This window comes from Salmonella sp. 32120201201600049SM, from assembly GCF_017572835.1.
GTDB lineage: Bacteria > Pseudomonadota > Gammaproteobacteria > Enterobacterales > Enterobacteriaceae > Salmonella > Salmonella enterica.
Genome location: NZ_JAGESA010000001.1, coordinates 343,054 through 573,739, shown reverse-complemented (window position 1 = coordinate 573,739; position 230,686 = coordinate 343,054). Strand labels below are relative to the sequence as shown.

The window sequence follows — 230,686 nt, the reverse complement described above, 5'->3', positions numbered from 1 at the left end:
GTCCGCCAATAATGTAGCTCTCTACGTGTGGGAAGCCACCCAGTTCGTTAGCGATTTTGATGTCATTGCAAATGACTTTTACTTTGGCGTCGACCAGACATTTTGCCAGTTCCAGACAGGTGGAGCCGGAGTCGAGAAAAAAGCAGTCTCCATCCTTGATGAACGTGCGGGCGAGGGCGGCGATTTCGCGTTTCGCCTCGCTTTGTAACGTTCGCTTAACGTCGAAAACATATTCTTTATCTTCCGTACTGTCGTCGAAGTCAATACAACCATGGCCGCGAACCATTCCGGGATAACGGCTGGCGATATAGTGAAAATCCCGGCGCACGGTTGCCTCTGCATAGCCAAAAAGCTCAATAGCTTGTTGGGTTGAGAGGTGCCTGTGTTGCCAAAGGTAATGCAACATCTGTTTGATACGGTCGGGGCGCTGTTGGCTCATCAGCATATGACTCCTTTATAGCGCGGTGAATTGTGACAACGTCACATCATAGTTCGCCGTCGTGAACAACGCCCGGCCAATCACCAGATGCTGTGCGCCTGCGGCGGCAAGCAGCCGTGCGGCGCGAAGTGTAATACCGCCGTCCGCCCAGCATTCCGCAGCAGGGAAATGCTCTCTGCTCTGGCTCACCTTTTCACACATCGCGGCGATAAATTGCTGTCCGCGCCCGTCGGGTTCGCTGGTCATGATCATCAGCGCATCCAGTTGCAATGCCAGATAACGATAAGGCAATAGCGGCGTTGCCGGGTTAAGCGCCAGTCCTGCTTTCGCCCCGATAGCGCGAATATCCGCCAGAATCTCCGAGGGGTTTTGTACGCTTTCGGCATGAATGAAAATCCAGCCGGGGCGGATAGCTGCAAGCCAGGGTAACCAGCGTTGCGGCGATGAGACCATCAGGTGAAATGAGAGCGGATGGCGAGTGTATTGTGCGACTGCCTGAATGGTTTTCATACCGAAGGTAATATTGTTGATGAAACTGGTATCTTCGATATCCAGATGCAGCGAGCCGAGGGGCGCATCGTGTAAAGCGGTCAACGCCTCGGCATAGCGCAGCGGATCGGCGGAGGCCAGTGAAGGGTGCAGGATCATCGAAACCTCCATCAGCGCAATGCGGTTAATTGCGCGAAAAGCGCGGCATCATTTGGCGCATCTTGCAGCATCGCGACGCTTTCCGGCGAGTCGAGCCACTGGCTGATGCGTTGAATGGTGCGAATATGTGCTTCGGCATCCGTGGCGCTGGCGCAAAGCAACAGCCAGATGGGATCGCAATCCGCATTACCGAAAGCGACCGGCGTTGCTAACGTAGTGACGCTGATTTGATTATGGTTAGCGCCTTGCTCTGGTCTGGCATGGGGCAGCGCAATCCCCGGCGCGATAAGATAATATGGCCCCCATTTAAGGGTGTTCTCAATAATACCGTCCAGGTAGCAGGGGGCCGCCGCGCCGAAGGTAATCAGCGGACGAACGGCGATATCCAGCGCGTGTCGCCAGTCGCTGGCATGGCGTTGCGCCTGAACCCACTTAACATCATTAATCATCGATCGTTGACTCCTTGCCGGTTCGGGTTACTCTGGAACCGATCCCCGGCGTGTCTTTTGGCGAAGGCGACGGAGATCGGCAGAAGAGTTATCGCTCTCTGCAGGGGATAAGCGTTTTGCTTATCCCCATTTTATTGTCGGATATGGCGTACTTTCTCCATAAACTTCGCCACGCGCGCCTGGTCGACAAAGTTGGCGAAGACGCCGTCTTTTTTAAATGTGGTTGCCGTTACGCATCCGTCGGCAATGCAGAGCTGCTCCTCGACGTTTTCCAGACACACCCCGGTATTCGCCAGCACGACCGTGTCGGGGACGGTCTCTTTTACTCGCTTCAGTATGGCGCTATCCGTGCGAGCGCCCGCCGTCAGCCCCGAGACGCACAGGGCATCGGGGTTATTGTTAAATACGGTCGATTTCGCAATTGAACAGACATCCCGGTTTCCCAGATACACCGCCGCTTCCGGCACGATGTTAAACAGCGTTTTCACGTGGCCTGCGCCGATGCGATGCTGATGGCGAATGGTTTCGCCGACATTCGTATCCCAGACGCCAAAATCGCTGGCGTAAGCGCCGGTGAAAATTTCGCGAATAAATTTTGCGTCGGTCGCCATTGCCAAATCAAACGAGGCCACAGGGTCCCACAACACGTTTACCCCAAACGGTACGCGAATTTCACTCATTAACTGACCGATAATTCTTGCCATAGCGGCAGTCGTTTCCGGTCTGACTTTCGTTAAATAAGGCAGACTAAATTCGTTGGAGAACATCACCGCATCCACGCCGCCATTTTGTAGCGCCATTAAATCGTCATGGGCGCGGTCAATTACCCAGTTCATGCCTTTCCTGGTATCGAACCCGGGATCGCCCGGCAACGCCCGTAAATGGCACATGGCGATAACGGCTTTTTCTGTTCCTATTACCTCTTTTAGCCAACTCATTCTGGGTTGCTCCTTATTCCGGTAGTTCACGTTTACGTAAGACAAGTATGATGCTGGCGACAATGCCGACCACAATAACCACGCCAATCATGCCCAGCGACATCAATTCAGATATTGACCAGCCAAACATATTTCCCACCGACAGCGCGGTAATTTGCGCGTTTTCAGCGGCGAAGCTAAAGCCGCCTTTGAGCGCCATATCGGTAAAGTACGGCGCGAACTGGGTGGCGATCAGCAAAACGGTAATCATGACAATGATGCCGCTGAGCAGAGTACGAATCAGATCGCCGCGATGAATAACCGTGGCCATGCAGATAAAAAACGGCGCAACCGGTAAATCAGCCAGCGGCAGGACTTTATTGCCCGGCAGTATGCTCGCCAGAATTAACATGATGGGAATTAACAGCAGTCCAACCGCGATGGTGGTCGGGTGGCCTAACGTCACTGCGGTATCCAGACCGATAAAGACTTCGCGCCCTTTAAAGTGTTTCTGGAAGAACTTACGCGCGCCGTCGGAAATGGGCATTAATCCCTCAACGATAAGGCGAATCATGCGCGGAAACAGCACCATAATCGCCGCTACGGTAATCATTAAGGTTGCGCACCCTTTAAAGCCTTCGCCTGCGGCAAGTCCGAAGATCAGCCCGAGAACAACGCCAATGATCACCGGGTCGCCGACCATCCCATACCGTTTTTGGATCTCCTGAGCGTCAATATTGCGTCCTTTCATAAACGGTATTTTTTCGTATATTGCATCCAGCAATACGAACAACGGCACGGAACTGGAGCCATACCCTTGCGGAATAGAAATCCCTTCCAGACCCACAATGTTCTGTACTCGTTTCGCCGTCCAGTCGGCCATTTTCAACGACAAGGCGGCGTGACAAATCGCGCCCAGTACGCCATAAATCAGACTGCCGGTCATCAACTGGACGACCGTTCCGGTAATGGCGTAGTGCCAGTAGTTATAAATATCAACGTTCATGGTTTTGGTCAGACGAGTCACCAGCATACCGACGTTGAGCAGAAAGATAACGGGAATGATCATCGCGCCGATGGCCGTCGCATAGCCGACGCCGGATGCGGGCCCGGCGCCGACGTCAAACACATGCAGCGTCAGGCCAAAACGCTCAATCATCACTTTAATCGGCGGACTGAGACTGTCGATCGCCATGACGATCACCAACCCCATGCCGACAAAACCGATGCCGACCGTCACCCCGGCTTTCACTGCCTGCAGCCAGGGAATACGAAAGATTAAGCCGATGATAATCATAATGATGGGCACAAAAACGGTGCCGCCGAGAGACAGGATGTAATCAAACATAATGCCCCCTTTATTGTGTTAACAGCGCCTTGATTTCTTGTTTTAATGCGTCGTCGTTGATGCCTGTCAGCAGGGCGGCGCCGTTGAGCGTCGGGATGCCATAGTCACTGTGCGTACGCATGGACGTTACGATGAGATCCATACCGTTACAGTTCAACGGGATCTCATTCAGACAACATTGCGCCGTGGTTGCCGCAATGCCTTGCTCCGCAAGAAAGTCCTGCAGTTTTTGTGCAATCATGGTTGATGTCGACATGCCGGTACCACATGCCACAAGGATCTTCTTCATCATGGTCGTGCCTCTTGTGTAGCGCCTGTTTCAGGCTCAATGGGAAACTGTTCTGGCGACATGTTGGCCAGCGCAGTCAGTAAACGGATACAATCAGCCAGGTCGCGCAGGCTGGCGACTTCGGCTGGCGAGTGGGTATAGCGGCAGGGAATAGAAAGACTGGCGCAGGGAATACCGTCCAGTTCAACCTGAATGTAGCCGGTTTCGGTGATGACGCCTGGCGCGACTTCTCGCTGTACGGGAATATTATTTTCGTGCGCGGTGGTCTCCAGCATCCGCAGCAAACGCGGCGGCGTAATCAGTCCCGCCAACGTACCGCGTCCGTGATAGTTCAGACAGGTGATGCCGACGCCGTGGTTGACCCGCACATCTGAGTAATCCTGCAGATCAGGCGTGTCGCAGGAGGGGGTGATATCAATACCAATCGCCAGGTCGGGGCGCACGCGTCGTAAAACGGGAACAATACCGCGAATATTGAACTCTTCCTGTACCGACGCGACCAGGAATACCGCGATATCGAGCGGTGTGGAGGCGAGAGCCTCGGCGACGCCCAGTAGCGCCGTACACCCCAGCCTGTCATCCAGCGCCTTACTGCATACCAGATCGTTGCCCAGACAGTGCGGCGGGTTGTAAAGGGTTACTGGCGTCCCCACCTGAATACCCATTCGTTCGGCATCCGCTTTATCTTTTGCGCCGATATCAATCCAGAGTTTATCGAGAGCGGGTGGCTGGGTGCGCTCGTCACCCTTCGCGAAGTGATATGCTTTAATACCGATACAGCCCATGATATCGCCTGAACGTCCGGCAAGCGTCACAATCGAACCGGGCATAGTAATTTGCGCCGGGCCGCCCACGCGTTCAAAACGTAAAAAACCGGAGGGTTCGATCTTGCGTACCATAAAACCCACTTCATCCATATGCGCAAAAATCATCAGGCGAAGCGCGTCAGATTTATCGCTGCCATAACGGGCGACGACATTGCCTAAGCGATCCCGCCAGACGTCTTTGGCCTGCTGTTCAAACGCGTGCTGCATAACGTTTGCAATACTGCTTTCATGTCCTGAAATCCCGTTTAGCCGCAGTAAAGAAAAAAGCGTTTCCTGCACAGAAAAGGTCATTGGCGTCTCCGTGGTGATAAAACAATCAGTCGTTGAGCGTTTTATAGGCGGAGAATGGTTGGATAAGTGTGAAATGTGTCACGCGGAAATACGCTAAATATGGCCAATAAAAAATAATGTGATGGCGATACAATAAAAACGCTCATATCACCTGCGGGTTATCGGTAAACCAGGCTATTTATGTGATCACGACCAACAACGAAGAAGGGCAACGCAATGGTGGAAATTATTCCTGTTAGCACGACGCTGGAACTGCGAGCGGCAGATGAAAGTCATGTTCCGGCGCTGCACCAACTGGTACTCAAAAACAAAGTGTGGCTACAACAGTCGCTCGACTGGCCGCAATATGTCACGTCGCAGGAGGAAACGCGTAAGCATGTGCAGGGTAATATACTGTTGCACCAGCGTGGTTACGCCAAAATGTACCTGATTTTCTGCCAGAATGAGATGGCGGGCGTACTCTCATTTAATGCCATCGAACCGGTAAACAAAGCCGCCTATATCGGTTACTGGCTGGATGAGTCCCTCCAGGGACAAGGGATAATGTCGCAATCATTACAGGCGCTGATGACACATTATGCCCGGCGCGGCGATATTCGGCGCTTCGTCATTAAATGCCGCGTTGATAATCAGGCCAGTAACGCAGTCGCACGGCGCAACCATTTTACGCTGGAAGGCTGTATGAAGCAGGCGGAGTATCTTAACGGCGACTATCACGACGTTAATATGTATGCCCGCATTATTGATGCGGATTAAAGGGAACCGACTAAGGGGGTACGCGTAATACGATCCTCGCCATTGATCACTTTTGGGCCGCGCAGGTGAATAGTATTGCCGTCAAAGGCTATCACCGCCGCCCGTCCGCTAATCTCGACCTGGTGCTCAATCAGAATTTCGCCCTGTATACAGGCCTGGCCTTCAATCAGCACGCGGTCGTCCAGTAAAATCGGGCCTCCGCGTACCTCAGCATGTCCGCCTACCAGCACATGATGTTTTAACACACAGTTGCCTTCGATTAATGCATGTTCCGCTACCTGCGAGCTGTAGCGAAGGGTAGGGATCGCATCTTCCTCTGTGCCGGCGATAACCCGCGCATGGCCATAGACTTTGGCGCAGTCACAGATCCAGACATTATTGTCTTTGTTGCCTTCGATGAGCGCGAAATCAAAGACCTCCGCCCGGTGCTCAATAAAAGCGTGTGTGATAGTGGCGTCGCCATAAAGCTGTACCTGATGGACAATCCGCGAATGGTTCACGGTGGCGCGATCGTAAATTTGTAAAATCTGCGCATGTTCATGCGTTAGTCCCTGAACGGCGAGAATTTCTGACTGGTTTAACACGCGGGCATCGCCATAAATCGCACTCTCTCCGCGCACGGAAGAGGACTGAATGGTGACGTTGTCACTTATCCGCGCGCCATCGCTGATATCAGCGCGATCAATCCAGACGTTATCGCCTATTCGCACGTTATTGTAGAGCGTGCACGGCTGCGTGATACGCGCGTTACCCGTAATTTCCGTGCCCGCAAAGGCCATCGCGTTTTCATCATAAATCCAGCAATCCCCCTGTTGTGACAGCACATTATCGGCATCAACCCAGCCGCCGGAGGTTCCGGCTTTAACATCGTTAAAATCCGTTACGGCAATAACTTGTCGTAATAAGACGCTTTTCTTCTCACCGTCTACCTGATAAGTAAAAGCACGAGGTTCTTCACTCAGTCGATATTTGATCATAGGGAAATTCCGTGTGAACGATTAAGATAACCGTAGCAAAGGTACTGGCGAAACAACCAGAAATTCCATAAAATTCATTTCAAATATACTTTATAAATTAAACAAAATGCGTAATCACAAGCAGAGCGATCGCGTGCTCAATCTGCCTGCGGGCTATTTTGGCATCGTCCTTGGCACTATCGGTATGGGATTCGCCTGGCGTTATGCCAGCCAGATATGGGCAATAAGCCACTGGCCCGGCGACATCATGGTGATCCTGGCGATGATTATTTGGGCACTCTTGACCCTGGCGTTCCTTAGCCGTCTGGTGCGCTTTCCCCATAGCGTGATGGCTGAAGTGCGACATCCGGTAATGAGCAGTTTTGTCAGCCTGTTTCCCGCCACCACGATGCTGGTCGCGATCGGTTTCGTTCCCTGGTATCGCCCGTTGGCCGTTGCGCTATTCAGCGTGGGGGTCGTCATACAACTGGCGTATGCCGCCTGGCAGACGGCGGGACTTTGGCGCGGAGCGCATCCGGAAGAAGCGACAACCCCAGGACTTTATCTGCCCACGGTAGCGAATAATTTTATCAGCGCTATGGCCTGTGGAGCGCTCGGTTACAATGATGCCGGACTGGTGTTTTTAGGCGCAGGCGTCTTTTCGTGGTTAAGTCTGGAGCCGGTTATTTTGCAGCGACTGCGTAGCTGCGGCGAATTACCGGCGGTGCTGCGTACGTCGCTGGGTATCCAACTGGCGCCTGCTCTGGTCGCCTGTAGCGCCTGGCTGAGCGTCAATGGCGGGGAGGGCGACACGCTGGCGAAAATGCTATTCGGCTACGGTCTGTTACAGCTTTTATTTATGCTGCGATTAATGCCCTGGTATTTATCACAACCGTTTAATGCTTCCTTCTGGAGTTTTTCGTTCGGCGTTTCCGCGCTGGCGACCACGGGGTTACATCTTGGTCACGGTAGTGAATCAGGGCTTTTTCATATTCTGGCCGTCCCGCTGTTTATTTTCACTAACGCTATTATCGCCTTATTGCTGGTTCGTACATTTCTATTGCTGGTGCAGGGGACGTTGCTTATTCGCACTGAGCGCGCTGCACTGTTGAAAACGGAGGAAAAAAATGACCGTTCGTGACGAAAATTACTTTACTGAGAAATACGGATTAACCCGCACGCATTCGGATGTGCTGGCGGCGGCAAAGGTTGTCGCGCCGGGCCGAACGCTGGATTTGGGATGCGGCAATGGCCGCAATAGTCTGTATCTGGCCGCGAACGGTTATGACGTTACCGCGTGGGATAAAAATCCGGCCAGTATGGCTAACCTTGAGCGTATTAAAGCGGCAGAGGGGCTGGATAATCTGCAAACCGACATTGTCGATCTGAATACACTGACCTTTGACGGCGAGTACGATTTTATTCTCTCGACGGTGGTTATGATGTTTCTTGAGGCGCAAACCATTCCCGGTTTAATTGCCAATATGCAACGCTGCACAAAAACCGGCGGGTATAATTTGATTGTTGCGGCAATGGATACGCCGGACTTTCCCTGTACGGTGGGATTCCCGTTCGCTTTTAAAGAAGGCGAATTACGCCGCTATTACGAAGGATGGGACATGCTGAAATACAACGAAGATGTCGGCGAGCTTCACCGCACGGACGAAAACGGCAACCGTATCAAACTGCGCTTTGCTACGATGCTGGCGAGAAAAACGGCCTGAGCGATGCAAGTTCTGTAAGTCTCGCAGCGTTCGGCATTTTTTTGTCGGGCGCCGCGTTCAAATTGTGCTGTCGTTACCATTTTTAGTGCATCCAGAATGATTTCGTTTTGCTATTATTTCCTTTGCATCATTGCGAAGACTAAAGGGATCGTTTCATGCGTACTCATACTTTATTTAAAGTTGCAGTGCTTACTGGCTTGCTGGCGTTATCCGGCTGTGCGTCTAAAGTCACACAGCCGGATAAGTATTCTGGATTCTTAAAAAATTATTCGGACCTGCAGGAAACTACCTCCGCCACGGGGAAACCGGTGTTGCGCTGGGTAGATCCACATTTCAATGACTCTAACTATGACAGTATTGTTTACAATCCGATAACATACTATCCCGTCCCCAAACCAACGACCCAGGTCGGGCAGCAAGTTCTTGATAAACTGCTGGCTTATACGAACACTAAAGTAAAATCAGCAATTGAACAGCGCAAACCGCTGGTCACGACGCCAGGGCCGCGCAGTTTGATTTTCCGCGGGGCGATTACGGGCGTGGATACCAGCAAAGAAGGGCTGCAATTCTATGAGGTAATCCCTGTAGCGCTGATTGTGGCGGGCACGCAAATGGCGACAGGCCACCGGACCATGGATACCCACCTCTATTTTGAGGGTGAGCTGATAGATGCCGCGACCAACAAGCCGGTCGTCAAGGTAGTACGTCAGGGTGAAGGTAAAGACCTGAGCAATTCCAGTACGCCAATGGCGTTTGAGACGTTGAAACAGGTCGTGGATGATATGGCGACGGATACCTCTATGTTTGACGTTAACAAAAAATAATTCTGCGGCGCCATCGTAAGATGGCGCAAACCCCGGCAGATTAGCGGTCACCATCAGCCAGACAACGATGGGCGGCGCGTTCTCGTTAATACTGCGTAGCCTATCCCGCCAGCGATCAACCCCCAGAATGCCGATCCGATGCCCATCAGCGTTAGCCCGCTGGCGGTGACGAGAAATGCGATAACTGCCGCGTCACGCTCACTTTCGTGAGTAAGCGCCTGATACAGACTACCGCTAATCGTACTTAACAGTGCCAGACCAGCCAGCATTTGCACCCAGCTAACCGGCAGGGCGACCATCAGCGCGGTTATCGAACCGCCAAACCACCCGGCAAGTAAATAAAAAACGCCTGCGGCGGCGGCCGCTAACCAGCGACGCGTTGGATCGGGGTGCGCGTCCGGGCTTTGACAAATGGCGGCTGTAATGGCGGCAATGCAGATAGAATAAACGCCAAATGGCGAAAGCAGCAGCGCCAGCAATCCGGTAAAAATCATTAACGGAGAGACAGGAAGCTGATAGCCAGACGCCTTCATTGTGGCGACGCCGGGGGCGTTTTGCGATGCCATCGTCACCAGGAAGAGCGGTACCGCGACGCTCAGGCTTTGAGCGAATGAAAAGTGGGGGGGAACGAAGGTGGGCCACACCGGCGCGAAATGAATACCGCTCATCGCCACCTTACCCTGGATGAGCGCCACCGTTATTCCCATCACCATGGCAGCAATAACGGCATAGCGGGGCGCGAATACTTTAAAGAGTAGCCACGCCAATAGCATACCGCCGCACATGACAAACTCTCCGTTGAGCGTCCCGAACGCCTGCAGGCCGAAGCGTAGCAGTATTCCCGCCAGCATTGCAGCGGCAAGAGAATGGGGGATTATCCGCATCAAACGCGCAAACAATCCCGTGACGCCGCACAGCACAATCAGGGCATTGGCGACAATGAATATGCCCACGGCATCTGGCAACGATAATCCCTGAAGCCCTGTCACCAACAGGGCGGCGCCAGGCGTTGACCAGGCGGTTAAAACCGGCGCACGATACCACAAGGTTAACGTTAGTGTGCTTATGCCCATGGCTATACCGAGGGCGGTCATCCAGCCGGCGATCTCTGCGGGTGTTGCGCCAGCGGCAAGCGCCGCCTGCCAGATAATGGCGGCGGAACTCGCATAGCCGACCAGAACGGCGACCAGACCAGATAATACAGTAGGTAACGGCAGTGATAACAGACGCATGATCGCCTCTTGTGCGTTATAACGGTCAGTCAATGTAGCATTGTGCGTTATAGCGTACAAGTGATACGCTATGGCCTTACAGGGGGGAAAAATGGATAACCTGACACACTATCTGGCGACCACGTTAAGAACGTTACGCCATCAGCGAGGCTGGAGTTTATCGCGTCTGGCGGAGATCTCCGGCGTCTCAAAAGCCATGTTAGGGCAGATAGAGCGTAATGAATCCAGCCCGACAGTCGCAACGCTGTGGAAAATTGCGACGGGCCTGAACGTTCCATTCTCAGTGTTTATTTCGCCGCCGCAGGCCGAATTTCCTCCGACCTTCGATCCCCAGCAGCAAGCGATGGTAATCACACCGTTGTTTCCATGGGATCCTGAACTCTGTTTTGACTATTTTTCCCTATTGCTGGCGCCTGGCGCGGTCAGCGAATCAACGCCGCATAAAGCCGGCGTTGTCGAACATGTGGTGGTGATTCAGGGTCGGCTGGACATGTGTACTGGTGGGGTATGGCAAACCATAGACGCCGGTAAAGGATTGCGTTTTGCCGGTGATATGGCGCATACCTATCGCAATAGCAGTGACCAGACGGTTCATTTTCACTCGCTGATCCATTACCCGCGTGGTTAAGCGGGAAAACTATTTCGTTAGTTTGCGCTTCTGACTACAATAGCCGCCATTTCGCTGCTATTGGATAAGAAAGACTGTATGCGTCAGCAACCTCACTATCTCGAATTATTAAGTCCGGCCCGTGACGCCGCAATTGCTCGCGAAGCGATTTTGCATGGCGCAGATGCCGTCTACATCGGCGGACCCGGTTTTGGCGCACGTCATAACGCCAGTAACAGTCTGCGCGATATCGCCGATCTGGTTCCGTTTGCTCACCGTTATGGCGCCAGGATTTTTGTCACGCTGAATACTATCCTGCATGATGATGAGCTGGAGCCCGCGCAGCGGTTAATCACCGATTTGTACAACACCGGGGTGGATGCGCTGATTGTGCAGGATATGGGCATTCTGGAACTGGATATCCCGCCGATTGAGCTTCACGCCAGTACACAGTGTGATATTCGCAGCGTGGAAAAAGCGAAGTTTCTTGCCGATGTCGGTTTTTCACAGATTGTACTGGCGCGCGAGCTTAATTTGAGTCAGATAGCGGCTATTCATCAGGCTACTGACGCCACGATTGAGTTCTTCATTCATGGCGCGCTGTGTGTCGCTTATTCTGGGCAGTGTTATATCTCTCATGCGCAAACCGGGCGCAGCGCCAATCGGGGCGACTGTTCGCAAGCCTGTCGCTTACCGTATACGTTAAAAGACGATCAGGGGCGGGTGGTCTCTTATGAAAAACATTTGCTATCGATGAAAGATAACGACCAAACGGCTAACCTCGGCGCGTTGATCGATGCAGGCGTACGTTCCTTCAAGATTGAAGGGCGCTATAAAGACATGAGCTATGTCAAAAACATCACCGCGCATTATCGTCAGATGCTGGACGCGATTATCGAGCAACGTGGCGATCTGGCGCGTGCGTCGGTTGGTCGGACCGAACACTTTTTTGTTCCCTCCACGGAGAAAACCTTCCATCGCGGCAGCACCGACTATTTTGTTAACGCGCGTAAAGGTGATATTGGCGCATTTGATTCACCAAAATTTATTGGCTTGCCGGTAGGTGAGGTGCTGAATGTGGCGAAGGATTATCTCGACGTAGAAGCTACGGAGCCGTTGGCGAATGGCGATGGTCTGAACGTGTTGATTAAGCGTGAAGTGGTAGGTTTTCGCGCCAATACGGTGGAGAAAACCGGTCATAACCGCTACCGCGTTTGGCCAAATGATATGCCTGCCGACCTGCATAAAGTCCGTCCGCATCATCCGTTGAATCGTAATCTGGATCATAACTGGCAGCAAGCGCTGACAAAAACCTCCAGTGAGCGCCGTGTGGCGGTTGATATCATGCTGGGCGGCTGGCAGGAACAGCTTATTCTGACGCTGACCAGTGAAGACGGTGTCTGCATCACGCATACGCTTGACGGGGTATTTGAGGAAGCCAACAACTCTGAAAAAGCGTTGAATAACCTAAAAGCCGGACTGGCGAAGCTGGGACAGACGCCTTACTACGCGCGTGATATGCAGGTGACATTACCGGCGGCGTTGTTCGTGCCAAATAGCCTGCTCAATCAGTTCCGTCGGGAGGCGATTGATATGCTTGACGCGGCGCGGCTGGCCCATTATCAACGAGGTCGTCGGAAACCCGTGGCGCAGCCTGCGCCGGTCTACCCGCAAACGCATCTCAGTTTTCTCGCTAATGTCTACAACCACAAAGCGCGGGAATTTTATCACCGTTACGGCGTACAATTGATTGATGCGGCCTATGAGGCGCATCAGGAGAAGGGCGAGGTACCGGTCATGATCACCAAACACTGCCTGCGTTTTGCGTTCAACCTTTGTCCAAAGCAGGCGAAAGGAAATATTAAGAGCTGGAAAGCCACGCCGATGCAGTTGGTGCATGGCGATGAGGTACTGACGCTAAAATTCGACTGCCGCCCTTGCGAAATGCATGTCATTGGCAAAATTAAAAACCACATCTTAAAAATGCCCCAGCCCGGCAGCGTTGTCGCTTCAGTGAGCCCTGAAGCGCTGATGAAAACGCTGCCGAAGCGCAGGGGCGTTTAATTAACGAAAATAGCTTTCTGGTTTGCGCGATTTCTGCCAGTTGTGGTGCTCGCGCAAGCCTTCCGCGGATTCTTCCGCTGCCGCCCGTAATTCATCGCTGTCGGCTTCGTGTCTAAGCTGGTGCCCTCCCGTCGCAAACCATACGAACGCGTGGTCTTGCTGTTTCGCCAGTAACTGGCCTGAAAACAGCGCACAGGTCAGTAAAACTACTGATAACGTTTTTGTAAGCATCATGCCACCTTCCAGTTACGTCGTGAGGCTATGATGCCAATAATTTCTTTGAGTTATTATTCCACACTTCAAATTAGCGAAAACGGTTTGTCAATAAGTGCGATAAGTTGTATGAGAAAATATACTTATACTCAGTATGTCAATTATAAAAATAACGAGCCAATTCGTTCCATAGTAAATCCATTATTCCCTGGGAGTATATATTTAAAGTTATTGTATTAGATGGTTTTGGTATTGCCAGGGGATTGTAAATTCATACTATTTATGGTGTGATCAACTCTGGTGATGTGCCTCATTTTTTGTTGTTTCAACGAGTGAAGATAAATCTTCAGAAAAAAGGCTGTTATGAACTTGTAGCGCTACATATTCAGTAAGCTCGTTTAAACATAGCAGGCCATGAGAGGAACTTTCTTCCAGCATATTCATTAGTATCTCATTCTTAAACAAACATGAATAAACAATTTGAGTAACTGAGCTTTGTGCATAATTTGGTTCAAACGCTGCATTCTTTAAGTTAGTATTCTCAATAACCTTTGCGGCTATTTTGTTTTTGATAGCGTCGTCAATAGCTGTTACACCTGCCTGGGCGATGCCCAGATTAATCCTGGAGGAGATGGCGGCTTTTCTTTCCTGTTCCTTCCAGTCACATAAATTACCCTTTTCTGCCATGGCGATAAGCGTCTCTTCTATATTTTTTAGGTCAACGGGAAATGTTATACCGCCGGATAGCGAGAGTTGTAACCGCTCAGGGAACAAGCAACATAGCGGTTCACAAACATAAGTGCTAGCTTTTATATTAATATCAGAATATCTTTTCAGGTGGGCAGACTGAGTATCAACACAGAGCACTGTTCTATTCATTATCTCATAATAGTAGTGATCCTGACGTATCATAATGCATAACGGAATATCTTCGCCATCTTTAATACAGAGATTTGTATACTGACACTCAGCATCTTTATAGTGCTGAAAATGGAAATTTCCTCTGCATGACGGTGATGATAATTCATATAACGCACAAAATAAATCAAATAAACGTTGCGCGTCAGGCGGAGAGGCAACATCACATAATTCCTTTATATATTGATCGGCAGCGGATCTTCGCGTGCTACAGAAAAAATCTTTAATCTTTTCCCATAGTAACGTAAAGAAGGAGCGTTGAGAGATGGCACTTTGAGAAAACATCTCACTCTTTAAAAATCCTCTCCCGATAGTAATTGGCATAATGTAGACCACAAGTGATTATATGATACTTCATTACTGGAATAGGTGGTATTCGAAATATTATCCCATGTTGCCCATCGGTTTGCCTATCGGTGAAACACCTGATTTTTGCTTTGTCCTGAACCGTCAACATTATTGTTCAATTGTTCAAATCGACCCGTAGCTTTAGTCATGCCCACGCCTCCTGGCCATGAAATATGTCAGATAAAACGAATGAAAGTAAAACGGTTTTCTTAATTCTCACATCATCATGTACTATGAGTAATGATTAATTACGCACTATATTATTTTTAGAGAAAGTAAATTGTTGCTCAACCGTGTACAAATTGTCTTATAAGAAGTTAAACTGAAAGTATTATTAGGCTAACAACAATGAGATATTTGGCTGCAGGGCAGGAGGCCTATGCTGATAGTACTTATGATATAAATGCCTTTACTCTTTAGTTTTTGTCTTAATTATATTTGTTGTAACGATTAGCTGACGGGTTTATTTCCAGTTAGGTGATAAAATTATAAAAACCTGCGAGGAGGCTCAAAATGAAGAAATCAGATGGTGAAATTCACGAAAAGACAGCATCCTGGGGCATTTTGCAGTCAGAATGGCTAAGAAAATGTGGACGGCTATTATTGCTGTTACTTTACCGTTTCGTTATCGGATGGGCTTTTTCCAGTTACTTGCCATGATCGTGGCAGGGATATTTTTGTTAGGCGTCTTATTATTTCATCCCATAATATTTGTACAGACTATCGCAATTACTGAGAAGTTAAATCATGCTTCGCTTGATTTATGGCATATCCTTAAGTTATGCCTGTGGCATTACGGTATCATCGCAGGGTTTATTTTTATGGCGGAGTGTACGTTAAGTAAAAGTATACGGCAGGTTCAGCGCTTGTCCAAAAAATTTGGGGCACAGGATTTTTCTTCACGCCCGTGATCCGCCGCTGCAACCTGCGGTCTTACTGAATAATGGCTATGACCAGCAGACCGAATTATCTCGGTTCGAGGGGGATTCTATGTGTTTGCACAACTGCAGTGAATCGTAATTTCAGTGCATTATCGCCGACAATCGACGTGTTCCTCACTAATTGCCTTCCTGACTATATAGTGGTCTTATCTTTGGCGAAACAATGTTATTTAGTTATGGAAGGCGACAACAACTGTACTATTGATTATCAAATGACCTTTCTGGTCAGGTAGACTCGCCTTTGTGAAAACACATCGTTATCTGTGCTCCTGGGACTCACTCCCTTGCCGCCTTTACGCAACTCGAATTATTTTGGGTATAGAACAGGCAGCGTAATGGTCGTATAAGCAAAATATAACCTCTCCGTTTGTGATAAGGCACAGATTACAGGGGGAATGATGTTTATTTTAACCATCTGTTTAAGCGGTGTCCGCTAATCTTTACCTGCTCAAATACATAATCACCCCTGTGACTCTCGCGAGGTGTAACATATGGTAAAATGCGTATCTTCTTTCCTCCTGTTCAGCCTGTTGTCCGTTCAGGCAATGTCAGCTGAAAACCATATTGATCTCCACCAGCCAAAAGACTTTGTCGATATTACTACGGTCGCCCCCGACGTACAGGTAGACGTGCGATACTTCAGTTCCCATAACTTTATTGGTCGCCCCATTAAAGGCTATAACGCGCCTGTTTGCCTGTTAACACGACCAGCCGCAAACGCAGTGAAGCAGGTCGCCGATCGTTTACGCCCCTTCGGACTTACCTTAAAAATATATGATTGCTACCGTCCGCAAAGCGCAGTGAACGACTTTATCGCGTGGGCCAAAGATCCTTCTCAAAACCAAATGAAAAACGAATTTTATCCGCAGGTAGAGAAAAAGCGTCTGTTTGAGGAAGGTTATCTTGCCGCCAGATCCGGCCACAGTCGGGGAAGTACGCTTGATCTAACGATTGTTCCACTTGACAGTAAAATACCGATATACCATCCCGGACGACCACTGGTGAATTGTACTGCGCCCGCGGCGCAACGCTCGCCAGATAATAGTCTGGATTTTGGTACCGGCTTTGACTGTTTTAGTCCGTTATCCCATCCCGATAATGTCATGCTTACCGCTCAGCAACGCGCAAATAGGTTGTTATTACAAACATTGATGCGTGATGCGGGCTTTACGCCACTGGATACTGAATGGTGGCACTTCTCCCTTACTCATGAACCATACCCGAACACCTGGTTTGACTTTCCCGTTAAGCAGAGACCCTGAAACGGCGTTTTGTTGCGAAATCTAATCATTACGCCTGTTGGAAAGCACCATAACAGTTAGCAAATCGTTGTTAATTTTAACAACTGATATACACTGCGGTTGCCACCTGCAAGCAGCGCTCAATGAGAACGAATAATGAAAAAATATCAACGTCTGGCGGAGCAAATTAGAGAACAAATCGCCTCTGGCGTTTGGCAACCCGGCGATCGATTACCCTCGCTGAGGGAGCAGGTCGCCAGTAGCGGCATGAGTTTTATGACTGTCGGTCATGCGTACCAGTTGCTGGAAAGTCAGGGACGGATTATCGCTCGTCCGCAATCCGGTTATTATGTCGCGCCGCATCCGGTTTGTCGGTCAGTCGCGACGGCAGCGCACGTTATTCGGGATGAAGCCGTAGATATCAATACCTATATTTTTGAGATGCTGCAGGCCAGCCGTGATACCTCAGTGGTGCCTTTTGCTTCAGCGTTTCCCGATCCGCGTCTGTTTCCCTTGCCGCAATTGAACCGCTCGCTGGCGCAGGTCAGTAAAACCGCGACGGCAATGAGCGTCATCGAAAACTTGCCGCCAGGTAATGCAGAATTGCGCTATGCGATAGCACGCCGTTACGCGCAGCAGGGGATTACCGTTTCTCCTGACGAGATTGTCATTACCGCCGGCGCGCTGGAAGCGTTGAATCTTAGTTTACAGGCGGTGACGGCGCCGGGAGACTGGGTGGTGGTGGAGAACCCCTGTTTCTACGGTGCGCTACAGGCCCTGGAGCGATTGCGCCTGAAAGCGTTGTCGATACCCACCGATGTTAAAGAAGGCATCGATCTTATGGCGCTGGAACAGGCGTTACAGGAATATCCGGTGAAAGCGTGCTGGTTAATGACCAACAGCCAGAATCCGTTAGGGTTCACGCTGAGTGCTGAGAAAAAAGCGCGGCTGGTTGCGTTACTCACGCATCATAACGTGATGCTAATTGAAGACGATGTTTATAGCGAACTCTACTTTGGCCGCGAGAAACCTCTGCCCGCCAAAGCATGGGATCGCGACGATACCGTGTTGCATTGTTCGTCTTTTTCCAAATGTCTGGTTCCCGGTTTTCGCATTGGCTGGGTTGCGGGAGGAAGCCATGCCAGACAAATTCAGCGTTTGCAGTTAATGAGCACATTATCCACCAGTTCCCCCATGCAATTGGCGTTAGTGGATTATCTCTCGACACGTCGATATGACGCGCATCTGCGCCGATTGCGAAGGCAGCTTGCCGAACGTAAACAGCAAGCCTGGCAAACCCTTTTGCGTCATCTCCCGGCGGAAGTAAAAATTCACCACAACGATAGCGGTTATTTTCTTTGGCTGGAGCTACCTGAGCAGCTTGATGCCGGTGAACTTAGCGCCAAAGCGCTTGAACACCTTATCAGTATCGCGCCGGGGAAAATGTTTTCAACGTCCGGCGCCTGGACGCGTTTCTTTCGTTTTAACACCGCATGGCATTGGGGAGAACGGGAAGAACAGGCCGTAAAACAGCTTGGCAGCCTGATTCGCGAGATGCTGAGCGCTAAAAGCCTTGTGTGAGGTGGAATGCGTGTCAGCTCACAACCTGACTAAATTTCCCGAGTGTGCCGGGTGAGCATCTGGCGCGCCGTCTATTTTTAGGAAAGCGGCGGCCCGTTCGCCGGAAATCGATTAATGACGATATGGGAAAATGCTATGCAATATCAATTACTGATTAATGGCGTGCTGGTGGACGGCGAGGGAGAAAGGCAGTCTGTTTATAACCCGGCGACAGGCGAGGTCATACTTGAGATTGCGGAAGCGTCGCCCGCGCAGGTTGACGCCGCAGTGCTGGCCGCCGATAGCGCGTTTGCCGAATGGGGGCAGACCACACCCAAAGCACGGGCGGAATGTCTGTTAAAACTGGCGGACAGCATCGAGCAAAACGCCCTTGAGTTCGCCCGGCTTGAATCGCAAAACTGCGGTAAGCCTTTGCACTGCGTAATTAATGATGAAATTCCGGCAATCGTGGATGTCTTTCGCTTTTTTGCCGGCGCGGCCCGTTGTTTGAGTGGGCTGGCGGCGGGCGAATATCTGGAAGGACATACGTCGATGATCCGCCGGGACCCGATTGGCGTGGTTGCCTCTATCGCGCCGTGGAATTATCCGCTCATGATGGCGGCCTGGAAGCTGGCGCCAGCGCTGGCGGCAGGTAACTGCGTGGTGATTAAGCCTTCTGAAATCACGCCGCTGACGGCGCTTAAACTTGCCGCTCTGGCGAAGGATATCTTTCCGCCGGGGGTGCTCAATGTCCTGTTCGGACGAGGGCAAACTGTTGGCGATGTATTGACCGGCCATGAAAAAGTACGCATGGTCTCTTTAACCGGTTCTATCGCGACCGGGGAACATATTCTGCGCCATACTGCGCCAGCGATAAAACGTACGCATATGGAACTCGGTGGTAAAGCCCCGGTGATTGTTTTTGATGACGCCGATCTGGATGCGGTGGCGCAAGGCGTCCGGACTTTTGGTTTCTATAATGCCGGACAGGATTGTACTGCGGCGTGTCGTATATACGCGCAGCGCGGTATCTATGATGCGCTGGTCGAAAAGCTAGGGAACGCGGTGAGCAGCCTGAAAATGGGCGCGCCGGAGGATGAGTCGACAGAGCTGGGGCCGTTAAGTTCGCTGGCGCACCTGAAGCGCGTCACAGCGGCAGTAGAGGAGGCGAAGGCCCTCAGCCATATCCGAGTGATTACTGGCGGAAGTCAAACGGAAGGTAAAGGTTACTATTTCGCTCCGACGTTGCTGGCAGACGCAAAACAGGAAGATGCCATCGTGCAACGCGAGGTCTTCGGCCCGGTGGTCAGTATAACCGTCTTTGATGATGAAGATCAGGTTCTGAGGTGGGCCAACGATTCTCGCTATGGTCTGGCATCCTCCGTCTGGACTCAGGACGTTGGGCGGGCGCACCGGCTTAGCGCCAGATTGCAGTATGGCTGTACCTGGATTAATACCCATTTCATGTTGGTTAGCGAGATGCCGCATGGAGGGCAAAAACAGTCGGGATACGGCAAAGATATGTCATTGTATGGTCTGGAAGACTACACCCTTGTCCGCCACATCATGGTTAAGCATTAAGGATCATTTACTGTTCAGAAAAATCGTGAAAAAATAGGCGGGTGTCGGCGGAGAGGGGGACCTCCCCGCCAACATGCGCAGCAAGTACTCAAAGGTTGAACACCTCAAGCAAACCAGCCGAATCTCAACGAGATCAGACCCAAAAGTCCTGCAGCAGCAAAGACATTAATCAGCACGACGGTTTTACTGGAAACATTCATTTTCGCCACCTTTCATCATAACCCCTATGGGTATAGTACGGGTTGGCGAGATCCGCAATAATACGTAAACAGGATATTCTGTGAGCGGAGCCGTGCATTGAGAACGTTTTGCTGTTAAGGCTGATAAACCTTGATGTGTGTCAAATAAAAAGAGCATATTGCGCGCGTTTTTTCCTCTGGTTGGCGCGGATGCCTGATATGACCCTCTTTCAAAAGATATTAATTTTTTACGCCGTCATGGCGGTGATATCATCCCTGATCACCTGGTTTTTGACTCATGACAAAAAACGAATTCGTTTCCTGAGCGCCTTTTTGGTTGGCGCGACATGGCCGATAAGTTTCCCCGTCGCATTGCTGTTTTCGCTTTTCTGACCTCAAGCCCGATACAGGTTACCGGGCATGGTTTTTCCGCCAGGTCAGGCTATCAGGGCAATTAATTGCGCTCTGTCTACGTTGGTAACGTCCTGCGGATGCCGATATCCTGCGTTCTCATTGGCCAGGGTATACAGCGCAACAAGCCAGTCATAGACATAGCGGCTGGCGGCGTGAACGGGCTGTTCGTCAAGCTTTGTTAGACGCAACATTGTCGAACGCGGTGTTGCGGCGAAAATGGCTGCGCCTTTCTGAACGCGGCTGGCCGGGCGTTGGGCTTCCTCGATATTGGCGTAGCCGAGCCAGGCGATGAAGTTACCAATGATGGCATGAAGCTGCGCGCCGCTAACCTCCTCGCGCTGCATGGTTTTCTGTAACTGCTGAGGTAAACCGAGGCGATAGCTGGCGGTAATTAAAATCTCCGCCACGGCGTTGAGCATCTGCGGTTCCAGTCCCAGACGCTGCGCATTATCCCGGCAGTGGGCCCACTGGCGCAGATGATTGATCCACATTTTGTGCGCCTGATAGCCTGTTTCATGACCTTCTGACGCTGAAGCGCGCGTTGGTTCGTCGGCAAAGAGATCGATCGCGTCATTAAATAAACCGCTGACCTGTTCTTCTCGCGACTGTCGGGTGCGCAGCAACGCTTCGAAATTCTGTACCGGCGGTAACAGCCCGGCCAGCAGGTCGCCATGTCTGGCGGCCTGGGCCTGAAGACGCCGGATCACGGTTTCAACCGGTAGCCGGGCGTCATCAAACATCGGTAACAGATCGCGCACGCGGCCTCGCAGTTGTTCGCGTAACGCCTGTAAGCGCGCCTGTCGCTGTGGTGCCGATGTCGCCTGCGATAACCACTCCACCAAACGCTGCATACTGTGTTTATCCAGCGCCTGCAACGTTCCCCAATGCACGCCAGGTTTACCCATCAACTGCTGGACGGCCTCATCCAGATTTTGCTGGGTGGCAAAACGGGCATCCTGTGGAGTAATAGCCCAGACGACGCCGGGTAACGCTGATTCATGCTGCGGCTGCGTGGCGTTAACCCACTCCAGTAAGTGACGGGCGGCAGTGGACGTTTGCGAGCGAGATGCCAGAGCATTGCAAATCACCAGAACATCGGGCTGTATCTGCTGACGGTAATGGGCCAGCATCCAGCCTAATTTCGCCCGCCATAACGGATGAGGATGACTGTCTGGCGCGACCGGAATATCCAGTAAATCAACGTTATCCAGTACGCTATTTTCAACGGTTAGCACCAGTTCGCGGGTAAGCAGCGCCAGAGAATCAAGCGAAAGGCTGACCGCATTGAGCAGTCGGCCTTCCTTAACCGGATGCACCACCACATCGCTTTGCGTATCGCTGGCGGTTAGCGCCATTTGCGTCAGGAAGTTTTCCGCCGGTAAGCCAAAATGATCGACCAGCAGGCTGAGCGGCGCCGCCAGTTCCCCGGCATGGCCGGTTTGTTGCAACATATGCGCCAGCGCCAGCCATTGCTGGGTGATCTCCGGCTGCTCTCCCCACAGTAATGCCCAGGCGTGCGCCCGTGTCGTGAGATCCAGCGCAGGCAAGAGCGAGGCAAAGTGTTGCCATGTCGCATCATCAATATGTTGTCTGGCGGATGGAAGACAAGAGCGCCAGAAACTCGCGATGGTCGCTACCTCTTCAGCGGTAACGCCGGGGACGGGCTGCGGTTGGCGAAGCGATTGCCATTTCTCCAGGCGTGATGTGATAATGGATTTTTCGACCTGGCGACAAACGGGGGACGAGCTGGTCCAGGCAATAAAGATCTGCACCAGTTCGGCTTCACTGATCAAGCGCAGGCGCAACGGCCAGCCGCTCTCGTTTGAAAAAATGTCGCGCGTAAAGCGAATAGCCATATTCGCTGGCGCATGACCCGGGTTGATGTGGCTGAAATAATCATAGTCACGGTCCGGCGTGATAATTTCCAGCTTGCCATTCTCGTTACCGCATAGCGTCGTTAACAGATGCGCTTTTGCGGATTGCGCATACCCGTACAGACCGACGCAGCCATGTGATGCGCAGGCGGCGTTGAGCGCTGACTCATCCGCCGCGGCAAGCGTAAGTTGCGCCAGCAGAGCGTCGGCTTCGTCATCCAGCCGCGTTGCGTAACGGCGCGTGTTGTTAACCCACTCGATAACAGCCTGGGTGGCGTTTAACGGTTTTGTCATTTCAGGTATACACTCCCGCTATCTATCCAGTAGTGGCTGCCGCTGTGGCGGCGGTCAGCCAGCGTATTCAATTTTAATGTCAGCGCATCGGCGGCGACCGGCGTCCCGTCCTGGAGCCAGGCATCACTTAATATGAACGATTCCGGGGCGCTATCTTTGCTACTGCCGCGTAATTTCAGTCGGACATTCAGTACGCCGTCGCCAGCGATGGTTTTCGCCAGTTCGGCGGAATTAATGCTCAGGCAATAGAGTGGGGTCGCAGGCCAGCGACTGTTCGCCAGTTGACGAAAGCCCAACGTCACGTTGCCGCGTAGCGGAAAATGCAGGCGAGCGTCCAGCGTTGCGCCGGGTTTATCCAAATCGATTTCGTGATACCAGATATTTTCATCGCGAAGGGTATTAACGGTATTATCCAGTACGCCGAGATAACGTACAGTCGAATACGCGCCGATATCAGCCGCTTTAAAATTGAAACGCGGCAGACGTAAGTCCAGCGCCAGGCTGCATAACATCGCGCCCACCGCGGCAGTGGATTTTGGATTGCCGATACGCCCTTGCTGACTGAAGGGATACCATTCATGTACCTGATACTTATCCATCCACACAATGCGATTAACCGGCACCGGTTGTAAGTGCCGGATGAGCGCCTGTACGCCGGGTAAACAGGTCGGTCTCCCCGTCACCAGCAAGATATCGCAGTGATAGTGGGAGATCGCTTCGCAGACCGCATGAAGCGGCGTTGTCAACGTAAACTGACCGGCCAGCAGAGCCTCCTGAAGCTGGCTAAACTGGATTTGCAACGGCACATTGAATATATCAAATATCGGCGAACCAGACGGTAAGGCATGATCGATCGCCTGCTGGATATAGTTCATCACGTTGCTCGTTGGGCGGCGGATCAGCAGATCGCCAAATGTTGCATGTAAACCAGCAAACGGATCGTTAATGTCGCTTTGCTCCCAGGCGGAAAGTACCGCATGGCCCAGCGGCATAAATAATTGCAGCGCCGTTTGCTGGCGCAAAATGGCCTGAGTATCAATTCGTCCCGAATCGCCAAATAAGGTCGCCAGCAGGGCGGCGGCATCCGTAACGCCTGCCCGTTGCAACGCCGTTTGCAGGGAAGGGAGTACGCAACGCTGAATGATATCCAATAGCAGATCGTCCCCGGCGACTTTAAAACCTTCGCGAAACAGGAGGTGAGGCGTAATTTTTACATTGGCCCTCACGCCGTCATCTAACTGATAGTGAACGATCGCCATATCCGTCGTGCCGCCGCCGATATCAATCGATGCCACGCGCAACGCGCGTCCGGGGACGACGCCGGGTTCAGGCTGGCGATCCGGTCTGGCGAGTGCATTAAAAAAGGATTCGGTACGCCCGGCGTAATGCGAAATGGCTTCGTTATAAAGCCATACCAGTTGGCCGCAACTTGCTTCGTCCCATTCCATCTGTATTTCTGGTACCGGCACCACGCTTTTTTCACGCTGCTTAGGCGTGGTGAAATCCTCATCCTGCGGATGCCAGCCCATGGCTTTCCAGACCAGCGCCAGCGCTTCAAACATTCGCTGGCGGAAAATTTCTCGCTCCTGTTTCGGCATGGCGGAAGGCAGCGTTAAAATCAGGGTACGTAGCTGGCGCGGCGAGGCGGGAAAGCCGAGCCGCAGCCGGGTGGCGACGCTGTTAATTTGCCCTAGCGCCTGAGCCAGAATTTCGCACAACATATGCGTCATCAAGGTGCTACGGCTGTATTGCGGCGAAAAAACCGGTAGCCTTTCTTCATGCGGCAGGCGGAATAACGGCTGTCCGTCGTCGTTCATCAGATTCATCAGCGGAAACGCGGTGGCAAGCGGTTCGCGCTGCGTTTTACCGTGGATCTGGCTAAAACGCCAGTCCTGCAAGGCGGGGGTTTCATCCCACAGGTAGCGGCGCGGGCTGGAGATGCCGCTGCTGCCTTCGGTGCCCACACGCTGCATAGCAAGGGCGCGAGCCTCGTCGCCCACACGCACAATGGAAGGCCAGACAAAGGCGTCGTCTCGTCCGCTTTCGACAGAAAAGTGTTGCTTGCCAAAGCGCGCTTCTGAGAATTCTACCCGGCTGGTAAATAAAGGATCGTTCAGATACTGCGGCTCGCTTAAAGAACGCACCTGAAGCTCTGCCGTCTGGCGTAACCCGTCATTCGCATCGCCATGATCCTCGATCAAGACGCCGCAGGTATGCGTATTGCCGACATCCAGAATCAGATCGACCGGGATTGCGGGCGTGCTTAACGTATGTGTCACAAACTTTACTTCCGGCACCGTAAGCTGTTCGCCTAACAGCGTCAGTAAATTCAACCAGTGCGCCTGATACTCAAAGCTACGCAGCGCTTGTTGTATGGCCTGTTCCGAACGGTTTTCCACCTGTGAGGCATACTGAAGAAACGACTCGCGCAGCCAGCCGTCAATCCATGTCTGGTCAAGAAAATCGGCAACTTCTTCATCGCGCCAGGCGAGCGCAAAACGTGTGCCATTGAGCAGATCGTTTTCGCAAGGCGCCAACGCCGCAGGCATATTTTTTGCCAGTTGACTGTCGAAGGCGAGGGTGATGCGGTGTGTGTTTCCGGCGCTATCTGGCTCGCTGAGTTTACGTACCTGAATGCGCGCCCAGTTATCCGGCCCGTCAATAAAGGTACGCGGCGGATTAAAACGCAGGAACGGCAGGGGGAGCCAGATTCCGTCGAGTACATCCAGAGAATAGTGCAGCGTCTGAGTGCTTTCCGGTTTCACGACTTCGGGTTGGCCGCCAGCACGTCCAGGCAACGTGTAGCGCCCGCTGGTCAGATCAAAATCGAGGCGCAGTAGCGGGCCGTTTGCCGTTTTGCGCACAAAACGTCCGTAGTGGGCCGACTCTTGCGGCGTTAAGCCAAAATCAAGAAACTGGACGCCGCTGTTTGCAATGAGCGTGACGCTCTGTTTGTAATCACACAGATTGACCAACATAAAATCAGGCACCTATCTTTTTAAACGTCAACGGAATTGCCGCGTGGTCGCCATAACGGGCGGTACAGGTTGCGACGTCATTGACGCCTGCTTTACAGGTAATTTCCGGCATCGGATAACGTGAGCCGTCGGTGCAGCGCGCATTGCCGCGACTTTTAATCATCAGCTCGCCCGTTTGATGCAGACCAGAGAAAATTTCCGCCCGACAAACCACGTTATCGCCATGTACTACGCGCGCGATACCTTTGTTATTTTGGATCTGATAACGCAGAGAGGGCGGCTTGCCGGTAATCGGATCTTTGGCATCCACGCTGACCCGCCAGCTACCGTTTAAAAAGCGCGTGGTTCCAAGCTTCATCTGCGTACTGTCCATCACCAGCGCGTCTTTGGGGATAGCGGCAATGATAACAGGCGCTTCCGGCAGCGGCGCCGCTTTGGGGGCGGGCGTCACCTCAGCGCGATGCAGCGGCAAATGCGCGGTGAGTTCAGGCAATGGGGTAACGTCAGTTTTCGCGGTAGCGACAGGCGCGGCGCGAACAGGAGAGGCCCCGTCAACGGATGAAGATGGCCAGAAAAAAGGCGTGGCGACGGCGGCGATAACCACGGCAGCGACAGGTAAGCTCCACAGCGGTAGACGGCGAGCTCTTTTCGCCTCAGCAACCGGGATGGGTGTGGCCGGCTTCGGCTCGCTAACGATAACGGGCGGCGCAACAGGTTCCTCCGGCATTTTCGGCGGCTCAATGACAGACGTTAACAAAGGTTCATCCGCCTGACTAAATGCCGCCTCTACCAGCGGCTTTGCTTCGGGTTCCGGCTCCGGCTCGACCAGCGGGATGTCAGGGATTGCCTCGGTTATCCGCAGGCAGTCCAGCACATCATCGCGTGTATTTTCGTTGAGATTAACGAATCCCCAGAAGGTGATAACCGGTTTGCCGTTAACCAGGAAAACATGATTTTCGCCGGGAAATTGCGTCGCCTTCTCAAGTAGCGAACCAAATAGCTGGAGCGCTGTTTTACCGGATTGCAGACTTTTGCGACTGAGTGCAGCCGCGCTTTCAAAAGTGCTGGCTAAATAACGTAAAGCCCGAGAACGTGTCTCTTCGTCAGCCGCTTTCCACGCTATCGCCTGACCTTCAATCGGCGAATACCAGTCAACCCGATCGCCATTATCGTTAAGTTGCGGAATCGCCAGACAGTCAACCATCGCCTGCTGTTTACGCAGACGAAGCGTTTCGCGAATTTGCAATGCTGATTCAAATACGGCCTGACCGCCGCCGCCCACGGCCTGATAATCATCCAGATTGCCGCTGCGCAAGAGAGATTTTGCCACGTTGTTATCCCTTAGACTTCTTCACGCGTCTACTTTACGGGGTCTATACGCAAGCAAACGGCGGAAGAAAGGCAAAAAGGCGCGAATTCTCGGTCTATTAAGCCCCGTGTTTTCACTTGACGTAAGTTAAATCAGAGTGGCGGCGGCGAATGACCGCATCGGGCGACAATAACGCGTATAATAGGCGAATCATGCTATTACAGAATAAAGAGTAGGAGAGCTTATGTCGCACCTGGAGGAAGTGAGCGCCCGCGTGGATGCCGCCATCGCGGAGAGCGTAATTGCCCATATGAATGAATTGCTGATTGCCTTGAGCGATGACGCTGAATTACGTCGCGAAGATCGTTATGTGCAGCAGCAGCGTTTACGCACGGCTATCGCGCATCACGGCAGGCAATATCAAGAAGATCGGGACGCGCGCCGCGAACAGCTCACCAAAGGCGGCACGATCCTGTAACCCATTAAAACTGGCGCTTCGCAATCAGCCATGCGCCAATGACCAGCAACAGCGCGCCAAACGCCGGCCTGACCATTGCGCGTAACGTGACGCCGTGGCTACGCGCAATATCCAGCGCCAGTCCGCCGATTAACTGACTGGCGACCAGTACCGCGATAGTCGTCGCGGCGCCAACGTTCTGATACCCGCTAATGCTGGCAAATACAAAAAATGACCCCAGCAAACCGGGGATCAATGTCCACCAGCGCACGCTGGCGACCAGCTCGCCGAAGCCCGTAGCGCCTTGCTTAAACCACAATATCGTCACAAATAAAACGATCCCTACCAGCGAGTTCAACAGCATAGCGATCAGAATCGTCGATGATGTCTGCGTAATACGCACCATAATACTGTTTTGTACCACCAGCCCGACGCCGGCGGCGATCAAAAAGATAAGCGTCAGCGACTGGTTCATCAGCAGGCGTCCGGCGCGGCGTGTTCATCAAGCTGGAGCTGCATAAACGTAAGATCTAACCAACGGCCAAATTTTACGCCGACCTGCGGCATTTGCGCGGTGACGGTAAATCCCAGCGAATGATGCAGGCGTATCGAGGCGGCATTCTGTGACTCAATGCCGGCTACCATCACATGCTTGCCGCAGCGTCGGGCTTCGTCGATCAGTCTGCTGAGCAGCTTTCGCCCCAGTCCTTTCCCCTGGTGCGCCGGATGAACATAAACCGAGTGCTCGACGGTATAGCGAAAACCGTCGAAACTGCGCCAGTCGCCAAATGATGCATAGCCAGTCACCACGCCATTTTCTTCGCTTACCAGCACCGGATAGCCCAGTAATTGACGGGCCTCATACCAGGCAAGGCGATTATCCGTATCGACCGTCCGATCGTTCCAGATGGCCGCAGTATGTAATACCGCATGGTTATAGATTTCGGTAATCGCGGCGCAGTCTGCTTTATCGGCAAAGCGAATCGTCATAGGGAACCCCAGGGAATATTTACGATAGTGTTAGAAATACTATTGAAGGCGGCATAAATCAACGAATTAGCGCAAGAATTCATATTTAGCGAGAGGGGGAAGAAAGTCGTTCATAAAAGCGTCCCGCGGCGAAAGCCGCCTGATATCTGAGAGTGTTTAACTCCCTCAGATAGCGAATGTTCGACTATTATTGATGGATTATGCCAGGCATGAGGAGAATAGAATGAAGCAACAGACCAACCGAAATCGTCGTTGGGTTTTGGCCTCGCGTCCCCACGGCGCGCCGCAGATGGATAACTTCCGCCTCGAAGAAGATGACGTCGCGACGCCCGGTGAAGGGCAGGTGCTATTGCGTACCGTTTTTTTATCACTCGACCCTTATATGCGTGGCCGCATGAGCGATGAACCCTCTTATGCGCCGCCTGTTGAACCTGGCTGCGTTATGGTTGGCGGTACGGTTAGTCGCGTTGTCGCGTCAAACCATCCTGATTACCGACCAGACGAATGGGTGTTGAGTTACAATGGTTGGCAGGATTATGACATTTCAGATGGCGAAGGGTTGGTAAAGCTGGGTGATAATCCGCAACATCCTTCCTGGTCATTGGGTATTTTAGGAATGCCGGGGTTTACCGCCTATATGGGGTTACTGGATATCGGCCAGCCGAAAGAGGGCGAAACGCTGGTTGTCGCCGCCGCCACCGGCCCCGTAGGCGCAACGGTTGGGCAAATTGGCAAGCTGAAGGGCTGCCGGGTCGTGGGTATTGCCGGCGGCGCGGAAAAATGCCGTCATGCGACAGACGTTTTGGGATTTGATCTGTGCCTTGATCATTACGCTGATAATTTCCCACAACAGCTTGCGCAGGCCTGCCCGCAGGGTATCGATATCTATTATGAGAATGTCGGCGGTAAAGTCTTTGACGCCGTCTTACCGCTACTGAATACGTCGGCGCGGATTCCGCTCTGCGGTCTGGTCAGCGGCTACAATGCGACAACGTTGCCGGACGGTCCAGACAGACTGCCTCTGCTGATGGCGACATTACTTAAAAAGCGTATTCGTCTGCAAGGTTTTATCATCAACCAGGACTATGGTCACCGGATACATGAGTTTCAGCAAGAAATGGGGCGTTGGATCAAAGAAGGGAAAATACATTATCGGGAGCAGATTACTGATGGGCTGGAAAATGCGCCAGAAGCGTTTATGGGGCTGCTAGCGGGGAAGAACTTTGGCAAAGTCGTGATACGTTTAGCGGACGATGCGTAAAGAAAAAATGGCGGCATGATGTCGCCATAAAAATGTGCAAATTTTAAAATTGCGGCTTTACTTATATTCATCATTCAGATCGCGGTGGGGCAGCTTATCTCCCTCAGCGGCCTGAACCGGTCAAAAATCTCGATACATGAAGGAATGACGGAGATAAAACGGTTGCCATAAAGAAACCTGTATTGTTGTAAAAGATGAGAATATCACGCAAGTAAATTATCACTTTTATTTATTTGGCCGTTCAGGCCTGGATTATCTTTTTTACAATTAAGTTCCGAAACTTCTTCGGGACTCGATTGCGATGTTGTTCTGCCAAGAGGTGAAGGAAGGAAAATGCCGGGTACGGAAAAAACACAACATATAAGCCTGACCACACAGGTTGAAAATCGGTTAAAGCATCAATTGTCTATTGGCGCATTAAAACCAGGCGCAAGGCTTATCACTAAAAATATTGCTCAAGAGTTAGGCGTCAGTATTACGCCGGTGCGTGAGGCCCTGTTAAGGCTGGTCTCTTCCAGTGCTTTGGCGGTGGCGCCAGCACAGGCGTTTATGGTGCCGGAGATCTCGCTGGAAAGTTTGCTGGAAATTAATACGATTCGTACTGCCCTGGAGGAGATGGCGGTGGTCGCCGCTGTGGGTAAGATTACCCCGGATCGCGAGCAGACGCTGAATGCGCTATTAGATGAATTTCAACAGGCGCTGGAAAGTGGCGTTATGGAGAAAATTCTTTTGGCCAACCGCGCATTCCGCTTTGAGATCTACCACTACGCGGATATGCCAACGCTGTATGCCATGATCGAGCAATTATGGGTACGCCTGGGGCCAAGCCTGCATTTTTTATATGATAATTTTAAACTTGATGATTATCAAAACGGCGTTAATCTGTACAGAAAATTACTTAATGCGTTAGTGACTGGTGATAAAGAAGCCAGTCGCCACTGCTTACAGAACGTTTTGCAACAAAACGTAGCGACGATTAAAAATCAGTACTTCATGTAACCTTCATGAAACTATGACTTATCAATAGCGGGGGCTCCCCGCTATTGCCGGATATTTGCCGGATATTTATTCAAATTGCCATGCCAGATTAATCCCCACGCCATAGTTACGTCCTGGCGCTGGCTCATAATATCGGCCATTAGATTCATTAACGATCACCGAACCGATATATTCTTTATCAAATAGATTATCTACCCGCCCAAAAATATCGACGGTAAGCTGACTGTAATTAAATTTATACCCTGTATTTAGTCCAACAACGGTATACGAAGGCGCTTTGGCGGTATTTTCATCATTGGCCATGATATCGCCCATATACCGAACGTCTGTTCCGGCGTACCACCCCTCATCCGGGATAAAACCTAATGAGGCGAATCCCATATTACGGGCGATGCCGGGCATTCGGTTTCCATCACAGTTTTGCCCCTGACAAACGTTACTGCGATAGGTCGCATCCAGCCAGGTCCATGATGCTTTCACCCGCCAGTCGCCGGCGAAGCGCTGGTCCAACGCGAGCTCTGCGCCCTGGCGGCGCGTTTTGCCCGCGTTTTTGTAGGTAGTGCGTCCTCCCATACTGCTGGCGACAACAATTTCATCATCGGTATCGGTTTGAAATAACGCGGCGGTCAACAAGCCATTGCCAATCCGCGTTTTACTGCCGACTTCCACCGTATCATTGGTCGACGGTTTGAGGTCAAAGTTGAACCCGCTTTGGCCGTCAGCGCGATAAGAAAGTTCATTGATAGTGGGAGTTTCAAATCCGCGACCGGCAGCAAGATAGAGATTCCAGGCGTCAGTTAACGCATATTTTAGCGATCCGGCGGGTAGCCAGTGGTGATAGCTGGCGTCGCCGCTGTCATCGCCATTGCCGGGCGCGATATAGTGATCGTTAGAATCGAACCACACGGAACTGTAGCGCACGCCAGCATCCAGCGAGAGTTTTTGCGTAAGCTGCCACTGGGTTTGCAGATAAGGATCGACATTCCACATCAGGTTACGCTCATCCCGCCGTAAATCGCCTTTATGCCCAAACTCAGGGGTGCCGTTGTTGAGACGGAAGTTATTGTAACCCTTGCGGTTTTCGCTCATATTTTCATAGTTTAATCCGCCCGTGAAGGTGACCGGCACGCCTAATTCTCCCCGGTGAGTCCAGCGGGAATCAATGCCCTGATAGTGGCGTTGCAGTGTAATCACGCCGCCAGCCTGAGCCGGTTTTAGCTGTGCTACCAGGGGAATAGACTGGTATTGCGTGGTTTCCCGCTCTCCGGCGTAGGCCATCACGCTGATATCATCCTGCGCGCTGAGCTGACGTTCATAACGCAATCCTGCCTGAGTTTGTTTGATGGTTTTACGCGTATTGTACTGTTCAGCGCGCGGCGCCTGTTGCGGATCGGCTTTCCATTCAGATTCGGTGAGTCCGCCGGGATCGTCCGCCTTAATGTCCACACTATTAAAAATCAGCGAGAGTTTACTGACATCGTCAAGGCGCACGCCCAGTTTGGCATTAGCCAGATTTTTTTGCGCGCCGCTGTGATCGCGGTAACCGTGGGTGGTGAAACGGGTAGTCGATACCGTGTAATCCACGTCGCCTGGCTGTGTGCCGTCACCCATCGCGCCCGTGGCTTTTAGCCCATAGCGCCAGCTTCCATAACTGCCGTAGTAGCTGCTGGCCTCAAGGGTGGGCGGCTGTCTCCCGGTTTCGGTGGTGACATTTATTACGCCGCCGGAAGCATTGCCGTATAGCGCTGAGAAGGGGCCGCGTAACACTTCAACGTCTTGTATGCTGTTAATATCAATATTCGAAATCTGGCCTTGTCCATCCGGCATGGTGGCGGGAATGCCATCAACATACAGACGAATGCCGCGCACGCCAAAGGCGGAACGCGAGCCAAATCCACGGATAGAGATTTGCAGATCCTGCGCGTAGTTCTGCCGGTTCTGCACCTGCAATCCCGGGACGCTGGTTAAAGTCTCAGATAAATTAACGCGCGGCGTCGCCAGACGCATGTCTTCTCCCTCAATGACGCTAACGGCGGCAGGTGTATCCAGTTCGGATACGGTTTGCGGCGTTGCGGTGACTATCATGGTTTGTTCATTGGACGCGCTGGCGGCCTGAAGGACCGGGGAGAAGGTCAGAGGCAATAAGAGGGCGGGATAAAGTCGCTGTCTAACGGAAATAATTTTCATGAAAATGCCGGATAAATGTAAGCGTATCAACGGAAAACGTGACATTAAGGGTAGTCAATATGTAAAGTTTTGAAATTTTAATCGCACATTAAGTTAAGAAAATGTGCGGTATTTAAGAGCCATGACATTCGCAGGCGAGGAAAAGCTCCACTTTCTGATAAATAATGATTATTATTCTCAACTTATAATAAGTGCGGAACGAAGATCCCGCGCAGCGAAGTAGTGTGAAGCAGCTATACACGTTTTTATCAAAGGGAGTCGTCATGCACTTACGTCATCTTTTTTCGCCGCGCCTGCGTGGTTCTTTATTGTTAGGTTCGCTCCTCGTGGCATCCTCATTTAGCACGCTGGCGGCGGAAGACATGCTGCGTAAAGCAGTAGGCAAAGGCGCTTATGAGATGGCCTGGAGTCAGCAAGAAAACGCGCTCTGGCTGGCTACATCGCAAAGCCGTAAACTGGATAAAGGCGGCGTAGTTTATCGTCTCGACCCGGTGACGCTGGAAATCACGCAAGCGATTCATAACGATCTCAAGCCGTTCGGCGCCACCATCAATGCCGCGACCCAAACGCTGTGGTTTGGTAATACCATTAACAGCGCTGTTACCGCGATTGATGCCAAAACGGGGGATGTAAAAGGTCGTCTGGTACTTGATGCGCGCAAACGTACTGAAGAGGTTCGTCCGTTACAGCCCCGTGAGCTGGTTGCCGATGCGGCGACCAACACGATCTACATCAGCGGTGTTGGTAAAGAGAGTGCTATTTGGGTAGTGGATGGCGAAACCATCAAACTGAAAACGACGATCGAAAATACCGGCAAAATGAGTACGGGTCTGGCGCTCGACAGTAAAGCGCAACGCCTGTACACCACCAATGCGGATGGTGAATTTATCACCATCGATACCGCCAGCAATAAAATTCTCAGTCGTAAGAAGTTGCTGGATGACGGTAAAGAACACTTCTTTATTAACCTGAGTCTCGATACCGCAGGTCATCGCGCGTTTATCACCGACTCGAAGGCGACTGAGGTTCTGGTTGTCGATACCCGTAATGGCAATATTCTTGCCAAAATCGCGGCGCCTGCTTCTTTGGCCGTCCTGTTTAACCCGACACGTAACGAGGCTTACGTGACGCATCGTCAGGCAGGGCAGGTCAGCGTGATCGATGCGAAGACCTATAACGTTGTTAAAACGTTCGATACGCCGACGTACCCGAATAGTCTGGCACTATCGGCAGACGGTAAAACGCTCTACGTCAGCGTGAAGCAGAAATCGACACGTGAACAGGAAGCGACGCAGCCGGATGATGTTATTCGCATTGCTCTGTAAATAGGGTATGGAGGGGGAAACCCCTCCAGTCATCTCTTTAAACGCACCGATACGCCTCGTTACACCCCGCCGATAGCCTGATGATTCTGTGAGAATTACACTGCCTTTTTGCTGTAGTTAACTCATTATATTCACGAGGAAAATATGAAAAAGTTATTTATATGCTCAGGTTTGGGCATGATGTTTTTTATGCTTGCGGGTTGCACAACCAACTATGTGATGACGACGAAGAATGGGCAAACGATCGTAACTCAGGGTAAGCCGCAGTTAGATAAAGAGACGGGAATGACCAGTTATACCGATCAGGAAGGCAACCAGCGGGAAATTAACAGCAATGATGTGGCGCAGTTGATTAAGGCTGACTAAGCATTGGGCGCGATGCGGTGTTGGTGGTAACGCGCATTAAACCCGGCAGGCCTGGGGCTGCCGGGGAAGGGTAATGTTATGTCGCTGCTTCTTCTTTCAATATGACACTCTCTGTCGAATCCGCCGTCACTGGCGCAGTGCGATGGATCTCCGCCACGCGACGTCGCACGCCAAACCAGCCGGCGACCAGCAGAATAGCGATCAGCGGCAACGAGGCGATAGTGTAAGTTCCATTCGGGTAGTCAAACGCCATGAGTACCAGCACGCTTAGTAAAAACAGCAGCGTTAGCCAGGAGGTAAAAGGCGCGCCGGGCAGTTTAAAACTGACGTCTGCGGCTTTGCCTTCTTTTATCGCCTGGCGTAAACGCATCTGGCACACCATGATAAACGCCCACGACGCGATAATGCCGAGCGAGGCAAAATTAAGAACGATCTCAAACACGCGGGAGGGGACCAGGTAATTCAGGAATACGCCGACCACGTAAACCACCAGAGTCGCCAGAATACCCGCATAGGGCACATGCTGACGGCTCATTTTCGCCATGAATTTCGGCGCGGAACCCCCCATCGACATTGAACGTAAAATTCTCCCCGTACAGTAAAGCCCGGAGTTCAGGCTGGAAAGCGCGGCGGTTAACACCACGATATTCATAATACTGCCGATATAAGGCACGCCAAGTTTAGAAAAGAAGGTGACAAACGGACTTTGCCCCGCCTGGTAGGCGTTCCACGGCAGCAGCAAAACCAGCAATACGACCGATCCTACATAGAAAAGACCAATACGCCAGATCACGCTATTGATGGCTTTTGGCACCATCGTCTGTGGATCTTTGCACTCCCCAGCGGCGGTACCGACCAGTTCAATCGAAGCAAAGGCGAACACTACGCCCTGAATCAGTACCAGCGCGGGCAACAGGCCGTGCGGGAAAAAGCCGCCATTATCTGTAATCAGGTGAAAACCGGTGGCATTACCCTCAAGCGGTTGACCGGTACCGAGAAAAATCGTGCCTACCACCAGGAAGATAACAATGGCGAGTACTTTTATCAGCGCGAACCAGAACTCCATTTCGGCAAACCATTTTACGCCGATCATGTTCATGGTACCGACAATGGTTAACGCGCCGAGCGCGAACACCCATTGCGGAACGTCGCCAAATGCGCCCCAGTAGTGCATGTATAACGCCACTGCGGTGATATCGACGATCCCGGTCATCGCCCAGTTAATAAAGTACATCCAGCCTGCGACGTAGGCCGCTTTTTCACCCAAAAATTCACGGGCGTAGGAGACGAAGCTCCCGCTGGAAGGGCGATGCAATACCAGTTCGCCCAGCGCGCGTAAAATGAAAAAAGAAAAAATGCCGCATATCAGATAGACCAGCGCCAGTGCCGGTCCGGCCATTTGCAATCGGGCGCCTGCACCTAAAAATAAACCGGTGCCAATTGCGCCGCCGATAGCAATCATCTGAACCTGACGATTCCCCATCGCTTTGTGATACCCCTCTTCATGGGCGTTCAGCCAGCGTCGTTTCGCCGCATGTTGTTCTGCGGCGTGCGTAGTCTGTGTTTTCATTACGTTACCTGTTATAGCCTGTCCTGACAGAAAAATTCCTTATGCCGCGACGGGCGCTCACCAATCGATTGCCTGCAATGGCGAATGCCGCTTTTCCCTGATTCTGTGACAGGGATAAAACCGCCGGCGGAGCATCCTACCTGCAATTGTTAAATGACGCAAAACATACGGAAAGAACAAAATGAGGATGTCGAGTTTATTTGTGTGGTCAGATGTGGTGCGGTGTGGTCACGATTCAGCCAGATAAGACGCCAGCACAAATCCGCAGTGATTACTTTGCGCAATAATTAATCAGGATTAATCCCTACGGGGATTTAATAGATATGACCTCGAACGGTAAATCACCTGACGATATTGAAGCAGCATAAGATAAGGCCGTTGCGCCTGTTATTCTCATTTTCTCCTGAAAATGTATGCCTTTGAGCAATTTTGTTGATTGACATATCGTCATAATGAGAGAGGAGTAGGACATATAAAGCTGTTGAGCAAAATTTGAAGGAGTAGGATATGCCACATACATCAGTTTCTACCTATGCCAGAGCTTTATCAGGAAATAAGCTACCTCATGTTGCTGCAGGAGATTATGAAAATAAATTATCAACAAAAATCCTGAAAGGCATCTTGTATGTGCTTACAGCAGGATTAGCCTACGGATTTACAAGAGTAATTGAACATTATTGTAATGTTACGCCTAAAGTTGCGGAGTTCTGTGCCAATGCAGGGAATATCCATAATCACCTTGCTGATGCTGTACGTGATGGACTGTTTACTATAGATGTCGAGCTTCCTGATGGTCGGAGGTTAACATTCGAACAACTCTCGCTGATAGCTGAAGGTAAGCCAATCGTCAGGATATCGGATGGCAAGCATACCGTTGAGGTTGAGGGGACCTTTGAAGAGATTTGTATGAGACTGGAAGAGGGCTTTTTTGAAACGCCAGCGTACTATAATTATAGTATTGATAAAGACCATAAAACCGTTAGAGAACGAATAGCAGCATATAATGCCTTACCTCAGGCATTAGGCGCCATTCCGAGTTTAGAACATTATATCGCTCGGGCCAGCAACATGCAGGAGGCGGAAGCACAACGGGCGGCCGACATAAAAGAGCGTTACCGTAACTATTTGGACACTTATTAAAAAGCGTTTATGTTTAGCCAGTTTTGTTAGAAATCAGACTCGCTGAGCTGGCGTTAAAAATTTTAACACGCGCTATTTTGGCGGTGTGTCACAAAGAGATTCTCAGAACCCGATTTCCGTTTGTACGCCAAAATTCCACGTACCTCCGGCGCGACAGTCGGCCTGTCTTATTTTTTTCAAAAGTATCCAACGCTATTCCACGGATAGGGTATCCTGTTGCGCAGCGATATCCGCCTCAGCCTGTGTGCCGAACGCAAGCATTAATGTTAATGGAAGCCTCAGATGACCTCTTTTTTACATGCTTATTTTACGCGATTACATTGTCAGCCGTTGGGGGTTCCTACGGTTGAAGCGCTCAGAACGCTTCACTTAGCGCACAACTGCGCGATTCCTTTTGAAAATCTGGATGTGCTACTGCCTCGTGAAATACAGCTCGATGAGACGGCATTAGAGGAGAAACTGCTTTATGCCCGACGCGGTGGATACTGTTTTGAACTGAATGGCCTGTTTGAACGCGCGTTACGCGACATCGGTTTTAACGTCCGAAGCTTATTGGGGCGGGTCATTCTGTCTCATCCTGCCAGTTTACCGCCGCGCACGCACCGTTTGCTGCTGGTTGATGTTGAGGATGAGCAGTGGATCGCTGACGTGGGGTTTGGCGGCCAAACGCTAACCGCGCCGCTTCGTCTGCAGGCTGAAATTGCTCAGCAAACGCCGCATGGCGAATACCGTCTGATGCAGGAGGGGAGCACATGGATTTTACAATTCCGCCACCATGAGCACTGGCAGTCGATGTACTGTTTTGATCTGGGGGTGCAACAGCAGAGCGATCATGTGATGGGCAATTTCTGGTCGGCTCACTGGCCGCAATCCCATTTTCGTCATCATTTGTTGATGTGCCGCCATTTGCCTGATGGCGGCAAGCTGACATTAACGAATTTCCACTTCACGCGTTACCACCAGGGACATGCCGTTGAACAGGTCAATATACCGGATGTACCGTCGTTGTATCAGTTACTTCAGCAGCAGTTTGGTCTCGGCGTAAATGATGTAAAGCACGGTTTTACCGAGGCGGAGCTGGCCGCGGTAATGGCTGCATTTGATACCCATCCGGAGGCGGGAAAATAATTTTTTGCCGCGAGGATTTGCGGGCCTGACAAAGATTAAAAAGTAATGGCCCATTCGGCATGAAACAGAATGACCGCCTGGCCGGAGATGGTGACGTTTTCCGGCTCGTTATCGCGAATGGTGACGGTAACATCAACAGTACCCTCTTTGCCTAAAGCGCGCCCCTGATGGCCTTGAATCTGCAGCGTTTTACCGTCATGCGCCATCAGACCATGATGGACGAGCCATGCACCCATCGGGCCATTGGCGTTTCCCGTTACCGGATCTTCCACAATCCCTATCGCCGGGGAAAACATTCGCCCATCGGTTTCGTTTTTTCCCGGACGAATCTGGAAAGGAAAAAAGCCGTTACAGCCAATTTGCTGGCTGATTGCCGTCAGGGCTGCCAGATTAGGAGAAAGGGCATCAATATCAACATCTGGTTTGAGCAGGATCATCACTTTTGCATGTCCTGTTGAAGCCACCTGAATTGGCGCTCCCGGCACGATATCATCTTCAGTCAGGTTCAGTGCGGTGATGATGGCAGCCCGAATCTCTCCGACTAGCGGTGGTTCAAAAGAGGGCTGACCTTGTTCCAGCGTGATGCGATAGTCGTTGTGTTCGGCATGAATTTCAACGCGATGACGGCCCGCTAACGAGGTTTGCCAGACGGTGGTGTTTCCCAACCCCAGTACCGTTGCCCGAACATAATGCGCGGCCACGGTGGCATGACCACAGATGGGGACTTCTACTGTCGGTGTAAAGTAGCGTATGCGCACATCACTCTCTTCGCTTTTTAGCAAAAAGGCGGTTTCCGAGTGACGAAGTTCACGGGCAATCAGCTGCATCTGCGCGTCGCTTAGCGTATCCGCATGTAAGACAACGCCAGCAGAGTTGCCGCGAAAGGGTTCGCTGGTGAAGGCGTCAACATGGTAAATCTGCGGTTTCATTGATGTTCTCCTTTGACTGAAGAATCATCATAGCCTGTGCGTTGCCGAATGACGACGCCCAGGCGTTTTTCTTTGCCCGGTAAGCGTACCCCCGGGCAAAGAGAATTAGCGGCGGGTACGAACAATCTGGTAGCGACGGGTGAAATACTCAAACGGCGCGCTCCAGACATGAACCAGGCGGGTGAACGGGAAGAGCAGGAAAATAGTCATTCCCAGCACCAGATGAACGCGGAAAACAAACGCCACACCGCTCAGCATTTCCGAAGACCCGCCGCGGAAGGTGACAATACTTTGCGCCCAGCCCACCAACTTCATCATTTCGCTGCCATCCGGATATTGCGCCGAAAACGGAATGGTGCTCAGGCCAAGCAGGCACTGAATCAGCAAAATGCTCATGATGATAATATCAGGTGTAGTGGATGTCGCCCGCACACGCTGATTGGTCAGACGACGCCACAGTAATCCCGCGCCGCCGATCAACGTTAATACGCCGCACACGCCGCCGAGGATCATCGCCATCTGCTGTTTTACCGCAATCGGCAGGAACCAGGCATACATCCAGTGTGGCGTTAGCATCCCAAACAGATGGCCAAAGAAGATCCCCAGAATGCCAATATGGAACAGATTCGACCATATCACCATCCCACGCTTGTCCAGCATCTGGCTGGACGACGCGCGCCAGGTATATTGTCCGTAGTCATAGCGCAGCCAACTGCCGAGGAAGAATACCGTGGCGCAAATATAGGGGTAGATGTCGTAAAAAAAGACGTTCAGGTACTGTATCATTTCGGGCCTCCCGCGCTGACGTCGACGTACTGCGGCGCCGCGTCCTGGCTAAAGCGTCGTTGATAATGGTGTAACGGTGAACTGTCACAGGTCGTGGCGTTATCTTCGATAAACTTCACCTGTTCTTCTTCCCAGACGGCATCCAGTGCCTGACGGGTATCATCCCGCGATTCCTGAATAATCTGTTTGGTGACACTGTCACTTGTCAACGAACTGCCCGCCAGCGTCAACAGGGCGTCAAACAGTTGATACCACGGCGCTCCTCGCTGTTTCAGACGACCGCCCAGTAGCGCCAGAATAGGGGCAATATTCTGTAATCCCTCGCGAGCTTCCGCTTCCGGCAACACGCTTAAGTACTCCAGATAGAGCGGCAGGTGATCCGGCAGTTCGCGGCAGTTGAGCTGGAGGCCCACGGTTTCATACTGGCTTAACAAATCGACCATCGCCTGGCCGCGATCGCGGGACTCCGCATGAACATGCTCGAATAACAGCAATGAAGTGGCGCGCCCTCGGTCAAACACTTCACACCATTCTGCTTGTTTATCCAGTAACGGCGCATAAAGCAGCTCGCGAGTGAAGTCGGCCAGCATTGGCGCATCGTGTTGGATAAGGGCAAGCGCTTCATCCCGACATTCCCACAACTCGTCGTCCGGATACTCCATCAACAGGCCAATCGCTTTGAGGATTTGCATTATTCCCCCTCCGCTTTATCACGTACTTCGGTGATATTGATGGCATCAATACGGCTACTGTTGAACAGGTTGAATTTGGTATCCGAGCCGTGACAACCGTCGCCAAAAGTAAAGCCGCAGCCGTTGCGCTCCGGAAAGGCGTCGCGCGCCATTTCCCGGTGGCTGGTGGGAATGACAAAACGATCTTCATAATTGGCAATCGCCAGGTAGCGATACATCTCTTCAACCTGTTGTACGCTCAGACCCACTTCGTCAATGGCGCGGGTATCCGTCACGCCTTCAACCGTCTGCGAGCGCATGTAGTGGCGCATCGCCATCATCCGCTTTAGAGCCCGAATGACCGGACCGGTATCGCCCGCGCTGAGCATATTGGCCAGGTACTGGACTGGAATACGCAGCGTCTCCACCGCCGGCAGAATATTGCCATTGTGCGGCAACCCGCCCGCGTCGGCGTATGACTGGATGGGCGATAGCGGCGGTACGTACCAGACCATCGGCAGGGTACGGTATTCCGGGTGCAGCGGAAGCGCCAGCTTCCAGTCCATCGCCATTTTGTACACCGGCGACCGTTGGGCGGCGTCGATGACGTTTTGCGGGATGCCCTGTTTAAGCGCCTCTTCGATGACCGCCGGATCGTGCGGATCGAGAAACACATCACACTGACGTTCATACAAATCTGTCTCGTGTTCGGTACTGGCCGCTTCTTCAATCCTGTCAGCGTCGTAGAGCAGAACGCCAAGATAACGAATGCGCCCGACGCAGGTTTCCGAACAAACGGTCGGCTGGCCGGATTCAATACGCGGATAGCAAAATATGCACTTCTCAGACTTACCGCTCTTCCAGTTAAAGTAGATTTTTTTGTACGGGCAGCCGCTGATACACAAACGCCAGCCCCGGCATTTATCCTGGTCGATTAGCACGATGCCGTCTTCTTCACGCTTATAAATAGCGCCACTTGGGCAGGTGGCGACACAACTGGGGTTCAGGCAGTGTTCGCACAGGCGCGGCAGGTACATCATGAAGGTGTTTTCGAACTGACCGTACATCTCTTTTTGTATGTTGTCGAAGTTGCGGTCGCGGGCGCGTTTTTCAAACTCGCCGCCGAGCAGCTCTTCCCAGTTTGGCCCCCAGATCACCTTGTCCATCCGTTTTCCGTCAATCAGTGAGCGAGGGCGGGCAGTGGGCTGATGCTTACTCTCCGGCGCAGTATGTAAATGCTGATAATCGAAGGTAAAGGGTTCATAGTAATCATCGATTTGCGGAATCACCGGGTTGGCGAAAATTTTGCTAATTACCCCCATTTTGCCGCCCAGACGGGGCCTTATCTTGCCATTAACATCACGAACCCAACCGCCTTGCCACTCCTGCTGGTCTTCCCAGTTTTTGGGATAGCCGATACCCGGTTTAGTTTCGACGTTATTGAACCATGCGTATTCCATCCCTTCACGTCCGGTCCAGACGTTTTTACAGGTGACGGAGCAGGTGTGACAGCCAATACATTTATCGAGATTCAGTACCATCCCAACCTGTGAGCGTATTTTCATTTTTTCGCCTCCTGTACCTGATCCCGGCCCTCATCATCCAGCCAGTTAATGTTTTTCATCTTCCTGATCATGATGAATTCATCGCGATTCGAACCCACGGTTCCGTAATAGTTGAAGCCGTAAGCCAGTTGCGCATAGCCGCCGATCATATGCGTCGGTTTTGGACAGACCCGGGTCACGGAGTTATGGATCCCGCCGCGCATCCCGGTGACTTCCGAACCCGGAATGTTCATAATCCGCTCCTGGGCGTGGTACATCATGGTCATACCCGGCGGGACACGCTGGCTGACCACCGCACGAGCGGTAAGGGCGCCATTAGCGTTGAAGGCTTCAATCCAGTCGTTATCTTCAATACCCAGTTCACGGGCATCGGCTTCGCTAATCCAGACAATCGGCCCGCCGCGCGACAAGGTCAGCATCAGCAGGTTTTCGCTGTAGGTGGAGTGAATTCCCCATTTCTGGTGCGGCGTCAGGAAGTTAAGCGCTTTTTCCGGGAAACCGTTGGGCGGAATTTCTCGCATTTCGCTGACGCTGCGGGTATCAATCGGCGGACGATATGCCACCAGGCTTTCGCCAAAAGCGCGCATCCACGCATGATCCTGATAGAGTTGTTGCCGCCCCGACAACGTGCGCCACGGGATCAGTTCATGTACGTTGGTATAGCCGGCGTTATAAGAGACATGCTCGCTTTCCAGCCCTGACCAGGTCGGGCTGGAGATAATTTTGCGCGGTTGCGCCTGGATATCACGAAAGCGAATTTTCTCATCTTCTTTATTGATGGCCAGATGGGTGTGCTCGCGCCCGGTCATCTCGCCCAACGCCTGCCAGGCTTTCACCGCCACCTGGCCGTTGGTTTCCGGCGCTAAGGCAAGAATCACTTCCGAAGCATCCAGCGCGGTGTCTATTCGCGGACGTCCTTTCGCCGGGCCATCGTGTTTGGTGTAATTGAGCTTACCGAGGAAATCGACTTCATCTTGCGTATTCCAGGCAATCCCCTTACCGCCGTTGCCTAATTTATCCAGCAGGGGACCCAGCGAGGTAAAACGTTCATAGGTGGCCGGATAATCGCGTTCAACCACGACGATATTGGGGGCGGTTTTGCCCGGAATAAGTTCGCACTCGCCTTTACGCCAGTCGAGAATATCAAATGGCTGCGCCAGTTCCGCCGGGGAATCATGCTGGAGCGGGTGTAACACCACATCGGTTTCCTGTCCGAGATGTCCGACACACACCTCAGAAAAGACGCTGGCGATACCTTTGTAGATCTCCCAGTCGCTTTTGGATTCCCAGGCAGGATCGACCGCGGCGGAAAGGGGGTGGATAAACGGATGCATATCCGAGGTATTCATATCGTCTTTTTCATACCAGGTGGCGGTCGGCAAAACGATATCGGAAAACAGACAGGTACTGGACATACGGAAATCAAGCGTGACCAACAGATCGAGCTTGCCCTCAATCGCGGCGGACTGCCATTCCACCTCTTCAGGCTTAATTCCTTCGCTGGGGCCCAGCGCTTCGCCCTGGATACCGCTGTCGGTGCCCAGCAGATATTTGAGCATGTACTCATGACCTTTCCCGGAGGAGCCGAGCAGGTTAGAGCGCCAGACAAATAAATTTCGCGGGTGATTATGACCACTGTCAGGCTGTTCGCAGGCAAAACGGATAGCGCCTGATTTCAACGCCTGCACGGTATAATCCGCCGCAGACAGCCCGGCTTTATCGGCGCTCGCTTTCACGCTGAGCGGGTTAAGATTAAGCTGCGGCGCCGAGGGTAGCCAGCCCATACGTTCCGCGCGCACGTTGAAATCGATCAGGTGTCCGGAAAATTTAGCCGGATCGGCCAGCGGCGACAGCAACTCTTGCGCAGTCAGTTTTTCATAGCGCCACTGGCTGGCATGGTTGTAGAAAAACGAGGTACTGTTCATCTGACGCGGCGGGCGATTCCAGTCCAGCGCGAAGGCCAGCGGTAGCCAGCCGGTTTGCGGCCGCAGCTTCTCCTGGCCGACATAGTGCGCCCAGCCGCCGCCGGTTTGTCCAACACAGCCGCAGAACACCAGCATGTTAATCATCCCACGGTAATTCATATCCATGTGATACCAGTGATTCACTCCCGCGCCGAGGATGATCATCGAACGACCGTGAGTTTTATGGGCGGTCTCGGCAAATTCACGCGCAATAGTTTCGATATGTCGACGCGGCACGCCGGTAATCTGTTCGCCCCAGGCCGGCGTGTAGGCTTTTACGTCGTTATAATTATTGGCGCTATGGCCGTCATCCAGACCACGATCCAGCCCATAGTTAGCCAGCACCAGATCGTAAACGCTGACGACCATCCGCTCGCTACCGTCCGCCAGAGCCAGGCGTTTCACCGGTAACTGACGTACCAGCACCGGTTCCTGCCGCACGCTGCGGAAATGTGGGTTTTCGTTACCGCCAAAATAGGGGAAGGCGACACCCGCCACGTCATCATGCTGACCAAGTAAAGAGAGCGACAGTTCAGTTTCGACGCCCGCCGCCACCGGTTCCAGGTTCCATTTTCCCTTTTCGCCCCAGCGAAAACCGATAGAACCGTTGGGCGCGACCAGTTCGCCCGTACTGTTGAGCGCGACGGTTTTCCATTCCGGATTATTGGCTTCTCCCAGTCCATCCACCAGATCCGATGCGCGCATCATACGCCCCGGCACATAACTGCCGTCTGCGCGCTCATCCAACAGGACCAGCATTGGCATGTCGGTATAACGGCGGCAATAGTTAAGAAAATAGTCGCTGGGATTATCGAGATGAAACTCTTTTAAAATAACGTGACCCATGGCCATCGCCAGCGCGCTGTCGGTACCTTGCTTTGGCGCCAGCCACTGATCGCACAGTTTAGCGACTTCGGAATAGTCCGGGGTGATGGCGATCGTCTTGGTGCCTTTGTAGCGCACTTCGGTAAAGAAGTGGGCGTCCGGGGTACGCGTCTGCGGCACGTTAGAGCCCCAGGCAATAATGTAGGCTGAGTTATACCAGTCGGCGGACTCCGGCACGTCAGTCTGCTCGCCCCAGGTCATTGGCGACGCGGGCGGAAGATCGCAATACCAGTCATAGAAGCTCAGGCAAGTACCGCCAAGCAATGACAGATAACGTGTTCCGGCGGCGTAAGAAACCATCGACATCGCCGGAATAGGTGAAAATCCCGCCACACGATCCGGGCCATAGGTTTTGATTGTCCAGACGTTAGCGGCGGCAATGAGCTGATTCAGCTCTTTCCAGCTCGAACGAATAAAGCCGCCATGTCCGCGCACCTGTTTGTAACTTTGGCATTTTTGCGGGTCGTTCATTATAGATTCCCATGCCAGTACCGGATCGCTGTACCGGGAAAGGGCCTCGCGCCACAGTTCTATCAGCCGCTTACGCACCAGAGGGTATTTCAGACGGTTGGCGCTATAGAGATACCAGGAGTAGCTGGCGCCGCGCGGGCAGCCGCGCGGTTCATGGTTCGGTAAATCGGGACGCGTGCGCGGGTAGTCGGTTTGCTGGGTTTCCCACGTCACCAGACCGTTTTTGACATAAATTTTCCAGCTACAGGAGCCCGTGCAGTTGACGCCGTGGGTTGAGCGCACGATCTTATCAAACTGCCAGCGCTGGCGATAACTGTCTTCCCAGTCGCGGTTGGTATGCATCACCTGACCATGGCCGTCGGCAAAGGTATCGCCTTTTTGTTTAAAGTAACGAAAGCGATCCAACAGTTTACTCATGACATTTCTCCTGCTTCGATAAATTTTCCGCCATCCTGTCGATTTGGCGTTAAACCATTGCCGGATGGCCGTCCTACAGGTGCGTATGTTGTTATTGTTGTTTAGGCTTACGACGCCCGTAGACCAGCCAGGTCAGCAGGACGCAAGCGATGTAAAACAGCAAAAAGATTTTCATGGCGCCCACCGGCGAGCCGGTCAAGGCCAAAGAGGTGCCAAACGCTTTTGGAATAAAGAAGCCGCCCACAGCGCCAATAGCAGAGATAAAACCGAGCGCGGCGGCGGTATCCGTCACCGCTTCGCGCTGCGCCTGCTCATCGCTCCCGCCGCGCAGTTTGACGTTGTAGAGCGTGATCTGACGGAAGATCACCGCAATCATCTGGAAGGTAGAACCGCTGCCGAGACCCGCTGTCAAAAACAGGCCCATAAAAACAAGATAGAACGCGCTAAAGCTGCCTGCGCCGGAGCCTGGCAGCGTGAGGAATAGCAGGGCGGTAAACAGCGCCATAAAGATAAAATTAATGAGCGTTACGCGAACGCCGCCGAATTTATCGGAGAGCACGCCGCCTGCCGATCGCGCCAGCGCGCCGATAAAGGGGCCAAAGAACGCCAGTTGCAGAATGTTTACGTCGGGAAATTGCGTTTTGGCGAGCATGGCGAAACCTGCGGAAAAGCCGATGAATGACCCGAATGTCGCCAGGTACAGCAGGCTAAGCAGCCACAGGTGCAGGCGTTTTAGCACCGGCAATTGCGAGGCGACAGACGCTTTTGAACTGCCGATATCGTTCATACCAAACCAGGCGGCAAGCGTCGCAACAGCCAGTAACGGCACCCAGATCCAGGCGGCGTTAGTGAGGGCGAGCAGGGAGCCATCAGGTTGCGGCACGCCCTGGACGCCTAAAAAAGTAAATATCGGCAGAAAAATAACCAGCGGCGCAATCAACTGCATCACACTGACGCCAAGATTTCCCAGTCCGCCGTTAATACCCAACGCGCTACCTTGTCTGGCTTTTGGAAAGAAAAAACTGATGTTGCCCATACTGGACGCGAAGTTTGCCCCCGCAAAACCGCACAACAGAGCGATGAGCATAAATACCCCGAAAGGGGTGGCGGGATTTTGCACGGCGAATCCCAGCCAGGCGCAGGGAATAATCAATATTACGGTACTTAATACGGTCCATTTACGACCACCAAACAGTGGCACCATAAAGGAGTAGGGAACGCGTAATATTGCGCCAGAAAGAGAAGGTAATGCGGTTAATAAAAAGAGTTGGTCGGTGGTAAAATTAAATCCAATTTTATTGAGGTTGACGGCAACAGCGCTAAACAACATCCAGACGCAAAATGCCAGGAGCAAACAACTTACTGAAATCCATAAGTTTCTTCTGGCGATGCCTTTCCCTTTATTCTCCCAGAAGGCTGGATTTTCGGGTCGCCAGTCACTCAAGAGATAACGGTTATAATTCTCGTTTTGTCGTGTCATTTTACCCCTCACATGCGCATATCATTTGAAAAAAACACAAAAAAGAGACAGAGCGTCACGCGCTCTTTTGAGAACTTATTGAAGTTTTTTTAGAATATTGAGTGAAAGAATAGATAAAAAACCAGGCCAGCGCGGCGCGAAGAGGAGATATAATGTTTCTTAATTGTTACTATTTGTAAACTAAAAGTGATTTTTATTAAATTATTTGTAACTTTACGCAAAGAGTTCAAGCGTAATCATACGATCCAGATGGTATTTAAACGCGGGATCGGCCATTTCCGGAATACCCAGCACATACATACCGTCCAGCCCGCACACCAGTGCGATAAGCCGCCAGGCGATATCCGTGGCGTTAGCAGTAAACGTAAATTCTCCTGCCTGTTTGCCCTGCTCGATAATTGTGACCGTTTCCTCATGCCACATCTGCATCGTGAGGAGATAAGCATCTCTGATGTGCGGATCCCGATCGGCCAGAATTTGCGCCTCTCGCCACAATTTTATGTAAGGCTCAAAGCCGCCGTCTTCGCTACCCAACATAGCGTGAAGCCGTGCACGCCAGGTGGCGGGCGGCGGAACTTGCCCGGCATCAAGCAGGGTGCGGATCAAATGGACAAAGGCCAGCGCTTTGAGCTCACCCGCCGAGCTGAAGTGGTGATGCACCTGTCCGGCGGCGACATCGGCTTCTGATGCGATTCGTCGCACCGTCATGGCGGCAAACCCCTCTGCCAGCGCCACGCGCATCGCCGCTTGCAGGATCACTTCGCGGCGTTCATCCCGGTTAAGGTAACTCATATTTTCCCCACATTAGCCAATGCGCGCAGTGTAACAAAAAGCTGGACATTCGTTCAACTTACCGTAGGATCCTGAAGCTGGACAAGCGTCCAAATTTGAGTTTTTGAAGGGAGAGTTATGTTTCGTCAGTGGTTAACGTTAGTCATTATTGTGCTGGTCTATATTCCTGTCGCCATTGATGCCACGGTCTTGCATGTCGCCGCCCCGACACTGAGTATGACACTGGGGGCCAGCGGCAACGAGCTGCTGTGGATCATTGATATTTATTCTTTGGTCATGGCTGGCATGGTGTTGCCGATGGGCGCGCTTGGCGATCGTATCGGTTTTAAACGCCTGCTGATGCTGGGCGGGACGCTCTTTGGTCTGGCGTCACTGGCGGCGGCGTTTTCGCATACCGCCAGTTGGCTTATCGCCACCAGGGTATTACTGGCTATTGGCGCGGCGATGATTGTACCGGCGACGCTGGCCGGGATACGCGCCACCTTTTGTGAAGAGAAGCATCGCAACATGGCGCTGGGCGTCTGGGCAGCGGTAGGTTCGGGCGGAGCGGCGTTTGGGCCGCTCATCGGCGGCATATTATTAGAGCATTTTTACTGGGGATCGGTTTTCCTGATCAACGTGCCGATTGTGCTGGTCGTCATGGGCTTAACCGCCCGCTATGTTCCTCGCCAGGCGGGCCGTCGCGATCAACCGCTCAATCTTGGCCATGCGGTGATGCTGATTATTGCCATTTTGCTGTTGGTCTATAGCGCTAAAACCGCGCTGAAAGGGCATCTGTCGCTGTGGGTCATCTCGCTTACCCTGCTTACCGGCGCGCTGCTCCTGGGACTCTTTATCCGCACACAGCTTGCGACATCGCGTCCGATGATTGATATGCGACTATTTACCCATCGCATTATCCTGAGCGGCGTCGTGATGGCGATGACCGCGATGATCACTCTGGTGGGTTTTGAGCTGCTGATGGCGCAAGAGCTGCAGTTTGTTCACGGGCTATCGCCTTATGAGGCCGGGGTATTTATGCTGCCGGTGATGGTCGCCAGTGGATTCAGCGGGCCGATTGCGGGCGCGCTGGTCTCGCGTCTGGGACTACGGCTGGTCGCGACGGGCGGCATGGCGTTAAGCGCGCTGAGTTTTTATGGCCTGGCGATGACGGATTTCAGCACCCAGCAATGGCAGGCCTGGGGGCTGATGGCGCTGCTGGGATTTAGCGCCGCCAGCGCATTGCTGGCTTCCACGTCGGCAATTATGGCCGCTGCGCCGGCAGAAAAAGCGGCGGCGGCCGGCGCGATAGAAACGATGGCTTATGAACTGGGCGCGGGACTGGGCATTGCCATTTTCGGTCTGTTGTTAAGCCGTAGCTTCTCCGCGTCTATCCGTCTGCCTGCCGGGCTTGAGGCGCAAGAGATTGCCAGAGCGTCATCTTCAATGGGAGAAGCCGTGCAGTTGGCGAATAGCCTACCGCCCACGCAGGGGCAGGCAATACTGGACGCCGCCAGACATGCCTTTATCTGGTCGCATAGCGTGGCGTTAAGCAGCGCCGGGAGTATGCTTCTTTTGCTGGCGGTAGGGATGTGGTTCAGCCTGGCAAAAGCCCAACGCCGATAACATAACGCCTGGTGAGATAAGCGCTTAATGCGCTAGCTGGCAGGGGGAGTCCATTTCCTCAACCTCTTTACCGCTGAGGCGTGCGTATTGCCCCGTCAGTCGCCAGAAGGCAGGCTGGGTTTCGGTATAAATTTCCGCAGCCAGAATCAGCCGACGGCGATCAACTTCGTTCAGTTCCAGTAAGGTCCAGGGAATAAAATAGCGATCGGTATCGGTAAGCCGAAACCACAGCGGACACCCGCAGCCGGAACAGAAGTAGCGTTCGCCGCGCGAAGAGGATGAAAAGTATGGCGGTTCCGGGGAAAGGGGGGCTAGCTGTGGTTGCCCGCAGGCTTCCAGATACATGGCTATTCCACCCGACCATTTTTGACACAGCGTACAATGGCAGGCATAGACATCCAGCATTTCGACGTCAACGGTAAAATGGCTCTGTCCGCAAAGACAACGACCAGTGAACGTCTGCACGGCATACTCCTTATGACCGAGTCTACATCAAGAGAAAAAGCCAGCCCTGAAAGGACTGGCTTTGTATTCAGACTACAACAAAATTAGAACTGGTAGTTCAGACCAACAGCAACGATGTTGTCAGTGCTGATCTGCGCAACATTTTTAGTGAAGTTGGTGTCATCCAGCAGGTTGATTTTGTAATCAACGAAGGTGGACATGTTTTTGTTGAAGTAGTAGGTAGCACCGACATCGATGTACTCAACCAGATCCTGGTCGCCGTAAGCACCCAGATCTTTACCTTTGGATTTCAGGTAAGCAATGGACGGACGCAGACCGAAGTCGAACTGGTACTGAGCAACAGCTTCAAAGTTCTGAGTTTTGTTAGCAATACCGTCGATTTTACCGAATGTGGTCATATTCAGCGTTTCGGAGTAGGTGGTCGCCAGATAGATATTGTTCGCATCATATTTCAGACCAGCAGCCCACACTTCCGCATTCTGGCCAGAAGCATACAGGCCATTGGTGCCGTTGCGCACCTGACGGTCAGTACGGTCAGACTTCGCATAGGCCGCACCCACGCCAAAACCTTCGTACTCATACGTTGCGGACAGACCGAAACCGTCGCCGTTTGCTTCTACTTCATTGTCACGATCGTTTTTGCCCTGATACTGCGCGGCAAAGTTCAGACCTTCAACCAGACCGAAGAAATCGGTGTTACGGTAGGTTGCAACGCCGGTAGCACGCTTGGTCATGAAGACGTCAGTCTGAGTCCAGGTATCGCCACCGAACTCTGGCAGAACGTCGGTCCATGCGCCGATGTCGTAAGCAACGCCGTAGTTACGACCGTAGTCGAAAGAACCGTATTCAGCGAATTTCAGACCAGCGAATGCCAGACGGGTTTTGTCTTTGTCGGAACCTTCAGATTCAGTACGGTTGCCTTTGAATTCATATTCCCACTGGCCAAAACCAACCAGTTGGTCATTGATCTGCGTTTCGCCTTTAAAGCCCAGACGCGCGTAAGTTTTGTCACCATCACTTCCGTTATCATCAGAGAAATAATGCTGAGCGTGAACTTTACCGTACAGATCCAGTTTATTGCCGTCTTTGTTATATACCTCGGCTGCATTTACAACGCCTGCTGCCAACAGGGAAGTCACTGCCACTGCCACTAACTTAAGTTTCATTTTAATAATCCTTATAATTTTCTTAGCGTGTTTCCTCAACCATTGTTAAACGAGGCGTTTGTCAATGGCAGACTATTTTTAAATGACGGAGTGGCATAAGTTCAATAATAAGTTTCATAAGATTACAAATTATTTTAATTTGTGTGATCGAGATCTCCTTAATACATTTGAGAGTATTAATTCAAATAGGGACTGTCTAATAAGATATATTTTCGGAGGGGACTATTGGGCTGTTTATGGTTTTATTTTTGGTAGTAACTACTGATTATTATATGCACTAATAAGAGTTGCGAGCTAGCGTTAATTATATATTTGTTAATATAATTACATCATTACATTAACATATTTAACGATTTTATAAAATTCATTTTTACCAGCGCAATCCTGGTATGGCGCAGGAGGAGCACGTGAAAATGGAAAATCGTCAAATACGCACAGGCAATAGATAAAAGCGTAGTTGTGTTATGAAGAGTGTCAAGGTACAGCGGGTCGATTTAATATCAATATCGGCCCGCCCGTCGCTATTAGCGCCGCCGCGTTGCCAGCCAACAAAGTAGCGAACCTACGCAAACCATGACTGCGCCTTGCCAGAAGGAGAATGACAGTGGTGAGCTGAGTAACAGCGCTGCCAGAGCAGAGGACATGACGGGGGTAAAATAAGACCCTACGGCCATGATAGTCACATTGCCATGAAGTATGCCCACATTCCATGCTGCGTAGGCAAACCCCAACGTTAATGCCGCGGTAAAAAGTTTAGCAATCACCGGTAGGCTAAATATCATGGCAGGTTGCGGCGTAAGAAAATAGTGGAACCACAGCGCTACGGCGGTGAGTAACACAAAGACGGTGATACCGTTAAAACCACGCGCATATTTATTGGTGACCGTGCAGTACGTCGCCCATATAAACGCCCCAAGAAATGCCAGTAAATAACTTAGCGGACTGGTGGCGACATTGCTGATAATTTCTCCTGGATTAAGACCATTCTCGCCCCCCAGAACCCAGCAAACGCCAGTAAGTGCAATAAGCAATCCAGGAACAATAAGCCAGTTAGTTTTTTGCCCATTAAAAAGAATGGCAAACAGAATGGTCAGGCTGGGCCATAAATAGTTAACCATGCCGACTTCGATAGCCTGATGGCGAGTGGCGGCATAACCGAGAGAAAGCGCCAGGCATATTTCATAACTGACAAACAGTACGCTGCCTGCGATGAGGTATCGCCCCGGGAAACGGCGGATATCAGGTAATCCGACGGTAAAAATCAGCAGCAGGCCGCTTAATGAATAGATCATGGCTGCGCCGCCTACCGGTCCAAGACCTTCGCTGACGCCGCGAATTAACCCAACCATCGTGCTCCACAGAACGATGGCAACAAGCCCTATTAGCGTTGCTTTTTGTGATGTCATGCTTTGTGACTGTCCTGAATACCGCGCAAAATAAACTGCCACTTATAGCACTTTTTCCGAGGGCGATGCCATGCAGTGTCATTTTTTAGTACCTCCCTGGAGTTATTGCAGTTTAAAAATAGGGCTATTTAATAGCGGAACCGTTTCAATATTGATTTGACGCAAAAAAGTTATCGATTTTGCTGTTAGTTTCCTCGCGAAGTTATACACGCATCCTGGGCTGGGGTTTTGCTGCAGTTCGAAGGAGGCGTGCATCCGTGGAAAAAAGAGGAAAGTAATGGACGTCAGCCGCAGACAATTTTTTAAAATCTGCGCGGGCGGTATGGCGGGAACAACGGTGGCCGCACTGGGTTTTACCCCTAAAATGGCCCTGGCTCAGGCGCGAAACTATAAGCTGTTGCGCGCAAAAGAGATCCGTAACTCCTGCACATACTGTTCCGTAGGTTGCGGGCTATTAATGTATAGCCTGGGAGATGGGGCAAAAAACGCGAAAGAAGCGATTTACCATATTGAAGGCGACCCGGATCATCCGGTAAGCCGTGGCGCGCTGTGCCCGAAAGGGGCCGGTTTGCTGGACTATGTTCACAGTGAAGATCGCCTACGCTATCCGGAATACCGCGCACCGGGTTCCGACAAGTGGCAGCGCATTAGCTGGGATGACGCTTTCACTCGTATTGCTAAATTAATGAAAGCCGACCGCGACGCCAACTTTATTGAAAAGAATGAGCAGGGCGTCACGGTTAACCGCTGGCTCTCTACCGGAATGCTGTGCGCCTCGGCGGCCAGCAATGAAACGGGTATGCTGACGCAGAAGTTTGCGCGTTCTCTCGGTATGCTGGCGGTAGATAACCAGGCGCGCGTTTGACACGGACCAACGGTAGCAAGTCTTGCTCCAACATTTGGTCGCGGTGCGATGACCAACCACTGGGTGGATATTAAAAACGCCAACGTCGTGATGGTGATGGGCGGCAATGCCGCAGAAGCGCATCCGGTGGGTTTCCGCTGGGCGATGGAAGCGAAAAACAATAACGATGCGACGCTGATTGTCGTTGATCCACGCTTTACGCGTACGGCGTCGGTGGCGGATATCTATGCGCCAATACGTTCCGGTACAGACATTACCTTTCTGTCCGGCGTTTTGCTGTACCTGATCGAAAATAACAAAATCAACGCTGAATACGTTAAGCATTACACCAACGCCAGCCTGCTGGTGCGGGATGATTTTGCCTTTGATGACGGTCTTTTCAGCGGCTATGACGCCCAAAAGCGTCAGTACGATAAATCCTCCTGGAACTACCAGTTCGATGAAAACGGCTATGCCAAACGTGATGAAACGTTGACGCACCCACGCTGTGTGTGGAATCTGCTGAAGCAGCACGTTTCGCGCTATACGCCGGACGTCGTGGAAAACATTTGCGGTACGCCGAAAGCAGACTTCCTGAAGGTGTGTGAGGTGTTGGCCTCTACCAGCGTTCCGGATCGCACTACCACCTTCCTGTATGCGCTGGGCTGGACGCAACATACCGTCGGGGCGCAGAACATCCGTACCATGGCGATGATCCAGTTGCTGCTCGGCAATATGGGGATGGCTGGCGGCGGTGTGAACGCCTTGCGCGGCCACTCTAATATTCAGGGTTTAACGGATTTAGGACTGCTCTCCACCAGCCTGCCGGGCTACCTGACGCTGCCATCGGAAAAACAGGCTGATCTGCAAACTTATCTGGCAGCGAATACCCCCAAAGCGACGCTGGCCGATCAGGTCAACTACTGGGGTAATTATCCTAAGTTCTTCGTCAGCCTGATGAAATCTTTCTATGGCGATGCGGCGCAGAAAGAGAATGACTGGGGCTTTGCCTGGCTGCCTAAGTGGGATCAGTCCTATGACGTGATCAAATATTTCAACATGATGGATAGCGGGAAAGTCACCGGCTATTTCTGTCAGGGCTTTAACCCGGTGGCGTCCTTCCCGGACAAAAACAAAGTGGTGCAAAGCTTAAGCAAACTGAAGTATCTGGTCGTTATCGATCCGCTGGTGACTGAAACGTCAACGTTCTGGCAGAACCACGGCGAATCTAATGATGTTGATCCGACAACGATTCAGACCGAAGTCTTCCGTCTGCCGTCTACCTGTTTTGCGGAAGAGGATGGCTCTATCGCTAACTCCGGTCGCTGGTTACAGTGGCACTGGAAAGGTCAGGACGCGCCGGGCGAAGCGCGTAACGACGGCGAGATTCTGGCCGGTATTTACCATCGTCTGCGTGAAATGTATCGCGCAGAAGGCGGTAAAGGCGCCGAACCACTATTGAAGATGAGCTGGAACTACAAGCAGCCGGATGAACCGCATTCGGAAGAAGTGGCGAAAGAGAACAACGGCTATGCGCTGGAAGATCTCTATGACGCCAACGGTACACTGCTTGCCAGGAAAGGCCAGTTGTTGAGCAGTTTTGCATTACTGCGCGATGACGGTACGACATCCTCCTCCTGCTGGATTTATACCGGTAGCTGGACGGAGCAGGGCAACCAGATGTCCAGACGTGATAACGCCGACCCGTCAGGGCTTGGCAATACACTGGGTTGGGCGTGGGCGTGGCCGCTAAACCGTCGCGTATTGTATAACCGCGCTTCGGCGGACCCGCAGGGTAAACCGTGGGATCCAAAACGGATGCTGATCCAGTGGAACGGCGCGAAGTGGACAGGGAACGATATTCCGGACTTTAACAACGCGGCGCCGGGGAGCGGGACCAATCCGTTTATCATGCAGCCGGAAGGGCTGGGACGTCTGTTTGCTATTGATAAAATGGCGGAAGGGCCGTTCCCTGAACACTACGAGCCGATGGAAACGCCGCTGGGCACTAACCCGCTGCACCCGAATGTGGTCTCGAACCCGGCGGCGCGTCTGTATGAAGAAGATGCGCTGCGCATGGGTAAGAAGGAGCAGTTTCCGTACGTGGGCACGACTTACCGCCTCACAGAGCATTTCCATACCTGGACCAAACATGCGCTACTTAACGCTATCGCTCAGCCGGAACAGTTTGTGGAGATCAGTGAGACGCTGGCGGCAGCGAAAGGTATTGCTAACGGCGACTATGTGAAGGTGAGCAGTAAACGCGGGTTTATTCGCGCGGTCGCGGTGGTAACTCGTCGTCTTCGCACTCTGCATGTCAACGGTCAGCAGGTTGAAACGGTGGGGATCCCGATTCACTGGGGCTTTGAGGGTGTCGCGCGCAAAGGCTATATCGCCAATACTCTGACGCCAAATGTCGGTGATGCCAACTCGCAAACGCCGGAATACAAAGCGTTTTTAGTTAACATCGAGAAGGCGTAAGGGAGGCGAACATATGTCTATGGAAACGCAGGACATTATTAAACGGTCCGCAACAAACGCCATCACGCCGCCTCCGCAGGCGCGTGATTACAAAGCCGAAGTCGCGAAACTGATCGACGTCTCCTCCTGTGTCGGCTGTAAAGCCTGCCAGGTAGCCTGTTCTGAATGGAACGATATTCGCGATAACGTTGGTCATTGTGTCGGGGTGTACGATAACCCTGCCGATCTCAGCGCCAAGTCCTGGACGGTGATGCGCTTTACCGAAACCGAGCAGAACGGCAAGCTGGAGTGGCTGATTCGTAAAGATGGTTGTATGCACTGTGAAGATCCAGGCTGTCTTAAAGCCTGTCCGTCTGCCGGGGCTATCATCCAGTACGCGAACGGGATTGTTGATTTTCAATCTGAACACTGTATCGGCTGTGGTTACTGTATCGCCGGGTGTCCGTTTAATATTCCGCGCCTCAACAAAGAGGACAACCGCGTTTATAAATGTACGCTCTGCGTCGATCGCGTCAGCGTGGGCCAGGAACCGGCCTGCGTCAAAACTTGTCCGACCGGGGCTATTCACTTCGGCACCAAAAAAGAGATGCTGGAACTGGGTGAGCAACGCGTGGAGAAGTTAAAAGCGCGCGGCTTTGAACATGCCGGTATCTACAACCCGCAGGGCGTTGGCGGTACGCACGTCATGTATGTGCTGCACCATGCCAATCAGCCGGAGTTGTACCACGGCTTGCCGAAAGATCCGCAGATCGATACCTCAATCAATCTGTGGAAAGGGGCGCTAAAACCGCTGGCCGCAGCGGGCTTTATCGCCACTTTCGCCGGTCTGATTTACCACTACATCGGTATTGGCCCGAATAAAGAAACGGACGACGATGAGGAGGATCATCATGAGTAAGTCGAAAATGATTGTGCGCACGAAATTTGTCGACCGCGCCTGTCACTGGACGGTGGTGATCTGCTTCTTCCTGGTAGCGCTGTCGGGGATTTCGTTTTTCTTCCCGACGCTACAATGGTTGACGCAAACTTTCGGCACGCCGCAGATGGGACGTATTTTGCACCCGTTCTTCGGTATTGCCATCTTCATCGCGCTGATGTTTATGTTCGTGCGTTTCGTCCACCACAACATCCCGGATAAAAAAGACATTCCGTGGCTGAAAAATATTGTCGAAGTATTGAAAGGCAATGAGCATAAGGTGGCGGATGTCGGCAAATACAATGCCGGACAGAAGATGATGTTCTGGTCCATTATGAGCATGATTTTTGTGCTGCTGGTGACTGGCGTGATTATCTGGCGTCCGTATTTCGCGCAGTATTTCCCCATGCAGGTGGTGCGTTATAGCCTGTTAATTCATGCGGCGGCGGGCATTATTTTAATGCACGCGATCCTCATCCATATGTATATGGCGTTTTGGGTGAAGGGCTCGATTAAAGGCATGATCGAAGGGAAGGTCAGCCGTCGCTGGGCGAAGAAACATCATCCACGCTGGTATCGTGAAATCGAGAAGGCGGAAGCAAAAAAAGAGAGCGAAGAAGGTATTCAGTAATTCTTTCGCAATCTGATAAACAAGGCGCTATCCTCGTAGCGCCTTGTTTTCATCTGCTGTCTGTATACTCAGACGACCACAGCAAATCGTTTAACGACGGAAATCGATGACCATACGGCCACGAATTTGTCCCTGTTCCATCTCTTTAAAAATAACATTGATATCTTCAAGCGGACGTAAAGCGACTTTTGGTACGACTTTTCCTTCCGCCGCGAACTGGAAGGCTTCGGTCAGATCCTGGCGTGTCCCCACCAACGAACCGACAACCTGAATGCCATCCAGCACCAAGCGAGGGATATCAAGGTTCATGGCTTCTGGCGGCAGCCCGACTGCCACCACGCGGCCTCCGGCGCGAACGGCATCTACTGCGGAATTAAACGCCGCCTTAGCGACCGCGGTAACCACCGCTGCGTGCGCGCCACCGGTTTTTTCCTGCACAATTTTAGCCGCATCTTCCGTACGTGAATTAATGGTCAGATCTGCGCCCATTTCCTCGGCCAGTTTCAGCTGTCCATCATTGACATCAATGGCGATCACTTTCGCATTGAAAACGTTTTTCGCGTACTGCAAGGCCAGATTACCCAGACCGCCCAGACCGTAGATGGCAATCCACTGGCCAGGTTTAATATGAGAAATCTTCACCGCTTTATACGTGGTAACGCCCGCGCAGGTAATACTACTTGCCGCCGCAGAGTCCAGACCTTCCGGTACTTTCACCGCATAATCCGCGACGACAATACACTCTTCGGCCATGCCGCCATCTACCGTGTAACCGGCATTTTTCACGTTGCGGCATAAGGTTTCATTGCCCGTATTGCAATACTCACAGTGTCCGCATCCTTCATAAAACCACGCGACACTCGCGCGATCGCCGGGTTTCAGCGAGGTGACACCGGGACCGACTTCCGCCACGACGCCAATGCCTTCGTGTCCCAGAATGACGCCGGTTTTGTCACCGAAATCTCCGTTTTTCACGTGTAGATCGGTATGGCATACGCCGCAGCACTCCATTTTTAGCAAAGCTTCACCGTGGCGAAGGGGACGCAGCGTTTTCTCAGTAACATCAACCTGATGATCTTGTGTGACAACAGCAGCTTTCATAACCTTCTCCTTTTATTAATAGTGAACTGCATAGCAGGTAATAGCAGGTAAGGTGCTATTACCTCTTTAGGATTAATATTTCTGATGAGTTATGCAAGGCGGCAGAAATACAATGTAATAGTTTAGCCAGGATTATCCTGATAAATCCCCGTTCAATACATAAAGGTGGCTAATATTAGTAGCTTGACAAATAAGCAGGAAAAGGAATGCAGGTGTGTCGACAGACTCACCAAAACTAAAGAAGAAAGTGATATCCGGCGGCATTCACCGCCGGGTACGTATTAAATGGAAGTCCGACGGTAGTCGCGGTATTCCGGTTTCCAGAAGTTATCGTCAATCGCCTGTTGCAGCGCTTCCGCAGAGGTTTTCACCGCTACGCCTTGTTGCTGCGCCATTTTGCCTACGGCAAAAGCGATAGCGCGCGACACGACCTGGATGTCTTTAAGCGCTGGCAACACTAATCCTTCGCCGTTATTGACCAGCGGAGAATGTTTCGCCAGCGTCTCACTGGCTGACATCAGCATTTCATCAGTAATGCGCGATGCGCCGGAAGCGATAACCCCCAGACCGATGCCGGGGAAAATATAGGCGTTATTACATTGTGCGATCGGATAAACCTTATCTTTCCAGATGACCGGCGAGAATGGACTGCCGGTTGCCACCAGCGCGTTGCCTTCCGTCCAGGCGATAATGTCCTGTGGCGTGGCCTCCACGCGAGAGGTGGGATTAGAGAGCGGCATGACGATCGGGCGAGGGCAATGCTTATGCATCTCGCGGATGATCTCTTCAGTAAAGAGCCCAGTCTGGCCGGAAACCCCGATCAGAATATCCGGCTTCACGTTACGCACCACATCCAGCAGCGACAGCACGTCATTTTCGGTATCCCAGTGCTGGAGATTGTCGCATTTCTGCACCAGTTTTGCCTGGAACGGCAATAAATTAGGCATCCGGTCCGTCAACAGGCCGAAGCGATCGACCATAAAAACGTTCTGTCGGGCGGCATCTTCGCTTAAACCTTCACGCTGAGTCTGCGCGATGATTTGTTCAGCAATCCCACATCCGGCGGAACCCGCGCCGAGGAAAACGATTTTCTGCTCGCTAAGCTGACTGCCGGCAGCGCGGCTGGCGGCGATCAACGTACCGACGGTCACGGCTGCGGTGCCCTGAATATCATCGTTAAAGGAGCAAATCTCATCACGATAGCGCGTCAACAGCGGCATTGCGTTTTTCTGCGCGAAATCTTCAAACTGTAGCAGGATATCTGGCCAGCGCTGCTTAACGGCCTGAATAAACTCATCGACAAACGCATAATACTCATCGTCGGTAATGCGCGGATGACGCCAGCCCATGTAAAGCGGATCGTTGAGTAACTGTTGATTGTTGGTGCCGACATCCAGCACAACGGGAAGGGTATAGGCCGGACTAATGCCGCCGCAGGCGGTGTATAATGACAGCTTACCGATAGGGATCCCCATCCCGCCGATGCCCTGATCGCCAAGCCCCAGAATCCGCTCGCCATCCGTCACCACAATAACTTTAATGTTGTGGTTAGGCACATTCTGCAAAATGTCGTCCATGTTGTGACGATTCGGATAAGAGATAAACACGCCGCGTGCCCGGCGATAAATCTCAGAGAAGCGCTCACAGGCAGCGCCCACGGTCGGGGTATAGATAACCGGCATCATCTCTTCAAGATGGTTTTGCACCAGTCGATAAAAGAGCGTTTCGTTGGTATCCTGGATGTTACGCAGGTAAATATGCTTATCGATTTCTGTTTTAAACCCCTGATACTGGAGCCAGGCGCGTTCGGCCTGTTCTTCAATCGACTCGACGACCTCCGGCAGCAGCCCTGACAAATTGAAGTTGCGGCGCTCTTCTACGCTAAAAGCGCTGCCTTTGTTTAACAGGGGGAATTCCAGCAATACAGGGCCAGCGTAAGGGATATAAAGGGAACGTGCTTTCTTGGTTGTAGTTTCCATGTTACTCACTCTTTTTCGAATAACTGTCCCTGGCACCGTCGTTTATCATCATATATTGCCTTCCACCAGGGAACCGACCCTGAGTATAAAGCATTGTGAGACGTTAAGGTCATTCCTATAAACAAAAACACCATTGCAGATGCAATGGTGTTTAACGTCATTTCAGGACTGTACGATTACTTTTGGCTATCGGCGCGGCGCTTTCTGCCGGTTGGGTTATTCACCACGCTGCTGGTGTCGCCTTCAGTAACAACCTTACGCTGGTTGGAAATTCTGTAATCCAGTCCAAGTATATGACGAGCCTGACGGTTCGATTTCATGTTAACTCCTCAATCCTGTTGCTAGTTTTAAGGACAAATTCGCTTACGCGAAAGAAACGTAACCCCTAAGGTTGCCGATACAGCATAGCAGGTTTTACAGAGTCGGGTGCTGCCCGCTTACCACATAGTTGATGGTCTGCTGGTAGATGTCACTGAGGATGTCATTGTCGGAAGCCTCAACCCATTTGGTCAGCTCCATTAAAATATCATCTTCAGTGACAACGCCTAACTCCGCGCGTAATCCTTGCTCAATCGCGTTGACCAGGGCCGGTTGTGCTGCTGAGGTATTTGCTGAGTGATAAGTAAACATATAATGCCTCCGTGAACATGTATTTATTTAGTACGGCTCGCAGAAAATTAATTCGTATTCAGCATGGCAAATATTTTTGCGGCTGTGGTTAAGATTAGTCCTGGAGTTATTTTAACGCAAGGCGGAACTCTAATTGTTTACCCCTGAAGAAAATATATTACGTTTGCCAATTACATATCCTCATACAAATAGTGGTCAATTAATATACATTTAAAAGGCTACTTATTGTGATTTTTATCCTTTATTACAATGGGATAGGATAAATCTCAATATACATATAAAATATACATAATGGAATACGCCTCCAGAAGAAAAAGTAAGGACAAAAGGAGGGATATATTCTTTAAAGAAAGGGAGCCCTGTTGGTTTAATATTCATCACTGAAAAAGCATACAACTATTTTCTATATCTGAAGTGCGGGTAATCGACAACATGCTACCTCCATCGGCATGGACAACGCAGATTAGCAGCATGGTCTATACTTTATTTTTTGAGCCAACAGGAGAGCAAAAATGACAATCCATAAGAAAGGTCAGGCACACTGGGAAGGCGACATCAAACGGGGTAAAGGTACTGTATCAACAGAAAGCGGCGTGCTTAATCAACAACCGTATGGATTCAATACCCGGTTCGAAGGCGCGCAGGGAACCAACCCGGAAGAGTTAATTGGCGCCGCACATGCGGCCTGTTTCTCCATGGCGCTATCACTCATGCTGGGAGAGGCTGGATTTACGCCGACATCCATTGACACCACCGCTGACGTATCGCTTGATAAGGTGGAGGCGGGCTTCGCCATTACCAAAATTGCGCTACAAAGCAAAGTCGCGGTAGCAGATATTGATGCTTCAACTTTCGATCAAATCATCCAGAAAGCAAAAGCCGGGTGCCCGGTATCGCAGGTTCTGAATGCGGAAATCACCCTCGACTACCAGCTTAACGCCTGATAACCTCTCCAGCCCGGTAACGATGGGTTGATCGGGCTGATGAATATACTTTCAGACGGAGGGCTCGCTCCCGGTCTATCTGAGATCCTGCCGTATTTCTATCACCTCAACGCGCCGTAGACCACGTCTGCGGCTATTGTCGTGGCCTACTTTTTCGCCTTAAAATCTGCTCGCCATGTTGCTTTATTCATCAAACATCAAAATCAGTCAACGTAAATATCAATAATAGCCATATCACGGAGGGTGATCTTTATTCCTGAGAGAGGAGGGGTATTATTTTCTGTGTTCTACATTAACGGGTTAACGCGCAGATGTAGAGGTTATTTATATAATTATTGGAGCAACAACAATGAATAAATTCTCCCTTGCTACAGCAGGTATTATCGTGGCAGCGCTGGTAACCAGTGTTAGCGTGAATGCGGCAACAGATACTACTAAAACAAACGTTACGCCTAAAGGTATGAGCTGCCAGGAGTTTGTTGACCTCAATCCGCAGACGATGGCGCCAGTCGCTTTCTGGGTGCTGAATGAAGATGAAGATTTTAAAGGCGGGGACTACGTAGATTTCCAGGAAACTGAGACGACAGCAGTGCCGCTAGCCGTTGAGCTTTGTAAGAAAAACCCGCAGAGTGAATTAAGCAAAATAAAAGACGAAATCAAGAAAGAACTCTCAAAATAAGAGTAAACTGATATCAAAACCCGGCCTGTGTGTCGGGTTTTACTATTTGTGACACCGTCACAAATAACATCTTCCATTTCTTCTACCAATCACGTGGTATTGCACTATTTTCATTAGAGCCCTTTCACTATATGGAGACCTAATGAAAATTTTACCGCTGGCACTCTTTATCATTCCTTTTCTGGCCGGATGCGGCGCCAATAATACGCCGCCGCAAACGCCTATTCCCGGGGAAAAAACCTCTGCCAAATTACGTACCCTGGAAACAGGCGCGGCGGCTATTCAATCCAGACCACCTGTCGATGCCATCAGTACCTACCTTGACGGGTTCCATTTTTATAGCGGTGATAAAAACGGACAGATGGAAGCGCACCATTACGTTACCGTCCTGAACGAAGATGTCATGCAGGCGGTGATTTACGACGGCAATACGAAAAACGCGCGCCTGATGGGGGTGGAGTACATTATCAGCGAACGTTTATTTAAAACGCTTCCTCCCGAGGAGAAAAAACTGTGGCACAGCCACCAGTACGAGGTGAAATCCGGTAGCCTGGTGGCGCCTGGCTTACCGCAGGTCGCTGATAAAGCGTTGATGAGTAAGATTGTTAATACTTATGGCAAGACCTGGCACACCTGGCATACCGACCGGGATAAAACCCTGCCAATGGGTATCCCTGCGCTGATGATGGGCTTTACTGGCGACGGGCAGCTTGACCCCGCGCTGCTGGCCGATCGGGATCGCCGTCTGGGAATTGATACCCAGGCCATTAAACGCGAGCGGCAGGATCTGCCTGAACATCCCGTTGTTAAGGGGGCTAACGCCTGGGAGCAGGGGGAGGTTATCCAGCTACAGCGTGTTCAGGGCTCTGGCGAACACGGGCGAGGCGATACCGCGCACTTCGGTACATCTGAGCAATCCCGACAATAATTCCACGGTTTTACACGCAGATAGGAAAAAGAATGCCTGTTAAGTGACGGTGTCACGTAAAGATTAGCCCCATAGTCTATGCTTGTTCTTCGGATGTTGTAGAAGTTATGGGTTAAACGGAGCGACAAATGAGTTCAAAAATTTTTTGCAAAAGCTGGGGGGCTGAATATATCGCCGCTGATGTTGTCCGCTTTCGTCTTTGGGCCACCGGTCAGCAAAAGGTTATGCTCAGGCTTGCGGGTAAAGACCAGGAAATGCAGGCGAACGGTGACGGCTGGTTTACGCTGGACGTCTCCGGGGTGACGCCAGGTACGGAGTATAACTTTGTACTCAGCGATGGCATGGTGGTCCCCGATCCGGCTTCCCGCGCCCAAAAAACTGACGTCAATGGTCCGTCATATGTGGTTGATCCAGGCAGCTACGCGTGGCGCAACACCGGGTGGAAAGGTAGCCGTTGGGAGCAGGCCGTGGTGTACGAGATGCATACAGGCACGTTCACTCCGGAAGGCACTTTCCGCGCCGCAATAGCGAAGCTGCCTTATCTCGCTGAACTCGGCGTTACCGTTATTGAAGTGATGCCCGTTGCGCAATTTGGCGGCGAGCGCGGCTGGGGCTATGACGGCGTACTGCTTTACGCGCCGCATTCTGCCTATGGGACGCCGGATGATTTCAAAGCGTTTATTGACGCCGCGCATGGGTATGGTCTTTCCGTCGTCCTGGATATTGTGCTGAACCATTTCGGCCCGGAGGGAAATTATTTACCGCTATTGGCGCCGGCGTTTTTCCACAAAGAGCGCATGACGCCGTGGGGAAATGGTATCGCCTATGATGTCGACGCCGTGCGGCGCTATATCATCGAGGCGCCGTTATACTGGCTGACAGAATACCATCTCGACGGCTTACGCTTTGACGCTATCGATCAGATTGAGGACAGTAGCGCCAGGCATGTGCTGGTTGAAATCGCACAACGTATTCGGGAAGACATTACCGACAGGCCCATTCATCTGACCACCGAAGATAGCCGCAATATTATTTCTCTGCATCCCCGTGATCAGGATGGCAATGCGCCGCTGTTTACCGCCGAATGGAATGACGATTTTCATAATGCCGTCCACGTTTTTGCGACCGGAGAGACCCAGGCCTACTACAACGATTTTGCTGATACCCCGGAAAAACACCTCGCGAGAGCGCTGGCCGAAGGATTCGCTTATCAGGGAGAAATTTCCCCCCAAACCGGCGAACCTCGCGGCGTAAAAAGTACCGGACAACCTCCGGTCGCCTTTGTGGATTTTATTCAGAATCACGATCAGGTCGGTAACCGCGCCCAGGGCGACAGACTGATAACCCTGGCGGGCGCTGAACGAACAAAAGTATTGCTCGCCACGTTGCTGCTTTCACCGCATATTCCGCTGCTTTTTATGGGCGAAGAGTATGGCGAAAGCCGTCCTTTTCTTTTTTTTACCGATTTCCATGGGGATTTAGCCCGCGCCGTTCGTGAAGGTCGCGCAAAAGAGTTTGCCGATCATGCAGGGGAGAATGTTCCGGACCCGAATGCACCAGAGACCTTTCAACGCTCAAAACTTAACTGGAAGCAACAGCACAGTGAAGAGGGTAAAGCGTGGCTGGCGTTTACCCGCGAACTACTGCTTTTGCGCCAGAAGCATATCGTGCCGCTGTTGTCCGCTGCCCGTGAGAGCTCAGGAACGGTATTGCAAACCGCGCCCGGGTTTATTGCCGTTAGCTGGCGTTTTCCGGGAGGAACACTGTCACTGGCGCTGAATATTAGCGCCACGACGGTATTGCTGCCCGATTTACCGGGTAAGACCCTCTTCGCCTGGCCGAATGAATCCACCGGGTCGCTTTCCCAACATTCTCTTATTGTCCGCTTAGCCCAGGGAGAGTCTGCATCATGATCCCAACTGCAACGTATCGTCTTCAGTTTCGTAATGGCATGACCTTCGATCGCGCTGCGGCGCTGGTGCCTTACCTTAAAAATCTGGGTATCAGCCATCTTTATGCCTCACCCATCTTTACCGCCACCAAAGCGTCAACGCATGGTTATGATGTCACCGATGCGAATGAGATTGAGCCTTCTATTGGCGGGCGCGAAGGATTTGAAAGACTGGTGGCCGAACTTAAAGCGCAAGGGCTGGGATTGATCATCGATATTGTGCCTAATCACATGGCCAGCTCGCTGGAAAACGCCTGGTGGCGCGACGTGCTTGAATATGGCAAGGAGAGCCGTTACGCGCGCCATTTCGATATTGACTGGTCGCGCCGACTGACGCTGCCTTTTTTAGGCGACACGTTTGACGCCGTGCTGGAAAACGGAGAAATTGCGATCAAGCCCGATCCCGCTACGGGTAAACCCGCGTTCGCCTATTATGATAACTATTATCCGCTTGCGCCGGCGACATGGCAGGGGCGCGAGGCCGAAATACTGGCGCTTACCGATAAAGCCGCTATTGCTGATTTGCATGAGCGCCAGCCGTGGAAATTAATGTCCTGGCGCGAGGCCGCTCGCTCGCTTTCATATCGGCGTTTCTTTGAGGTCACAGGGCTGGTAGGAATGCGGGTGGAAGATAAAACCGTCTTCGACGATACACATCGGCTGATTCTGGAGCTGGTCAGAACGGGGGCGGTTGACGGTTTACGTATCGATCATATCGACGGCCTTGCCGATCCGAAAGCCTATCTTGCGCGTTTACGTCAGGAAGTGGGGCCGGCGTGCTATATCACCGTGGAAAAAATTCTCGCTAAAGGCGAGCAACTTCCTGATGACTGGCCGGTTTCCGGCACCACAGGCTATGAATTTATCGCCTCGCTGGCGGAGGTGCTGGTTGACGATGAGCAGATAGACAATCTGCGCCAGGCTTACGAGACCGTTAAAGGCGCGCCAGTGGATATGCGGGCGGAATTACGGGCAGCTAAATTGCTGATGGTCGATCGCAATTTCGAGGGGGAATTTACCCGGCTGCTCGCGCTTGCGCTGTCGATTGCCAGCGAGCTACAGATCGCACAGGAAGAGAGCATCGTTCGGCAGGCGTTACGCGAGTTATTAATTGCCTTTCCCGTATATCGCACTTACGGCACGGCAGAAGGGCTACCGCCGACCGATATTTGCCTGTTACACCGTATTGTGGAACGGGTAAAGACGCTTGAAAACCCTCCGCAGCCAGAAGCGCTTACATTTCTGAGCCGTCTTCTTACCGGCGATGTTCCCGCCTCCAGCCAGGAGGAGGCGACACAGTTTCGCGTTCGGTTCCAGCAACTCACCGGTCCGCTGATGGCGAAATCGGTAGAGGATACGCTTTTCTTTCGTCAAAACATGGGACTGGCGTTAAATGAAGTCGGCGCCGAGCCCGTCACGCATCACTTCTCCATCGAACGCTTTCACCATGAGATGAAAACCCGACAGGCGCGACAGCCTGATGCGTTATCCGGTACGTCGACCCACGATACCAAGCGAGGCGAGGATGCGCGAGCACGGCTGTATACGCTTACCGAAGCGCCGGAGCAGTGGAGCGAATGCCTTGCCCGCTGGCGGCAGATGAACCAGACCCATGTCAAATTTTTGAATGATGGCACTGCGCCAAAATCGGCGGATACGTGGATGTTATATCAGGCGCTGACCGGCGTCTGGCCCCCGACGCTACAACCACAGGACGAAACAGGTTTAAACGCGCTGAAAACACGCTTTGAAGCCTTTGTGGAGAAAGCGCTACGCGAAGCGAAGCTGCGTACCGATTGGGTGGACAGTAATGAGGCTTACGAAACGGCAATGCTTGATTACGCCCGTTATTTACTGGCGCCGGATAATCAGACATTTTTGCAGGATTTTTATCGTTCCTTGCAACCCTTCATCCGCGCAGGGCTGGTTAACAGCCTGACGCAGACCGTTATCAAATTAACCGCGCCGGGAGTACCTGATATCTATCAGGGAAGCGAGGCGTTGAATTTTAGTCTTGTCGATCCCGACAACCGCCGCGAACCGGATTTCGCCACGCTGGCGCAGCAGTTAGACCAACTGACGCCGGGAGTTTTCTCGCGCGAAGAGAGTTGGCTGGACGGGCAGGTGAATCAGTATGCCACCGCCGCCTTACTGCGTTTGCGTCAGCAGAATCATGAGCTCTTCCGTTTTGGCGACTATATACCGCTGCGGGCTGTTGGTCAGCGTGCCGACAAGGTCATCGCTTACGCCAGAGTCAATCATGATGATGCGCTGATTGTTGTTGCGCCCCGACTGGTGTTCGCCGAATGTGACGGCTTATTGTCACAATCGCATAGCGGTTTCTGGGCAGGAACCGACATTATTATACCCGGACAGCTTAATCAGCATCATTATCGCAATGTGCTTACCCAGGAGAGGTTAATGCCTGGTGAACGCCTGTCGTTGGCCTCACATCAGGGCGGCGTACTGGTTTTAATGAGCGACTGAGTTTATGTGTTGATGTGCCGTGACAGGACAACGTTTACCGTGGGTGGAGAAAGAGAATGACAACAAACAGGGCTTTTGAAATCAGATCAGGATACAGCCATACGCTTGGCGCAAATTATGACGGCGAAGGCGTGAATTTCGCTATTTTTTCCGCCCATGCGGAACGCGTCGAGCTTTGTCTTTACGATCCGAGCGGGGAGCATGAAATCGCTCGTCTGGAGTTACCGGAATATACCGACGAAATATGGCACGGCTATGTCCCGAAGTTGCAGCCCGGCGCGCTGTATGGGTACCGCGTTTACGGTCCTTATGACCCGGAAAATGGTCATCGTTTTAACCCCAACAAGCTGCTTATTGACCCTTATGCCCGTGAGCTGGTGGGCGATATTCAGTGGAACGATGCGCATTTCGCGTATCAATTACTTCATGACGATAAAGATTTGACCTTTGATGACCAGGATAGCGCGCCATTTACGCCTAAATGCCGGGTGATTGATCCGGATGAGGCTAACTGGGAGGATAGACAACGGCCTTCCATACCGTGGTCGAACGCCATTATTTATGAAACGCATGTAAAAGGCTTTACCCAGCTTAATTCCGCGATCCCTGAGCCTCTACGCGGTACGTTTGAGGGCATGGGGCATAAAGCCAGCGTGGATTACATTAAAAGTCTGGGGATTACCTCCGTCGAGCTTTTACCCGTTCACTGGTTCCCGGACGATCAGCATCTGCTCGATAAAGGACTGAAAAATTTCTGGGGATACAACTCGCTGGGCTTTTTTGCGCCGGCGACGCGCTACTATGGTCCAAAAGGTATTCAGGGATTCCGCGATATGGTGCACGCTTTCCATGATGCCGGCATCGAAGTGATACTGGATGTGGTCTATAACCATACGGCAGAAGGGAATGAACTTGGCCCCACGCTGTCATTTAAAGGTATCGATAACTTCTCTTACTATCGCACCATGCCCGATCAGCATCGCTATTACATTAACGATACAGGGACAGGTAATACCGTCAATACCTCTCATCCACGGGTACTGCAAATGGTGATGGATTCCCTTCGCTATTGGGCGGAGTCAATGCATGTCGACGGCTTTCGTTTTGATTTGGGCACCATTCTTGGTCGTGAGCCGGAAGGCTTTGATCAGAGAGGCGGCTTTTTTGATGCGGTAACGCAAGACCCGGTGCTGGCAAAACTGAAACTGATTGGCGAACCCTGGGATATCGGACCGGGCGGCTATCAGGTTGGCGGCTTTCCACCAGGGTGGGGCGAATGGAATGATAAATACCGCGATACGGTGCGCGAATACTGGAAAGGTGACAACGTCACAAATGATTTCGCCGCACGCCTGCTGGGTTCCGGCGATCTCTATGATTTGCGCGGCCGTCGCCCCTGGTCAAGCGTTAACTTTATTACAGCCCATGACGGCTTCACGCTGAACGATCTGGTGTCTTATAACGACAAACATAATGAAGCCAATGGCGAAGATAATAATGACGGACATAATGATAACCGCTCCTGTAACTATGGCGCAGAAGGGCCAACCGACGACGAAGGCATCAATGCGATACGCGAGCAACAGAAACGCAATTTCCTGACCACCTTGCTTTTCTCGCACGGCACGCCGATGTTATTAGCGGGCGATGAGTTTGGCCGCAGTCAGATGGGCAATAATAATGGCTACTGTCAGGACAGTGAAATATCGTGGGTCCACTGGGATAATTTGCCGGAAACCGCCAATGCGCTACGGGAGTTTACCCGTCATCTGATTCAACTGCGCGCCACGCAACCGCTGCTGCGCCGGGAAAGCTGGCGTGACGGTCTGGAGATCCGCTGGTTTAACGCCGGCGGAGGGGCGCAGCAATCCGAACAATGGGATGAGGGATCGACGATAGGCGTATGCATTAGTCGTCCCGATCTTCAGCCGGAAGCGGGGATCTGGCATGACGCCTTACTGCTTTTCAATCCGTTTGAAGGCAGCGTACCGTTCCGTATTCCGATGTGGGGAGAAGGCGGCTGGGTACTTGAACTGACGACTGCCGATAACGCGCAGCAGGGAATGCGGATTACCGAAGAAATGGATTTCGATCTGGCCGGGCGCAGCATCGTATTATTCAGACGCCCCTGATAGTAAAACCGCGCTCAGGACCCAACCGGCCTTCATGGCCGGTTTTTTACTGGCGCTCAGGCGATATCATGCCGCAGAAATAACACCGGTGTCAGTTTACCGCCCGAAAAATTCATCCGCCTGTTGGTATTCCTTTGATTGTCTTCACCGATATTCGCTTCAGGCCGTCTATTGCCATTTCAAGGTAGGTACGTGGACATCCCAGATTTAAACGGATAAATCCGCTGCCCGCCGGGCCAAAGCCGCTGCCCATTGAAGGAGCAATACCCGCGACATCCGCCATTACCCATTTTAGCTGTTCGTCATCCAGTCCCAGTTTTTTACAATCCATCCATAATAAATAGGTTCCCTGCGCCGGGACAATTCTTGCCCAGGGAAGGTGCTCTGTCGCCTGTTCAACAAACCAGCGGCGGTTTTCCGCCAGGTAATCCAGTAGCGAATCCAGCCACTGTCTACTTTCATTCCATGCGGTAGTCGCCGCCTGAACGGAGAGGGCGTTAAAGACATCCAGCCCATGAGCGTCCAGACGAGACAGGAAACGCAGGCGAAGCGTAGGATCGGGAATGAGAAAATTAGAAATTCGCAACGACGATAAGCCAAACGTTTTGCTGGCCGCAGTGGCGGAGATGACCCGTTTATGCCAGCGCTCCCCTAAATGCAGTACCGAGGTAAAGGTTTCGCCGGGCAGCAATAGATCGGCCCATATTTCATCCGAGATGAGAGTGACATCATAAGCTTCACATAAGAAAAGCAGTTGCTCCAGCTCGTTGGCCGACCAGCAACGCCCGGTTGGATTATGTGGATTACACAAAATCATCAGCGGAGGGCGCTCATGGCGAAACAGCCTTTCCAGTTGGCAAAAATCCATCTGGTAGCCGTCGTCCGGCGACTCGCTAAGGGGATTCTCCAGCAGTTTTCTACCATTAAGCGTGATTATTTTGGCGAAGGAGCCATAGTATGGTCCCTGTACCACTACGCCGTCGCCTGGATGCGTCAACATTTGCACTAAGAGCGCCAACCCTGGTACGACGCCTTCCACGCTGCATACCCATTCCTGTTTTAACGTGAGCTGGTGGCGTGACGAAAACCAGTGAAGCAGGGCGTTAAAATAGGCCTCATCACGTTCACTATAGCCAAATACGCCATGCTCGATTCGCTGATGCAATGCCGCCTGAACCTCAGGCGGGCAGGCAAAATCGAAATCAGAAACCCACATCGGCAGCAGTTTCCCTGCGCCATCGCCAAAGTGACGCTCAATAAAATCCCACTTTACCGAACCAGTATTGTTGCGATTGATAATCTGGTTAAAATCCATCTTGTTTCCTTATTATTCCGTCACTGACGATTGCGGCGACTTTTCTGAGGCGGAGGCAGTTCTGGCAATACCAATTCCGCTAAAACCATAAATTAATGCGAAGAAGATTGCCGCATAGCATTGGATAGCCCAGGGCAGAAGATCAAGCGTGCTAACGCCCAGCGTGGTTGCCATGTAGACGCCAGCCGAGGTCCACGGCAGGAGAGGTTCGATAACGGTACCGGCATCTTCTATCGTCCGTGAAAGGTTTTTAGTATCCAGCCCCATACGACGGTAGGCATCTTTAAACAGTTCGGCGGGAACTAACAATGCCAGTTTACCGTCGCTGGTCGCTCCTGTGACCAAAATTGTGGTGCCGATAGTGGCGGCAATGAGTTGACCAACGCTATGAATAATGGTCAGCAGTCGGTTAATGATGATCGTTAACGCGCCGGTTAACGTTAGCGCTCCGGCAAATGAAAAAGCGCAGAAAACTAACAGTATTGTTCCCATCATCGAGAACATTCCGCCCCGGTTTAGCAGGCGCGGAACATCGGCCACGACACCTTCTGCGCCTTGTGGGAACATGGCGATATCAAATCCATCAATGAAAGCGTCCAGTCCCTGTTTGATGCTCAGTCCCTGCATGATGACGCCGAGGAACAAGGCAAGTACGCAGGCGCTTAACATTAATGGGATGACAGGCTTCTTGCGAATTGCGCCCCACAGTACGATCACCGGCGGCAAAATAAGAACAATATTAAAATGGTATAGCGACTCCAGCGAGTGGATGATGTCCGTAACGCGCTGCGGCGTGGCCACCTCGCCCAGCATATTACTGTGTCCGGCGATAAGATAAACCACGGCGGCAAGCAGGAAACTTGGCAGGGTCGTCCAAAGTAAATGCTGAATATGCTCAAACAGAGTAGTGTCTGCGACAATCGCGGCAAAGTTAGTCGAGTCGGACAACGGTGAGATTTTGTCGCCGAAATAAGCGCCAGAAACGACGGCGCCAGCTGCTGCTGCAAGAGACACGTCCAGCCCGGCGGCAACCCCCATTAACGCAACGCCAACCGTCCCGGCGGATCCCCACGATGTACCGGTACAGACGGAGACCACGCTGGTTAAAAAGAAGGCTGCAATCAAAATATATTCCGGGCTTATGAGTTTTAGCCCACAGTACACCATGTAGGGAATGGTGCCACTAAACATCCAGGTGCCAATCAAACCGCCCACGCAGATCAGGATCATGATAACCGGCATTGCTTTAGCCAGCTTATCCACCACTGAGTTGATGATGTCTTCCCAACAGTATCCTTGCCACCATGCAATGCCTGCCGCTACCGCCGCAGAGCACAGAAGGAGCGGTTCGATACGTAGCCCCATGATGCCGTAACCGATAATCAACAATAACAACATGGAGATGACTGGGATTAGCGCTAAACCCAATGACAGCGTTTTCTTCTTGTTTTGTGATGCACTCATAATGGAGCTCCGGTCAGTAAGGTAGCTCAAGGGTAGGGGGATACGCTTCTCACTACTGTGATCCATTACTTTCGTCCATGTAACCGATTACATGAGAAGGGTTAATTTGATAGTCATCACAGTTTTTACTGTTGACGACGCATTCATCGTGAAAAATAGGGCGCGACAGAATCGCGGATCACCAGTTCGGCATTGAAATGATTGCTGCTGGGCGGCGGCGTAATGCCCTGGTATAACTGTATCGCCAGTTGCGCGGCACAACGCGCCATTTGTTCGACCGGATAATGCATTGTTGTTAACGCCGGATAAAGATACCGGGCCAGCACCACATCATCAAAGCCGACAATAGAGAGCTGTTGCGGAAGCTGAACGCCGCGTTGATGAAGAATACGCATAATGCCAGCGGCCATCACATCGTTAAACGTGACCGCTGCCGTAAGGGGAAGCCCGCTATTAATAAGTTGATGCGCGGCCCGCTCGCCGCCTTCTTCGTTAAACGGAACGCTAATCACCCAGCGAGGGTCTGGAGAAATACCATACTCTTCCAACGCCTCACGGTAACCATCAAGGCGTTCCTGACGATCGATAATTGGCAAGTCAGATGTCACACAGGCAATGCGCCGATGCCCGTTCGCCAGGAGATATCGGGTCGCTTCCCTGGCGGCGCCGCGATTTTCCAGCCAGATACACCGGTTGGCCATACCGGCGATATAACGATTAACAACAACCAGCGCTGGAAAGTGGGCTGCGTAGCGCAGCAACTCTTTATCCGGTAATCGGCTGGCGTGTACAACAATAGCCTCACAGCCTTGATTAACCAGAAAATCCAGTCCCGCTTTTTCCATTTCTTCATCGTGGCCGCCGCTACATACCATCAAGCGATACTGCTGCTTACGAGAAACATCTTCTACGCCGCGAGCAAGGTGGGCAAAAAAAGGATCAGCCAGATTGCCGGTTAACAATCCGAGCATATCGCCGCTACGTTTCGCCAGCGCGATAGCGGCGGCATTCCGGCGATAATTGAGATCGCGCATGGCTTTCTCTACACGTTCGCGCGTGACGGGTTCAACCCACGCGGTCTGGTTAATGACACGTGATACAGTCGCGGTTGATACACCGGCCAAAGATGCAACATCCTTTATTGTCGCCATGTTAAGCTCATATTTGTTCGTTTAAAGGGTATCAAAGCCATTGATTATCATGTTACGTGGAAATCAGTGCAATCACTACGGCGCAGCCTGAATTTATAAACATTTTTAAAATCATCTTAAATCCTGGTAACTGCAAATTTTAGTAGCTACCTCAATGAGTTATTGACCACTGAATTTTCTACGATAACATGACTAACAATATACACATGATAAGAACCACTACACTGGGAAATCGTTGCGTGGTGGTTCGGAGATAGATGATGAGTAGTATTACAAAAAGCATACAGAATGAATATGTTTTATTGATGGAAAACGCTTTTTCTGAAAAATATAAATATGCATTCAGAAATTTAGAACTAAAAGAATTACGTAGATTCATCCTGAAAGAGCTAATTAGCTCTCCCGAGTTAGATAATCAACTTACAAACCTAATTGTGTTGCTAAATAAATTTTGGGATACTCACGCCGCGGCGCTTATAACAGAAGTTCGGGCGTCTAAAAGTTATCGATTATTACTTCCGATTCAACGCTTTGGTTATAACATATCTAATCATCTTAGATCTCTTGGAATTTATTTTGATAGCATCATAATGGTTGATCCATTACATTTTCCTTCTCTTAGCTCTCTGCATTCATTTTTGTCATTGCCACCAGATAATAGTTATGTCCGCATGCGCAGGTTGGTATTACTTGAACATGTTTCCAATCTATTTCGCGCCATCCCATTTATGACTATTGATGATGATTATCCAATTTTTCTAATCGTTCCTGAATTACTGGATTTTGATAAAGAACGCAATCATGAACAATCTGCCGCTTTTCTAAGCCAGCTCTTTTTTAAAGATAGAAAAATGGATTACGCTACTTATTTAGCGTTTCTTGAGCACTTTGGGAGAAATGAAGAAACATTCCAGAAGATCCTAATAAATAAAGAATTATTAAAAACATTACTTAATAATTTCAATAACATCGAAAAAGAAGTCTGGGTTTACGATACAGATTTAAAGAGTTTTACAACAAGAGAGGTAGATCTTCTGGATTACGATCTGCCGTCAGCTATAGCAACCTTACTGGGTAAGGTTGAAGGTGCAATTTATGCACAACGATCAACTCAATTATCGGCAACACTATTGGGCATTGATCCGGTTATTTATAGTAACCATATGTTTTTACATGAATGGACTACGGAGCAGTTGGTCAAGGATTATGGTAAATTAAATCCTCTTTCTTCTGAAGAGCAAGCGATTACAATGGGCCTTTCAGCCGCGGAAGTAAAATTCCTTACTGCGCTTTCCGATCTGGAATTAAAAAAGATTAGAGAAAGAGGTCAACTGGAATCCTTAAGGCATGAACTAAGAATCTCAAGGCATGACTTGCAAGGAAAAACACCAGATCAAATGCAAGATGCGGCAAATAATTTTTCAAAACATTTAATCAATGTGGTCGAAGAGTATGGAAAGTCGCATGAATCAGCCATTAAGAATTCAAAGAAAAAAAAGATCTCATCTGGATTGATTTTTGCAGGAACAGCCACGTTAGGTATAGCTTCACTTGCCATGCCGCAATTGACATTACTTTCAGCAGCAGCAACGGGAATTGGCCTGGCCTTTGGAGGTAAAAGTCTGGCAGATATTTTTAGTGAACATAAAGCACATAAAAATGAAATCCAGATATTAGAAAAAACACCCGTATCGCTTTTGTATGGGGCATATAAAAAGAAATAGTAATACTGTGTATACCGTCTGGTAGCGGAAGTCTGGCATTTGATAGTTTTTGAAGCAATTGTCGTAAAGTTACTCAAACAATCATTTCGGCTTTGCTGATAAGCACAGCGGCTTGTCCGGTGGTAAGGCGGTAGTCACAGGGTAGGGGAGGAATACAGCCTATGGCGTTTCAATGTCTGAAAACACTACCACATCTTGTGTCAGAGGGCCGCTGCGCGCCAGGCCGTTTCGCAAAGTTCGATTATTTTTGCAGTCAGTACTACCCTTAACAAATGGTCAGCTCGTTCACGACCTCAGCTACGCTCTTGATGCTGCGGATATTTCCGATGCCCGTGCCCAGCGCAATGTATCCTTCATCTGTATTACCTTCCAGCATGCCGATACGCAACCCGCGTAAACCTCCCATCGTCTGGGCCAGTTCTTCATTGCTTGCACCAGCTTTATCCATCGACACGAGCTTGTCAGCCAGCTTGCCAGGAAGTGAGCGGTAGTAATCTGGCAGGGTACGGAAAAGCAGCAAATCCAGGCCGTTAGCATTAATGATTTTATCCTTTACTGACTGCGGCACACGGCTTTCTTCTGTCCCAATAAACACCGAACCAGCAAAGACACCCTCTGCTCCCAACGCATGAGCAGCACGGGCGGTACGGCTATCGGTAATCCCGCCTGCAGCCATGACGGGAACACTTTTCACCGAGTCCGCAATCAGCGGTACGATCGAAAAGGTACCAAGCGCGGTGCCAGGCAATGTGCCACCTTCATCAAAACCAGTTGCAACAATAATGTTGGCGCCGGCTTTTTCCGCTAAACGTGTATTTTCAGGTGTCGGATTAATATCGCGGTAAATAATTGCAATACCCGACTCTTTTAGTTCATTAAACAGCGAAGTGATAATAGCTCCTTCTCCGTAACCGGTATAAACAACAGCTTTTACTCCCTCTTCCTTTATTACCTGTAGGATAGGCGGAGTCCAGATGTCGTTTTCAGGGGTTGGAATAAGGTTCACCCCGAATGGTTTTTCGGTAAGTTTTTTGGTTTTACGAATTTCTTCACGCATTTTTCCTGCTGTTTCTTCAGGCGTTGATACAGCAGTTTCCGCTGTTAAGCCCGCATTTGGGCCAAGCACACCCAAACCACCGGCGTTGCTTACGGCTGCAACCAGTCTTGCATCGGTAAGCCAGGACAGTGGGCCTTGTATAACAGGTTTTTCGATACCCAGGATCTGGCAGATACGGTTGTACTTCATGACGTGATCTCCTTCGAACAAATTTTCAGCCAGCCTTTTAGGCGACTGTGGTAGTTAATTAATCTGAAGAAGATCTTAAGCCTCTTTATTGTTACGAAAAACCATCCAATCTTTAAAACAGAATTACTGATAAAGTAACAATAGTCGGGTCGGGTATGCACGAAAGAGCGTTATCAGAGATGTGCATCCGGACCAAAAACCTCGCACAGCCAGTCGATGAATACGCGAACTTTAGGTGCCAGATACCGACGGTCCGGGTAAAGCAGTGAAACCGGTTTTGGCGGGGGTGGGAAATCAGTGAGGATCTCTGTCAGCTCTCCACTGGCAATAAAGGGTGCAAGAGACGGACGCAATCCGTGTAGAACACCCAACCCCGCCAGCCCGCATGAAAGAAACGCTTCTGAATTGTCTACCAGGATGCTGGAGGGAATTTTTATTGACTCGATACTGCCATCAACCGTGAATTTCCACTCCATTATCTGCAGGCTGTGATTACTGAAAAAATTTACAGCCCGGTGGGACTTCATCAGCTCATCGATAGAGTGCGGCGTGCCATGCTTCGCAAGATAAGATGGCGCAGCACAGGTCACCATGGCTGCCGTTCCCAGACGTCTGGCAACAAAACTGGAGTCATTAAGCTCACCAAATCGGATGACGCAGTCCACACGCTCGGCAATCAAATCAATCTTGCGATCGGACGTGCCAAGTACAATCTCAATATCCGGGTATCGGTTCTGAAAATCTCCAAGAGCCGGAATGATGACTGCCCGGGCGAGCGTAATAGGGACGTCAAGGCGCAGGCGGCCTTTCGGCGGTTGCGTGCTGGAAAATAATCGCCGGACGTCGTCCAGCTCGCTTAAGAGCGACAGGCAACGCTGGTAAAACTCTTCCCCTTCATCCGTCATACTGACCTGTCGTGTTGTGCGATGCAGGAGCTTAACGCCCAGATCATGTTCCAGATTCTGAACGGCGCGGGTAACAGCAGGGCGGTGCAGCTCAAGCACTTCCGCCGCGCGGATAAAGCTCCCTTGCTCTACCACATTGACATAAATATTCATGGCTTCCAGCATATTCAGCTGCATCTGTTCTCAGTCCTCAACCATTATTTGTGTCGAAGGGGGAAGCTCCTTATAACATTCCTGTCTGCTGGAACATATCCCTTTCTGAGCCGATTGTTTCATCTGGAGTAACATACTGCTATCGATATATGACTTTTACCGGGTGGTTGAGGTAAGACATGTCATTTGTAAAATCGCTACCAATTCTTCGCAACCTTTTTGGATGTTCGGCGGCGTCGTATACAAAAACAAACAGGCCAGGCGATACGGTTACGCATGTGCAGGTCATGCCAGGCGCGACGCTAAAATACGAGCCGATTATGTTTGACCGCCGCCAGTGTAGGTGGCGAGTGTGAATGCAAGACATTGGCAGACAGTGAACAATCAAACCTCGTGAAATGAGATTCCCATTGATTTTTTAGCCCATGTCAGCGCAGCGCAGGAAAATTGCCCGTCATCTGGAAAAAAGCCCGTCATTAAAACGGGAACTGTCGGAAATGGCTGTTGAGTCCTAGGCGATGCCGTGTTATCTGCAGCCGCGCATCGCTGATGCGCTGCGCGACGATTTCATCCTGGACTGACAATGACGAACCGAACACAATGACCGGTTTTTTTATGCCTGCGCGGCGTGTGCTGCGTGAAATCGTGTGCAGGATAGCGGGTGCAAATCAACAGAATTCGCGCAGCGTCACGGCAGGGAAGGGATCAAACTTATGGGCCAGAAGTTTTTTGACATGCACGAATCCAGCCGCCTTAACATGTCTTTTAAATGTCCTGGTACATTTAACATAATATACATTATGCGCATCAACATTGTAGAGGCTCAATGCTAATGTCTATTTGTGGCTCATTATAGGAATGTCCAGGCTATAGTTCTCAGATCTGCATGTCTAGACAACGACTCGCATTTTCCTGATGAGGCGTTTTCTATGGCTATACATGACGCCGGGATGTTCACCGTGAAAGGAATCAACCGCCTCAAAATCCTTCAGGATGCCATCGACCGCAATTTACATCCCGGTCAGGCTGCTGAGATGCTCGGCATTACGCCACGCCATTGCAGACGGCTGCTGAAACGTTATCGCCAACTCGGACCACTTGGCATGAACAACCATAGTCGTGGCCGCGTTGGTAACCGTCTGTTGCCAACTTCACTGATAGATCAGGCACTCTGTATAATCCGGGAGCACTACCGTGATTTTGGCCCCACGCTGGCGCTGGAAAATCTGGAGGAAGTTCACGGTCTGGTTCTTGGCAAGGAAACTATCCGACGCCTCATGATAAAAGCCGGAATCTGGATCCCTCGCAGATAACGCGCGCCGAAAATTCATCAGCCTCGTTACAGGCGGCCTTGTACTGGCGAGCTGATACAAATTTATAGCAACCATCAAAATAGAGCGTGCCATTAGCCTGCAAGAAACAAAATAATTGAGTACTGATAAGCACCATTAGATCATCTTCAGCTTGATAAATTTTATCCAAACGCTTCTGAACCAGTTCAGGATTGAGCCGATAATAGCGTTCAAAATACTCTTCTTTCCACAATACATGTTTCTTAACATGGTTCACAACTTGTTTATAAGTGGGCATGGTGTCACCTAATAGTCCATTATTTTAGCGTTCAATATATATCTTTATAGAGCGTAAGGCTCTATAACTTGTTAGGGCATATTAACAATATAACTTACTAACATATTTCCCTAGCAGAACATAAGCGTCAAGCTACTGTCGCCTGTGTGATTCTGCTCCCAAGATTGTTAGAGGACATTTGAACTTTGCTGGCAGGCGGACATTTCTACTTAGCCTTGACAATAATGACGGAGGGCGGAAAGCAGCCCCCAGCGTGAATCAGTCATACAACCAGCAACCAGCCCTGGCAGACGCAATGAGCATACCTATCGTGAAATCCGGCACCTGAGGAATATCGTTTTTGCGAAACGGATTAAGCAAATGTTTTAGCGGTGGTTCTGGCGGATAGTATGTTGTGATCGAGAAATTCCCTTTATCTACATTGAATGTCGTAAAAAAATCATCCATCAATGCCAGTACTTCATCATCTTCCAGCTGTAGATCTGAATCCAAATCTGTTGACGGTGTCAGTTCTTTTTTCTTAAAAAGGTAAATTCCATCATGGCTTCTTACCAGTTCATAAATCCGCTGTTCAAGAGTATCACTTACCATATTTTATCGCTTCCTCTGGCAATACGGTTGTAATCCCTGACTGTACGATCTGCAATCTGCGACACGTCAGAGGCCAGAATAATCCATCCGACTGTTCAGCAAGGCCACCAAGTAAAATAATATCACCATCTGCAAGGCTGACTTCGGTTGTTACATCACGCTTGATAAGGGTTGGCGAGTTATAGACGCCGGTTTCAGTGGTCATAAGTTAGGTTCTGGACATCTGAACTTAGCCTTGAAAAAACCGTCAGCAGCCCGCATCCCTGATTGGGCTGGCGCTGAATCTCTTTCGGGAAGGGTGCTTTTATTAGTACTATTAAAGGTGCTATATTTAGTCATCAACCAGGAGGTAAATTATGGCATTTCAAATTTTAACGACTACTGCAGCAAGCATTACAGAACTGAAACGTGATCCAATGGGAACTTTCAATGCCGGAGAGGGCGCTCCAGTTGCCATTCTTAACCGTAATGAACCGGCTTTCTACTGTGTGCCTCCGGCACTTTATGCTCATCTTATGGATATTCTTGAGGATGAAGAACTCGGTCGTATTATCGATGAGCGTGCGAATGAACGCGTCATTGAGGTCAACATTGATGACTTATAAGCTGGCATTTAACGAATCAGCACTAAAAGAGTGGAAAAAACTGGGTCATACCATACAGGAACAGTTTAAAAAAAAGCTAAGGGAACGGCTTGAAAACCCTCGGGTTCCGGCTTCTCAATTACATGGAAGAAAGGATCAGTACAAAATTAAGCTGCGTGGTGCAGGATACAGACTGGTGTACAGCGTCGAAGATGAAATTATCACGGTAACTGTCATTGGTGTTGGAAAGCGTGAAAATGATGCCGTCTACAAAATGACACGACACAGAAGCTAATCACTCAGGAAATGCTCTCTTTCCCGTCAAGCGATACGACAAACAGGCTCAGTTCTTTTATGTGACAGCACCTTGACATATGCCACGTATATGAAACTATGGCCTACGTTGTGTATGTGACATTCATTTTATTACCGCCCGGAGTGTTTACGCTATCTGAGGATAACATTATGACGCAACGTATCGCGTTTTTTCCTGCCGACCGCCATTCTCTGTATGAGGAACACGGGTATTCCGCAGCCATCCGTTCTGGTGATTTACTGTTTATTTCAGGCCAGGTAGGCAGTCACACAGACGGAACGCCGGAGCCTGATTTTCAAAAACAAGTGAGGCTTGCTTTTGAAAACCTGAAAGCAACACTGACTGCAGCAGGATGCACATTCGATGACATAGTGGATGTCACCACCTTCCATACCGATCCAGAGCAACAACTTAACGACGTGATGGCGGTGAAACAGGAGATATTTGCCCATCCCCCTTATCCTAACTGGACCGCTGTTGGCGTTACCTGGCTGGCCGGCTTTGATTTCGAAATAAAGGTTATTACCCGAATCCCCTGATGCTTATTCTCGGTAAAACCGGTAGCATTGTACCGGTTTTATTTTATTCATCCCTGCCCTTCATCCTGTATGATTAACATGCAATCACCAAACATATCGAACTGACATGACTGGATATCTTCTGAGGCATAGGCCTTCATGAGTAGATCAACCCCAGCAAACTGACCGGTTAACACCATATGCGTCGTTTTTGGCTGATGTAAGTTCGTTAGCAGGCAGTCAACCACTTTCAGTTGATAACCTGGATGTATATAAAGCGCAGTCCAGCCAGAACTTGCTTTGAGGCAATTGTGCTCCCTCGAATACGCGGACTCCAGGCATCGTGTAACGGTAGTTCCTACGGCAAAAATACGTCCGCCATTTTGCTTCGCAGTATTAATGATATCCGCTGTTGCTTGCGGAACCTCGTAGTATTCTTCGTTGATAGTCACTTCCTCTACACATTTTGTTTGTATTTTTCTGTTGGACAGCATTTCTGTTGATGCAACATGTAAAGTGATGAAGGATATTAACCCACCTTTATCTTTGATTCTTTGGATAAGATCCCAGGTAAAATGAATGCCGGCAGAAGGTATTTCCAAAGAGCCATACTTTTTAGAAAAAACGGAACGGTAAGCATCTGGATATTTATAAAACAAGCTGGAGTCCACATACTCATCAAGACGCTCACCATGACTGGCTAAATAGCAAATTAAGGCCTCATGATTTTCTACGACGGCTCGGTACTGGCTCTCTTCGCTAAACTTTTGCTCTACCTTAATGGAAATTTCAGGGTTATCAACCAAATAGAAAACATCATTCGCGTTAAGCCTTTCTTTTAAAAGTCCGGAAATAATTATCCTATTATTTGGTAAAAACCCCTCTAAAACAATTTTAATTAATCTATTCCGTCTTGTTTTACAGATAAACATATGGTTTATTATAGTACTGTCGTTAAAACAGATTACATCACCTTCTTTGATATAATCAGTTACTTTACTAAAGTCTACCTTATGAATTTCCCCTTTACTCCGGTTGAGGACAAGCATTTTACACTTTTCCCTGTATGAATCATTGGCTATCCAATGAGGTCTGAGTGGGATAGTCATCTGATCGGTAATGCGAAAATCATATTTTTCGGTAAGCATATATTTACCCTTTGAAAAACCATTGATACGGCGATTGTTATATAGCCGTATTCTGCAGTATACGTTGGTCTTTCAAAGGGTGAAAATTAACTCAATAAATGTTGTTGTTATATTTACTTTGCTGGCTATTTAATCAATGTCAGATACCGATATTAGCCTGGACGATCGGATTTGACCGCCCTTTTCTTTTGCTTATTCCGGCATTGAAGCATCGCTATCCATTGCATCGGCAAACTTTTGCATTAACCGAACAAAGACATCAAGTTCATCCTGAGGCCAGTCTTTAAAAACAACTTTGCCCATTTGCTCTCGCGCAGCGTCTATACGCTCCGTCATCGCCTTTCCTGTACGGGAGATAACGGCCTCGCGTATACGACGATCGATGGCATTATGCTGCCGTATTATCAACCCCAGCTTCTCCAGTTTGGCGACCTGTCGGCTTACCGTCGTATAATCACGACCGGCACGTTCGGCTAACTCAACAACGCCAATCGGCCCTAAACGTTCGATACTAATAAGGATCGAAAATAGCGCACGATCGAGTTGAATCCCCGCCTCTGCAATTAATTTCTCATCATTACGAGGCCGGTTAAGCGCGCTCACCACGCGAATCAACGCACCGTGAAGCGCCTTCATTTGCTCGGAAATATGTGTATCTTGCACATTTTTATTTTCTGACATAGCATGTCTCCTCTTATGTGCATAATACACATATCGGAGAGACGATGACAAGATACACCACTACAGATGTACTGATCTGCGGCGCTGGCGTTACCGGGCTTACTTTAGCCATCGAACTGGCGCGTCACGGGGTCTCATTTCGCCTGATTGAGAAAAGAACGACGCCTTTTATCGGCTCCCGCGGTAAAGGTATTCAGCCGCGAACGCAAGAAATCTTCGAGGATCTTGGAATACTCAATAAAGTGGTCGCCGCCGGCGGGCTCTATCCCCGACTACGAACCTACCGTCACGACGGAAGCTATGTAGATTCAGATATTGCGCATCATACAAAACCGACCCACGCCGAACCCTACCATCTGCCATTGATGGTTCCACAGAACGTGACAGAAACGATTATGCGGGAGCAATTAAAAGCATGGGGACATCGGGTGGAGTTCGGCTGCGAGTTACGACATTTTGCGCAAACCCCACGCACGGTCACCGCGTATGTTGCCGGGCCGGCTGGAGAAGAGGTCATCATCGCGCATTATTTGATAGGCGCGGATGGCGGCGGAAGCTTTGTCAGAAAAAAATTAGGCGTCAGCTTTCCCGGCCGTACGTTGGGAATCCATGCGCTTGTGGCTGACGCTTCACTTTCCGGTCTGAACCGGGATGTATGGCACCATTTTAACGATGGCGATATGGCGCGGATGATAACGATTTGCCCTCTCGCCGGCACGCAGCTCTTTCAAATCCAGGCGTTGTTGGCCCCGGACGACTCGCAGAATTTCTCAGCCGACGTGCTCACGGCTTTTCTTACTGAACGAATCGGGCGGACGGATGTCCGCATCCATTCGATTCCCTGGGTATCGAAGTACCAGATGAATGCGCGCATAGCGGAACATTACCGTGTGGGTAAGGTATTTTTAGCCGGTGATGCCGCTCATGTGCATCCGCCGACGGGTGGGCAAGGGTTAAATACCAGCATCCAGGATGCCTATAACCTGGGATGGAAAATGGCAGCCTTGCTGCGGGGCGCAGGAGAAGAGCTTCTCGATAGCTATGAACAGGAACGCCGCCCGGTAGCCGAATCACTGCTCCACCTTTCTACCCGATTACTTGACTCTCAAAAACAAGGTGGCATCAAACGAGAACGCGACGTTCAACAACTTGACATCCAGTATACCAACTCCCCCTTAGCCCACACGTTGCCCGAACGTCAGCATGGGTTACAAGCGGGAGAAAGAGCTCCGGATGCTCCTCTTTTGGGCGCCGGCGGCCAATCATTACGATTATTTCAGTTACTCCAGGGTCCGGACTGGAATCTGTTGGCCTACGAAACCCACGGTAAGGTAATTGATGCGCGGCGAGGACTGCGTATTCATCACATTGGCGAGCAGGACGAGCTCATCGATACCCTGGGGCACTTCCGGGAGTCCTATCAACTGGCGCCGGGTCAATGCGTGCTGATCCGACCCGATGGCTATGTCGGCGCATTCTTTCACGGCAAACAGAGCAACGATATTGAAAATTATCTCTCTCGTTTTGCCATAGGGATTAAAGATGAATACTAATGTCTATGAGAACACCGACAGCGAAACTATCACCCCGCTCAACAAGCGGCGTATTTTGCCTGTTTTCCTGCTTGTCGGCCTTTACGCCGCCAGTACAGCTGCTGTAATGTCGGTACTGCCTTTTTATATCCGCGAGATGGGCGGTTCGCCGCTTATCATTGGAATCATCATCGCCACTGAAGCTTTTAGCCAATTTTGTGCGGCGCCCCTGATTGGCCACCTTTCCGATCGCGTTGGCCGCAAGCGAATACTGATTGTCACGCTGGCTATTGCGGCGATAAGTTTACTATTACTTGCCAACGCGCAATGTATCCTGTTTATCCTGCTCGCCCGCACGCTTTTTGGCATTAGCGCCGGGAATTTGTCAGCCGCCGCAGCCTATATTGCCGATTGTACGCACGTCAGAAATCGGCGCCAGGCAATCGGTATCCTCACAGGCTGCATTGGTTTAGGCGGTATTGTCGGGGCAGGCGTTTCCGGGTGGCTATCGCGTATCAGTCTGGGTGCGCCGATCTACGCCGCCTTTATACTTGTCCTTGGGGCTGCCCTGGTCGCGATTTGGGGGTTAAAAGACCCTTCCACAACATCACGTACCACAGATAAAATAGCGTCGTTCTCTGCCCGCGCTATTTTAAAGATGCCAGTCCTTCGCGTCTTAATCATCGTAATGCTTTGTCATTTCTTCGCCTATGGCATGTACTCTTCACAATTACCTGTTTTTCTTTCTGACACCTTCATCTGGAATGGGCTTCCCTTTGGGCCAAAAGCGTTAAGCTATCTGTTAATGGCGGACGGGGTTATTAATATTTTCGTTCAGCTATTTCTGTTAGGTTGGGTGAGCCAATATTTTTCGGAGCGAAAGCTAATTATCCTCATCTTCGCCCTTCTTTGTACTGGATTTCTCACTGCGGGTATCGCCACGACCATACCAGTGCTTATTTTTGCTATCGTTTGTATTAGCATCGCTGATGCGCTAGCCAAACCCACTTATCTTGCCGCCTTGTCCGTCCATGTATCGCCTGCCCGACAAGGTATCGTCATCGGAACGGCGCAGGCATTAATCGCAATCGCTGATTTTATATCCCCCGTATTGGGCGGATTTGTCCTGGGTTATGCCCTGTATGGCGTCTGGATCGGTATAGCTATCTCTGTCGCCATTATTGGTCTGGTGACGGCAATGATTTACCTTTCAAAAAGTTCAGTGCTAATAGTGAAACCAGAAACAGAATAGTGTGACAACGTCACAAAAATTATTGTTCCCTTCTTCCCTTATTTATCAAAAGTATTGTACTTATATTGAATGTTTAAGAGGTATTTATGGAAATTATGCTGGTTGGCATTTGCCCTTGTAACGCGCGGGGAAAGCATGAAAAAAATATATCTCGTTGTTATCGTACTATTTTTTATTTCTACAAAAGTTTATACACTACTTCATAACAACATCTTCTTTTGTCGAAACAGCCCGGAGTGTGATTTGTCTCATGTTCTCCCCGACTACCGGGAGCAGATTTCAGGCACACCGCTAAAATATACCTTGATTAATATAGCTCCATTAGCACAGGTGGTAGTCAGACACTATGAATTATTATCGCAACACTGGTCGCCAGATGACATGGTAACCCCTGCGCAATGGCGACATAACGTTGATATTTATATCCCTGAAACGGCAAAAGAGCACCATGCTTTGGTGGTTGTAAACAACGGAATTAATTATGAAAAAGGCGTACAAATCCCCAGTAAAGCTGGTGATTTCCCCCAGGAAACACTGGCAAGCATCGCCCGTGATACGAATACCATCGTAATATCAGTGAGTGATATACCTAACCAATATTTAACCTTTCAGGATGATAAAAAACCTCTGAAAGAGGACGAGAGCGTTTCCCGAAGCTGGGCATTATTTATGGAAGCGCCGGAGCAACGCGAGTTAATGCCTTTAAATATTCCTATGGTCACTGCCATATCGCAAGCGATGAGATTAGCAAAAAAGGAGTTAACGCAATGGAATATAAATTCCTTTATCATTACAGGTATTTCAAAGCGTGGGTGGACCACCTGGTTGTCAGCTATTGCCGATCCTGATGTTGAAGCAATTGTTCCCTTCGCCATTGATCTACTTGATATTGATGCTTCACTTGAGCATATTTATCAATCATACGGTGGAAATTGGCCCATTACATTCTACCCCTACTACCAGCAAGGCATAGATGAGAAAATAAAATCCCCCACATTTACCCAGCTAAGGCAAATAATAGATCCGCTAAGATATCTCAACACTATTTATCAACCCCGCCTTGCAATACCGAAATATATTATTAATGCAAGTGGCGATGATTTTTTCGTACCAGACAATACTCGCTTTTATTATAGCAAACTTCCTGGCGTAAAATCATTACGTATAGTGCCTAATATGAACCACTACTCAATTAACCAGTTCGCTGAAGAAAGCCTCGTTCCATTTATTAATAGGTTTCAAAGTAAAAAAACATTACCACAGTTGATCGGCCTTATTCACCACCATCTTCTTACGGTCTATTTCTCAGAAGCGCCGGTAAAAGTCGTTCGCTGGACAGCCAACAATCCAAATGCGCGTGATTTCCGTTATGCCTGTGGCATCCGCTATCAGCCGCTTACAATAGATATTCCCGCCAACAATAAGATCAGTATTACGTTAAATGAACCGAAGACAGGTTGGGAAGCTACCTATATCGAAGCCACTTTTAATGATGGCTATGTCGCCACGAGTCAGGTTTATATTACGCCCGATGAAAAATACCCACAGACAGCGCCACCTTCTGTTAACGCCGCATGTCAAACGTTACCGGGGCGTGGATTAGGGGAAAACGATAGTCTCGATTGAATTTTCAAGTAATTGTCTGATTTTAAAGAATTTCATCCATCACGCTTGCGATGAATAAAAATCCTCTGCGATAAATTTTTGTTATATTGATCACGTTCTAACCACAAGAGAGGTGATTTGAAAATAACCTTAAAATATTGTGGTCAGGCCGCTAGACCACAATAAGAGGATTAATCATGAAAAGAAAAACAATGGGATGGCTTATCGTTTTTCTTCTATTTATAGTTTACATGCTCAACTATATGGATCGTTCAGCATTGTCGATAACTGCCCCCTTGATCGAAAAGGAGTTAGGATTTAACGCCGCGGAGATGGGAATGATCTTCAGCGCATTTTTTATCGGATACGCCCTGTTTAATTTTATTGGTGGCTGGGCCAGCGATAAAGTTGGGCCAAAAACGGTTTTTCTCATCGCAGCGTTACTATGGTCTGTATTTTGTGGCTTAACTGGTTTAGTCACCGGATTGTGGACAATGCTTATCGTGCGCGTTCTTTTCGGTATGGCTGAAGGACCGGTCAGCGCTGCCGGAAATAAAATCATCAATAACTGGATTTCCCGAAAGGAGTCTGCCACGGCGATCGGAATTTTTAGCGCTGGTTCCCCGCTCGGCGGCGCGGTGTCCGGGCCGATAGTGGGCCTGTTGGCGTTATCCTTAGGCTGGCGCCCCGCATTTGGCATTATTTTCTTATTTGGCCTGGTCTGGGTATTGCTGTGGTACTTTATCGTTAGCGATAAGCCAACAATGAGTAAACGCCTGGCGCCGGAAGAACGCATTGATTTTGAAAATCATGAGGACGTTATTTTATCTGATGATGGCCGGGCTACGCCTTCACTCGGCTATTACATGAAACAACCAATGGTATGGGCGACAACTCTGGCTTTTTTCAGCTACAACTATATTCTTTTTTTCTTCCTGACCTGGTTCCCAAGTTATCTGAACCATTCGTTACATCTCGATATTAAAGAAATTAGTATCGCCACGGTAATTCCCTGGGTCATCGGCGCCATTGGTATGGTGCTCGGCGGCGTCTGTTCTGATGTAATTTATCGGATTACCGGTAATGCCCTGCTCTCACGTCGACTTATTCTGGGCGTATGTCTGGCAGGCGCGGCGGTATGTGTTGCCGTTTCCGGTACCGTTAGCACTATTGGTAGCGCAATTACGCTCATGTCAGTTTCACTCTTCCTGCTCTATTTAACAGGCCCAATTTATTGGGCGGTTATTCAGGATGTTGTTCATAAAGATAAGGTAGGGAGCGTCGGCGGAGCCATGCATGGCCTGGCTAATATATCCGGTATTATCGGTCCGCTTGTCACCGGTTTTATCGTTCAATTTAGCGGTAAATATGACTATGCGTTCTATCTGGCTGGTGCTATCGCTATCGTTTCAAGCCTGTTGGTCTTCGTGTTTGTAAAAAGTAAAGGATTCAAAGCCAATGAAAGTCAAAGCTGTGTTCATTAATAAGCCTGGTGAAGTTGAAACCCACTGGGTGGATTATCCCCATAAGAAAGAAAATGAAGTATTAATTAAGGTTGATGCTGCAGGCATTTGCGGATCGGATATCGGGGCTTTTCGTGGAACGAACCCACTGGTTACTTACCCAAGAATTATCGGGCATGAAGTGACCGGAATTGTTCTTCAGGAAGGCGCCGGAATGCCGGACAATATTAAAAAAGGTGACCGCGTAATTGTTGACCCCTATATTTATTGTGGTCACTGCTACCCTTGCTCTGTCGGCAGAACTAATTGTTGTGAAAATTTAAACGTCATTGGCGTGCATGTCGATGGCGCAATGCAGGAGGTGGTTACTCATCCCGCACATTTAATTCATAAAATACCAGATAATGTGCCTTCTGAAATGGCGCCGCTGGCAGAACCGCTGACCATCGCTCTGCACGCGCTGCATCGGGCAAACGTTAAGGCCGGGGAATATGTTGCCATCATCGGCGCGGGGGCCATTGGTCTTATGGCGGCATTAAGCGCTCGACATTACAAGGCAACGCCTATTCTGATCGATATTGTGGAAGAAAGGTTACGCTATGCGCAAAAGCTTGGCGTTCCTTATGTACTGAACGCCGCTGACGATCAGGTTATCGACGCTATTAAAAATATCACCCACGGCACCATGGCGCAGGTCGTGATAGAAGCCTCCGGCGCAAATAGCGCTATTCGAAATACGCTTGATTTAGCATCGTTTGCTGGTCGTATTTCGTTTACCGGATGGCCAAAACAGGAAACGTCGCTGCCGACGAACCTGATCACCTACAAAGAACTGGATTTACGCGGCTCCCGCACCAGTGCCGGTGAATTTGATGAGGCATTACGCATGCTGTCAACGCTGGAGATTAATCCGCAAGATGTTGTCAGTAAGGTCGTCAATCTTGATGAGATCCCTGATGCAGTTAAAGAACTTGATCGCTATCCGGAGCGCTACTTAAAGATTAATGCTGTTTTCCATTGATTTACGGCAAGCTCCACCGCATGGCATGACCGCCATGCGGTGTTATTCATCGACAAAATTAGCCGCCGACAATCTTTCTCACATAGCGTAAATGTTCCAGCGATCCCTCATAGGCGCTGTCAGCATCAGACTGTCGCATCGCATCCACTATCGCTTTATGTTGTTTGTTGAGATTAAGTAAAACATTTCTGTCTCCAGACTGCTCATCAAGCCCGGCATAAGGGATATTAATCCGTTGTTCCCATAACATACGGGACATATCGAACAACACCCGGTTACGGCTGGCCTCAGAGATCGCAAGGTGAAACTCTTTATCCAGCGAGTAAAAGCCGTGGACGTTATTATCGTTAATGGCTTGATCCATACGATGATAAATCGCCTCTATTTGATTGATGACGTCAACGTTATCGTTTTGTGCGGCTAAGCGCGCACAATGGCTATCGACCAGCTCGCGAGTAGAGAGAATTTCTTCGATGGTATAGTCGCTGGCAAGGTGTTTTTTATCTGAAACGATAACCCCATTACCGGACTGAATCACGATCCATCCCGAGATCTCCAGTACAATAAGGGCTTCTCGCAAGGAGGCGCGGCTCACGCCAAGCTGTTTTGCCAGTTCGCGTTCTGGCGGTAAAAAAGTTCCCGGTGGAAAAATATTATCATTGATCAGCTTAATGATGAGGTTGGCTATCTTCTGATAGAGCCTCTCCTGCCTGACCTCAGGTATAACCATGCGCCCTCCAATCCATATCCAGGGGATTTTGAATGGATTTAGCATACCATCCTGGCGCTGGTGATCGTGATAATTAATTACCGTGCATGATAAAGAGAAGCAACCGCCGGTAGCCTCCATTACCTTCGCCGAGACTACCGGGGAAACTAAACCGAGATGAGCTATTTATCCTTTGACGTTGATTTTCTCGAACACGGGCGCTGTCGCGTTCTTAAACTGAGAAAGAGACCAGGTTTTATAGTTGATATCATTGTAGCCGCGCACCATCATCTCACCGTGCGTTAAGTCAGACAGCGTTGTCCAGACCGTATATTCTGAGACCGGTTTGCGGGTGGCGTTGCCTTCCCCTTCACTCCCCATATAATCAACCGTAATATTTTTCGGACGATCTAAACGGCTCATAATATGCGCAAGCGTATTCATTGCATCGTGGGCGGATGTCGCTTGCGGCGCATATGTGGTGTAATAAACGCCGCGTATAAAACGGGAAACCGACGTATCGGACGATGGCAAGTCTGCAATAGCAATCCCGCTATCAGGCTGCATCACTTTTATCCCGCCCAGTGTGCCTGAAGAGCGGTCCACATTGGTTAATTGCGTATAATTATTCAGATTTGTCAGATGCCAGGGGAATGCGGGACCATTTGTCATCACGCGAGTGGGATTGTCATAGACATGGAATTTGCCATTTTCCACTTCAACGACAATGCTTCCTCCTTTCTTGTCGTAAAACGCATAATGAAATGGCGATTTCAGATCGCCAAACCGATGCAGTTCCGGTGACCAGAATTTGCCCTCTTTTATTGCCTGTTTTACCTCGCCGACAGTAGCAAAACGGGCCAGCGCCCATTCTCCCAACGAGGTGACAGGAATTGCCTGTTTATATTCACTCGCGGGCAATGGCGGCAACTGCGCATTCATGATCATGTTTTCACTAAATGACAATCCCGCGCTATTCATGCCTTCAAGTATGTCTCTGCTATCGCCATCAGTAATGGTGGAAGTAATGGCCAGTATCGGATACTTCGCCTGATAGCTTATCCCCTGGCTGCCATCCGGCGTTTTTTTATCAAACTGTGTTCCCGCCGGGTAATACGTTAACCATGAGGGTAAATCCTGCATATATTCCAGCGTACGCCCATGAAAAATATCGCCTTGTTTATCCTGAATAGCAAGGGTTGTGCAGGCCTGTGCAGCCAGGGCGTATGAAAACAGCGCCGGAGCGATAAATAACATTGCTTTACTTTTTTTCATCATGCTCTCCTTGTTTGTAAAAATGGATTGGATGAATATATTAAATTAAACCTATCAATGGTTATGCAGCACGTAATTAATTGTGATCTTATTTTACAAGCTAATAAATTTAACTGACGGGTTTAAAGGAGAGTTAAACACAGCGAACTAACATGAAACGCGTTATCCGTGTGACCATTTAAAAAAAACCCATCATGTTATAAATAAAAAACACGGTTTCTTATCAACATTAAGAGATATCTTCACAACGCTATATTTACTCCACATCACCAATAACATTAAATTAATTTATGTTTTTGAGTAATGTGAGTAGCACACATGTAATCAGTTGTTACGAATTAGAAACATAATTGCTACTAAAACACGTTGAGAAAGACAAGAAATGCAACATATGATGCCCACACTAACTATAGTGGTTTGGGATAAACGTTATGCAAACACAAGATACATTTTATCAAGTTATGCGTAGACACGGCGTGACAAGGCGTAGCTTCCTCAAGTTTTGCAGCCTTACCGCAACGTCTTTAGGCCTGAGCAGTTCGATGATTCCTCAGATAGCTTATGCCCTGGAGAATAAACCGCGTACGCCAGTGATATGGCTGCATGGTCTTGAATGTACCTGTTGTACCGAATCTTTCATTCGCTCTGCGCACCCGTTGGCAAAAGATGCCATTTTGTCGCTCATTTCCCTGGATTATGACGACACCATTATGGCCGCCGCAGGGCAACAAGCCGAGCAGGCGTTGGCGGATGTGATGCGTGAGTACAAAGGAAATTATATCGTTGCCGTGGAAGGTAACGCGCCGCTGAATGAAGATGGGATGTTTTGCATACTGGCTGGCGAGCCGTTCCTGGAGAAGTTAAAACGCGTCAGCGCGGATGCTAAAGCGATTATCGCCTGGGGGTCCTGCGCATCATGGGGCTGCGTGCAGGCAGCCCGTCCCAACCCAACTAAAGCCACGCCGGTTCACAAATTAATTACCGATAAACCCATTATTAAAGTGCCAGGCTGCCCGCCTATACCTGAAGTGATGTCCGCCGTTATCACCTATATGCTGGCATTTGATCGCATCCCTCCCCTTGATCGTCTTGGACGACCAAAAATGTTTTATGGCCAGCGAATTCATGACAAATGTTACCGACGCGCGCATTTCGATGCCGGTCAGTTTGTGGAAGCGTGGGATGACGAAGGCGCCAGAAAAGGGTATTGCCTGTACAAGATGGGCTGTAAAGGTCCGACCACCTATAACGCCTGTTCAACCGTTCGCTGGAATGATGGCGTGTCTTTTCCTATCCAGTCGGGTCATGGATGCCTCGGATGTTCGGAAGATGGATTCTGGGATTACGGTTCTTTTTACAGCCGGGCAACGGGCATTCCGCAAACCGGCATTGAGGCTACCGCCGATAAAATCGGACTGGGCGTTGCCGGCGTCGCGGGCGCTGCCGCCATCGCTCACGCCACAGTGAGCGCCATAAAACACGCCCGCAATAAAAACAACACGTCATCAGAAAACGCTCCGGAAGAGAAAAAATAATTATGGCATATCCTTATCAGACTCAGGGTTTTACGCTGGACAATAGCGGACGGCGAATTGTGGTCGATCCGGTTACTCGCATCGAAGGGCATATGCGTTGCGAAGTGAATATCGACAGTAATAATGTCATTACTAACGCCGTGTCGACCGGCACCATGTGGCGCGGCCTGGAGGTTATCCTGAAAGGTCGCGATCCGCGAGACGCCTGGGCATTCGTTGAACGCATTTGCGGCGTCTGCACCGGTACACACGCTCTGACCTCAATCCGTGCCGTAGAAAATGCGCTGGGAATCGCGATTCCGGACAACGCAAACTGTATCCGTAATATGATGCAGGCTACGCTACACGTTCACGATCACCTGGTGCATTTTTATCATCTGCACGCGCTGGACTGGGTTGATGTAGTTGCCGCCCTGAAAGCCGACCCGCATCAGACCTCCGCCATCGCGCAAAGCCTTTCCGCATGGCCGCTATCCTCGCCGGGATATTTCCGCGATTTGCAAAATCGACTGAAGCGGTTTATCGAGTCCGGTCAACTTGGCCCTTTCCGTAATGGCTACTGGGGACACCCGGCGATGAAACTTCCGCCGGAAGCCAATTTGCTGGCGGTCGCCCACTATCTTGAAGCGCTCGATTTTCAAAAAGAGATCGTAAAAATTCACACCGTTTTCGGTGGTAAAAACCCGCATCCTAACTGGCTGGTGGGCGGCGTTCCTTGCGCCATCAACCTTGACGAAACGGGCGCGGTCGGCGCAGTGAATATGGAACGTCTGAATCTTGTCAGTTCCATCATCCAAAAAGCTCGCCAGTTCTGCGAACAGGTTTATCTTCCGGACGTCTTGCTGATTGCCAGTTATTACAAAGACTGGGCAAAAATCGGCGGCGGGTTATCGAGCATGAACCTGCTGGCTTATGGCGAGTTTCCGGATAACCCTAACGATTATTCCGCCAGTAATCTTCTGCTTCCGCGTGGGGCTATCATTAACGGTCGTTTCGACGAAATTCATCCTGTCGATTTAACCGCCCCCGATGAGATTCAGGAGTTTGTCACTCACTCCTGGTATACCTATGGTAACGGCAATAACGATAAGGGCCTGCATCCGTGGGATGGTCTGACCGAACCGCAACTGGTCATGGGCGAACACTATAAAGGCACAAAAACCTTTATCGAACAGGTGGATGAGTCCGCTAAATATTCATGGATTAAATCGCCGCGCTGGAAGGGACATGCGATGGAGGTAGGTCCGCTGGCGCGTTATCTGATTGGATATCATCAAAATAAACCGGAATTTAAAGAGCCCGTGGATCAACTGCTGAGTGTATTAAAGCTGCCTAAAGAAGCGCTCTTTTCTACATTAGGACGTACTGCCGCGCGTGCGCTGGAATCCGTATGGGCAGGCAATACGCTGCAATATTTCTTCGATCGTCTGATGCGTAACCTCAAGTCCGGCGATACGGCGACGGCAAACGTCACGCTCTGGGAACCCGATACCTGGCCTACATCGGCAAAAGGCGTTGGTTTCAGCGAGGCGCCGCGCGGCGCGCTGGGGCACTGGATAAAAATTGAAAATCAGAAAATCGACAGCTATCAGTGTGTGGTACCGACAACCTGGAATGCCGGGCCACGTGACGATAAAGGTCAAATTGGCGCGTACGAAGCGGCGTTAATGGGGACTAAACTCGCCGTTCCCGATCAACCATTGGAGATTTTACGTACTCTGCACAGCTTCGATCCCTGCCTGGCCTGCTCCACCCATGTTATTGATAATCATGGAGGGGAGCTGGTCAGGGTTCAGGTACGATGACGACGATTCGGAGGTCTCAATGCATCTCAAAGAAATAACCAGCCAGGGGTACTATATCTATGAAGCGCCGGTCCGTTTATGGCACTGGATCACGGCGTTATCCATTGTCGTCCTGGCTGTTACAGGATATTTCATTGGCCGCCCCCTGCCATCGATTCAAGGTGAAGCGACCTTTATGTTTTGGATGGGCTGGATACGACTGATCCATTTTACCACGGCGTATATTTTTACTGTCGCGCTGCTGTTTCGTATTTACTGGGCATGTGTCGGCAATGAGTACGCCAGGGAGATGTTTCTGGTTCCGTTCTGGCGCCGCGCCTGGCGTAAAGGCGTTATCAGCGAAATCCGCTGGTATTTTTTCCTCGAAAAAGAGGCCCATCGTTACTATGGACATAATCCGGTAGCGGGACTGGCGGTAATGTTCTATTTCTGGATGTCCGTACTGATGGTGTGTAGCGGCTTTGCGCTCTATGGCGAAGGGCTTGGAACAGACAGTTGGGCGTATCAATGGTTTGGCTGGATGATTCGCCTGACTGGCAACGATAGCCTCGCGCTGCATTTCTGGCACCGGCTGGGCATGTGGTTCATTATCGCCTTCGTCATTGCGCATGTTTATACCGCTATCCGTGAAGACATTATGAGCCGACAAAGCGTGATTTCCGTCATGATAAGCGGCTGGCGCTGGTTCAGGTGATAACAATGGCAGAAGTAACAATCTTAGGGCTTGGCAACCTGCTTTGGGCAGATGAAGGGTTTGGCGTCAGAGCGGCGGAAAAGCTGTTTGAACAGTATGCCGATAACGAGAAAGTTGACGTTGTTGATGGCGGTACGCAGGGGCTGGCGCTGCTGCCCTGGCTGCAACAGACAGAAAAACTGTTAATCATGGATGCTATCGATTTTGGTATGGCGCCAGGTTCGCTGGCGATGTTTCGTGATGAACAGGTTCCCGCCTATCTGACGGCGAAAAAACTCAGTTTACATCAGACCAGTTTTTCTGAAGTGCTGGCATTGCTGCAATTAACCGGCGGCCAGTTATCGGAGATTGTGCTGATTGGCGTGCAGCCGGAATGTCTGGATGACTATGGCGGGAGTCTTACGCCGCAGGTAAAGGCGCAACTGATGCCTGCGGTCTATCTCGCGCAGGAAGTGCTGGCGCAATGGGGTATCACCGCCTCTTCAGCGGCCTTGCCCACTGAAAGACTCAATCATTACAGCCTGTGTATGGAACGCTACGAAGATGAACGCCCAGATGCGCAAAGCGCTTGCCGGGTCGGCGATATTCGGGTGCTACAGAGAGAGAAATCATAATGTGTATTGGCGTTCCTGTGCAGGTTATTTCACCCGGTCAGTGGTTCGCCAAATGCCGCGACCGACACGGCGAGCTTATCGACGTTGATATTCGGCTTGTGGCTCCCCCCTTAGCAGGCGCATGGCTGCTGACATTTGGCGGCACAGCACGACGAGAAATGGACGAAGCGGAAGCCGCTGAGGTACTGGCGGCGCTGGACTCACTGGAACAGGCCATGCTCACGCAAAGCGATCCGCTGACCGGTTTTGCCGATTTATTATCTCGCACGCCTGAATTACCGGAGCATTTAAAAAAATGACTATCTCACCCCAAAATCCTGTTTGTCCACTGGCGGATAAAGGCTTTCTGGTTACCGATGCGCAAACGCTCCCGTCGTTGATTAATGCGCATCCGACTCTGCTGGTTTTGCTGCAAAGCGACCCCAACAAACATCCGGAAGTCGCCGACAGTTGGGTCATTATCCCGGAGATCCTCAAGCAATTTCCGGCGACGTCTTATACCGCGGCATTTGCGGATAGCGAACAGAGTGAACTGATCGCCCGGGAGTATCGCATTCTGAAATATCCGGCGCTGCTTTTCTTTCGCCAGCACCGTTTTGTCGGCAGTCTGGCGGGATTATATAGCTGGCAAGAATACTCTCAGCGGGTGGCCGCATTGCTGACCACACCGGGCTATCGTCAGGATATTCCCGTTATTACGCAATAGAATGAAAGGTAACACACGTGAATCATTCCAGAACTATTCCAGTCGTTAATATTGCCGGACCAGGCTCGCAGCCAGAAGAGGAAGACTTTAACTTTCTTCCTATCCCCGCCGGCATTAATCTCCCACTGACGCCGGTTTTACCGGAACAGGCGCTGCCCGCTGAGTTTCGTGTAGCCAGACACATCCTGACTACGCTTATTCGCGATATGGATAACCCGGTGGCAACTCTCCCCTTTCCCCTGAGCTATAAGCTGAATGCCACTGAGCAACAGAATAGCGGTTTGTTGGATCAACTGCTCGGCGAAGGTGAAATCTCCGCCCGGGTACTATTATCCGATGGAAAAGAACAGCGTATTCAGGAGACGGTTTTTACGGGCGTCTGGCGTGTACGTGAATATAACGCTGACCAGCAACGGGTTGCCGATGAAATTATCATTGGCCCGATCCCGGAGAGCATCTGGCAGACGCATCCGCAGCCGCCGATTACGCCAGAATTGCCGCCGCAACCGGCGGGATTGATGAATGGCGCCTTTATCGCGCATGAAATAGCCGAGCGCGTAAAACAGCCGGTAAAAGAGCCGCATATCATTAACTTAACGCTATTGCCAGTAAACGATGCCGATCGCGAGTATCTGGATCATTTTTTAGGCGAAGGGTGTAGCGCTATTTTTTCACGCGGATATGGTAAATGCCGGATTGTAAGCACGCATTTTCCCGGCGTATGGCGCGTCAATTATTTCAATGATATGAACACATTACTGCAAGATATGATTGAGATAGCGGACATTCCTGATATCGCCGTTGCAGGCATCGACGATATCGAAGATGCCTACGCGGGGCTAAAAAATACGTTGGAATGGTTGAAAGAATACCCGGTCACAGAAAATGAGCCAGTGGTGCGCATGGAGTGCAAAGTATGTTGGTGGGTTTACGACCCTGCGCTGGGCGATGATGTATGGCAAATTCCACCCGGCGTGCCCTTCAACCAGTTACCTGATTACTGGTGCTGTCCGGTTTGCGAAACCAGTAAGTCCGGGTTTATGGTGATCGATGAAGGTAATAATTCGTGCAAAGATTGACCGTCTATTCTCACCCGCTACGGATTATCTGGCAGGAGGCGCCGATCGGTCGTTTGTTACAGGGCGCAACACCGGTGTACGCAAAAACGCTTATTTCACGTTTGTTTACGTTGTGCGCTCAGGCGCACAGCGTAGCGGCGGCTTTACTGTTGTTTCCTGAAGAGAAGCCAGATATGCAGGCCGCACAACAGGAGCTGGCGCGAGAAACGCTCCGTCGCGCGTTGACCGACTGGCTCCCCCTGTTTAGCCACCGACAGGCAACCGCTGAAGAATGGGCGTTGTTACGTCGCGGAGAGTTATCCCCGCTGGCAAGCACAATCTTTTTTGACGATGATCCTCAGACCTGGCTTGCCGCTGGCGTAAAGGGCTGGGAAGCCTGGTTTTTGCAAGAGCGTTCTGAAACCGCCCGCTGGCTGGCGGCAGTACAGAATATCATTACACCTACACTACCGATGGCGTCGTCCCCGGACCATACGTTAATAACCCATGGTCCCCTGGATGTCTCGCCTCTGGCTATCGAATATCCGCTACTGTCAGCCTGTTGTCTTAGCGGAAAAACGACTGCGCTACGTCTGCTGGCCCGCTGCATTACGCTCGCCCGAAGTTTGAGCGCCCTTCCTACCCTGCGCTGGAATCGTTTTGATGATGGCGAATGGAAAATAGCGGTAGTGGAAACCGCGCGAGGATGGTTAGTTCATCAGGCCAGACTGACGACGTCAGGCAATATTCTTGATTACCGTATTATCTCGCCTACCACACGTCACGCCCAATCTGACGGCGTCATTGCTCGCGAACTGGCCACTATTCCACTCTCATTGTGGTCGCAACAGTTACAGGTAATTGATCCTTGTGTCGCCGTAAATATTGTTGAATGAAGGAGCTGGCCCATGCATGAATTAGCCCTGGCGCAAAATATTATCGAATTGCTGGAGGAGCAGGCAGTAAATCACCAGTTCAGCAAGGTAAAGCAAGTCTGGCTGGAGATTGGCGTTATGGCCTGTGTTGAGGTGCCGGCGCTGCATTTTGGCCTGGACGTCGCCGCTCGTCATACCCTTGCTGACAATGCGCGTTTCCACATTACTATCGCACCGGCGCAAGGTTGGTGTCTGTCCTGTAATCAACCCTTCACCTCTCAAACATCCACACTCTGTTGCCCCTTTTGTCATTCAGGCAAAGTGCAGATAGATGACAGTAGCAGAATGCGCATTCGCGAGATCGAAGTCGAATAGTCAACGAATAGTCAATAAAAAAGGACGCCAGAAGCGTCCTGAAATAATAAAAGAATAAATTAACAATAATAAAGGTTAAGCAGTGACCCAGTTTTGGGAAAAGGAGGGTATCCCTAAACTGTCTTAATCAGCAAGTTTTATCAAAACTCGTAGACTAAGCCGAGCGCCACGGTGTTGTCTGTATTAGGATTCGATGGGTTGCCATCTTTTAGCAGATTGATTTTGTAGTCAACATACGCGGACATATTTTTATTGAAGTAGTAATAGGAACCCACATCAATATATTTCACAAGGTCGAACGAACCCAGTCCATTAACATCATTGGCTCTGGATTGCAGGAACGCCAGTGACGGGCGTAAGCCATTATCAAATTGATATTGCCCTACCATTTCCCAGTTATCGGTTTTATGTGCAAAGCCGCCCAATGTATCGCCCATATAGGTCATATCATAAGTACGGGTATAGTTTGCCGCCAGGTAAATATTATTGGCATCATACTTCACGCCGCCAGTCCAGGCTTCAGCGCGGTCGCCATTGTCGTATTTATCTTGCGTCATCTGATCAAGCGTGCGTTTGGAACTGGTATAGGCTGCCCCCAGGCTCACCCCCATGCCCAAATCATATGTCGCTGATGCCCCGAAACCATCGCCATTCTGGTACGCGATACTTTTTCTGGCATTATTACTTAAAGGATCGCCTTCTTTCGACAGGCCGTCATTTTTACCCTGATACTGCAACGCAATATTCAGACCATCAACCAGACCAAAGAAATCATTATTGCGATAAGTCAGAACGCCATTCGCGCGTCCGGTCATAAAATTATCGGAAGCTTCATACGAATCATTACCAAATTCAGGCAGTACGTCAGTCCATGAACCGATGTCGTATAACACGCCATAGTTACGACCATAATCAACAGACCCCATATCGGCAAATGCCAAACCAGCAAAACCGAGACGCGTCCAGCTTTGCGGGGAACCGCTGGAGTCACCATCTTCCGGACGATTGGCGTTGACCTGATACTCCCACTGTCCAAAACCGGTTAGTTGATCGGTAATTTGAGTTTCGCCTTTAATACCCATACGGATATAAGATTGATCGCCATCCGTACTATGATTACTGGAAAAATAATGCAGGCCGTCGACCTTGCCATACAAATCCAGTTTATTGCCATCCTTGTTATAGATTTCTGCTGCGTTGGCGGCTCCAGCCATCATTACGGCTGCGGCTACCGCAGATAACACCACTACTTTTTTCATTTTATATGCCTTATTTGTCTTATTTTTGGACTTTCCGCAAAACCTGCTCGCGGAACTGTCCAGGACAATATCACTAACAATTACCGTGCGTTAAGTTTCAAAGTGTAATATTAGCTTGCTATGTATTAGTGATGTTAAAATGCAAGTTAAGCATGACTACATCAATGATATGCCCTGTTTTCTGCTGTAATAACAAGGGGGTTACCAGTAGAGAACAGGCTTACGGTCGGGGATGCCAGGGCGAGAATGGCACTGAACACTCGGCTGACATTCGTTAAGACGGAATCATAATCAAGTCAGTTGAGGCCACAGCCCTTCTTATTTTTGTGTATAATTTGTTACGTTTACATTTATTTTTAAATTAGCGTTATGAAAATATCAGTACTACTGAAATAGCACTTCTTCGCTTCGTGTATTTTTACCATAGTTAATTATCACATAGCGCAAACGATCATTTGCATATCACTATTCATAAGATTAACTATTTACCAGCGGTAATAAACATAAAAGTAAGTCAATGGACAACAACAATACTGAAACTCTAAATGTTGATATTTTGAGTCATGCCGTTACAAACAAATACGATATTCTTAATTGCACTACTCCCTTTTCGGGGTAATTTTATAGAAGGATGTTTTTTATTGTTCGTGAGCCATGCTCCTTTAGTATAAAAGTGAACGTAACAGGAAAGATAAAGCGTCTCAAAAACAGACCATATGGGTATAACTATTATGCAAAAAACGTCACTATTGTTTTCGGCCGCCGCGATAACGTTAACTCTGATGGTGTCATCGGCATCAGCGGCAACGCCAACCGCCGCACAAAATGAAGCTACGTCGACCGTTAAACAAGAAATTACAGAAGGCATTAACCGTTACCTTTATTCAATAGATAAGGCAGACCCAACGTTAGGCAAGCAGCTCTTTTATGTTTCACCGGAAACCAGTTTCATTCATCCACGCGGTCACGAACGCGGATGGTCGCAGATCGCTGAAAATTTTTATGGCACCACTATGGGTAAAACTTTCAGTAAACGCACATTAAAACTGGACGCTCCCCCTGCTATTCATGTGTATGGCAATGCCGCCGTTGCAGAGTTCGACTGGCATTTTACCGCGGTACGCCGTGATAATGGGCAGACTCAACACACGACAGGCCGCGAAAGCCAGGTGTGGGCGAAGATACCAAACACAGGATGGCGAATCGTTCATGTCCACTACTCCGGTCCAGCCAAAACCGGCGTTGGAGAAGGCTATTAAGCTTTGCTCTTCAGGTTATGGCGCAGATGAACATTCTGCGCCAGTTAAGACGATCTCAGGTCAGTTGATAGTGCTTATCCGGTATCCGTTTTGCCGGAATATCCCTTTCATCATTCATTTGCAGTAAATCGATTTCTATCGCATTGCATATCGCATCCAGCGGTAAATCATTATTTTCAGTACCGAACGGATCTTCCAACTCTTCCGCTAACGCATCCAGCGCGATAAACGTATAAGAAATAAGCACCGAAATAAACGGCGTCATATAGTGCAGATCAACCACCAGTGCAAATGGCAACATAATGCAGAAAAGATAAACCGTACGATGCAAAATTAACGTATAGGCAAAAGGCACCGGCGTGTTGGCGATGCGTTCACAGCCGGCCAACACTGACGACATATCATTTAAACGGTTGTTGAGGCTATGAAATAAAATATCGGAAAGCTTTCCGCTGCGGCGGCGAATCGCCAGCCACTCTCCCATCAGCAATAAGATACGATTAGCGGGCGAATGGGAAGCGACAACTTTCTGTAACGCGCCCTGGTCAAGATAGTTTCCCAGAACTTGCGTTTGAGGCTGTCGACGCAATGTCATACGCAAACAGTGGGCAAAAGCGATTTGTAACCGAACAAAATCCTCGATACCGCGTTCATCAGGTAAGGTTGTTTTCACCTCACGCAGTATTGAGCGTGAAGCGATCATCAACTGCCCCCACAAATGTCGGGCTTCGACGTAACGCGCATAACAGGCATTATTGCGAAACCCCAGAAAAATGGCGATAGCGACGCCCAGTATGCTAAACGGCGCAAGGGTAAACTTAATACCCAGCATTGTGTACCAGGGCAGCATGATAATAACGGCGATAGAAAGAAGAAAGTTAAGGAGTAGTCGTGAAAAGATTTTAGATAACACGGAACCATGCCAGACAAATATCAGGCGAATCCAGTGCTGTTGTGGTCTAACGATCATGATTATCTTCAGCAGGTAAAAAAGCACTGTCATTAAACGTGATCCAGATCAAGGTTGCAAGCTTCTGGCGATACACGGGTTCCCTGCCCTGTAGAACATTTTTTTGCACAGTGCTGACAGGCGTTGAAAAAAAACAACCAAATGTATGTTGTAACTAAAAAGACACTTCAGCACATGAGATATATGACGGTCAACGGCTGCTATCAGTGGTATAGGGTGTTTTATCGGGGAAAGCGTCAGCAACGACGCGCTGCTCTACCGCTGATTCATTTGTATGACCAGCCAGTAATGGATAACGCTGACAATATACTGTTGCTGCGCTTTACTCAGCGGTTCTCCCTGAGGTATCTGGTGCCACTTCGCCAGGCACCCGCGACAGCAGGTTGCCGTCGCATGTTGCGCGATAAATACCGGATGGCCCCGCATCGGCGTTTGCTTACCATCATTCGCCGGGTGAGCTGGCGCCAGTCGCTGGGCGATAAAATCGGCGGCGTGTTTATCAATCACCTCCGCGCCTTTATCCCAGCAATATTGTCTTTCTTTTATCCCGAGACGAAAACGCGAACGAAATGTCGATCGCGCCAGGCGGGCAAAGAGCGGTTCAAGCGCATTCATCAGTATACCGAACGTCCTAACGTTTGTGTTAATTGCTCAAGCGCGGCGATACCTGCCAGAGAGTTTCCCGCAGGATCCAGCTCCGGACTCCAGACGGCAATCGCCATTTCATGCGGCACTATGGCGACAATACCGCCGCCCACGCCGGATTTAGCGGGCAATCCCACCCGCCAGGCAAACTCGCCGGCATTCTGATACATCCCGCTGGTCGCCATTAGCGCATTAATCTGCCGGGCCTGCATGGGGGTCACTACCGGCTCGTCGAGATGAAACGCCTCGCCCTGATTCGCCAGAAAGACAAACGTCCTCGCCAGTTCCATGCAGCTCATTTTCAACGCACAGTAGTGAAAGTAATTTTGCAACACGGTAGGCACATCATGATGAAAATTACCGAATGATTTCATCAGCCAGGCAATAGCGGCGTTACGGGCGGAATGCTCAAATTCAGAGCGCGCGACCGTAGCGTCATACGTAATATCCGATACGCCGCAAAGCGCGCGCACAACTTCCAGCATCCGCTGACGCGGCGCGCTAAGCCGGCCTTGCAACATGTCGCATACCACCAGCGCGCCCGCATTAATAAATGGATTACGCGGGATGCCTTGTTCCATCTCTAACTGAACCAACGAATTGAACGGCGAGCCGGAAGGATCTTTTCCGACGCGCTGCCAGATCTCCTCTTCCGGATAATGACGCATCGCCACCACCAGACTGAGCACTTTCGAAATAGACTGAATAGAGAAGCGTTCGTGCGCATCGCCCGCCTGATAATGCTGCCCGTCCACGGTACAAATCGCTATCCCCAGCTTTGAACCCTCGACGGACGCTAATGCCGGAATATAGTCAGCGACTTTGCCCTGGCCAATGAGGGGGCGAACGCGCTGTAAAATCGTCTCTAAAATTGCATTATCCATGGCCCTGGCCACAACATGCTCCTTGCTCGCAGGTCTGAAAAGGCCTGCGAGTATAGCAGAGGGCGCCACGCGACGTCAGGGCGATTAGACGCGGTTCTTCCAGACGGTCTGCACATTACAAAATTCGTGTAAACCAAAGTGCGAAAGCTCGCGACCGAAGCCGCTTTTCTTCACCCCGCCGAATGCCACACGCGCATCGCTGGCGCTGTAACCATTAATGAATACCCCACCGCACTCAAGACGCGCCGCCATCTCCGCGGCCAGCGTATCGTCGGCGGTAAAGATCGTCGCCGACAGGCCAAACTCACTGTCATTCGCCAGCACGAGGGCGTGCGCCGCATCTTTTGCAACGGTAATGGCGGCAACAGGCCCAAAAAGCTCCTGACGAAATGCAGTCATGTCAGGTGTGACATCCGCCAGAACGGTCGCGGCATAATAGTTGCCCTCCCCGGCGATTTTCTCGCCGCCCAACAGTAGCCGTGCGCCTTCGGCGACGGAAGCCTGCACCTGTTGATGGAGTTCATCACGCAAATCAAAGCGCGCCATCGGCCCCAGGTCATTCTCTTCAACCAGAGGATCACCTATCTTTAATGCTGCGGCAGCCGCCACAAAGCGATCGGTAAACGCCTGCGCAATGCCCTCTTCGACAATAAAACGTTTGGCGGCGGCGCAGACTTGTCCGGTGTTTTGATAGCGTCCAGCAACCGCAGCTTTTACCGCCAGCTCAAGATCGGCATCATTGAGTACAATAAACGGATCCGAGCCACCCAGTTCCAGTACGCACTTTTTCAGCGCCGCCCCAGCCTGAGCGCCAATCGCCGCGCCGGCGCGCACGCTACCGGTCACCGTCACCGCCGCGATTCGCGGATCGTTAATCATCTGACTCACGCCCTCATTATTGGCGTTCACCCATCCATAGACGCCAGCGGGAGTACCGGCTTCCGTCAAGATTCGGGCTATCATCTGCGCGCAACCCGTGACATTGGGCGCATGTTTTAACAAGTAGCTATTCCCCGCCAACAGTATCGGCACTGCCCCGCGTAACACCTGCCATAAAGGAAAATTCCACGGCATTATCGCCAGAATGACGCCCAGCGGACGGTATTCAATCACCGCCTGCTGATTTTCTACCAACGTAGGCTCAGGATTCAGCATTGCCGGGCCATGTTCCGCATACCAGTCGCATAACGCGGCGGATTTCGTCACTTCCGCACGCGCCTGCTTTATGGGTTTACCCATTTCACGCGTAATACATTGCGCCATCTCTTCTGCATGAGCGCGAAGCGCCTGACCAATATCGCGTAATGTTTGCGCCCGTTGCGCTACCGATGTCATTTTCCACTTTTTGAAACCGCTCGCCGCCAGACTCAGCGCATGTTCAATCTCTTGCGCGTTAGCCCAGGGCATTGCCGCCAGCGTCTGGCCGGTCGCAGGATTCACGGATAACGCCTGTGTTGCAGTCATCATGGTCATGTTCTTTCTCTCGTTATCAGGGGAGTTGTACCATCATGACGCCCTTTACCCTTTCTGAAAAATGAATAATATTAACCAGACTATTCACGAATTGAGAAAACCATGGACCTGACGCAACTGGAAATGTTTAACGCTGTCGCTCTGACGGGCAGCATTACGCAGGCGGCGGCAAAAGTGCACCGCGTTCCGTCCAACCTGACCACGCGTATCCGTCAGCTTGAAGCCGACCTGGGCGTCTCTCTGTTTATTCGCGAAAACCAGCGACTCAGGCTGTCACCAGCCGGGCATAACTTTTTACGTTACAGCCAGCAGATCCTGGCGCTGGTCGATGAAGCCCGCATGGTGGTTGCCGGAGAGGAACCGCAAGGACTGTTTTCACTCGGCGCGTTAGAAAGTACTGCCGCCGTACGTATCCCCGCGCTGCTGGCGGGTTATAACCAGCGTTACCCTAAAATTCAGTTCGCGTTAACGACCGGTCCTTCCGGCGCCATGCTGGATGGCGTGCTCGAGGGAAAGCTGAACGCCGCCTTTATTGATGGCCCGCTAATGCATCCGGGGCTGGAAGGTATACCGGCTTACCAGGAAGAGATGATGATCGTCGCGCCACACGGCCATTCCGTCGTTTCGCGGGCCAGCGAGGTGAATGGTTATAACATCTATGCTTTTCGCGCCAACTGTTCTTACCGACGGCATTTCGAAAGCTGGTTTCATGCCGATGGCGCGACCCCCGGTACGATTCACGAAATGGAGTCATATCATGGAATGTTGGCGTGCGTAATTGCCGGCGCAGGTATTGCGCTGATGCCAGCAAGTATGCTCAACAGTATGCCAGGACATCATCAGGTGGAAGCCTGGCCGTTGGCGGAGAAGTGGCGCTGGCTTAACACATGGCTAATGTGGCGGCGCGGGGCGATGACGCGTCAGCTTGAGGCCTTTATCGAGTTACTTAACGCCCAACTGGCGAGCGTCGACTGAAGACGAAACGGCCTGCGAAGTAAATGAGAAGCAGGTCACAAAATGATTGTCTTTTCGCCAGTAAACGTTTTAAGATCGCGGTCTCACCTTCTCGCAACTAACCCGAAATATTTTTATGACAATCAATCCAGTTTCCCGCAAGGTCGCGTGGCTACGGGTAGTTACGCTTGCTATTGCCGCTTTTATTTTCAATACCACAGAATTTGTGCCGGTTGGTTTGCTATCAGACATTGCTGAAAGCTTTCATATGCAAACCGCGCAGGTCGGCATCATGCTAACCATTTACGCCTGGGTAGTTGCCGTCATGTCGCTGCCTTTTATGCTTCTTACCAGTCAAATGGAGCGCCGTAAGCTACTCATTTGTCTGTTTGTTTTGTTTATTGCCAGCCATGTGCTCTCCTTTCTGGCATGGAACTTTACCGTGCTGGTCATTAGCCGTATTGGTATCGCTTTCGCCCACGCTATTTTCTGGTCGATAACCGCCTCGCTGGCGATCCGCCTGGCCCCTGCCGGGAAACGCGCGCAGGCATTAAGTCTGATAGCGACCGGCACCGCGTTGGCCATGGTGCTTGGGCTGCCCATAGGTCGCGTTGTTGGTCAGTATTTTGGCTGGCGCACCACCTTTTTTGCCATCGGCATGGGCGCATTAATTACGCTGCTATGTCTGATTAAGCTTCTACCGAAATTGCCGAGCGAGCATTCCGGCTCACTAAAAAGTTTACCTTTGCTATTCCGACGCCCGGCGCTGATGAGCCTCTATGTACTGACCGTCGTTGTGGTGACTGCGCATTACACAGCTTATAGCTATATTGAACCGTTCGTTCAGAATGTCGCCGGGCTCAGTGCGAATTTTGCTACCGTCCTGTTACTGATCCTCGGCGGCGCCGGGATCATCGGCAGCCTCGTGTTTGGTAAACTGGGTAATCGCCATGCCTCGTCGCTCGTCAGTATCGCTATTGCCCTGCTGGTTGTCTGTTTGCTTCTGCTGCTGCCTGCGGCGGATAGCGAAGCGCATCTGGCCATACTGAGCATTTTCTGGGGCATCGCGATTATGGTGATAGGGCTCGGTATGCAGGTGAAAGTACTGGCGCTGGCCCCGGACGCGACCGATGTCGCAATGGCGCTATTTTCAGGCATCTTTAATATTGGTATTGGCGCTGGCGCGCTGGTAGGCAATCAGGTGAGTTTGCACTGGTCAATGTCGGCCATCGGCTATATTGGCGCCATACCCGCCTGTGCCGCGCTGGTATGGGCTGTGCTCATATTCCGCAAATGGCCAGTGACGCTGGAAGAACAACCGCATTAAGACATTCGTCTGCCGGGAACAGGTTTCCGGCAGACGAAAAATGCGCCTTAGTGGTACGTTTTAATAATTTCCAACACGCCGTTGATAATAAATTGCACGCCCATACACACCAGCAGGAATCCCATTAAGCGGGAGATCGCTTCAATCCCCCCTTTACCCACCAGCCGCATAATAGCGCCAGAACTGCGTAAGCATCCCCACAGGATCACCGCCACGGCAAGAAAAATAATCGGCGGCGCGACCATAATGACCCAGTCGGGAAACTCGCCGCCATGACGCACCGTGGAAGCGGAACTGATGATCATTGCGATGGTCCCCGGTCCTGCGGTGCTTGGCATAGCCAGTGGAACAAACGCAATATTGGCAGTCGGTTCGTCTGCCAGCTCCTCCGATTTGCTTTTCGCTTCCGGCGACTCATGCGCCTTCTGCTGCGGGAAAAGCATTCTGAAGCCGATAAACGCCACGATTAACCCCCCGGCGATCCGTAGCCCTGGAATCGAAATACCGAAGGTGTTCATAACTAACTGCCCGGCGTAGTACGCCACCATCATAATAGCGAAGACATAAACCGAAGCCATATAGGACTGCCGGTTGCGTTCCGCACTATTCATATTGCCCGCAAGGCCAAGAAACAGCGCCACGGTGGTTAGCGGATTGGCTAACGGGAGCAGTACGACCAGCCCCAATCCAATCGCTTTAAACAAATCCATCATAATACTATCTCTTACCCATCAGCGTTTCATGAACCGGAAGTATAAAGTGAAATTGCCCAGGCGCGCCATTTCGCCAGTGTGCAAGTTAATATCCTCTACAACCTATAACCTGTAATTATCAATTAGTTACAAGTTATCACAGCACAATACCCCGGACGCCTTTTAGCAAATCGTGGCATCGGCCAATTCATTTAGTTGACTTATACTTGCCTGGGCAATAGTATCTGACGAAATTAATTACTTGCCGGGGCAACCATTTTGAAAAGCACCAGTGATCTGTTCAATGAAATCATTCCGCTGGGTCGCTTGATCTACATGGTAAATCAAAAAAAAGATCGCCTGTTAAATAACTATTTATCCCCGCTGGATATCACCGCAACACAGTTTAAAGTGCTGTGCTCGATACGCTGCGCGGGATGTATTACCCCGGTTGAACTTAAAAAAGTGCTGTCTGTCGATCTCGGCGCATTGACGCGGATGCTCGACCGCCTGCTGTGCAAAGGCTGGATCGAAAGACTGCCAAATCCTAATGACAAACGCGGCGTACTGGTGAAGCTAACGCCGGACGGCGCGGCAATTTGTGAGCAATGTCATCAACGACCAGGGCAAGACCTGCATCAGGAATTAACAAAAAACTTAACGGCGGACGAAGTGGCAACGCTTGAGTATTTGCTCAAGAAAATTCTGCCGTAGACAAAAAAGAGGTATGACGATGTCCAGACGCAACACTGACGCTATTACTATTCATAGCATTTTGGACTGGATCGAGGATAACCTGGAGTCGCCGCTCTCACTGGAAAAAGTGTCTGAGCGTTCAGGATATTCCAAATGGCACCTGCAACGGATGTTTAAAAAAGAGACCGGTCATTCATTAGGTCAATACATCCGCAGCCGTAAGATGACGGAAATCGCGCAAAAATTAAAAGAGAGCAACGAGCCCATTCTCTATCTGGCGGAACGCTATGGCTTTGAGTCACAGCAAACATTGACCCGGACGTTCAAAAACTACTTTGATGTGCCGCCACACAAATACCGGATCACCAATATGCATGGCGAATCACGGTATATGCTGCCGCTGAACCATGGCAACTACTAGTTTGTTTATGCGCCACGCGAAGAGCACTATGAAAATGCTGTTTCCCGCCCTGCCGGGTCTATTACTTATCGCCTCCGGATATGGCATTGCAGAACAAACTTTGTTACCTGTGGCGCAAAATAGCCGCGATGTGATGCTTCTGCCCTGTGTGGGCGATCCGCCAAATGACCTTCACCCCGTGAGCGTGAACAGCGATAAGTCAGATGAATTAGGCGTGCCCTATTATAACGACCAACACCTTTAACCTCTTTGCCCCGTTTTGCGGGGCATTTTTTTAGTACCATCTGGCGATGACAAGTCCGCCGCTATTACCTCGCGGCATGGTCTGAAATTAGCGTTTGTCTTCTTAGTAACATAATGCCTCATCCCCTGACGCGCGCAGTACGGCGCACACGAAATCCAAACACATTGATATAGAGTCCAGCCATAATCAGTACTGCGCCCGCAAGCTGCATCCCAGTCAACGTTTCCCCGAGTAACACCGCGGCGCTCGCCAGCCCGACTACCGGCACCAGCAATGATAACGGCGCCACGCGCCAGGTCTCATAGCGCCCCAGTAACGCGCCCCAGATGCCGTAGCCAAGTATAGTGGCGACAAAAGCCAGATAAAGCAGCGACAATATCGTCGTCATATCGATGGTAATAAGGCTTTGCGTAATGTGATCCGCCCCCTCCAGTAGCAGCGATGACAGCAGGAACGGCAGGATCGGGATCAGCGCGCTCCAGACCACCAGCGACATCACCGCCGGGCGCGGACTATGTTGCATAATTTTTTTATTAAAGATATTGCCGCAGGCCCAGCTAAATGCCGCCGCCAGAGTCAGCATAAATCCCGACATCGCTATATGCTGTCCGTTGAGACTGGCTTCAATCAATACCAGTACACCTATAATCGCCAGGGCGATCCCCGCTAACTGCTTACGTTGTAACCGCTCGCTAAAAACAAACGCCCCCAATGCCATGGTAAAAAAGGCCTGCGCCTGTAATACCAACGACGCCAGTCCTGCGGGCATACCAAACTTTATCGCGCAAAAGAGAAAGGCGAACTGCCCAAAGCTTATCGTCAGGCCATAGCCCAGCAACAGCGTAAGCGGGACTTTAGGCCGGGCGACAAAGAAAATTGCCGGAAACGCCACCAGTAAAAATCGTAATCCTGCCAGCAATAATGGCGGCATATGGTGCAGGCCGACTTTGATGACAACAAAATTGAGCCCCCATACGACAACCACCAGTAACGCCAAAAAACCGTCTTTACGCGACATCATCGGCCCCTGTCATTATTAAAATTTTGTAAAAAGGTAAGTTATCGGAAATCAGTGCGCCATAACAGGACTTTTCTTTTTACCGTGAGCATGGCATTGAACAACACACGATGGGCAAAATCCTGCGTTATGGTATGTTAAGACTACGCTATAGCGTATAGACATCATGCTTTTGCGGGCACGGTAGATTAAAACGTCCCGATACGTAACCTCCATTTCAGGCAGGAAAAATGAATCCAGTATTGAGACGTTCGACGTTGGCTCTACTCGCCTCATCGCTGTTATTGACAATTGGACGCGGGGCCACGCTCCCCTTTATGACCATCTATCTTAACCGTCAGTACGGTTTAGGCGTGGATCTGATTGGCTACGCGCTGACCAGCGCGTTAACGATTGGCGTCGTCTTTAGTCTTGGCTTTGGGATTCTGGCGGACAAGTTTGATAAAAAGCGCTACATGTTACTCGCGATTATCGCCTTCGCCTGCGGATTTATCGCCATCCCAATGGTGCACAATGTCGTACTGGTTGTCCTGCTTTTTGCGCTTATTAACTGCGCCTATTCGGTTTTTTCTACCGTCCTGAAGGCCTGGTTCGCCGATAACCTTACCGCGACAACAAAAACGCGGATTTTTTCGCTCAACTATACCGTACTCAATATCGGCTGGACGGTTGGCCCGCCGCTCGGCACGCTGCTGGTGATGCAAAGCATCAATTTACCCTTCTGGCTTGCCGCTATCTGTTCCGCATTTCCGCTGGTCTTTATTCAGGTATGGGTGACACGTTCGGTTGCCGCCAGCGAGGGGAAAAATGCCGCTATCTGGTCTCCCTCCGTTCTGCTGCGCGACAAAGCATTATTGTGGTTTACGCTTTCGGCATTTCTGGCCTCCTTTGTGGGGGGCGCCTTTGCGTCCTGTATTTCACAGTACGTTATGGTCGTTGCCGATAGCGGCTTCGCGGAAAAAGTGGTAGCCGTCGTCCTGCCGGTTAATGCGGTTATTGTGGTCAGTTTGCAATACGCCGTGGGCCGTCGACTTACCGCCGTCAATATTCGACCAATGATGACGACCGGCACCGTCTTTTTTATCGCCGGGCTCATCGGATTTATTTTTTCAGGCGACAATCTGTTTTTTTGGGGGCTTTCAGCGGCAGTATTCACGATTGGCGAAATTATTTATGCCCCCGGCGAATATATGTTAATTGACAACATTGCGCCTGCCGGGATGAAAGCCAGCTATTTTTCAGCGCAATCGCTGGGCTGGCTGGGTGCGGCGGTAAACCCGCTGGCCAGCGGCGTCATCCTGACGACGCTTCCCGCCTGGTCGCTTTTCGTTGTCCTGATAATCGCCATTGTGTTCGCCTGGGCACTGATGTTAAAAGGAATGCGGATTACCCCTACGCAACAGGCTATTACCTGTTAATTATCTGCAGCCAGTGATGTGCGCAGTTTCTGGCGCACCGGGTTAACCCTATATATTGCAGGCTAATTATCTGCTGTCACTGCGGTAATTCAGGAATATTCCTGGGCGCTGACGAAAATATTCTAATGCTTTACCCTTCCAGTAAAATAAATACGCAATTCAGACTTTGCTTAAGTATAAATTAGTACTATAGTCTGTACGAGGTTTTTTAAAAAAGAGGATGCACACTAAAATAAGGAGAAACGAGATGTTAGGCAGTATTAACCTTTTTATCGTTGTATTAGGAATTATTTTATTTTCCGGATTTCTGGCCGCCTGGTTCAGTCACAAATGGGATGATTAATGAACGGAGATAATCCCTCGCAGAGCCGGCCCCTTGCTGCATCGTTGCGCAAGGGGCCGCTTTTGTCTGGATGGCAGGCAAAAAAAACCGCCGGTTCACCAGCGGTAAATGCTTGCATGGATAGATTTGTGTTTTGCTTATACGCTACCGGGCAAATTCTTGCGAGGATAACGGATCGCTAACGACTGTAGCACCGTCAATATCAATGAAGCTTAAACGATACGCAACCAGACCTGAATAAGACATTATGGGACCTTTTGTCCCCCAGGCGCTTTTACAAGACCCATGGTATCAGGCCAGCCGCATGCCCCGTATGGCTGACCTGGATATTGCCGGTTAGCGCGCGTTATTTTTGCAATCGGTTCACGCGGACAAGCGGTTCCTTCGCTTTCTTGTCCAGACTACCGTTAATGTTGATCATTTGATCCGGCTGAACTTCCCGCCCATCAAATACGGCGGAAGGAATTATCACGTTAATCTCGCCGGACTTATCACGAAATACATAGCGATCGTCGCCTTTATGATCAATAAGGTTGCCGCGCAGCGAAACGGTCGCGCCATCATGCAGGGTTTTTGCCTGTTCGATGGTCATTTTTTCTGCATCATCCGTACCACGATAACCATCCTCAATAGCATGAGGCGGCGGCGGTGCCACGTCTTTTTTTAATCCCCCTTGATCATCCGCTAGCGCGTAAGGCATTATCAGAAAACTTAAAAATGCAGCCACCTGTAGTTTCATGCTCTCTCCTTAATAACGTCTATTTGACGTATTAAGTCTGGCCGCTATTTTTAGTTTTTACAAACATGAATTTACCCGCAGAATATTAAGCAATAAAATCAACCCATCCGGATTAATATGCAACCGACATCAGCGCCGGTGAGCGCGAAAGCGTAACGGCGTAATAGAGAACTTGCCACATCGCTGAAGTCATATGCATCAACATCTGGATAGCAATTCAGAATAATCGGCTTTATTTTTTGAGGATAATGGCCTTACGCATAATCAATGACAGTCATCGCCGCAAGAAAGTAAGCAAGTTATGCAACAGCGGGTTTGTTGGTAACTGGATAAAATAATCATTCACTGACAATGTCATAAAATAAATATGCCATAATTGAGAAGAACGAACATATTTCATTTGTCTCTGTAACGGAAAAATAAACGATGAGATTAGAACAGCACGATATTGTCACCCTTGATGAAGCCGAATCCGTCGATAGCCTGACAAAAAAACTTGGTGATTTACTGGTTAACCAGAAACTCCGTCTGACCACTGCAGAATCCTGCACTGGCGGGAAACTGGCTTCAGCATTGTGCGCAGCAGAAGATACGCCCTCATTTTACGGTGTGGGGTATGTCACCTTTACTGATGAAGCCAAAGCAAAAATCTTACGCGTACAACGCCACAGTCTTGCCGAACATACCGCCGTCAGCGAAGCGGTCGTTACTGAAATGGCACAGGGCGCTAAGGATCAGGCTGAGGTCAATATTAGCATAGCGATCAGCGGCTATGGCGGGCCGGAAGGCGGCGAAGATGGCACGCCGGCGGGCACCGTTTGGTTTGCCTGGAATATTAACAATACAACTTTTACAAGCCGACAACATTTCAACGGAGATTGTCAGGAAGTATTGGAAAAATGCGTACGCTTCGCCCTCGCTGAATTGCTTTTTCTGTTAACGAAGAAAGCATAAACAATAATTTCATCTGACCGGTCAGAATAACTCCCGGTCAGAATAAAAAAATGCGAGCCTATGGCCCGCATCGTATGTGCAATATTTCAGAATATATTTATGAAATATCAGGAGTAAAATTAATTGCCGGATTTCCGTCCGCCACTGTGGCTATTCTGGCCACCTTTTTTACCCGCTTCAGATGCACGCTGTGGGTCGTTTTTAAAGTTCCCACCGCTATGCTGGCCGCCTTTACGACCTGCTTCTGAGGCTTTCTCTTTATCTTCTGCAAAATTACCGGAACCGCCGCGATGTTCTGCCATAATATAATCCTCATGATGATGTTGCGTTTTAAATATGATATGTCTTCTCATATCATGTGATACAGTTCTAAATCTAGTCGCCCTGTGCGCAGTGTCAAATTCATTTCTGCATTATTTACATAATACCGCCACATAGCGAAAAATATATTTTTCGAAAACGTCAACAGCGAAGCGGTAATAAATCATTGGCAATCAAGCCACCACGGGAAAATAAGTAGAAAAATCCGAATGCACGCCCTCGTTATATTCAGACAACTTAACCCCATAAATTTAACTGGCTGTCATCAGAAGTGCAGGATTCATTTTCAGGCGGTTGTTCGACAATGCCGAACAACCGTATCAGCTTAGCGATCGAGCCCACGATATTGCAACATGGGGTCAATATGCGGTTCATGTCCACGCCAGGCTGAATAAAGCGTTTCTAAATCAGTACTATTCCCCCGGGAAAGGATAACATCACGAAAACGCTGCCCGTTTTCACGCGTCAGGCCGCCCTGCTCTACAAACCATTGATAACCGTCATCCGCTAACATTTGCGTCCACAGGTAGGCGTAGTATCCCGCTGCGTAGCCGCCGCCGAAGATATGGGCAAAATAACTGCTGCGATAGCGGGGCGGCACTGCCGGTAAATCAAGATGCTCGGCGGCCAGCGCCTGCTGCTCGAACTCAGCGACAGACTGCTCTGCTACGCTCTCCTCCAGCATATGCCAGCGCATATCCAGCAATGCGGCGCCGAGCAATTCAGTCATATCGTAACCTTTATTAAATAAACTCGCCTTGCGCATTTTTTCCTGTAAATCAGCGGGCATTTTTTCACCGCTGTCGACATGACGCGCGTAGCGTTCGAACACGCGTGGATGGCTCGCCCAATGCTCATTAATCTGGGAGGGAAACTCGACAAAGTCGCGGGGCGTATTGGTACCTGAAAGCGTGGCATAGCGCTGAACGGCAAACAAACCATGTAACGTATGACCAAACTCATGGAAGAGCGTAATAACGTCGTCCCAAAGCAGTAATGCAGGCTGCCCATCAACCGGTTTCTGATAGTTACATACATTGTATATAACGGGCCGGGTTTCATTGAGTGTGGATTGCTCGACAAAATTCCCCATCCACGCGCCGCCGCTTTTCGAGTCCCGCGCGAAGAAGTCGCCATAAAATAACGCCATGCCGACACCATCGGAATCGAAAATCTCCCACACCCGAACATCAGGGTGATACACCGGAATGTCAAAACGCTCGACGAAGGTGATGCCGAATAGTTGGTTGGCGGTCCAGAAAACCCCCTCTTGCAACACCGTATTTAAGGCAAAATAGGGCTTCAGTTGCGCTTCATCTAACGCATATTTTTCCCGCCGTACCTGTTCGGCATAGAACATCCAGTCCCAGGCCTGAACGGTGTAGCCGCCCTGCTCACCATCAATGACGTTCTGAATTTCCGCCTGTTCATTGAGTACACGCTGACGCGCTGGCGGCACAATGCCACGCATAAAGCTCAGTGCGGCTTGCGGCGTTTTCGCCATCTGATCGGCCATTTTCCATGCGGCATAATTGGGGAAACCCAGCAGTTTTGCCTGACAGCGACGAATCTCTACCAGACGCTGAACGATAGCGCGGGTATCGTGGGCATCTCCTTTTTCCGCCCGAGTCCATGACGCTGCGAATAAATTTTCGCGAGTCTGGCGATCGCGCAGCGTAGCAAGCGCAGGCTGTTGCGTCGTATTAAGGAGCGGAATGAACCAGCGCTCCTCCAGGCCTTTTTCACGCGCCGCTTCAGCAGCGACGGTCATTTCTTCCGGGCTTAATCCTGCCAGGCAATGCGCGTCATCGACCGCCAGCCCGCCCGCTTTACTTGCCGCCAGCAGACGCTGATTAAACTGACTCATTAAGGTCGCGGATTCAGTATTCAATACCTTCAGTTGCGCTTTATCCTCTTCGGCAAGCTGCGCGCCTGCCAACACAAAACGCTGATGGATCACATCGACCAACCGTAGCGACTCATCATCCAGCCCCAGTGAGTGACGCTGTTGCCAGACGGCATCCACGCGAGCGAATAACGCGCTATTCAGATAAATATCGTTGGAGAGCGCCGCCAGCTCGGCAGAAAAGGCCTCATCCAACCGCTGGAGTTCATCGTTAGTGTGCGCGGCCGTCATCGCGAAAAAAATGCTGGTGACGCGTGACAGAAGCGCCCCGCTTTGCTCCAGCGCCAGAAGCGTATTCGTAAAGTCAGGGGCCGCCGGATGATTGACGATGGCCTCGATTTCCACGCGTTTTTGCCGCACGCCCTCATCAAAAGCAGGACGATAATGGCAATCTTTGATCCGATCAAAACGCGGTGCCTGATAAGGCAACATACTCTGGTCTAACAAAGGATTCGTCGACATTTTTCACTCCTGAAAATAGGTTGATCATAAGAGTAAGCTTCCCCCTATGCTGACCGCAACCGTGTTAACCAGGATTACCCTTTCATAAACGCCGCGTGCTATGGTAATACAACACAAAAAGCGTTGAGGAACTGTGTGATGATCGTTTTAGTAACTGGAGCAACCGCAGGGTTTGGCGAGTGCATTGCACGCCGTTTTGTTGAGAATGGACATAAAGTCATTGCCACGGGACGTCGTCATGAACGCCTGCAAGCGTTAAAAGATGAGCTTGGCGAGAACGTATTGACCGCCCAACTGGACGTGCGCAACCGCGCGGCCATCGAAGAGATGATGGCCTCTCTGCCTGCGCAGTGGCGCGATATTGATGTGCTGGTCAATAACGCCGGTCTGGCGCTGGGTCTTGAACCGGCGCATAAAGCCAGCGTAGAAGACTGGGAAACTATGATCGATACTAATAATAAAGGCTTAATTTATATGACCCGCGCCGTGCTGCCAGGAATGGTCGAACGTAATCGCGGTCATATCATTAACATCGGTTCAACCGCCGGCAGTTGGCCTTATGCTGGTGGCAACGTCTATGGCGCGACGAAAGCCTTTGTGCGCCAGTTTAGCCTGAATTTGCGCACGGATTTACACGGCACGGCGGTTCGCGTGACCGACATTGAACCGGGTCTGGTTGGCGGTACCGAGTTTTCCAGCGTCCGTTTCAAAGGCGACGATGAGAAAGCGGGTAAAACCTACGAAAATACCACCGCGCTCACGCCAGAAGACATTACCGAAGCGGTATGGTGGGTGGCCACACTCCCCGCGCATGTGAATATTAATACCGTTGAAATGATGCCTGTTACCCAATCCTTCGCAGGGCTCAGCGTCCACCGTAGCTAAGGGGTTATACCCGGTCTGCGGGCCGGGTAATCCCTGGCAAACGTATCTGCAACCAGAAACATGAAAGGTATAGACCACCACGGAAAAGTGGTAGAGTATCCGGGTCAACCGCCTAAAAAGTAAGAATGAATGACCGTCGAAACGCAGCTTAACCCTACACAGCCTGTCAACCAGCAAATTTACCGTATTCTTCGGCGTGATATCGTGCATTGTCTTATCCCGCCTGGCACGCCGCTATCAGAAAAAGAGGTCTCAACCCGTTTTAACGTTTCGCGTCAACCGGTGCGCGAGGCTTTTATAAAGCTGGCGGAAAATGGGTTGATTCAGATCCGCCCTCAGCGCGGTAGTTATGTGAATAAGATTTCGCTTTCTCAGGTACAGAATGGCTGCTTTGTTCGGCAGGCTATCGAATGCGCGGTGGTCCGCCGTGCGGCGGCGATGATCACCGACAACCAGTGCTATCAACTGGCGCAAAACCTGCACCTGCAACATATTGCCATCGAGCGCAAACAGATTGATGATTTTTTCCAGCTTGATGACGATTTCCACCAAAAGCTGGCGCAGATCGCCGATTGCCAGTTAGCGTGGGATACCATTGAAAATATCAAAGCGACAATCGACCGGGTTCGCTATATGAGTCTGGATCATGTTTCTCCGCCGGAGATGTTGTTGCGCCAGCACCATGATATTTTCTCCGCGCTGGAAAATCGTGACGGCAATGCGGTTGAGAGCGCAATGACCCAGCATTTGCAGGAAATTAGCGAATCCGTTCAGCTTATTCGTCAGGAAAACAGCGGCTGGTTTAGCGAAGACTAACTCCCTTTAACGTCGGGGTGAGACGCCTTCTCCGCTTTCTCACCCTGCACATTCCCGCCTAAAAAGCCGTGAGCTTGATCAAAAACAAAAAAAATTCGCAACGATAAGCGTATTTATATGTCGCCCGTCATGCGGGGAAACCTGCGGGCTTTGGCAGTAAGTTTGAAAGGAGAAAACACCATGATGACATACGATCGTAACCGTAACGCAATCACTACCGGTAGCCGGGTCATGATAAGCGGCACAGGTCATACCGGGATTATCAAAGCCATTGAGAGCGAAGGTCTGGATGCAGGTCAAATTCGCCGCGGCAAAACGGTGATTGTCGAAGGTTGTGAAGGTAAATTCGCGCCAGTCGAACTGATTCGTCTTGGCATGAACTGATACTACTGGCCGCTAAGAACCGCTCCGGCCTTCCCGGTAGCATAATGCTACCGGGTCTCTGTTGCGCTACTTCAACCGCTCGGCATATTTCGCCACGCTCGCTTTCGCGCCATATGTCAGTAAACTGTCATAGGCTTCTTGCACTTTTTGCGTAAACCGCGCCGCCTGCGGCAAATCGTTGCCGAAAATTTCTGCCATTCCCAGCAGCGCCTTAACACGACTGGCGCCTTCTTCACTGTTTGCCACGGCGCGCTGAATAACCGGCAATAGCGGATCGCTGACGTCGATGGCCTTGCCCTGCTCATCCACGCCGCCAACGTAACGCATCCACCCCGCCACGCCCAGCGCCAGCAAATCAAAATCGCTATGATTAGCAAGATGCCAGCGAACGGAGTCCAGCATACGCTGCGGAAGTTTCTGGCTGCCATCCATCGCAATCTGCCAGGTACGATGACGCAGCGCCGGATTACGGTAACGCGCAATCAACTGATCGGCATAACGCTGTAAATCTACCCCCTGGACTTTCAGCGTTGGCGCCTGCTCGCGTAACATTAACGCCTGCGCGGTCAGACGATAGTTGTCGTCAGCCATGCAGTCATTAATATGCTGATAGCCGGCAAGATACCCCAGATAAGCCAGGAATGAATGACTGCCGTTAAGCATTCGCAGTTTCATCTCTTCAAACGGAACCACGTCGGCGACCAACGTCGCGCCCGCGTTTTCCCACAGCGGACGACCCGCCACAAACGTATCCTCTATCACCCACTGACGAAACGGTTCACAGGCAACGCCCGCCGGATCGCGCACGCCGGTCAGTTGTTCGATTTTATCCAGCGTCTCCGGCGTGACCGCAGGGACAATCCGATCAACCATCGTTGACGGAAATGTCACGTTTTGCTCGATCCATATCGCCAGTTCCGCATCCACCTCCCGGGCGTAAGCCGTCACAACCTGACGCGTCACATGCCCATTTTCCGGCATGTTATCGCAGGACATCACGGTAAATGCCGGTAAGCCTGCGGCTTTACGACGCGCTAACGCTTCGACAATAATACCCGGTGCCGTTAGCGGTTGATGCGGATTTTGCAGGTCGGCGGCAATCATGGGATGTTCCAGCAGAAGTTGGCCCGTGGCTGGCGAATGACAATACCCTTTCTCGGTAATGGTCAGAGACACAATCGCTATTTGCGGTTCGCACATCGCCGCCAGCACACGTTCCAGACCATCAACCTGGACATGCAACGCCGCTTTGACGACGCCCACCACACGCGCCGTCCAGGCTTCCGCCGACATCTCCGCCACGGTATAGAGGTTATCCTGCTGCTTTAGATCGGCAATCTGTTGTTCGCCGCCAATAAGATTAACCTCATAATAGCCCCAGTCGCTATGCTGCTCCGCAGCCAGAATATCTGTATAAACCCCCTGATGCGCGCGATGAAACGCGCCAAAACCGAGATGGACCATCCGCGCCGCCAGCGCCGCGCGATCGTAATCAGGAAGCGTCGCCTTTGCCGATAAAAGCCTGTTTTGCATTTTATAACCTCTATATTCTGAAAGCGGAGCAGTCGCAGAGTAACGCCTGCCCTGGTGCATTTGGATTTACACTGATTAAACAAAAGTGACCGGACAGCATGGCCGAAACCGCATTAGCGTTCCGGCCATACCGTCGACACGATTTAACTCGTCTGGGTTGCGGAGTGGCGTAACTTCTCTGCCGCTGTCGCTTCCGCCGCATCCTCAGGCAGACTCAGGTCGCGATCTCTGACCTCCGGCATCAACAGCGCAGAAATCAGACCAATACACGAGTAGAGCACCAGCATAATTAAGATGGGCAGCCAGGAATCGGTCATGTTACAAAAGATCCCTGCGAGGACGGGGCCAAAGCCAACCGCCACCAGCCCCCCAGCCTCTTTTGAAATCGCCATCCGGGTGAAGCGATTACGCGATCCGAAAATTTCCGCCATGGTGATGTTTTCCAGCGCAAATAATCCCAGCACGGCAAAGTTATGAATAACAATGAGCGCTGCCATAATAACGCCAGGGCTATACGTTTTATCTACCACAATAGACAGCATCGGCCAGGCGAGAATAATCGCGGAGATATTCAATATTATATACGGCAGCCGACGGCCGTATTTATCGGACAACCACCCTAATAGTGGGATAGTGATAAAACCAATTACGGAACTTATCATTAACGCATCGGTTGGGATAGATTTGTTAAATAATAACGTCTGAACTAAATATCCGGCAAGGAAGGTTTGAATAAGCCCGGAATTCCCCGCTTGTCCAAAACGTAAACCTGTGGCCAGCCAGAAAGATTTGCTGGTAAACATCGCGCCCAATGTATTTTCTGACGCAGGCGTTAACGCTGGCGATTTTTCACCTTCGCTTACTTTTTCGAATACCGGACTTTCTTTCAGATTCATTCGCAGCCAGATCGCGAATATCATAACAACGACGCTCGCCAGGAAAGGAATACGCCATCCCCAGGCGATCAGTTGTTCGCGTTCAAGCGCAAAGAACATCACCGCCCAGATCGCCGTCGCGCTCAACGTACCGCAATTGGTGCCCATCGCGACCAGCGAGGAAATGATGCCACGCTTTCCTTTCGGCGCATACTCGGCCAGCATGGTACCCGCGCCGGAAATTTCCGCCCCGGCGCCCAGCCCCTGTATAATTCGCAATGTTACCAGTAATACTGGCGCAAAAATGCCGATTTGCGCATACGTCGGCAGTACGCCAATCAGCGTGGTGCAGATCCCCATCATGGTGATAGTAATAAACAATACTTTTTTTCGTCCGATGCGGTCGCCCATTTTACCAAAAACAAAGGCGCCGATAATTCTGGCTATATAACCTGCACCATAGGTGCCCATTGCCAGAATAAGCGCCATCGCGGCAGACTGTTCCGGGAAAAATATCTCATGGAAGACCAGAGCCGCGCCTAGTGAATATAACTGAAAATCCATAAATTCAAGCGCGGTGCCTAACCAGCCAGATACGGCAGCGCGCACTAAATCCTGAGTCGAGCGTTCATGCTTTATTTGTGTCATATAGGCAATCTCTAAGAGGTAAGATGCGTACCACTTACTCGCAATTATTTATATTATTTCGCAAACGTGAGTAAGACTTTGCAGCATTGACGCTGGTCTTTCTCGAAAAGCTCAATCGCGTCGGTGACATGTTGATAATCAAATGTATGCGTTATCAGCTTATCCGGATCAATAAGCCCTTTATTCAGCCAGTCAATCACGACCGGGAATTTATTGGCATTAAGACGCGATGAATAAATAGCCAGCTCTTTTCCGGTAATACCCTGCTGTACAATCTCACACGGGTCGCTGGAAAATCCCATCAGGACAATGCGTGCCGCAGGCGATGCAAGGGTAATCGCCTCTTGCAGGATAGCGGGATGACAGGCGGCATCGACAATCAAGGTCGGCTTTAGCGCCTTCTGCTGTAGAAATTCCGCCAGTGAATGTTGACCATTATTGAGGGTCCAGTCAGCGCCGCTCTGCTTCGCCATCGCTAAACGCTCTTCAATGCGATCAACGACTATGACCGTTTTAACCTGATAAACCCCCTTCAGCGCCTGTACGGTCGTCAGTCCCATCGGGCCTGCGCCATAGATAAGCGCCACGTCCTGTTCGGTTGGATTCACCTGCCCCGTCACATTTGCCGCAATGGTAAACGGCTCAACCATGACGGCATGATGGTCTGCGATGTTGTCCGGTATGCGATGAGCATTACGGGCCGGCGCCACCGCATACTCGCTGAAACCGCCGTCACGATGCACGCCCAGCACCACCAGCGAGGTACACACATTGGGTTTACCGACTGAACAAGGGTAACAATGCCCGCAACTGATCACCGGATCGACGGATACCCGTTCTCCTATCCGGTCGCGATTGACGTTGTCGCCTACCGCGTCGATGACACCGAAAAATTCATGGCCTATGACACGGGGATATTTTGCAAAGGGATTATGTCCCCGATAAATATGACTGTCGGAACCGCAGATACCCGCCAGTTTCACTTTAATACGAACTTCACCCGGCGTAGGCTGCGGAAGCGCGCGCGTTTCGATAGTTAATGTATTCGGTTTTTCGATTACGATGCTTTTCATTTTTCGCTCCTTACCAGTTCCACAGTGTGCCGTCTTCCAGGCGGGCCACCGGCAAATAGGCTGGATCGTACGGATATTTCGCCGCCAGTTTTTCATCGAACTCAATGCCCAGTCCTGGCTTGTCGCCCGGATGCATATAGCCGCCCTCGAACGTCCAGTTATGCGGGAAAACCTCCAGCATCTGTTCGGAGTAGCCCATATACTCCTGCACGCCAAAGTTAGGCACCCACAGGTCGAAATGTAATGCAGCGGCCATACAAACCGGCGACAGATCGGACGGCCCATGCGAACCGGTACGCACCTGGTAGAGCGAGGCAAAATCGGCAATGCGGCGCATCCCGGTAATACCACCGGCATGGGTAAGCGTGGTGCGGATATAGTCAATCAATTGCTCTTCAATGAGCTGTTTGCAATCCCAGATACTGTTAAAGACTTCGCCTACCGCAATCGGCGTGACCGTATGCTGGCGGATGAGGCGGAAGCACGCCTGATTTTCAGCCGGCGTCGGATCTTCCATCCAGAACAAACGATAGTCTTCAATACATTTGCCAAAGCGGGCAGCCTCAATAGGCGTCAGTCGGTGATGCATATCGTGCAGAAGATGTTCATTAAAACCGAACGTATTACGCACGGCGTCAAACAGCTTTGGCGTAAAATCGAGATACTTTTCTGTTGACCACAATTGTTCTTCCGGCCACTGGCCTTTTGTCGCGGGCTCATAGGCCAGCCCCTTGCCTTTCGCCATGCCGTAGGTGGTTTTCATCCCCGGAACGCCGCACTGCACGCGGATTGCTTTGAACCCTTGCTCTTTATGACGCGCGTAGTCTTCCAGCACATCGTCGATGGTGTGGCCTGTGGTATGGCAATACACCATGACGCCTTCACGCGAAGCGCCGCCGAGTAACTGATACAACGGCATATTGGCGGCTTTGGCTTTAATATCCCATAGCGCCATATCAACCGCGGAAATGGCGGACATGGTGACAGGGCCACGGCGCCAGTACGCGCCTTTGTAGAAGAACTGCCAGATATCTTCGATGCGGCGAGCATCCCGCCCGATGAGCTGTGGGCACAGGTGATCGGTAAGGTACGAGGCCACCGGGAGCTCGCGTCCGTTCAGGGTGGCATCCCCCAGACCGGTGATCCCGTCTTCCGTGGTTATCTTTAAGGTGACGAAGTTACGCCCTGGACACGTAACAAAAACTTCAGCCCCTACAATCTTCATGTTTATTCCTTACATCGCATTATGGGATGCAGGAAATTTACCCAACTGAGCTACTACCATACAAGTATATTGATGTAAAAAGCGCTGCCAGATCACAAAATGTTCTGGTCGCGCGGCAATGTTACGTACGTCCCCATCCGACGACGATAATCAGCATTCCACACAGCGCGATCAGCGCGCCGCACCAGTCATAAACCGTGAGCCGGACGCCATCGACAACACGTAACCACAGGAGCGCAGTACAGACATATACCCCGCCGTAAGCCGCATAAACCCGCCCACTCGCCGCCGGATGCAAGGTCAAAAGCCAGACGAATAACGCGAGTGACGCGGCAGCGGGCAGAAGCCACCACACGCTGGCGCCGCGCTTAAGCCATAGCCAGGGAAGAAAACATCCAATGATTTCACAGAGGGCGGTGACAAAGAAAAGCAGAGTCGTCTTTAGCATGAGATTCATTTGGTTACGAAATGATAAGTGATAATACAACAGAATATCGTTACGGTTATCCGGCCATTCTTGTGTATATGCCAGGCATAAGGATTGGTGTAGAATTTACAGGTGGTTTACCGCTTTTTCCCCTCTAATGAAAGGATGTTGTGATGAACAATACGCTGAGCAAACGCCTGTGCCTGACGGCAATGCTTACGTTGGCGGCCGTTGTATATACTACTTCCGCATTCGCTGAAACCAGTAAACTGGTGATTGAATCGGGAGATAGCGCACAAAGTCGTCAGGAAGCGGCGATGGAAAAGGAACAATGGAACGACACTCGCAGTCTGCGTCAGAAAGTGAATACCCGCGCAGAAAAAGAGTGGGACAAAGCCGATGCCGCCTTTGATAACCGCGATAAATGCGAGCAAAGCGCCAACATCAACGCCTATTGGGAACCCAATACGCTGCGGTGTCTGGATCGTCGTACAGGTCGCGTTATTACGCCCTGATGCAGGATAACTAAAAGGAAGTGTAAGGATACAGTATGACAAGTGACTACAAGGTCAGACTGCGCCCGCTTGAGCGTGAAGATTTACGATTTGTCCACCAGCTTGATAATAATGCCAGCGTTATGCGTTACTGGTTTGAGGAGCCGTATGAGGCTTTTGTCGAACTGTCGGATCTCTACGACAAACACATCCACGACCAAAGCGAACGGCGCTTTGTCGTCGAATGCGATGGTGAAAACGCCGGGCTGGTGGAACTGGTGGAAATTAACCATGTGCATCGGCGGGCGGAATTTCAGATTATTATCTCGCCGGAGTACCAGGGAAAAGGCCTGGCGTCACGCGCGGCCAAACTGGCGATGGATTACGGATTTACCGTACTCAATCTCTATAAATTGTATTTGATCGTCGATAAAGAGAATGAAAAAGCGATTCACATCTACCGTAAACTCGGCTTTAGAGTAGAAGGCGAGCTGATTCATGAGTTCTTCATTAACGGCGAATACCGTAACACCATCCGCATGTGTATCTTCCAGCAGCAGTATCTGGATGAACATAAAACGTCCGGTTCTACGCTCCTGAAACCCACCGCGCAGTAAACGCGGCGCGGCAGTCACGGAGAGTCGCACCGCGCCCGGTTTAGTAGTAATCGATACGATTTTTAATGGTGTAATGGTGGGACACTGCCGGCTTAACGCTCTCATCGACGATAACAAGCCGGCAGTCAACAGGGTTCGCGTACGCATCATATTCGCAGCTCTGTGTGACGTTGCCGACCTGTCGATCATCCACCCGGCTGACTGCCGTGTAATCCAGCTTTTTACGCGGGTCCGCGGAGGGTTTTGCCGTCACAGAGAGCGTATTCTGCGAGTTTATGGTTGTCTTACCTAGCGGATAACCTTCGCTATCATAGCGATACTCGACTTTCATCTCTTTGCCCGTCGCCGATACCACAAAACCGTTGTCGTCCGTTTCCCAGGTCACGCCCGCCGAAGGCAACGCCGCCAGCTGGCACTTCCCCTGTAACTGCACCTTTTTTTCCAGCGTCTGAGCATCCCGGTAATAATTGGCATCCAGCACGAGCGCCAGCCCCGTATTATTCTCCAGATCGTGTAACTCAAGCGTATCAAAACAGCCTTCCTGTGAAAGCGTACCGGTGACCTGCTTCGCCACTTCGCCATTCTCACTCATCAATGTCTGGCTGAAATCCTTTACCGGACCACGTAATGGATCAAAATCAAATTCGTTCGAAAAACTGGCCATTTCCGGCGTAAAAGACTCAAGGGATTTCGGGTTATCACAACCTGCCAGTATCATGCACAATAACGTCAGTAAAAGGGGTTTCTTCACACGTATCACCAGGATGAAAAGATATTTATCATCATATTAGCAAATACAGTTATTTACACGAAAAATGCTAAGCTTAGAACATCGTCATTAATCACAGGAGTTCATGATGAAAATCGCAACTGCAATAGCCGCTCTGGCGTTAGTTAGCGCCCCCTCGCTGGTGATGGCGGCACCGGGATCGTGCGAGAGAGTAAAAAGCGATATTGAACAACGTATCATCAATAACGGCGTGCCGGCGGATAATTTTACGCTCACTATCGTTCCTAACGACCAGGCCGATCAGCCGGACTCACAGGTGGTGGGCCATTGCGCGAACGACACGCATAAAATTCTTTATACCCGCACCAGCAGCGGCAATGCGCCAGCCAATACCTCTCCCGCTCAGGACGGTTCATCCGCCGAACCGCAATAACCTCCTCCTGCCCTCCGGGTCCGGAGGGTAACGCTCTTTGACATGGATTAATAATCCTTACTCCCAAAGGGGTAAACTCATTACATCATTAGCATGTTAATAATTTCGTTATAGTTATCAATATATAGCGAAATAATAACGACAATGGAGTGAGTGATGCCCGGAGAAAAGCAACAAACAGGCGTTAGCCGCAGGACGTTAGTGAAATCAGCGGCGCTTGGCTCACTGGCGCTGGCTGCCGGAGGCGTATCTTTACCGTTTGGGATGCGTACCGCGGCCGCGGCGGTGCAGCAGGCTATGCGCAACGAAGAAGATAAAATCGTCTGGGGCGCCTGTTCGGTCAACTGCGGCAGTCGCTGCGCCCTGCGTCTGCATGTAAAAGATAATGAAGTCTGGTGGGTTGAAACTGATAACACTGGCGACGATGTCTACGGCAATCATCAGGTTCGCGCCTGCCTGCGGGGCCGTTCAATCCGTCGGCGTATTAACCATCCGGATCGCCTTAACTATCCCATGAAACGCGTTGGCCGCCGCGGCGAAGGCAAATTTGAACGCATTAGCTGGCAGGAAGCACTGGACACCATTAGCGCCAGCCTGAAAAAGACCGTAGAGACCTACGGCAATGAAGCCGTTTATATCCACTATTCATCCGGCATCGTAGGCGGCAACATAACCCGCTCGTCGCCTGCCGCCTCGCCGGTGAAGCGTTTGATGAACTGCTACGGCGGTTCGTTGAATCAATACGGCTCATACAGTACCGCGCAAATTTCTTGCGCCATGCCCTACACCTATGGTTCCAACGACGGCAACAGCACATCTGATATCGAAAACAGTAAACTGGTGGTCATGTTCGGCAATAATCCGGCTGAAACACGCATGAGCGGCGGCGGCATTACCTGGTTTCTGGAGCAAGCGCGTGAACGCTCAAATGCGCGCATGATCGTAATAGATCCGCGCTATACCGATACCGCTGCCGGACGTGAAGACGAGTGGATACCGATTCGCCCCGGCACCGATGCCGCGCTGGTGGCGGGAATTGCCTGGGTATTGATTAACGAAAATCTCGTTGACCAGCCTTTTCTCGATAACTATTGCATCGGCTACGATGAAAAGACCCTTCCGGCTGACGCGCCCCCCAATGGCCATTATAAGGCTTATATTTTGGGTCAGGGCGAGGACGGTATCGCCAAAACGCCGCAGTGGGCATCGCATATTACCGGCATCCCCGCCGATCGGATTATCAAACTGGCGCGCGAGATAGGCAGCGTCAAGCCGGCCTACATCTGTCAGGGTTGGGGCCCGCAGCGTCAGGCGAACGGCGAACAAACCGCTCGCGCCATCGCCATGTTACCGATTCTGACCGGCAACGTCGGCATTCATGGCGGTAATAGCGGCGCACGCGAATCCACTTACACCATTACCATTGAACGTCTGCCGGTCCTGGAGAATCCCGTTAAAACCGCCATCTCCTGCTTTAGCTGGACGGACGCCATTGCGCGCGGCCCGGAAATGACCGCCCTGCGCGACGGCGTACGCGGCAAAGATAAGCTGGATGTCCCGATCAAATTTCTATGGAACTACGCTGGCAACACCCTGATTAATCAGCATTCGGATATTAATAAAACCCATGAAATTCTTCAGGATGAAGCGAAATGCGAAATGATTGTGGTCATCGACAACTTTATGACCTCTTCCGCGAAGTACGCTGATATTTTACTGCCGGATCTCATGACCGTCGAACAGGAGGATATCATCCCCAATGATTACGCCGGCAATATGGGATATCTGATTTTTATCCAACCGGCGACGACGCCTAAGTTCGAGCGCAAGCCCATCTACTGGGTACTCAGCGAAATCGCCAGACGCCTCGGCGACGATGTGTATCAGCGGTTTACCGAAGGCCGTACACAGGCGCAATGGCTGCAATATCTGTACGCCAAAATGCAGGCAAGAGATCCGGCATTGCCCGCGTATGACGATCTGAAAAAAATGGGCATCTATAAACGCAAAGATCCCAACGGCCACTTTGTCGCCTATAAAAAATTTCGTGAAGATCCGCAGGCCAATCCGTTAAAAACGCCGTCCGGTAAAATCGAAATCTACTCAAGCAAACTCGCTCACATCGCCAGTACCTGGGAGCTGGCGGAAGGCGACGTGATAAGCCCACTGCCGATTTATACCCCTACTTTTGAAGGATGGGACGATCCGAAGCGGAGCACCTTCCCGCTACAGCTGTTTGGCTTTCACTATAAATCCCGTACCCATTCAAGCTACGGCAATATTGATGTTCTGCAGGCCGCCTGTCGCCAGGAGGTGTGGATAAATCCGCTCGATGCGCAAAAACGCGGTATCGCGAATGGCGATAAGGTTCGCGTCTTTAACGATCGTGGAGAGGTGCGTCTACCCGCCAAAGTCACGCCGCGTATTCTGCCGGGCGTCAGCGCGATGGGTCAGGGCGCATGGCATAATGCGGATATGGCTGGCGATAAAATTGACCACGGCGCCTGCATCAATACGCTCACGACGCTGCGTCCTTCCCCCCTGGCAAAAGGGAATCCTCAACATACAAATCTGGTGGAAATCGAAAAAATCTAAGCCGCCTGCTCCGGGACGTTTTTACGCGCCCGGAGCTCCCCGTTTTGCGAACACAACGACATTTAAAACTCTTTTTTGGATGAGCATAGTGAGCTGTTATGAAAATCACCAACCCTGAGGCATTAATGGCGGCCAGTATCAGCCGACGAAGCCTGGTGAAAACCTCCGCTATCGGTAGCCTTGCGCTTGCCAGTAGCGCTTTCACCCTTCCGTTCTCCCGCATCGCACACGCCGCAGCAGACCTCGCATCCGGCAATGTGGCAGAAAAAGCGGTCTGGAGTTCATGTACCGTTAACTGCGGCAGCCGCTGCCTGCTGCGCCTTCACGTAAAAGATGACACCGTATATTGGGTTGAATCAGATACCACGGGCAACGATGAATATGGCAACCATCAGGTACGCGCCTGCCTGCGCGGCCGTTCTATTCGTCGCCGGATGAATCATCCCGATCGCCTGAAATATCCGATGAAACGCGTTGGTAAACGAGGAGAAGGCAAATTCGAACGTATCAGTTGGGATGAAGCGTTGGATACCATCGGCGATAACCTGAAACGTATCCTCAAGGACTACGGCAACGAAGCGGTACATGTCCTTTACGGTACCGGCGTGGACGGCGGCAATATTACCAATTCTAACGTACCGTATCGCCTGATGAACGCCTGCGGCGGCTATCTCAGCCGTTACGGTAGCTACAGCACCGCCCAAATCAGCGCGGCCATGAGCTATATGTTCGGCGGCAACGACGGCAACAGTCCGGATGATATCGCCAATACAAAACTGGTGGTGATGTTTGGCAATAACCCCGCGGAAACACGTATGAGCGGCGGCGGCGTGACATACTATGTCGAACAAGCGCGCGAGCGCTCCAACGCCCGGATGATCGTGATTGACCCGCGTTATAACGACACTGCCGCCGGCCGCGAAGACGAGTGGCTGCCGATTCGCCCTGGTACCGATGGCGCGCTGGCGGCGGCAATCGCCTGGGTGCTGATTACCGAAGATCTTATTGATAAACCGTTTCTGGATAAATACTGCATCGGCTACGACGAAACCACTCTGCCCGCCTCGGCCCCGCGTAACGCGCACTATAAAGCCTATATTTTGGGTCAGGGCGACGACGGTATTGCTAAAACGCCGCAATGGGCCGCGCAGATTACCAGTATTCCGGCGGAAAAAATCATTCAACTGGCGCGGGAAATCGGCTCGGCGAAACCGGCTTACATTTGCCAGGGCTGGGGACCGCAACGCCACTCTAACGGGGAGCAGACCGCACGCGCAATCGCCATGCTGTCTGTACTCACCGGTAACGTCGGCATAAATGGCGGTAATTCCGGCGTGCGCGAAGGCACCTGGGATCTGGGCGTCGAATGGTTTTCTATGCTGGAGAACCCGGTAAAAACCCAGATTTCGGTCTTTACCTGGACCGACGCTATCGATCATGGCGCGGAAATGACCGCCACACGCGACGGCGTGCGGGGAAAAGACAAGCTCGACGTGCCGATCAAATTTTTGTGGTGCTACGCCAGTAATACGCTGATCAATCAGCATGGCGACATCGCCCACACCCACGAGGTGCTTCAGGACGACAGTAAATGTGAAATGATCGTCGGCATCGAGCACTTTATGACCGCGTCGGCAAAATATTGCGACATTCTGCTGCCTGATTTAATGCCGACCGAGCAGGAAGATCTGATTTCCCACGAATCCGCAGGCAATATGGGCTATGTCATTCTTGGTCAGCCCGCCACCTCGCCGAAATTTGAAAGAAAGCCCATTTACTGGACGCTCAGTGAAGTGGCTAAACGGCTTGGTCCGGACGTATACCAGACCTTCACAGAAGGCCGCACGCAGCATGAGTGGGTCAAATACCTGCACGCAAAAACCAAAGCGCGTAACCCGGAAATGCCGGATTACGAAGAGATGAAACAGACAGGGATTTTCAAGAAAAAATGCCCGGAGGAGCACTACGTCGCTTTCCGCTCATTCCGCGAAGACCCTGCCGCCAACCCACTGAAAACGCCGTCCGGTAAAATCGAAATCTATTCCGAGCGTCTGGCAACCCTCGCCAACACGTGGGAGCTGAAGAAAGATGAGATTATCCATCCTTTACCCGCCTATACGCCAGGCTTTGACGGTTGGGACGATCCGCTTCGTCAGCGCTACCCGCTACAGCTAACCGGCTTCCACTATAAAGCGCGTACCCACTCCAGCTACGGCAATATCGACATCCTGCAACAGGCGTGTCCGCAGGAGATCTGGATCAACCCGATTGATGCGCAAGCGCGCGGCATTCAGCATGGCGACACCGTGCGGGTCTTTAACCAGAATGGAGAGATGCTCATTCCGGCAAAAGTCACGCCGCGCATATTGCCCGGCGTCACCGCTATCGGCCAGGGCGCCTGGTTAAATGCCGACATGTTTGGCGACAAAGTCGATCGCGGCGGCTCCATTAACATTCTGACGTCGCACCGGCCTTCCCCACTGGCGAAAGGTAATCCGTCACACAGTAATCTTGTTCAGGTTGAAAAGGCGTAAGGAGTAACCGATGACAACCCAGTATGGATTTTTTATTGATTCCAGTCGTTGCACCGGTTGCAAAACCTGCGAACTGGCCTGCAAGGACTACAAAGATCTCACTCCCGACGTCAACTTCCGCCGCATTTATGAGTATGCGGGCGGTGACTGGCAGGAAGATAACGGCGTCTGGCACCAGAACGTCTTTGCCTATTATCTCTCCATTTCATGCAACCACTGCGAAGACCCGGCCTGTACCAAAGTCTGCCCGAGCGGCGCGATGCACAAGCGCGATGACGGTTTTGTGGTGGTGAACGAAGAGGTCTGTATCGGCTGCCGCTACTGCCACATGGCCTGCCCGTACGGCGCGCCGCAGTACAACGCGGCCAAAGGTCATATGACCAAGTGCGACGGCTGTTATGACCGTGTCGCTGACGGCAAGAAACCGATTTGCGTGGAGTCCTGCCCGCTGCGGGCGCTGGACTTTGGCCCGATAGACGAACTGCGTAAAAAACACGGAGAGCTGGCTGCCGTCGCGCCGTTGCCGCGCGCGCATTTCACGAAGCCGAATATTGTGATTAAACCCAACGCCAACAGCCGCCCGACCGGGGACACTACCGGTTATCTGGCCAATCCGAAGGAGGTATAAGATGGGAAGTGGATGGCATGAATGGCCGTTGATGATCTTCACGGTCTTTGGTCAGTGCGTGGTCGGCGCGTTAATCGTTAGCGGACTGGGCTGGCTGACGGCAAAAGACGATACCATCGCCCGTCAGCGCATCGTGCGCAGCATGTTTTTTCTGTGGCTGGTGATGGGACTGGGATTCCTCGCGTCGATTATGCATCTCGGCTCGCCGATGCGTGCCTTTAACTCGCTTAACCGCGTAGGCGCTTCCGCACTGAGTAATGAAATCGCCGCAGGATCGGTGTTCTTTGCCGTAGGCGGCATCTGGTGGCTGGTGGCGGTACTCGGTAAAATGCCCCCGGTGCTGGGTAAAGTGTGGCTGCTGGTCAGTATGGCGCTCGGCGTTGCATTCATCTGGGCAATGACGCTCGTTTATCAGATAGATACCGTGCCAACCTGGTATAATGGCTACACCACGCTGGCCTTTTTCCTCACGGCATTCCTGTGCGGCCCGGTGTTTGCGGCGTTACTGCTACGCATCGCGCGCGTCCCATTTTGCAGCGTGACGTTTGCCAGTATTAGCGGCCTGGCATTGGTGGTGTGCGTGGCGGTCATCGTACTACAAGGACTGTCTCTCTCAACCATTCACAGTTCCGTGCAACAGGCCAGCCATCTCGCACCGGATTACGGTATGCTACAGGTCTGGCGCATTGTCTTGCTTTCTGCCGGATTAGGCTGCTGGCTATGTCCGCTAATCCGTCGCCGCGAACCGCATACCGTTGGTTTGCTGCTCGGTGTCGTGCTGGTGCTGGCAGGCGAAATTATTGGCCGCGGACTTTTTTATGGCCTGCATATGACTGTAGGTATGGCCGTCGCAGGTTAATTTATGCGTGCGGGGCGACCCGCACCTTTCGGGATTGTTTGAATGACCACTTTTTTACAACGTGATGATTTTGCAGTAACGGCGCGTGTTCTCGGCGCGTTGTTTTATTATTCGCCGGAAAGCCACGAAACCGCTCCTCTGGTTCAGGCGCTATTAACCGACGACTGGCAGGCGCAGTGGCCGCTTGATGCCGAGGCGCTTGCGCCTGTGGCGGCTATGTTTAAGTCCCACAGCGAAGAGTCGTTGCCACAGGCCTGGCAGCGTCTGTTTATCGGCCCTTACGCTCTGCCGTCTCCGCCGTGGGGTTCCGTCTGGCTGGATCGTGAGAGCGTATTATTTGGCGATTCTACGCTGGCGCTACGTCAGTGGATGCGCGAAAACGGGATTCAGTTTGAAATGCAACAAAACGAGCCAGAAGATCATTTTGGGTCGCTGTTGCTGCTGGCGGCCTGGCTTGCCGAGAATGATCGTCATCATGAATGCGAACAACTCCTGGCCTGGCATCTGTTTCCGTGGTCGTCCCGCTTTCTGGACGTATTTATCGATCATGCCGGGCATCCGTTTTATCAGGCGTTGGGGCAACTGGCGCGTCTGACTCTGGCGCAATGGCAAGCTCAACTTATTATTCCCGTCGCTGTAAAACCGTTATTCCGTTAATCCCCACAAAAGGCAGGATTTTACCTGCCTTTTCTCCCATTGCGGCCTATTTTTATCTACAAAAAGTGACAACGTCACACCACGCTTCTATTTTTAAGATAATTCTTTATCGTGAATGTTCACCCTAAGCCGCATAAGGGCAAAGCATAATTGTTAATAGATGTTTAATAGTGTTAAACATCACGCTTCGCTGGAATCCTTCCCAACCTGTTGCTATAGCTCAAAGCACCCTGCCGGAACATGGCATAACAACACGCGACTCTTAACGTCGCCATAACACATGCAAACAGGGAGACACACCGCAATGCACACCCTCACCCTAAAACGTGTACTTGGGTTCACTATCGTCATTTTGCTGTTACTGGCGCTGTTTATCTGGGGAATCGGTCTGGAGACGCTGAAAGCGCGTCAGGTCGATCTGCTGTATCTCGGACAACGGCATTTGATGCTGGTCTTTACGTCCATGTTTTTTGCTTTACTGGTCGGTATCCCGAGTGGGATTTTACTCAGCCGTCCTGCGGCAAAAGGATTTGCTGAATATGTCATGCAAATCTTTAATGTTGGTAATACCTTGCCGCCACTGGCCGTCCTGGCCTTAGCGATGGTGATTATCGGGATCGGCGATACGCCCGCCATTGTCGCGCTATTTCTGGCTTCTCTTCTGCCTATCGTCCGCAATACCTATGCGGGCCTCTGTTCCGTTCCCGCCTCACTGATTGAAGCGGCGAACGGGATTGGGATGACAAAATGGCAGCGGCTTCGTCAGGTAGAGCTACCTAATGCGTGGCCAGTGATGCTGTCCGGTATTCGCATCGCGACCGCCATCAATGTCGGCACCGCGCCGCTGGCCTTTCTGATCGGCGCCAGCAGCTACGGCGAGCTGATTTTCCCGGGAATTTATCTCAACGATTTTCCGACGTTGATCCTCGGCGCAACGGCCACGGCGTTATTCGCGCTGATTCTTGACACTCTGCTTGCCTGGTTTGGGCGACGCCTTAGCCCTCATACCGTCTGAACGCATAAATAACAATAAGGAGCGTTAAATGAGATTCAAAAAACACCTGTTGGGATGGCTTGCCGCAACGCTGTTGTTCAGTAGCCAGACGCAGGCCGCGCCGCTGGTTCTCGCCACCAAAAGCTTTACCGAGCAGCATATTCTTTCCGCTATGACCGTTCAGTATTTGCAGAAGAAAGGCTTTCAGGTTCAGCCGCAAACCAATATCGCCGCGGTGATTTCACGTAATGCGATGGTGAATAAACAAATTGATATTACCTGGGAATACACCGGTACATCGCTGATTATTTTCAACCGTATCGATAAGCGCATGAGTCCACAGGAAACCTACGACACGGTAAAACGCCTGGATGCGAAGCTGGGCCTGGTATGGCTCAAACCGGCTGACATGAACAATACTTACGCGTTCGCGATGCAGCGCAAACGCGCCGAGTCGGAAAATATCACCACCATCTCGCAAATGGTGGCAAAAATCGAACAGGTCCGGCAGAACGATCCTGACCACAACTGGATGCTCGGCCTCGATCTGGAATTTGCCGGGCGCAGCGACGGGATGAAGCCCCTTCAGCAAGCCTACCAGATGCAGCTCGATCGCCCGCAAATACGACAGATGGACCCAGGGCTGGTCTATAACGCCGTTCGGGATGGGCTGGTTGACGCCGGACTGGTCTATACCACCGACGGACGGGTGAAAGGGTTTGATCTGAAAGTGCTGGAAGATGATAAAGGCTTCTTTCCAAGTTACGCTGTCACGCCCGTGGTGCGTAAAGAGGTGCTGGAAGCCAATCCTGGCCTTGATGACGCCTTAAACACCCTTTCCGGCCTGCTCAATAACGATGTGATATCGACCCTAAACGCCCAGGTCGATATCGAGCATCGCACGCCGCAACAGGTAGCCCATCAATTTTTGCAGGACAAAGGTCTGCTGTAAGGAGCGCCTATGGATACGATACATTATATGCTGGATAATGCAGGCTATCTCGCCAGCCTTACCTTTCAGCATCTCTGGCTGGTCGCGCTGGCCGTCGGTCTGGCGATTATCATCGGCGTACCGTTAGGCGTTTTGATTGTACGCCACAAATGGCTGGCAATGCCGGTATTGGGCGCCGCCACGCTACTTCTTACCATTCCGTCTATCGCGCTGTTTGGATTAATGATCCCGCTCTTTTCGCTGATCGGGCATGGTATTGGCGTTCTGCCCGCTGTGACGGCCGTTTTTCTCTACTCTTTACTGCCGATTGTCCGTAATACCCATACTGCGCTTGATAGTTTGCCGCCCGGTCTGCGTGAAGCGGGACGCGGCATCGGTATGACTTTCTGGCAACGGCTGCGCTGGGTCGAAATCCCAATGGCCCTACCGGTTATTTTCGGGGGTATCCGCACCGCGGTAGTGATGAATATCGGCGTGATGGCGATTGCCGCGGTGATCGGCGCTGGTGGTCTGGGGCTGCTACTGTTAAACGGCATTAGCGGCAGCGATATTCGCATGTTAATTGCCGGCGCGCTAATGATCTGTCTACTGGCGATTGTGCTTGACTGGCTGTTGCATCGTCTGCAAGTCGTACTGACACCTAAGGGGATACGATAATGATAAAACTGGAAAATCTCACCAAACAATTTGTACAGAAAAAGGGTCAGCCGCTAAAAGCCGTCGACAACGTCAACCTGAACGTGCCGGAAGGCGAAATGTGCGTACTACTTGGCCCCTCCGGCTGCGGCAAAACCACCACGTTAAAGATGATCAACCGGCTGATCGCGCCCAGCAGCGGTAATATTCTTATCAACGGCGAGAATACCAACGATATGGATACGGTAACGCTACGCCGCAATATTGGGTATGTTATCCAGCAGATCGGCCTGTTTCCTAATATGACGATTGAAGAAAATATTACCGTTGTGCCGCGCATGTTGGGTTGGGACAAAGCGCGCTGCAAGCAACGCGCCGAAGAGTTGATGGACATGGTGGCGCTGGATGCCAGAAAATTTCTGCATCGCTATCCAAAGGAGATGTCCGGGGGACAGCAACAGCGTATTGGCGTGATCCGCGCTCTGGCCGCCGATCCGCCGGTACTGCTGATGGATGAGCCCTTCGGCGCGGTGGACCCCATTAACCGCGAAGTGATCCAGAACCAGTTTCTGGATATGCAGCGTAAGCTAAAAAAGACCGTGATGCTGGTCAGCCATGATATCGACGAAGCGCTAAAACTCGGCGACCGTATCGCCGTGTTCCGTCAGGGGCGAATTGTACAGTGCGCCAGTCCTGATGAACTGCTGGCCAAACCGGCTAACGAGTTTGTCGGGTCGTTTGTCGGTCAGGACAGAACGTTAAAGCGTCTGCTACTGGTCTCCGCAGGCGATGTGACCGACCAACAGCCAACCATTACCGCGCGGCCTTCCACGCCGTTAAGCGAGGCGTTCGGCATTATGGATGATCACGATATTCGCGCCATTACCGTCATTGACAACGACGGTAAGCCACTGGGATTTGTGAAGCGCCGGGAAGCGCGGAACGCCAGCGGAATCTGCGCCGATATCACCCATCCTTTCCGTATTACGGGCAAAGCGGAAGATAACCTGCGTATTGTGCTGTCCAGATTGTACGAAAGTAATACTAGCTGGATGCCGATCGTTGATGAAGACGGACGCTATAACGGTGAAATCTCTCAGGATTACATCGCCGATTATCTCAGCTCAGGCCGCACGCGTCGGGCGCTAAATATTCACGAAAGCAGCTAACGTTGCCGCCGGATGGCCTCTCGCTATCCGGCAGTATCATTATTGTACGCAATATTATATCGCACATAGTGCTTTTGCGTCTGACGCCATTTCCCCGCAGAATAGGCTATCCTGAAACTCCCTGTTTACCCGCTCATGCATCGTTTACACGCTTACCCGGATCTGCGCGCGATGTTTCGTCGCCTGCTGATCGCTACGCTCATCGGTATACTCGCGGCGCTGGCTGTCGCCGCCTTCCGTCATGCGATGCAATTGCTGGAGTGGATTTTCCTGAGTAATGACACCGGCAGTCTGGTGAATGCGGCTGAGGGGCTTTCGCCCTGGCGACGGCTGATTACGCCAGCGCTTGGCGGCCTGGCCGCTGGTCTGTTGCTGTGGGGGTGGCAAAAAATGAACCAACAGCGCCCCCATGCGCCCACTGACTATATGGAAGCATTGCAAACCGACGGGCAATTTGACGTTGGCGCCAGTCTGGTGAAATCGCTGGCCTCGCTGCTGGTCGTGGTCAGCGGCAGCGCAATTGGTCGCGAAGGCGCAATGATCCTCCTCGCCGCGCTGGCGGCATCCAGCTTTGCCCGACGCTTCACGCCGCGTGAGGAATGGAAATTATGGATCGCCAGCGGCGCCGCTGCGGGCATGGCGGGCGCTTACCATGCGCCGCTGGCGGGCAGCCTGTTTATCGCGGAAATCCTGTTCGGTACCTTAATGCTGGCTTCCCTCGGCCCGGTTGTCGTTTCCGCCGTCGTCGCCCTGCTAACCACCCATCTATTAAACGGTAGCGATTCACTACTCTATACCGTACATCTGACCGTTGATCTCCACGCGCGGGAGTACGTCATGATAGTCAGTACCGGCCTGGTCGCCGGTCTGTGCGGTCCATTACTGATGTGGCTGATGACGGCCAGCCATAATAGTTTCTTACGCTTAAAACTGTCCCCGCCCTGGCAACTGGCGCTGGGCGGGCTTATTGTCGGATTACTGTCGTTACTCACGCCCACGGTATGGGGAAACGGCTATAGCGTCGTACAATCATTTTTGCTCTCCCCGCCGCTATTCTCGCTGATTGGCGGAATTTTTGCGTGCAAAATCCTGGCGGTGCTCGCCAGCAGCGGGTCTGGCGCGCCGGGCGGCGTCTTTACGCCAACATTATTTGTCGGATTATCAATTGGAATGTTTCTGGGTCGGATATGGGGATTCTGGCTGCCAGGCTCGGATGAAATAGCGATTTTATTGGGGCTGGCGGGTATGGCGACGCTACTGGCGGCGACAACCCATGCGCCGATAATGTCCACCCTGATGATTTGTGAAATGACCGGCGAGTATCAGTTACTCCCCGGTCTGCTGATTGCCTGTGTAGTCGCGTCAGTGCTCTCGCGAACGTTACGCCATGATTCTATCTACCGCCAGCACGCTGCCGAGCATTGACAAACGAATATACTGCCCCAGCTCACGCTGCTCGGCGCGCGGCAGGTACGGTAACTCGCCAATCAGCGGCGCTGGCAGTTTTTTCCCAAGCACATCAATAATTTCAGCATAATGCGCCAGGCCAGGATTGATACGATTCGCCACCCAACCAATTAATGGCAGTCCATCGTTAGCGACAGCTTGCGCAGTCAGTAGCGCATGATTAATGCACCCCTCCTGAATCCCTACCACCATCAATACCGGTAACTGTTCCTGTACCACCCATTCGGACAATGGACGTAAATCATTCATCAAACTACGCCAGCCGCCAGTACCCTCCACAACCACGTGGTCCACTTTATCGCTCAGGCTCGCCAGACCGTTGGACAGCAAGGTGTAATTTATAGGACAGCTATGCGCGACGCTGCTTTCTTCTTCGCTTAACGCGATCGGATTAATCGCCTCATACGGCAACTCCAGCGAAGAGACGCTTTGCAATACCAGCGCGTCTTTGTTGCGCATCCCTTCTGCAGTCTCTTTGCTCCCTTTAGCGACAGGTTTATACCCTGCAACGCTCTTACCACCCGACGCTAACGCTTGTAGTAATGCGCGGGAAACCACCGTCTTCCCAACAGAAGTGTCTGTACCTGTAATAAAGAAACGCTTCAGCATCACTAACTCCACCGTTATGCTTCGAAAATATAAGCCAGGAAAATAATACAGTGGAGAAAGTCTAAGATATGGCAAGGGCAATCAGCTTGAGTTAGCGCAAATTTTTGTACAACAGTTAAAAAATGTTAACCCTGTAATAGACGAATCAACAAAGAGCCGTTATACATCGCGTCTTTTACCAACGCCGCCCCGGCCATCGTGCCCTGGTTGGTAAACTGCGTGCTTTCCACTACCGTATTCCTGCTGTAGGCGGGCAGCGCCTGCTGACGGATACTGTCAGCAATGGCCGGAAAAAGGATATCAGCCGCTTTACTTAGCGGCGAACCAATAAGAATTTTTTGCGGATTAAATAAATTCACCATGATAGCCAGAATGCGTCCGACATGCGCGCCAACGCCGCTAATAATATCTTTTGCTAATAGATCTCCCTGCATCGCCGCCTGACACAGTGAATCTACCGTTAACGGCTGGCCGTGCAACATTGAACTCATCGACTGATTAAGCCGAAGCTGCGTAAGTTCCAGCACGCTATCGACGCTGGCGATGGTCTCCAGACAGCCATGATTACCGCAATAACAGCGCTTACCATAAGGATCGACCTGGGTATGCCCAATCTCTACCAGACTGCTACTGCCCGCATGAAGCAAATGACCGTCGGTGATAACGCCCGCCCCCACATTATGATCAATCACCACCTGGATAACGTCGCGCGCGCCGCGTGAAGCGCCAAAAAGCGCCTCTGCCATCGTCCAGGCGCTAATATCATGCTGAATGTAAACCGGTACGCCAGTGTGCCGCTCCAGCGCATCTCCCAAAGGCATCTCTTTGACATCTTCATAATACGGCATCCGGTGCACAACGCCGTTTTCGGTATCGATAATGCCCGGTAACGTAATGGCAATGGAGGTCAGACGCTCCAGTTTCTGCTGATGGCGGGTAAAAAACCGATCAACGTGCGTAATAATTCGCTCAAGCAACGGCGTGGCTTCGGTTAACGGCAGCGGCAGACACTCTTCTACCACCAGTTTGCTGCTAAGATCGCGTAGCGCAAGGAAAATTTCGCCACGGCTAATACGAATAGATAAATAGTGCCAGGCTTCCGTTTCCACCATCAGCCCGACGGCGGGACGTCCACGACTGCCCGCCTCTTTAATTTCAAGTTCCTGAACCAAATGCGCTTCCAGCATTTCGCGAACAATTTTCGTAATACTGGCAGGCGCCAATTGCGCCAGACGAGACAGGTCAATTCGCGATACCGGTCCGAGCTGATCAATCAGGCGATACACTGCGCCAGCATTGGTCTGCTTAATTTGATCGATATGCCCAGGCTGACTATCAGCAACCACCGCTCACTCCCTTTATTTTCGCGCTCCGAAATAATCTGTGTGCTATGGTGAAACACTTCAATACTCGCCGTCAACTTTTTGCTTAGCCGTGTGATTAACTGCACATTTTCACCCTTTTTAAGCGTAATTAATCCCGTCGGGCAGCCAGTAATAGCAGTTGGCAAAACCGCTGTACGGCATGACTCTGTTCATGATGCTTTGGCCATACCAGCCACATTTCAGATACGGCGTCCTCTTCCGCCAGGGGAACCCAGCGCATCTCGCTCATCTGTACACGCTTAAAGGATGCCGGCAGAATCGAGACACCCAGCCCCGCCGCCACCAGACCGATAATGGTCATTGCCTCGCCAACCTCCTGCGTGATGGTCGGCGACAGGTTATAGCGCCGCATCAGGCCGAGAATATCGTCGTAGAGGCCCGTCCCGACATGTGGATCGAAAAAGACGAAAGGTTCTTCCGCCAGTTCTGTCAGACTGACGACCGGCTTTTGCGCCAGCCGATGTTCGCGCGGGATCATGGCCATAAGCGGCTCATGCAAAATCACCTCGCGATTAAGTGTGTCGGGCAGCGGCGTATTCCGCAGCAAGCCAATATCCAGTACGCCTTCGTTGAGCGGCGCGATTTGCTCACGCGTATTCATTTCACGCGTTTGCATATGCACCCCCGGATAGGACTGGCGGAACAGCGAAAAGGTATGCGATACCGCCCGAATAAAAGGCGCTGAAGACGTAAAGCCAATACGGATTTCTCCCGCTTCGCCCTGATGCAGCCGCTCGGCGCGAGCGGCGGCGTCGTTTACCAGACTCAGGATGTGTCGGCTGTCCACCAGAAACTGTCGCCCGGCGGCCGTTAACGCTACGCTGCGGTTGGTCCGCGCCAGTAATCGCGCGCCGACCTGCTGCTCCAGAATTTGTATCTGCTGACTGAGCGGCGGCTGCGAGATATTGAGGCGCGCGGCGGCGCGACCAAAATGCAGCTCTTCTGCTACCGCCACAAAGTAACGTAAATGACGTAATTCGATATTCATATTTTTAACGTCTTATTTGAGACAATTAATATATTAGACAGAATATTTTGCTTTTTCTATGCTTTACATGTCGGTTATACCCGTCTCCTGTTGACGGAGATGTAAAGCAAGGATTTAACGTGAGTCGTACAACTATTCTCGATGACGCCACGGCGAGCGATATCGATGAACAACGCCATTCTCAGCCGGTTCAATTTATTAAACGCGGTACAGCGCCTTTCATGCGCGTCACGCTGGCCCTTTTTTCCGCGGGCCTGGCGACTTTCGCGCTCCTTTATTGCGTTCAGCCTATACTACCGGTACTTTCCCAGGAGTTTGGCGTCTCCCCCGCCAGCAGCAGCGTTTCACTTTCTATTTCTACCGCCATGCTGGCTATCGGCTTACTTTTTACCGGCCCGCTTTCTGATGCGATAGGCCGTAAACCGGTGATGGTCACCGCCTTGTTATTAGCCTCCTGCTGCACATTGTTATCAACCATGATGACCAGCTGGCATGGTATTCTGATTATGCGCGCGCTGATCGGTCTGTCGTTAAGCGGCGTCGCCGCGGTGGGAATGACCTACCTGAGCGAAGAAATCCATCCCAGCTTTGTCGCTTTCTCTATGGGGCTTTATATTAGCGGTAATTCCATCGGCGGGATGAGCGGGCGTTTATTAAGCGGCGTCATGACCGACTTTTTTAACTGGCGCATCGCGCTGGCGGCCATCGGATGCTTTGCGCTGGCGTCCGCGCTGATGTTCTGGAAGATTTTACCCGCCTCGCAACATTTCCGTCCCACGTCGCTACGGCCTAAAACGCTATTTATTAATTTTCGTCTCCACTGGCGCGATCGAGGGTTACCTCTGCTGTTTGCGGAAGGCTTTTTACTGATGGGCGCGTTCGTCACCCTGTTTAACTACATTGGCTATCGCCTGATGCTCTCCCCCTGGGAATTAAGCCAGGCCGTGGTCGGACTGTTATCCGTAGCCTATCTCACCGGCACATGGAGTTCGCCGAAAGCTGGCGCAATGACCTCACGCTATGGCCGGGGGCCAGTGATGCTGTTCTCTACCGCAGTAATGCTGGGTGGGCTTTTACTGACGCTTTTTACCTCGCTTTGGCTGATTTTTGCCGGGATGCTGCTTTTTTCCGCCGGCTTTTTCGCCGCGCACTCCGTGGCCAGTAGTTGGATTGGCCCGCGTGCGCGCCGGGCGAAGGGACAGGCCTCGTCACTTTATCTTTTCAGCTATTATCTGGGGTCCAGTATCGCCGGGACGCTAGGCGGCGTATTCTGGCATAGTTACGGCTGGAACGGCGTAGGTGGTTTTATCGCGCTAATGCTGGTGCTGGCCATCCTGGTCGGGACGCGGTTACATCATCGTCTTCACGCCTGAAAAGAAATAATCCGGCGATAGCAACGTGCGCTATCGCCGGGCTGGTTTCACGCCACGACTCACTGTTCACCATAGACCTGTCAGGCTTGATACGCCCATAACTTCTCTGATTGCATCCAGCGCCAGAAGCGTAAATACCACCCAGATTATCGGATTCATATACGGTGTGCCTGTTATTCTGGAGGGCGGATATTACCGACTCTGCGACCAAAAATAACGGCCGGTAACGTAAAGCTACCTATTATGGTGGGGGCTTACATCGCGTTACCGGGGGATTGTACATAGCGTTACATGCCGAAACCAATCACTCACGGAAGCCTTTTGATAACAGCGATATAGTCATTTCACCGGCCCCGCAGTGGGGTTGAATGAAAACCAAATCGAGGGTATCAAAATGAAAAAAGTATTAGCTCTGGTTGTTGCCGCTGCAATGGGTCTCTCTTCCGCAGCATTCGCGGCTGAGACTGCAACGCCTGCGAAAACCGCAACGCCTGCCAAAACAACCCAGAACACCCAGCACCACAAAAAACAGCATAAAAAAACCGTTGAGCAAAAAGCGCAGGCGGCTAAAAAGCACCAGAAAAAAGATGGCAAAAAAGCCCCAGCCAAATCTACGTCAAAAACAACTTCGCAGCCGGCTGCGTAAGTCGTAACATGCTGCGGCGCGCCCCCGCGCCCGTTTTTACGGCGCTAAATTGTTCTGGTTTAGCGCCGCCTTCCGGGAGGGCAAAAAAGTGTCTCGCTACCGCTTTGAGCTCATTCTTATCGTGCTTATTTTATGCGCCGTTATTGCCACGCATTTCTATCTTTCCTGAGTGTAGTTATCTGATTTTACTCCCACTTTCTTACCGTCACGTCTATAGTAGTACTGAGGGTTTGTTGTTAATAATCATAATTACCCACCAGAGTGTGATATGCATAAAACCATTGCTGTATTACTGGGCATAGTGTGTTTTTTACCGGTTATGGCGAAAGCCAGGGGGGCTGAAACAGACGCCACGGATGCCAGCGACGTCAAAACGCTTTTTTTTAACCATGACGATCGGGTGCCCGTCGCCGATCCTACCCAATCGCCGTGGGATGCCATCGGGCAACTAGAGACCGCCAGCGGTAATTTGTGTACGGCAACGCTTATCTCCCCGCATATCGCCCTGACAGCAGGTCACTGCCTGCTAACGCCACCGAAAGGAAAACCAGACAAGGCGGTTGCGCTGCGTTTTGTGGCGCGAAAAGGAGTATGGCGCTATGAAATCCACGGCATTGAAGGCCGCGTTGAACCGTCGCTGGGCCGACGCCTGAAAGCGGATGGCGATGGCTGGATTGTGCCGCCTGCCGCGGCAAGCTGGGATTTTGGTCTGGTAATATTGCGCTACCCACCTTCCGGTATCACGCCAGTGCCTTTATTTACCGGCGATAAAGCGGCGCTCACTGCGGCGTTGAAAGCCGCAGACCGAAAAGTCACGCAGTCCGGTTATCCGGAAGATCATCTGAATGCGCTCTATTCCCATCAGGATTGCGTCGTGACCGGCTGGGCGCAGAATGCCGTACTCTCACACCAGTGCGACACGTTACCTGGCGACAGCGGCTCGCCGCTCTTATTGCACACGGATAGCGGATGGCAGCTCATTGGCGTACAAAGCTCCGCCCCTGCGGCTAAAGATCGCTGGCGCGCCGATAACCGCGCTATATCCGTCACCGGCTTTCGCGATAAGCTGAAAGCTCTGGCGCAGGATTAATGCGGGAATCGCTGCCTGAACCGACAGGCAGCGATCGTCTCAGGCAAATTTGATCATGACCATTCCGGCGAGCAGCAATATCACGCCAACCCAGCCTTTGGGGTTTAAGCGCTGGCCGAAGAGCACCCAGCCCGCCGCCAGCGTGGCGGCAATACCAAAACCGCCCCATAACGCATACGCCACCGACAGGTCTATCCCTTTTACCGCCTGGGAAAGCGCGCTGAAGGCGGCCAGAACAGCGGCAAGCGATAAGATGCCATAGCATTTACGACGAAAGCCGTCCGAAAATTTCAACAGTACGTTAGCCGCGATTTCCAGCATTATTGCCAGCCCAAGCCAGGCGCCGTGTATCCATTCAAATTGTTGCACGAGTCGCCTCCTTCACCGGTTTGCCGGGTTTACGCGTCCCTGATTTGATCAATACTATGCCGGCGACCAGCGTCAGCAAGCCGGCAATCTTCATGGTTGATAATGCTTCATCAAATAGCAGCACGCTAAAAATGGTAATAAATAAAATGCCGATCCCTTCCCATAAGGCATACGCTACACCCAGGGCAATCTTTTTTACCGCAAAAGAAAGAAATATATATGACAGCGTGATCATCACCAGCATTAAAATAAAACCCGCATTGCCATTACCCACGCTAGCCCATTTCATTGAGAGCGTGCCGGTAATTTCAGTCGCGATAGCCAGAGCTAATAAAATCCAGTAAAACATGACACTTCTCCTGCATGAGAATATACTCTTTCGAGTCTGCTGCACGCAGCAAACTAAAAAATAAAATCAGTTAGCACAGCGCATTGCGCCAGCTCAGGCAGAAGTGAGAGACTAAAGTGCGTTACGCCAGTGCTGCTCGCCGATAAGCAGGAAAAAGGAGGTAGAGTGAAGATGCGTTTGCGTGGAGAAAAAAGCGCTGAACATATTGTCCATAATATTACAATTATCCGCAGTGTTGCTTCTCGTCATCGCGGATGATAATTGTCCTCGGTAGTTGAACACGCCTGATTTGTATCATAAGCCAGGAATTAACTCAAAATATTTTCACTTCTTTACCTGAAGTGTTTGATTTTAACCAGAACAGGTCGACCGACATCACATTATTATTCGTGTCGGCATCAGAAAACAGGGACTGATATGGCAAAACCGATCATCACGCTCAATGGTCTAAAAATCGTCATTATGCTGGGAATGCTGGTAGTTATTCTGAGCGGTATCCGCTTCGCCGCAGATATCATTGTTCCCTTTATTTTGGCGTTATTTATTGCAGTCGTTCTCAATCCCGTTGTGCAACGGATGACCCGATGCCGAATTCCGCGCGTTATCGCAGTATCATTGCTCATTGTGATTATTGTTATGTTAATGGTACTGCTACTGGCCTATTTGGGAACATCATTAAATGAACTGGCTCGTACCCTACCGCAGTATCGCTCCTCATTGGTGATACCGTTGCAACGTATTGAACCGTGGTTACAGCGAGCAGGCATTGGCGTGTCGGTTGATGAGCTGGCGAAATATATCGATCCAAACGCCGCCATGACTCTGGTAACGAACCTGCTCACCCAGCTGTCCAATGCTATGTCGTCCATCTTTTTATTGTTATTGACCGTGGTATTTATGCTGCTGGAGGTTCCACAGCTGCCTGAAAAACTGCAGCAGATGATGAGCCGTCCGGTGGAGGGCATGGCGGCAATTCAACGCGCGCTTGATAGCGTTTCCCATTATCTGGTGTTAAAAACAGCGATCAGTATCGTGACGGGGCTGGTCGCATGGGGAATGCTGGCCGTGCTGGATGTCCGCTTCGCCTTTGTCTGGGGTCTACTGGCCTTCGCGCTGAACTATATTCCTAATATTGGATCGGTGCTCGCTGCCCTGCCGCCCATTATTCAGGTGCTGGTATTTAACGGGTTTTATGATGCGCTGCTGGTGCTGGCAGGCTATCTGCTGATTAATCTGGTCTTCGGCAATATCCTTGAGCCACGAATTATGGGACGTGGTTTAGGCCTTTCAACCTTAGTGGTATTTTTGTCGTTAATTTTCTGGGGCTGGCTATTAGGTCCGGTGGGCATGTTGCTCTCCGTTCCGTTAACCATCATTGTCAAAATCGCCCTCGAACAGACCACTGGCGGGCAGAGTATCGCCGTTCTGCTTAGCGATTTAAACAAAAGATAAAATGCAATACATACACAAAATCATTCAAGATGCCTCGCGGCGGCAAGGGAAGAAATCCCCGGGAGCATAGATAACGATGTGACCGGGGTTTCTGAGCGCAGCCAACAAAGAGGCAGCTTAAAGGATGAAGTGTATAAAAACGGCCTCCGAAGAGGCCGCCGCACGTTTAAAAGATTAAAGCGCTTTCAGAATTGCATCCACGCTGGCTTTGGCATCGCCAAACAGCATTTGCGTATTCTCTTTAAAGAACAGCGGGTTCTGCACACCAGCATAACCAGTATTCATTGAACGCTTAAAGACCACGACATTCTGTGCTTTCCACACTTCGAGAACCGGCATACCGGCGATCGGGCTGCGGGGATCGTCTTGCGCCGCCGGGTTCACCGTATCGTTCGCGCCAATCACCAGCACGGTATCGGTATCGGCGAAATCATCATTGATTTCGTCCATTTCCAGCACGATGTCATAAGGCACTTTCGCCTCTGCCAACAGCACGTTCATATGCCCCGGCAGGCGACCCGCCACCGGATGAATGCCGAAACGCACGTTGATACCGCGCGCACGCAGTTTTTCGGTGATTTCCGCCACCGGATACTGCGCCTGCGCCACCGCCATCCCGTACCCCGGCGTAATAATGACGGAGTGGGAGTTTTTCAGCATCTCAGCGGTCTCTTCCGCCGTGATTTCGCGATGTTCGCCAGCTTCCTGATCGTCGCCCGTTGAGGAGCCGTCAGTACCGAACCCACCAGCAATAACGCTGATGAAAGAGCGGTTCATCGCTTTACACATAATGTAAGACAGGATCGCGCCTGACGAACCGACCAGCGCGCCGGTCACAATCAGCAAATCGTTGCTCAACATGAAGCCAGCCGCCGCGGCAGCCCAACCGGAATAGGAGTTCAGCATTGAAACAACCACCGGCATGTCCGCCCCGCCGATAGAGGCGACCAGATGCCAACCAAACGCCAGCGCGATAATGGTCATCAGCAGCAGCGCCAGAACCTGTAGACCCACGCTTTCGGTGCGGACAAAAACCAGCAGCAACAGGAAAGAAACAACCAGCGCCGCCAGGTTCATTTTGTGACGGTTAGGCAACATCAACGGCTTAGAAGAGATTTTGCCGCGCAGTTTACCAAACGCTACGATCGATCCAGTGAAAGTGACTGCGCCAATAAAGATACCGAGGAAGACTTCGGTCAGATGAATATTCACCAGCACCGGCGCCAGACTGGCGTCATGGTACAGATAGCTGTTAAAGCCAACCAGTACCGCCGCCAGGCCCACGAAACTGTGCAGAATCGCGACCAGCTCCGGCATCTCGGTCATCTCAACTTTTTTCGCCATGCGGATGCCAATCGCGCCGCCAATAATCATGGCGACCAGAATCCATGCCACGTTGCCGGTATCCGGCCCGAAAATGGTCGCCAGCAACGCGATCGCCATCCCGGCAATACCGAAGTTATTCCCCTGGCGGGACGTTTCATGCTTTGAAAGCCCGGCAAGACTGAAAATAAACAGGATCGCGGCAACAATGTATGCAGCTGTAACTAATCCTCCAGACATGTGTTACCCCTTAGTTTTTCCGGAACATTTTCAGCATACGCTGAGTCACGGTGAAGCCACCGAAAATATTAATGCTGGCGATAAGCACCGCGATAAAGCTCAGGAAGCTGACCCAGCCGCCCTGACCAATTTGCAATAATGCCCCGACAACAATAATCCCTGAAATTGCGTTGGTCACCGACATTAATGGCGTATGAAGCGCATGAGACACGTTCCACACCACGTAATAACCAACCACGCAGGCGAGCGCAAACACGGTAAAATGGCCGAGGAACTCTTTTGGCGCGACATCGGCCAGCCAACCAAAAAGAATGATCGCCAGCGCCATTAACGCATACTTCCGCCAGGGTGAAGCGGGCTTTTCCGGCTCTTTTGGCGCAGGTGCTGCTTTAGGCGCGGCTTGTGGCTGCGCGGAAACCTGGATTGGCGGCGCAGGCCAGGTAATGTCGCCGTCGCGAATCACCGTCACGCCACGGATCACGACATCGTCAAAATCCACGTCAATATTGCCGTCTTTCTCTTTGCACAGCAGCTTCAGCAGGTTAACCAGGTTGGTGCCATAAAGCTGGGATGACTGCGTCGGCAAACGCCCCGGTAGATCGGTGTAGCCAATCACTTTCACGCCATTGTCCGTCGTCACAACCTGATTAGCGACGGTATATTCGCAGTTACCGCCGTTCTGCGCGGCCAGGTCGACAATCACGCTGCCAGCCTTCATAGAATCGACCATATCGCGGGTAATCAGCTTCGGCGCAGGTTTGCCCGGAATCAACGCGGTGGTAACAATGATATCGACTTCTTTGGCCTGGGCGGCAAAGAGCGCCATTTCCGCTTTGATAAACGCCTCGGACATCACTTTGGCGTAACCATCGCCGCTACCGGCTTCCTCTTTAAAATCCAGTTCGAGGAACTCAGCCCCCATACTCTGGACCTGCTCTTTGACTTCAGGACGAGTGTCAAACGCGCGGACAATCGCCCCCAGGCTGTTTGCCGCGCCGATAGCCGCAAGACCGGCTACGCCCGCGCCAATCACCATCACCTTCGCCGGTGGCACTTTCCCGGCGGCGGTGATTTGCCCGGTAAAGAAGCGCCCAAATTCATGCGCGGCCTCTACAATGGCGCGATAACCCGCGATATTCGCCATTGAGCTTAACGCGTCGAGCGACTGCGCGCGGGAAATACGCGGCACGGAGTCCATCGCCATCACCGTAACCTTACGTTCGGCAAGTTTCTCCATTAACCCAGGATTTTGCGCAGGCCAGATAAAACTGACCAGCGTAGTCCCGGGGTTCAGTAAAGCGATTTCCTCTTCTTCAGGCGCATTAACCTTGAGAATAATTTCCGACTGCCAGATAGCATTGCCGTCTACAATATCCGCGCCAGCCTGCGCAAACGCTTTGTCGTCAAAACTTGCCAGTTGACCCGCCCCGCTTTCGATAGCGACGCTAAACCCCAGCTTCAGTAGCTGCTCTACCGTTTTCGGCGTCGCAGCGACACGGGTTTCATTGGGTAACCGCTCTTTTGGTATGCCAATTCGCATAAATGTTCCCTTCCATCGATATTTTTGATGATGGTTTGTCAGTAAGCGCGAGAAGCGTACGCCTGCCCGCGTTTGAGGTAAATGTTACCCCAGCAGAATAAAACCGTTACAAACTCTCTATAACCTACTGAAAATAACGCCTGTGATCTAGCGCCAAAAAACAGAATTTTTTATCAAATTTGCAAAACATGAACGATTCAGCCGCTAAGCAGCCATAATGCCTTGAAAATGGCCTGCGAGGGCTGATAATTCGCTCAAATTTGACAGCAAAACATCATTAAACCTCTGCCGGGATCAAGAAATTAACATTAAATTAACTTATTAAATTTATGCGCTTCATTAGCTTAGCCGCCCGGACGCCGTTTTTTTCGACATATCGGTAAATGTTATCATCAAAGATAGGATACATGACACGATGCGTGAAAAATCCCGCAGACATCCATATGGTTTAAATGCAATAATCAGCCACGTTTCTAGTCAATAACAATACCAGTACCTGGTTTGCGCAAGGCGAAGGATTATTTTTATGAAGCTTAAGAACACTCTCCTGGCGTCGGCTCTGCTTTCTGCGGCTGCTTTTTCTGTCCATGCAGCAACAGAACTGACGCCGGAGCAAGCGGCTGCACTAAAACCTTATGACCGCATCGTTATTACCGGTCGTTTTAATGCTATTGGCGATGCGGTCTCCGCCGTGTCCCGCCGCGCAGATAAAGAAGGCGCAGCCTCCTTCTATGTTGTCGACACCTCGGAGTTCGGCAACAGTGGTAACTGGCGTGTTGTGGCGGACGTGTATAAAGCCGACGCGCCGAAAGCCGACGCGCCCAAAAATCGTGTCATTAATGGCATCGTGGAATTACCGAAAGACCAGGCCGTACAATTAGAACCGTATGACACCGTCACCGTTCAGGGCTTCTACCGTAGCCAGCCGGAAGTTAACGATGCCATTACGAAAGCGGCGAAACAAAAAGGCGCATATGCTTTCTATATTGTTCGTCAGATAGATGCGAATCAGGGCGGAAACCAGCGCATCACTGCATTTATCTATAAACAAGATGCGAAAAAACGCATCGTCCAGAGCCCGGACGCTATTCCGGCAGACTCTGAAGCTGGCCGCGCCGCGCTGGCTCAGGGCGGCGAAGCTGCGAAGAAAGTCGAAATTCCAGGCGTCGCCACGTCAGCCTCGCCGAGCGCCGAAGTAGGCCGTTTCTTCGAAACGCAATCCTCCAAAGGCGGGCGTTACACTGTCACACTACCGGATGGCACAAAAGTTGAGGAGCTGAATAAAGCGACGGCTGCGATGATGGTGCCTTTCGACAGCGTTAAGTTCACCGGCAACTACGGCAATATGACAGAAATCTCCTACCAGGTCGCCAAACGCGCGGCGAAGAAAGGCGCTAAGTATTATCATATTACGCGTCAGTGGCAGGAGCGCGGTAATAACATCACCATCAGCGCCGACCTCTATAAATAAGGCGCGCGTCGCCATCAGGCTTTCTCGCCGGATGGCGGCATACCTGCCTTATCAGGCCTACACGATCGTTCAACGGCAGGCCTGATAAGCCGCCATCCGGCACTTTCTCGCGGGATGCCAGTTCCGTCAAATATCGCGATGAATCTCACTTTTCGCTTTTTTGGCGATAAATCTTATCCAGGCCGTTGCATGCGGTCCCTTCTCTCCGTAAAATCCCGCGCCTTAGTGGCTTTCACCATTTTTATGCGTTTTGCCATAATAATTATTCTTCCAATTTCATTTTTATAGCTGGATACCAATGGAAAAAAAACTGGGACTGAGCGCGCTGACCGCGCTGGTTTTAAGCTCAATGCTTGGCGCAGGTGTTTTCAGCCTGCCCCAGAATATGGCCGCCGTTGCCAGTCCGGCTGCGTTGTTAATTGGCTGGGCCATTACCGGCGTGGGGATACTCTTACTGGCATTCGCCATGTTAATCCTTACGCGCATTCGCTCCGAGCTTGACGGCGGTATCTTTACTTACGCCCGCGAAGGCTTCGGCGAACTGATTGGCTTTTGTTCTGCCTGGGGCTATTGGCTGTGCGCGGTCATCGCCAACGTATCCTATTTGGTTATCGTTTTTTCAGCGCTGAGTTTCTTTACCGATACGCCTGCCCTGCGTCTGTTTGGCGACGGTAATACCTGGCAGGCTATTGTCGGCGCTTCAGTCCTGCTCTGGATTGTCCATTTCCTCATCCTGCGCGGCGTACAAACGGCAGCCAGCATCAATCTGGTTGCGACTCTGGCGAAACTGTTGCCGCTCGGCGCGTTTATTGTGCTGGCTATCATGATGTTCAAACTGGATACCTTCACACTGGACTTCACCGGTGTTGAACTCGGTATTCCCGTATGGGAACAGGTCAAGAACACCATGCTTATTACGCTGTGGGTGTTTATTGGCGTTGAAGGCGCCGTCGTCGTCTCGGCCCGAGCGAAAAATAAACGCGATGTAGGCCGCGCCACGCTACTGGCGGTCCTCGCAGCGCTGGGAATATATCTCCTGGTCACGCTGCTTTCTCTTGGCGTTCTTGCGCGTCCGGAACTGGCGGAGATGCGCAACCCGTCGATGGCCGGACTGATGGTAAAAATGATGGGGCCGTGGGGAGAAATTATTATTGCAGCGGGACTGATTGTGTCTGTCTGCGGGGCTTATCTAAGCTGGACTATTATGGCGGCGGAGGTGCCATTTCTGGCGGCAGCCTATAAATCCTTCCCGGGCATCTTCGCGCGACAAAATGCGCAAGGCGCGCCTTCTGCATCGTTATGGCTCACCAATATCTGTGTGCAAATCTGTCTGGTGCTGATCTGGCTGACCGGTTCGGACTACAACACGCTATTGACGATTGCGTCAGAAATGATTCTGGTGCCCTACTTTCTGGTCGGCGCATTTCTGCTGAAGATTGCAACACGTCCCCTCCATCGGGCGGTCGGTATCGGAGCCTGTATTTATGGCTTATGGTTGTTATACGCATCGGGTCCCATGCACCTGCTGCTGTCCGTCGTGCTGTACGCGCCTGGATTACTGGTTTTCCTGTATGCGCGTCGGACGCACAAGCATGACAACGTGTTAAATCGTCAGGAAGTCGTGCTGATTGGTTTATTGCTGGTCGCGGCGGTTCCGGCTACGTGGATGCTGGTGGGTTAACAACCTCCCCATCGTAATATCCGTCTGTATTACGATGGGGAAACCACGGTCTTTGCCAATATTAATGCCATTTAATCCAGCAAAAAATCAGCAGCCACGCGCTTAGCCCCCAGCAGACCACCGCACCGCCAAGCGCGACGGGCAGGCGCATCACACCGCTGAAATACCATAGCGTTGCAAGATAAATGAAATAAGGAATGATCGACCACATGCTAAAGACGATGGTGGTACGCATCGCGTCGATGCCCCGCTCGCTGGCCACGATATAGTGCGCGATAAGCGCAAACGTTGGAAACAGAGGAATTAATCCGGCGATATAATAATTTTTCGTTTTTGACAGCAGACCAATCAATACGACGACCAGCGCCCCCAGGGCAGCTTTAATCACGAGTCCCATTACCTTGCCTTAACACGCTAATAACAACAGCGTGTAGCATAACGGAACCGCTCTCGTTTAGAAAAGATTTATGGAAGGGAAAACAGAGGCGGTGTATGTTGGCGTTTTCTATTCTCCATTTATAATATGAACCGCATTGTATTTGTTGAAGACGACGCTGAAGTGGGTTCTCTCATTGCCGCTTATCTGGCGAAACATGATATTGATGTCATTGTTGAGCCGCGTGGTGACCGGGCGGAGGATCTTATCCTCACCACTCAGCCCGATCTGGTTTTACTGGATATTATGCTTCCAGGTAAAGATGGCATGACGATATGCCGCGATCTGCGCCACCGCTGGCAAGGCCCGATTGTCCTGCTCACCTCGCTGGACAGTGATATGAATCATATTCTGGCGCTGGAGATGGGCGCCTGCGACTACATCCTCAAAACCACGCCTCCGGCCGTTTTGCTGGCACGTCTGCGCTTACACCTGCGGCAAAGCGAACAAACGCAACAGGCAAAAAGTCTTCAGGAGAGCGCGCTTACGCCGCATAAAGCGCTGCGTTTTGGCGCGTTAACCATCGATCCCCTTAACCGGGCGGTCCAGCTCAATGGCGATTTCATATCGCTCTCCACCGCCGATTTTGAATTGCTCTGGGAACTGGCGACACACGCCGGACAAATTATGGATCGCGACGCGTTGCTAAAAACGCTGCGCGGCGTCAATTATGATGGTCTGGATCGCAGCGTGGATGTAGCGATTTCCCGCCTGCGTAAGAAACTGCTGGATAGCGCTGCTGAGCCCTATCGTATAAAGACCATTCGCAATAAAGGCTATCTTTTTGCCCCTCATGCCTGGGACGAAACGACGGGATAAATTAGCCGACAGATTTTACCTGCCTTTATCAAGTCATAGTGGCGATGCTCATCACCGCCACTGTTCAAAAAACAGACATTGTATACATGGATGCTATTTTTATTAGTCGGAACAGCCCCTTTATTACCGTTTTCTCTGCGTTGCGGTTCATCATTACGTCTTTTTCGCTCAAGAAAATTAAATAAAAAAAACTCGAAGCCAGTTCACAAAATTGATAACAGAATGTCTGCCCGCTGCTATATTGCCGTCTTTTTTCGCAAATTGTGAAATCAAACAAATCATAGTCATGAATATATAACAACAAACATATTCACCATAAATATATGCGTTTCCGATAGTAACTTTTGTATTAATTAATAACATATAAGAAAAGTTAGCATTTGCTGAAATAATATTATTCAGATTAGGATGCCTTTGATTCAACGAATCTGTAGAAGTTCAATCTTTTGCAAATAAGTTAAGTTTTTAAGGATAAAAAAATGAAAAGAAAAGTATTGGCACTTGTCATCCCGGCTCTGCTGGCTGCTGGCGCAGCACACGCCGCTGAAATTTATAACAAAGACGGCAACAAACTGGACCTTTACGGGAAAGTAGACGGCCTGCACTATTTCTCTGATGACTCTTCTAAAGATGGCGATCAGACCTATATGCGTGTCGGCTTTAAAGGCGAAACGCAGATTAACGACCAACTGACCGGTTACGGCCAGTGGGAATATAACGTTCAGGCTAACACTACCGAAGGCGAAGGTGCTAATTCCTGGACTCGTCTGGCATTCGCCGGCCTGAAATTCGGCGACTACGGCTCATTCGACTATGGTCGTAACTACGGCGTCCTGTACGACGTAGAAGGCTGGACCGATATGCTGCCTGAGTTTGGCGGCGACTCCTATACTTACGCTGACAACTACATGACCGGTCGTGCTAACGGCGTGGCCACCTACCGTAACACTGATTTCTTCGGTCTGGTAGAAGGTCTGAACTTCGCGTTGCAATATCAGGGTGCCAATGAAAACCAGGTTTCTCATGAGCAGGAAGGCACTAATAACGGCGGCGATCGTAACGTGAAGAACGCTAACGGTGACGGCTTCGGTATCTCATCAACTTATGATCTGGGTATGGGCGTAAGTTTCGGCGCGGCATATACCACTTCCGATCGTACTAATGAGCAGGTTAATTACTCTACCGCTGGCGGTGATAAAGCGGATGCATGGACTGTTGGTGCTAAATATGATGCCAATAATATCTATCTGGCCACAATGTATTCAGAAACCCGTAATATGACGCCTTACGGCAATGACGATTGCAGCTCATGCGTAGCGAATAAAACTCAGAACTATGAAGTAACTGCACAGTACCAATTTGATTTCGGTCTGCGTCCTGAAGTTTCTTTCCTGATGTCTAAAGGTAAGGATCTGAATATGCCTGGCACAGCAGCAAGCCCTGCTGGTACCAAAGACGATAAAGACCTGGTTAAATATGTTTCTGTTGGGACTACCTACTATTTCAACAAAAACTTCTCCACCTATGTTGATTATAAAATCAACCTGCTGGATGATGACGACCAGTTCTATAAAGATGCCGGTATCAGCACTGATGATATCGTCGCGCTGGGTATGGTTTACCAGTTCTAATTATTCATTAATTCTTCTCAAGCCCGCCGTTTCGGCGGGCTTTTCTTTTTTTATCACCACCGTTCTAAAAACAGAACGCACTGTTCCCTGGGCACAGATTGAACAATTCTTGTTCGCTCTCTATGGTTTGCTTATCGCCCGACAAAAGGAACATGCTAATGATCAGTCTCGTCCCGCCTCTGCTTTCCAGAACCGCGCTTCTCTTTCTGCTCACGGCCACAGGCGCAGCCACCGCCGCCCGCCCGGCAGCGGATATTATTTTACATAACGGTAATATCATCACTCTGAATGATGCCCAGCCGCAGGCCAGCGCGCTGGCGATTTCCGGCTCGCGGATTGTGGCGATTGGCGATGATACGGCGACAAATGAATGGCGCGGCGACCATACCCGTACCATCGATTTACAGGGTAAAACCGTGATACCCGGCCTGACCGATACCCACATCCACGCCATTCGCGGCGGACAAACCTGGACATTCGAAACCTACTGGTACGACAGCCCTTCGCTTAAAGACGCGCTGGATAAATTACGCGCCGACGCGAACCGTCGTCCCCACGATCAATGGGTAGCCGTAGTGGGATCGTGGATACCGGCGCAATTTGCAGAAAACCGGGCGCCGACGGTAGCCGAACTGAGCCACGCCCTTCCCGATCATCCAGCTTATATTCAGTATCTTTACGACTATGCGTTAGTGAATCAGCGCGGTATAGACGTACTTGGCCTTAACGACACCCCTCCTCCTGATTTAGCGGGAATCCGCGTAGAGCGCGACGCAAAAGGTAGCGCCACGGGGAAATTATTTGGTGACATCGCCGCGTTTAACCAGCTTTTTGCCAGCATAAGTAGTAACGCCGATCGTGAGGGTGGTCTGCGGCAATTTTTCGCTGATATGAACGCTCGCGGCGTGACCGGCATCATTGACCCCTCTGCCGGGCCTGCCGCCGCTTATGAGCCTTTATTTGCAATGCGAAACCAGGGGGATTTACCGCTGCGCGTGGGGTATCGCATTCCGGTACAGCCAGAAGCGAAAGGTCATGAAGCGCAGTGGTTCAGCAACCTGATGGCCTTTCGCCCGGCGCGTGCCGATGACGGGCAACTGGCTTTTCTTGGCCTGGGGGAAAGCCTGGTGGCCGGAATGAATGACGGCGTGCGGATGACCCCAGGGTTTTCTTCCTCAGAGCAGGACAAAACCGCGCTTCGCCAGGTCGCGACATTTGCGGCAAAACGGGGAATACCTCTTGAGATCCACGCCTATACCGATGATAGCGCCGACACGATATTGACGATTTTTGAGCAGGTAGCGCAGCAGTACGATCTGCGCCCTCTCCGTTGGTCTATTGCGCATCTGAATACCGGTTCGCCACAGACGCTTGAGCGAATGCGTAAGCTGGGTCTGGCATACACTGTGCAAATGGGGCCTTACTTTGAGGGGCTTGCCATCCGTGACGCCAATCCACCCGGCGCGACGGACAATTCGCCGCCGGTTCGACTGGCGCTGGATAAAGGGCTTGTCGTGGCTGGCGGTACCGATTCGACGCGTATTGGCATTGCCGGTGTCTGGCACGCTATCGAATATCATATCACCGGTATAGCGTCAGGCGGTTCCGTGCGTAAACCCGCCAGCGAGAGGCTCACGCGTCTGGAAGCGCTAGCGTTATATACACGTCATGCCGCCTGGCTCGCCTTTGCCGAACAACACCGGGGCCAGCTTAGCGTCGGAAAACAGGCCGATCTGGCGGTACTCAATCAGCCATTTATGACGATGCCGGAAGACAGAATTGATACCATTCGCGCTGTTTTGACGCTTGTCGATGGACGCATTGTTCACGAAAGTCCGGACCTTAACGCCGGACAATGAGGTTGTCAGTTGACGCAAAGCCTGCTTTTATAACCCACCAGCGGCGCTGACGGGAAATCTTTTTCGTCAGCGCGCGATAGAGCTAATGTATTGAGATCCGGTGGGCGTTGATGAAAAAGCTGTTTGTGCAGTTTTACCTTTTGCTGTTCGTCTGTTTTCTGGTCATGACCTTATTGGTCGGACTGGTGTACAAATTCACCGCCGAACGCGCGGGCAGGCAATCGCTCGACGATCTGATGAAAAGTTCGCTCTATCTGATGCGCAGCGAACTGCGGGAAATTCCGCCGCGTGAATGGGGGAAAACGTTAAAAGAGATGGACCTGAACCTCTCTTTCGATTTACGCGTTGAACCGTTAAATCACTATAAGCTTGATGCCGCCACCACGCAGCGACTGCGTGAAGGCGATATTGTCGCGCTTGACGATCAATACACCTTTATTCAGCGTATCCCGCGCAGCCATTACGTCCTGGCGGTTGGCCCGGTTCCCTATCTCTATTTCCTGCATCAAATGCGACTGCTGGATATCGCCTTAATGGCGCTCATTGCCTTTTCTCTCGCCTTTCCTGTGTTTATCTGGATGCGCCCGCACTGGCAAGAAATGCTCAGGCTCGAATCCGCCGCGCAGCGCTTTGGCGAGGGTCATTTGACTGAACGCCTGCACTTCGATAATGGCTCCAGTTTCGAACGTCTGGGCGTCGCGTTCAACCAGATGGCGGATAACATTAATGCCCTGATCGCCAGTAAAAAACAGCTGATTGACGGTATCGCCCATGAGCTTCGCACGCCGCTGGTACGTTTACGCTATCGGCTTGAAATGAGTGAAAATCTGACACCGCCGGAATCACAGGCGCTCAATCGCGATATTGGTCAACTGGAAGCGCTGATTGAAGAACTGCTCACCTATGCGCGCCTTGACCGACCGCAAAATGAACTGATGTTGACCGAACCCGACCTCCCCGCCTGGTTGCTCGCGCATTTGCAGGATGTGCAAAGCGTGACCCCGGAACGCGCCGTAAACCTTGTCACATGTGTAATCGGCGATTATGGCGCGCTTGATATGCGGTTAATGTCGCGAGTGCTGGATAACCTGCTGAATAATGCGTTGCGCTACAGTCGTACCACCGTTCAAGTCAGCCTGTTACTCGACGGCAGTCAGGCAACGCTGATAGTTGAAGATGACGGCCCCGGCATTGAAGCGGATGCGCGTGAGCGCGTATTTGAACCTTTTGTCAGACTCGACCCCAGTAGAGACCGGGCGACAGGCGGCTGCGGGCTTGGACTCGCCATCGTACACTCTATCGCCCTGGCGATGGGCGGTAGCGTCGTCTGTGACGAGAGCGAACTGGGCGGCGCAAAATTTAGCTTTCACTGGCCGGTCTGGCACGCGATGCCCAACGTGACCGCTGCCTGACGTATTTTGCACGCTGGTTGAGCGGCGGGAACTGTGCTATACAGATAGTATGTTGTAACTAAAGTGAGTGATACCATGTCCCGCTACGATCTCGTTGAACGCCTGAATGGCACTTTTCGCCAGATAGAACAACACCTGGCGGCGCTGACGGATAATCTACAGCAGCATTCGCTACTTATCGCCCGTGTCTTTTCACTGCCGCAGGTGACCAAAGAGGCGGAACATGCGCCGCTGGATACTATCGAGGTAACGCAACATCTGGGGAAAGAGGCCGAAACGCTGGCGCTACGTCACTATCGCCATTTGTTTATTCAACAGCAGTCCGAAAATCGCAGCAGTAAAGCCGCCGTCCGCCTGCCTGGCGTTTTATGCTATCAAGTGGATAATGCGATACAGTTAGATCTGGAAAATCAGATACAGCGCATTAACCAGTTGAAAACCACCTTCGAGCAGATGGTTACGGTAGAGTCCGGTCTTCCCTCAGCGGCACGTTTTGAGTGGGTGCATCGGCATCTCCCCGGCTTAATTACGCTGAACGCTTACCGCACGCTGACGCTTATCAATAACCCCGCCACCATACGTTTCGGCTGGGCAAATAAACATATTATTAAAAATTTAAGCCGGGATGAGGTTCTGAGCCAGTTGAAAAAAAGCCTCGCGTCGCCGCGCAGCGTCCCGCCGTGGACGCGCGAACAATGGCAATTCAAGCTGGAACGGGAATATCAGGATATCGCTGCCTTACCGCAGCAGGCCCGACTCAAGATTAAGCGTCCGGTTAAAGTACAGCCGATCGCCCGCATCTGGTATAAAGGCCAGCAGAAACAGGTGCAACACGCCTGCCCCACGCCGATTATCGCATTAATCAACACGGACAACGGCGCTGGCGTGCCGGATATTGGCGGGCTGGAAAACTATGACGCCGATAATATTCAGCACCGTTTTAAACCACAGGCGCAGCCGCTGCGACTGATTATTCCGCGACTGCACCTGTATGTGGCGGATTAACGTCCCGGCGTCATACTGCCAACCATCAACTCCGGACGTACCCAGGCGTCGAACTCCTCGTCGCTAAGGTATCCTAATGCCACGGCTGAGGCTTTGAGCGTCAGCCCTTCTTTATGCGCCTTCTTCGCAATCTCCGCCGCTTTATCGTAACCGATGTGCGTATTGAGCGCAGTGACCAGCATCAGTGACTCATTCAGCAACTGCGTAATACGCTCGCGGTTTGGCTCGATTCCTGACGCACAGTGTTGATTGAAGCTCGCCATGCCATCGGCCAGCAGGCGCACCGTTTGCAGAAAATTATGGATAACCATCGGACGATAGACGTTGAGCTCAAAGTTGCCCGATGCGCCCCCCATATTGATGGCCACATCGTTACCCATCACCTGGCAACATAGCATCGTTACCGCTTCACACTGGGTCGGGTTCACTTTACCAGGCATAATGGAACTGCCTGGCTCATTCTCCGGGATAGCAATCTCGCCAATGCCGCAGCGCGGGCCGGACGCCAGCCAGCGAACATCGTTGGCGATTTTCATCAGCGAGGCCGCCAGTCCTTTTAATGCGCCATGCGCCTGTACCAACGCGTCACAGGTCGCCAGCGCTTCGAATTTATTCGGGGCGGTAACAAACGGCGCCGCGGTAATCGTCGCCAGTTCCTCGGCCACGCGCCGGGCATATTCCGGGTGGGTATTAAGCCCTGTCCCTACTGCGGTTCCGCCGAGCGCCAGTTCCGCGACGTGCGGTAAACTGTGCTCAATGTGTCTGAGGTTATGTTCCAGCATGGCTACCCAACCGGAAATCTCCTGGCCTAAGGTGAGCGGCGTCGCGTCCTGCAGGTGAGTACGGCCAATTTTGACAATATCGGCGAAAGCGTGGGATTTATCGCGAAGCGTATCCGTTAATGCGGATAATTGCGGGATGAGGTGTTCGCGTAACGCCAGTAACGCCGCCACGTGCATGGCGGTTGGGAACACATCGTTTGAGCTTTGACTCTTATTGACGTCATCATTGGGATGCACCTTGCGTTCCATACCGCGAACGCCGCCCAAAATTTCACTGGCGCGGTTCGCTAACACCTCATTCATATTCATGTTGCTTTGCGTACCGGACCCGGTCTGCCAAATCGCCAGCGGAAACTCATCAGCATGTTTTTCCGCCAGCACTTCATCAGCCGCCTGGATAATCGCGCTGGCTTTTTCCGCCGCCAACAACCCTAAGTCCTGGTTGACCTTCGCAGCAGCGCGCTTGGTCAACGCCAGAGCGTGAATGAGCGAGACGGGCATTTTCTCCGTGGAAATCCGAAAATGCTCCAGCGAACGTTGAGTCTGCGCCCCCCACAGTTTATCTGCCGGGACTTCAATCGCGCCCATTGAATCTTTCTCGCGGCGTACCGTTACCATTACCTGCTCCTTACTCAAGTTGATGAGATCATGTGTCGACATTGCTCACATGTTTGCGGTCTTATGAGTATTAACGATAACAACACAACGGTGTAGACCGGATAAGGCGCTTGCGCCGTTCTCCGGCAAAATAGCGAATCATGTTACCGCCCCGCAGGGCGGCGACATTACTTAACGCAGCGCGCGCACTGCGATGACTGAATCTGCTGGAAGAAATCGTTACCTTTATCATCCACCAGAATAAAGGCCGGAAAATCCTCCACTTCAATTTTCCAGATAGCCTCCATACCCAGTTCAGGATATTCCACGCACTCCAGGCGCTTGATACTACCCTGCGCCAGAACGGCTGCCGGGCCGCCGATACTGCCCAGGTAGAAGCCGCCATGTTTCTTACAGGCATCGGTCACCTGCTGGCTGCGGTTGCCTTTCGCCAGCATGATCATACTGCCGCCCTGCGACTGGAGCTGATCAACATAAGAGTCCATCCGTCCTGCGGTAGTCGGCCCAAGCGACCCGGAGGCGTACCCTTCCGGCGTTTTTGCCGGCCCCGCATAATAGATAGGATGATCTTTGATGTACTGCGGCAAACCCTCACCTCTGTCCATCCGTTCTTTCAGTTTAGCGTGCGCGATATCGCGGCCCACAATAATCGTGCCGTTCAGCGACAGGCGCGTTGATACCGGATACTGCGACAATTGTTGCAGTATCTCGCTCATGGGACGGTTAAGATCAACGCGCACCGCCTCGCCCTCTCCCGCCTGGCGCAGCGCCTCTGGAATATATTTACCGGGATTGCGCTCCAGCTTCTCGATCCAGATCCCTTCCCGGTTGATCTTCGCTTTAATGTTTCGATCCGCGGAGCAGGACACGCCCATACCTACCGGACACGATGCCCCGTGGCGCGGCAATCGGATGACACGAATATCGTGAGCGAAATACTTGCCGCCAAACTGCGCGCCCAAGCCAAGATTTTGCGCCTCAAGCAACAATTCTTTTTCCAGTTCAATATCGCGGAAGGCCTGCCCGTGTTCATTGCCTTCGGTCGGTAGCGCATCATAGTATTTTGCCGAGGCCAGCTTAACGGTCTTCAGGTTCGCTTCCGCCGAGGTGCCGCCAATGACAAACGCGATGTGATACGGCGGACAGGCGGCGGTGCCCAGCGTACGCATCTTATCGACGAGATAATTTTTGAGCTTACCCGGCGTCAGAAGCGCTTTTGTCTCCTGATAGAGGTAGGTTTTATTCGCCGATCCGCCGCCTTTAGCGATACAGAGGAATTTATATTCATCGCCATCGACGCTGTAGAGATCGATCTGCGCTGGCAGGTTAGTACCGGTATTGACCTCTTTGTACATATCCAGCGCCGCGTTCTGTGAATAGCGCAGGTTATCTTCGATATAGGTGTTATATACGCCGCGAGCCAGCGCCGCTTCATCACCTCCGCCAGTCCAGACCCGTTGGCCTTTTTTGCCGACAATAATGGCCGTACCGGTATCCTGGCAGGTGGGCAACACGCCCTTGGCCGCGATATCGGAGTTTCGCAGGAATTGCAGCGCGACATATTTGTCGTTTTCACTGGCCTGCGGATCGCGCAGAATATCCGCCACCTGCTGCTGATGCGCGGGACGTAGCATAAAAGACGCATCGTGGAAGGCCTGACGCGCCAACAGCGTTAGCGCTTCCGGCGCGACTTTCAGGATCTCTTGTCCTTCGAATTCGGCGACGGAAACATGTTCGCTGGTCAACAAGTAGTACTCGGTATCGTCCTTTTTGAGGGGAAAAGGGTCTTGATAAAAGAAGGGTTTGTTTGACATTGTGCTCTCACTTACCGCTCGGTATGGTTATTCTCTGGGCAGGTGTTCCATTGCCCGACTCAAAGCGAGTAACACTATCCTACACAATTTTTTAACAAAAACTGAGACAAGTACGACTTTTTACGCCCGGAGGTTACTTCATGCGGGTTTCTTGGTTTAATACCTCCCATTGATCTCCACATTGAAACAGGGCTTGATAATGCAAAAACTCATTAACTCAGTGCAAAACTATGCCTGGGGAAGTAAAACTGCGTTAACGGAACTTTATGGCATCGCCAATCCGCAGCAGCAGCCAATGGCTGAACTCTGGATGGGCGCGCATCCCAAAAGCAGCTCGCGAATCACCACCGCCAACGGCGAAACCGTCTCCCTGCGTGACGCCATCGAAAAGAATAAAACCGCCATGCTGGGCGAAGCGGTAGCCAACCGTTTCGGCGAACTGCCGTTTCTGTTTAAAGTACTGTGCGCCGCGCAGCCGCTCTCTATTCAGGTGCACCCGAATAAACGCAACTCCGAAATCGGTTTCGCGAAAGAAAATGCGGCGGGTATCCCCATGGATGCCGCAGAGCGGAACTATAAAGATCCTAACCATAAACCAGAGCTGGTTTTTGCCCTGACGCCTTTCCTGGCGATGAACGCGTTCCGCGAATTTTCTGACATTGTCTCTTTACTGCAACCTGTCGCCGGCGCGCATTCCGCTATCGCCCACTTTTTGCAGGCGCCGAACGCTGAACGTCTGAGCCAGCTTTTCGCCAGCCTGTTGAATATGCAAGGCGAAGAAAAATCCCGCGCGTTAGCCGTACTCAAAGCGGCGCTTAACAGCCAGCAAGGCGAACCGTGGCAAACGATCCGCGTGATTTCAGAGTATTATCCTGACGACAGCGGGCTTTTCTCTCCTTTGTTGCTGAATGTGGTCAAACTGAATCCCGGCGAGGCGATGTTCCTGTTTGCCGAAACGCCTCATGCTTATCTGCAGGGCGTTGCGCTGGAAGTCATGGCAAACTCCGATAACGTTCTGCGCGCTGGCCTTACGCCAAAATATATCGACATCCCTGAGCTGGTCGCGAACGTGAAGTTCGAACCTAAACCTGCCAGCGAGTTGCTGACTGCCCCGGTGAAAAGCGGCGCGGAGCTGGACTTCCCAATTCCGGTTGACGATTTTGCTTTTTCACTGCACGACCTGGCGCTTCAGGAGACGAGCATCGGCCAACACAGCGCCGCGATTCTGTTCTGCGTTGAGGGTGAGGCGGTGTTACGTAAAGATGAACAGCGTCTGGTACTGAAGCCGGGTGAATCGGCCTTTATCGGCGCGGATGAATCTCCGGTTAACGCCAGCGGCACGGGCCGTTTAGCGCGTGTTTATAACAAGCTGTAGCAACGTACTGAATTTTTTAACAACTCTTGCTAAGCTTATAACAGACGTAAAACTCCTCCAGGCGGTTTAATCCGCCTGGTTTCATTTTTATGGACAATTGATATGAAAAAAACACTGGTAGCTGCAGGTGTAGTGATTGCACTTGGCATCGTCTGGACAGGCGGTGCCTGGTATACGGGGAAAAAGCTGGAGAACCATCTTGCAGAAATGGTGACTCAGGCCAATGAACAGCTCAAGCGTACTGCGCCGGAGGCCGGTGTCGAATTAAGTTATCAAAACTACCAGCGTGGCGTGTTCAGTAGCCATCTGCAACTGGTTGTCAAACCGGTTGCCGGCGCAGACAATACCTGGTTGAAGCCCGGGCAAAGCATTGTGCTGGACGAGTCCGTTTCACATGGCCCCTTCCCGCTCGCCCAGCTCAAAACGCTCAATCTGATCCCTTCTATGGCGTCGGTAAAAACCACCCTGGTGAATAACGATGCGGCAAAACCCCTCTTTGATATCGCGAAAGGCGACACGCCCTTTGTTATCAATACCCGCATTGGTTATGGCGGCGATACCCGCTCCGATATCTCTCTCAAGCCGTTAAACTACGAGAATGCCGGTGAAAAGGTCGCCTTTAGCGGCGGCGAGTTCCAGCTTAACGCCGATAAAGACGGTAATGTGGTTTCGCTGTCAGGCGAAGCGCAGAGCGGCCTGGTCGATGCCGTTAACGAATATAATCAGAAGGTACAACTCACCTTTAATAATTTGAAAACAGACGGTACCAGTAAGCTGGCAAGCTTTGGCGAGCGTGTAGGCGACCAAAAGTTAACGCTGGATAAACTGTCCATCGCCATTGAGGGTAAAGAGATGGCGGTGCTGGAAGGGATGGAAATTGCCGGCAAGTCCGATCTCGTCAACGACGGAAAAACCATTAACAGCCAGTTGGATTACTCGCTTAACAGCCTGAAAGTGCAGAATCAGGATTTGGGCAGCGGTAAATTAACGCTGAAAGTCGGTCAAATCGACGGCGAAGCCTGGCACCAGTTTAGTCAGCAATATCATGCGCAAACGCAGGCGCTGCTGAATCAGCCGGACGTGGCGCAGAATCCTGAGCTTTATCAGCAAAAAGTCACTGAAGCGTTCTTTAGCGCTCTCCCCGTGCTGTTAAAAGGCGATCCGGTTCTGACCCTGGCGCCGCTTAGCTGGAAAAACGCCAAAGGGGAAACCACGCTGAATCTGTCGCTGTTCCTCAAAGATCCGGCAACCACAACGGCACAACCGCAAACGCTGGCGCAGGAAGTCGACCGCTCCGTGAAATCGCTGGATGCGAAACTGGCAATTCCAATGGACATGGCGGTCGAGTTTATGACGCAGATAGCAAAACTGGAAGGCTATCAGCAGGATGATGCGGAAAAACTGGCAAAACAGCAGGTGCAGGGGCTGTCCGCAATGGGTCAGATGTTCCGACTGACAACGCTGAAGGATAATACTATCGCCTCCAGTTTGCAGTACGCCAATGGCCAGATCACGCTCAACGGACAAAAAATGCCGTTGGAAGACTTTGTCGGCCTGTTTGGGATGCCGGCGCTTTCCGTTCCGGACGTTCCGGCGCTGCCTCAACAATAATCGCCTTGCCGGGTGTCGCGACGCTGCACCCGGTCTGCGCCGAACGACGCGCAGCCTCTACTTTTGCGTTACCAGGCGAGCGGCTATCGTTTGACTCCGCACATGGTACTCGTCGTGAGCAATACGCTGCAATATTCGTTCGGCCAGGGTATAGCCTATTTCTCGCGCCGGCGTACTGGCCCAGATAATCGGCAGGTCGTCGAGGGCGTTCTCCGCCACATCAGCAAACGCCGCCAGCGACACCTGCTGCTCGAAATAACGATCGACACCGCTCTCGCCACTCTGTCGTCCGGCTCTCAGCAGGCCAAACCACGCCCCCATCGCAATGGTTTCGTTGTAACAAACGACAGCGCTAATGGTCGGATTGTATCGCAACAGCGCGGTAATGCTTTCTGCTGCCTGTTTCTGACTGGAAGCGCACTCCACGACCCACTCGCTGTGAAACGGTAGACCGTATTTTAACAACGTCGCGCAATAGCCGCCCACGCGCTCCGCGCGGGTTAAAGATGCGCTTTGTCCTCCCAGCCAGGCGATGCGCTGATGGCCCTGACGAATAAGGTACTCCGTCAGGAGTTGCGCCGCCTGCATGTTGTCAGGCCGAACGGTATCCGCATCATCAAGATAGCTGGCGCGTGACGCAAACACGACAGGAATACCTTGTGCGTCGGCCTGCGCTCTCAGCGCTTCGCTACTACCTGCCGCACCGGCGATCACCATGCCATCCACGCCCTGATTAAGCAGCATGGTAAAACGCTGATTTAGCTGTTCGCCATCTTTCCCCCCGTGCAGGAGAAAAACCATACGGCCTTGCGCTTCCAGCGCTTCCGTTAACCCGGCGGTCAATTCGGCATAAAAGGGTGCCGATAAATCACGCACGATCAAACCGATAACGCCGCTTTGCCCGCCACGCAGCGCGGACGCCTGGCGGTTACGCACAAAGCCCAGTTGCTCAATTGCCGCGTTCACGCGCTCGCCGGTCGCGGCCGATATTCGCCCCTTGCCGCTCAGCACTAAGGAAACGGTGCTCACCGACACGCCAGCCGCCAGCGCAACATCGTGGATAGTGATTTTTTTGGCGATAGCCATGTCAACAAATCGCTCCAGAATCTGTCAGATAAAACGTTTTACCTATCTGTTATCTTTATACGCGTTATTATCGGTCAGTAATGTGATTAATGCCGCACTAAAATTTGATAAAACGTTTTATCTTTTCGCCATCATAACCTGACACCGGCCTTTATTAACAAGGAGTCGTTAGATGACGACGAAAATCACGCCAAAAATAACGCTATGGGAATTTTTCCAGCAACTGGGCAAAACGTTTATGTTGCCCGTCGCCTTGCTCTCGTTCTGCGGCATTATGCTCGGTATCGGCAGCTCGCTCAGTAGCCACGACGTTATCACCCTGCTCCCCGTGCTGGGTAATCCCTTGCTACAGGCTATCTTCACCTGGATGAGTAAAGTAGGTTCTTTTGCCTTTAGCTTCCTGCCGGTGATGTTTTGTATCGCGATTCCGCTCGGTCTGGCGCGGGAAAACAAAGGCGTCGCCGCATTTGCCGGGTTTGTCGGTTATGCGGTCATGAACCTTGCAGTCAACTTCTGGCTCACGGCAAAAGGCATTCTGCCGACCACCGATGCGGCGGTGCTGAAAGCCAATAACGTACAAAATATTCTGGGCATCCCCTCTATCGATACCGGCATCCTCGGCGCCGTTATCGCTGGTATTATTGTCTGGATGCTGCATGAACGGTTTCATACCATTCGTTTGCCGGATGCGCTGGCCTTTTTCGGCGGTACGCGTTTTGTACCTATCGTTTCCGCCGTTGTGATGGGGCTTGTCGGCCTGGTTATCCCGCTCGTCTGGCCGGTTTTTGCGATGGGAATTAGTGGACTGGGTCATATCATCAATAGCGCCGGCGACTTTGGACCGATGATTTTCGGCACCGGCGAGCGCCTGCTGTTGCCTTTTGGTCTGCACCATATTCTGGTAGCGCTGATTCGTTTCACCGAGGCGGGCGGTACGCAAGAGGTATGCGGGCATACCGTGAGCGGCGCATTGACTATTTTCCAGGCCCAACTCAGTTGCCCAACGACGCACGGCTTCTCTGAAAGCGCCACTCGCTTCTTATCGCAAGGCAAAATGCCGGCGTTTCTCGGTGGGTTGCCGGGCGCCGCGCTGGCAATGTACCACTGTGCCCGTCCAGAAAACCGCCCTAAAATTAAAGGATTATTGATTTCCGGTTTAATCGCCTGCGTTGTCGGCGGTACAACGGAACCGCTGGAATTCCTGTTCCTGTTCGTAGCACCGGTGCTGTACGTTATTCATGCTCTGCTGACCGGGCTGGGCTTTACCATCATGGCTATTCTCGGCGTCACTATCGGCAATACGGATGGCAATATTATTGACTTTGTGGTGTTTGGCATCCTGCATGGTCTGTCAACAAAATGGTATCTGGTACCGGTAGTGGCGGCGATTTGGTTTGCGGTTTACTACCTCATTTTCCGCTTCGCCATTACACGCTTTAACCTCAAAACACCGGGGCGCGAAGCAGAGATCGCCACCAGCATTGAAAAAGCGATCGCTGGCGCGCCAGGAAAATCCGGCTACAACGTGCCTGCTATCCTGGCGGCATTAGGCGGCACGGAAAACATTGTGAGTCTGGACAACTGCATCACCCGCTTACGTCTGTCCGTGAAAGATATGTCGCTTGTCGATGTCCAGGCATTGAAGGACAATCGTGCGATAGGCGTCGTACAGCTCAATCAGCATAATTTGCAGGTGGTTATCGGCCCACAGGTTCAGTCAGTAAAAGATGAAATGGTTGGTCTGATGAATACCGTTCAGGCATAAGGAAGAGATATGTTCGATTTTTCACAGGAAGTTGACCGTCGCGGGACATGGTGTACGCAGTGGGATTATGTCGCCGATCGTTTTGGCGAAGCCGATCTGCTCCCCTTTACGATCTCGGATATGGATTTTGCCACCGCGCCGTGTATCCTGGAGGCGCTAAACCAGCGCCTTTCCCACGGTGTGCTGGGCTATAGCCGCTGGAAAAATGAGGCGTTTTTAGGGGCAATTACCCACTGGTTTGCGACACGCCATCAGACCACGATAGATGCCCACTCCCTCGTATACGGCCCCTCCGTTATCTATATGGCGTCCGAGCTTATCCGCCAGTGGTCCGACGAAGGCGATGGCGTGGTAGTTCATACCCCCGCTTACGATGCTTTTTATAAGGCGATTGAAGGCAACCATCGCATCGTCACTCCCGTCCCACTGGAGAAAGAAGGCAACGCCTGGTATTGCGATATGGCCAAACTGGAGGCGGCGCTGGCGCGTCCGGAAAGCAAAATCCTGCTGCTGTGCAGTCCGCAAAATCCCACCGGTAAAGTGTGGACGCGTGACGAGCTGGAAACGATGTCAACGCTGTGCGAGCGCCATGGCGTACGGGTGATTTCCGATGAAATTCACATGGATATGGTATGGGGAAACCAGCCGCATATTCCCTGGAGCAATGTCGCGCGCGGAGACTGGGCGCTGCTCTCCTCCGGCTCGAAAAGCTTCAACATTCCGGCATTAACCGGCGCTTATGGAATCATTGAAAATAGTGAAAGCCGTGAACGCTACCTGGCCGCCTTAAAAGGGCGCGACGGCCTCTCTTCGCCAGCGGTGCTCTCGCTCACGGCGCATATTGCCGCGTATCAGCACGGCGCGCCGTGGCTGGATGCGTTACGCGCCTCGCTGGCGGCTAATATGCGCTATATTGAGCAGGCGCTGAATGGCGCCTTTCCGACGTTGAACTGGCAAGCGCCGCCATCGACCTATCTGGCCTGGATTGATCTCCGTTCACTCGGCATTGACGATCAAAAATTACAGCACACGCTCATTCATCAGGAGAAAGTCGCCATTATGCCCGGCGATACCTATGGCGCAGAAGGCCGGGGATTTGTGCGTCTGAATGCCGGATGCCCTCGCCTGAAACTTGAAAAAGGCGTCAACGGATTGATTAACGCTATCCGCACCGTTCGCTGATACTGTCTACAGGCGGGGGGTTGACCCTTTATCCTAAGATGCGATAACAGAGACGCCCCCGTGAGCTGACCGGGGGCGCGTTAAAGAGAATGATACAAAATTTCTCCCGCGCTCTCGCGAAGTTGCAACGTAATGACTCCGTTTTTGCAAAATTTCCAGAGGATTATCAATCTGTAGTATAATGGTGCGCACTTTTATTAAAAATTGAGTGCGCCCATGATTGATATTACGCTTCCTTTGACTGACATCCACCGCCACCTTGATGGCAACATTCGCGCCCAAACAATTCTGGATCTTGGTCGGCAGTTCAACATCGCCCTTCCCGCCCAAACGCTGGAAACGCTGATTCCGCATGTCCAGGTCACCTCAACCGAACCCGATTTAGTGAGCTTTCTCACGAAGCTCGATTGGGGGGTAAAAGTCCTGGCATCGCTTGACGCCTGCCGCCGTGTAGCCTTTGAAAATATTGAAGATGCCGCACGTAACGGCCTGCATTACGTCGAGCTTCGCTTTTCGCCCGGCTATATGGCGATGGCGCATCAGTTACCGATCGCAGGCGTGGTTGAAGCCGTTATCGACGGTGTACGCGACGGCTGTAACACGTTTGGCGTCGAGGCACGACTCATTGGCATTATGAGCCGTACCTTCGGCGAGGCGGCATGTTTACAGGAGCTTGATGCGCTGCTGGCGCACAGAGAGAAAATCACCGCGCTGGATTTAGCCGGTGATGAGCTGGGCTTTCCCGGCAGTCTGTTTTTGTCGCACTTTAATCGGGCGCGCGATGCGGGCTGGCATATTACCGTTCACGCTGGCGAAGCCGCAGGGCCAGAAAGTATCTGGCAGGCGATTCGCGAACTGGGGGCCGAACGTATCGGACATGGCGTAAAAGCTGTCGAAGATCGCGCGTTAATGGATTTTCTTGCACAGCAGCGTATCGGTATTGAATCCTGTCTGACCTCGAATATTCAGACCAGTACCGTCGCATCGCTGGCAGATCATCCGCTCAAAACCTTCCTTGAGCATGGCGTTCTCGCCAGTCTTAATACGGACGATCCGGCTGTTCAGGGCGTAGATATTATCCATGAATATCACGTCGCCGCGCCAGCGGCAGGATTGAGCCGCGAACAGATTCGCCAGGCGCAGATTAACGGTCTGGAAATCGCCTTTCTGAGCGATGGCGAAAAACGTGCGCTGCGCGAAAAAGTGGCCGCGGCGTAAGATTGCTTTATTGATGCTAACGTCCTCTCTCCGCCTGCGGTTTAATGCTATCCCAGGCGGAGAAATGCGACATCTCAGGCAAGACACAGCGTCGCGCGATGTTTTGCCGATTCCATGCCCAGTTCAATCAACTCCATAATTTGAATCGCCTGGCTTGCTGGCACGGGATTTTCACCGTTACCGTTTAACGCATCGCGGATGGCGGCATAATATGCCGGATAGTTACCCGGCAACGTAAGCCAGTTTTCTTCTTTGCGCGTCTCTCCCTCAACCAGGGTCAATACGCCGTCACGCATGTCGTATCCCCAGTCTTCCTGCGGTAAACGCTCGCCGTTTTTTAACCGTTCTTCCTGGGGATCGAGGCCATATTTTACATAGCTACCGCGCGAACCATGAACGATGTATCGCGCGGATTCCGCCGCGGCCAGCATCGTACCGTGCAAAATCACGCGGCGCTGGGGGTAGGATAAAATCGCGTGGAAATAATCTGTAGATTGCGCGCCCGGACGCAGTTGCGCTAAATCCACCGTCATGCTGACCGGCAGGCCAAAAAGTTGAATGGCCTGATCCAACAAGTGCGGCGCCAGATCGTACCAGATACCACTTCCCGGCCCGCCTTGCTCGCGCCAGCGGTCGCGCACCTGGGGACGGAAGCGATCAAAGTGGGATTCAAACAAGGACACCTCGCCGAGCACGCCATCCGCCAGCAAGGCCTTCAGCGTCAAAAAATCGCTGTCCCAGCGTCGGTTGTGGAAGACGGAAAGTACCCGGCCAGTGCTCCGCGCAAGCGCATCCAATTCTCGCGCCTGTGACAGTGTCACGGTAAAGGGTTTATCAACCACCACATGCTTACCGGCTTCCAGCGCAGCTTTCGCCAGCGGGAAATGGGTATCGTTGGGCGTCGGGATCACGATAAGGTCGATATGCGGATCGTTAAATAAATGTCGGGGCTCAGAGACCACGGAAACCGCCGGCCAATCTGCTTTCACTTTTGTTTCATCGCTGCTGGATACCGCCGCAAGCTCTAGCCCTGGCGTTCCCATAATTAAGGGCGCATGAAAGGTTTTACTGGCGTAGCCATAACCGATTAACCCAACGCGGATTTTGTCATTCATCTCACTGCCTCCGGTTTTAGATATCGCTATTCCACACCATCGTGCGATTAGCCGCAATAGCGTCCTGACCATCAACGTAGCATCAAATGATTAACTTGTTACAGAACAGAGGCTGAAAACGTTTCCCTCCCTCTTGCCGACCGTTCGCCAGGAAAGTACATTTACCCCCTGTGTTTATGGATAAATCAAAGCAAATGTCGTCAATAATGAATCGTCTTATTGAATTAACTGGGTGGATAGTTCTCGTTATCTCAGTCATTCTTTTAGGTATTGCCAACCATATTGACAATTACCAACCACCTGAGCCCACGGCTTCCGTTCAGAAGAAGTAAGCGTCAGATAATGTAAAGGCATTTTCGCGTGGCACGGTAAGCGGCGCCCCGGGGGGGGGCAAAGAAAAGTCAAAAACCGGCAAAAAAAACGAAAGTATGTCCTATCTGGTCTGACGTTTATTGCCTGTTGTAGGAAAGCGCGTTAACCTTTCGCCCCAGGCGCCATGTGGCGCCTGACTCTTTACCGGTAAGAATATTCCCTTTTTACCTGCACCCCTGACCTCTCACTGGTGCGGTTTTGTTTATTTTTTATCAGTGACTACTCCGTTGGCATTATATTTAATATGGATCAACTTTATATGACTGTTCAGGATTATCTATTAAAATTCCGCAAAATTAGTTCGCTCGAAAGTCTGGAAAAACTGTTCGACCACCTTAACTATACCCTTACTGATGACATGGACATTGTTAATATGTATCGCGCTGCAGATCACCGCCGTGCCGAACTGGTTTCCGGAGGACGCCTGTTTGATGTAGGTCAGGTTCCGCAATCCGTCTGGCGCTATGTGCAATAAAGAAAGTAGCGTTTAACATCAAAAACCTTATAATATTTGCCCCAAAATGAGCGGCATGACCGTTAATGCGCGTAACCCCGGAGAAGATATGACTACAACACCGCCACAACGAATTGGAGGCTGGCTTCTTGGCCCGTTAGCCTGGCTGTTAGTCGCGTTGTTGAGCGCCTCGCTGGCGTTATTACTCTACGTTATGGCGCTTGCCACACCGCAAACGTTCAAGACGCTTAGCGGACAGGAAACCGGTAATTTACTGCTATGGGGCATTTCATTTATTACCGCTATCGCCATGTGGTACTATACCCTGTGGTTGACGATCGCATTCTTCAAGCGCAGACGCTGCGTGCCGAAGCATTACATTATCTGGCTGCTGGTGTCGGTGTTACTGGCGGTTAAAGCATTTGCCTTTTCGCCCGTCTCAGATGCCTTTGCCGTGCGTCAGTTACTCTTCCCACTGTTGGCGACGGCGCTCATTGTGCCTTATCTCAAACGTTCAGCGCGCGTTAAAACAACGTTTGTTAATCCGTAATAACCCTACAGTTAACCTGTTGTCGCCTGTGGTAGTTTGACAGATAATAGGCGGCTTTTTTATTTCAGGCCGAAACATGACTGATTACCTGCTGCTCTTTGTCGGAACTGTACTGGTCAATAACTTTGTACTGGTCAAATTCCTGGGCCTTTGTCCCTTTATGGGCGTATCCAAAAAACTGGAAACCGCCATGGGGATGGGCCTCGCGACGACCTTTGTCATGACGCTGGCGTCGATATGCGCCTGGCTTATCGACACCTGGATACTTATTCCGCTGGAGCTGATTTATCTGCGGACGCTGGCCTTTATCCTCGTCATTGCTGTGGTCGTGCAATTTACCGAAATGGTTGTACGGAAAACCAGCCCGGCGTTATACCGCTTGTTAGGCATCTTCTTACCACTGATTACCACTAACTGTGCGGTTCTGGGCGTAGCGTTACTGAATATTAATCTCGGTCATCACTTTCTTCAGTCGGCGCTGTACGGATTTTCCGCCGCCGTCGGTTTTTCATTAGTGATGGTTCTGTTTGCCGCCATCCGCGAACGCCTTGCCGTGGCGGATGTGCCCGCCCCTTTTCGTGGTAACGCGATAGCATTGATTACCGCAGGATTAATGTCTTTGGCCTTTATGGGCTTTAGTGGTTTGGTGAAGTTGTAATGAATACTATCTGGATTGCCGTTGGCGCCCTGACCCTTCTGGGTCTGGTGTTCGGCGCCATTCTGGGTTATGCCTCCCGCCGATTCGCGGTTGAAGATGATCCGGTTGTTGAAAAAATCGATGCGATTTTGCCGCAGAGTCAGTGTGGTCAGTGCGGCTATCCCGGCTGTCGCCCCTACGCCGAAGCCGTGGGTCTCCAGGGCGAGAAAATCAATCGTTGCGCGCCCGGCGGCGAAGCCGTCATGCTGAAAATGGCAGAGTTGCTAAACGTAGAGCCGCAACCATGCGATGGTGAAGAACAGCAGGCCGCGCCAGTACGTATGCTGGCAGTTATTGATGAAAATAACTGCATTGGCTGCACAAAATGCATTCAGGCCTGCCCGGTTGACGCCATCGTTGGCGCAACGCGCGCCATGCACACGGTCATGAGCGATCTCTGTACTGGCTGTAATCTGTGCGTCGATCCGTGTCCGACGCACTGCATCGAATTACGTCCGGTGAATGAGACGCCCGACAGTTGGAAATGGGATTTGAACACCATTCCCGTTCGCATCATTCCCGTGGAACAACATGCTTAAACTATTTTCCGCTTTCAGAAAAGATAAAATCTGGGATTTCGACGGTGGTATTCATCCGCCCGAAATGAAGACCCAGTCAAACGGCACGCCGCTGCGCCAGGTGCCTTTAGCGCCGCGCTTTGTTATCCCTTTAAAACAGCACATTGGCGCTGAGGGCGAGCTGTGCGTTAGCGTCGGCGATCGCGTGCTACGCGGCCAGGCGCTTACCCGTGGACGTGGGAGAATGCTGCCGGTACACGCGCCCACCTCCGGGACGGTTATCGCTATTGCCCCCCACTCGACGGCACATCCTTCGGCGCTGGCGGAGTTAAGCGTCATCATTGATGCCGACGGCGAGGACCGCTGGATTGAACGCGAGGGCTGGTCTGATTACCGCGCCCACAGCCGTGAAGCGCTCATTGAACGCATTCATCAGTATGGCGTTGCCGGGCTTGGCGGCGCAGGGTTTCCCACCGGCGTTAAATTGCAGGGCGGCGGCGATAAAATCACCACGCTTATTATCAATGCCGCAGAGTGCGAACCTTACATTACGGCGGACGATCGTCTGATGCAGGACTGCGCCGCGCAGATTGTGGAAGGTATTCGCATCCTGGCGCATATTCTGCAACCGCGTGAGGTATTAATCGGCATTGAAGATAACAAACCGCAGGCTATTTCCATGCTGCGCGCCGTACTGGCTGACGCCCACGATATTTCGTTACGTGTGATCCCAACCAAATACCCTTCCGGCGGCGCAAAACAGCTCACCCAAATACTGACGGGAAAACAGGTTCCCCACGGCGGGCGCTCCTCTGATATTGGCGTGCTGATGCAAAACGTCGGTACGGCTTATGCCGTTAAACGCGCCGTGGTTGACGGCGAACCGATCACAGAACGCGTCGTCACCTTAACGGGTGAAGCGGTAAGCCGTCCGGGTAACGTCTGGGCGCGGCTCGGCACTCCCGTTCGTCATTTGCTTAACGATGCCGGGTTCTGCCCTTCTGCTGACCAGATGGTCATCATGGGCGGCCCGTTGATGGGATTCACCCTTCCCTGGCTTGACGTACCGGTCGTAAAAATCACTAACTGCCTGCTGGCGCCATCCGTGACTGAAATGGGGGCGCCTCAGGAAGAGAAAAGCTGTATTCGTTGCAGCGCTTGCGCTGACGCCTGCCCTGCCGACCTTTTACCGCAGCAGCTTTATTGGTTCAGCAAAGGGCAGCAGCATGACAAGGCTACCGCTCACCATATTGCTGATTGTATAGAATGCGGCGCCTGCGCCTGGGTCTGCCCCAGTAATATTCCGCTCGTCCAATATTTCCGTCAGGAAAAAGCGGAGATTAATGCGATCAGGCTTGAAGAAAAACGCGCCGCCGAAGCCAAAGCGCGTTTTGAGGCTCGTCAGGCAAGACTGGAGCGCGAAAAAGCCGCCCGCCTTGCACGTCACAAGAGCGCAGCAGTACAACCAGCGGCAAAAGATCAGGATGCCATTGCCGCTGCGCTGGCGCGGGTAAAAGAGAAACAGGCGCAGGCCACGCAACCGGTGGTTATTCAGGCGGGTAGTCTGCCAGACAATAGCGCCGTGATCGCGGCCCGTGAAGCGCGTAAAGCGCAAGCGCGCGCTAAACAAGCCGCTCATCCGATGGCTGACAGCGCGATACCCGGCGACGACCCGCGTAAAGCCGCGGTGGAGGCGGCTATCGCCCGCGCCAAAGCCCGTAAGCAGGAGCAGCAGGCCGGAAGTGAACCTGCCGAACCGGTCGATCCGCGCAAAGCCGCAGTGGAAGCGGCTATCGCCCGCGCCAAAGCCCGCAAACAGGAGCAGCAGGCCGGAAGCGAACCTGCCGAAGCGGTCGACCCGCGCAAAGCCGCGGTGGAAGCGGCTATCGCCCGCGCCAAAGCCCGCAAGCAGGAGCAGCAGACCGGAAGCGAACCTGCCGAACCGATCGATCCGCGTAAAGCCGCGGTGGAAGCGGCTATCGCCCGCGCCAAAGCCCGCAAGCAGGAGCAGCAGGCCGGAAGCGAACCTGTCGAACCGGCCGACCCGCGCAAAGCCGCGGTGGAAGCGGCGATCGCCCGCGCCAAAGCCCGTAAGCAGGAGCAGCAGACCGGAAGCGAACCTGCCGAACCGGCCGACCCGCGTAAAGCCGCGGTTGCTGCGGCTATCGCCCGCGTTCAGGCAAAAAAAGCAGCACAGCAGCAGGTTGTTAACGAGGACTAAATGGTATTCAGAATCGCAAGCTCGCCTTATACCCATAACCAGCGCCAGACATCGCGAATCATGTTGCTGGTAGTAATCGCCGCTCTGCCGGGGATTGCCGCGCAGACGTGGTTTTTTGGTTGGGGAACGCTTTTCCAGATCGTTCTGGCAGCCATCACGGCGCTCGTCGCGGAAGCCATTGTCCTCAGGCTGCGCAAACAATCGGTCGCCAGTCACCTGCAGGATTATTCCGCGTTATTGACGGGGCTTTTGCTGGCGGTCAGCATCCCTCCGCTCGCGCCCTGGTGGATGGTCGTGCTGGGAACCGGATTCGCCATTATTATCGCTAAACAGTTATATGGCGGGCTGGGACAAAACCCCTTTAATCCGGCCATGATCGGTTACGTGGTGCTATTAATTTCCTTTCCGGTGCAAATGACAAGCTGGTTGCCGCCTTATGAAATAGCCGCAACAACGCCCGATATGCTGGACACGTTGCGGATGATTTTTACCGGGCATACCGCCAGCGGCGGCGATATGACGCTGCTACGTATCGGTATTGACGGTATCAGCCAGGCGACGCCGCTGGATACGTTTAAAACGTCCTTGCGCGCCGGACATTCCGTTGAGCAAATTATGCAGTACCCGATATACAGCGCCGCGCTGGCCGGCGTGGGCTGGCAGTGGGTTAACCTCGCCTGGCTTGTCGGCGGCGTATTCCTGCTGTGGCAAAAAGCCATCCGCTGGCATATCCCGGTCAGTTTTCTGCTGACGCTGGCGCTATGCGCCGCGTTAGGTTGGCTTTTCTCGCCCGCTACGCTGGCCTCGCCGCAGCTTCATCTGCTGTCAGGCGCCACCATGCTGGGCGCATTTTTTATCTTAACGGATCCGGTTACCGCCTCCACGACCAACCGTGGACGTTTAATTTTCGGCGCGCTGGCTGGGGTATTAGTGTGGCTGATTCGTAGCTTCGGCGGCTATCCGGACGGCGTTGCTTTTGCTGTCCTGTTGGCGAATATCACGGTTCCTCTGATCGACTACTACACGCGCCCCCGCGTCTATGGACATCGCAAAGGATAAACCATGCTGAAAACGATTCGTAAACACGGTATTACGCTGGCGCTTTTTGCCGCAGGCTCTACGGGATTGACCGCGGTGATTAATCAGATGACAAAATCAACCATCCACGAACAAGCGCTGCAACAACAACATGCCCTGTTCGATCAGGTATTGCCGCCAGATCGTTACAATAATAATCTGCAAGAGAGCTGTTATCTGGTCGATGCGCCCGCCCTCGGCAAAGGCACACACCGTGTTTTTATCGCTCGCAAGGATGATAAACCCGTAGCGGCCATCATTGAGGCTACCGCGCCAGATGGCTATTCCGGCGCTATCCAGCTTATTGTTGGCGCAGATTTCAACGGTACCGTCTTGGGGACGCGCGTGACGGAACATCATGAGACGCCAGGGTTAGGTGATAAAATTGAGCGCCGTTTGTCTGACTGGATTACCCACTTTAGCGGTAAAACCATCAGCGGTGAAAATGATACGCACTGGGCGGTGAAAAAAGATGGCGGTGATTTTGATCAATTTACCGGGGCGACAATAACGCCGCGTGCCGTAGTGAATGCGGTTAAACGCGCCGGGCTGTACGCCGAATCACTGCCCGCTCAGCTCCCCCATTTAACCGCCTGTGGAGAATAGCCATGAGCGAAATAAAAGACATTGTTGTTCAGGGGTTATGGAAAAATAACTCTGCTCTGGTGCAGCTACTTGGCCTGTGCCCTTTACTGGCGGTGACGTCTACGGCAACCAACGCTCTGGGGCTGGGTCTGGCCACAACGCTGGTATTAACGCTGACCAACCTTACGGTGTCCGCACTACGTCGCTGGACGCCGGCAGAAATCCGTATCCCGATTTACGTCATGATCATTGCCTCGGTGGTAAGCGCAGTACAGATGCTGATCAATGCGTATGCGTTCGGTTTGTATCAGTCTTTAGGGATTTTTATTCCTCTGATTGTAACGAACTGCATTGTTGTTGGTCGCGCCGAAGCGTTTGCCGCGAAAAAAGGACCGTGGCTTTCCGCGTTGGACGGTTTTTCCATCGGCATGGGCGCGACAGGCGCGATGTTCGTGCTGGGTTCGCTGCGCGAGATCCTCGGGAATGGTACGCTTTTCGATGGCGCGGATAGCCTGCTGGGAGGCTGGGCAAAAGTATTACGGGTCGAGATATTTCACACCGACTCGCCTTTCCTGCTGGCGATGCTGCCGCCAGGCGCGTTTATCGGCCTGGGGCTCATGCTGGCGGTAAAATATCTTATTGATGAAAAAATGAAGAAACGCCGCGCCGAAACCGCGCCTTCCGCTGTTCCGGCAGGTGAAACAGGGAAAGTCTGATGAACAAAGCAAAAAGGCTGGAAATTCTGACGCGCCTGCGCGACAACAATCCGCACCCCACAACGGAACTCAATTTCACGTCGCCGTTTGAGTTGCTGATTGCCGTGTTGCTTTCCGCGCAGGCAACCGACGTCAGCGTGAACAAGGCTACCGCCAAACTTTACCCGGTCGCCAATACGCCAGCCGCGATGCTGGAACTGGGCGTAGAAGGCGTGAAATCCTATATCAAAACCATCGGTTTATTTAACAGTAAAGCGGAAAACGTGATTAAGACCTGCCGTATTTTACTGGACAAGCATAATGGCGAAGTGCCGGAGGATCGGGCGGCGCTGGAAGCGCTTCCCGGCGTGGGGCGAAAAACCGCTAACGTAGTACTAAATACCGCCTTCGGCTGGCCGACCATCGCCGTTGATACGCATATATTTCGTGTATGCAACCGAACACAGTTCGCGCCGGGTAAAAATGTCGAGCAGGTAGAAGAGAAGTTGCTGAAAGTGGTGCCGAATGAGTTCAAAGTGGACTGCCATCACTGGTTAATTTTGCATGGCCGCTATACCTGTATCGCCCGAAAACCCCGCTGCGGCTCCTGCCTCATTGAAGACCTTTGCGAATACAAAGAAAAAGTCGATATTTGATATGGTCGGAGTGCGTCCGTCACACCAGCGCGCTCCCACCTTCGGCCTGGATCTATTTTAGCCATCAATCATTCCAGTCTCTGTCCTTTTTCTGATGTAATGTGCTTTCGTTTTCCCTCCACGTCAGGTTAATCATTTTTTAATCGCAAAAATTTCTATCTATCCGTGATCAGGATCACTTTGATAACTTCATGTGAAATTTAATGACATCTAAGGTTACATTTACAACCGGATAGACTGACGCCCCGTTTTCACTACAAAACATTACTCTGCCATTTTTTCAGATAATGGCCTATATCACTGCTTTTTACCTTAAATAGCAGAAGATATCGCCTTTCACCCAAACTAATGGCCTTTTTGCAGTGTAAAAATCTGCCATTCTTCAAATGAAGAAATTTAACGCTGGATAACATTTCTGACATCGGACGATTCAACCAGAAGAGTTATATGTAACAGATTATTACAAAGCTCTTGTCTGGAGAGGAAAGATAGTGAACATTACCTGCCGTTTCCCCTCCAATATAACAATCGGACGGATGAGTCTGACTCATCACGCGCCAGACAATCCCTGTTAATACGGGGCGTAAAAAAGAGGTAAAAGTGTCTACTGCAAACAAAAAACCAACTGAAAGCGTCAGTTTGAACGCTTTCAAACAACCGAAGGCGTTCTATCTCATCTTCTCGATAGAGTTATGGGAGCGTTTTGGTTATTACGGCCTGCAAGGCATTATGGCCGTCTACCTGGTAAAACAACTGGGTATGTCAGAAGCGGATTCCATCACCCTTTTCTCTTCCTTCAGTGCGCTGGTGTACGGCCTGGTCGCCATTGGCGGTTGGTTAGGTGATAAAATTCTGGGCACCAAACGCGTTATTATGTTGGGTGCCGTGGTGCTGGCTATCGGTTATGCGCTGGTCGCATGGTCTGGTCATGACGCTGGCATCGTCTATATGGGCATGGCGGCTATCGCTGTGGGTAACGGTCTGTTTAAAGCTAACCCGTCTTCCCTGCTGTCTACCTGCTACGCGAAGGATGATCCGCGTCTCGACGGCGCATTTACGATGTATTATATGTCCGTCAACATCGGCTCCTTCTTCTCTATGCTGGCGACGCCGTGGCTGGCGGCGCGTTATGGCTGGAGCACCGCGTTTGCGCTTAGCGTCGTCGGTATGCTGATAACCGTCGTTAACTTTGCTTTCTGCCAGCGCTGGGTGAAAAGCTACGGTTCCAAACCCGACTTTGAACCGATCAACTTCCGTAATCTGCTGCTGACAATCGTGGGTATTGTCGTTCTGATTGCGGTCGCCACCTGGCTGCTGCACAACCAGGATATCGCGCGTATGGTGCTGGGCGTAATCGCTCTTGGCATCGTCATTATCTTCGGTAAAGAAGCGTTTTCCATGCACGGCGCGGCTCGCCGTAAAATGATCGTCGCCTTTATTTTGATGCTGCAGGCGATTATCTTCTTCGTACTGTACAGCCAGATGCCGACGTCGCTGAACTTCTTTGCCATTCGTAACGTCGAGCACTCTATTCTCGGTATCGCGTTCGAACCGGAACAGTATCAGGCGCTGAACCCATTCTGGATCATTATCGGCAGCCCGATTCTGGCCGCTATCTATAACAGGATGGGCGATACGCTGCCGATGCCGATGAAATTCGCCATTGGTATGGTGCTGTGTTCCGGCGCGTTCCTGATTCTGCCGCTGGGCGCCAAATTTGCGAACGATGCCGGCATCGTATCCGTAAACTGGCTGATCGCAAGCTACGGCCTGCAAAGTATCGGTGAGCTGATGATCTCCGGTCTGGGCCTGGCAATGGTCGCACAGTTGGTTCCGCAGCGTCTGATGGGCTTCATCATGGGTAGCTGGTTCCTGACAACGGCAGGCGCTAACATCATCGGCGGTTATGTCGCCAACCTGATGGCTGTGCCGAGCGACGTGACTGACCCACTGATGTCCCTGGAAGTCTATGGTCGCGTGTTTATGCAGATTGGCATAGCAACCGCCGTTATCGCCATCCTGATGCTGCTGACAGCGCCTAAGCTGAACCGTATGACCCAGGACGATGATACCGCTGAAAAAGGCTCTAAAGCCGCTACAGTTTAATTTTCCGGGAAACAACATTCAGGCCGCTAACTGTGCGTTAGCGGCTTTTTTTTTGCTCGTCCCCGCACTACCATACTTTAAACCTCAGCAAAAAGGAGTTACCGATGAAACTGTTCTACAAACCGGGTGCCTGCTCTCTTGCTTCCCATATTACCCTGCGCGAAATTGGCAAAGACTTTACGCTTGATGGCGTCGATCTCGCAAAAAAACGCCTAGAAAACGGTGATGATTACCTGGCAGTCAACCCTAAAGGACAGGTTCCGGCTCTGCTGCTGGATGACGGCACACTGTTGACTGAAGGCGTCGCCATTATGCAGTACCTCGCCGACAGCGTTCCCGACCGCCAGCTTCTGGCGCCGGTAAGTAGTCTTGCTCGCTATCATACGCTGGAATGGCTCAACTATATTGCAACGGAACTGCATAAAGGCTTTACCCCGCTGTTCCGCCCTGACACGCCGGAAACACTCAAACCCGCCGTTCGCGCCGGTCTGGAAAAGAAATTGCAGTATGTGGATGAGTCGCTTTCAGACGACCAGTGGATTTGCGGCCAGCGTTTTACCATTGCAGACGCTTATCTGTTTACCGTATTGCGTTGGGCCTATGGCGTAAAACTGAATATGGACGGGTTAACGCATATTGAAAGTTATATGCAGCGTGTCGCAAAAAGACCGACCGTTGCGGCAGCGCTTAAAGCGGAAGGACTGAATTAATGTCATATTGCCGGATAGCTCGCTGTACCGCCATCCGGCCTCTTTTTAGCAGCAATAATTACAGCCGCGTTGCGCTGAAGTAATGTTCCGGGTTAGCGATCCTGTCCTGGGCCGCCACGACCTGCAGTTCGTACTCCTGCATCGTTTTGGTGGCGATCATAATCTCATAGACTGCCGCCGTAACGTGCTCCAGCGCCTGCTGCAACGTCGCGCCCTGCAAAAGTTTGACCAGCAATAAACCACTGGTGACATCGCCAACGCCAACCGGCTGACGTGAGCCGAAATCCACCAGCGGACGGCTAATATGCCAGGCTTCCTGCGCTGTCACCAGCAGCATTTCAAAGCGTTCTGAACTGTAACCGGCGCGGGCGAGATGTTTTACCAGTACAATTTCTGGCCCCTGAGCAATCAGTTCACGCGCCGCCTGCACGGCGTCATCCACATTATTCACGCTATGTTTGCTGAGAATTTCCAGTTCAATCAGGTTAGGCGCGATAATATCGCTGGCGGGTAGCGCATAACGCACATGGAACTCTGCGACGCCAGGCGCCACGATACAGCCCTTTTCCGGATGCCCCATCACGGGGTCGCAGAAATATTTTGCCTGCGGATTTGCCGCTTTAACCTGGCGCACAATACCGAGAATGTGTTCTCCCTGCTCGGCAGATCCCAGGTAACCGCTAAGTACGGCGTCGCAGTGCGCTAACTGGCCAATGTCCGCAATCCCCTGGACAATCTCAGTCAGATGGCTGGGCGGCATGACACAGCCGGTCCATTTACCATATTGCGTGTGGTTAGAAAACTGAACGGTATTCAGCGGCCAAACATTCGCGCCAAGACGGCGCATGGGAAATTCGGCGGCGCTGTTGCCCGCATGTCCGAAAACAACATGGGACTGGATAGCGAGGATATTCTTCATTTTTTTACCTGAACATCAAAAATAAGGGAGTGATTTCTCACTCCCTGTTACTTAATGCCTTATTTCCAGCAAATCAGACAATAGTTCTTTTTGCCGCGACGTAATAAGGTATAGCGGCCAAACAGACGGTCCTCATCGTTAAAGATGTATTCAGGATCGGATTGTTTTTCACCATTGATAGTGACAGCGTTGGAGGCGATAGTCTTACGCGCCTGACCACGCGACGGCTGGAGTTCGGCGTCTACCAGTGCCTGCATCAGGTCAGCGCCTTTTTCCATTTCAACCATCGGTACGCCGTCCTGCGCCAACTGCTCAAAGTCAGCTTCGCTCAACGCGCTCAGTGAACCGCTGAACAGGCATTCAGTGATCCGTTTCGCCGCAACCAGCCCCTCTTCACCATGAACCAGGCGCGTCACCTGCTCGGCCAGCACATACTGCGCGCGCGGCGCTTTACCGCTGTTTTTATCTTCTTCTTCCAGGGCATTGATCTCTTCAATGTCCATAAAAGTGAAGAATTTCAGGAAGCGATAAACATCGGCATCTGCGGTGTTAATCCAGAACTGGTAGAATTTGTACGGACTGGTTTTCTTCGGATCCAGCCAGACAGCGCCGCCTTCGGTTTTACCGAATTTCGTGCCGTCAGCTTTGGTGATCAGCGGAACGGTCAAACCAAATACCTGATTCTGGTGCAGGCGACGGGTCAGGTCGATACCGGAAGTGATGTTCCCCCACTGGTCAGAACCGCCAATCTGTAAGGCAACGCCGTGCAGTTTATTCAGACAAGCGAAGTCGTACCCCTGTAGCAGGTTATAAGAGAACTCCGTGAAAGAGATACCCTGATCGTCACGGTTCAGACGCTGCTTCACCGCTTCTTTGTTGATCATCTGATTAACGGAAAAATGTTTACCGATATCGCGCAGGAAAGTCAGCACATTCATGCTGCCGAACCAGTCATAGTTATTGGCCGCGATGGCGGAGTTTTCGCCGCAATCAAAGTCCAGGAATGGGGCAACCTGTTTACGAATTTTCGCCACCCACTCCTGAACGGTCTCTTCAGTGTTCAGTTTACGCTCGGCGGCTTTGAAGCTCGGGTCGCCAATCAGACCGGTCGCGCCGCCTACCAGCGCAACAGGTTTGTGCCCTGCCTGCTGGAAGCGTTTCAGGCATAACAATGGAACCAGATGCCCCAAATGCAAGCTGTCAGCGGTAGGATCGAAGCCGCAATAGAGCGCGATCGGGCCTTGCGCCAGTCGCTCTGCCAACGCGTCTTCGTCCGTCACCTGGGCTACCAGCCCCCGCTCTTGCAATTGTTTAATCAAGTTACTGCTTGCCATCAAAATCTCCATGTATAAAACGACTGCACCTTTGCCGGTACACGACTTTTCGCCAGACGCGAAAGAGACATAGCATAAAACGGCGGATTCATCCGCACCAGTGCTTAAAACAAGATTTTTGCATCTTTAGGGCGCAAGACGGTCGATTTTCCATGCGCCGTCGTCGCGTTGGTATAAAAAGCGATCGTGCAGACGATGTTCGCCGCCCTGCCAGAACTCCATCTGTTCGATACTCACGCGAAAACCACCCCAGAAGCTGGGTAACGGCACTTCGCCCTGTTGAAACTTCTGCTTGAGCTCCAGGAATTTGCTTTCGAGGATACCGCGCGCGGAAATGCGGCTGGATTGTTTAGAGACCCATGCGCCGATCTGGCTGTCGCGCGGACGGCTGTGGAAATACCTCACCACCTCAAGAGTGGAGAGACGCTCGGCTTTGCCTGTCACCATCACCTGGCGTTCAAGCATATGCCAGGGAAATAACAGGCTGATACGCGGATTGTGCTCAATTTGATGCGCCTTGCGGCTTCCCAGGTTGGTATAAAAGACCAGGCCTTTTTCATCATAATGCTTGAGCAACACAATACGCTGGTACGGTTGCCCCTTGTCATCTACGGTCGCCACGACCATTGCCGTCGGATCGGCCAGTCTGGCGTCGCACGCTTGCCCAAGCCAGCGCTCAAATAAGGTTAACGGTTCAGCGGGTAAATCGCGGCGACGCAAGCCGCCTTTCGTATATTCACGGCGCAGATGCGCGATCTGCTGCAATTGGTCGTTATCAGACATGGCGTTGATCAGAAATAATCAGTGGGTGGCGCTATTGTGCGCCCCCATACTGAAAATCTCAACGCTTCGGATTTTGTAACTGACAGTTATTAAGCACAATTCTGTCTCGCTTATAGACCGTGGCGCTCTCGCCTTGCGACCAGAAAACATAAATCCCGTCGGTATAACGCGCGCCCGAGGCCGAGATTCCTTGCTTCAGGGTCAGCAGCTTATTGTCATAAACAAAACTGACCTCTTCACGCGGGTTATTGACTTTAACGGTAAGCGGCTTCTCATCACACTGGTATTCCAGCGTATCCGTTTGCATACGTTCAACAAATTGTTGATAAACGCTACAGCCGGTCAGCAGCACAGGTAAACACATTATTGCGATCTTTTTCATAGGCATATCCCGAAAGCTCTCCTGCTTCTGGAAGGGCAAACGCCCCTTCCTGACCTTGCTAGTTTACCGATATAGGGTCCGGGAAAAATTCAGTTAACTCTGAGTTATTGGGTTAGCCGGGTAAATAGCGCCTAAAACACTGGCTTCTGTAGCCCCCGTCACGGAAGGTAAATTTCCCGGCAGGCCCGCGAGCGTTCGCCAGGCAAGCCATGCAAAGGCCAGCGCTTCCATATCATCGCCGCTGATCCCCGCCTTATCGGTGGTCGAAACCTCGATACCGGGCAACAGCGCCGCCAGACGGGCCATCACTAACGGATTCCGGCTTCCGCCGCCACAGACCATCAGCCGCTCGCAGCCGCCATTGAGCAGCACCTGTTGGGCGATGGAGACCGCCGTCAGCTCCGCCAGCGTGGCCTGTACATCGCGCGCGTCTGCGCCAGGGAAAGCCGTAAGATGACGCTCTAACCAGCCATAGTTGAAATATTCGCGTCCTGTACTTTTGGGCGCCGACGCAGCAAAGTACGGATCGCGCAACATCTTTTGCAGCAATGGAAGAATAACCTGACCTTCTTTCGCCCATGCCGCGTCTTTGTCGTAGGGCTGCGCGCATTGTCGCCAAATCCACGCATCCATCAACATATTACCCGGCCCCGTGTCGTACCCGCGCACCGCCTGTCCGGGGAAAAGCAGAGATAAATTGGCGATGCCGCCGATATTCAGGACCATACGTTTTTCCGTCGGATGTCCCAACAGCGCGTGATGGAAAGCGGGCACCAGCGGCGCGCCTTGTCCGCCCAGCGCAATATCCCGCCGCCGAAAATCGCCGACCACTGTAATCCCCGTATGGGCGACGATGTGATTATTATCGCCAATTTGCAGCGTATGCGGGGCCTCGCCGGTCGGCTCATGCCAGACCGTTTGCCCATGACAACCAATGGCGACGATATCCCGCGGCTGCAAACGTTGTTGCGCTAACAGCGCATTAACCGCCTGTGCAAAAAGCCGGCCTAACTGGGTATCCAGCTGGCCGAGTTGCGAGAGCGTAAGCGGCTGTCCCTGGCAAATATCGAGAATGCCTTTTTTCAGATGAACGGGAATAGGCCAGGTGAGACTTGCCTGTTGCGCAACCATGGTTTCATCAATTGCCGCCAGTACAACATCCACGCCATCAAGGCTGGTTCCGGACATAACGCCAATAAAACGGCCCGATTTCATACCTCTTCCTTTTAAGCTGGGTTAAGCCTTAACACTCGGCATAACGTATTTTGTAATGCTATGCCCACGTCACGTTTTTTGCCGTGTCGTCCACGGATATCAATGACCTATCTTTTCTTGCTTCCGACTTCGTTTAAGATTGGTTAATTAACTTCTGATTATGATTTTTACATTCTTTCAGCAGAAGATATGACCTTAACTGCATAAATGCCATATAATTTAGCTATAGGGATGCTGACATAGCGTTTCGTGAAGAACAGGAGATGGGTAAATGATTAAACGTGTACTGGCCGTTTCACTGATGGGGTTATCCCTAGCGGGGTGTGTTAACAATGATAGCCTTTCGGGTGATGTTTATACCGCATCCGAGGCTAAACAAGTTCAGAATGTAACGTACGGTACTATCGTTAACGTTCGTCCGGTTCAAATTCAGGGCGGTGATGATTCTAACGTGATTGGCGCTATCGGCGGCGCGGTGTTGGGCGGATTCCTCGGCAACACTATCGGCGGCGGTACGGGTCGTTCACTGGCGACCGCGGCAGGCGCGGTGGCTGGTGGCGTAGCGGGCCAGGGCGTCCAGAGCGCAATGAATAAAACCCAGGGTGTGGAACTGGAAATTCGTAAAGACGATGGCAACACCATTATGGTTGTGCAGAAACAAGGAAATACGCGTTTCTCGGCAGGTCAGCGTGTCGTGCTGGCCAGCAACGGCAGCCAGGTTACTGTCTCTCCACGCTAAACCAGGCTTTACGTGTGGTCACATGGCCACACGTATGCCCCTGCACCTCAATCGTGAGAGTGCAATTCCATAATGTTGTGTTCAAGTTTAGCGACAAGTTTAATCAGAAGCTCAATCTCCTCTGAAGAAATCCCAGCCAAAATTTCACCGCGCGTTTTATGAATGACCTCTTCCATCTCAGCGATCAGCGGCTCCGCTTTTTCGGTCAGTTTAATCCGCTTAGCGCGACGATCGCTGGCGCAGGTTTGCCGCGAAATTAGCCCCTTATCTTCAAGTTGATCCAACGTGCGTACCAGCGATGGCTGCTCAATGCCTATCGCTTTAGCCAATTGAATCTGCGACTGGTCAGGCGGCAATTGATGAATATTGTGCAACGTGACCCAATGTGTCTGCGTCAATTCCAGAGGCTTGAGGCGATGGTCAATCAGAGCACGCCAAATGCGCACCAACCGTGCCAGATCAGAACCTAGTGGCGATTCCAATTTCATCTCCTTATAATTAGCTTGCTAAGTTATTATGCTGATTTTAGAATAGTGTGCAGTATTTGTATTCTCAAAACAAATGTATTGCTAAATTTGCTTACCAATAGACATTTTTTCAGACATAGTGCGCACCTGGCACCTGTAGCTTCAGTTTTGGCTAAAACTAAAGCATCGATGTCTGACGCAAAGGAACATTGCTTGTGAAGTGTATACTCAACGCCACAGGATTGCCCTTACAAGATCTCATGTTGGGAGCATCTGTTTACTTTCCGCCATTCTTTAAAGCCTTTGCGCTTGGGTTCGTTATCTGGTTGTTTATTCACCGACTACTGCGTGACCGGATATACTCTGATGAAATCTGGCATCCCCTGTTAATGGATCTCTCCCTCTTTACGCTGTGCGTATGTCTGGGCCTCGTTTTACTGATCGCGTGGTAAATATGTCGTTAAAAACAATAAAATATTTTTCTACTCTCATTGTCGCCGTCGTCGCCGTTCTGGCCGCGTGGTGGTTATGGAATTACTATATGCAGTCACCGTGGACGCGCGATGGTAAAATCCGCGCGGAACAGGTCAGCGTAACGCCACAGGTTTCTGGCAGCATTACCCAACTCAATATCAAAGATAATCAGTTCGTCAACGCCGGGGACGTTCTCTTTGTCATTGATAAAACGCCCTTCCATATTGCAGAACTTAACGCGCAGGCGCAGTTGGCCAAAGCGCAGTCCGATCTGGCAAAAGCGAATAATGAAGCCGATCGACGTCGACATTTATCGCGTAACTACATCTCTGCTGAAGATCTGGATAGCGCCAATCTGAATGTTAAAGCGATGCAGGCCAACGTAGATGTCGCACTGGCAACGTTAAAACAGGCGCAGTGGCAGCTTAGCCAGACGGAAGTAAAAGCGCCGGTATCCGGCTGGGTGACCAACCTTTCCACGCGTACCGGTGATTATGCCAGCACCGGTAAGCCACTTTTCGCCCTGGTAGATAGCCACTCATTTTATGTAATGGGATATTTCGAAGAAACCAAACTACGCCACATCCGCGAAGGTGAGCCTGCATTAATAACACTGTATAGTGGCAATGTTAAGTTACAGGGTCACGTTGGCAGTATCGGGCGCGCTATTTACGACCAAAGCGTAGAAAGTGACTCCGGTTTAGTGCCCGATATCAAACCCAACGTACCGTGGGTACGTCTGGCGCAACGCGTACCGGTACGTATCGAATTTGACGCTTTGCCGCAGGATATCACGCTCGTCTCCGGCACTACCTGCAGCGTAGCCATTGGACAGCGGTAATGAAACTCTCCCTGCCGGCCCTGCGAAATACGCCCTGGTTTAAAGCGACCTCCGGCCAGTGGCGTTACGCGTTGCGCAATACCATTGCCATGTGTCTCGCGCTGACATTCGCTTATTATCTCAATCTGGATGAGCCCTACTGGGCGATGACTTCGGCCGCAGTGGTGAGCTTTCCGACCGTAGGCGGCGTAATCAGTAAAAGTCTGGGGCGTATTGCCGGGAGTTTACTCGGCGCGACCGCCGCGTTAATTATTGCTGGCCATACGCTGAATGAACCCTGGTTGTTCTTATTTAGCATGGCCGCCTGGATCGGTTTTTGTACCTGGGCCTGCGCGCATTTTACCAATAATGCCGCTTATGCTTTCCAGTTGTCCGGCTACACGGCGGCGATCATCGCGTTCCCGATGGTTAATATTGTAGAAATCACGCAGTTGTGGGATATCGCCCAGGCACGTGTATGTGAAGTTATCGTCGGCATCCTCTGTGGCGGCATGATGATGATGATCCTACCCAGCACATCGGATGGTACCGCCCTGCTCACCGCGTTGAAAAACATGCATGCGCGCTTGCTGGAACATGCCAGTCTACTGTGGCAGCCGGAGACTACCGACGCTATCCGCTCCGCGCATGAGGGGGTCATTGGGCAAATCCTGACCATGAACCTGCTGCGTATTCAGGCCTTCTGGAGTCACTACCGTTTTCGCCGCCAGAATGCATTGCTAAATGCATTGTTACACCAGCAATTACGGCTAACCAGCGTGATCTCCAGTCTGCGTAGAATGCTTTTAAACTGGCCGACGCCGCCGGAAAACAGCCGCGAAGTCATTGAACAACTCTTAGCTGAGTTGGCAAAACCGCGCGCGGACAGCTACACCGTGGCGCGGATTATTGCGCCGCTACGCCCGCAGGATGAACAGGATTATCGTCACCTCGCGTTCTGGCAGCGATTACGCTATTTTTGCCAGCTATATCTGCGCAGCAGCCGTCAGTTATATCTGATCGAAAGCGGCGCGCCGGTAGATCAAATCCATATCCGCCGCACTCCCGGCCTTGCGCGGCATACGGATAACGCAGAGGCCATCTGGAGCGGCGTGCGTACCTTTTGCACGCTCACGGTAATTGGCGCCTGGAGTATTGGCGCGCAATGGGAATCCGGGCCCGGCGCATTAACCCTGGCGGCGATCAGTTGCGTCCTCTACTCCATCGTCGCCACGCCGTTTAAGTCGCTTTCCTTATTGATGCGTACTTTAGTGCTGCTGTCCTTATTCAGCTTCGTGGTGAAATTTGGCCTGATGGTGCAAATCACCGATCTGTGGCAATTCTTACTTTTCCTTTTTCCGCTGTTCGTCACGATGCAACTGCTTAAACTGCAGATGCCTAAGCTGGCGGGACTGTGGGGGCAGCTTATCGTTTTTATGGGCTCATTCATCGCCGTGACCAATCCACCGGTGTACGACTTCGCCGACTTCCTTAACGATAATACCGCCAAGATCGTCGGCGTCGCGATTTCCTGGCTGGCGTTTGCGATTTTGCGCCCCGGTTCCGATGCCGTAAAAAGCCGCCGCCATATCCGCGCGCTACGCCGGGATTTCGTCGATCAGCTTAGCCGTCACCCTTCCCATAACGAAAGCGAGTTTGAATCGCTGACCTATCATCACGTCAGTCAGCTCAGCAATAGCCAGGATGCGCTGGCGCGCCGGTGGTTATTACGTTGGGGAGTGGTACTGCTGAACTGCTCGCATGTGGTGTGGCAGCTGCGCGCCTGGGAGTCGCGTTCCGATCCGCTTTCCCGGGTGCGGGATATTTGTATATCCCTGCTGCGCGATGTGATGAGCGAGCGCGGCGTACAGCAACGCCCGCTTGCCGTTACGCTACAGGAACTACAGCGTATCTGCGACACGCTCGCACATCATCATCAACCCGCCGCGCATGAGCTGGCGGCGATTATCTGGCGTTTACACTGTTCGCTGTCGCAGCTGGAACAGGCTCCAGCGCAGGGAACACTGTCTCCGGGTTATTTAATGACGCCGCAGGCGTAACGCGTTCCGCCGCCGCCGAGCGGTTTCGGCTGATCGGACATGTTATCGCCGCCCACATGGATCATGAGCGCTTTATCTTTCACTTCATCAAGAGACTTCAGACGCGGCGCAGTAACCGGTTCGGTGGCGATACCATCATTATTAACGACTAACACCGGGAGGTCGCCCAGATGCCCCTGACCTTCCGGTCCTTCATGCTTACCGGTATTTTGTGGGTCCAGATGACCACCAGCGGCTTCTGCGGCAACCGCTTTGCCGTCTTTAATCGCGGGCTGGCAGCTACCTTTGGCATGAATGTGAAAACCATGCTCGCCCGGCGGCAACGCTTTAAGGTGTGGGGTAAATTTTAAGCCGCCTTCGGTTTCATCGATGACGACGGTGCCGATAGACTGTCCTACGCCTTGCGCCGTCACCAGATTCATCTCTACTTTCTCGCTGGCAGCCTGCGCACCCGCACAGGCCAGCAGCGTCACCATCGCTAAACTTAATCGCTTCATAAAACCTCCGTTACATGTGGTCGCCTGTTAAGTGTAAACCACTGGCGAAAACATGTACGGAAAGTCAACGAGTTGGCGATTACGGCACGTCATAACCCAGTGCCGCCTTGCGGATTCGGAACCACTGTTGACGCGACAATGACAGCGTTTCCGCTTCTAGTGCGGCGCGTACGCGTTCGATTTTACCCGAGCCAATAATCGGCAGCGGCTGCGACGGCAAACGTAAAATCCAGGCATAGACCACCTGTTCAATAGAACTGGCGTTGAGTTCTTGCGCGATAACGGAAAGTTCCTGGCGCAACGGCTGATAAGCCTCATCATTAAACAGCCGACCGCCGCCAAGACATGACCAGGCCATCGGACGAATACGCAGTTGCTGTAATTGATCTAATGTGCCGTCCAGCAACAAAGGCTGGTGAACCGGCGAGATCTCCACCTGGTTGGTCGCCAGGGTGAAAGGCAGGCGCGATTGCAGCAACGTAAATTGCGCTGGCGTAAAATTAGAAACGCCAAAATGGCGCACTTTGCCGCTTTGGTGCAGATGTTGAAACGCCTCGGCGACGTCATCCGCATCCATTAACGGATCGGGACGGTGAATTAACAACATATCCAGATAATCTGTCGCCAGATTTTTTAATGACTGTTCGGCGCTCAGAATAATATGGCGGCGATCGGTAATATAATGACCGAGCTTATTTTCCGCTCTGGCAGTGGTGGCAATACCGCATTTGGTGACGATTTGCAGTCTTTCCCGCAAATGCGGCGCCAGCGTTAGCGCCTCGCCAAATGCCGCTTCGCACTGATAACCGCCATAAATGTCCGCATGGTCAACGGTAGTGACGCCCAAATCCAGATGTTCTTCGATAAAACTCACTAACTGACGCGCGGACATATTCCAGTCCATCAAACGCCAGTAACCCATGACAAAACGCGAAAACTCCGGGCCTTGTGGAGCGATGGTGACACGCTGAACCATAACAGATTCCTCATAGAGAATAATGAGGTTGAGTATACGCAATTCCGCGTTTAAAAGAGTGAAGGTTGTTGAGGATCTTCCGATGGGAGAGGCTTGTTTGCGCGTATTTTACGCAAGAAACGCTGGCGACAAAGCCGCAGTACATTTTGTTTCTCGGCATCGCTCATTTTTTGCCAGTTAAACCGTTCGTCGCGGCTGCGCATACAGCCCCGACAAAAGCCACGCTCATCAGACTGGCAGATACCGCGACATGGGCTTGCTACAGGAAAAAACTCCAACTGCTCGGCCACATCCCCTCCTCAACGTTTGGCGCTTATGACTATTGAAGACGCTAACTGACATTATGGCAACTCTGCTTGCAGTAGACCGACTGGTCTACTATACTGCCTGCTATGAATAAGCAAACCGAACATGATACCCGCGAACATCTGCTGGCCACCGGCGAGCAGCTTTGTATGCAACGGGGTTTTACCGGCATGGGGCTTAGCGAATTGCTCAAAACCGCCCAGGTGCCTAAAGGGTCGTTTTATCACTACTTTCGCTCGAAAGAAGCCTTCGGCGTCGCCATGCTTGAGCGACATTACGCCTGCTATCATCAGCGTCTTACGGCGCACTTCACCTCCGGTCCCGGTAATCATCGCGATCGCCTTCTCGCCTGGTATCAGGAAACGTTAAAGCAGTTTTGCCAGCAAGGCGCCATCAGCGGTTGCCTGACGGTGAAACTGTCAGCGGAGGTCTGCGATCTGTCGGAGGATATGCGCTCTACGATGGATAAAGGGGCGCAGGAGATCATGGCACTGCTTGCACGCGCGCTGGAAGATGGCCGTAATAGCCACTGTTTACATTTCACCGGCCAGCCGTTGCCACAGGCGCAGGTACTTTATGCCCTGTGGCTGGGCGCCAATTTGCAGGCCAAAATATCCCGTAGCGCCGCGCCGCTGGAAAATGCGTTGGCGCATGTTAAGACCATCATTGCAACGCCTGAGCAGTAACGGGCGTTTTTATTTCCTTTATTACAAGACGACCGGTCTACTTATATCAGGAGCCACTATGTCATCAGCAAAACTGTTTACCCCCCTCAAGGTGGGTGCCATCACGGCGACAAATCGCGTATTTATGGCGCCTTTGACGCGTTTGCGGAGTATTGAACCGGGCGACATTCCTACGCCGTTAATGGCGGAATATTACCGTCAACGCGCCAGCGCCGGATTGATCATCAGCGAAGCCACACAAATCTCCGCACAGGCGAAAGGCTATGCCGGCGCACCGGGATTACACAGCGATGAGCAGATCGCCGCCTGGAAAAAAATCACTCAGGGAGTCCATGCCCAGGGCGGCCATATGGCGGTGCAACTGTGGCATACAGGCCGTATTTCACACGCCAGCCTGCAACCAGGCGGACAAGCGCCCGTCGCGCCATCCGCTATCAATGCGGGAACCCGCACCTCTTTGCGTGACGAAAACGGTCAGGCCATCCGCGTAGAAACTTCCACGCCGCGCGCGCTGGATACTCACGAGATCCCCGGGATCGTCAACGATTTCCGCCAGGCTATCGCCAATGCCCGAGAGGCAGGCTTCGATCTGGTGGAGCTGCACTCCGCGCACGGTTATCTGCTGCACCAGTTCCTCTCACCGTCTTCTAATCACCGTACCGATCGGTACGGCGGCAGCGTAGAGAATCGCGCCCGTCTGGTGCTGGAGGTGGTTGATGCCGGCATTAAGGAATGGGGCGCGGACCGTATCGGCATCCGCCTTTCTCCTGTCGGCACTTTCCAGAATGTCGATAACGGCCCGAATGAAGAAGCTGACGCCCTTTATCTGATTGAAGCGTTAGGCAAACGCGGCATCGCTTATCTGCATATGTCTGAACCAGACTGGGCGGGCGGCGAACCGTACAGCGACGCGTTCCGTGAAAAAGTGCGCGCGCGTTTCCACGGTCCCATCATCGGCGCTGGCGCCTATACGCCAGAAAAAGCGGAAGATCTGATCGAAAAAGGGCTGATTGACGCCGTGGCGTTTGGTCGCGATTACATCGCGAACCCGGATCTGGTGGCGCGTCTGCAACGTAAAGCGGAACTTAATCCACAGCGTCCCGAAAGTTTTTATGGCGGCGGCGCGGAAGGCTACACTGACTACCCTACTCTGTAATTTCATTGATAGCGGCCTCACATCGCCGCTATACTTTGAATATCTTGACTATTTTAAGGACAACGAAAATGCGTTTATTGCATACTATGCTGCGCGTCGGCGATTTGCAGCGTTCCATCGCTTTTTACACTAACGTTCTGGGCATGAAATTGCTGCGTACCAGTGAGAATCCGGAATACAAATACTCGCTGGCCTTTGTGGGATATGGTCCGGAAACGGAAGAAGCGGTCATCGAACTAACCTATAACTGGGGCGTTGAGAGCTACGACATGGGCAATGCGTATGGGCACATCGCGCTGAGCGTTGACAATGCTGCTGAAGCCTGTGAACGCATTCGTCAGAACGGCGGCAACGTGACCCGTGAAGCGGGGCCGGTAAAAGGCGGTTCGACCATCATCGCCTTCGTTGAAGATCCGGATGGCTATAAAATCGAATTGATTGAAGCTAAAGACGCAGGCCGCGGTCTGGGTAACTGATCCCCCGCCGGGCGCAGGTCACTGCGCCCGTTGTTTTACTGCATCCCGGCGTAAAATTTGCCATAATACGCGCTGCATTTTTTCGTATTAAGAGACTCAGATGTCCGATAACGCTCAACTTTCCGGTCTGTGCGACCGTTTTCGTGGTTTTTATCCTGTCGTCATCGACGTTGAAACTGCAGGATTTAACGCTAAAACCGATGCGCTGCTCGAAATCGCCGCCATCACGCTGAAAATGGATGAACAAGGCTGGCTGATGCCGGACACGACGCTGCATTTCCATGTGGAGCCGTTCGCTGGAGCCAACTTACAGCCGGAAGCGCTCGCGTTTAACGGTATCGATCCCTCTAACCCGCTACGCGGCGCGGTGAGTGAATATGAGGCGCTACACGCTATTTTCAAAATGGTGCGTAAAGGTATCAAAGACAGCGGTTGTAGCCGCGCCATTATGGTCGCGCATAACGCCACTTTTGATCACAGTTTTATGATGGCCGCCGCAGAGCGCGCCTCGCTGAAACGTAACCCGTTTCATCCGTTCGTCACCTTTGATACTGCGGCATTGAGCGGACTGGCGCTGGGACAAACGGTGTTATCAAAAGCGTGCCTGGCGGCAGGTATGGAGTTTGACGGCGAAAAGGCCCATTCCGCTTTGTATGATACCGAGCGGACAGCGGTGCTGTTTTGTGAAATCGTCAATCGCTGGAAGCGCCTGGGCGGCTGGCCGTTACCTTTGCCGACGGATAAATAACGTGGCTAACGACGCCGCTTTTGCTCACGATGGCGGTAAAAAAGCGACCTTTACAGGTCGCTTTCCCCTTTCACAGATTACTCTGCGTCCGGCTCCTGAGTTTTATATTTTGCCGCAGTTTCTTTAATAAGCTGCTGCAACTCACCACGCTGATACATCTCAATCACAATATCACACCCGCCGACCAGCTCGCCGTCCACCCACAGTTGTGGGAATGTCGGCCAGTTGGCGTATTTCGGTAATTCAGCGCGAATATCCGGGTTTTGCAGGATATCAACATAGGCAAAACGTTCCCCGCAGGCTGAAAGCGCCTGAACGGCCTGCGCAGAAAAACCACAGCTTGGCAGTTTCGGTGAACCTTTCATATACAGGAGAATCGGGTTTTCAGCGATCTGGCGCTGAATTTTTTCGATAGTGGTGCTCATTGTCTCGCTTCCTTAAACTACTTTTACGACTGAAGCCTGTCATTGTAACGGGTCAGGCTGGCAACGGAAAATAACATTTTCATCATGCCTTATTATTTTACCGTCTGCGGGAATAAGTTGTATACAAAATATCTTTTAAGCGGGTTGCCACGCAGTGATTCGTCGATAACGCGTTCGTGTTTAGCATTAATTGCTATTTTTTTTACATCTGTTAACGAAACACAGCTTCAGAAACCAAAAGCAATTACCAATCTGTGCTTTTGTAGATTAGAATTATCAGGTTTTGTAAATCATACGCAGGCATGAATCGCCTGCCTTTAACAGAGGATTGCTCAGTGGCGCGGATAAACAAAATCTCGATCACGCTCTGTGCTTTACTTTTTACTACTCTCCCCTTTACGCCAATGGCCCATGCTTCCAGGCAAGCCAAAGCGACGCCTGCTGTTTCTCATGTCACGAAAACGGCAGATAAAAAGAAAAGCACAACGAAAAAGATCAGTAAAACCAGCAAAAAAAACGTAAAAAAAACCTCAAAAACCAGCCGTTCTTCTTCCGCTTCTACGCCAAAACGTACCACCGCCGCCACGAAATCTCGTCATACGACGCATCGTCGTAACAGAACCGCGCCCACGTCAATCGCCGCCCTCGACGTAACGGAAAAATGCACGACGCGTAAAGGCCGTAAGCCGCACTGCGTGAAGGGGAAAGGAACATTGCCGGTCTCTATTGCCGATGCGCATCGTGCAAAAGTACAAAAAGCGACGAAAACCGCGATGTCCAAACTCATGAATCAGATTGGTAAACCGTATCACTGGGGAGGCGCGTCGCCGCGCACCGGTTTTGATTGCAGCGGTCTGGTTTATTATGCCTATAAAGATTTAGTGAAGATCCGTATCCCCCGAACGGCGAATGAGATGTATCACCTGCGTGACGCGGCGCCCATTGAGCGTAGCGAGTTGAAAAACGGCGATCTGGTGTTCTTTCGTACGCAGGGGCGCGGCACCGCCGATCACGTTGGCGTCTATGTCGGCAACGGTAAGTTTATTCAGTCCCCGCGCAGCGGTCAGGAAATTAAGATCACCTCACTGAACGAAGAGTACTGGCAACGTCATTATGTCGGCGCCCGCCGGGTGATGACGCCTAAAACAATTCGCTAATATTTTATCCTGTCGTTTAACGACAGGATAACTTCTTCTTTTGCGCCACCGCTCAATTTGCTACCCTATCCTTACGCGCACCAGGGGTATTGTGCGTGCGCAATATTAATAATAAGGAGAGAAGCAATGTCGTTCGAATTACCTGCATTACCGTATGCCAAAGATGCTCTGGCGCCGCATATTTCTGCTGAGACGCTGGAATATCACTATGGCAAACATCATCAGACTTACGTGACCAATCTTAACAATTTGATCAAAGGCACGGCGTTTGAAGGCAAATCGCTGGAAGAGATCGTGCGCACTTCCGAAGGCGGCATCTTTAATAACGCCGCTCAGGTGTGGAACCACACCTTCTACTGGAACTGCCTGGCGCCAAATGCTGGCGGCGAACCGACCGGGAAACTGGCTGATGCTATCGCGGCATCTTTTGGCAGCTTCACGGAATTTAAAGCGCAGTTCACCGATGCCGCTATCAAAAACTTTGGTTCCGGATGGACATGGCTGGTAAAAAGCGCTGATGGCAAACTGGCTATCGTTTCTACCTCAAATGCCGGTACGCCGCTGACTACGGATGCAACGCCGTTACTGACGGTTGATGTGTGGGAACACGCGTATTACATCGACTACCGCAACGCCCGTCCAAACTATCTGGAGCATTTCTGGGCGCTGGTTAACTGGGAATTTGTTGCGAAAAATCTCGCCGCATAAGTCTGAGTACGCAGAAGGTACGCCTTCTGCGTTTTAGAGAGGGATAGAATAGAGGAGACGCCCACCCTCAGAAGAGAGGAAATCAGTGCAGAGCGGCCGTTAATCCACCTGCGACAATCACGCCCAGAACAATCAGCGTAGTAATCAACGAAAATTTCAGGTCGGTACTCATCAAGTTTTCTCCTTTTTATTCCCACACAAAAAGTGATATAGCGCATTTTTGCACATTCCCGCACAAAAATCTCTCATGTTTTATATTGATAACTGTTTTTAACGCTTCCCCTTTTCCTCAAGATCAGACAAAATTCCAGGCTTACTGAATTAGCGTAACGGCCATTGACCCCTTCCTGACGTTCCGTGTCGTTTTTCCGGCGTGCCGCAACCCTGATGTTGCGATTAGGGTGTGTGTAGGCAAACGTTTACCTGGCGTTTCTCAGGAGCTTAGCGAGGGTCTGGAGTGAAATGTAATGGCAACAATTAAAGATGTAGCGAAACGGGCAAACGTTTCCACTACAACTGTATCACACGTAATCAACAAAACGCGTTTTGTCGCTGAAGAAACGCGTAACGCGGTCTGGGCGGCAATTAAAGAGCTGCACTACTCTCCCAGCGCCGTCGCGCGTAGCCTGAAGGTTAACCATACCAAGTCGATAGGCTTACTGGCGACCAGCAGCGAAGCGGCCTATTTTGCCGAAATTATCGAGGCGGTTGAAAAAAACTGTTTCCAGAAAGGCTATACGCTGATTTTAGGCAACGCCTGGAATAACCTGGAAAAACAGCGCGCCTACCTGTCCATGATGGCGCAAAAGCGCGTGGATGGCCTGCTGGTGATGTGTTCTGAGTATCCAGAACCTCTGCTTTCCATGCTGGAAGAGTATCGCCATATTCCGATGGTGGTGATGGACTGGGGTGAGGCGAAGGCCGATTTTACCGACACGGTGATTGATAACGCCTTTGCAGGCGGCTATATGGCGGGTCGTTATCTGGTTGAGCGCGGCCACCGGGATATCGGCGTTATTCCCGGCCCGCTGGAGCGCAACACCGGCGCGGGGCGGCTGGCAGGCTTTATGAAAGCCATGGAGGAGGCGCTGATCAACGTGCCGGACAACTGGATTGTTCAGGGCGACTTCGAGCCGGAGTCCGGTTACCACGCGATGCAGCAAATCTTATCGCAGTCACATCGCCCTACCGCCGTTTTCTGCGGCGGCGATATTATGGCGATGGGCGCGCTTTGCGCGGCTGACGAAATGGGGCTTCGCGTACCGCAGGACGTTTCGGTGATCGGTTATGACAATGTGCGTAACGCCCGTTTCTTTACCCCGGCGCTGACGACGATTCACCAGCCCAAAGACTCTTTAGGTGAAACCGCATTTAATATGCTATTGGATCGCATCGTCAATAAGCGTGAAGAGTCACAGTCTATTGAAGTTCATCCACGCCTGGTTGAGCGTCGCTCGGTCGCTGACGGCCCGTTCCGCGACTATCGGCGTTAATCCCCACTGTCGGGAGCCTCTTCTGGCTCCCGCAGCCACTCCCGATTCAACGTTTCGCTATCGCCCAAATAGTCCAGCAGCCATGCCAGCGCGGGCGAGGCTTCGTTTTGCTGCCACGTCACGCAACAGGCCGCATCGGGAAACGGATTCTCTAACGTCAGCGCCACCCATTTTCCGCTGTCTATCCACTGTCGGGCAAAATGCGTCGGCACCATTCCCACGCATAGTCCTGCCGACAGGCAGGTTGCCGATGACTCCCAGTCCGGTACGACGACCCTTTTTTGGTTATCCAGCAGCCAGGTAATCCGTTTCGGTAAGGTTCGCGAAGTGTCTTCCCTGACCAGCGACGGCCAGTTGCGCAGGGTATCGTCGCTTAACGGCCCCGGCATCGACGCCAGCGGGTGATCGCTTGCCACTACGCAGCTCCAGCTCAGGGTCCCCATATCCCGAAAAGCGTAACGCCCCCCTACCGGAATCGCCTGCGTCGCCCCAATCGCCAGTTCGACACGCCCGTCGGAGAGCGCGTCCCAGACGCCGTTAAACACCTCCTGAAAAACCAGCAGTTCCACATCGTCAAAATGGCGATAGAAATCGACGATCATCTGCCGGGTACGTTCTGGTCTGACGATATTGTCCACCGCAATAGCTAACTGCCCGCGCCAGCCATTAGCAATTTGCTGACACTGTTGGCGAGTGATCTGCATTTTTTTGATAACAGAACGCCCTTCTTTTAAAAACCAGACGCCAGCAGGCGTCAGTTCAACATCACGGTGACGTCGTACAAAAAGCGGTACGGCCAGCCACTCCTCTAACTGACGAACGGTGTAACTGACTGCTGAAGGCACACGGTGCAGTTCCTGCGCCGCCGCGCTAAAACTGCCATTGCGCGCTACGGCGTCAACCACTTCAAGCGAGTATTCCGACCACATAATTTGCCTACAAAAATTTTGAATTCATTGGACAAATATTAACGTTTCACAACCGTAATTTCACTCCCTACACTCTGCGACAATGTCTGTCTGATAAGAAAGAGAAACAAATATGCAACCTGGAAAAGGTTTTTTAGTCTGGTTAGCCGGTCTTAGCGTACTGGGATTTCTGGCTACGGACATGTACCTGCCCGCGTTTGCCGCCATACAGGCGGATTTACAAACGCCTGCCGCCGCGGTCAGCGCCAGCCTCAGCCTGTTTTTAGCTGGCTTTGCCGTCGCGCAACTCCTCTGGGGACCGCTATCGGATCGTTATGGCCGTAAACCGATTTTACTGCTGGGGTTATCTATCTTTGCACTCGGAAGTCTGGGGATGCTGTGGGTAGAAAGCGCGGCAGCACTGCTGACGCTGCGCTTCGTGCAGGCCGTCGGCGTTTGCGCGGCAACGGTAATCTGGCAAGCGCTGGTGACCGATTATTATCCTTCGCAAAAAATTAACCGTATCTTCGCCACGATCATGCCACTGGTGGGATTATCCCCGGCGCTTGCGCCCTTACTGGGAAGCTGGATACTGACGCATTTCTCATGGCAGGCGATTTTCGCCACCCTATTCGTGATTACGTTGTTGCTGATGTTGCCGGCGCTGCGCTTAAAACCATCGGTAAAAGCGCGTACCGAAGGACAGGATAAACTCACTTTCGCGACGTTGTTACGCTCTAAAACCTATCGCGGTAATGTGCTGATTTATGCCGCCTGTTCCGCCAGCTTTTTTGCGTGGCTAACAGGGTCCCCGTTTATTCTCAGCGCGATGGGTTACAGCCCGGCAGTGATTGGCCTGAGCTATGTTCCGCAAACCATCGCTTTTCTGATTGGCGGATATGGTTGCCGCGCGGCGCTACAAAAATGGCAGGGCTACCAATTGCTTCCGTGGCTGTTAGGGCTGTATGCGCTGAGCGTTATCGCCACCTGGGGTGCGGGCCTTCTGAATAATGCCTCACTGGTGGAGATCCTGATTCCTTTCTGCGTAATGGCGATTGCTAATGGCGCCATCTACCCTATCGTCGTCGCGCAAGCGTTACGCCCTTTCCCTCAAGCCACGGGGCGCGCTGCGGCGCTACAAAATACGCTGCAACTGGGGTTATGTTTCCTGGCAAGCCTGGTGGTTTCATGGCTCATCAGCACGCCGCTGCTGACCACCACCAGCGTAATGCTCTCTACCGTTGTTCTGGCGGCGTTAGGTTACAAAATGCAGTCTCATGCAGATTGCGCTGAGACCGGATTTCCCCATGCCAATGTCGCCCACGACAAGTCTCACTAAAGACTTGTTAACCGCTGGTAATTAGCACGCTAACAATTTTCGGTTGAATCATCAAAAATTGCGGCCTATACTGATTCCCGGTTGTTTATATTACGATAATTATTAGGCATTAACGGGAACCGGAGCGTTCCCGATTCACCATGGATGGCCTTTTCGGCAAGGGCTCCTCCCTTCCTCTGTTCTACGTCGGATAACTGGCTCACGGAATTGTCCGTGGGATTTCTCACAAAGCCAAAAAAGCGTCTACGCTGTTTTAAGGTTCTGATCACCGTCCAGTGATGGAGAAACTATGAGTTCATCGTGTATAGAAGAAGTCAGCGTACCGGATGATAACTGGTACCGAATCGCCAACGAATTGTTAAGTCGCGCGGATATTACAATTAATGGTTCCGCCCCGTCTGACATTCGTGTTAAGAATCCCGATTTTTTTAAACGCGTCCTTCAGGAAGGATCGTTGGGGTTAGGTGAGAGTTACATGGATGGCTGGTGGGAATGCGAGCGTCTGGATATTTTCTTCAGCAAAGTCTTACGTGCCGGTCTTGAAAATCAACTCCCCCACCATGTTAAAGATACGCTCCGTATCCTCGGCGCGCGTCTGATTAATCTACAAAGTAAAAAACGCGCCTGGATTGTCGGCAAGGAACATTACGATCTTGGTAATGACCTTTTTTCCCGTATGCTCGATCCCTATATGCAATATTCTTGCGCCTACTGGAAAGATGCCGATACGCTGGAAGCGGCACAGCAAGCCAAGCTGAAATTAATTTGCGAAAAGCTACAGCTACAACCGGGGATGCGTGTGCTGGATATCGGCTGCGGCTGGGGCGGTCTGTCGCAATATATGGCGACCCATTATGGCGTTAGCGTGGTGGGCGTAACGATCTCCGCTGAACAACAAAAAATGGCGCAGACGCGTTGCGAAGGTCTGGATGTCTCCATTCTCCTGGAAGATTATCGCGACCTTAACGATCAGTTTGACCGAATCGTCTCCGTCGGCATGTTCGAACATGTCGGGCCAAAAAACTACAACACCTATTTTGAAGTTGTTGACAGGAATTTAAAACCGGATGGTCTTTTCCTGCTCCATACTATTGGTTCTAAAAAAACCGATCATAATGTCGATCCGTGGATCAATAAGTATATTTTCCCCAACGGTTGCTTGCCGTCTGTTCGTCAAATCGCCGAGGCCAGCGAATCACACTTTGTAATGGAAGACTGGCATAACTTTGGCGCCGACTATGACACGACTCTGATGGCGTGGCACGAGCGCTTTATCAATGCCTGGCCAGAGATTGCGGGCAATTATAACGAGCGCTTTAAACGTATGTTCAGCTATTATCTCAACGCCTGCGCGGGTGCGTTTCGCGCGCGTGATATTCAGCTTTGGCAGGTGGTATTTACGCGCGGCGTTGAAAACGGTCTGCGCGTTCCTCGCTAATCATCTCCCCCGCATTTCATGCGGGGGAATCTTATTTTCCGTTAGCCAATGTCGGCCTGATTTCTGACCGCATTTTCTCGTGTAGCCAGTACGCGTTCTACGGTATCGACAACCGCCTGCGTTTGCGGATCGATCTCGATATTCACACGCTCACCCAGTTTTTTTCTGCCAAGCGTAGTACGTTCCAGCGTTTCCGGAATGAGATGCACGCAGAAGCGCGTTGGCGTTACCTCGCCGACGGTCAAACTGATACCGTCAACGCCGATAAAGCCTTTGTACAGGATATACTTCATCAGGGACGCATCCTGCACTTTAAACCACACCTGATGGTTATTTTCGGAGGTCAGGATTTTCGCGATCTCCGCCGTCGTAATAATATGCCCCGACATCAGATGACCACCGATTTCATCGCTGAATTTGGCGGCGCGCTCTACGTTGACCTCATCACCTACCCTCAACGCGCCCAGATTGGTGATGCGCAACGTTTCTTTCATCAGATCAAAACTTATCTGGTTACCGTTTATTTCAGTCACCGTCAAACAGCATCCGTTATGCGCTACCGACGCCCCCGTCTCCAGCCCCTCCAGCATGTAGTCCGGTAACGTCACCACATGGGTGCGAAAGTTGGGTTTTTCATCAATCGATACCAGTTTCGCGGTACCCTGTACGATCCCCGTAAACATATCTTCAACTCCTGAAATAAATAAAAGCAGAACTGTTCAGCACAATAGCAGGTGGAAAAACAGCTTGCCAGCAATGCGCCGTTAACAACTGTTTTTTCACTGGAGAAATAGTAATACCCCGCTACAATAGACTGAAATTTCCCCTGCTATTTCTTTTGGCTGCCACTACGGCGGCTTTTTAGTCTTTCATATAACAACAAAATAAAAGGTGAATACGTGCAGAAGTATACCAGTGAAGCGCGTCAGTTATTAGCGTTAGCGATACCGGTGATCCTTGCGCAAGTGGCGCAGACCGCAATGGGATTCGTCGATACCGTCATGGCGGGAGGCTATAGCGCTACGGACATGGCTGCCGTCGCTATCGGCACCTCTATCTGGCTTCCCGCCATTTTGTTTGGTCACGGCTTACTGCTGGCCTTGACGCCTGTGATTGCGCAACTCAATGGCTCCGGCCGTCGTGAGCGTATCGCGCATCAGGTTCGACAAGGGTTCTGGCTGGCGGGCTTTGTCTCCGTGCTGGTGATGATCGTCCTGTGGAATGCCGGATACATTATCCGCTCTATGCATAATATTGATCCGGCGCTGGCCGATAAAGCCGTGGGTTATCTTCGCGCGCTGCTGTGGGGCGCGCCAGGATACCTTTTCTTTCAGGTAGCGCGAAACCAGTGCGAAGGTCTGGCCAAAACCAAACCGGGTATGGTGATGGGATTTTTGGGCCTGCTGGTGAATATTCCGGTGAACTATATTTTTATCTATGGCCATTTTGGTATGCCGGAACTCGGCGGTATCGGCTGCGGCGTTGCGACTGCGGCGGTCTATTGGGTGATGTTTATCGCCATGCTTTCTTACATTAAACACGCGCGTTCAATGCGTGATATTCGTAATGAAAAAGGCTTTGGCAAACCCGATAGCGTCGTCATGAAGCGCCTGATTCAACTGGGGTTGCCGATTGCGCTGGCGCTGTTCTTTGAAGTGACGTTATTTGCGGTCGTTGCGCTGCTGGTTTCGCCATTAGGTATTGTGGATGTCGCCGGTCATCAGATTGCGCTTAACTTTAGCTCGCTGATGTTCGTACTGCCGATGTCGCTGGCTGCGGCGGTAACGATTCGAGTGGGTTATCGTCTGGGCCAGGGCTCAACGCTGGATGCGCAAACCGCAGCGCGTACCGGTTTAGGCGTCGGCATTTGTATGGCTGTGGTTACCGCTATTTTTACCGTTACTCTGCGTAAGCATATTGCTTTGCTCTACAATGACAACCCTGAGGTCGTGGCGCTTGCCGCGCAATTAATGCTGCTCGCTGCGGTTTACCAGATTTCCGACTCTATACAGGTTATCGGCAGCGGTATTCTGCGCGGTTATAAAGATACGCGTTCCATCTTTTTTATCACCTTTACCGCCTACTGGGTGTTAGGTTTACCCAGCGGTTATATCCTGGCGTTAACGGATTTGGTGGTGGATCGTATGGGACCGGCAGGCTTCTGGATGGGGTTCATCATCGGCCTGACCTCGGCGGCGGTGTTAATGATGCTACGGATGCGCTATCTACAACGTCAGCCGTCCGCCATCATTTTGCAGCGCGCTGCGCGATAATACGACGATAGCCGTCGCATGGCGGCTATTTTCTCGACATGTTGCATATTTCCCCCGCAATCAGGTGATTTCAGGAAGAAAATTGCGATTTCCCTCTTGCCTCATTGCGGTTGTGACGCTAATATTCGTCCCCGTTGTCACCTACAACGTTGCGTTCATAGCTCAGTTGGTTAGAGCACCACCTTGACATGGTGGGGGTCGTTGGTTCGAGTCCAATTGAACGCACCATCATTTTAATGCGTCTGTAGCTCAGTTGGTTAGAGCACCACCTTGACATGGTGGGGGTCGATGGTTCGAGTCCATTCAGACGCACCAATCCATTATCTTGTTTAATTTTATAATACGCTATCTGGTGCTTGTGCCAGGCTAAAAGCGATTATTTTCAGTCTCTCACCTTTATCGTCAAGCACTGCTCTATACGCTATTACCCTCTTAACCTTCGCAGTGGCCTGAAGAAGCATACCAAAAGCATTTATGGTGTTTCGGTAGAATGCGCATAATCTATCTTCATCACCATACGTAACAAGGCTGCAACGGGTTCAAATAACGTTTCAGGAATTTTATCTCCGCGTTCCACTTCAAAAAATAATGAGCGGGCCAGCTCAACATTTTCAACAACGGGGATGCAGTTGCGTTCAGCGATGTTAACAATATAGTTAGCTTGAGCATCACTGCCTTTTTCCAGGACGCGTGGTATTGGCATATCGGTGGGATGATAGCCAAGACAAACCGCAATATGCGTTGGATTACGCACTACCGCAACAGATTGTTTAACAGATTGAGCTAAACTCCCACTTTGTATTTCACTCTGCATTTCCCGACGCCGCGTCTTCATTTGAGGGTCGCCCTCCAGATCTTTATGCTCCTGTTTTACGTCATCTTTACTCATTTTTAGATCTTTTCTAATCTTATAATATTGAAAAGAATAGTCCAGTATGCCAACGACGATATAAAAAACCATCACCCCTACCCATAACCATTTTATTAAAGAAGAAACCACAAGCACGCCACAGGCTAACCCACAGTACGGTAGCGCCCGAAAAGTACTGGCATAATAATAAAAGAAAAAGGCAAAGATAAGAGATAGCATGATAACTTTTAGGCTGGATTTACATAATTCTACTACGCTATGTAAAGAGAATATCTGCTTAAAATTACTTACCGGATTTATATGCTCGCTTTTAAAACCAATGGCCTTGCTGGCAATAACCACCCCCACCTGAAGAAACACGCTACCCACAGTAGCAACTATTACCCCAGCGCCCAGAAACAGCAGTGCAGAAGTCAGTGACTCTATTAAAGCATGACTCAATTGCGTTAATGCATAAGAAAATGGTTTATTTACTAATTGTAATGTGAAAGTTATTGACTCAATCAGTATCAAAATCATCTTTTCAGTAAAGAAATGAAAATACAAATAAAGCGCAATCAGCTGAAATAATGATGTTATTTCAATGCTTTTGACAACCTGCCCTTCCTTACGGCCATCACGTAATTTCTTTTCTGTAGGCTGTTCTGTTTTCTCGCTCATACAGATGGAAACCAGTCTTTTAGATAAATATAAAATTTATCGCTTTCAACCAAATAGTGATGAAGAGCATAAGGGAATGAGATCAGGAGCGTCAGTAGAACCAATATACTTTTGAGCGGCATTGAGAAGAAAAACACATTCAATTGTTGTGCCGACCGATTTAAAAGACCTAAAGCCAGATCGGCTAATACCATACATATTATGGCAGGAAGAGAGAAGCTGATACATAATTGATAAAGCGTTCTCCACTCTGCCTGGATATATTTTAAAAATTGCTGGTCAAATAATAAAGTACGCCCTGGTGGTAAATATTGATATGACTCATACAGAATGTTTAATATAAACTCCATGTCGCCGCTTATAAAGAAAATAACACACAAGAACTGGCTGAAAAGCAAGCCAAAAAGTGAGGTTTCAGCTTCTATTGTAGAATTGAATATCGTACCCATTGTCGCGCCACGTAAAGTATCAAGCAGAAACCCCGCCATATCAACGGCCCAAAAGGGAACCGCCGCACAAAACCCAATTAAAAAACCAATAATAACCTCTCCGGTGACTAACCCTAACCAACTGTAATCTTTACCAATATGCATCATAATCTTCTGCTGGTAAATGATTGGTAATATGGGAAAGGTAAGTGACATAAGCACGCCATTACGTAAAAGAGCGGCCCCTAAACTGCCACTTTTTAATAGGGGAAGTAATAAAGAAAGGCTTAATGGTCGAATAAAAGCCACAGCCAATGCAATAAGCCACTCATTTACCTGTTGTGCCATTCAACCATGCTCTCCAATTCGTAACATTATCTGCCGGGTATAATTCAACAGGATACCGCTAAGCCATGGGTAGCTGACCATTAAGGTTATTGCAATTGCCAATAATTTAATCATGAACTGTAGCGTTTGGTCCTGTATTTGAGTCAAGGCCTGAACAAGGCTTACGATGACACCAACTACCGATGCCACCAACACCACCGGCATAGACGTAAAAAGGACGATCCATAAAAGTTGCGTTACAAATTGCGTTAATTCAGAATCATTCATGAAAAGCTCTGTACCAATTGCGCCAGTGTCAGATCCCAACCGCCTGCCAGTAAAAATATTAGCAGCTTAAACGGTAATGAAATGGTCATTGGCGATACCATCATCATCCCCATAGCCAGCAGTATATTTGAAATAAGCAGGTCAATAGCCAGAAAGGGAAGATAAATAAGTAATCCAATCCGAAATGCCTGCGTTAACTGACTCACCGTAAATGCCGGAATTAATATTAGCAAAGAATCAGGTTTTATCTTTCTTTTTATGTCTTCAGGCCAGGTTCGTTTTATCAAATTCCGAAAATAATTGGCTTCCTTCTCTTCAGAGTTTTTTTGCAAAAACTGTCGATAAGGCGCTAATGCTTTACTGTCCCACTCAGACGTCCAGAAAGGAGCGCCAGCGACCTGAACCGGATGCCAGCGCTCTTTTACAGCTAATAGCGTCGGCCCCATAATGAATAAGGAAAGTACAAGCGCGAGGCCATACAGTGCGATATTGGGGGGAACTTGTTGAATACCCAGAGCATTTCGTAAAATCGAAAATACCACCGCCAGTTTAAGGAAAGAGGTTCCCATGACGATAATGAGAGGCAGTATTGAAAGCAGAAACAATATACCAATCAGTTGCAAAGGCGAATCGGGTAAAGACATACTGTATCTCTCATGACACGACCTGGAACGCTATTATATTGTTCGCATATTATTTTTCTTATCAGGTTTACGCTGTATTTTTGCAAAGATACCAACGTGTAATACGCACCATAAATTCATTGCCACAGGCAATCAACTCACCTTGCCCAATAATACGGTCATTTACTCTTATCGTCACCTCTGGCGCAAAACATCCACCTACAGGCAAAACGTCCCCCGTTTTAAGTTGTCGTAATTGTCCAATTTCCAGACTCGCACGTCCGATCTCAAAGAGCACCTGTTGTGGTATCTGCTCAAGTTCTACTGAAGATGTTCCGTCACTCTTTGACATTGGACTCCCTGACGCAAGTAGCGTTTCGATATCCTGGACTAATTCATCAAATTTCATCGTGTTATCCTCTGTCAGCAACACCCTCGCGTAGATCCCCCCAGGTAGTTGAATAGCAAAAAAACCGAGTCTGATGTCGCCAAAGCAATGAATCCGAACGCCCATGCCGATTTCGATAGACTCAAGTTCAATTAACGTAAGCTGGCACCAGCCTGAATATACAGGGACTACTACAGGAGGGGCAGGATAAATCTGTTGTCGCTCAGCAGAAAGCTCTCCGACTATATTGCGCAAAAAACCCGTTGGCCATGTAAAAATAATGCTATGGAACTCATGTTCTTCAACTGTCCATTTAATATGCAACGCTAGCTGATGTGGTAGATTACTGCAGGATGTTGGCGGTTCGTTCTGACAGAGGGTTGCATCACTGGCTTGCAATAACGGCGCCAGCCCCCATTCAGCTATTCCATATAGCAATTCAGGATCGATAGCCGATCGATTAGCGGTGCCAATTAACCCTTCACACCAGCGCTGCCAGCATTGTTCTGCAATCCACACCCTACCCAGCTCATTATGATAATTTATGGTAAATAATGTCCCTTGCTGTACTGGATATTGTTGCATACTCAATGTCAGCTCACCAATGGTAGCGCCTTGCGTTGGAAGTATCTCCACCCACGGACGCTCTTCATTCGCTATTCTTAACATAGAATATCTCCAGGGAAATTATATACCCCATATGCAGCAACTGAGACTCCAGCCACTGCTTTAGCGCTTTCATCGAACGGTAAATTTCATGATGAGGGACATTGATTCTTAACTGGATTAGCCCCCCTGATTCACATACTTCACACTCTACACCGTCAAGATAACCGCCACTAACACGATAACGTTGCGTGAAAACCACGTTCTTGTTCAATGCTACAGGAGGATTATTCTCACCAATGGGTAATGCCTGGTGCATGAGTTGTTCAAAGTCCATACGTTCCGCCTCCGCCTCGTTCTCATCCTGATAAGACTGGCATGGCAACCCAAGACTTCCCTCAACTTTGGTAATACGCATCGCTTAATACCATAGTAATTTTTTCTTTCTTTTTCATAAGCGCATTAAAATTCTTCTGTAATTCGCTTCGCCGGGAGACAAGCTGCTGATACTGATTCTCTAACTGCTGCCGTTGCGTCAAAAAGCTCTGCGCCTGAGTGAATAACCCGGCCATTTGTTGTTTCTTATCCAACAATAAATGACAAGATAACGTACCTTGCCAGCCCATTAATTCTTTCAGTCTGGTAGACACTGCTAAAGCGCGCGTCTGGCAAATCTGCTGTTCCGTAATAATCGCCTGTTGCTGCTGATCAAGTACGGTAAGTTTGCCGCGTAATTGCTTTTCACGCCGCGCGATTATCTCCAGCAAAGTTTCCATGATCACTCGGTGAGTATTTGGTGTAATTTTTCTATGAGTAGCTCGGGTCCGCATACTTCATCCTTACTTTGTCGCAAAAATGTGCAAATATCCGGATAGGTATCAATGGCTTTGTCAGTATCTGTATCAACTCCTCGCTGGTATTCCCCAATGCGTATTAATAGTTCAACCTCCTGGTAAAGCGCCAGGCACCGTCGCAATATCGCCGCCAGTTGACGATGCTCATGGCTGGTAACGACTGGAAAAACGCGGCTGAGCGTTGCCAACACGTCAATGGCAGGATAATGCCCCCTCTCTGCAAGCCGCCGGGATAGCACAATATGTCCATCAAGTAGTGAACGGACTTCATCCGCCAACGGCTCATTCATATCATCGCCTTCCACCAGTACCGTATAAAATGCGGTAATACTGCCTTTTTCCCCCATTCCTGTACGTTCTAAAAGTCGTGGCAATGCACTAAATACGCCTGGCGGATATTCTCCAGAAACCGCGGTCTCTCCGGCGGCCAGAGCGATTTCCCGTGCGGCCCTGGCATAACGCGTCAGTGAGTCGGCAAGCAAGACGACTCGCTTTCCATTATCGCGAAAAAATTCTGCTATCGTGGTGGCCACAAACAGCGCCCTCACGCGCTCTAAGGCGGGTCTGTCAGAGGTTGCGACAACAATGACACAACGTTTTCGGGTCTCTTCAGACAGTGTAAAATCGATGAACTCGCGGACTTCTCGTCCACGTTCACCAATTAACACCAGAACATTGCTGTCTGCGTCTGGCGCATTACACAGCATCGCCAGAAGCGTGCTTTTGCCCACGCCAGGAGCAGAAAAAATACCCACTCGTTGCCCTTCGCCACAGGTCGCAACGCTATCAATAGCGCGAATCCCCGTCATTAATGGTTGAGTGATAGGCTGTCGAACCATTGCGGGAGGAGGCATTGCATCATAGTCTTTCCAGCAGACGTCGGGCAGTTCGCGGCCATCAAGGGGACGACCAAAACCATCAATGACTCGCCCTAATAACGCTTCGCCCACAGGAACCTGATGGCGTCGCCTTAAGGCCATCACTTGCTGCCCGCAGTGAAGTCCGATAGTACTCGTAAAAGGAGATAGCAAAGCTTTACTGCCATTAATCCCCACGACTTCAGCAAGTTCTTCTCCAGGCTTTATACAGCACAACTCGCCCATAAATACCCCAGGCAACCACGCATTTAACAACGTTGCGCTGACATCCTGAATTCGGCCCCATCGACAATAACCATCGGGGGGCGGATATTTCAGCCTCAGACGTTGCATCAATTCATTCTTCATTGTCCGCCAACTCCTCTTCGCTAAGGTCAATACTTTCTACCACTTGTATAAGGCTCTCCTCTCCTAATTCCTGCCATGACAAAATCGGTACGTCGAACAAGGTGGCTTCTGTAATTTTTCGCAAGAAACGTCGGGTGTCGACAGAAGTGACAATGAATAATTTGGCTGACTGCTTCAGCGCCTGCTCGATAAGTTGCAGGATCTGCGTCTTATGACGAGACGACAGCGCAGTATAGGTCCCCATTGCCGTCTGGCGAATGGATTCACGCACGAGGTTCTCAATACCTTCGCCGATCCGCAAAATCGGCAGCGGTTTTCCTTCCGGATTAAGACGACGCAGAATATGACGGCGAAGCGCGATACGGACATATTCTGTCAACATCAGGACATCTTTTTCACGTGGCGCCCAGTCAATTAAGGTGCCGAAAATAAGACGTAAATCTCTAATAGAAACCCGCTCTGATACAAGCCGTTGCAAAGTTTCAGCGATTTTATTAATGGGTAACTGGCGCTGAAGCTCTTTCACCAGCTCAGAGTAGTTTTTTTCCATCGCATTCATTAGATAACGCGTTTCCTGAACACCAATAAACTCTCCCATATGCCGAAGCAGGACACATTTTAATAAGGCAGAGATACGTTGGCTGCCCGCGAAAACGTCCAGTCCAAAACCTTGCGCCTTATGGGCCATGTCTTTTGTAAGCCAACAGATCTGCCCCATCCCGTTCGGTAACGTCTGGCTGTCACCCACCACACTAGCGTCCGCGCCTATCAATAAATAATCCGCCTGAGCGGGAATAGATAAACTAAATACGGGTTCCTGATATAGCAGTACCGTCAATTTTTCGGTGGGTTCAGGCAAAACCTCAATATTCACCTCAGGGAGAGGGACGCCGGTATCCTCAAATAAAAACCATCTCATGGCGTCAATATCACGAATCAGGTCGGCAGAATGTAACGTCGGGGTAAGACGTAAGATTAGAGGACATGCGCCGGGAACCATACTATCTTTTTCCGGTGCTTCGACGCCATTTGCGGAAACCACAGACTTTTTGCGGCGAATGAGGATAATTGGCAATGCTAACAACGCTGAAAAGAAAGCGAGAGTGATAAAAGGAAAGCCAGGAATTAAAGCGAGGAGCATTAAAACCACAGCGGTTAATATGAGCGACTGAGGTTGTCTGGCAATTTGAGAACTCAACTCTGTCGCCAGGTTCTGGCGTTTCTCACCCGGGACACGGGTGACAATAATTCCCGCGCTAAGGGAAATCAGCAGCGATGGAATTTGCCCACATAAACCATCTCCGATTGACAGTACGCTATAAGTGTGAACAGCCTCACTCATCGACATATCATATTGTACGATAGCGATAATGATACCGCCGATAATGTTCACCAGAACAACAATAATACCGGCAATCGTATCGCCTTTAACAAATTTCATCGCACCGTCCATCGCACCGAGAAAGCGGCTTTCCTGCTGGACATGCTGTCTTAATGTACGGGCATGGTCTGCATCGATAACTCCGGCACGCAAATCGCCATCGATACTCATTTGTTTGCCTGGCATCCCATCAAGCGAGAAACGTGCGCTAACTTCCGCCACCCTCTCGATACCTTTTGTAATGACAATAAATTGCACGATAGTAATGATGGTAAATACGACCAACCCAACGGTGAGATTTCCTCCTACGACAAACTTACCGAAAGCATCCACAATATTACCGGCATTATGTTGTAACAGTACCAGCCGTGATGTGCTGATTGTGAGTGACAAACGATATAATGTAGTAATAAGTAATAAAGACGGAAATACCGATAAATCGAGAGGGTCACTAAGATAAATAGCAATTAAGAGCAGGATCACTGAAAACATAAGGTTGATAGTAATCAGGATATCAACCATCCAGGTCGGCAAAGGTAACAGCATCATCACAATAGCGATTAATAACACCGTCGCCAGAACCATATCCTGCCGACCCGCGCATACACTGAGCCACTGTTGCGCCCTGACTCCCTCACCTAACCATGAACGCATTGCGACTCCAGAAATTTTATTTGTCGATGATGTAATCGTAACCAGAGCTCGGCGGAGCTGGAAAGAGGTGGAGAACAACTCATTGCAAGCCCATCGCGCAACAAAAATAATCGTTGAGGAATACCCTGGAACGCTGCGGGTTTCCAGTTAGCCAACGCTTTAAAAAGCAGTTCTTCGTCTAAGAAGGTTTGCTTGAGTATCTGACATAAGTGAATACGACCGTTATGATAGTTTAGATAGGTTTCATATTGTCCTTGCCGCCAGAACATATTGGTCGCTAAAGGCCGTTCAGCTAATCCTGCTAATTGAATAAAAAGCTGAATATTACGTTCAGTAATGAGATCCCAATCCATCCTGACGCCTCATGATGAGCCAGAAAGCCAATTTACCTAAATATTGAAAGCCAGGTATCAGAATAAAACCTGATTTATCTTTACTTCACGAAGCGTTTCGAGAATTTGTTCACGTTGATCTTCGTCGTTAAAACAGTTATCGGGTATCAGCATAAACTGCGCATCAAGTTGTTGGAGTAACCGATTGAACATCTTCGATGAAGAAACTATAGCGGTAAGTCTATCAAGCAACCAATCACTGAAAAGCCAGCGCTCACAAATAATATCGAGTAGTAGCGGCAGTAATGTATTAGGCGGCAACTGGCAAATCCACTCCTCACGCTGGCACTCTTTTTCAAGGCCAAGGAATAACAGCAAACGACGCAAACGTACTAATGCTGCGGCCAAACGACTTTGCTCCGAGGGTTCGATGCATATGCTAAGTTCAAAGGCTATTGCTCTTAGCAAAATACGGACCCGTTCACAGCGATCCGGCCAGTCTGCCACGCGTCTGAACCACTGCGATAAGGGCATTTCATCGTTGTCTATCGCCTGTTGCATAAAACGCTTCAGCGAGGACAGCGTAGCGGTATCCACTTCGCCAAGTTCCAGTAAACTAAAAACGGCAAGTTCCCATCCCTCCTCCGCTGTAAGCGTATCCAGTTGCGATTGCAAATCGCGTTTTTTCTTTTTTGACAACCCGCCGGCAGTAAGCGCCATTGCAAGAGCGATAATTTGATACGCATTCTGTAAATCAGGATCACTATTCTCTTCGGTAAGCGGACGCAACGCTGCCCCATTATCCTCCTGTATTTGTTTTATCAAACGCAGCAAAGCCTGCTGCCTGCGCTCCAGTTTCTCAGCATCAGTGAATTTATTACTTTCGCGCAGTTTACCACTCAGCGCCATTCCTATTTCTTCCATCGTCTCATAGAGCGCTGCCCCCGTCGTTTCCTGTAACTCCTGGAGAGCTAACATTGAAGGCGAAATAACCTCTTGTTCCTCTATAACCTGGCCAGGGGTAAATGCTGTAGGGGGCGTCATTTTTATCTCATTAATTTTAATATTCATCGCTACCTCTTTTATCTTCACCATTACGTAACCATTTCAGTAACGCGTTGAAATGACGAGAAAGTGAAAACTCAACGGCATATCGTGTTGAGGAAAGTTCAGCCTGATCGGGAGAGAAACCAGGCTCGATAATCAACGTAAACCGCTTGCCAAAAGTTTCACGCATCAATGCCTCTTTTTCAGGATGAATACGCAAATAAAGCGCTCCCTCTTCCGCCATAGCCGTGGCCTGGCGTGCCAGACGATGGCACATAACACTGTCTACCGACTGTTGGTCGAACCAGGCCAACAGAACCTGTTCTATACTATTTTTAATATGATGCGCTGCGTGATCGACCAATGAACGAAATTGATTTTCATCTTCTTGTAAATGTTTTACATGCTGTTCCAGCCATTCCACTTCCATTTTTTCCAGCGTATTTTTACGCAAGCACGCTAGTTCTTGTTGCTGCTCAACTTTCTGTTCACGCTGATAACGATAGGCGTCTCGGATGATTTTTTCAGCCTTACGGTAAGCGGAGCTCACAATAGCATGTGAAACTCTCTTAGCTTGTTGCTCTTGCGCAAATAAAGTTAATTGTAATGTTATCCACTGTGACTCAATAATATTTCGAGCGGGTAGCTTATGGTTAATTTCCGTCAGAGGAAGTGAAGTAAAACTCATAGCAAATGCTCCATGAAGATAATCTCGGTAAGAGAAGTCTTCGGCCAAAGTATACGCTGCGGAGGGGGTAATAATACTAATAGCGCATGTAAAACCGCATCGTCATGCGCTTCCCGATTAAGAATGGCGGTACCGATCTGCAATGCAGTTTGTTGCATCACTTGCGGAGGAAGTAATTTGCCATCTCTTTGCCCCAACCAACCATATAGCTGCCAGATCTCATCCTCGCTAAACCACTGTAGAAGCAATTGCCGATACTCTGGTAGCATAAAATAGTCACTACACCTGAGTTTGAATAATCCCAGCCCAAAGGCAAATGCCGATATACGCGGCGCAAGACGAACCTGCCGTTTTTGCCTGTCATTTAAACAGGCTGGAATAACAGAGCTTCCTCTTAGTCTATTTAACGCTCTGTCAAGAAGACGATCCAACTCGGGCCGATCGCCATAACGCCAGCAGTTTGAAGGATGAAAACCCAGCTTATCCAGCCATTCCGGTACAGCGTAACGAGCAGGTTGCCAGAAATAACGATAAAGTTGCAACACCTCGGGATCAGGTCGGCTCAAAAACGGCGTCTCAGGCAAAAATAGCCGATCAGGATGCCCACTCCTAATAACAGTCCTGTCAACGATAACATCAACTGATAAGGGTATTTCATCAACCACTTCTCCACCTTCCCTTTATTGGCGTTGATCACGTCCATAATCCAGAATGTTTGTCTGGCGGGTACATCAGGTACCATTCTGAATTCAGCAGGCTGCATCAAGATACTAATCTTACTGTATTGCAACCCAGGGATTGACATCTCTATTAAATCTTTAATTTTTACCCGAAAGGCCTCCATATTGACCTGAGGTGAATATTTTATAAATACGGCAACTGAGCTCGGAGAAGCGTTACTTCCCTCATCATAAGTCGGTAGCGCAATGGTCACTTTTGCATTAATCACGCCCTCCATCTGACTCAGCATTCCTTCAATTCTTTGTTCTTTTAAAAAATTAATCTTCTGCTGTTCTTCCTGGGGTGATACCACTAACTGATTAGCCGGAAACATCTTATCCGCCGTTGTAAACTGCCTATGCGGATAACCGTTAAGTCTAAGTAGCTCAACCGCATTAATAAACTGCGACTGCTCGACACGTAAGGTTACACCATCCTCTTCCTGTTTTTTTTCCGCATCAATATGATGCTGCATAAGTAATGCCAGCATTTGATTCGCTTCATCTTCTGGCAATGAGCGATAAAGATCCACATCACATGCCGTAAGAAAGAACGTAAGGACAGTAAGAAATACTATACGATGAACCTTCATGCCATGTTATCCAGCTTATTAAGCGCTTGCGATGCTGCGCCTGATATTCTGGCAAGATAATCGACGCCTACCGTTAACTGCATATAATCCATTTGTCTGGTCAACATAACCTGCGGTAATAAAGCACTGGCGTTACTGGTGGATGCTTCATCTTTCAGCAATTGTTCAAAAAAATTAATTTGCTCCTGGCTCGGTTCTGCAGAGGACTTTACATAAGATTGAGTGCTTACAGGCACTACGCTCATATCAGAAATATTCAATTTTCAAACCCCTCATTTGGTGCAGGAAATAACAGACGCAGCGCCATAGCCTCTGGCAAATCTATATCCGATAAAATTTTCGCGGCTTTTAGCGGCTCATTTAAACCCGCCAACAATAATGCCAGACATACCAACTGTAATTTTTTATCCGGAACAATAACCGTTAGCGCTGGTAACATCGCATGTACCTGGGAAATCAGGCTATGGTTAACGCCCGCAAACATGATTTCCAGCAGCAACCGTCGAACATCGTCGCTAATAACTTCAGATTTTAGCAATGATTCCACTAAGCATATCCTTGATCATTTTGATCAGTGAACTTTCGTAATTAATAAATGTAGAATACTGCTGTAAGGCAAATTGCGCTTTAATCATCGATTCTGGGTTGAGCAAATCATTACCATTCATTTTGTCATTAATGGCCTGGCCTGCCTGGTGCGCCATGTGGGAGAGCATATCCACTAATTGTGCAATATCCATAATGCTTTTCCTTAAAATAAATACATCGTAAGGATACTGGCAACATAGCAAAATTTAGAAAGCAATGAACATCCGGTATATACCTGAAAACGATTACTCCGGCGCACGTTGTTCTGGCGTTACCTGAGCCAGCAAACGATATAATGGGCTGCTGACCTGCATACCGGTCATTGCCATCCCATCCATACCGAAGCGAGTAAAACTCATTAGTCCATAGGTAATATCATTAAGACGCTCTAATAAATGAGGCTGTAGTCCCAAACTACCACTCCAGTATGAATGAGTCATTACCGTCGCGGTTAAGGCTAATCTACCGCCCAGGGAGACGGCTTTAGCAATCGCCATACTTTTGCGTTGATTGGCGAAACAATTAGCAATATAAAAAACGGCATTGCCTATACTGTCGTGAGCCATAGGCAAATGATGTTTATGATGGTAGATAAGACAGGCGACATCCGCGATGGCAATAGCAAGGCCAATCCCTGCCAGGGCTACGAGCGGCGCGCCTCCACCACTTAGCACTGTTAATGCTATTCCAGCGGAACAGCATAAAATCTGTCCGCCCAAAATAACCGTTTGCCAACTAAAAATTTCTTTTGGAAAACACTCTATCACTCGTTTCGCAAGTCCGGCCAATACCCGCTCTTTTCCTTGTTGAGGTCCTATTCTACCACTCTCCATATTGGTTTCCGGATGTGGCAATGAAGGACATGGAGGTGATTCCTCAGGCGCGTTAACAGGACGTTGCCCTGCTACCTGAGCATTTGGGCTAACAGGTTTCATGGTTCTCCCCGAGATGTATGATCAGAACTGTCCATTAATGCAGGTGTAGTAGCAGATTGACAGAGCGCTGCCATTTGTTCCGCCAATAACACACTGGGATCGGCATGAAGTTCATCAACAGAATTTTCCTGATCGTCGCCAGAGGGGCGGGCAAGGCAATAATCCAGTACCGCACCTATCGCCATCAGGCTAACGGAGGTAATTACACTCCCCATGTCCAAAGAGGCCGCTATATTTTCAGCGGCGGGCAGTGGAAACTGTAGGGATAAAACCAACATAGAAATAGCGATTCCTGAACGTATTAATAAAGAAAGACAATTAGCAAGGGTGTTAGCGCAGTTAAGACTTGCCCCACATTTTAAGGCCAGCGCACTGACCACAAGAGCAACGCTATCACTGGCGGTTTGTAACGGCTCCTTTTGCTGACATATCAATTGATAATTATGATACGCACAGCAAGCATCCCCAATAGCAATCACGAGCGCCGCCCCCGCAAGAATAGCAATGGGTAATCCTGCCCCGCCAGAAATTACCGCTGCAGCGACCGATAATCCAAACACGACTGTCGCACCCAGCGCACGAATCGTGTATTGCATAAAATGTATCGCATAATCCCTCTGCTGCCTTATTTGTTCAGGCGTAAGCACCACAGGAACTGTAGGGGTGCCAGGGGCTGGAATTTCAGGGGGAGGAAACGATACCTCCTTCGCTTGTATATCGGAAGGAGGACTATTACCATCGACTATATTACTTGCCGCTGACGGAATATGAATTTTCATATTTCGTTCTGTTATTTAAGCAATAAGAGTATCAACCATTATTTGCGCATTCTGGCGAATCTCACTCCATGAGGCATCCGCATAACTCATCTTTATTGCGGTTTGAAAAGCCTCTCTCGCCAACCCGGGTTCCCCCATCATTTTGAGACAGACGCCCGTTTGGTAAACCGGTTCTGGATGGCTGGCATCCAGCATCAAGGCATGTCCATAGAAATTAATGGCCGTCGTGTATTCTTTAAGCATCATCCAGGTGCCAGCCAATGCAATATGGGCACGCCAACTCCATGGCTGGGCCATCACCAGCCAACTAAAATCGATTACGGCGCGCGAATAATCCCCCTCCTGCCATGAGGCGTAACCACTGGCATAAACGGTTTCCGGATCAACGGATAATAGCTGTTTCAGAATGTCTTCGGGTATTTTATTTTTCTGATCTTCTTTCATCATCATACCTATTGATTGTTATTTTCACGTGATAATGATTTACGTCAGGAAGGTCATTTAAAAACGTCGCTGGATAAGATGCTCGGCGGATAAAACTGTCCAGTTATCGCCATCAAGCTGTGTAAAGGTCGCTCCCATTACTGTCAGGATGCGCAATAATTTCCTGCGTAGCATGGCTTTTTTTTCATCCAGAACGTCGGTGATTATCAACATCTTTAAACATGTTAACTGCGGGTGATGCACAAATATCCCGCGTAAAAGTCCCAGTAAGTGAAACAATTGCTGTGGTCGAGGTTGCCCGGGCGTCAGGCGCCTGAACTCACAAATAATCATTTCTTTTGCCTCAATACGATAGATCACCAGGTAAGGCGATAATATAAACTGCTGCCCAAGTAATATGGCGGTCTCCCCTAAATATGCAGGCTCAGTAAACACCTGATGCCGACGCAACCATTGCTCTATTTCTTGCACCATGTTTACCTCGTTAATGCCCGGAGTATTTCAGCAAGAACCGTGACCAGTGACGACCCCACGCCGATGATTTGCTGCATAATTTCAGTTGCTTTCTCCATAATTTCCGTCAGGGATTTATTATAAGATTGGGCCCCATTTTGTTGCAGGTCGGCAATCGCTTTATCTTGATCACTTTGACGTTGCGCTACACCAGCCCCCAGGCCCATGACGCCCCCAGCTGTGTGGCCTACGGCTTGACCCGCTATAAGACCGGTTTCCCCGCCTACGGCCCCTAATCCTATCGTCAGTACACCCGACAACATTGCGCCACCCGCAGTAATCATTGATGCTCTAAACGCTTCATCAATTGTTTTCATTTGCGTCTGTAAAACATTGACTTGCAGTTCCCAGGCCAGCCGTTGTTTTTCTACGTTATAGCTGCGCATGATATCGCGCAGCTTTTTGGCAAGCTCCATTAGCTTCATCCAGATATCATCAAATAACAGAAGCATTGATTCAGTACCCATTCCCTCCCCGGAGGGAGATGGAGTGGAAGAAGGTGTTAACAAGGAAGGCGCTGGTAATACCAGTGCTACGTTACTCGCTTCCATATTTTTATCCTCAGATTAAGCGCGATAGCCAGCTATTCTCGCCTGAACGCTACTATAGTGATCAATGGTATCTAATACATCTCTAAGCGCGGCACCGCTCCCCTTATAAAGCTCCTCTAAGCGTTTTTGTTCTATCTTTTTCTGGTTTTCTGTTTGTTGCATTATGAAATCCAGAAACCGTTGCTGAGTTATTAATTGCTCTATTTTCTTTTCGATCTTCGCTTTTTCTGTGTTAACCATGCCAGTATTCATCTGACTGGCGCCCTCGGTTGCACATCTGATAGCCTGTAAGCCTTTAAATGAACAATCCCTCAGTAAGGCATACAGGATTTTTTTGAACATATTGAAGAGAACTTTATTACGGAATTTTTTTAACAGGAACTTTCCACCTTCTTGCACACATTTTTCCAGGGCTTCTTTTGCCGCTTCTTTTGCCATGGCTTTCACCCCCTCTTTCGTAAAGCTTTTTCCCGCGCTTCGCGTCATATTATTTTCTACGTTACGAGAAAACTCGGCAGCCTCCTCTGCCATCTCATTCGCCATAGCCATTTCACGTTCAAGCGGCTCAAATTGTTTGGAAAAACTTTCGCTCACTTCTTCGCCAAACTTTTCAGCCAACTCCTCTATTTCTGCTTCCCCTGCACCTACCATACGCTCAACCACTTCCTCGCCAAAACCGGAGTCAAGCACTTTTGCAGCTGCGCCAGATAAACCTCTCGTCGCCATAAAAGCACGGCCAATCTGGAAAACATCCAGTGCCAGCGCGACGGCTTCACAACCAAATTGAATCTTACTTGTCACGTCAATAATTGCCTGACAGGTATCGTGGTCAGCACCGCACATCATTGCCGTTTCGGCTCCGGCTTTAACCATTCCTGCACAACCTGCGGCTATATAAGCTACGCCGCTAGCCATTTCTGCGGAATTACCGGACAGAAAACCCTCCACAACTTTTAAGGCGCCAATCACAGTTTCAAATATGCCGGTAATCCAGTCAAAAATAGCGCCAAAAATGCCCGCTTTACGCGCTTTATCCTCCTGCTCTATCGCTTTCTGGATCTGCTCCTGATACTCCTTTACCTGCTTATCACGTAATGCATTTTGCACCTCAGTTGCCCGCTCAAGCTGTTGGCATAACGATTGAGCGTTATTACCAAAAACGCTGAGTATTAATGTCGTCATCAACATTGATAAAACCGCGGGATTGGTCTGCAAAAAGTCAGGCAATGATGGACGCTTATGATTTCCGGGTACGGCATCAAGCAGTTGCTTCAACGCATTGCTTGCCTCCTGAAGACTAATTTTCCCTGATAACAGGCACGCGGCGTTGCCATCGCCAAAAGTAGAATTCACACGATGCTGGCGCTTTCCCAGCGAACCCGAGGAAACGCAACTGACATTGCTTAAGTGATGATGTGTTAAGGCGGTTACTCCTGCGGCGCTGTCGCTATTACTGTGAATTCGATTCATTTTTAGCTCCTGTCAGAAAGTTGCTGTAATATCTTTTCTGCACGCTGTCGGAGAATTTGATGTTCACTGACCTCGCCGCAAATACGCACCACGGCCTTTAACGCTTTGATTGCATAACAGACGTTATCACACGCGAGATAGCATTCCGCTGCGGCCCATGGCGCCTGCGGCGCATCAATCTTAATTTGTGCCGCGCGTCCATAAGCGTATATCGCTTCCCCCCAATGTTTTTGAGCCTGGCAGCATTCCCCTAACCTAAACCAGTAGTCAAATGACCAGGCATCATATATCGTCAACAATTGAAAAAGTCGCGCTGCGCCGGCGAACTCTTTTACCTCCATAAGCTGCATGGCATAGCGATACAGAGTATTAAGCGGCTGTGTAACATCGTCATCCAACAACATACGCAGCGAGCCGCCACGCCGGAAAAACCGCATCGTGTCATGTGCCTGTTGTAGGGTCGGGTCTTTTTTCATGAGTACGTTTTCTGCGCTATCATACTGGAAATTTCCCCCCACTTACTGATAAGCCCTGTCAGTTGGGTAAGGACAGCGTTAAGCTCCTGAGACATTTTTTGAATTGTTATCTGCCCTTGACTCATAAGATCGGTATTCCGGTTGGCGTCATTATCCAAAGCCGCTTTGATCGCCTGTAGGCCACCTTTATCCAGCTTCCCATGATTGCCATATTTAGCCATATAATCATCAATGGTCATACCATCGATGAGAATACCATTATCACGCATGTATTTAATTACATCCTCAGGCACCTCCTCTTTGGTTTTAGCATCCCCTTTGGCTGCTTTAGCAATCACCTCATCCATCTCATTTGACTTTTCCTGGGTATTTCTGGCACGTTCAGCGTTCTTCTGGACTTCAATAAATTTATTATTTGCGATAGCCTGAATAACCATAAGGAGAATAAGCAAAACACCATACCCTTCGGCAAACGGATTTTGCTGGGATAAGTCATCCTGGCTCCCGGTATCAGCGTTGCTGACGCCGAAGCTATTTTTAAACACAATAGGGTTTTGACTTCCCCATAAGATGTTTCCTGAAGACATTATGCTTTACCTTTTTGTTTTTCCTGACGGTATCTCCACCGGGGCTTGAGCATTAAGTTGTTTCAGTCGTACTTCAAGTTGTTTAAACAAACTTACTATTTTCTTTAAATCCTTCTCGGCCTCCTGGTTAACCCCGGCAACGCCTTGTGGAAATAGGTTATGAAGAATACTCTCTGTCTCTCTGCTCTTTTTGGGGCTCTCTGCCCTTTCAGCAAGCTGTTGACTCACCTTAGCCCGGATTTGGTGAAATTTTTTAAGACAGTGATTTAGCTGCATGTAACTTTGCTCTAAATCACGATATTCACTAAACGCAGCCTTTTTCTTTATCATCATTCCCCTCCATATACACGATAGATAATTAACGTGCTAACTAAGAGCCTATCCCATTAGGGCTATTTTACTTGCCATTTTGGTCCTGGGCAGTGCTCGCCAAAACGCGTTAGCGTTTTGAACGCCGCTAGCGGCGGCCCGAAGGGCGAGCGTAGCGAGTCAAACCTCACGTGCTACGTGTACGCTGCGGTTTTTGCACGCTGTCCGTGTCCAGGCTGGCTGCGCCAATTAACGCCTGGTGGGATAGGCTCTAAGATATTTTTACTTTACTCTTGCTCACTCACTACAAGTGCGCTGTTATGGTAACGATAATAAATAATGTTGATGATATTTTCGGCCTGCTCGATCGCTTCAAGCAATAAGGTGTTTTGCTGATATTGCTGCGGATCCTTTAACTTACCGTTGTTCTCTTCTAACTGTTTCCGGGCAGCCCTTAATTGTAAAATTATGCCTTTGGCCTCTTCACGCGAATGAAGCAGCAAATCTTCTAACCGGGTCAGAGTTGTCATTTTCCACTCACTTAAAATCTAATGGATAGTTAATCAAAGTATCATGATGTTTAATCGTTACCACATCGGCACTCAGATGGACAATTTCTCCTCCATTGGGTAACAATGCCCCTACACGTAAACGCTCTTTATTCGTCAGTAATAAGTAATTACCATGGCGACTCTGTACAAAGCCAGCCACTGGCGCGGGCAGATACTTGCTTTCATCATGAGAAGGCGCAATATCCTGATAAATTAAAGAAAGAGCGGGGTCCTTTTTCTTTAATGCTGCTAACGTTTCTTGCAAAATGCGTTGATGAGATTCATCCAGTACACCACTGATAACAAAAGAGCGCCGCATTGGCGTAACATTGACAAGCCCCACTAAACCGTTCTCTATTATCGCAGAAATAATATCATCCCCCTGAGACTGATGAGAGTGACTAATCTGCCAGTGCAATAACCCGGGAATATCTGCAAGTAATGGTTGAACCTTACGCCATTGCTGATCCATTTGTATATCATCATGAATTAACACGCTCCCCGGCCCTTCGCTGGATACTTCAGCATGCGGGTAACCCATTTTTATCAAAACATCCTGCACCTCTCGTATCAATAAGTCATCACAGATTACACCATCCCGATACATGACCCCCCATGATTCGAGAGTCGCTCTCACCTTTTGCATCTGTTCGCTTGACGAGCAATAACCGGACAACTGCAGGCTTCCATCTTCTTTCCATTGCGCCCGCACATAATGAATATTGCTTTTGTCTAATAAAAACTTAACCCGCAAAGGTAAGTCATTTACCGTTTCAGGCTGACCACTAATACTTAACAGGACACCCATTCCACCGATGAAAATCAAGAATACGCCAGCCAACCACCAGTACCCTGATCTGGAAACGGGTATTTGATAATCAGCAAGTTCACAATCCTGTTTACCAAACGCGATAGCCACTCCCGCAACCTGCAAAACCCCACTGGATGGTAGCGGCTTATTTGGATTAAATCTGCGACCATTAACTCTAACTCTGGCTTTCCCGGCATCAACAAATAAACTATCTGCCTGTTCTCTCAGAATAATTTTTTCATTTATAGCCAGCGGAATACAAATATCGCATCCCTTCTCCCCCAGTGACAGGTTACCTTCATTCAGCCATACTTCCCGGCCTTGTAAAACGTGACCTAAAAAACGTATTTTCCAGGAACTCTTTGGATTAACCATGAGATATGCCATTATTTACTACTGAGGCTTTAATCAAAAAAAGCCTGATTACACTATGTACTTGAGTCGTATCATTGCGAAACAAATGACCTACAACAGGAATATCGCCCAATAAAGGGATTTTGTTTTGCGAGTGGATTTGTTTACCTTGTTTAAACCCTCCCAGCAATAGACTTTGTCCGGCCAATAATGTGGCCTGCGAAGCAATTTCAGAATTTTGCACTTCGGGCAGCGGGTCTGTTTCGCTTTGCGTATCACTTTGTTGTCCATCCTGAATATTAAGATTAAGCATTATTTTTTGCGTGCCATTGTCATTTAACAAGCGAGGTGTAACGCGTAACAAAGAACCCGTAGTGATGGATTCAAGTTTAGCCACTTTTTCTCCCTGCAGTTTGGTATAGAAAGTAATATTTTTATCTAGCACAGCCTGGATATTATTTAAAGTCACCACAGATGGCTGGGAAAGTACATAAGCCTG

General features: G+C 51.0%; 227 protein-coding genes, 2 tRNA genes and 4 pseudogenes (2 of these 233 running past the window's edge). 117 read left to right on the top strand and 116 right to left on the bottom strand.

Features of this window, described 5'->3' with window-relative positions; all coding sequences use genetic code 11:
• From J4650_RS02855 to J4650_RS02825, 7 genes are all read right to left on the bottom strand, one after another.
• On the bottom strand, nt 1-439 hold the 5' portion of the coding sequence (locus tag J4650_RS02855) for a DeoR/GlpR family DNA-binding transcription regulator (protein ID WP_001682390.1). 353 nt of this gene lie to the left of the window's left edge; 439 of the gene's 792 nt are visible here — the first part of the coding sequence; it begins with the start codon at nt 437-439; its stop codon lies off the left edge, out of view.
• A gap of 15 nt (nt 440-454) precedes the next feature.
• On the bottom strand, nt 455-1,087 hold the full coding sequence (locus J4650_RS02850) for a ribulose-phosphate 3 epimerase family protein (protein ID WP_023195772.1): 633 nt from the start codon (nt 1,085-1,087) through the stop codon (nt 455-457).
• An 11-nt stretch (nt 1,088-1,098) separates the two neighbouring features.
• Nucleotides 1,099-1,536: an SgcA family PTS sugar transporter subunit IIA gene (sgcA, locus tag J4650_RS02845; RefSeq protein WP_000606454.1), complete on the bottom strand. Its 438-nt coding sequence runs from the start codon at nt 1,534-1,536 to the stop codon at nt 1,099-1,101.
• A gap of 131 nt (nt 1,537-1,667) precedes the next feature.
• The gene (gene sgcQ, locus J4650_RS02840; protein WP_000118615.1) at nt 1,668-2,474 is read right to left on the bottom strand and encodes a BtpA family protein SgcQ; all 807 of its coding nucleotides are present in this window, start codon (nt 2,472-2,474) and stop codon (nt 1,668-1,670) included.
• 13 nt (nt 2,475-2,487) lie between these two features.
• Entirely contained in the window at nt 2,488-3,801 is a 1,314-nt protein-coding gene (gene sgcC / locus J4650_RS02835) for a PTS sugar transporter subunit IIC SgcC (protein WP_000460835.1), read from the bottom strand.
• 10 nt (nt 3,802-3,811) lie between these two features.
• Complete coding sequence (sgcB, locus tag J4650_RS02830; protein WP_000976132.1) at nt 3,812-4,093, bottom strand: PTS sugar transporter subunit IIB SgcB; 282 nt, start codon at nt 4,091-4,093, stop codon at nt 3,812-3,814.
• A complete protein-coding gene (locus tag J4650_RS02825; RefSeq protein ID WP_000144625.1) occupies nt 4,090-5,208 on the bottom strand; it encodes a M42 family metallopeptidase in 1,119 nt (372 codons plus the stop codon). The genes sgcB and J4650_RS02825 overlap by 4 nt, the downstream gene beginning before the upstream one ends.
• A gap of 216 nt (nt 5,209-5,424) precedes the next feature.
• Between J4650_RS02825 and rimL the strand changes: the two genes are divergently transcribed.
• A complete protein-coding gene (gene rimL, locus J4650_RS02820; protein WP_000229313.1) occupies nt 5,425-5,964 on the top strand; it encodes a 50S ribosomal protein L7/L12-serine acetyltransferase in 540 nt (179 codons plus the stop codon).
• Here the strand turns inward: rimL and ydcK are convergent.
• Nucleotides 5,961-6,941 carry a YdcK family protein gene (gene ydcK / locus J4650_RS02815; RefSeq protein WP_023993284.1) on the bottom strand — a complete coding sequence of 327 codons (981 nt, stop codon included), beginning with the start codon at nt 6,939-6,941 and terminating at the stop codon, nt 5,961-5,963. The genes rimL and ydcK overlap by 4 nt on opposite strands.
• 106 nt (nt 6,942-7,047) lie before the next feature.
• Here ydcK and tehA point away from each other — a divergent pair, with 106 nt between their 5' ends.
• The 3 genes from tehA (at nt 7,048) to J4650_RS02800 (ending at nt 9,468) form a co-directional block, all read left to right on the top strand.
• Nucleotides 7,048-8,061: a dicarboxylate transporter/tellurite-resistance protein TehA gene (tehA, locus tag J4650_RS02810; protein WP_001243996.1), complete on the top strand. Its 1,014-nt coding sequence runs from the start codon at nt 7,048-7,050 to the stop codon at nt 8,059-8,061.
• Nucleotides 8,048-8,644, top strand: coding sequence for a tellurite resistance methyltransferase TehB (gene tehB / locus J4650_RS02805; protein ID WP_000218277.1), 597 nt, complete (start codon nt 8,048-8,050; stop codon nt 8,642-8,644). The genes tehA and tehB overlap by 14 nt, the downstream gene beginning before the upstream one ends.
• Nucleotides 8,645-8,799: 155 nt before the next feature.
• Nucleotides 8,800-9,468, top strand: a complete 669-nt coding sequence (locus tag J4650_RS02800; RefSeq protein WP_001259025.1) for a DUF3313 domain-containing protein — start codon at nt 8,800-8,802, stop codon at nt 9,466-9,468.
• A 53-nt stretch (nt 9,469-9,521) separates the two neighbouring features.
• Here J4650_RS02800 and J4650_RS02795 read toward each other — a convergent pair whose 3' ends face one another.
• Nucleotides 9,522-10,700, bottom strand: coding sequence for a benzoate/H(+) symporter BenE family transporter (locus J4650_RS02795; RefSeq protein WP_001238501.1), 1,179 nt, complete (start codon nt 10,698-10,700; stop codon nt 9,522-9,524).
• A gap of 91 nt (nt 10,701-10,791) precedes the next feature.
• On the opposite strand from J4650_RS02795, the gene J4650_RS02790 reads away from it, so the two are divergent.
• A complete protein-coding gene (locus tag J4650_RS02790; RefSeq protein WP_000369553.1) occupies nt 10,792-11,328 on the top strand; it encodes an XRE family transcriptional regulator in 537 nt (178 codons plus the stop codon).
• Nucleotides 11,329-11,406: 78 nt separating this feature from the next.
• Nucleotides 11,407-13,371 carry a U32 family peptidase gene (locus J4650_RS02785; protein ID WP_001249753.1) on the top strand — a complete coding sequence of 655 codons (1,965 nt, stop codon included), beginning with the start codon at nt 11,407-11,409 and terminating at the stop codon, nt 13,369-13,371.
• Here J4650_RS02785 and J4650_RS02780 read toward each other — a convergent pair whose 3' ends face one another.
• Nucleotides 13,372-13,602, bottom strand: coding sequence for a DUF2554 family protein (locus J4650_RS02780; protein ID WP_000956438.1), 231 nt, complete (start codon nt 13,600-13,602; stop codon nt 13,372-13,374).
• A gap of 273 nt (nt 13,603-13,875) precedes the next feature.
• On the bottom strand, nt 13,876-14,826 hold the full coding sequence (gene sifB / locus J4650_RS02775) for an SPI-2 type III secretion system effector SifB (RefSeq protein WP_001122931.1): 951 nt from the start codon (nt 14,824-14,826) through the stop codon (nt 13,876-13,878).
• A gap of 537 nt (nt 14,827-15,363) precedes the next feature.
• Here sifB and J4650_RS02770 point away from each other — a divergent pair.
• From J4650_RS02770 to patD, 5 genes and pseudogenes are all read left to right on the top strand, one after another.
• Nucleotides 15,364-15,761, top strand: a pseudogene (locus tag J4650_RS02770) (D-alanyl-D-alanine dipeptidase).
• A gap of 32 nt (nt 15,762-15,793) precedes the next feature.
• Nucleotides 15,794-16,024 (top strand): hypothetical protein, encoded by a 231-nt coding sequence (locus J4650_RS02765; protein WP_031619381.1) that lies wholly within the window; start codon nt 15,794-15,796, stop codon nt 16,022-16,024.
• Nucleotides 16,025-16,282: 258 nt separating this feature from the next.
• Nucleotides 16,283-17,053, top strand: coding sequence for a M15 family metallopeptidase (locus tag J4650_RS02760; protein ID WP_023994282.1), 771 nt, complete (start codon nt 16,283-16,285; stop codon nt 17,051-17,053).
• A gap of 135 nt (nt 17,054-17,188) precedes the next feature.
• Nucleotides 17,189-18,613: a GntR family transcriptional regulator YdcR gene (gene ycdR, locus J4650_RS02755; protein ID WP_000760688.1), complete on the top strand. Its 1,425-nt coding sequence runs from the start codon at nt 17,189-17,191 to the stop codon at nt 18,611-18,613.
• A gap of 114 nt (nt 18,614-18,727) precedes the next feature.
• On the top strand, nt 18,728-20,173 hold the full coding sequence (gene patD / locus J4650_RS02750) for an aminobutyraldehyde dehydrogenase (protein WP_000158093.1): 1,446 nt from the start codon (nt 18,728-18,730) through the stop codon (nt 20,171-20,173).
• Nucleotides 20,174-20,277: 104 nt separating this feature from the next.
• Here patD and yncL read toward each other — a convergent pair whose 3' ends face one another.
• Nucleotides 20,278-20,373, bottom strand: a complete 96-nt coding sequence (gene yncL / locus J4650_RS02745) for a stress response membrane protein YncL (protein ID WP_001103198.1) — start codon at nt 20,371-20,373, stop codon at nt 20,278-20,280.
• 198 nt (nt 20,374-20,571) lie between these two features.
• Between yncL and J4650_RS02740 the strand changes: the two genes are divergently transcribed.
• On the top strand, nt 20,572-20,745 hold the full coding sequence (locus J4650_RS02740) for a GhoT/OrtT family toxin (protein ID WP_000171943.1): 174 nt from the start codon (nt 20,572-20,574) through the stop codon (nt 20,743-20,745).
• A gap of 44 nt (nt 20,746-20,789) precedes the next feature.
• Here J4650_RS02740 and srfC read toward each other — a convergent pair whose 3' ends face one another.
• The 3 genes from srfC to srfA are packed head-to-tail and all read right to left on the bottom strand — an operon-like array spanning nt 20,790 to nt 27,242.
• Nucleotides 20,790-22,934: a virulence-associated effector SrfC gene (srfC, locus tag J4650_RS02735; protein ID WP_023993281.1), complete on the bottom strand. Its 2,145-nt coding sequence runs from the start codon at nt 22,932-22,934 to the stop codon at nt 20,790-20,792.
• Nucleotides 22,931-25,912, bottom strand: a complete 2,982-nt coding sequence (locus J4650_RS02730) for a virulence factor SrfB (protein WP_023993280.1) — start codon at nt 25,910-25,912, stop codon at nt 22,931-22,933. The genes srfC and J4650_RS02730 overlap by 4 nt, the downstream gene beginning before the upstream one ends.
• A gap of 4 nt (nt 25,913-25,916) precedes the next feature.
• Nucleotides 25,917-27,242 carry a virulence-associated effector SrfA gene (srfA, locus tag J4650_RS02725; RefSeq protein WP_023993279.1) on the bottom strand — a complete coding sequence of 442 codons (1,326 nt, stop codon included), beginning with the start codon at nt 27,240-27,242 and terminating at the stop codon, nt 25,917-25,919.
• Between the two features lie 223 nt (nt 27,243-27,465).
• Here srfA and J4650_RS02720 point away from each other — a divergent pair, with 223 nt between their 5' ends.
• On the top strand, nt 27,466-27,699 hold the full coding sequence (locus J4650_RS02720; protein ID WP_000018720.1) for a YdcY family protein: 234 nt from the start codon (nt 27,466-27,468) through the stop codon (nt 27,697-27,699).
• A 4-nt stretch (nt 27,700-27,703) separates the two neighbouring features.
• Here J4650_RS02720 and J4650_RS02715 read toward each other — a convergent pair whose 3' ends face one another.
• Nucleotides 27,704-28,153 carry a DMT family transporter gene (locus J4650_RS02715; RefSeq protein WP_023993278.1) on the bottom strand — a complete coding sequence of 150 codons (450 nt, stop codon included), beginning with the start codon at nt 28,151-28,153 and terminating at the stop codon, nt 27,704-27,706.
• Nucleotides 28,153-28,668 (bottom strand): L-methionine sulfoximine/L-methionine sulfone acetyltransferase, encoded by a 516-nt coding sequence (gene mddA, locus J4650_RS02710; RefSeq protein WP_000155373.1) that lies wholly within the window; start codon nt 28,666-28,668, stop codon nt 28,153-28,155. Before mddA ends, J4650_RS02715 begins: the two co-directional genes overlap by 1 nt.
• 223 nt (nt 28,669-28,891) lie before the next feature.
• Between mddA and J4650_RS02705 the strand changes: the two genes are divergently transcribed.
• Nucleotides 28,892-29,929, top strand: coding sequence for an NADP-dependent oxidoreductase (locus J4650_RS02705; protein WP_023993277.1), 1,038 nt, complete (start codon nt 28,892-28,894; stop codon nt 29,927-29,929).
• 333 nt (nt 29,930-30,262) lie between these two features.
• Nucleotides 30,263-30,928: a colanic acid/biofilm transcriptional regulator McbR gene (mcbR, locus tag J4650_RS02700; protein WP_023993276.1), complete on the top strand. Its 666-nt coding sequence runs from the start codon at nt 30,263-30,265 to the stop codon at nt 30,926-30,928.
• Between the two features lie 66 nt (nt 30,929-30,994).
• On the opposite strand, the gene pqqU is transcribed toward mcbR, so the two are convergent.
• Complete coding sequence (pqqU, locus tag J4650_RS02695) at nt 30,995-33,115, bottom strand: TonB-dependent receptor PqqU (protein ID WP_023993275.1); 2,121 nt, start codon at nt 33,113-33,115, stop codon at nt 30,995-30,997.
• Between the two features lie 263 nt (nt 33,116-33,378).
• Here pqqU and J4650_RS02690 point away from each other — a divergent pair, with 263 nt between their 5' ends.
• A complete protein-coding gene (locus J4650_RS02690; protein WP_000550636.1) occupies nt 33,379-34,440 on the top strand; it encodes a YncE family protein in 1,062 nt (353 codons plus the stop codon).
• A 144-nt stretch (nt 34,441-34,584) separates the two neighbouring features.
• Nucleotides 34,585-34,806, top strand: a complete 222-nt coding sequence (locus tag J4650_RS02685; protein ID WP_000732362.1) for a YgdI/YgdR family lipoprotein — start codon at nt 34,585-34,587, stop codon at nt 34,804-34,806.
• Between the two features lie 76 nt (nt 34,807-34,882).
• Here J4650_RS02685 and ansP read toward each other — a convergent pair whose 3' ends face one another.
• Nucleotides 34,883-36,376, bottom strand: a complete 1,494-nt coding sequence (ansP, locus tag J4650_RS02680) for an L-asparagine permease (protein WP_000857111.1) — start codon at nt 36,374-36,376, stop codon at nt 34,883-34,885.
• Nucleotides 36,377-36,883: 507 nt separating this feature from the next.
• Here ansP and steA point away from each other — a divergent pair.
• Together steA and nhoA are read left to right on the top strand one after the other, a co-directional pair.
• Entirely contained in the window at nt 36,884-37,516 is a 633-nt protein-coding gene (gene steA, locus J4650_RS02675) for a type III secretion system effector SteA (RefSeq protein WP_023993274.1), read from the top strand.
• 282 nt (nt 37,517-37,798) lie between these two features.
• On the top strand, nt 37,799-38,644 hold the full coding sequence (gene nhoA, locus J4650_RS02670) for an N-hydroxyarylamine O-acetyltransferase (protein ID WP_000200327.1): 846 nt from the start codon (nt 37,799-37,801) through the stop codon (nt 38,642-38,644).
• A gap of 35 nt (nt 38,645-38,679) precedes the next feature.
• On the opposite strand, the gene J4650_RS02665 is transcribed toward nhoA, so the two are convergent.
• The 7 genes from J4650_RS02665 to J4650_RS02635 all read right to left on the bottom strand — a co-directional run bounded on the left by J4650_RS02665 (nt 38,680) and on the right by J4650_RS02635 (nt 48,604).
• Nucleotides 38,680-39,573 carry a PhzF family isomerase gene (locus tag J4650_RS02665; RefSeq protein ID WP_000804296.1) on the bottom strand — a complete coding sequence of 298 codons (894 nt, stop codon included), beginning with the start codon at nt 39,571-39,573 and terminating at the stop codon, nt 38,680-38,682.
• A gap of 105 nt (nt 39,574-39,678) precedes the next feature.
• Nucleotides 39,679-40,359, bottom strand: coding sequence for a respiratory nitrate reductase subunit gamma (gene narI / locus J4650_RS02660; protein WP_000617106.1), 681 nt, complete (start codon nt 40,357-40,359; stop codon nt 39,679-39,681).
• Complete coding sequence (gene narW / locus J4650_RS02655) at nt 40,356-41,051, bottom strand: nitrate reductase molybdenum cofactor assembly chaperone (protein WP_001166285.1); 696 nt, start codon at nt 41,049-41,051, stop codon at nt 40,356-40,358. Before narW ends, narI begins: the two co-directional genes overlap by 4 nt.
• Complete coding sequence (gene narH, locus J4650_RS02650) at nt 41,051-42,595, bottom strand: nitrate reductase subunit beta (protein WP_000702602.1); 1,545 nt, start codon at nt 42,593-42,595, stop codon at nt 41,051-41,053. The genes narW and narH overlap by 1 nt, the downstream gene beginning before the upstream one ends.
• A complete protein-coding gene (locus tag J4650_RS02645; protein ID WP_023993273.1) occupies nt 42,592-46,332 on the bottom strand; it encodes a nitrate reductase subunit alpha in 3,741 nt (1,246 codons plus the stop codon). Before J4650_RS02645 ends, narH begins: the two co-directional genes overlap by 4 nt.
• A 91-nt stretch (nt 46,333-46,423) precedes the next feature.
• Nucleotides 46,424-47,812 (bottom strand): NarK family nitrate/nitrite MFS transporter, encoded by a 1,389-nt coding sequence (locus J4650_RS02640; protein WP_023993272.1) that lies wholly within the window; start codon nt 47,810-47,812, stop codon nt 46,424-46,426.
• 213 nt (nt 47,813-48,025) lie between these two features.
• Nucleotides 48,026-48,604 carry a TetR family transcriptional regulator gene (locus J4650_RS02635; RefSeq protein ID WP_000121044.1) on the bottom strand — a complete coding sequence of 193 codons (579 nt, stop codon included), beginning with the start codon at nt 48,602-48,604 and terminating at the stop codon, nt 48,026-48,028.
• A 117-nt stretch (nt 48,605-48,721) separates the two neighbouring features.
• Here J4650_RS02635 and smvA point away from each other — a divergent pair, with 117 nt between their 5' ends.
• Nucleotides 48,722-50,209 carry a methyl viologen efflux MFS transporter SmvA gene (smvA, locus tag J4650_RS02630; RefSeq protein ID WP_000489734.1) on the top strand — a complete coding sequence of 496 codons (1,488 nt, stop codon included), beginning with the start codon at nt 48,722-48,724 and terminating at the stop codon, nt 50,207-50,209.
• 24 nt (nt 50,210-50,233) lie between these two features.
• Here smvA and J4650_RS02625 read toward each other — a convergent pair whose 3' ends face one another.
• The 3 genes from J4650_RS02625 to yddG all read right to left on the bottom strand — a co-directional run bounded on the left by J4650_RS02625 (nt 50,234) and on the right by yddG (nt 53,246).
• Complete coding sequence (locus J4650_RS02625) at nt 50,234-50,614, bottom strand: GFA family protein (RefSeq protein ID WP_014343841.1); 381 nt, start codon at nt 50,612-50,614, stop codon at nt 50,234-50,236.
• Between the two features lie 143 nt (nt 50,615-50,757).
• The gene (gene ompD, locus J4650_RS02620) at nt 50,758-51,840 is read right to left on the bottom strand and encodes a porin OmpD (RefSeq protein ID WP_208231559.1); all 1,083 of its coding nucleotides are present in this window, start codon (nt 51,838-51,840) and stop codon (nt 50,758-50,760) included.
• Nucleotides 51,841-52,364: 524 nt separating this feature from the next.
• Entirely contained in the window at nt 52,365-53,246 is an 882-nt protein-coding gene (gene yddG, locus J4650_RS02615; RefSeq protein WP_000203795.1) for an aromatic amino acid efflux DMT transporter YddG, read from the bottom strand.
• Nucleotides 53,247-53,523: 277 nt separating this feature from the next.
• On the opposite strand from yddG, the gene fdnG reads away from it, so the two are divergent.
• From fdnG to fdnI, 3 genes are read left to right on the top strand one after another with little or no spacing between them, the layout of a single operon-like run.
• Nucleotides 53,524-56,571 (top strand): formate dehydrogenase-N subunit alpha, encoded by a 3,048-nt coding sequence (gene fdnG, locus J4650_RS02610; protein WP_077684034.1) that lies wholly within the window; start codon nt 53,524-53,526, stop codon nt 56,569-56,571.
• Nucleotides 56,572-56,584: 13 nt separating this feature from the next.
• Entirely contained in the window at nt 56,585-57,469 is an 885-nt protein-coding gene (gene fdxH / locus J4650_RS02605; RefSeq protein WP_000061599.1) for a formate dehydrogenase subunit beta, read from the top strand.
• The gene (gene fdnI / locus J4650_RS02600) at nt 57,462-58,118 is read left to right on the top strand and encodes a formate dehydrogenase-N subunit gamma (RefSeq protein ID WP_000045657.1); all 657 of its coding nucleotides are present in this window, start codon (nt 57,462-57,464) and stop codon (nt 58,116-58,118) included. Before fdxH ends, fdnI begins: the two co-directional genes overlap by 8 nt.
• Before the next feature lie 90 nt (nt 58,119-58,208).
• Here the strand turns inward: fdnI and adhP are convergent, their stop codons facing one another.
• The 4 genes from adhP to bdm all read right to left on the bottom strand — a co-directional run bounded on the left by adhP (nt 58,209) and on the right by bdm (nt 61,828).
• Nucleotides 58,209-59,219 carry an alcohol dehydrogenase AdhP gene (adhP, locus tag J4650_RS02595; protein ID WP_000642447.1) on the bottom strand — a complete coding sequence of 337 codons (1,011 nt, stop codon included), beginning with the start codon at nt 59,217-59,219 and terminating at the stop codon, nt 58,209-58,211.
• A gap of 281 nt (nt 59,220-59,500) precedes the next feature.
• Complete coding sequence (locus J4650_RS02590) at nt 59,501-61,198, bottom strand: NAD-dependent malic enzyme (protein WP_000450511.1); 1,698 nt, start codon at nt 61,196-61,198, stop codon at nt 59,501-59,503.
• Between the two features lie 176 nt (nt 61,199-61,374).
• Nucleotides 61,375-61,518: a stationary-phase-induced ribosome-associated protein gene (gene sra, locus J4650_RS02585; protein ID WP_000841559.1), complete on the bottom strand. Its 144-nt coding sequence runs from the start codon at nt 61,516-61,518 to the stop codon at nt 61,375-61,377.
• Between the two features lie 94 nt (nt 61,519-61,612).
• On the bottom strand, nt 61,613-61,828 hold the full coding sequence (bdm, locus tag J4650_RS02580) for a biofilm-dependent modulation protein (protein WP_000495700.1): 216 nt from the start codon (nt 61,826-61,828) through the stop codon (nt 61,613-61,615).
• Nucleotides 61,829-62,340: 512 nt separating this feature from the next.
• Between bdm and J4650_RS02575 the strand changes: the two genes are divergently transcribed.
• The 6 genes from J4650_RS02575 (at nt 62,341) to glgX (ending at nt 70,949) form a co-directional block, all read left to right on the top strand.
• On the top strand, nt 62,341-62,772 hold the full coding sequence (locus J4650_RS02575; protein ID WP_000152297.1) for an OsmC family protein: 432 nt from the start codon (nt 62,341-62,343) through the stop codon (nt 62,770-62,772).
• A 349-nt stretch (nt 62,773-63,121) separates the two neighbouring features.
• Nucleotides 63,122-63,451: an acid-activated periplasmic chaperone HdeB gene (hdeB, locus tag J4650_RS02570; RefSeq protein ID WP_001032161.1), complete on the top strand. Its 330-nt coding sequence runs from the start codon at nt 63,122-63,124 to the stop codon at nt 63,449-63,451.
• A 142-nt stretch (nt 63,452-63,593) separates the two neighbouring features.
• Nucleotides 63,594-64,379, top strand: coding sequence for an OBAP family protein (locus J4650_RS02565; protein ID WP_000698598.1), 786 nt, complete (start codon nt 63,594-63,596; stop codon nt 64,377-64,379).
• A 128-nt stretch (nt 64,380-64,507) separates the two neighbouring features.
• Entirely contained in the window at nt 64,508-66,292 is a 1,785-nt protein-coding gene (treZ, locus tag J4650_RS02560) for a malto-oligosyltrehalose trehalohydrolase (RefSeq protein WP_023993271.1), read from the top strand.
• Nucleotides 66,289-68,817: a malto-oligosyltrehalose synthase gene (treY, locus tag J4650_RS02555; protein WP_023244366.1), complete on the top strand. Its 2,529-nt coding sequence runs from the start codon at nt 66,289-66,291 to the stop codon at nt 68,815-68,817. Before treZ ends, treY begins: the two co-directional genes overlap by 4 nt.
• A gap of 56 nt (nt 68,818-68,873) precedes the next feature.
• Nucleotides 68,874-70,949: a glycogen debranching protein GlgX gene (gene glgX / locus J4650_RS02550; protein ID WP_023993270.1), complete on the top strand. Its 2,076-nt coding sequence runs from the start codon at nt 68,874-68,876 to the stop codon at nt 70,947-70,949.
• Nucleotides 70,950-71,061: 112 nt separating this feature from the next.
• Here the strand turns inward: glgX and J4650_RS02545 are convergent, their stop codons facing one another.
• From J4650_RS02545 to J4650_RS02535, 3 genes are all read right to left on the bottom strand, one after another.
• The gene (locus J4650_RS02545; RefSeq protein ID WP_000347150.1) at nt 71,062-72,264 is read right to left on the bottom strand and encodes a MalY/PatB family protein; all 1,203 of its coding nucleotides are present in this window, start codon (nt 72,262-72,264) and stop codon (nt 71,062-71,064) included.
• A gap of 12 nt (nt 72,265-72,276) precedes the next feature.
• Nucleotides 72,277-73,728 (bottom strand): Na+/H+ antiporter NhaC, encoded by a 1,452-nt coding sequence (gene nhaC / locus J4650_RS02540; protein ID WP_023993269.1) that lies wholly within the window; start codon nt 73,726-73,728, stop codon nt 72,277-72,279.
• Between the two features lie 143 nt (nt 73,729-73,871).
• The gene (locus J4650_RS02535; RefSeq protein WP_023993268.1) at nt 73,872-74,879 is read right to left on the bottom strand and encodes a LacI family DNA-binding transcriptional regulator; all 1,008 of its coding nucleotides are present in this window, start codon (nt 74,877-74,879) and stop codon (nt 73,872-73,874) included.
• A 257-nt stretch (nt 74,880-75,136) separates the two neighbouring features.
• Here J4650_RS02535 and J4650_RS02530 point away from each other — a divergent pair, with 257 nt between their 5' ends.
• Nucleotides 75,137-76,603: a hypothetical protein gene (locus tag J4650_RS02530; protein ID WP_023994283.1), complete on the top strand. Its 1,467-nt coding sequence runs from the start codon at nt 75,137-75,139 to the stop codon at nt 76,601-76,603.
• A gap of 265 nt (nt 76,604-76,868) precedes the next feature.
• Here J4650_RS02530 and J4650_RS02525 read toward each other — a convergent pair whose 3' ends face one another.
• Nucleotides 76,869-77,849: a nitronate monooxygenase gene (locus tag J4650_RS02525; protein WP_023993266.1), complete on the bottom strand. Its 981-nt coding sequence runs from the start codon at nt 77,847-77,849 to the stop codon at nt 76,869-76,871.
• A 173-nt stretch (nt 77,850-78,022) separates the two neighbouring features.
• The gene (locus J4650_RS02520) at nt 78,023-78,931 is read right to left on the bottom strand and encodes a LysR family transcriptional regulator (protein ID WP_023994284.1); all 909 of its coding nucleotides are present in this window, start codon (nt 78,929-78,931) and stop codon (nt 78,023-78,025) included.
• Nucleotides 78,932-79,836: 905 nt separating this feature from the next.
• Between J4650_RS02520 and J4650_RS02515 the strand changes: the two are divergent.
• Nucleotides 79,837-80,283, top strand: a pseudogene (locus tag J4650_RS02515) (helix-turn-helix domain-containing protein); the annotation flags it as partial.
• On the opposite strand, the pseudogene J4650_RS02510 reads toward J4650_RS02515, so the two are convergent.
• The 3 genes and pseudogenes from J4650_RS02510 to J4650_RS22960 all read right to left on the bottom strand — a co-directional run.
• Nucleotides 80,282-80,476, bottom strand: a pseudogene (locus J4650_RS02510) (hypothetical protein); the annotation flags it as partial. The pseudogenes J4650_RS02515 and J4650_RS02510 sit on opposite strands and share 2 nt — an antisense overlap.
• Before the next feature lie 279 nt (nt 80,477-80,755).
• The gene (locus J4650_RS02505; RefSeq protein WP_000253154.1) at nt 80,756-81,088 is read right to left on the bottom strand and encodes a DUF1493 family protein; all 333 of its coding nucleotides are present in this window, start codon (nt 81,086-81,088) and stop codon (nt 80,756-80,758) included.
• Nucleotides 81,082-81,180: pseudogene (locus tag J4650_RS22960) on the bottom strand (STM2901 family protein); the annotation flags it as partial. The pseudogene J4650_RS22960 and the gene J4650_RS02505, both read right to left, overlap by 7 nt.
• Nucleotides 81,181-81,444: 264 nt before the next feature.
• Between J4650_RS22960 and J4650_RS02495 the strand changes: the two are divergent.
• From J4650_RS02495 to J4650_RS02485, 3 genes are all read left to right on the top strand, one after another.
• The gene (locus J4650_RS02495) at nt 81,445-81,693 is read left to right on the top strand and encodes a type II toxin-antitoxin system Phd/YefM family antitoxin (protein ID WP_000885426.1); all 249 of its coding nucleotides are present in this window, start codon (nt 81,445-81,447) and stop codon (nt 81,691-81,693) included.
• The gene (locus J4650_RS02490; protein WP_000221343.1) at nt 81,683-81,967 is read left to right on the top strand and encodes a type II toxin-antitoxin system RelE/ParE family toxin; all 285 of its coding nucleotides are present in this window, start codon (nt 81,683-81,685) and stop codon (nt 81,965-81,967) included. The genes J4650_RS02495 and J4650_RS02490 overlap by 11 nt, the downstream gene beginning before the upstream one ends.
• 170 nt (nt 81,968-82,137) lie before the next feature.
• The gene (locus J4650_RS02485; RefSeq protein WP_023993262.1) at nt 82,138-82,527 is read left to right on the top strand and encodes a RidA family protein; all 390 of its coding nucleotides are present in this window, start codon (nt 82,138-82,140) and stop codon (nt 82,525-82,527) included.
• A gap of 47 nt (nt 82,528-82,574) precedes the next feature.
• On the opposite strand, the gene J4650_RS02480 is transcribed toward J4650_RS02485, so the two are convergent.
• Nucleotides 82,575-83,654, bottom strand: coding sequence for an S-adenosylmethionine:tRNA ribosyltransferase-isomerase (locus tag J4650_RS02480; RefSeq protein ID WP_023993261.1), 1,080 nt, complete (start codon nt 83,652-83,654; stop codon nt 82,575-82,577).
• Nucleotides 83,655-83,846: 192 nt separating this feature from the next.
• Nucleotides 83,847-84,335: a MarR family winged helix-turn-helix transcriptional regulator gene (locus J4650_RS02475; RefSeq protein ID WP_001293634.1), complete on the bottom strand. Its 489-nt coding sequence runs from the start codon at nt 84,333-84,335 to the stop codon at nt 83,847-83,849.
• Between the two features lie 44 nt (nt 84,336-84,379).
• Between J4650_RS02475 and J4650_RS02470 the strand changes: the two genes are divergently transcribed.
• From J4650_RS02470 to J4650_RS02450, 5 genes are all read left to right on the top strand, one after another.
• Nucleotides 84,380-85,888, top strand: coding sequence for an FAD-dependent oxidoreductase (locus J4650_RS02470; RefSeq protein WP_023993260.1), 1,509 nt, complete (start codon nt 84,380-84,382; stop codon nt 85,886-85,888).
• Nucleotides 85,878-87,119 carry an MFS transporter gene (locus J4650_RS02465; protein WP_023993259.1) on the top strand — a complete coding sequence of 414 codons (1,242 nt, stop codon included), beginning with the start codon at nt 85,878-85,880 and terminating at the stop codon, nt 87,117-87,119. Before J4650_RS02470 ends, J4650_RS02465 begins: the two co-directional genes overlap by 11 nt.
• Nucleotides 87,120-87,188: 69 nt before the next feature.
• Nucleotides 87,189-88,745 carry a PhoPQ-activated pathogenicity-related family protein gene (locus tag J4650_RS02460; RefSeq protein WP_023994286.1) on the top strand — a complete coding sequence of 519 codons (1,557 nt, stop codon included), beginning with the start codon at nt 87,189-87,191 and terminating at the stop codon, nt 88,743-88,745.
• A gap of 176 nt (nt 88,746-88,921) precedes the next feature.
• Complete coding sequence (locus tag J4650_RS02455) at nt 88,922-90,208, top strand: MFS transporter (RefSeq protein ID WP_000824240.1); 1,287 nt, start codon at nt 88,922-88,924, stop codon at nt 90,206-90,208.
• Nucleotides 90,183-91,208, top strand: coding sequence for a zinc-binding alcohol dehydrogenase family protein (locus tag J4650_RS02450; protein WP_023993257.1), 1,026 nt, complete (start codon nt 90,183-90,185; stop codon nt 91,206-91,208). The genes J4650_RS02455 and J4650_RS02450 overlap by 26 nt, the downstream gene beginning before the upstream one ends.
• Before the next feature lie 58 nt (nt 91,209-91,266).
• On the opposite strand, the gene J4650_RS02445 is transcribed toward J4650_RS02450, so the two are convergent.
• Both J4650_RS02445 and J4650_RS02440 read right to left on the bottom strand, forming a co-directional pair.
• Nucleotides 91,267-92,058 carry a FadR/GntR family transcriptional regulator gene (locus J4650_RS02445; RefSeq protein ID WP_000388417.1) on the bottom strand — a complete coding sequence of 264 codons (792 nt, stop codon included), beginning with the start codon at nt 92,056-92,058 and terminating at the stop codon, nt 91,267-91,269.
• Nucleotides 92,059-92,103: 45 nt separating this feature from the next.
• Complete coding sequence (locus J4650_RS02440) at nt 92,104-93,195, bottom strand: linear amide C-N hydrolase (protein WP_023993256.1); 1,092 nt, start codon at nt 93,193-93,195, stop codon at nt 92,104-92,106.
• A gap of 428 nt (nt 93,196-93,623) precedes the next feature.
• Here J4650_RS02440 and J4650_RS02435 point away from each other — a divergent pair, with 428 nt between their 5' ends.
• From J4650_RS02435 to hypA, 9 genes are read left to right on the top strand one after another with little or no spacing between them, the layout of a single operon-like run.
• Nucleotides 93,624-94,727 carry a hydrogenase small subunit gene (locus J4650_RS02435; RefSeq protein ID WP_001194448.1) on the top strand — a complete coding sequence of 368 codons (1,104 nt, stop codon included), beginning with the start codon at nt 93,624-93,626 and terminating at the stop codon, nt 94,725-94,727.
• Between the two features lie 2 nt (nt 94,728-94,729).
• Nucleotides 94,730-96,532 (top strand): nickel-dependent hydrogenase large subunit, encoded by a 1,803-nt coding sequence (locus tag J4650_RS02430; protein ID WP_000331200.1) that lies wholly within the window; start codon nt 94,730-94,732, stop codon nt 96,530-96,532.
• Nucleotides 96,483-97,226: a Ni/Fe-hydrogenase, b-type cytochrome subunit gene (gene cybH, locus J4650_RS02425; RefSeq protein ID WP_000924456.1), complete on the top strand. Its 744-nt coding sequence runs from the start codon at nt 96,483-96,485 to the stop codon at nt 97,224-97,226. The genes J4650_RS02430 and cybH overlap by 50 nt, the downstream gene beginning before the upstream one ends.
• 5 nt (nt 97,227-97,231) lie before the next feature.
• Nucleotides 97,232-97,840: a HyaD/HybD family hydrogenase maturation endopeptidase gene (hybD, locus tag J4650_RS02420; RefSeq protein WP_000852664.1), complete on the top strand. Its 609-nt coding sequence runs from the start codon at nt 97,232-97,234 to the stop codon at nt 97,838-97,840.
• On the top strand, nt 97,840-98,139 hold the full coding sequence (gene hypC / locus J4650_RS02415) for a HypC/HybG/HupF family hydrogenase formation chaperone (RefSeq protein ID WP_023993255.1): 300 nt from the start codon (nt 97,840-97,842) through the stop codon (nt 98,137-98,139). Before hybD ends, hypC begins: the two co-directional genes overlap by 1 nt.
• A complete protein-coding gene (locus J4650_RS02410; RefSeq protein WP_000155978.1) occupies nt 98,136-98,546 on the top strand; it encodes a hydrogenase in 411 nt (136 codons plus the stop codon). The genes hypC and J4650_RS02410 overlap by 4 nt, the downstream gene beginning before the upstream one ends.
• 17 nt (nt 98,547-98,563) lie before the next feature.
• Nucleotides 98,564-99,625, top strand: a complete 1,062-nt coding sequence (locus tag J4650_RS02405; protein WP_023993254.1) for a hydrogenase expression/formation C-terminal domain-containing protein — start codon at nt 98,564-98,566, stop codon at nt 99,623-99,625.
• Nucleotides 99,613-100,500 (top strand): ATP/GTP-binding protein, encoded by an 888-nt coding sequence (locus J4650_RS02400; protein WP_001189406.1) that lies wholly within the window; start codon nt 99,613-99,615, stop codon nt 100,498-100,500. The genes J4650_RS02405 and J4650_RS02400 overlap by 13 nt, the downstream gene beginning before the upstream one ends.
• 12 nt (nt 100,501-100,512) lie before the next feature.
• Nucleotides 100,513-100,854: a hydrogenase maturation nickel metallochaperone HypA gene (hypA, locus tag J4650_RS02395; RefSeq protein ID WP_000544772.1), complete on the top strand. Its 342-nt coding sequence runs from the start codon at nt 100,513-100,515 to the stop codon at nt 100,852-100,854.
• A 140-nt stretch (nt 100,855-100,994) separates the two neighbouring features.
• Here hypA and ompC (J4650_RS02390) read toward each other — a convergent pair whose 3' ends face one another.
• Nucleotides 100,995-102,113, bottom strand: a complete 1,119-nt coding sequence (ompC, locus tag J4650_RS02390) for a porin OmpC (protein WP_000758336.1) — start codon at nt 102,111-102,113, stop codon at nt 100,995-100,997.
• A gap of 716 nt (nt 102,114-102,829) precedes the next feature.
• Here ompC (J4650_RS02390) and J4650_RS02385 point away from each other — a divergent pair.
• Nucleotides 102,830-103,372: a nuclear transport factor 2 family protein gene (locus J4650_RS02385; protein ID WP_000513126.1), complete on the top strand. Its 543-nt coding sequence runs from the start codon at nt 102,830-102,832 to the stop codon at nt 103,370-103,372.
• A gap of 55 nt (nt 103,373-103,427) precedes the next feature.
• Here J4650_RS02385 and J4650_RS02380 read toward each other — a convergent pair whose 3' ends face one another.
• From J4650_RS02380 to sad, 4 genes are all read right to left on the bottom strand, one after another.
• Nucleotides 103,428-104,342 (bottom strand): bestrophin family protein, encoded by a 915-nt coding sequence (locus J4650_RS02380; protein WP_023199838.1) that lies wholly within the window; start codon nt 104,340-104,342, stop codon nt 103,428-103,430.
• A gap of 255 nt (nt 104,343-104,597) precedes the next feature.
• Nucleotides 104,598-104,957 carry a DUF4186 domain-containing protein gene (locus J4650_RS02375; protein ID WP_000992451.1) on the bottom strand — a complete coding sequence of 120 codons (360 nt, stop codon included), beginning with the start codon at nt 104,955-104,957 and terminating at the stop codon, nt 104,598-104,600.
• A complete protein-coding gene (gene glsB / locus J4650_RS02370) occupies nt 104,957-105,883 on the bottom strand; it encodes a glutaminase B (RefSeq protein ID WP_000090081.1) in 927 nt (308 codons plus the stop codon). Before glsB ends, J4650_RS02375 begins: the two co-directional genes overlap by 1 nt.
• A gap of 72 nt (nt 105,884-105,955) precedes the next feature.
• Entirely contained in the window at nt 105,956-107,344 is a 1,389-nt protein-coding gene (sad, locus tag J4650_RS02365) for a succinate-semialdehyde dehydrogenase (RefSeq protein WP_000178409.1), read from the bottom strand.
• Between the two features lie 102 nt (nt 107,345-107,446).
• On the opposite strand from sad, the gene J4650_RS02360 reads away from it, so the two are divergent.
• Complete coding sequence (locus tag J4650_RS02360) at nt 107,447-108,319, top strand: LysR family transcriptional regulator (RefSeq protein ID WP_000366539.1); 873 nt, start codon at nt 107,447-107,449, stop codon at nt 108,317-108,319.
• A gap of 115 nt (nt 108,320-108,434) precedes the next feature.
• Nucleotides 108,435-109,625 (top strand): sugar transporter, encoded by a 1,191-nt coding sequence (locus tag J4650_RS02355; RefSeq protein ID WP_000154617.1) that lies wholly within the window; start codon nt 108,435-108,437, stop codon nt 109,623-109,625.
• Between the two features lie 47 nt (nt 109,626-109,672).
• On the opposite strand, the gene J4650_RS02350 is transcribed toward J4650_RS02355, so the two are convergent.
• Complete coding sequence (locus J4650_RS02350) at nt 109,673-110,338, bottom strand: MarC family NAAT transporter (protein ID WP_000968968.1); 666 nt, start codon at nt 110,336-110,338, stop codon at nt 109,673-109,675.
• A 258-nt stretch (nt 110,339-110,596) separates the two neighbouring features.
• Here J4650_RS02350 and marR point away from each other — a divergent pair, with 258 nt between their 5' ends.
• The 3 genes from marR to marB are packed head-to-tail and all read left to right on the top strand — an operon-like array spanning nt 110,597 to nt 111,678.
• Nucleotides 110,597-111,031 carry a multiple antibiotic resistance transcriptional regulator MarR gene (marR, locus tag J4650_RS02345; RefSeq protein ID WP_000843434.1) on the top strand — a complete coding sequence of 145 codons (435 nt, stop codon included), beginning with the start codon at nt 110,597-110,599 and terminating at the stop codon, nt 111,029-111,031.
• Between the two features lie 19 nt (nt 111,032-111,050).
• Nucleotides 111,051-111,434 (top strand): MDR efflux pump AcrAB transcriptional activator MarA, encoded by a 384-nt coding sequence (gene marA, locus J4650_RS02340; RefSeq protein WP_000091194.1) that lies wholly within the window; start codon nt 111,051-111,053, stop codon nt 111,432-111,434.
• Nucleotides 111,435-111,462: 28 nt separating this feature from the next.
• The gene (gene marB / locus J4650_RS02335; protein ID WP_000783049.1) at nt 111,463-111,678 is read left to right on the top strand and encodes a multiple antibiotic resistance protein MarB; all 216 of its coding nucleotides are present in this window, start codon (nt 111,463-111,465) and stop codon (nt 111,676-111,678) included.
• A gap of 118 nt (nt 111,679-111,796) precedes the next feature.
• Here the strand turns inward: marB and eamA are convergent, their stop codons facing one another.
• Complete coding sequence (gene eamA / locus J4650_RS02330) at nt 111,797-112,699, bottom strand: O-acetylserine/cysteine exporter (protein WP_000987750.1); 903 nt, start codon at nt 112,697-112,699, stop codon at nt 111,797-111,799.
• 227 nt (nt 112,700-112,926) lie between these two features.
• Here eamA and ydeE point away from each other — a divergent pair, with 227 nt between their 5' ends.
• Entirely contained in the window at nt 112,927-114,114 is a 1,188-nt protein-coding gene (gene ydeE, locus J4650_RS02325; RefSeq protein ID WP_001070320.1) for an efflux MFS transporter YdeE, read from the top strand.
• A 247-nt stretch (nt 114,115-114,361) separates the two neighbouring features.
• A complete protein-coding gene (mgtS, locus tag J4650_RS02320; protein ID WP_000901531.1) occupies nt 114,362-114,457 on the top strand; it encodes a protein MgtS in 96 nt (31 codons plus the stop codon).
• Between the two features lie 346 nt (nt 114,458-114,803).
• Here mgtS and J4650_RS02315 read toward each other — a convergent pair whose 3' ends face one another.
• Nucleotides 114,804-115,196: a YdeI family stress tolerance OB fold protein gene (locus J4650_RS02315; RefSeq protein ID WP_000776348.1), complete on the bottom strand. Its 393-nt coding sequence runs from the start codon at nt 115,194-115,196 to the stop codon at nt 114,804-114,806.
• Nucleotides 115,197-115,622: 426 nt separating this feature from the next.
• Here J4650_RS02315 and J4650_RS02310 point away from each other — a divergent pair, with 426 nt between their 5' ends.
• Nucleotides 115,623-116,150 (top strand): 2-oxo-tetronate isomerase, encoded by a 528-nt coding sequence (locus tag J4650_RS02310; protein ID WP_001235357.1) that lies wholly within the window; start codon nt 115,623-115,625, stop codon nt 116,148-116,150.
• 119 nt (nt 116,151-116,269) lie between these two features.
• Here J4650_RS02310 and J4650_RS02305 read toward each other — a convergent pair whose 3' ends face one another.
• Nucleotides 116,270-116,452, bottom strand: coding sequence for a general stress protein (locus J4650_RS02305; RefSeq protein WP_000807642.1), 183 nt, complete (start codon nt 116,450-116,452; stop codon nt 116,270-116,272).
• A 344-nt stretch (nt 116,453-116,796) separates the two neighbouring features.
• Nucleotides 116,797-118,839: a peptidyl-dipeptidase Dcp gene (dcp, locus tag J4650_RS02300; RefSeq protein WP_023993253.1), complete on the bottom strand. Its 2,043-nt coding sequence runs from the start codon at nt 118,837-118,839 to the stop codon at nt 116,797-116,799.
• A gap of 138 nt (nt 118,840-118,977) precedes the next feature.
• On the opposite strand from dcp, the gene ydfG reads away from it, so the two are divergent.
• The 3 genes from ydfG to ydfZ all read left to right on the top strand — a co-directional run bounded on the left by ydfG (nt 118,978) and on the right by ydfZ (nt 120,924).
• Nucleotides 118,978-119,724, top strand: coding sequence for a bifunctional NADP-dependent 3-hydroxy acid dehydrogenase/3-hydroxypropionate dehydrogenase YdfG (ydfG, locus tag J4650_RS02295; protein WP_000636564.1), 747 nt, complete (start codon nt 118,978-118,980; stop codon nt 119,722-119,724).
• 129 nt (nt 119,725-119,853) lie between these two features.
• Nucleotides 119,854-120,540 (top strand): GntR family transcriptional regulator, encoded by a 687-nt coding sequence (locus J4650_RS02290; protein WP_000215562.1) that lies wholly within the window; start codon nt 119,854-119,856, stop codon nt 120,538-120,540.
• A gap of 180 nt (nt 120,541-120,720) precedes the next feature.
• The gene (ydfZ, locus tag J4650_RS02285; RefSeq protein WP_000989267.1) at nt 120,721-120,924 is read left to right on the top strand and encodes a putative selenium delivery protein YdfZ; all 204 of its coding nucleotides are present in this window, start codon (nt 120,721-120,723) and stop codon (nt 120,922-120,924) included.
• A gap of 66 nt (nt 120,925-120,990) precedes the next feature.
• Here ydfZ and J4650_RS02280 read toward each other — a convergent pair whose 3' ends face one another.
• The 5 genes from J4650_RS02280 to J4650_RS02260 form a co-directional block, all read right to left on the bottom strand.
• The gene (locus J4650_RS02280; protein ID WP_001181258.1) at nt 120,991-122,457 is read right to left on the bottom strand and encodes a mannitol dehydrogenase family protein; all 1,467 of its coding nucleotides are present in this window, start codon (nt 122,455-122,457) and stop codon (nt 120,991-120,993) included.
• A 143-nt stretch (nt 122,458-122,600) separates the two neighbouring features.
• Nucleotides 122,601-123,980 carry an MFS transporter gene (locus J4650_RS02275; protein ID WP_000192118.1) on the bottom strand — a complete coding sequence of 460 codons (1,380 nt, stop codon included), beginning with the start codon at nt 123,978-123,980 and terminating at the stop codon, nt 122,601-122,603.
• 53 nt (nt 123,981-124,033) lie between these two features.
• The gene (locus tag J4650_RS02270) at nt 124,034-125,053 is read right to left on the bottom strand and encodes a Zn-dependent oxidoreductase (protein ID WP_023993252.1); all 1,020 of its coding nucleotides are present in this window, start codon (nt 125,051-125,053) and stop codon (nt 124,034-124,036) included.
• Nucleotides 125,054-125,063: 10 nt separating this feature from the next.
• Nucleotides 125,064-126,278: a starvation-sensing protein RspA gene (gene rspA, locus J4650_RS02265; protein ID WP_000706265.1), complete on the bottom strand. Its 1,215-nt coding sequence runs from the start codon at nt 126,276-126,278 to the stop codon at nt 125,064-125,066.
• 121 nt (nt 126,279-126,399) lie between these two features.
• The gene (locus J4650_RS02260; protein WP_000921389.1) at nt 126,400-126,726 is read right to left on the bottom strand and encodes a YnfA family protein; all 327 of its coding nucleotides are present in this window, start codon (nt 126,724-126,726) and stop codon (nt 126,400-126,402) included.
• A gap of 152 nt (nt 126,727-126,878) precedes the next feature.
• Between J4650_RS02260 and J4650_RS02255 the strand changes: the two genes are divergently transcribed.
• Both J4650_RS02255 and speG read left to right on the top strand, forming a co-directional pair.
• The gene (locus tag J4650_RS02255) at nt 126,879-127,220 is read left to right on the top strand and encodes a DUF1283 family protein (protein ID WP_001066440.1); all 342 of its coding nucleotides are present in this window, start codon (nt 126,879-126,881) and stop codon (nt 127,218-127,220) included.
• Between the two features lie 35 nt (nt 127,221-127,255).
• Nucleotides 127,256-127,816 carry a spermidine N1-acetyltransferase gene (speG, locus tag J4650_RS02250; protein WP_000199997.1) on the top strand — a complete coding sequence of 187 codons (561 nt, stop codon included), beginning with the start codon at nt 127,256-127,258 and terminating at the stop codon, nt 127,814-127,816.
• Between the two features lie 40 nt (nt 127,817-127,856).
• On the opposite strand, the gene J4650_RS02245 is transcribed toward speG, so the two are convergent.
• Complete coding sequence (locus J4650_RS02245) at nt 127,857-128,567, bottom strand: YnfC family lipoprotein (RefSeq protein ID WP_000743122.1); 711 nt, start codon at nt 128,565-128,567, stop codon at nt 127,857-127,859.
• 103 nt (nt 128,568-128,670) lie between these two features.
• Here J4650_RS02245 and J4650_RS02240 point away from each other — a divergent pair, with 103 nt between their 5' ends.
• From J4650_RS02240 to clcB, 11 genes are all read left to right on the top strand, one after another.
• The gene (locus J4650_RS02240; protein WP_000975516.1) at nt 128,671-128,979 is read left to right on the top strand and encodes a DUF1161 domain-containing protein; all 309 of its coding nucleotides are present in this window, start codon (nt 128,671-128,673) and stop codon (nt 128,977-128,979) included.
• A 156-nt stretch (nt 128,980-129,135) separates the two neighbouring features.
• Nucleotides 129,136-131,574, top strand: a complete 2,439-nt coding sequence (gene ynfE, locus J4650_RS02235) for a selenate/tellurate reductase subunit YnfE (RefSeq protein WP_001117604.1) — start codon at nt 129,136-129,138, stop codon at nt 131,572-131,574.
• A 98-nt stretch (nt 131,575-131,672) separates the two neighbouring features.
• On the top strand, nt 131,673-134,108 hold the full coding sequence (gene ynfF / locus J4650_RS02230; protein WP_023993251.1) for a selenate/tellurate reductase subunit YnfF: 2,436 nt from the start codon (nt 131,673-131,675) through the stop codon (nt 134,106-134,108).
• Nucleotides 134,109-134,118: 10 nt separating this feature from the next.
• Nucleotides 134,119-134,736, top strand: coding sequence for a dimethylsulfoxide reductase iron-sulfur subunit DmsB (gene dmsB, locus J4650_RS02225; RefSeq protein ID WP_038988677.1), 618 nt, complete (start codon nt 134,119-134,121; stop codon nt 134,734-134,736).
• A 1-nt stretch (nt 134,737) separates the two neighbouring features.
• Nucleotides 134,738-135,595, top strand: a complete 858-nt coding sequence (locus J4650_RS02220) for a dimethyl sulfoxide reductase anchor subunit family protein (protein ID WP_023993249.1) — start codon at nt 134,738-134,740, stop codon at nt 135,593-135,595.
• Between the two features lie 42 nt (nt 135,596-135,637).
• Nucleotides 135,638-136,252, top strand: coding sequence for a Tat proofreading chaperone DmsD (gene dmsD / locus J4650_RS02215; protein ID WP_000206564.1), 615 nt, complete (start codon nt 135,638-135,640; stop codon nt 136,250-136,252).
• A 304-nt stretch (nt 136,253-136,556) separates the two neighbouring features.
• Complete coding sequence (gene osmY, locus J4650_RS02210; protein WP_000557304.1) at nt 136,557-137,267, top strand: osmoprotectant ABC transporter permease OsmY; 711 nt, start codon at nt 136,557-136,559, stop codon at nt 137,265-137,267.
• A 28-nt stretch (nt 137,268-137,295) separates the two neighbouring features.
• The gene (osmX, locus tag J4650_RS02205) at nt 137,296-138,198 is read left to right on the top strand and encodes an osmoprotectant ABC transporter substrate-binding protein OsmX (protein ID WP_001211193.1); all 903 of its coding nucleotides are present in this window, start codon (nt 137,296-137,298) and stop codon (nt 138,196-138,198) included.
• A gap of 9 nt (nt 138,199-138,207) precedes the next feature.
• A complete protein-coding gene (gene osmW / locus J4650_RS02200) occupies nt 138,208-138,855 on the top strand; it encodes an osmoprotectant ABC transporter permease OsmW (protein ID WP_000379673.1) in 648 nt (215 codons plus the stop codon).
• Entirely contained in the window at nt 138,855-140,003 is a 1,149-nt protein-coding gene (osmV, locus tag J4650_RS02195; RefSeq protein WP_000593093.1) for an osmoprotectant ABC transporter ATP-binding protein OsmV, read from the top strand. The genes osmW and osmV overlap by 1 nt, the downstream gene beginning before the upstream one ends.
• 135 nt (nt 140,004-140,138) lie before the next feature.
• Nucleotides 140,139-141,428 (top strand): voltage-gated ClC-type chloride channel ClcB, encoded by a 1,290-nt coding sequence (gene clcB, locus J4650_RS02190; protein WP_000554906.1) that lies wholly within the window; start codon nt 140,139-140,141, stop codon nt 141,426-141,428.
• Here the strand turns inward: clcB and bioD are convergent.
• The 3 genes from bioD to J4650_RS02175 form a co-directional block, all read right to left on the bottom strand.
• The gene (bioD, locus tag J4650_RS02185; protein WP_000919206.1) at nt 141,384-142,079 is read right to left on the bottom strand and encodes a dethiobiotin synthase; all 696 of its coding nucleotides are present in this window, start codon (nt 142,077-142,079) and stop codon (nt 141,384-141,386) included. The two genes, clcB and bioD, sit on opposite strands and share 45 nt — an antisense overlap.
• A gap of 125 nt (nt 142,080-142,204) precedes the next feature.
• Complete coding sequence (mlc, locus tag J4650_RS02180) at nt 142,205-143,425, bottom strand: sugar metabolism global transcriptional regulator Mlc (RefSeq protein ID WP_000225094.1); 1,221 nt, start codon at nt 143,423-143,425, stop codon at nt 142,205-142,207.
• Nucleotides 143,426-143,552: 127 nt separating this feature from the next.
• On the bottom strand, nt 143,553-144,452 hold the full coding sequence (locus J4650_RS02175; protein WP_001019577.1) for a LysR family transcriptional regulator: 900 nt from the start codon (nt 144,450-144,452) through the stop codon (nt 143,553-143,555).
• Nucleotides 144,453-144,571: 119 nt separating this feature from the next.
• Between J4650_RS02175 and J4650_RS02170 the strand changes: the two genes are divergently transcribed.
• Nucleotides 144,572-145,825: an MFS transporter gene (locus tag J4650_RS02170; RefSeq protein WP_000091796.1), complete on the top strand. Its 1,254-nt coding sequence runs from the start codon at nt 144,572-144,574 to the stop codon at nt 145,823-145,825.
• Nucleotides 145,826-145,891: 66 nt separating this feature from the next.
• Here J4650_RS02170 and J4650_RS22715 read toward each other — a convergent pair whose 3' ends face one another.
• Nucleotides 145,892-145,984 (bottom strand): hypothetical protein, encoded by a 93-nt coding sequence (locus J4650_RS22715; RefSeq protein WP_001068154.1) that lies wholly within the window; start codon nt 145,982-145,984, stop codon nt 145,892-145,894.
• 235 nt (nt 145,985-146,219) lie between these two features.
• Between J4650_RS22715 and asr the strand changes: the two genes are divergently transcribed.
• The gene (asr, locus tag J4650_RS02165) at nt 146,220-146,471 is read left to right on the top strand and encodes an acid resistance repetitive basic protein Asr (protein WP_000756315.1); all 252 of its coding nucleotides are present in this window, start codon (nt 146,220-146,222) and stop codon (nt 146,469-146,471) included.
• A gap of 268 nt (nt 146,472-146,739) precedes the next feature.
• Complete coding sequence (locus J4650_RS02160; protein WP_000549649.1) at nt 146,740-147,561, top strand: serine protease; 822 nt, start codon at nt 146,740-146,742, stop codon at nt 147,559-147,561.
• A gap of 39 nt (nt 147,562-147,600) precedes the next feature.
• Here the strand turns inward: J4650_RS02160 and mdtI are convergent, their stop codons facing one another.
• A complete protein-coding gene (gene mdtI, locus J4650_RS02155) occupies nt 147,601-147,930 on the bottom strand; it encodes a multidrug/spermidine efflux SMR transporter subunit MdtI (protein ID WP_001183821.1) in 330 nt (109 codons plus the stop codon).
• A complete protein-coding gene (gene mdtJ, locus J4650_RS02150) occupies nt 147,917-148,279 on the bottom strand; it encodes a multidrug/spermidine efflux SMR transporter subunit MdtJ (RefSeq protein WP_000500278.1) in 363 nt (120 codons plus the stop codon). Before mdtJ ends, mdtI begins: the two co-directional genes overlap by 14 nt.
• Before the next feature lie 417 nt (nt 148,280-148,696).
• Here mdtJ and J4650_RS02145 point away from each other — a divergent pair, with 417 nt between their 5' ends.
• Entirely contained in the window at nt 148,697-149,731 is a 1,035-nt protein-coding gene (locus tag J4650_RS02145; RefSeq protein ID WP_001118272.1) for an AI-2E family transporter, read from the top strand.
• A gap of 174 nt (nt 149,732-149,905) precedes the next feature.
• Here the strand turns inward: J4650_RS02145 and pntB are convergent, their stop codons facing one another.
• Both pntB and pntA read right to left on the bottom strand, forming a co-directional pair.
• Entirely contained in the window at nt 149,906-151,294 is a 1,389-nt protein-coding gene (pntB, locus tag J4650_RS02140; protein ID WP_000014056.1) for a Re/Si-specific NAD(P)(+) transhydrogenase subunit beta, read from the bottom strand.
• Between the two features lie 10 nt (nt 151,295-151,304).
• Nucleotides 151,305-152,834 (bottom strand): Re/Si-specific NAD(P)(+) transhydrogenase subunit alpha, encoded by a 1,530-nt coding sequence (gene pntA / locus J4650_RS02135; protein ID WP_001219360.1) that lies wholly within the window; start codon nt 152,832-152,834, stop codon nt 151,305-151,307.
• Nucleotides 152,835-153,360: 526 nt separating this feature from the next.
• Between pntA and ydgH the strand changes: the two genes are divergently transcribed.
• Nucleotides 153,361-154,305, top strand: coding sequence for a DUF1471 family protein YdgH (gene ydgH / locus J4650_RS02130; RefSeq protein ID WP_000769294.1), 945 nt, complete (start codon nt 153,361-153,363; stop codon nt 154,303-154,305).
• 298 nt (nt 154,306-154,603) lie between these two features.
• A complete protein-coding gene (locus J4650_RS02125) occupies nt 154,604-155,986 on the top strand; it encodes an amino acid permease (protein ID WP_000412353.1) in 1,383 nt (460 codons plus the stop codon).
• 61 nt (nt 155,987-156,047) lie between these two features.
• On the opposite strand, the gene J4650_RS02120 is transcribed toward J4650_RS02125, so the two are convergent.
• Entirely contained in the window at nt 156,048-156,383 is a 336-nt protein-coding gene (locus tag J4650_RS02120; protein WP_000524877.1) for a GlpM family protein, read from the bottom strand.
• Between the two features lie 126 nt (nt 156,384-156,509).
• Here J4650_RS02120 and rstA point away from each other — a divergent pair, with 126 nt between their 5' ends.
• The 5 genes from rstA to tus all read left to right on the top strand — a co-directional run bounded on the left by rstA (nt 156,510) and on the right by tus (nt 163,148).
• Nucleotides 156,510-157,241, top strand: a complete 732-nt coding sequence (gene rstA, locus J4650_RS02115) for a two-component system response regulator RstA (RefSeq protein WP_001080048.1) — start codon at nt 156,510-156,512, stop codon at nt 157,239-157,241.
• 479 nt (nt 157,242-157,720) lie between these two features.
• Nucleotides 157,721-158,872, top strand: a complete 1,152-nt coding sequence (gene ompC / locus J4650_RS02110) for a porin OmpC (protein WP_023993248.1) — start codon at nt 157,721-157,723, stop codon at nt 158,870-158,872.
• Between the two features lie 152 nt (nt 158,873-159,024).
• Nucleotides 159,025-160,731 carry an amidohydrolase gene (locus J4650_RS02105; RefSeq protein WP_000928666.1) on the top strand — a complete coding sequence of 569 codons (1,707 nt, stop codon included), beginning with the start codon at nt 159,025-159,027 and terminating at the stop codon, nt 160,729-160,731.
• 110 nt (nt 160,732-160,841) lie between these two features.
• Complete coding sequence (gene rstB, locus J4650_RS02100) at nt 160,842-162,143, top strand: two-component system sensor histidine kinase RstB (RefSeq protein WP_000732955.1); 1,302 nt, start codon at nt 160,842-160,844, stop codon at nt 162,141-162,143.
• Between the two features lie 75 nt (nt 162,144-162,218).
• Nucleotides 162,219-163,148: a DNA replication terminus site-binding protein gene (gene tus / locus J4650_RS02095; RefSeq protein WP_000092493.1), complete on the top strand. Its 930-nt coding sequence runs from the start codon at nt 162,219-162,221 to the stop codon at nt 163,146-163,148.
• On the opposite strand, the gene fumC is transcribed toward tus, so the two are convergent.
• The gene (fumC, locus tag J4650_RS02090; RefSeq protein WP_023993247.1) at nt 163,145-164,548 is read right to left on the bottom strand and encodes a class II fumarate hydratase; all 1,404 of its coding nucleotides are present in this window, start codon (nt 164,546-164,548) and stop codon (nt 163,145-163,147) included. The genes tus and fumC overlap by 4 nt on opposite strands.
• 167 nt (nt 164,549-164,715) lie before the next feature.
• Nucleotides 164,716-166,362: a class I fumarate hydratase gene (gene fumB / locus J4650_RS02085; RefSeq protein ID WP_000066609.1), complete on the bottom strand. Its 1,647-nt coding sequence runs from the start codon at nt 166,360-166,362 to the stop codon at nt 164,716-164,718.
• Nucleotides 166,363-166,561: 199 nt separating this feature from the next.
• Between fumB and manA the strand changes: the two genes are divergently transcribed.
• Nucleotides 166,562-167,737 carry a mannose-6-phosphate isomerase gene (gene manA / locus J4650_RS02080; RefSeq protein WP_001170625.1) on the top strand — a complete coding sequence of 392 codons (1,176 nt, stop codon included), beginning with the start codon at nt 166,562-166,564 and terminating at the stop codon, nt 167,735-167,737.
• Nucleotides 167,738-167,839: 102 nt separating this feature from the next.
• On the top strand, nt 167,840-169,348 hold the full coding sequence (locus tag J4650_RS02075; RefSeq protein WP_000753328.1) for a YdgA family protein: 1,509 nt from the start codon (nt 167,840-167,842) through the stop codon (nt 169,346-169,348).
• A 57-nt stretch (nt 169,349-169,405) separates the two neighbouring features.
• On the opposite strand, the gene J4650_RS02070 is transcribed toward J4650_RS02075, so the two are convergent.
• Entirely contained in the window at nt 169,406-170,434 is a 1,029-nt protein-coding gene (locus J4650_RS02070; protein WP_023993246.1) for a Mal regulon transcriptional regulator MalI, read from the bottom strand.
• A 172-nt stretch (nt 170,435-170,606) separates the two neighbouring features.
• Between J4650_RS02070 and malX the strand changes: the two genes are divergently transcribed.
• The 3 genes from malX to add all read left to right on the top strand — a co-directional run bounded on the left by malX (nt 170,607) and on the right by add (nt 174,599).
• Nucleotides 170,607-172,199 carry a maltose/glucose-specific PTS transporter subunit IIBC gene (gene malX / locus J4650_RS02065; RefSeq protein ID WP_023993245.1) on the top strand — a complete coding sequence of 531 codons (1,593 nt, stop codon included), beginning with the start codon at nt 170,607-170,609 and terminating at the stop codon, nt 172,197-172,199.
• Nucleotides 172,200-172,208: 9 nt separating this feature from the next.
• Nucleotides 172,209-173,381: a MalY/PatB family protein gene (locus J4650_RS02060; protein WP_023223277.1), complete on the top strand. Its 1,173-nt coding sequence runs from the start codon at nt 172,209-172,211 to the stop codon at nt 173,379-173,381.
• Between the two features lie 216 nt (nt 173,382-173,597).
• On the top strand, nt 173,598-174,599 hold the full coding sequence (add, locus tag J4650_RS02055; protein ID WP_000565565.1) for an adenosine deaminase: 1,002 nt from the start codon (nt 173,598-173,600) through the stop codon (nt 174,597-174,599).
• Between the two features lie 74 nt (nt 174,600-174,673).
• Here the strand turns inward: add and J4650_RS02050 are convergent, their stop codons facing one another.
• Nucleotides 174,674-175,714 carry an oxidoreductase gene (locus J4650_RS02050; protein WP_000998242.1) on the bottom strand — a complete coding sequence of 347 codons (1,041 nt, stop codon included), beginning with the start codon at nt 175,712-175,714 and terminating at the stop codon, nt 174,674-174,676.
• 206 nt (nt 175,715-175,920) lie between these two features.
• On the opposite strand from J4650_RS02050, the gene blr reads away from it, so the two are divergent.
• From blr to gstA, 12 genes are all read left to right on the top strand, one after another.
• Nucleotides 175,921-176,046 (top strand): division septum protein Blr, encoded by a 126-nt coding sequence (gene blr / locus J4650_RS02045; protein ID WP_001708800.1) that lies wholly within the window; start codon nt 175,921-175,923, stop codon nt 176,044-176,046.
• 299 nt (nt 176,047-176,345) lie between these two features.
• Nucleotides 176,346-176,561, top strand: coding sequence for a transcription modulator YdgT (gene ydgT, locus J4650_RS02040; RefSeq protein WP_000217946.1), 216 nt, complete (start codon nt 176,346-176,348; stop codon nt 176,559-176,561).
• 88 nt (nt 176,562-176,649) lie between these two features.
• Nucleotides 176,650-177,090, top strand: coding sequence for a DUF2569 domain-containing protein (locus tag J4650_RS02035; protein WP_000214061.1), 441 nt, complete (start codon nt 176,650-176,652; stop codon nt 177,088-177,090).
• 76 nt (nt 177,091-177,166) lie between these two features.
• A complete protein-coding gene (rsxA, locus tag J4650_RS02030; RefSeq protein ID WP_023993244.1) occupies nt 177,167-177,748 on the top strand; it encodes an electron transport complex subunit RsxA in 582 nt (193 codons plus the stop codon).
• Nucleotides 177,748-178,326: an electron transport complex subunit RsxB gene (gene rsxB, locus J4650_RS02025; protein WP_001092600.1), complete on the top strand. Its 579-nt coding sequence runs from the start codon at nt 177,748-177,750 to the stop codon at nt 178,324-178,326. Before rsxA ends, rsxB begins: the two co-directional genes overlap by 1 nt.
• The gene (rsxC, locus tag J4650_RS02020; protein ID WP_038988686.1) at nt 178,319-180,526 is read left to right on the top strand and encodes an electron transport complex subunit RsxC; all 2,208 of its coding nucleotides are present in this window, start codon (nt 178,319-178,321) and stop codon (nt 180,524-180,526) included. Before rsxB ends, rsxC begins: the two co-directional genes overlap by 8 nt.
• A complete protein-coding gene (gene rsxD / locus J4650_RS02015; RefSeq protein ID WP_023993763.1) occupies nt 180,527-181,585 on the top strand; it encodes an electron transport complex subunit RsxD in 1,059 nt (352 codons plus the stop codon).
• A 3-nt stretch (nt 181,586-181,588) separates the two neighbouring features.
• On the top strand, nt 181,589-182,209 hold the full coding sequence (rsxG, locus tag J4650_RS02010) for an electron transport complex subunit RsxG (RefSeq protein WP_000920822.1): 621 nt from the start codon (nt 181,589-181,591) through the stop codon (nt 182,207-182,209).
• A 2-nt stretch (nt 182,210-182,211) separates the two neighbouring features.
• Complete coding sequence (locus tag J4650_RS02005; protein ID WP_001289628.1) at nt 182,212-182,904, top strand: electron transport complex subunit E; 693 nt, start codon at nt 182,212-182,214, stop codon at nt 182,902-182,904.
• Nucleotides 182,904-183,539, top strand: coding sequence for an endonuclease III (nth, locus tag J4650_RS02000; protein WP_001030318.1), 636 nt, complete (start codon nt 182,904-182,906; stop codon nt 183,537-183,539). The genes J4650_RS02005 and nth overlap by 1 nt, the downstream gene beginning before the upstream one ends.
• Before the next feature lie 600 nt (nt 183,540-184,139).
• Nucleotides 184,140-185,645 (top strand): dipeptide/tripeptide permease DtpA, encoded by a 1,506-nt coding sequence (gene dtpA, locus J4650_RS01995; RefSeq protein ID WP_000100910.1) that lies wholly within the window; start codon nt 184,140-184,142, stop codon nt 185,643-185,645.
• A gap of 104 nt (nt 185,646-185,749) precedes the next feature.
• Nucleotides 185,750-186,355 (top strand): glutathione transferase GstA, encoded by a 606-nt coding sequence (gene gstA, locus J4650_RS01990; RefSeq protein ID WP_000765727.1) that lies wholly within the window; start codon nt 185,750-185,752, stop codon nt 186,353-186,355.
• A gap of 58 nt (nt 186,356-186,413) precedes the next feature.
• Here gstA and pdxY read toward each other — a convergent pair whose 3' ends face one another.
• The 5 genes from pdxY to anmK form a co-directional block, all read right to left on the bottom strand.
• The gene (pdxY, locus tag J4650_RS01985; protein ID WP_000789732.1) at nt 186,414-187,274 is read right to left on the bottom strand and encodes a pyridoxal kinase PdxY; all 861 of its coding nucleotides are present in this window, start codon (nt 187,272-187,274) and stop codon (nt 186,414-186,416) included.
• A gap of 59 nt (nt 187,275-187,333) precedes the next feature.
• Entirely contained in the window at nt 187,334-188,608 is a 1,275-nt protein-coding gene (gene tyrS / locus J4650_RS01980) for a tyrosine--tRNA ligase (protein WP_000168626.1), read from the bottom strand.
• 126 nt (nt 188,609-188,734) lie between these two features.
• Nucleotides 188,735-189,391, bottom strand: a complete 657-nt coding sequence (gene pdxH, locus J4650_RS01975) for a pyridoxamine 5'-phosphate oxidase (RefSeq protein ID WP_001282334.1) — start codon at nt 189,389-189,391, stop codon at nt 188,735-188,737.
• 58 nt (nt 189,392-189,449) lie between these two features.
• Nucleotides 189,450-189,779: a C-type lysozyme inhibitor gene (gene mliC, locus J4650_RS01970; RefSeq protein ID WP_001132086.1), complete on the bottom strand. Its 330-nt coding sequence runs from the start codon at nt 189,777-189,779 to the stop codon at nt 189,450-189,452.
• An 87-nt stretch (nt 189,780-189,866) separates the two neighbouring features.
• Nucleotides 189,867-190,988: an anhydro-N-acetylmuramic acid kinase gene (gene anmK, locus J4650_RS01965; protein WP_000835021.1), complete on the bottom strand. Its 1,122-nt coding sequence runs from the start codon at nt 190,986-190,988 to the stop codon at nt 189,867-189,869.
• Between the two features lie 271 nt (nt 190,989-191,259).
• Between anmK and slyB the strand changes: the two genes are divergently transcribed.
• Complete coding sequence (slyB, locus tag J4650_RS01960; protein WP_000597179.1) at nt 191,260-191,727, top strand: outer membrane lipoprotein SlyB; 468 nt, start codon at nt 191,260-191,262, stop codon at nt 191,725-191,727.
• Between the two features lie 47 nt (nt 191,728-191,774).
• Here slyB and slyA read toward each other — a convergent pair whose 3' ends face one another.
• A complete protein-coding gene (gene slyA / locus J4650_RS01955) occupies nt 191,775-192,215 on the bottom strand; it encodes a transcriptional regulator SlyA (protein ID WP_000764554.1) in 441 nt (146 codons plus the stop codon).
• 194 nt (nt 192,216-192,409) lie between these two features.
• On the opposite strand from slyA, the gene J4650_RS01950 reads away from it, so the two are divergent.
• Genes J4650_RS01950 through J4650_RS01940 form a run of 3 tightly spaced genes read left to right on the top strand, consistent with a single transcriptional unit; the run spans nt 192,410 to nt 195,548 of the window.
• The gene (locus tag J4650_RS01950) at nt 192,410-192,646 is read left to right on the top strand and encodes a DUF1656 domain-containing protein (protein ID WP_000649755.1); all 237 of its coding nucleotides are present in this window, start codon (nt 192,410-192,412) and stop codon (nt 192,644-192,646) included.
• 2 nt (nt 192,647-192,648) lie between these two features.
• Nucleotides 192,649-193,509 (top strand): HlyD family secretion protein, encoded by an 861-nt coding sequence (locus tag J4650_RS01945; protein WP_001520441.1) that lies wholly within the window; start codon nt 192,649-192,651, stop codon nt 193,507-193,509.
• On the top strand, nt 193,509-195,548 hold the full coding sequence (locus tag J4650_RS01940; RefSeq protein ID WP_000777625.1) for an FUSC family protein: 2,040 nt from the start codon (nt 193,509-193,511) through the stop codon (nt 195,546-195,548). The genes J4650_RS01945 and J4650_RS01940 overlap by 1 nt, the downstream gene beginning before the upstream one ends.
• On the opposite strand, the gene sodC2 is transcribed toward J4650_RS01940, so the two are convergent.
• The 3 genes from sodC2 to J4650_RS01925 all read right to left on the bottom strand — a co-directional run bounded on the left by sodC2 (nt 195,524) and on the right by J4650_RS01925 (nt 197,311).
• Complete coding sequence (sodC2, locus tag J4650_RS01935; RefSeq protein WP_000826818.1) at nt 195,524-196,045, bottom strand: superoxide dismutase [Cu-Zn] SodC2; 522 nt, start codon at nt 196,043-196,045, stop codon at nt 195,524-195,526. The genes J4650_RS01940 and sodC2 overlap by 25 nt on opposite strands.
• A 79-nt stretch (nt 196,046-196,124) precedes the next feature.
• On the bottom strand, nt 196,125-197,021 hold the full coding sequence (locus J4650_RS01930) for an aldo/keto reductase family oxidoreductase (RefSeq protein WP_000250724.1): 897 nt from the start codon (nt 197,019-197,021) through the stop codon (nt 196,125-196,127).
• A gap of 50 nt (nt 197,022-197,071) precedes the next feature.
• Nucleotides 197,072-197,311 (bottom strand): DUF1289 domain-containing protein, encoded by a 240-nt coding sequence (locus tag J4650_RS01925; protein WP_001538148.1) that lies wholly within the window; start codon nt 197,309-197,311, stop codon nt 197,072-197,074.
• 102 nt (nt 197,312-197,413) lie between these two features.
• On the opposite strand from J4650_RS01925, the gene J4650_RS01920 reads away from it, so the two are divergent.
• The 4 genes from J4650_RS01920 (at nt 197,414) to rnt (ending at nt 200,393) form a co-directional block, all read left to right on the top strand.
• Complete coding sequence (locus J4650_RS01920; RefSeq protein ID WP_001041823.1) at nt 197,414-198,013, top strand: TetR/AcrR family transcriptional regulator; 600 nt, start codon at nt 197,414-197,416, stop codon at nt 198,011-198,013.
• A 58-nt stretch (nt 198,014-198,071) separates the two neighbouring features.
• Complete coding sequence (locus tag J4650_RS01915) at nt 198,072-199,169, top strand: alkene reductase (RefSeq protein WP_000092935.1); 1,098 nt, start codon at nt 198,072-198,074, stop codon at nt 199,167-199,169.
• 68 nt (nt 199,170-199,237) lie between these two features.
• The gene (gene gloA, locus J4650_RS01910; RefSeq protein WP_001237787.1) at nt 199,238-199,645 is read left to right on the top strand and encodes a lactoylglutathione lyase; all 408 of its coding nucleotides are present in this window, start codon (nt 199,238-199,240) and stop codon (nt 199,643-199,645) included.
• Between the two features lie 100 nt (nt 199,646-199,745).
• On the top strand, nt 199,746-200,393 hold the full coding sequence (gene rnt, locus J4650_RS01905) for a ribonuclease T (protein WP_001282272.1): 648 nt from the start codon (nt 199,746-199,748) through the stop codon (nt 200,391-200,393).
• A 77-nt stretch (nt 200,394-200,470) separates the two neighbouring features.
• Here the strand turns inward: rnt and grxD are convergent, their stop codons facing one another.
• Nucleotides 200,471-200,818, bottom strand: coding sequence for a monothiol glutaredoxin 4 (gene grxD / locus J4650_RS01900; protein ID WP_000108176.1), 348 nt, complete (start codon nt 200,816-200,818; stop codon nt 200,471-200,473).
• Between the two features lie 335 nt (nt 200,819-201,153).
• On the opposite strand from grxD, the gene J4650_RS01895 reads away from it, so the two are divergent.
• Nucleotides 201,154-201,975, top strand: a complete 822-nt coding sequence (locus J4650_RS01895) for a C40 family peptidase (protein WP_001779739.1) — start codon at nt 201,154-201,156, stop codon at nt 201,973-201,975.
• 126 nt (nt 201,976-202,101) lie between these two features.
• Nucleotides 202,102-202,683, top strand: coding sequence for a superoxide dismutase [Fe] (sodB, locus tag J4650_RS01890; protein WP_020438077.1), 582 nt, complete (start codon nt 202,102-202,104; stop codon nt 202,681-202,683).
• A gap of 82 nt (nt 202,684-202,765) precedes the next feature.
• Here sodB and J4650_RS01885 read toward each other — a convergent pair whose 3' ends face one another.
• Entirely contained in the window at nt 202,766-202,855 is a 90-nt protein-coding gene (locus J4650_RS01885) for a YnhF family membrane protein (protein ID WP_000102277.1), read from the bottom strand.
• A gap of 295 nt (nt 202,856-203,150) precedes the next feature.
• On the opposite strand from J4650_RS01885, the gene purR reads away from it, so the two are divergent.
• Complete coding sequence (gene purR / locus J4650_RS01880) at nt 203,151-204,176, top strand: HTH-type transcriptional repressor PurR (RefSeq protein WP_000190992.1); 1,026 nt, start codon at nt 203,151-203,153, stop codon at nt 204,174-204,176.
• On the opposite strand, the gene punR is transcribed toward purR, so the two are convergent.
• Complete coding sequence (gene punR / locus J4650_RS01875; protein ID WP_000269523.1) at nt 204,173-205,105, bottom strand: DNA-binding transcriptional activator PunR; 933 nt, start codon at nt 205,103-205,105, stop codon at nt 204,173-204,175. The genes purR and punR overlap by 4 nt on opposite strands.
• A gap of 112 nt (nt 205,106-205,217) precedes the next feature.
• Between punR and punC the strand changes: the two genes are divergently transcribed.
• Nucleotides 205,218-206,423 (top strand): purine nucleoside transporter PunC, encoded by a 1,206-nt coding sequence (gene punC, locus J4650_RS01870; RefSeq protein ID WP_001182316.1) that lies wholly within the window; start codon nt 205,218-205,220, stop codon nt 206,421-206,423.
• A gap of 289 nt (nt 206,424-206,712) precedes the next feature.
• Nucleotides 206,713-207,861, top strand: coding sequence for a cyclopropane fatty acyl phospholipid synthase (cfa, locus tag J4650_RS01865; protein ID WP_000098879.1), 1,149 nt, complete (start codon nt 206,713-206,715; stop codon nt 207,859-207,861).
• A gap of 41 nt (nt 207,862-207,902) precedes the next feature.
• Here the strand turns inward: cfa and J4650_RS01860 are convergent, their stop codons facing one another.
• A complete protein-coding gene (locus J4650_RS01860; RefSeq protein ID WP_000493972.1) occupies nt 207,903-208,544 on the bottom strand; it encodes a riboflavin synthase in 642 nt (213 codons plus the stop codon).
• Nucleotides 208,545-208,760: 216 nt separating this feature from the next.
• Here J4650_RS01860 and mdtK point away from each other — a divergent pair, with 216 nt between their 5' ends.
• The 3 genes from mdtK (at nt 208,761) to J4650_RS01845 (ending at nt 210,449) form a co-directional block, all read left to right on the top strand.
• Nucleotides 208,761-210,134, top strand: a complete 1,374-nt coding sequence (gene mdtK / locus J4650_RS01855; RefSeq protein WP_001175077.1) for a multidrug efflux MATE transporter MdtK — start codon at nt 208,761-208,763, stop codon at nt 210,132-210,134.
• 151 nt (nt 210,135-210,285) lie between these two features.
• A tRNA-Val gene (locus tag J4650_RS01850) sits at nt 210,286-210,362 on the top strand.
• Nucleotides 210,363-210,372: 10 nt separating this feature from the next.
• Nucleotides 210,373-210,449, top strand: a tRNA-Val gene (locus J4650_RS01845).
• 157 nt (nt 210,450-210,606) lie between these two features.
• Here J4650_RS01845 and ssaU read toward each other — a convergent pair.
• From ssaU to spiA, 29 genes are all read right to left on the bottom strand, one after another.
• Complete coding sequence (gene ssaU / locus J4650_RS01840) at nt 210,607-211,665, bottom strand: SPI-2 type III secretion system apparatus protein SsaU (protein WP_001291716.1); 1,059 nt, start codon at nt 211,663-211,665, stop codon at nt 210,607-210,609.
• Entirely contained in the window at nt 211,662-212,441 is a 780-nt protein-coding gene (gene ssaT / locus J4650_RS01835; RefSeq protein ID WP_023993762.1) for an SPI-2 type III secretion system apparatus protein SsaT, read from the bottom strand. Before ssaT ends, ssaU begins: the two co-directional genes overlap by 4 nt.
• On the bottom strand, nt 212,442-212,708 hold the full coding sequence (ssas, locus tag J4650_RS01830; protein ID WP_000999982.1) for an SPI-2 type III secretion system apparatus protein SsaS: 267 nt from the start codon (nt 212,706-212,708) through the stop codon (nt 212,442-212,444).
• Nucleotides 212,705-213,352, bottom strand: coding sequence for an SPI-2 type III secretion system export apparatus protein SsaR (gene ssaR, locus J4650_RS01825; RefSeq protein ID WP_000056367.1), 648 nt, complete (start codon nt 213,350-213,352; stop codon nt 212,705-212,707). Before ssaR ends, ssas begins: the two co-directional genes overlap by 4 nt.
• A gap of 67 nt (nt 213,353-213,419) precedes the next feature.
• Nucleotides 213,420-214,388 carry an SPI-2 type III secretion system cytoplasmic ring protein SsaQ gene (gene ssaQ, locus J4650_RS01820; protein ID WP_000944191.1) on the bottom strand — a complete coding sequence of 323 codons (969 nt, stop codon included), beginning with the start codon at nt 214,386-214,388 and terminating at the stop codon, nt 213,420-213,422.
• On the bottom strand, nt 214,369-214,743 hold the full coding sequence (gene ssaP, locus J4650_RS01815; RefSeq protein ID WP_001223313.1) for an SPI-2 type III secretion system apparatus protein SsaP: 375 nt from the start codon (nt 214,741-214,743) through the stop codon (nt 214,369-214,371). Before ssaP ends, ssaQ begins: the two co-directional genes overlap by 20 nt.
• On the bottom strand, nt 214,724-215,101 hold the full coding sequence (gene ssaO / locus J4650_RS01810) for an SPI-2 type III secretion system apparatus protein SsaO (RefSeq protein ID WP_000449089.1): 378 nt from the start codon (nt 215,099-215,101) through the stop codon (nt 214,724-214,726). The genes ssaP and ssaO overlap by 20 nt, the downstream gene beginning before the upstream one ends.
• Nucleotides 215,102-215,103: 2 nt before the next feature.
• Nucleotides 215,104-216,405 (bottom strand): SctN family type III secretion system ATPase SsaN, encoded by a 1,302-nt coding sequence (ssaN, locus tag J4650_RS01805; protein ID WP_000787213.1) that lies wholly within the window; start codon nt 216,403-216,405, stop codon nt 215,104-215,106.
• The gene (ssaV, locus tag J4650_RS01800) at nt 216,395-218,440 is read right to left on the bottom strand and encodes an SPI-2 type III secretion system apparatus protein SsaV (protein ID WP_001258233.1); all 2,046 of its coding nucleotides are present in this window, start codon (nt 218,438-218,440) and stop codon (nt 216,395-216,397) included. Before ssaV ends, ssaN begins: the two co-directional genes overlap by 11 nt.
• Nucleotides 218,425-218,793, bottom strand: coding sequence for an SPI-2 type III secretion system apparatus protein SsaM (gene ssaM / locus J4650_RS01795; RefSeq protein WP_000383702.1), 369 nt, complete (start codon nt 218,791-218,793; stop codon nt 218,425-218,427). Before ssaM ends, ssaV begins: the two co-directional genes overlap by 16 nt.
• Nucleotides 218,794-218,850: 57 nt before the next feature.
• Nucleotides 218,851-219,867, bottom strand: a complete 1,017-nt coding sequence (ssaL, locus tag J4650_RS01790; RefSeq protein WP_000238880.1) for an SPI-2 type III secretion system apparatus protein SsaL — start codon at nt 219,865-219,867, stop codon at nt 218,851-218,853.
• A complete protein-coding gene (ssaK, locus tag J4650_RS01785; protein WP_000011203.1) occupies nt 219,833-220,507 on the bottom strand; it encodes an SPI-2 type III secretion system apparatus protein SsaK in 675 nt (224 codons plus the stop codon). The genes ssaL and ssaK overlap by 35 nt, the downstream gene beginning before the upstream one ends.
• Nucleotides 220,504-221,052: a type III secretion system domain-containing protein gene (locus J4650_RS01780; RefSeq protein ID WP_001531605.1), complete on the bottom strand. Its 549-nt coding sequence runs from the start codon at nt 221,050-221,052 to the stop codon at nt 220,504-220,506. The genes ssaK and J4650_RS01780 overlap by 4 nt, the downstream gene beginning before the upstream one ends.
• 17 nt (nt 221,053-221,069) lie before the next feature.
• Nucleotides 221,070-221,819, bottom strand: a complete 750-nt coding sequence (ssaJ, locus tag J4650_RS01775) for an SPI-2 type III secretion system apparatus lipoprotein SsaJ (RefSeq protein ID WP_000862878.1) — start codon at nt 221,817-221,819, stop codon at nt 221,070-221,072.
• Complete coding sequence (gene ssaI / locus J4650_RS01770; protein ID WP_001574409.1) at nt 221,816-222,064, bottom strand: SctI family type III secretion system inner rod subunit SsaI; 249 nt, start codon at nt 222,062-222,064, stop codon at nt 221,816-221,818. The genes ssaJ and ssaI overlap by 4 nt, the downstream gene beginning before the upstream one ends.
• A gap of 11 nt (nt 222,065-222,075) precedes the next feature.
• Nucleotides 222,076-222,366, bottom strand: coding sequence for an EscG/YscG/SsaH family type III secretion system needle protein co-chaperone (locus J4650_RS01765; protein WP_000444713.1), 291 nt, complete (start codon nt 222,364-222,366; stop codon nt 222,076-222,078).
• Nucleotides 222,344-222,559, bottom strand: coding sequence for a type III secretion system needle filament protein SsaG (ssaG, locus tag J4650_RS01760; RefSeq protein ID WP_000350226.1), 216 nt, complete (start codon nt 222,557-222,559; stop codon nt 222,344-222,346). Before ssaG ends, J4650_RS01765 begins: the two co-directional genes overlap by 23 nt.
• A gap of 93 nt (nt 222,560-222,652) precedes the next feature.
• A complete protein-coding gene (gene sseG, locus J4650_RS01755) occupies nt 222,653-223,342 on the bottom strand; it encodes a pathogenicity island 2 effector protein SseG (protein WP_000805836.1) in 690 nt (229 codons plus the stop codon).
• Complete coding sequence (gene sseF / locus J4650_RS01750; RefSeq protein ID WP_000690722.1) at nt 223,339-224,121, bottom strand: type III secretion systems effector SseF; 783 nt, start codon at nt 224,119-224,121, stop codon at nt 223,339-223,341. Before sseF ends, sseG begins: the two co-directional genes overlap by 4 nt.
• A 15-nt stretch (nt 224,122-224,136) precedes the next feature.
• Nucleotides 224,137-224,571, bottom strand: coding sequence for a SycD/LcrH family type III secretion system chaperone SscB (gene sscB / locus J4650_RS01745; RefSeq protein ID WP_000979963.1), 435 nt, complete (start codon nt 224,569-224,571; stop codon nt 224,137-224,139).
• A 51-nt stretch (nt 224,572-224,622) separates the two neighbouring features.
• The gene (sseE, locus tag J4650_RS01740) at nt 224,623-225,039 is read right to left on the bottom strand and encodes an LcrR family type III secretion system chaperone SseE (RefSeq protein WP_000249606.1); all 417 of its coding nucleotides are present in this window, start codon (nt 225,037-225,039) and stop codon (nt 224,623-224,625) included.
• Between the two features lie 2 nt (nt 225,040-225,041).
• Nucleotides 225,042-225,629 carry an SPI-2 type III secretion system translocon protein SseD gene (sseD, locus tag J4650_RS01735; RefSeq protein WP_000388323.1) on the bottom strand — a complete coding sequence of 196 codons (588 nt, stop codon included), beginning with the start codon at nt 225,627-225,629 and terminating at the stop codon, nt 225,042-225,044.
• A 15-nt stretch (nt 225,630-225,644) separates the two neighbouring features.
• On the bottom strand, nt 225,645-227,099 hold the full coding sequence (gene sseC, locus J4650_RS01730; RefSeq protein ID WP_017466108.1) for an SPI-2 type III secretion system translocon protein SseC: 1,455 nt from the start codon (nt 227,097-227,099) through the stop codon (nt 225,645-225,647).
• Nucleotides 227,100-227,101: 2 nt separating this feature from the next.
• The gene (gene sscA, locus J4650_RS01725) at nt 227,102-227,575 is read right to left on the bottom strand and encodes a SycD/LcrH family type III secretion system chaperone SscA (protein ID WP_000711024.1); all 474 of its coding nucleotides are present in this window, start codon (nt 227,573-227,575) and stop codon (nt 227,102-227,104) included.
• On the bottom strand, nt 227,572-228,162 hold the full coding sequence (sseB, locus tag J4650_RS01720) for an SPI-2 type III secretion system translocon protein SseB (RefSeq protein ID WP_124234952.1): 591 nt from the start codon (nt 228,160-228,162) through the stop codon (nt 227,572-227,574). Before sseB ends, sscA begins: the two co-directional genes overlap by 4 nt.
• Before the next feature lie 6 nt (nt 228,163-228,168).
• The gene (gene sseA, locus J4650_RS01715) at nt 228,169-228,495 is read right to left on the bottom strand and encodes an SPI-2 type III secretion system chaperone SseA (protein ID WP_000972855.1); all 327 of its coding nucleotides are present in this window, start codon (nt 228,493-228,495) and stop codon (nt 228,169-228,171) included.
• Nucleotides 228,496-228,758: 263 nt separating this feature from the next.
• The gene (gene ssaE, locus J4650_RS01710) at nt 228,759-229,001 is read right to left on the bottom strand and encodes a YscE family type III secretion system co-chaperone SsaE (protein ID WP_000210201.1); all 243 of its coding nucleotides are present in this window, start codon (nt 228,999-229,001) and stop codon (nt 228,759-228,761) included.
• A 7-nt stretch (nt 229,002-229,008) separates the two neighbouring features.
• Nucleotides 229,009-230,220: a SctD family type III secretion system inner membrane ring subunit SsaD gene (gene ssaD, locus J4650_RS01705; protein ID WP_000323783.1), complete on the bottom strand. Its 1,212-nt coding sequence runs from the start codon at nt 230,218-230,220 to the stop codon at nt 229,009-229,011.
• Nucleotides 230,201-230,686 carry the 3' end of an SPI-2 type III secretion system protein SpiA gene (gene spiA, locus J4650_RS01700; protein WP_000261287.1) on the bottom strand. It continues 1,008 nt past the right edge of the window, so the window shows 486 of its 1,494 coding nt (coding positions 1,009-1,494); its start codon lies beyond the right edge, outside the window; it ends in the stop codon at nt 230,201-230,203. The genes ssaD and spiA overlap by 20 nt, the downstream gene beginning before the upstream one ends.

Coding starts and splice junctions, on each gene's coding strand:
- J4650_RS02850 (WP_023195772.1), bottom strand. CDS start 1,087: ATGATCCTGCACCCTTCACTGGCCTCCGCCGATCCGCTGCGCTATGCC.
- sgcA (WP_000606454.1), bottom strand. CDS start 1,536: ATGATTAATGATGTTAAGTGGGTTCAGGCGCAACGCCATGCCAGCGAC.
- sgcQ (WP_000118615.1), bottom strand. CDS start 2,474: ATGAGTTGGCTAAAAGAGGTAATAGGAACAGAAAAAGCCGTTATCGCC.
- sgcC (WP_000460835.1), bottom strand. CDS start 3,801: ATGTTTGATTACATCCTGTCTCTCGGCGGCACCGTTTTTGTGCCCATC.
- sgcB (WP_000976132.1), bottom strand. CDS start 4,093: ATGATGAAGAAGATCCTTGTGGCATGTGGTACCGGCATGTCGACATCA.
- J4650_RS02825 (WP_000144625.1), bottom strand. CDS start 5,208: ATGACCTTTTCTGTGCAGGAAACGCTTTTTTCTTTACTGCGGCTAAAC.
- rimL (WP_000229313.1), top strand. CDS start 5,425: ATGGTGGAAATTATTCCTGTTAGCACGACGCTGGAACTGCGAGCGGCA.
- ydcK (WP_023993284.1), bottom strand. CDS start 6,941: ATGATCAAATATCGACTGAGTGAAGAACCTCGTGCTTTTACTTATCAG.
- tehA (WP_001243996.1), top strand. CDS start 7,048: ATGCGTAATCACAAGCAGAGCGATCGCGTGCTCAATCTGCCTGCGGGC.
- tehB (WP_000218277.1), top strand. CDS start 8,048: ATGACCGTTCGTGACGAAAATTACTTTACTGAGAAATACGGATTAACC.
- J4650_RS02800 (WP_001259025.1), top strand. CDS start 8,800: ATGCGTACTCATACTTTATTTAAAGTTGCAGTGCTTACTGGCTTGCTG.
- J4650_RS02795 (WP_001238501.1), bottom strand. CDS start 10,700: ATGCGTCTGTTATCACTGCCGTTACCTACTGTATTATCTGGTCTGGTC.
- J4650_RS02790 (WP_000369553.1), top strand. CDS start 10,792: ATGGATAACCTGACACACTATCTGGCGACCACGTTAAGAACGTTACGC.
- J4650_RS02785 (WP_001249753.1), top strand. CDS start 11,407: ATGCGTCAGCAACCTCACTATCTCGAATTATTAAGTCCGGCCCGTGAC.
- J4650_RS02780 (WP_000956438.1), bottom strand. CDS start 13,602: ATGCTTACAAAAACGTTATCAGTAGTTTTACTGACCTGTGCGCTGTTT.
- sifB (WP_001122931.1), bottom strand. CDS start 14,826: ATGCCAATTACTATCGGGAGAGGATTTTTAAAGAGTGAGATGTTTTCT.
- J4650_RS02765 (WP_031619381.1), top strand. CDS start 15,794: ATGGCTATGACCAGCAGACCGAATTATCTCGGTTCGAGGGGGATTCTA.
- J4650_RS02760 (WP_023994282.1), top strand. CDS start 16,283: ATGGTAAAATGCGTATCTTCTTTCCTCCTGTTCAGCCTGTTGTCCGTT.
- ycdR (WP_000760688.1), top strand. CDS start 17,189: ATGAAAAAATATCAACGTCTGGCGGAGCAAATTAGAGAACAAATCGCC.
- patD (WP_000158093.1), top strand. CDS start 18,728: ATGACGATATGGGAAAATGCTATGCAATATCAATTACTGATTAATGGC.
- yncL (WP_001103198.1), bottom strand. CDS start 20,373: ATGAATGTTTCCAGTAAAACCGTCGTGCTGATTAATGTCTTTGCTGCT.
- J4650_RS02740 (WP_000171943.1), top strand. CDS start 20,572: ATGACCCTCTTTCAAAAGATATTAATTTTTTACGCCGTCATGGCGGTG.
- srfC (WP_023993281.1), bottom strand. CDS start 22,934: ATGACAAAACCGTTAAACGCCACCCAGGCTGTTATCGAGTGGGTTAAC.
- J4650_RS02730 (WP_023993280.1), bottom strand. CDS start 25,912: ATGTTGGTCAATCTGTGTGATTACAAACAGAGCGTCACGCTCATTGCA.
- J4650_RS02720 (WP_000018720.1), top strand. CDS start 27,466: ATGTCGCACCTGGAGGAAGTGAGCGCCCGCGTGGATGCCGCCATCGCG.
- J4650_RS02715 (WP_023993278.1), bottom strand. CDS start 28,153: ATGAACCAGTCGCTGACGCTTATCTTTTTGATCGCCGCCGGCGTCGGG.
- mddA (WP_000155373.1), bottom strand. CDS start 28,668: ATGACGATTCGCTTTGCCGATAAAGCAGACTGCGCCGCGATTACCGAA.
- J4650_RS02705 (WP_023993277.1), top strand. CDS start 28,892: ATGAAGCAACAGACCAACCGAAATCGTCGTTGGGTTTTGGCCTCGCGT.
- mcbR (WP_023993276.1), top strand. CDS start 30,263: ATGCCGGGTACGGAAAAAACACAACATATAAGCCTGACCACACAGGTT.
- pqqU (WP_023993275.1), bottom strand. CDS start 33,115: ATGAAAATTATTTCCGTTAGACAGCGACTTTATCCCGCCCTCTTATTG.
- J4650_RS02690 (WP_000550636.1), top strand. CDS start 33,379: ATGCACTTACGTCATCTTTTTTCGCCGCGCCTGCGTGGTTCTTTATTG.
- J4650_RS02685 (WP_000732362.1), top strand. CDS start 34,585: ATGAAAAAGTTATTTATATGCTCAGGTTTGGGCATGATGTTTTTTATG.
- ansP (WP_000857111.1), bottom strand. CDS start 36,376: ATGAAAACACAGACTACGCACGCCGCAGAACAACATGCGGCGAAACGA.
- steA (WP_023993274.1), top strand. CDS start 36,884: ATGCCACATACATCAGTTTCTACCTATGCCAGAGCTTTATCAGGAAAT.
- nhoA (WP_000200327.1), top strand. CDS start 37,799: ATGACCTCTTTTTTACATGCTTATTTTACGCGATTACATTGTCAGCCG.
- J4650_RS02665 (WP_000804296.1), bottom strand. CDS start 39,573: ATGAAACCGCAGATTTACCATGTTGACGCCTTCACCAGCGAACCCTTT.
- narI (WP_000617106.1), bottom strand. CDS start 40,359: ATGATACAGTACCTGAACGTCTTTTTTTACGACATCTACCCCTATATT.
- narW (WP_001166285.1), bottom strand. CDS start 41,051: ATGCAAATCCTCAAAGCGATTGGCCTGTTGATGGAGTATCCGGACGAC.
- narH (WP_000702602.1), bottom strand. CDS start 42,595: ATGAAAATACGCTCACAGGTTGGGATGGTACTGAATCTCGATAAATGT.
- J4650_RS02645 (WP_023993273.1), bottom strand. CDS start 46,332: ATGAGTAAACTGTTGGATCGCTTTCGTTACTTTAAACAAAAAGGCGAT.
- J4650_RS02640 (WP_023993272.1), bottom strand. CDS start 47,812: ATGACACGACAAAACGAGAATTATAACCGTTATCTCTTGAGTGACTGG.
- J4650_RS02635 (WP_000121044.1), bottom strand. CDS start 48,604: ATGAGTTACCTTAACCGGGATGAACGCCGCGAAGTGATCCTGCAAGCG.
- smvA (WP_000489734.1), top strand. CDS start 48,722: ATGTTTCGTCAGTGGTTAACGTTAGTCATTATTGTGCTGGTCTATATT.
- J4650_RS02625 (WP_014343841.1), bottom strand. CDS start 50,614: ATGCTGGATGTCTATGCCTGCCATTGTACGCTGTGTCAAAAATGGTCG.
- ompD (WP_208231559.1), bottom strand. CDS start 51,840: ATGAAACTTAAGTTAGTGGCAGTGGCAGTGACTTCCCTGTTGGCAGCA.
- yddG (WP_000203795.1), bottom strand. CDS start 53,246: ATGACATCACAAAAAGCAACGCTAATAGGGCTTGTTGCCATCGTTCTG.
- fdxH (WP_000061599.1), top strand. CDS start 56,585: ATGTCTATGGAAACGCAGGACATTATTAAACGGTCCGCAACAAACGCC.
- fdnI (WP_000045657.1), top strand. CDS start 57,462: ATGAGTAAGTCGAAAATGATTGTGCGCACGAAATTTGTCGACCGCGCC.
- adhP (WP_000642447.1), bottom strand. CDS start 59,219: ATGAAAGCTGCTGTTGTCACACAAGATCATCAGGTTGATGTTACTGAG.
- J4650_RS02590 (WP_000450511.1), bottom strand. CDS start 61,198: ATGGAAACTACAACCAAGAAAGCACGTTCCCTTTATATCCCTTACGCT.
- sra (WP_000841559.1), bottom strand. CDS start 61,518: ATGAAATCGAACCGTCAGGCTCGTCATATACTTGGACTGGATTACAGA.
- bdm (WP_000495700.1), bottom strand. CDS start 61,828: ATGTTTACTTATCACTCAGCAAATACCTCAGCAGCACAACCGGCCCTG.
- J4650_RS02575 (WP_000152297.1), top strand. CDS start 62,341: ATGACAATCCATAAGAAAGGTCAGGCACACTGGGAAGGCGACATCAAA.
- hdeB (WP_001032161.1), top strand. CDS start 63,122: ATGAATAAATTCTCCCTTGCTACAGCAGGTATTATCGTGGCAGCGCTG.
- J4650_RS02565 (WP_000698598.1), top strand. CDS start 63,594: ATGAAAATTTTACCGCTGGCACTCTTTATCATTCCTTTTCTGGCCGGA.
- treZ (WP_023993271.1), top strand. CDS start 64,508: ATGAGTTCAAAAATTTTTTGCAAAAGCTGGGGGGCTGAATATATCGCC.
- treY (WP_023244366.1), top strand. CDS start 66,289: ATGATCCCAACTGCAACGTATCGTCTTCAGTTTCGTAATGGCATGACC.
- glgX (WP_023993270.1), top strand. CDS start 68,874: ATGACAACAAACAGGGCTTTTGAAATCAGATCAGGATACAGCCATACG.
- J4650_RS02545 (WP_000347150.1), bottom strand. CDS start 72,264: ATGGATTTTAACCAGATTATCAATCGCAACAATACTGGTTCGGTAAAG.
- nhaC (WP_023993269.1), bottom strand. CDS start 73,728: ATGAGTGCATCACAAAACAAGAAGAAAACGCTGTCATTGGGTTTAGCG.
- J4650_RS02535 (WP_023993268.1), bottom strand. CDS start 74,879: ATGGCGACAATAAAGGATGTTGCATCTTTGGCCGGTGTATCAACCGCG.
- J4650_RS02530 (WP_023994283.1), top strand. CDS start 75,137: ATGATGAGTAGTATTACAAAAAGCATACAGAATGAATATGTTTTATTG.
- J4650_RS02525 (WP_023993266.1), bottom strand. CDS start 77,849: ATGAAGTACAACCGTATCTGCCAGATCCTGGGTATCGAAAAACCTGTT.
- J4650_RS02520 (WP_023994284.1), bottom strand. CDS start 78,931: ATGCAGCTGAATATGCTGGAAGCCATGAATATTTATGTCAATGTGGTA.
- J4650_RS02505 (WP_000253154.1), bottom strand. CDS start 81,088: ATGGTAAGTGATACTCTTGAACAGCGGATTTATGAACTGGTAAGAAGC.
- J4650_RS02495 (WP_000885426.1), top strand. CDS start 81,445: ATGGCATTTCAAATTTTAACGACTACTGCAGCAAGCATTACAGAACTG.
- J4650_RS02490 (WP_000221343.1), top strand. CDS start 81,683: ATGACTTATAAGCTGGCATTTAACGAATCAGCACTAAAAGAGTGGAAA.
- J4650_RS02485 (WP_023993262.1), top strand. CDS start 82,138: ATGACGCAACGTATCGCGTTTTTTCCTGCCGACCGCCATTCTCTGTAT.
- J4650_RS02480 (WP_023993261.1), bottom strand. CDS start 83,654: ATGCTTACCGAAAAATATGATTTTCGCATTACCGATCAGATGACTATC.
- J4650_RS02475 (WP_001293634.1), bottom strand. CDS start 84,335: ATGTCAGAAAATAAAAATGTGCAAGATACACATATTTCCGAGCAAATG.
- J4650_RS02470 (WP_023993260.1), top strand. CDS start 84,380: ATGACAAGATACACCACTACAGATGTACTGATCTGCGGCGCTGGCGTT.
- J4650_RS02465 (WP_023993259.1), top strand. CDS start 85,878: ATGAATACTAATGTCTATGAGAACACCGACAGCGAAACTATCACCCCG.
- J4650_RS02460 (WP_023994286.1), top strand. CDS start 87,189: ATGTTTAAGAGGTATTTATGGAAATTATGCTGGTTGGCATTTGCCCTT.
- J4650_RS02455 (WP_000824240.1), top strand. CDS start 88,922: ATGAAAAGAAAAACAATGGGATGGCTTATCGTTTTTCTTCTATTTATA.
- J4650_RS02450 (WP_023993257.1), top strand. CDS start 90,183: ATGAAAGTCAAAGCTGTGTTCATTAATAAGCCTGGTGAAGTTGAAACC.
- J4650_RS02445 (WP_000388417.1), bottom strand. CDS start 92,058: ATGGAGGCTACCGGCGGTTGCTTCTCTTTATCATGCACGGTAATTAAT.
- J4650_RS02440 (WP_023993256.1), bottom strand. CDS start 93,195: ATGATGAAAAAAAGTAAAGCAATGTTATTTATCGCTCCGGCGCTGTTT.
- J4650_RS02435 (WP_001194448.1), top strand. CDS start 93,624: ATGCAAACACAAGATACATTTTATCAAGTTATGCGTAGACACGGCGTG.
- J4650_RS02430 (WP_000331200.1), top strand. CDS start 94,730: ATGGCATATCCTTATCAGACTCAGGGTTTTACGCTGGACAATAGCGGA.
- cybH (WP_000924456.1), top strand. CDS start 96,483: ATGTTATTGATAATCATGGAGGGGAGCTGGTCAGGGTTCAGGTACGAT.
- hybD (WP_000852664.1), top strand. CDS start 97,232: ATGGCAGAAGTAACAATCTTAGGGCTTGGCAACCTGCTTTGGGCAGAT.
- hypC (WP_023993255.1), top strand. CDS start 97,840: ATGTGTATTGGCGTTCCTGTGCAGGTTATTTCACCCGGTCAGTGGTTC.
- J4650_RS02410 (WP_000155978.1), top strand. CDS start 98,136: ATGACTATCTCACCCCAAAATCCTGTTTGTCCACTGGCGGATAAAGGC.
- hypA (WP_000544772.1), top strand. CDS start 100,513: ATGCATGAATTAGCCCTGGCGCAAAATATTATCGAATTGCTGGAGGAG.
- ompC (WP_000758336.1), bottom strand. CDS start 102,113: ATGAAAAAAGTAGTGGTGTTATCTGCGGTAGCCGCAGCCGTAATGATG.
- J4650_RS02385 (WP_000513126.1), top strand. CDS start 102,830: ATGGGTATAACTATTATGCAAAAAACGTCACTATTGTTTTCGGCCGCC.
- J4650_RS02380 (WP_023199838.1), bottom strand. CDS start 104,342: ATGATCGTTAGACCACAACAGCACTGGATTCGCCTGATATTTGTCTGG.
- J4650_RS02375 (WP_000992451.1), bottom strand. CDS start 104,957: ATGAATGCGCTTGAACCGCTCTTTGCCCGCCTGGCGCGATCGACATTT.
- sad (WP_000178409.1), bottom strand. CDS start 107,344: ATGACCATGATGACTGCAACACAGGCGTTATCCGTGAATCCTGCGACC.
- J4650_RS02360 (WP_000366539.1), top strand. CDS start 107,447: ATGGACCTGACGCAACTGGAAATGTTTAACGCTGTCGCTCTGACGGGC.
- J4650_RS02355 (WP_000154617.1), top strand. CDS start 108,435: ATGACAATCAATCCAGTTTCCCGCAAGGTCGCGTGGCTACGGGTAGTT.
- J4650_RS02350 (WP_000968968.1), bottom strand. CDS start 110,338: ATGATGGATTTGTTTAAAGCGATTGGATTGGGGCTGGTCGTACTGCTC.
- marA (WP_000091194.1), top strand. CDS start 111,051: ATGTCCAGACGCAACACTGACGCTATTACTATTCATAGCATTTTGGAC.
- marB (WP_000783049.1), top strand. CDS start 111,463: ATGAAAATGCTGTTTCCCGCCCTGCCGGGTCTATTACTTATCGCCTCC.
- eamA (WP_000987750.1), bottom strand. CDS start 112,699: ATGATGTCGCGTAAAGACGGTTTTTTGGCGTTACTGGTGGTTGTCGTA.
- ydeE (WP_001070320.1), top strand. CDS start 112,927: ATGAATCCAGTATTGAGACGTTCGACGTTGGCTCTACTCGCCTCATCG.
- mgtS (WP_000901531.1), top strand. CDS start 114,362: ATGTTAGGCAGTATTAACCTTTTTATCGTTGTATTAGGAATTATTTTA.
- J4650_RS02315 (WP_000776348.1), bottom strand. CDS start 115,196: ATGAAACTACAGGTGGCTGCATTTTTAAGTTTTCTGATAATGCCTTAC.
- J4650_RS02310 (WP_001235357.1), top strand. CDS start 115,623: ATGAGATTAGAACAGCACGATATTGTCACCCTTGATGAAGCCGAATCC.
- J4650_RS02305 (WP_000807642.1), bottom strand. CDS start 116,452: ATGGCAGAACATCGCGGCGGTTCCGGTAATTTTGCAGAAGATAAAGAG.
- dcp (WP_023993253.1), bottom strand. CDS start 118,839: ATGTCGACGAATCCTTTGTTAGACCAGAGTATGTTGCCTTATCAGGCA.
- ydfG (WP_000636564.1), top strand. CDS start 118,978: ATGATCGTTTTAGTAACTGGAGCAACCGCAGGGTTTGGCGAGTGCATT.
- J4650_RS02290 (WP_000215562.1), top strand. CDS start 119,854: ATGACCGTCGAAACGCAGCTTAACCCTACACAGCCTGTCAACCAGCAA.
- ydfZ (WP_000989267.1), top strand. CDS start 120,721: ATGATGACATACGATCGTAACCGTAACGCAATCACTACCGGTAGCCGG.
- J4650_RS02280 (WP_001181258.1), bottom strand. CDS start 122,457: ATGCAAAACAGGCTTTTATCGGCAAAGGCGACGCTTCCTGATTACGAT.
- J4650_RS02275 (WP_000192118.1), bottom strand. CDS start 123,980: ATGACACAAATAAAGCATGAACGCTCGACTCAGGATTTAGTGCGCGCT.
- J4650_RS02270 (WP_023993252.1), bottom strand. CDS start 125,053: ATGAAAAGCATCGTAATCGAAAAACCGAATACATTAACTATCGAAACG.
- rspA (WP_000706265.1), bottom strand. CDS start 126,278: ATGAAGATTGTAGGGGCTGAAGTTTTTGTTACGTGTCCAGGGCGTAAC.
- J4650_RS02260 (WP_000921389.1), bottom strand. CDS start 126,726: ATGCTAAAGACGACTCTGCTTTTCTTTGTCACCGCCCTCTGTGAAATC.
- J4650_RS02255 (WP_001066440.1), top strand. CDS start 126,879: ATGAACAATACGCTGAGCAAACGCCTGTGCCTGACGGCAATGCTTACG.
- speG (WP_000199997.1), top strand. CDS start 127,256: ATGACAAGTGACTACAAGGTCAGACTGCGCCCGCTTGAGCGTGAAGAT.
- J4650_RS02240 (WP_000975516.1), top strand. CDS start 128,671: ATGATGAAAATCGCAACTGCAATAGCCGCTCTGGCGTTAGTTAGCGCC.
- ynfE (WP_001117604.1), top strand. CDS start 129,136: ATGCCCGGAGAAAAGCAACAAACAGGCGTTAGCCGCAGGACGTTAGTG.
- ynfF (WP_023993251.1), top strand. CDS start 131,673: ATGAAAATCACCAACCCTGAGGCATTAATGGCGGCCAGTATCAGCCGA.
- dmsB (WP_038988677.1), top strand. CDS start 134,119: ATGACAACCCAGTATGGATTTTTTATTGATTCCAGTCGTTGCACCGGT.
- J4650_RS02220 (WP_023993249.1), top strand. CDS start 134,738: ATGGGAAGTGGATGGCATGAATGGCCGTTGATGATCTTCACGGTCTTT.
- dmsD (WP_000206564.1), top strand. CDS start 135,638: ATGACCACTTTTTTACAACGTGATGATTTTGCAGTAACGGCGCGTGTT.
- osmY (WP_000557304.1), top strand. CDS start 136,557: ATGCACACCCTCACCCTAAAACGTGTACTTGGGTTCACTATCGTCATT.
- osmX (WP_001211193.1), top strand. CDS start 137,296: ATGAGATTCAAAAAACACCTGTTGGGATGGCTTGCCGCAACGCTGTTG.
- osmW (WP_000379673.1), top strand. CDS start 138,208: ATGGATACGATACATTATATGCTGGATAATGCAGGCTATCTCGCCAGC.
- osmV (WP_000593093.1), top strand. CDS start 138,855: ATGATAAAACTGGAAAATCTCACCAAACAATTTGTACAGAAAAAGGGT.
- clcB (WP_000554906.1), top strand. CDS start 140,139: ATGCATCGTTTACACGCTTACCCGGATCTGCGCGCGATGTTTCGTCGC.
- bioD (WP_000919206.1), bottom strand. CDS start 142,079: ATGCTGAAGCGTTTCTTTATTACAGGTACAGACACTTCTGTTGGGAAG.
- J4650_RS02175 (WP_001019577.1), bottom strand. CDS start 144,452: ATGAATATCGAATTACGTCATTTACGTTACTTTGTGGCGGTAGCAGAA.
- J4650_RS22715 (WP_001068154.1), bottom strand. CDS start 145,984: ATGAATCCGATAATCTGGGTGGTATTTACGCTTCTGGCGCTGGATGCA.
- asr (WP_000756315.1), top strand. CDS start 146,220: ATGAAAAAAGTATTAGCTCTGGTTGTTGCCGCTGCAATGGGTCTCTCT.
- J4650_RS02160 (WP_000549649.1), top strand. CDS start 146,740: ATGCATAAAACCATTGCTGTATTACTGGGCATAGTGTGTTTTTTACCG.
- mdtJ (WP_000500278.1), bottom strand. CDS start 148,279: ATGTTTTACTGGATTTTATTAGCTCTGGCTATCGCGACTGAAATTACC.
- J4650_RS02145 (WP_001118272.1), top strand. CDS start 148,697: ATGGCAAAACCGATCATCACGCTCAATGGTCTAAAAATCGTCATTATG.
- pntB (WP_000014056.1), bottom strand. CDS start 151,294: ATGTCTGGAGGATTAGTTACAGCTGCATACATTGTTGCCGCGATCCTG.
- pntA (WP_001219360.1), bottom strand. CDS start 152,834: ATGCGAATTGGCATACCAAAAGAGCGGTTACCCAATGAAACCCGTGTC.
- ydgH (WP_000769294.1), top strand. CDS start 153,361: ATGAAGCTTAAGAACACTCTCCTGGCGTCGGCTCTGCTTTCTGCGGCT.
- J4650_RS02125 (WP_000412353.1), top strand. CDS start 154,604: ATGGAAAAAAAACTGGGACTGAGCGCGCTGACCGCGCTGGTTTTAAGC.
- J4650_RS02120 (WP_000524877.1), bottom strand. CDS start 156,383: ATGGGACTCGTGATTAAAGCTGCCCTGGGGGCGCTGGTCGTCGTATTG.
- rstA (WP_001080048.1), top strand. CDS start 156,510: ATGAACCGCATTGTATTTGTTGAAGACGACGCTGAAGTGGGTTCTCTC.
- ompC (WP_023993248.1), top strand. CDS start 157,721: ATGAAAAGAAAAGTATTGGCACTTGTCATCCCGGCTCTGCTGGCTGCT.
- J4650_RS02105 (WP_000928666.1), top strand. CDS start 159,025: ATGCTAATGATCAGTCTCGTCCCGCCTCTGCTTTCCAGAACCGCGCTT.
- rstB (WP_000732955.1), top strand. CDS start 160,842: ATGAAAAAGCTGTTTGTGCAGTTTTACCTTTTGCTGTTCGTCTGTTTT.
- tus (WP_000092493.1), top strand. CDS start 162,219: ATGTCCCGCTACGATCTCGTTGAACGCCTGAATGGCACTTTTCGCCAG.
- fumC (WP_023993247.1), bottom strand. CDS start 164,548: ATGGTAACGGTACGCCGCGAGAAAGATTCAATGGGCGCGATTGAAGTC.
- fumB (WP_000066609.1), bottom strand. CDS start 166,362: ATGTCAAACAAACCCTTCTTTTATCAAGACCCTTTTCCCCTCAAAAAG.
- manA (WP_001170625.1), top strand. CDS start 166,562: ATGCAAAAACTCATTAACTCAGTGCAAAACTATGCCTGGGGAAGTAAA.
- J4650_RS02075 (WP_000753328.1), top strand. CDS start 167,840: ATGAAAAAAACACTGGTAGCTGCAGGTGTAGTGATTGCACTTGGCATC.
- J4650_RS02070 (WP_023993246.1), bottom strand. CDS start 170,434: ATGGCTATCGCCAAAAAAATCACTATCCACGATGTTGCGCTGGCGGCT.
- malX (WP_023993245.1), top strand. CDS start 170,607: ATGACGACGAAAATCACGCCAAAAATAACGCTATGGGAATTTTTCCAG.
- J4650_RS02060 (WP_023223277.1), top strand. CDS start 172,209: ATGTTCGATTTTTCACAGGAAGTTGACCGTCGCGGGACATGGTGTACG.
- add (WP_000565565.1), top strand. CDS start 173,598: ATGATTGATATTACGCTTCCTTTGACTGACATCCACCGCCACCTTGAT.
- J4650_RS02050 (WP_000998242.1), bottom strand. CDS start 175,714: ATGAATGACAAAATCCGCGTTGGGTTAATCGGTTATGGCTACGCCAGT.
- blr (WP_001708800.1), top strand. CDS start 175,921: ATGAATCGTCTTATTGAATTAACTGGGTGGATAGTTCTCGTTATCTCA.
- ydgT (WP_000217946.1), top strand. CDS start 176,346: ATGACTGTTCAGGATTATCTATTAAAATTCCGCAAAATTAGTTCGCTC.
- J4650_RS02035 (WP_000214061.1), top strand. CDS start 176,650: ATGACTACAACACCGCCACAACGAATTGGAGGCTGGCTTCTTGGCCCG.
- rsxA (WP_023993244.1), top strand. CDS start 177,167: ATGACTGATTACCTGCTGCTCTTTGTCGGAACTGTACTGGTCAATAAC.
- rsxB (WP_001092600.1), top strand. CDS start 177,748: ATGAATACTATCTGGATTGCCGTTGGCGCCCTGACCCTTCTGGGTCTG.
- rsxC (WP_038988686.1), top strand. CDS start 178,319: ATGCTTAAACTATTTTCCGCTTTCAGAAAAGATAAAATCTGGGATTTC.
- rsxD (WP_023993763.1), top strand. CDS start 180,527: ATGGTATTCAGAATCGCAAGCTCGCCTTATACCCATAACCAGCGCCAG.
- rsxG (WP_000920822.1), top strand. CDS start 181,589: ATGCTGAAAACGATTCGTAAACACGGTATTACGCTGGCGCTTTTTGCC.
- J4650_RS02005 (WP_001289628.1), top strand. CDS start 182,212: ATGAGCGAAATAAAAGACATTGTTGTTCAGGGGTTATGGAAAAATAAC.
- nth (WP_001030318.1), top strand. CDS start 182,904: ATGAACAAAGCAAAAAGGCTGGAAATTCTGACGCGCCTGCGCGACAAC.
- gstA (WP_000765727.1), top strand. CDS start 185,750: ATGAAACTGTTCTACAAACCGGGTGCCTGCTCTCTTGCTTCCCATATT.
- pdxY (WP_000789732.1), bottom strand. CDS start 187,274: ATGAAGAATATCCTCGCTATCCAGTCCCATGTTGTTTTCGGACATGCG.
- tyrS (WP_000168626.1), bottom strand. CDS start 188,608: ATGGCAAGCAGTAACTTGATTAAACAATTGCAAGAGCGGGGGCTGGTA.
- pdxH (WP_001282334.1), bottom strand. CDS start 189,391: ATGTCTGATAACGACCAATTGCAGCAGATCGCGCATCTGCGCCGTGAA.
- mliC (WP_001132086.1), bottom strand. CDS start 189,779: ATGCCTATGAAAAAGATCGCAATAATGTGTTTACCTGTGCTGCTGACC.
- anmK (WP_000835021.1), bottom strand. CDS start 190,988: ATGAAATCGGGCCGTTTTATTGGCGTTATGTCCGGAACCAGCCTTGAT.
- slyB (WP_000597179.1), top strand. CDS start 191,260: ATGATTAAACGTGTACTGGCCGTTTCACTGATGGGGTTATCCCTAGCG.
- slyA (WP_000764554.1), bottom strand. CDS start 192,215: ATGAAATTGGAATCGCCACTAGGTTCTGATCTGGCACGGTTGGTGCGC.
- J4650_RS01945 (WP_001520441.1), top strand. CDS start 192,649: ATGTCGTTAAAAACAATAAAATATTTTTCTACTCTCATTGTCGCCGTC.
- J4650_RS01940 (WP_000777625.1), top strand. CDS start 193,509: ATGAAACTCTCCCTGCCGGCCCTGCGAAATACGCCCTGGTTTAAAGCG.
- sodC2 (WP_000826818.1), bottom strand. CDS start 196,045: ATGAAGCGATTAAGTTTAGCGATGGTGACGCTGCTGGCCTGTGCGGGT.
- J4650_RS01930 (WP_000250724.1), bottom strand. CDS start 197,021: ATGGTTCAGCGTGTCACCATCGCTCCACAAGGCCCGGAGTTTTCGCGT.
- J4650_RS01920 (WP_001041823.1), top strand. CDS start 197,414: ATGAATAAGCAAACCGAACATGATACCCGCGAACATCTGCTGGCCACC.
- J4650_RS01915 (WP_000092935.1), top strand. CDS start 198,072: ATGTCATCAGCAAAACTGTTTACCCCCCTCAAGGTGGGTGCCATCACG.
- gloA (WP_001237787.1), top strand. CDS start 199,238: ATGCGTTTATTGCATACTATGCTGCGCGTCGGCGATTTGCAGCGTTCC.
- rnt (WP_001282272.1), top strand. CDS start 199,746: ATGTCCGATAACGCTCAACTTTCCGGTCTGTGCGACCGTTTTCGTGGT.
- grxD (WP_000108176.1), bottom strand. CDS start 200,818: ATGAGCACCACTATCGAAAAAATTCAGCGCCAGATCGCTGAAAACCCG.
- sodB (WP_020438077.1), top strand. CDS start 202,102: ATGTCGTTCGAATTACCTGCATTACCGTATGCCAAAGATGCTCTGGCG.
- J4650_RS01885 (WP_000102277.1), bottom strand. CDS start 202,855: ATGAGTACCGACCTGAAATTTTCGTTGATTACTACGCTGATTGTTCTG.
- purR (WP_000190992.1), top strand. CDS start 203,151: ATGGCAACAATTAAAGATGTAGCGAAACGGGCAAACGTTTCCACTACA.
- punR (WP_000269523.1), bottom strand. CDS start 205,105: ATGTGGTCGGAATACTCGCTTGAAGTGGTTGACGCCGTAGCGCGCAAT.
- punC (WP_001182316.1), top strand. CDS start 205,218: ATGCAACCTGGAAAAGGTTTTTTAGTCTGGTTAGCCGGTCTTAGCGTA.
- cfa (WP_000098879.1), top strand. CDS start 206,713: ATGAGTTCATCGTGTATAGAAGAAGTCAGCGTACCGGATGATAACTGG.
- J4650_RS01860 (WP_000493972.1), bottom strand. CDS start 208,544: ATGTTTACGGGGATCGTACAGGGTACCGCGAAACTGGTATCGATTGAT.
- ssaU (WP_001291716.1), bottom strand. CDS start 211,665: ATGAGCGAGAAAACAGAACAGCCTACAGAAAAGAAATTACGTGATGGC.
- ssaT (WP_023993762.1), bottom strand. CDS start 212,441: ATGGCACAACAGGTAAATGAGTGGCTTATTGCATTGGCTGTGGCTTTT.
- ssas (WP_000999982.1), bottom strand. CDS start 212,708: ATGAATGATTCTGAATTAACGCAATTTGTAACGCAACTTTTATGGATC.
- ssaR (WP_000056367.1), bottom strand. CDS start 213,352: ATGTCTTTACCCGATTCGCCTTTGCAACTGATTGGTATATTGTTTCTG.
- ssaQ (WP_000944191.1), bottom strand. CDS start 214,388: ATGTTAAGAATAGCGAATGAAGAGCGTCCGTGGGTGGAGATACTTCCA.
- ssaP (WP_001223313.1), bottom strand. CDS start 214,743: ATGCGTATTACCAAAGTTGAGGGAAGTCTTGGGTTGCCATGCCAGTCT.
- ssaO (WP_000449089.1), bottom strand. CDS start 215,101: ATGGAAACTTTGCTGGAGATAATCGCGCGGCGTGAAAAGCAATTACGC.
- ssaN (WP_000787213.1), bottom strand. CDS start 216,405: ATGAAGAATGAATTGATGCAACGTCTGAGGCTGAAATATCCGCCCCCC.
- ssaV (WP_001258233.1), bottom strand. CDS start 218,440: ATGCGTTCATGGTTAGGTGAGGGAGTCAGGGCGCAACAGTGGCTCAGT.
- ssaM (WP_000383702.1), bottom strand. CDS start 218,793: ATGGATTGGGATCTCATTACTGAACGTAATATTCAGCTTTTTATTCAA.
- ssaL (WP_000238880.1), bottom strand. CDS start 219,867: ATGGTGAAGATAAAAGAGGTAGCGATGAATATTAAAATTAATGAGATA.
- ssaK (WP_000011203.1), bottom strand. CDS start 220,507: ATGAGTTTTACTTCACTTCCTCTGACGGAAATTAACCATAAGCTACCC.
- ssaJ (WP_000862878.1), bottom strand. CDS start 221,819: ATGAAGGTTCATCGTATAGTATTTCTTACTGTCCTTACGTTCTTTCTT.
- ssaI (WP_001574409.1), bottom strand. CDS start 222,064: ATGAGCGTAGTGCCTGTAAGCACTCAATCTTATGTAAAGTCCTCTGCA.
- ssaG (WP_000350226.1), bottom strand. CDS start 222,559: ATGGATATTGCACAATTAGTGGATATGCTCTCCCACATGGCGCACCAG.
- sseG (WP_000805836.1), bottom strand. CDS start 223,342: ATGAAACCTGTTAGCCCAAATGCTCAGGTAGCAGGGCAACGTCCTGTT.
- sseF (WP_000690722.1), bottom strand. CDS start 224,121: ATGAAAATTCATATTCCGTCAGCGGCAAGTAATATAGTCGATGGTAAT.
- sscB (WP_000979963.1), bottom strand. CDS start 224,571: ATGATGATGAAAGAAGATCAGAAAAATAAAATACCCGAAGACATTCTG.
- sseE (WP_000249606.1), bottom strand. CDS start 225,039: ATGGTGCAAGAAATAGAGCAATGGTTGCGTCGGCATCAGGTGTTTACT.
- sseD (WP_000388323.1), bottom strand. CDS start 225,629: ATGGAAGCGAGTAACGTAGCACTGGTATTACCAGCGCCTTCCTTGTTA.
- sseC (WP_017466108.1), bottom strand. CDS start 227,099: ATGAATCGAATTCACAGTAATAGCGACAGCGCCGCAGGAGTAACCGCC.
- sscA (WP_000711024.1), bottom strand. CDS start 227,575: ATGAAAAAAGACCCGACCCTACAACAGGCACATGACACGATGCGGTTT.
- sseB (WP_124234952.1), bottom strand. CDS start 228,162: ATGTCTTCAGGAAACATCTTATGGGGAAGTCAAAACCCTATTGTGTTT.
- sseA (WP_000972855.1), bottom strand. CDS start 228,495: ATGATGATAAAGAAAAAGGCTGCGTTTAGTGAATATCGTGATTTAGAG.
- ssaE (WP_000210201.1), bottom strand. CDS start 229,001: ATGACAACTCTGACCCGGTTAGAAGATTTGCTGCTTCATTCGCGTGAA.
- ssaD (WP_000323783.1), bottom strand. CDS start 230,220: ATGGCATATCTCATGGTTAATCCAAAGAGTTCCTGGAAAATACGTTTT.